Genomic DNA, 230,686 nt, shown 5'->3' with positions numbered 1-230,686 from the left:
GATATCCTGCCGTTGGTGGCTTCCTTAACCGCTTTTTCAAGCTTCTTGAATACCTGCGGGTCGGTATGGGTTTTGGCAAACAATTCGTATTGCAGGCTTTTCAATCTCGTTGTCGTCCGGAACAGGTTCATCACATTGCTCAGGGTCTTGTCCTCCTGGTTTTGGCTGTCCGGCAAAAACGTATTGAGCCTGACCGGCCCGTAGGCGACGATCATCTGGTTAGGTTTATTATAAACATTTCCGCGTGTGCCGGTTTTCAGCCTGACCATCGTTTCTGTAGCCCCCGATGCATGCAATACCACCTCGATGCGACTTTCCGTGTCCAGGTAACTGTCCAGTACCCGGTCGTCGTTCAGGCCTAAGGTGATCGCCTGGAGCACGCTGCTTTTGCCGTAACCGTTTTCGCCGGTGATGAATATCCATTGGCTGTCTGCCGGAAGATTAAACAAAGTCGTGTCGCGGATACCCTGGTAATTTTTAACGTTCAGGTCGCGCAGCGCATAGGGCAGGCCTTCGGGAAAATCGCCAACTGGCGGAAATGGGCTTCCAAAATTGAAGCCCTTGCTTTGTTCAGCAGCCGATATGTTCCTTCCTGCTTCCTTTCTGGCCCGTTCCGTTTCGAGGATACTTTTCTGCTCCCTGACGCGGGCATAATTATCTTCAAACACATCAGCAGCCAGTAAACCGAAATGCGAAGAATAATCATTGATATAGTTCAGCGGGTCATGCTCCAGGACAAACAAGTCCACCAGGAATTTGTCCTCCAGGAGATAGGATTTTAAACTCGCCATATAATCGCCCTTATCCTTAAAACGGTTTTCCCAGACACCTTTTCGCCTGGTCGGCCTGTATTCAACGCCAAATTCCCTGAGAAAGGCCACCAGTTTTTCAAAGTAGGCCAGCTTGTCTTCCGAATCTCTGGCGATGATCAGTCCGCGGCAATCTCCATTATCGGTTACGTCGAGGTAAATGTTGGGCGTTTTATTCAACGAATCTCCCCCGGTCCAAAAGGAAAGGCACAGGTAATCTTCATTACCCGGAAACCAGTAACCCTCTTTAAAACGCTTGTCGTTGGAACTGCGGATATAAAAGAAGGGGTTGAGCTCATTATCTGCGTAACGGTGTTTATTACTCCATTCCACAAGGTAGTCAAAAAGCTCGCTATGAATGGACAGGATATTAGGCATGCCTTAAATATGAACTGCTAATTTAAGAATACAGCGTTACAAAGCAACAATCAATTGTTTATCTTAGTTGAAGATTACCCGTAAAACCTAAGCAACTTCAACACCTTTCAGATGAAGACAATCGACAGACAAGCCGTAATTATCGTCCATGGCATGGGCGAACAAAGGCCTATGGACACCCTCCGCAGCTTTGTCGAAGGCATTAAATGGCAAATGGAACAGAACGACCCTACCGAGGTCAAAGCCAAAGTCAGGAGCAAACCCGACAGCATCGGCGATATCTACGAAACCGTCCGTCTCAGTCTCGAAAGCAACCACCAGGCCGGGCGGCCCATCACCGACTTCTACGAATTTTACTGGGCGCACAACATGCGCGGCACCAAATTTAGCCAGATGGGCACCTGGCTAACGCAGGTCATCTTTCGGCGTGTAAGCCGCATACCCGCGCAATTGCAGCGCATCTGGTGGACGGTATGGGGCATTTTTATCCTGGCCTCCGTCGCCAGCCTGGCCTGCACCCACTGGCTGCATGTTCCCGGCTGGTTTAAACCCGTTGCAGCCGTACTGGGGGGCGCATTCTTCTCCATGATCTGGGGCAGTATTGGCTCCTTTGTCAAAAGCTCCTTCCTGAACTCACTGGGTGACGTGGCCCGCTATATGACCCCCGAACCCGATAATATCGCCGAACGCAGCCATATCCGCCAGCAGGGCATCACCTTCCTCAGGAAAATGCATAACATCAGCAACCGCACCAAGCCCGACCGGATCATCGTTGTGGCCCATAGCCTCGGCACCGCCGTAGCCTACGATCTGCTCCGCCTGCTCTGGACCGAACAAAACACCGTTTATACAACCCCGCCGCCCGGCAACCAGCAACCTATGCTCGACGCCGTTAATGTTTTCGCCCGGCAGCCGCTTACCATTACACCCAACTATGGCGCTTTCGCAGATGCCCAGCATAACCTTTGGGAAGAAGCCCAAAGCCTGGGTAATCCCTGGCTTGTCACCGATTTCATCACACTCGGTGCCGCGCTGAACGCCATCGATTATTTTATGGTCAATAAAGTCTCCGTTAGTAAGCTGATCGAACAGCGCGAACTGCCTGTCTGTCCTCCCGAAACCGATCAGAACGATCATAATATCTTTTACCGCGAATACCTGCCCGCAACCGACGCAGGCAAAAACCGTAAGGGCATCAATGTCCTCAACCACGGCGCCCTGTTCGCCATGACCCGCTGGACCAATATTTTCTATACTTCTGATTTTGTTGGCGGCCCCATGCAGCGCATTTTTGGCCTGGGTGTCCGCGACATCGCCGTCAAACGGAAATCGCTTTGGTGCTACCCCGGCGGGCATACCGACTACTGGGCAGGCGGAAAAAATAATGAAGCCCTGAAAGCGATTGTGGAAGCTTTGAAACTGAGTTAACCGGAAGGAAGCGGTTCAGAACCGCACTATCCCCTGCTGAACCGCGTACATTGCAAGGCCCACACGGCTTTTCACGCCGAGTTTCCGGAATAAGGCATCGCGGTACCCGTCCACCGTTTTCGGGCTCACATGCATCCGTTCCGCAATCTCCACATAGGTCAGCTCCGTGCACACCAGGCTGATCAATGTTAGTTCGGTTTCTGAAAAAGCCGGTTTAATTACCGCAGTGCCGCCCGCAGACGGCTTACCCTGCATCTGCTGGGCAATAATCCCCGAAACAAAGTCCGCGTAGAAAAGCCCCTTATTGCTGATCGCCTCCAGCGCCCGGTTGATATCCTCCACCTCTATATCCTTTGATAAATACCCTTTAATCCCCAGCCGCAGCATCCGCAACACCCCTTCCTCGCTTTCAAACATCGAGATGATCAGGATCGCGATATCCGGATGGTACCGGTTCAGCCATTCCACAGACTGGTAGCCATCCATGTCAGGCATATCAATGTCCATGAGCACGATATCCGGCATGGCCGCCGCCGAAAGCTTATTTTTAAGATCGCTGCCGCTCTCCGCCTCGAAAAGCACCTCATATTTTTCCTCTGTATCCGCCAGCATGATCAGTTTGATCAGCCCCTTGCGGAACAGGTTATGGTCATCGACCACTGCCAGCTTTATTTTTCTTTTTTCCGTAAGCATCATTAAGAATCATCAGGTTGTTGCCGCCGAAGGGATGCGGATGGAAACCCTGCTTCCCGCCCCCGGCGCACTTTCGATCATCACTTCTGCCCCGATCAGCGCCGCGCGCTTGCGGATATTCAGCAGCCCCGTACTGGCCTTCCCGGATTCCGGCTTCGTCACCTCGCCGGCATCGAAGCCGATCCCGTTATCCGAAATCTCCAGCTCGAAAAGGCCCTCCTGGTAATTTAAGGCAGCGGTCACCAGCTCGGCCTGGGAATAATTTACAATATTGTTCAGCACCTCCTGGCACAACCGGAACAGGATGATCTCATGCTCCGGACGCAGGCGGTATTCCTCACCTGTCTTGCTAAAGGTAACATTAAATTTTTTCGTTTTGGCCATCCGGTTCAGTTCGTTGTTCAGCGCCGCAATAAAGCCGATATGCATGATATGATCGGTATTCAGGCTGGCGCTTAGCGCCTTCAGTTCCAGCAGCAACTGCTTGGCCAGCGATTTGGTTTCAAGGATGCCCTCCCTTGCTTCGTCCGAACTGTGCGGCAGGATCGTTGACAGGTTGATATTGATCAGCGATACCAGCTGGCTGAAATTGGCATGCAGTTCCTTGGCGATGTGGTCAAGCGTCACCTCCTGGATCTCCAGCTTGGACTGCAGCAGTGTCTGGGTAAATGTATCATGCAACTCCTGGACCTGTTTTTCATGCAGAAAACGCTTCTGCTGGTACAGGAATAAATAATAAACCACCATGCCGACCAGTACCAGGATTAACAGCGTGGAAATGATGATCGTCAGGATGCTGACTTCAGAAATCGAGGTTTGCATAAAAATGAGATTAGGTAAAGGGAGTACATCAGCGTGTCGAGCGCCACATTGATGTTAAACAGCACGACGGCGAGGCTAAGATTTTGCCGGACCAGGTATGGCAGAAAAATGCAGTAGGGAAGGGCGACTGAGTAATAGATAAATATGCCGAGGGAGATCCAAACGCCCGGATGCGAGACAAGCGATACCAGCTCTTTTGCGTGCAGTACCTGGTAAAAAAAAGCCAGCGCCAGCAGCACGAAGATCAGGTAATACAAAATGATTGTCAGGTTGTTCAGCACCCCCGGTCCCTGGAAATAAAAGAAGTCTGCAATACCAAACAGGATTAACGGGATCCATCCCGCGCGTATCAGCTTCCGGGGCCTGCCGGCCCCCAGCAGCCGGTTATAACCGGCTGCCAGGAACAACAGCTGCACCAGCATAAATATATTATAGATCCAGATATTGGACGCCGGAAAATTCCAGAATGCAGTTTGGTGCAACCCCCATTTCCAGCTTATTGCAAATGCTTCGATCATCAGGCTTGTTATCAGGAATAAAGAAAAAATCCGGTAAGGCCTCAGCCATTCCAGCCGGAAGGCCCTCAGGCTTACAAGGGAGCTTAAAGTCAAAGGGATCAGGTATATATAATGATAGCTCAACAATTTATGCATTGACTAATATACAGTATAACCATCGGACTCTAAACTCCGGAACATTCGTTTTTTTTACAGTGGCCTATGGCCACGCCGCCATTACTTCTGCGCAATCAGTCACATATCGGCGGGCAGGGACTACCCAGGTTAAAGCCCTTATCCACCCCCGGAAGGCCGTTGCCAAAATCATAATCCTTGTTCACGGCAGAGCGCTCCGCGAAATCCGGTTCGTTTTCCAGGATCACCGCCTGGTGCACTACGCTGTCTCCTACGGCTACCCCGCGGGTTGGATTCATCATCAGGCACAGCTGCCCTGCAAACTGGTGCCCCCGCTCATACATTCCGAAAGCTATACGCAGCCCGTCGCCGCCGGCATGGTCAATCTCATCCAGCAGCCCGGCTATATGGTCGCGGGAATACCAGATTGAACGCGTATCCGGTTTGCCCAGCGCCTCGCTGAGCAGGTTGTTTTTTTGGTTGACAAAGTCAGCGGTCCGCTGGTTTACCAGGGCCTGGCCGACAAAGAAAAAGGGAAGAGGTTTGCTGGATGATTCCATAATGTTGGGATTGAAAGGGTTAAAAAAATAATTTGATTTAAAACTCGGACTAAAGTAGAACACAATCTGCAACCCCGCTTGCCCGAATCCCGCTTTCAGGAAAAACCGCCCTGCGATTCAGGAATTTTCCTGCCATAGCAACCTGCGCCACAGGAAAATTCCGGGGATTTTTCTACCTAAAATCAGGTTTTTACCATGCGGTCAATCCTCCACATTTGTAAAAAAACAACTAAACCAATATGACAAAAGCACTCATCGTCGGCGTTGAAAAATACGGCACACAAACTCTGACCGGCTGCGCAGACGATGCCCGCGCGGTTGCCGCCCTGCTCCGCAATAATGCGGACGGATCGCCCAATATGGAAATTGACCTCCAGACCGCAGTGACTGATAAAGCCTCACTGCTCCGCCAGATCACCGAACTGTTTCAGCAGCCCAGGACTATTTCCCTGTTCTATTTCAGCGGGCACGGCCTGGTCAACCAGCTCGGCGGATACCTCGTTACCCCGGATGTCAAGGCTTATGATGAAGGCATCCACATGGACATCGTTGTACAACTGGCCAACGCCTCGCCAGCCCTGAACAAAATCATTATCCTTGACTGCTGTTTTGCCGGAGCCATTGGCCGTGGCAACATGATGGCCGGAATGAACATCCAGGTGATGGAAGGCCTGACCATCCTCACCGCCAGCCGCCACAATGAACCCGCCAAGATGTACGGCGGGAAAAGCCTGTTCACAGCCCTGTTGGTACAAGCCCTTTCAGGCGGTGCTGCCGACATCCGCGGGCGCATCACCCCAGGCAGCGTTTACGCCTATATCGACCAGACACTTGGCGAAACCGGCCAGCGCCCGGTTTTCAAAACCAATATCACCCGCTTTGCCCCTCTGCGTACTGCCAAGCCGCAGCTGTCGCCGGAAGTACTGCGCAAGCTGACCGGATATTTCGGTGCCCCTGATGATGCTTTCCCATTGGATCCATCCTTTGAATATACCAATACTGCAGCCTACGCCCCCCTGAAGAAAAAACCTTATGCCAAAGCCAAAAACGTTAAAACCTTCAAAGAACTCCAGCAAATGCAGAGCGTAGGGCTTGTTGTACCGCAGGGTGCCCCTTTTATGTACCTCGCCGCTATGGCAGGCAAATCATGCAAACTCACCCCGCTGGGCAAGCATTACTGGCAGCTGGTAAAAGAAAATAAAATCTGAAAACCGAAACGTTATGAGACTCCAACAAAAACAACCGGTCGTCTTTATTTCATACTCCTATGCCGGTGACGGCCAGGAATGGGTTTCAGTGCTCGCAAAAAAAATCAAAGCTTACCCCATGCGCGAACTGCCGCCTGTAAGTGTGATCTTTGACCAGGACAACGGACACCTGGGCAATAACCTATACACCCGGATGCAGGCATCCATTGCTGCCGCCGACGTAATTCTGTTAATCCTTACTCCTGATTATAAAGAAAAAGCCGACCAATGCATCGCATCCGTCGGTTATGAATACAACCTCGTCCGCCGTGAATTATTCAAAAGGGGCGGCATTCGCAAAAAATGCATTCCGGTCTTAAAGGATGGCACCCTAACGGAAAGCATGCCCACTGATCTCTACCACCTCATCGGCATTGACATGAGCACCCGCGAAAAGTTCCAGGGCGGATTGACCAGCCTGATCCAGTCTATCGTAAACCCCGCCCTGATCAACGACCCGGAAAAAACGGTGCGGCCCGATTATAGCGCAACAAACAGCAAGCCGGTCATAAACGAACAAACGCAGCTGATCGGGACTACAGTGCTTTTCAGCATGATTGCAGGCACCGCCCTCATCGCGGCAATCAAGGCACTTGATCATTATCAACACCCTTTGCCCGGCCATCATCACCAGCAAGGTACCACCGGTACAGAACAGCCAGGCCTGCACGGAAACCACCAGACAGATGCGTACGATCACTTCCGGGCTATCCATCATACAGACCCGGCGGACGGCCATGATCTTTCCGCCCATCACCATAACGACCATCTTTTTCACCAGCCTTATCCGGAGCACACGGATGGGCATCACCACGATCTCCCGGAAAACGAATCACCAGCCGGCGAAGACGCCTGAACCATACAAAAGAACAACTATGAAGGACCTGGAAAAGATTAACGAAATCCGCAAAGCAGCAGCCATTGATGCCCTGCTGGCTTATTTCGAAACTTTGCTGTCACGCTATCAATGGCCTGCTGATCGTGCCGCACAATTACACCATACCATCACGGTGGTCCGGGCGCGGCAAAGCGACCCTAATCTGTATCTTGGCATCATCGGTGAATTTTCCAGCGGCAAAAGTACGCTGATCAACACCCTGATGCGCAACGATTTCCTGAAAACCGATAACCTTCAGGGGACAACCACATCGTTGGCTGCGTTTCGTCACGGCAATCAACTCGACCTGGCAATCGAATATAACACCGGAAAGTCACTCGTGTACAGCAGGGATCATAAGCAAATCAACCAGCTTTACCAGCAATACCTCCCCAAAAATCAGACCTCCTCTGGTTTTTTTTCCACCTTTTGGAAACAACTGTCCGTATCTGTCAGCCCGGCAGAACACCGGGAAAAAATCAGGCAGCTAACAGAGCTGCTGGCAGCCGGCGAAGCTTTTTCAGGAGATATCAGACAGCTCACGATCAGCTTTCCATCGGATGCCCTAAAAACAGGCCTTGTCATTGTTGACACGCCCGGCATTCAATCGCTGAACAAAAGACACGCAGAAGTCACAGAAAAAGCCATCCGGGAAATTTGTGATGTGGCCCTGATACTAATTCAGAGCACCATTCCTGTCCCGGTCAGCTTAATCGAATTCCTGAAAGCACACGCGGGGGACATTCCAATTCACCGCTGCATCTTTTTAGTGACCAAAATCGATCAGATCAAGGCCGGTGAACGGCAACGGCTGATGGATATGGTCCGCAATAAACTGGCCAGTGAAACCGGCACCGCCAACCCGAAAGTAGTCGCCATTTCCCCCCGGGCCGCCCTGGAGTCCTTACTCCCGGCTGTGCCGCCGTCGGGCGTTTTTGACCACACCCCAGCCGCTGAAATGGATAGCTTCCTGCAGGACTACCTCAGCGCCGAATCTGGAATTTACCTCAGCCTGAACCAGCAAAAACTGGCGATCCAGCTTGAACGGCTCGTCAAACTAACCGCAACGCTCTTTGAAGGAATGGTTGGCGGGCTCCGGCAATTTGAATCAAGTTATGCTGCCGAAAAAGCAGCATTGGAAAAAAACACGATTCCGCGGCTCGCTGATTTTACGCGGGAACGCCAGGACCATTACGCCAAACTGCTCCGGCAGGATACCAGGATATACCGGGAGCAGATGACCGATTGCATCAACAACTTTTGGGACACATTCCTGACAGAAAGCCGCCGCCGCATTAACTGGGCAGATTCCCTTAAAGAACTGAAAGCCTCGGTCGACCATATTTCCGGTTCGGTCACCGGCAAACAAAACCAGCTCCGCCTGCAGGTTTCCGCCATATGCAGCCAGATTACCGGAGTGGCCAACACCCATAAAAAAGATTTCGAGACTGAGTTTATAACAATTTATCAATCGCTGGCCAGCCTCGGCGGTCAGATCCGGCTTGGCGAAAGCCGTCTTAGCGGTACCGGTACCGAAAGCAAATTTAACGGACAGGCGGCCACCTATGGTGCTGTGTCAGCCGTGGGCGAGGCCAGTAACATAGAAAATATCGCCATTGGCGCATCCTTTGTTACGGGTGCAACCATCGGAACAATGATCCTACCCGGGATAGGAACGGCCATCGGCGCCGCCATGGGCTGGTTTATCGGCAAATTATTTGGCCCCTCGCTGGATAAGGTACGGGGAGAATGCCTGCCAAAAATTGAAGCCGCCATTGACGGTATCCGCGCCCAGTGGATTGCCAATAGTACGGATGCATTCAATCAGGCGGTTGAAGACGTCCGGAAGGAATTTAACGGTGTCATCGATCAGTACATGGAAAAATATCGGCTGCTCGCCGAACAAATGGCCGAGAGGGACAGATTGGAGCTGATCCGTCTCGAAGAACTCCGCAAACAGGTAGCCCGCGATTTACAGGAACTGGAGATAAGAAAAAACCTCCTGGCCACAGCAAAAAATAACCTGCTCACGATTTAAATAAAACACATGAAAAAGAATCAAGCAACCGGCGATACCCGACTCAAACATCTGATTAACATTCTCACGGCCAGTAAGCCCCTGTTCATAGCATACGGACTGGAACCTCTACTCAATACATGGGAGCAGCTTTACATCGCGGTTTATAAACCCTATTTCAGCATCGGGATAACCGGCGAATCCGGCAGGGGCAAGAGCACGGTAATTAATCAACTCCTGGGTAAAGATCTGGTGCCCACGGGTACGTTTCCCGGCACAGCTTTGCTTACCCGGATTAGTTACGGCAGTACCGCGCAGCTTACCTGCCCTCAGGCAGCAGAGCCGGGAACCCTGCTTGAAGTATCAGCCCGCTCCTGGGAAAAGATTATGGCAGCAAGCGAAGGCTACGTCATTGACGTTAACCTGAAAACGCCGCATCCCTGGCTGAAGAAATTCAATTGTGAACTGCTGGACATGCCGGGAACGGATAATTACACTCAAAAAACCGGTAGCCTGCTGCCCGAATGCGATGCGCTGCTCATCACTGTGAGCGCAACCATGGCGCTCAGCCAAACCGAGCTGGACTTTATCGAACAATGGGTGCTGCCGCTCAATATACCACGTATCGCCATCCTGATCACCCGGCTGGATCAACTCCCTGCAAAAGATCAGGAAACCCTTGTGCACTATATCCTTAAAACACTCGAAAACCTCCGTTGGGATATCCCGGTATACCTCACCTCCGGCGACAAAAACCTAACAGGCGGCGAATTTGCCGGCAGTTACGGTATAGCAGCTGTCCGGCAAGCGGCGGAGTCCTGGATGACCAGCCAAACACATGCCCGGCTCCGGTTTGAGAGCCTGCGCGCACAGGTGCAGTTACTGCTCACCCAACTCATCACCGAACTGGAAACCCGCCGGCAGCAAGCCCAGTCTGTTAACCAGGCAAGCCAGCTGGCCATAGAAGAAGCAGTTGCCGAGATCACGCAGCTGCGATTGTACTGGGAACAACTGCGCCTGGAAATGGAAAAGCGCCTTGCCTGTTGCGAAAGGCTGCTCAATGACCTGCTCAGCCAGGGAAGGAAGGATGTTCTTGAACAGGCCAACGTTGCGATTTCCAGGACCACACTCCCGAAAGAGTTTGCAGAAAAGGAACTGCCTCTCATGCTCGAACGGCAGATCAGGCTGATAGTTAAGACAGCCGAAGCCACCATACAGCAGCAGATCGCAGCAGACGGGCTGTGGCTGAAAGAAAAAGTCGCCGATGCGTTCCTCCGGGAAATCCACATTAACCGCCCTGAAAGGCAACCCGGGAGCGGAGATCCTTCCCTGAACCTCAACACCCGTAAATACGAAGACCTGCAACGATCGCGGCAAATATCCCGCATATTTACGGGTCTGGCTACTATCGGCGTTTACCTGTTGGCCGGGCCGCTGGGCATTGTGATCAGCATCGGGGGCGGATTTATCAGCGACGCCGTTATTGCCGGGAAAATAGGACAGCAACGCGAAATGCTGGCCAAAACTATCCAGGATCAGGTTTACAAAATTTTTGATGATGCCATCCAAACAGGCACTGCCCTGATCACCTCCCACTACCGGGCAGCAATCCAATCCACCGCAGAACAGGAAACGGCCTGGGCAGACCTGCAGGGGGCCTATCTCAGGCAGCAACAGGACAGCCACGCTGAAAACACCGGAAAACTGGAAACCGATCTGAGCCAAGCCACCCATTTGTTAACCATCCTGCTTAAACAGGAAAACCTCATATCATGACGATCTCAAACAAGAACCTCCAAAAATTCAAGGAATGGAAGGCAATGCTCACAGAGCTGCTGAACCAGAGTACAGGTATTTTTAAATCCGTTGAAATGGATGCCCAGGCAGCTATGCTTTCGGATATTACCATCAAGGTCAAAGCCGAAACCTTCAAAATTATGGTGGTTGGTCAGTTCAAGGTAGGAAAAAGCACCTTTATCAATGCGTTGCTGGGCGAGGAAGTGCTGCCCGCTTACGCCATCCCCTGCACGGCCGTCATCAACGAAGTCAAATATGGCAGCGTCCCCAGGGCAGTACTGCATTTTAAAGATCCGATTCAAAAGGAGCTTCCGGAGAAACTCTCGGTCATCGCCAAAGCCCATATCCAGAAATACAGGTCCGGCGTACCGCCGCTGGAAGTACCCGTGGCACGGCTCGAAGAATTCGTAGTTATCCCCGACCCGGATAAAAAGCAGGAAGACTCGGTTGCCGAAACCCCTTACGAAAAAGTGGAACTTTTTTGGCCGCTCCCGCTATGCGAAGACAATGTCGAGATCATCGATTCTCCCGGCCTGAACGAAAATGGTATCAGGACCGCCATCACTGCCGACTATTTTCCAAAAGCAGATGCGGTATTGTTTGTGCTGACCTCCCTGGCCGCGCTGGCCGAAAGCGACATGAAGTTTATTGACCAGAACATTATCCGCGCCGGACATGAATACATTTTCTTCGTTTTTAACCGCTTCCACCAGATCCCGGAAAAAGAACGGCAGAGGCTGGTTAATTATGGCAAATCAAAGCTGCAGGGCAAAACGAAGGATATGAATTACATATTTTTCGTAGATTCTGCACATGCCCTGGAAGGCAAGACCAGTAAAAACCCATCTCTGGTTGAAAACTCCGGCCTGCCGCGACTGGAAGATCTTTTAACCGATTTTCTAACCAATAAAAAAGGCAAGATCAAATTGCTCCAACCCGTCAACCGGTTCAAGACCTACCTTGAATATACCCTGGAGAGCACCATCCCCGGATCGCTCAGCATGCTCGACCTCAGCCTGGAAGATATAGAAAAACGCCTGAAAGCAGTCAGGCCTATGCTCGAAAACCTGGAAACGAAGAAAAAGCATATCGCCGAAAGGATCCAAAACCGGATCGCCCGCTTAGAACTGACCCTGGAAAGAGAGTTCAGGAGCAACCTCCTGGAAATCATCCGGCAAACACCTGCCTGGATCGACAATATGGACCTGAAGACCGGGTTCCGGATCCAGGCCCCAAAAAAATCATCGGAAGAAATCATTAGCGAAATCATTGAAAAATATCAAGAAAAGATTGGGGAACAGCAGAACGAATGGTGTGACCACCAGCTCACGCCATTGATCATCACCCAGGTGGATGACATGAAGGAAGAATTCAAAACCGGCATCGATGACTTTTACTTCAGCCTGGAAAATGTAAAAAACAAGATTTCAGGAAACGTTGATGTGGACCACCTCAGTGAACAGGGGAAAGTCTCTAACCGGGAGCGGATCTTTGCCGCCGCCGCAGGCCTGCTGCTGGCCGACTTCGGGGCCGGTATCATTGGCGCCAGTTTCGGTTTTACCAAGCAGTTCTTTATCCAGATGGCCCTGCAGGTAACCGCCGTGGTGACGATGATCATGATCGGCATTGCCAACCCCTTCACCGTCATCCCGGTTGTGCTGGCCATTGCTTTCGCCGGTATGTTCATGGGTGTAGATGCCACGGTGAAAAAACTAAAAAAGGAAACCGCGAAAAAGATTGCCCAGGAACTGCATCAAACCATTGATCAAATCGCGCAATCGCAGACCCGGGAGATCGTTGGCCAGATCATTACAGCTACAGCCCCCATAGAATCCAGCCTCGATGACGAAATCGCAGCGCTCAACAGCCAGGTAGCCACTATCTGCGAGGACATCCGGAATGGCGAGGAGCAGGTTCAGGCCAAAAAAGATGGGCTCAACGCCGCTGTACAACAACTTCAGGATATTAACAGAAAGCTGAACGACCTGAAAATACTATTTGAAGCCGACTAAAACCTGCGGCGAATACAAACACACCAATAAAAAAACAAACATATGGAAACCAACGAAGACCACCTGTTCTCCAACCACGAATTGTTCCTTGAACTTTTAAAGGGGCTTAAAACCTTTAAAAGCCGGGACTGGTACCAGACCGGGTTTGAGCACGGCATTAGCCGGCATTCCCACCATGCTTACAACGAAGGCGTCGACCTGATCTCGAACGACCTGAAGATGCATTTCTCGGAGGTATCTGATAAACTCGCCGAACTGATCCTGAAATCCGCCGTCGACCTTTATGATGCCGGACCTGAAGGCGCATCCAGGCATATTGCAGAGCTTAAAAAACAATTCTGGGACGAAAAATTGACCTATTGCCGGGCCATGGCAGTAAAAGACCACGCCAACGAAAGGGACTCGGAGTTTCATACCCTGATCCTGGCTTACCGCTCCGGTTTTAACGAAGGCCACCGGGTATACCTGAAATCCACCGGAAAATATAAGGAAGAAAAAGCAACTGAAACCCGATGAAAGAAATCGACCTCCGCATCGCCTGTTTTTTAACCGGCTACCGCTACCAGGCCGTCCGGCATTACGATAACTGGTCCCGGCGAAAAATCTCCATTTATGCCATTGCGCTGGCCTTTCCCACCGCCATTTGGTTTGCCAATGGATTTTTCCTGACCACCCGCATCCTTGGCGGTACCTTCGGTGCCGGCCTCGTCGTCGGTATGGTCTGCGCCGGGCTCATCTTCTTTATTGAAAGGATCATTGTTATGTCGTCCAGTTCCCCCGGCATCCGGATTATACGGTACACGCTGGCATTTGCTATCGCCTTCCTCGGCAGTTTCCTGATCAAGGAAATCATCTTTGAAAAAGACATCAACAATGCGCTTGCAGATCAGCGGACGATCCTGGAAAATAAGCAACTGGAAAATATCAAAAAACAATATCAGTCGCAGATGGACAGCTCGGCTTTAAAAGGATATCTGAGGGATTATAAAAACTGGAAAGACGGCGCTAAACAAGAAGTGCTTGGCCATTTATCAAACCGGGGATCCGGCAAGGGAACGATCACCACTTATCTTTCAGACCAGGGCGATTCCATCATGAAGAGAAGCATCATCCCCGAAAAAAGACGCCTGGCCAGTGTTGGCGATTCGATCCAGTATAAACTCCGGCTCTGGAAAAAGGATGAGATCGCCAACGAAGGCCTGATCACCCGGATGAATGCCTATATCGACATCACCTTTAGTAATTGGGGCGGACGGATCATCTTCCTGCTTTTCTTTATTATCCTGGCCAGCCTGGAGCTCTTCGTCGTCATCCTCAAACAAGGCCTCGAGAAATCGCTGCTGGAGACCCATGAAAAAAAGATCACCGAAATCGGCATGAAAGCATCCACCCAATACAGCTAAGCACCCCATTAACAGCACCCGACATGGACACCTTTAAATACGATATCGCCATATCCTTCGCCGAAGAAGACCGCAACGCCGCCCTGGCCATGGCCCTCGCCCTGGAAATGCAAAACTTTCAAAAAGTTTATTATTATCCCGATAACCGCGAAGCCACCGCCGGCCTGTCGCTCGACAGCACCCTAACCGCAATCTATTCCCGGCAGGCCCGCTACGCCATCGTCCTGCTCTCCGCCACCTATGCACAAAAAAAATATACCCAAATCGAACTGGCTGCGATGCTGCAAAGGGTGAAGGACGCGCAGGATCAAGTATACCTGATCCCGGTACTACTCGATGCCCCAGGAACCCATGACTTCCCGGAACTCAACAATCTGGGTTATATCCCCTGGGATTATGAACCCAAGCGCGTAGCCCTTACCATGAAAAAATTATTCGGGTACCAGCTCCCAGGCAACAATCCGGATAAGCAGCGGCAATATATCCAGTTGACCACCCAAAAGATTGTCAACCAGCAGGCCACCTACAATCAGACCAACACCAATAGCAGCACGACCTATTTATGAAAGATGAGCCTAATAATGAAAGTCCGGGTAATTCGCCGGACCAACCAGCACCGGAGCAACCAGCCCAGGGAGAAAAGCCAAGTGATAAACCCGATGCCAGCATATCGGCCACCCAGCATATCGAAAACCTGCGGGAGGTTTATGACCAGCAGAATATCAATAAAGTTGATGTTTACTTCAGCACAGGAGGTCAGGAAGCCGACAAAATCGATTTTATGGTTCTTCCCCTTACTCCCCGCACGGATAGCCGCTTGCCTATCGATCAGATCACCCATCAGCAATTCGGTGAAAGCCGGATGATGCTGATCAGCCATGGCCTGAACCATGATGTACTGGCCGCCGAAGCGGTTGAACAAATTGTGCTGCGCCATTGTCCGGGAAGCTCCAGTGCAGTTTGCTGTAACCTGCAATTGCAGTCCGCATTCCAGCTCAGCCGCCTGATCCGTGAATTTAGCACCAGCCCGCTTTACCAGCCCGGCAAAACCCAGGCGCTGGTAATTTTTGAAAACCGGGAAACTAAAGACACTGCCAGCCTTTTAGCCGACTTTGTCAAAAAAGGCGGACCGGCCAAAGGCCTGACCGAACAATTAGCACAAAAAGGACTCCTACTGATATATGCAGGCCAGCATGCCAACCTGCCGGAAAACGCCGTTCAGCAGGAAATCTATGCGGCTTACTACCTGATCAACACGCTCATCCTCGGCATCAGCGAACACGTGAATAATTACCAGGAGGCCCTGGAAACATATCGGCAGGTCATCGAAACATCCAGGCTGACAGGCTGGCTCAGTACCCGCCCGGAAAGCGATCTCGTACGGGAAGTGACCGCATTATTGGTAGCAGGCTCCCTGCTACAGGAATTGACAGAGCGACGCAACAGCATCAGTTACGCTGAAGAGCGCGAAACGGTAAAAAAACTGTTGGACACTCCCCTGAAAAATATCGTATTATTTATAGCTACCTATTTCGACGAAATCAGCATCACCGATTTTGACCAACTCGTTAAAACCCTGATCGGCGATTTGCCGGAAACGCTGATCAACCAGCAAAAAGGCGGTGCATTTGACCTGCTTTGGGAATGGGAGACCAGTGCCGATAGCATCCTGACAGATTGCGGGTTGTTATTTGACCTTTCCGAAAAAAGAAAGATCCCCGCCTACCGGTTTGAAAAGTCCGTCCGCAAAGACATCCTTCGCGATTTTTTTAGCAGCAGCCAGCGGCTTATGTTATTGCGCAGGCACGATGTAATCATGCGCGGTCTGTTTGCCGATAATGCCATGTTCACCCCTGGCATTGTTGCAGGTTGCCTGGGGCTGAATTTTGAAAATGCCGCCATTAACCCGCCGCACTACCTCGCCGGCTTCTGCCTGCACATGACAGACCATCTTTCAGATATTGATTCCGACAACTGGCGCACAAAGCAGGATTATTTTCTATGGCTGGTTAATTTTATCCGCGCCTGGGAAGACAAAGAACGCTTCAAATCCTACCTCGGACAATTTTATAAACAAATGATGGAAAACGAATTGCGCCGGGCTATACTTGGTGCCTTATTAACCCATCTTTGTACACCCGACAGACCGGAGAATTTAGCCCGGCTAAAAACCTTCCTTGAAGGCACCAGCAGCGAGGAAATGACCGGAAGCTTCCGGATCATCAGAGCCATTGTGTTTAATTACCTTGACCATTTACCGGAATTTTTCCGCGAAGTCGATAGCTGGACAGATACCTCTACCGGCGAGCCCTCCAAATCCTGCGCCTTTATCAAAATTGCCTGCACCTATATATTTTATAATGGATGGCTCGACAAAAGGGGTAAGCGAAGCCTGGCCGTGCAGTTGCTTGAAAAAGCAGCCAGTCCCGATTTTCCGGACGGGCTTTCCCTGCTCAGCGATTTTATTTTTGGCCTCTCCTCCGCCGCTGCATTCCGCCGCATTTACCGCAAATTATATAAAGAAAACTACCTCCAGGAACGCCTCCTGAAAGAAGATATGGAAGCAGACCTGCAACTGATCTGGGTAATCGTCCTGACCCAGTGGCATTACCTGCTGCAACCGGGCCGGGAGGTGCTGCAGATCAGCCCCGAAAGCCAGCAAAACCGTTTTTTTCCTGCCCTGGAAGCAATCCTGGCCAGCCATACCCGAAGCCGCCTCAACATCGCATTTAACAAAGCAATCGAGATCATCAACTACAGGATCGCCGGTTTCAAAGAGGCCGACCAGGTTGCCAGGGGACCGCTGGAGAACAAAAGGACATCCGCCAGGACACTCATTAGTTTATTAGCAACCTATTCAACAGCTCATGGAAACGACAGATAAAGCCATCAACACCCTGAACACAATTATCCGGGAAATACCAGCGATGCCCAAACACAAAGAAGCGCATGTGCAGGTCATTATAATCAACGCGAAAAGCGCGGAGATCCTCTATGAACAGCCCTTTGACCCCCTCCGCCTGCAAAAGTTGCGGTTCTTTGAACTGCATATGAAAAGCGCCCTGTTTAATGTCAGGGGCCCATTGCTCACTGCGTCATACGAAAACGCGCTAAAACCTTTTGAAATTACTGTACGCTTCAACGTCCGTATCATCCCCGGCCAGGGCTTCAAGCTTGTTAGATTTATGAACGGCCGGGAAAACCCGCTGGAACTCCTGAATGCCGCCCTGCGGCAAGAGGCAGCCGACTATATCTTCCAGCATAAGGATTTTGTCATCAACTTCAGCCAGCATGGGGAGGTGCTCAGAAAATTGCTAACTGCAACCGCCGAACGTATAGGACTGGAACTGGATATCCAGCTTCAGCACCAACTCAAAATTGACGGCATCCCCCAATTTTTTACGGATCAGTTTACCGTCAAGGCACAAACCAACGACGGGCAGACCGTCGGGATCCGGCATGACCTGGCCCTAACGCTCACCGACCCCATCAAATACGCCCTCTCCGATATTAAGGACACTAAAGAATGGGTACGTAAGCGGCTGGACCAATATACCAGCAATGCCGTTATTGACCTGAACTATGCAACCGTCCTGACCAATATGGACGAGTCCCTGATCAAAGAGCCCATGAAGGTGGCCGTCCAAAAGATCGGTTATGAATTGAAACAAATGATCTCAGTGCCCGGACTCGATAATGAGAAATTCTATTTTGAGACCGCCGACGATAGCCCGAACAGCCAAAAAGATTACAGTACCAGGGATACCAAATTCAAGGTCGCCGTCAATATGGTCGTCAGCGGAAAGCTCGACCTCCATGAGGCAAAGACCAAAGAATTTATCAAGCCGGATTTTGACATCATTGCCTCCATGAAAAAAATGGCCATTGGCAGCGCCCGGTCCTATCTGATCGGAAAAACGCCGCATGAATGTTTCCTCCAGTTTAGCCAGCTCGAAATCGACCTGCTTAACCACGTCCGCAAAACACTGGAAGACGCTTACGGCTTTTACGACCTGAACCTGAGCATCCAGTCGATGGAATCCAATCTCTCCGACCGCTTTTTCAGGTTGCAGGAAAAACCCCACGCAATCAAATTCGACGCCGATTTTCAACAAAAGCATTTTGAACTGGGTTTCCAGGTCAGTGCCGTTGCCGAAGACGGCTGGTTCCGCTTCCGGGGCAATAACTATACCGACACCCAGGAAGAGCTGGAGGCGATAGGCAAATTGGTACTGGATGTCATGAACAACACGATGTCATACCGCACCGGTTTAATTGACAGGGAAGCCATCATGCTCGAATTTGAGGAGGCCCAAAAACAAGTGATCGCCGAATTTGGCCTGGAAATCCGTGTACACACGCTAACGGGAAGCCTTAGCGAACAGGCGACAATCAGCATTGAAGAACGGACAAAAGATAACCAACACAGGGCCAGGCAACGCGATATTCTCCGGGAACACAATGCCATCCAACTGGTCGAGCTCCTGCAACGCCGGCGCGAAGCGGAGAAATACGACAAAGAGAAAGCCCTTGAGCTACAACAAGAAATTGATCGCGAAGTAGAGCGCCTGGCAACCGGCATTGAAGCCAGCACGGGCAGCCTGCAAAATATCAGTTCCCGGCTGTTACCGGGCAGCGATAATCCTACATCCACACCCAATTCCTAAAGATCATGAAACAGTTTTTATATTTCCTGTCCAAAACCGATCAAACCGTTGTTAGCCGTTGCCCACCTATGGCCCGGAACATCCAGTATTCACTTGGCTTTTTTGTACTCCTGACCGGCACCATCGCCCTGCTCTCCGGTACCTATGCCATCTCAAATATGTTCCTCTACGAAGACCCGTCCACCGGGCAACCCGTAATGCCCTTTTTCGGTTGGCCCGCATCCATTATTCTCGGCCTGGTTTACGCCACCTTTATCATGGCTATCGACCGCGAAATCGTTTCTGCCACCAATAAGATCACCGTGGCTTACCGGATCCCTCTGGCCATCGTAATTAGCCTGATCATTTCCAAGCCTATTGAAATGCAGCTTTTTGATTCGGCGGTGGTGCAGCAGCTCAGCAGCGATAACCAACACGACCAACATAACCAAAACCTGTCTAACGAATTGGACGCTAACGTTAACCGGCTGCAGGTCCGGTTCAATATACTGGACAGCAGCCTTCGGGCAGCGGTGGACAGCCGGAATTACTGGCAAAAAATGAAATTAGCAGAAATCGTTGGCACCGAGGCCGCCGGAACCAGCGGCCATCCCGGAGAAGGAGTGGCATTCCGGCAGGATGATGAAAATATGAAGGCACAGCAAACGCTCATTGATCAGTACAACAGTGACCTCAAAACCGTTAAAACAGAACTCGATAAGGCCAGAATAGCAAAAAAGACCGAATACCACCTCGATAAACAGAAAATAGCCTATGACCTGCTGTCCAAGAGTGTTGCCCTGAACAAAGTGAAGGACAACGACAAATCCGGTACAGCCACCCGGATGGGCTGGAGCATAACCGGACTGTTTTTGCTTTTCGAAATCATTCCCTCGCTGATGAAGCTGTTGCTGTCCAAAACCGAATATGACGCGCTCATCGATAAAAGAAGATTGCTTAATATCCTCTCCACAGACATGATCTACGAAGAGGCCACTTCGATCTACCATGACAAATCCGCAGAAGAGATCAGCAAGGAAAACCCCGTCCGGATCTCACAGCTTTACCTGTCACAGTCTGACTAAACCTGTCACAATATGCCAGCAAGTCCGGCGGGTCAACACCCGGCGGACCAACGGCACGAAACGCAGCAGCTGACTGTCCCTTATTCACACACTCGTTCTATGCTCATCACCATCCGCTTTGCCTCCCCTGCATTTTAGCTTCCAGTATCTTCCCGGGAAACAACAGCAGTTTATTGAGAAAGGGCATTTAAGTAATACAGATATCTGAATATTTGAAAAAGATGCTCTGAATTGGATAACATCAGCGTATTTTGCTTTTAGTTATTACCATCTTTGCTATGTAATTCTCAAAATACAGAATTACATAAATATTTATTTACATCGATTTAGAATAAAACGGACCTGAGTAGTTATTTATATGAACGGTTTCATCACGTTAGAAAATGGCGAGGACTTTTCCATCAGATGGACCGGCTATGACGAAATTATTAGAATTGCGATAAAAGAATTGTCGTTTTTAGACAATAGCAATGAACTGGCAGAATGGCTGGATACGCAAGTTCCAAATGAGAATGAAGATGACGGAAATTTCGTCCCCTTTTATAAAGAAAATGGTGAAATGATATTGAGAATTATTGATGTCAGGGGATTAACAACAGCCAATAGGCTGCTTTTTTGGACAGCAGTTGAAAACGGAGAGGAAAAACTATTAAGGTTGGGGAATGAATATTCTATTTTAAATCCAATTGTGATAACCGACCTAATGGAAATGCATCAAACAATCCCTGATAATATTGAAATTTTTGAGGAAAACGCAGAATACATCGTAACGAATAATGATGTTATAAAAAAAATTGGGCCCGGTTGGTAAACTAATGTTTGTTGGTTCGGTAATTATTCTGACGTAAGTCTTGTCCTTGTATAACTCTACTTTTTGAACCAGAAAATTTATTGGTTCAAATCCGCGATTAAACGCAAATCAGAAAGGAAATGGTTCGATATGTGTACAGTAGGGGCCACGAAAAGCCTAACAGAGATGTTAGGCTTTTTCATTTAAAATTTTTATCAAACCTTATCACAGATCAGCCGAAAGAATCAAGCAAACAATATTGTTTTCCTACAAACAAAACCACTTATTTAATTTTGATAACGACTTTTCCTTTAGCCCGCCCGCTTTCGACATAGGTTATCGCTTCTTGGATCGATTCGAATGGGAAAACTTTATCTACAACAGGTATTATAGCTCCGGAATTTATAAGGGAGGTGATCTCATTTAGCTGTTCTCCATTTGCTTTCATAAACAGAAATGAAAAGCCCACATTAAGCCGTTTTGCTTTCTTTCTCACCCCTGAGCTCAAAAGGCGCATAATTAGTTTCACGAACCAGGGGGCTCCGATCTCTTCCGCAAAATCAGGATTGGGAGGACCGGAGATTGAGATGAGTTTTCCTCCAGGTTTTAACACGCGCAGTGACTTTTCGAGTGTGTTTCGGCCCTGGCTATTTAAAACCAAATCATACCCCTGCAGGATTTTTTCAAAATCATCTTTCCTGTAGTCGATAACAACATCTGCGCCGAGGTTTTTCACTAACTCCGTATTGGCCGCACTGGTAGTTGTAGCTATGGTAGCGCCCAGATATTTCGCCAGCTGAATGGCAAATGTACCTACACCTCCTGAGCCAGCCTGGATGAATATTTTCTGCCCTTTCTTCAATTTTCCTTTTTCAACCAGTGCTTGCCAGGCAGTCAGGCCCACCAGGGGAATAGATGCAGCTTCTTCCATAGTCAGCTTTTTGGGTTTAAGCGCCACATCAGCTTCCTTAATGGTAATAAACTCTGCAAATGTTCCGATCCGATGATCTGCCGGTCGTGCATAAACCTCATCTCCAACTTTAAATTGCTGCACCCCGGCCCCAATCTTAGTTACAACGCCAGCCACATCGTGCCCTAAAACAAATGGGGGTTTATACGGCAAAATGAGTTTGAACTCCCCGTTTCTGATTTTAGAATCCAGGAGATTTATACCGGCAGCGTGTGCTTCTACCAATACCTCATCCGCCTTTATTTCCGGGTCGGGTATTTGCCCAATGCGTCCGCCATCCTTGCTTTTGTATTTGTCTATAATAAATGCTTTCATTTTTTTATATATGATGAAGATAATTTCTATGATGATAAAGCCTTATAACTTTTCTTAGGATTAACCAAACTGAAAGCCAGTTTCGGGAAAAGCCGGTTGAGTATATAAAGTGCATTTGTATCACCTACACGGATGGTAAACTGATCCTTTTTAAGGCCTGCAATAAGCGCTTTCACTAAGTCTTCTGCCGTCATTTTTTTATCGTTCCTGGCAGCCGTCATTTCTGTAGCAACAACAGGGGGTAAAAGCTCAAATACTTTCAGGTTGCTGTTTATAATTTGCAGGTGCTTTCTCAGCACTTTTGTGTAAAACTGTAATGCTACTTTAGAAGCCGAATAAGTTGATTCCAATAATGCAGGAACATAACTGAGTATTGAAGTTGTGTTGATAATTGCGCTTTCTTCCCTTGATTTAAGCATATCGATGAACAGGTTATTAAGCCGGATTACCCCCAGGTAATTGACGTTTATTTCATAAGCAGCGTCCTCTAAATGCTGATCATTTGCTATTCCAAGGTTAATCGGGCCGGTTAATACACCTGCATTATTATATAAGATGTCTATACCGCCCATTTGCTGTATCTGCTTGAATAGCTTTTGTGCATCATCCGCATCGGATACATCACTTTTAAGAGCTGTAATTGCAGGATATAGCTTCTTTGCTTCATCTAATTTTACCTGATTTCTGCCAGTGATGACTACGCGGGCGCCGTTGGCCAAAAACTGTTTTGCTGCTTCCAGTCCGATACCTGATGCACCTCCTGTGATCAATACCGCTTTTCCTTTTATTTGCATAATTTCGTTTTGCTTAATTTGTATTGTTATTCATCAGTGCCGGATAATCTGTATAACCCTTTTCACCCGGTGTATAGAAGGTTGAGGGGTCGGGTTGATTGAGTGGCGCGTCTGCTTTAAAGCGTTCAACAAGATCCGGGTTGGCAATAAAGGGAACTCCGAATGATACCATATCAGCATCACCATCATTCAATACCCGGCTGGCCGTTGCTTTGTTAAATCCGCGGTTAATGATGATGGCACCGTCATAAATCGGACGGTAACGTTTCGCAACCTCCTGAATAGCGAGAGGGTTCCCTGAAACATCGGTAAATGGCTCGGTTAAGTGCAGATAGGCCAGGTCGTATTCATTTAATTTGGCAACGATGTAATCGTGTACGGCCATTGTTTCCTCATCCAGCATCATACCCTGGATACCGTGAAGAGAGGGGTTTAACCTTACGCCAATCTTCCTGATGTCGATTACTGAGTGTAGTTCGTTCAGTATGTCAAATAATATGCGCGCCCGCTTTTTAATTGAGCCGCCATACAGATCCTCCCGTTTATTGGAGTATAGATTAAAAAACTGATGCAGCAGATAGCCATTGGCCGCATGCAGTTCAACGCCGTCAAAGCCTGCTTCCATCGCATTTAGGGCAGCCTGTTTAAAATCATTAATTGTTTTTTGGATCTGTTCAAGCGTCATCTCCCTGGCATCAACCGTATCTTTAAAACCTTCAGGCGTAAATGCCTGGGCCAGCGGATTTAATGCTGAGGGTGCCAGCGGAAGCTCCCCGTCAAGCAGGTCAGGATGCGACAATCGTCCCACGTGCCATAGTTGAGCGAAAATTTTTCCGCCTTGTTGGTGTACTGCATCAGTAACCAGTTTCCAGCCTTCAACCTGTTCTTTTGAATATATCCCGGGTACATTAATGTATCCTACAGCGTCACGGCTAATGTAAGTCCCTTCTGTAATGATCAGACCGGCAGATGCGCGCTGCTGATAATAAAGAGCTGTTAGTGCTGTTGCCACATTGCCCGGATTAGCCGAACGGTTACGGGTCATTGGCGCCATTACTATTCGGTTATTTAGTGAAAGGCCTTTTAAATTGAAAGGCTCGAAAATTAGTTGGTCATTCATTTTTTTAATATTATCAGATATAGTAAGCCTGGTTTGCAACCCTGGCATGTGGTTTTTTATTTGTATTTATACTTTTTAGTATATTTTATTGCTTTAAATCGTAGTAGGAATCAATTCTCTGAGTAAATGATTTGGTGTTTCATTGCTATAAAATATACTGAAAAGTATATTTAAATCGAAAAAAATTATGGGGCGTAGCTTTCCAATTCCGCTTTCAGGCTCTTAATTAAACCTTGCATTGGCTTTGCCGTGTTCATCGTTCGGCATAATACAACTGCACCCTCTACTGCTGCTACGGCTTTAAAAGCATATCCAACAGCGTCAAGCTTATCTGTAAATTCACCATTACCGATTCCTTGATTTAGGATGCTTACAAACAATTCCTGCCCCTGGCGAAGTATGCTTGCTACCTTTTCTTTGATAACTGGGTTATTGTCGTCGGCTTCTACAGCCATATTGAATATCGGGCACCCGCCTTTAATATGTGTTTCCAATGGATCCTTATAATAGTCGAGGTAAGCAAATACCTTTGCTTTAGCTGTTTTACCCCTGCTGATGTTTAGCATCAATTTTTCTGCATTATTGTGCAGCATGTAGTCAACAACCTGCAGAGCCAGGTCCTCCTTATTTTCAAAATGACCGTATAAGCATCCCTTGGTTAATTTAGTAGCATCCAGCACATCATCTATATTAGCGCCAGATACACCCTTCTTGTTAAAGATAGGCGCCGCTGTTTCAAGGATAAATTGTTTTGTTCTTTCGGCCTTTGTAAGCATTACATCCAAATTGATGGTGTAAAAATATACTAAAAAGTTTATTTTGTTATAGAAACTTAAACCGCTTGTTGTTTATGACCCCGGGATGATATTTATTATAAAGCGTTTGGGCAAAGATTTATACGACAATATTGATCATATACATCTCCCTAAGGAGTCACCGCCTCCACAACACAATATCAGCTGTTATTGATCTGTAGGAGTTACCCTCATCAACGTTCCCGGCGGAAGGTACTCATCGCGGCAAAATTAATCCATTTTGCTCCCCCGGGAAGCACCCCCCAAAAACAAACCTGGCACGCCAGAAAACTTCTCATTATTCTTTTTTTTCACACCGCCCCGAAAGTATAGCTGCCCATTGCTGGTTTAACTGTAGCGGCTTTCTCCTGCTTGTGAAAGGCAATTAATCTGAACCTTTATTATTTTATAAATAATAAATTCACTTTAACTATAATTTAAATAAATAACTAAAAATGGAATTATTATCATAATTAATTATTGTTAAGTGCTTGTTAATCTTTTACTTATGTGGGGCAATACTCCATTTTTTTGTATATTAACAAAACTGTATTTGAAGCCCGCGATAAAGCAATCAAATAATGCAAACCAAATAAAATTTATAACAACAAATCCTACACAAAACCTACAAGCTTTTTAATTATGGAAAATGTAACTGTTTACACCAACGCGTTTCTCAGCTGGATCAGCACCTTCGGGCTTAATTTATTAAGCGCCCTGCTTGTGTTTATTATCGGCCTTTATCTTATTAACTGGCTGGGCCGCCTGTTTAAAACATCAATGACAAAAGGCAAAATTGATGTATCGCTGCAATCGTTTTTCAGCAGTTTGCTGATGGCGGGTTTGCGCGTATTGTTATTGATAACCGTTGCCGGTATGCTGGGCATACAAACCACCTCTTTTGTGGCCATTATTGGCGCGCTTGGTTTGGCTGTGGGCCTGGCATTGCAGGGTTCGCTGGCTAACTTTGCAGGCGGCGTATTGATATTAGTATTTAAGCCTTTTAAAGTAGGCGATATCATCGAATCGCAGGGACAAAGCGGCGCGGTTATAGAAATACAGATCTTTAATACCATTTTACTTACGCCCGATAATAAAACAGTGATCCTGGCAAATGGCGCAGTATCAAACAATACAGTTGTAAATTACAGCAGACATGGCAGTATCCGCGTTGATATTTCATTAGAAATTGAGCCTCAAAATGATATGGATACCATACGCCAGATAGCGATTAATGCCTGCCTTTCACATCCGCTTGTTTTGAAGGACCCGGTACCAATTGTTAACGTTTCAAAAATAAACCAGGGTAAAATCGCTATCGGTATTTGCCCTTATGCAGAAGCACATGATTACTGGACCGTGTTTTTTGGAGCACAGGAGCTTATTAAAAAAGCGTTTGATGAGCATAAGGTTGGTATGTCAGGGCCACACCTTTATATTACACAGCGCCAAAACCCTGCTACAGCTACTGCCTAAACTGAAAAGGCCGCATCATTTATATGTGATGCGGCCTTTTTATTTGTATTAAAAAGTTTTCGATTATTAACCTATTGCCTGCCTGATCTTTTCGGCTGTGGCATTAAATTGTTCGGGCGTAAATTTTTGTTTGGGAAGCGAAAAGTTGATGCTGCTCATATCATTCATCGGAATAAGATGGATATGTGCATGCGGTACATCAAGGCCCATAACTGCCACACCAACCCGCGGACAAGGAACAGCCTCTTTTAAACCAATGGCTACTTTTTTGGCAAACAATTGCAAGCCGGTATAAGTGTCATCATCCAGGTCAAAAAGATAATCAACCTCTTTTTTAGGGATCACCAGCAAGTGACCTTCCGTAAGCGGAAAAATATCCAGGAAAGCCAAAAATTCATCGTTCTCGGCTACTTTATAAGCGGGGATCTCGCCTGCAACTATTTTTGAAAAGATGGTCATGGGTGCTGAGTGGTTGTGGGTAGTGAGTGGTTGATTAGGTTGATTTAGTGAGTAGTTGATTAGGTGAACAGCTTGTCAAAATTTTAACCATTCGCCTAATCAACCACTCACCTAATCACCTATCTGCTTATTTCCAGGATCTCGAATTCAATTTTACCTGCAGGTACGGTGATCTCGGTTTTTTCACCAACCTTTTTGCCAAGCAGGCCTTTAGCTATTGGCGATGCTACCGAAATTTTACCGGTTTTCAGGTCGGCTTCGCTCTCTGATACCAGTTGGTAGCTCATGGTAGCCCCATTTTTCAGGTTTTTGATCTTCACAACAGATAAAGCCAGCACTTTTGAAGTATCTATTTTTGATTCATCAAGCAAGCGGGCGTTTGCCAGTGTTTCCTGCATTTGTGCAATTTTAGCCTCGTGCAAGCCCTGCGCTTCTTTGGCTGCATCGTACTCGGCATTTTCCGAAAGGTCACCTTTATCACGTGCCTCAGCAATAGCTTTTGATATATCGGAACGGCCGGTTGTTTTTAATCTTTGTAGTTCCTCTTTTAATTTCTCTATACCTTCCTTGGTATAGTATGATACCTCTGCCATAACGCAAAAATTAATTAATATTTATTACTGTTGGTTATCCAAAAAAAACCGCCCTTCCCTATTTTAAGAAAGGACGCAACGCTTATAAAAGCAAACAAGACTATGTAAGCCTGCAGCCTACATAGTCTTGCTTTTTGGTAATTAACGAAGATAAGTGATTTAAGTTTTATAATCCAAATTTTTGAGGAGGGAATTTTATTGTGCTTGTGATATTTTATTTTTATCAAAGATTAACATTGCCGTAACTCAAAGTTCTTATTGCCACCTGTTTATCCTTTCGGGCTTTTTCTCAAGCTGGGCCGATAATGATTTTATCCTTGCCCTGAGCAATAGCCTGCGCCCTTCAATACTGCGGGTAAAAATAAGTTCGCAGGGGCCAACTAACCTTTCCCACTGCTGGCTGAAATAAACAGCTGTATTTTTATTCCGCCCGATAACTTCTGGTACCGAATGAAAATCTTCCTGGTTAATAAAGCGCATAAAAATGCTTCTACGGGTTATCACATACCGCGGATTATCAATGGGGCTAACCACCTCGTGCAGCATGTTGATAAAAGTTGATTTCTCAAAGGTCGATCCTCCGTCAATATAACAGTAAACGGCACCAAAATGATCAACCGAGGCTTCAATACTTATTTTATCATAGCTGGTTTTAACTATACCCGCTTTGATCATAGCGTTCAGCAGGGCATCGCCAATTTGCTGCACATCTTTTGCTATATCGCGATATTTAACGTATAATCTGAAGGCCTTGAATGTTTTACGGCCGAATATCGCTACACCCACTATCGAAACAATAGCTAAATAAGTATAAAAACCTTCTACCGAATTAAGGCTTCTGCCCATGCGCCCTATTGAACTGATCATGTTCATTAAATAATCAAACAGGCCAATGCCGAGCGATATGATCAGGTTTTTGATGGTGCGGGTAAAATGCAGGCTTTTAACTGCCTGGTATTCGCGTTCATCAGGAAAGGGGACTTTAATTTCTTCTATCAGTGTTACGCCTTTTTCAAGCGCCGCTATCCAATATTTTTTAAGCGCTTCCCTGTCGGCCGCATGCCTCATGGTTTCTTTATTGCCTAACTCAATCTGTATTTCGTCACTGATCTTTTCAGGAATATTTAACCTGCCTATGCCGCTTTCAATGCCATAGTTATCTTTAAACGAGATGCCCACAAAACTTCCGAAACGCCTTTTAAGCGTGTCAAAATCATCGCCCCCGGTTGCCGATGTAGTGTCGATACAGGCCAGGTGCCAGATATTACCGGTTTTGCCCAGGTTTCCATTTTGTGTGCGGATAGCCCGGCCCCGCATCTGGTTTGAAAGCACAAACGACCCGACAAAGCTTGCCAGCACCAATGTATTGATAGCAGGTGCATCCCAGCCTTCGCCTAATAGTGATTTTGTGCCGATGAGCAATTCGATATCACCCTGTTCAAAAATTTCTGTGATGATATGAACTATTTCATTTTTGAGCTGACTGCACTCTTCAATTAAAATATAATCCTCATCAAAAGGCACTTGTTCGCATACTATTTTGCCAAGCCCCTGTGCCACCGTCATTGCCTCAAATGCGGGATAAGCCGACCGCGGAATAATCACTACCGATCCTGTTAATACACCAATCTTTATCCGCGTGTTGTTTTCGCGCCTTAACTTTTCAAAAATTGTTATTACCCCTATTTTATTAAGCTCACTGTTGTTTTGAGCAGCATTTGTATAATACTCTTTCCTGATATAATCGGTAAGTATTACCATCCGCAGGTTGTGATTTAACTGCCTGTATTCAAAATCAACAATTTGCTTTATGCTTTCCAGCTTGCTTATGCTTGATGATAAAAGACCCGTAACCTGCCGGTTTTGGGAAAAGCAGATCTGCCGTTTTTCAATAGCGCCATTTCGGCGCAATTTATTCTCCAGGTTCTTTTTATGCTCTTCAAAGCCTTTAAAGTATTGCTTTTCCTTATACAGGTAAAAATCAAGCAGCAACTCGGCCCATTTATAATCAAACCCGGGGATCTTGATACCTTTATCATCAATAATATTCAGGTGACTTTTGGGAATTTCGCGTCCGTTGGCATTTAAAAATATCAGCGAAGCCGAATAGCAGGAAAGGTTAGTATAGATCCAATCGAGGTGCTCCTCGGGCTGAAGCCAGACCGGATGGTTTTCAATTGCTGTTACCAGGATCTTATCCTGCTTTATCTCATCAAAAAGCACCAGCATCCGCTGCCTGAAATTGCTGATATTTTCGGCTTCGGTTTGAGTAGGCAAACTCAGGTAAACATAATCCTGATGGGGGCAAAGGTCGCCTTCAATAACCAGTTCGGGAACGGTAATTTCAACGCTGACTGGTCCGTTTAACTCGATATACCGCTGCCATTCGTTCGGCGAAACGTCATAGGGAGGTGTGGCTGTTAAGCCTATAGTTACCGGATCAATAGCTTCTTTAACTTTGCTAAGGGTAAAATACCATTCGTTTTTAAGGTGATGGGCTTCGTCAATAACTATGGTTTTTACATTTTGCTGTTTTAGCCCGTCAATTATGTTCTGAAGGTTTTGATTGTGCGAAGCCGATACCGTTTCGTCGTCGGCCTCCTCCTCCTCAATTTCTGTATCTTCTTCGGCAATCCGTAAATTGTTGCATGCAGCATGCAGCCCCTGGTAGGTAACCACGGTCATGAATGCCGGCTTACGGATATCTTTCGAGATCCAGGCGGGCACGTGTTCTGTTTGCAAAAACATTTCACAAAACCGGTGGATCCACTGGTTGCGGATAGCAATGGAAGGCGTAAGGATCAGCGTGGCATTGTTGATGCGCCGGGCTACTTCCAGGCCCAAAATAGTTTTGCCGGAACCTGGCGGGGCTATCACATGTAAATGTCCGTCGGCCAGATGTTCATCAAGGCCGTCAAGTACGCGTTGCTGGTATTTACGCCAGTTATATTGAAAATTTATTCCCTCCGGAAAAGCTGTAAGCCTATCTATTTGCAGCTCCAATATGTTTGTGTTTTATAAAGTCCAGGTTCTATTTTGAATAATAATTTAAGGCCTCAATATAGCCATGATCTTTTTGATTCCCAATTATTTTGTGCCTGATACACTGCCGTGTGGCTCATCCTGATGCTTACCTCGTTATTCATACAGCTTCCTGGTATCTTCATTACAATCAAACCTGATCTCATTTTTTATTCGCTCACTCAGCACATTATTTTCCTTTAATATTTCAACAATATCTTTCCGGCACATACCGCAGGTGTGTTTATCATAAAGGGCCTCCAATGGTTCCCTGCATTCGGGCGTTTCATTGGCCCAGTAGATATTCTTGTACTTAAGTACCAACCATTCCAATACATGGCTATCTTTACTTTCGGCCGCCAGCTTGGTCAATAATAAGTTATCACCGGATTTATAATTAGATGCGAGGATGATCACAAAATTTTCCGGAGCTTTGGATGCGCTTATGCTTTCAATTGCAAATTGCCTGATATCTTCTCCTTTAAAAAGGCTTAATGCATCAGCAGCCATAGTAACTATCCTGGTGTTCCTTACCGGATCTTTACAAGCCAGTTTAAAAAGAAATTCTTTATCAAGAGGAAACTTATGCTTAGTAAAAACCCGTAATAATTTTTCACGATTGGTTTTCTTTCGCTCAACTATCAATTGTTGAGCTATTAGATTAAGTTCGGCGCTGTTCAGATCGCGGTTTATAAACCAAATGCGGCTGGATCTTAATAAGGCTTCTTCAACAATGTTTTTATAAACAGGTACAGTCGGCTTCCCCCGTTCATTGCGCTCGGCTGTATTTCGTCGTACATCATCAGTATATATCTTGATAAAGCGGTTTTGTGTAGCGGCAGCATCAAGTTCGGCCCATACGTCAATTTGCTGGTTTTCTTTTTGGAACTGAGTTATAAGATTATCGTCCTGCCAATCTTCCGGATCTTTTTCAAGGCGTTTCCCAAACTCTTCAGCTATAAATTTGAGGCCTTCCAGGCCATCAAGTTCCATGATCTGGTATGTACCTGCCCAGTCCGATCTCCAGATAGGATTATGAACGAAGCCATCATAAATAGCCTGTTTTGCTTCGGTATCACCCTCCCGGGCAAATATTTTAGCCAGGTCAAAAAGCTGTGTCAGGGTCCAGGTATCGTTTTGAGGTTTTAAAAGGGCTTTTAATATGGCTTTCTTTATTTTGTCCCTTTTACCTGATAGATTGATCAATTCAAAAAGATACTCCTCCCTGCTGCGCTCGCATTGTCCATCGTACGAGAAGTTTTTGATACAGGCTTTGATGATCTCTCCCGAAAAATCAATATTGGGATGGCTTTGCAGCAGTAAATGTGCTTCGCCTGTTCCCCGCCGTATGGCGCTTTTAAATTTTTGTTTGATAAGGTTGGTTTCTGTCATTAAAATATGGTTAGCGCTTTAACTGATCCGGGATTTATGCCTTTTTGTTTCATGCTATTAACTAATGCTTTAAGTCTGTTTCTTTCGTCAGCTTCATTAAACGGACTGCCATTAGCATTTAAAATTTTACCTCCTAAACGTTTCTGGCAATATTTTATAGCGTTTAGCATGGCATCAAATATATTTACAGGGGCGGCGCTGCGTGGTACGCTGTAGTAAAATACCAAATCGGTGGGGTTCATGTTCCCTTCTTTAATATTTTCAGGTAAAAAATACCCGGGATTAGTGTTGGTGCCCACGCTAAAAAGCGATTCATCACCATATTCTGACTTTTGATTCTCCCAGTGAAACAGGTCGCCATCGCCCCATTTTAAACCGGTACATTGTAAAACATCCCAAACATCCATCCCTTTAAAGGTTTTATCCGCCTTTAAAATCAGCACTTCATCCACCTCAAACTGCTGCTTGAGCTCGACCAGCAGTTTCGCTTTTGCAAGGGCATCAGTAACTGGCTCGGCCGGCGTTATTTGGGCAGCATACGCTTTTAACTTTTCCTGGATTTTGGCCAGATATTTATCAAGCAATGCAGAATCAAAAACAGGTTTTTCGGGGTCAAAAACCTGCAATAGGCTTACACCTACCTGTAACTTTGTATATTTTCCTGGCCCTTTACCTGCTGTTGCGTAGGTCCACCTGTTCTTTTCGGGTGCAAAGCCGTATATGTCGGCGGCAGCGAAGTTTTTTCGCCAGTCAAGATCAAATATCTCATTGAGTTTGCTTTTTTCAAACAGCGGGGCTCCATCGGATAAGGTAATATTGATGATCCATTCGCTCTCCGGGTCGGCTTTAAATTCGCTGCGATTATCAATATGATGGTCGCTTTGCGGTATAGTAAGTTTGCTTTTATCTAAAATATAGGAAGCGTTTTCCGAAGGCTTATCCATGCCCAGGTCTTTTACCCGCTGATCGGTTTGGCTTTGGGTCGATATGAAATAACCATCGCCGGTTTCAATACCTTTGGGTTTCTGTTTGCAGGCTGATATCAATAAGAAGGAAAAGCAGGTTGTGAGCAAAAATATCCTGTTCATTGCAAATCGTGATTAGGTTTATAGCTGATTTTACAGCGGGTAAATTACTAAAAAACAAGATTATCGAGTGTTAAGAAATTGATTTTCAAAAGCTGTTGAGAAGCCTTTTTTACTTCCATTTGTACGTTGTACATAAACCGGGGCTTCACTCAACTGCCTTAAAAAAACTATTCCTCCAGATTTTTTAGCCGCCGAATATTATCTGCCATAGTTGCCTTATCATGTGCAGACGTAGCCAGCTTCATTGCAGCTTCGTAATGCTGTAATGCTTTTTGATTATTCACACCTGTATATAAATTGCCCAGCAATGAGTAATAGAAATGATTATTGCTAAGGTTCAGCTTTTCGGCTTCGGCTATTGCGGCTGTTTTGCCACTGGTTTTGGCAAGTGCGAAGGTGCGGTTTAATGCAGCAATGGGCGAATACTCCATGATAAGCAGGTTATTGTATAACTGCAGTATATTCTCCCATTTTTCGGAAGTATCTTCTTTAATGGTATGCCAGTAGGCAATACCTGCTTCGAGGTGATATTTGGTTATTACTGTTCCGGTAGATGCCTGGTTTAGGTAATAGATGCCTTTATTAATTAGATCCCTGTCCCAAAGTGATTCGTCCTGGTTTTCATAAAGGATCATAGCGCCGTTGTCATTAGTGCGGGCTTCAAACCGCGATGCATGAAAACACATCAGCGCAAACAGGGCATTTACAGCCGGGGTATTGGTGGCAGGATTTTCTATGAGCAGGTAATTAAGGCGCATAGCCTCGCCGCAAAGGTCGCGGCGAAGAGCGATGTTTTGGGAGATTGAGTAATACCCCTCAGAAAACAGCAGGTAAATAGTTGTTAAAACAGTTTCCAGCCGGGTGCCTATCTCGCTTAGGGTTGGCTGCTTAATCTGGATCGCTGCTTCCTTCAGTTTTTCTTTTGCCCGGTTTATCCGTTTGTATATAACTTCTTTGTTGGCTAAAAAGGCGTCGGTAATTTCCTGGATGCCAAAACCGCAAAGCAGGTTAAGGGCAAGAGCCACCTGCGATTCGGCCGGGATAACCGGGTTGCAAACCGTAAAGATCATGGCCAGCTGGCTATCGGCAATGTTTTTGGTGGATAGGTCTATCTCTATTTCACCGGCACTGTCGGTAGTATATTTTATTTCGGGCGAAAGCTTTTGCTTAAAAATGGTATCCCGTTTCAGGTAGTTTTTGGTTTTGTTTTTAGCAACCGTATAAAGCCAGGCTGTTGGATTATCGGGCAAACCTTTCAGGCTCCAGTTTTCGGTGGCCGAAAGGAAAGTGTCGCTCACAATATCTTCGGCAATTTCAATATGCTCAATACCAAAAAGGCGACAAAGCACCGCGGCAATTTTGCGGTACTCGGTACGGAACAGGTGAGGTAAAAGCTCCTGGGCTTGCATAGGTTAAAGTAAAAATGCCTTTGCAAAAGTACAAAGGCATTTTTGATTTATACGGAAGGAACTGCCATTCGCACTTCAACCGTGGCGCCCCATTGCAATACCGGGCAGCCTTTGGCAATTTCAACGGCATCATCATAATCTTCGGCCCTGATCATGAACAAACCTCCTATTGATTCCTTAATTTCGGCATAGGGGCCATTGATCACTGTATTTTGTTTGATCACCCGGCCGTCGCCATCCCAGCGTTTAGGTGGGCCAACCAGTTTGTTTTGGGCTGCGATGCCGCCTATCCAGTCCTGGAAAGGTTTTATAGCCGCCTGCATTTGCTCGGGCGAAGGGCTGGCATCCTTACTTTTCAGATCCCTGTGGATCACTAACAAAAACTCATTCATAAGGTTATGTTTTAATGTTGTAATATAAACTGTTTATGAAAACTGACCAACCTGGTAAGTGCCCGCAACATTAGGGAACGACAGGTTGATACGGTTCCATGTGTTAATAGTAGTAACGGCCATGGTAAGGTCTATCAGTTCTTCATCGCTGAACTGGGCTTTAGCTGTACGGTATGCATCGTCGGTTACATGGCAGGCGGTAACGGCTTCAGCCCAGGTAAAGGCAGCCCTTTCACGGTCGGTATAATATGGTGATTCTTCCCAGGCGCTTAGTCCGTATAACCGCTGTTCGGTTTCGCCTTTGGCGCGGGCATCTTTATAGTGCATATCAAGGCAGTAGGCGCATTTATTAATTTGTGATACCCTGAAGTTTACTAATTCAAGCAAGGCTTGTTCAAGGGGCGACTTTTTAAGATAGGCACCCATGCCAAATAATGGTTTTAAGGCATTTTGTCCTTTTTCCCACATGCTGATTCTCTTTTCCATTTTGTTTGAAATTTATGTTGTTAAAACCTAATGACAACCATGCTGCACGGATTGGACAAAATGGAGAAAAAATATTTTTTGTTTTTTTGGCGAGGGTTGAAATGGGGACTAAATAGCTATTTGCATAAAAACAATTCCAGAATAGTACGGCACTTACTTAACGTCATCAAATATTTCGTGATACTCAAGCGTATTCTGATTGCCAAACTCATAAGCACCAAACCGCCTCACAATATCATGCGTAGCCATAAGCAAAAACTCATTGATGGCCATTTTATCTTTTGGGTTGGTCGAAACCGTATTGAGTATGGTTAAAGCCACCTGTTGTCTCACCTCATCATACTTATCATTCGGGATTTCTGACATTTTTGACAGACCATTATACTGCTGGGTAACTGCTCGCCATTTAAGCCACGATTCAAAAAGATAAACTGAGTATTGCTTTTTACTCAAAATAGCCCTGTACTTACGTATAGCAAGCTCATTACTATTATCGCCCAGTTTGCCGTTGTGTTTTACATACTGATCGGCAATTTCAATTTGATAAATGGAATACTCCTGGAAATTGGCAGCCGGACTGCCGGTTTTTTCCAGTAAAGCCAAACCCGCTTTTAAATCTTTTACCTTGAGCTTTTCATACGCAGTATAATTGGGCGATTTGATGTAGTTTTTTTTGTCATTAAGCTGCCAGTATTGTTTTTCGCTCATGCTAACAAACCTTTTCATAGGGTAAGCGCTGGCTATGTAATTGAAATATTTATCACTTTCTTTCAAGTAAACTTTGTAACTATTTTTGAACGTAACAGAATTAAAGCCGCTGATTTTTGCTGTTTTATAATTCTGAATAGTTAAGTTCAGGTAATGCTGTACATAATTATTTAACGTATCGTTAAAAAAGTGAACCTTTTTTAAGGCATTGCATACATTGATATAATCAACCAGCATCTTCTTAATATCACCCCCGGCATCGCTATAAACATTTATCAGCTCTTTTTGATCAGCGACTTTGTGGTTAATATCATATGCCCTGTACACATCCTTTAAATCATTAATCAGTTTGGTTTTGGCTGTTACATTATCTAACAAATCGGTACAAAAAACATAGGGATTGAATACAAAAAGGAATAAAACAGTAATTGAGAATTTAAGATTTGCGTAAGGTTTCATGGCATTATGATGGTGTGGATTCACAATAAATCTATGTTAAAAAAGTCAGATTAAGGACACAGCACTTTTGTTTTTTTATAATCGAACCCCGCTCTCAACAAGTCAAAACCCATCCCGCTATTTATGATTAAACTCATTTTCAAAACCACAAATTGTACCTATCTTTCCCTCATGGCCTTACCCAATATTTTCACTGTACAGGTAGCTGATGATGTGATCAGCCGCATTAACAAGCTTACTCCGCAAACCGCACCCGGATGGGGCAAAATGAACGTTGCCCAAATGCTGGCGCACTGCTGTGTATCGTATGAAATGGTATATGAAGATAAACATCCTAAACCCAACGCATTCATGAAACTGATCCTGAAAATGCTGGTTAAAAATAAAGTGGTAAGCGAAACGCCTTATAAGCGTAACAACCCAACCGCGCCTGCCTTCCTCATTACCGGTGAAAGGGATTTTAATACCGAAAAAGCACGATTGGTGGCCTATATCCAAAAAACACGGCAACTGGGCGAAAAAGCTTTTGATGGCCGCGAATCGCATTCGTTTGGCCCTTTAACCCTTACCGAATGGAATAATATGTTTTATAAACATGTTGATCACCACCTTACCCAGTTTGGCTGTTAATGCCTATTTGAAAATGTAAATCTTTTATCCGGCGGATTTTTGTTTATTTAGCAAACCAGGTTCCTGCAACCAGCCTGGATAATTTGACATGGATAAAGTAAGCCCGAACGTACTGCAAACCAAACAGCATTTTGAAATTCTTGACGGCCTGCGGGGTATAGCCGCTATATCTGTTGTTACCTTCCATTTTATGGAGATCGCTTACTCAGACTATAGCAAGGATTTTATAGGTCACGGTTTTTTGGCGGTAGATTTTTTCTTTTGCCTGTCGGGCTTTGTAATTGGCTACGCCTATGACGACAGGATTGGCAAAATGGGTATTAAAGAATTTTTTAAGTCGAGGCTCATCAGGCTGCACCCGCTTGTCGTTTTGGGGTCGGTTTTGGGTTTGTTGACTTTTTTATTTGATCCTTTTGCTACCCAGCCTATAACCCGTAACGGAGGCAACATATTATTGATATTTCTCAGCTCGGTATTAATGATCCCATATCCGGCCATGACGGAACGTTTTTTTAACTTGTTTAGCTTCAATGCACCTGCATGGTCGTTGTTTTGGGAATATGTGGCTAACATTATTTACGCGCTTGTGCTTTATCGCCTTGCACGGCGCTATCTGATTGTGCTTGCCGTGATTGCGGCGGTAGCTATTTGCTATGTGGCCGGCCACTCGGGTAATTTAATGGGCGGCTGGAGCGGCGGCACTTTTTGGGATGGAGGTGTACGGATAGCCTATTCATTTACTGCTGGTTTGCTGGTTTTCCGTTATAAGCTAATCATCAAAAACAAGCTTGGCTTTATTGGTATTTCGGTTTTATTAATGCTGGCTTTCCTGACGCCATTCTCATCCTGGAACTGGTTAACCGAGCCTTTTATAGTAATCATTTATTTCCCGTTGCTGGTGTCATTAGGAGCGGGCGCTGTTCTTAACGATGGCTTACGTAAAATATGTGTTTTTTCGGGCAATATTTCCTATCCGTTATATATGACACATTATGCTGTGATGTGGATATTCGGTAATTATTATACAGCAAACAAACCCGATACCATACATTTAACATACATCATTATAGGCGGGTTAATTGTGTTGATAATATTCGCTTACCTGGTTATGATAGGTTACGATATCCCATTGCGCCGTTATTTAACTGAAAAGAGAAAACAAACTATTAAGTAAATAGAAGGTATATCCGCAAATTTAATCAAAGGTTAAAAGGAGGCTGGCTAATACAGTCAAGCCTAAAACCTGCATGTTTAAACCGCTGAAAAAGTGTTTTTTATACACGGAAAACAGTATTTTTACAAGTGTTTTTTGCAGTTTTTCAACTGTTTTTGTTGATGTGCAGAAAACTTTGGCACAATGAGGAAAACGTTAGTTATTGGTTGGCTTGTTATACTTTTTGCTGTTGTTGGCGCATTATTTTGGTATAATGAGTTGCAATATCAGTTGCCCACGCCTATCCCCGAAAACTACAAAGCGGTAAAACAAGGCGCAATAGTCTCCATTAATCCAAAGCATTTTAAAGACCACAGCAAGCCGCTGTTCCTGCACTTTTTTAACCCGGATTGCCCCTGCTCGAGATTTAATATGAAACAGTTTAAAGCCATTGTTGAGCAATACCGCGGGCAGGTAAATTTTGCCATTGTGATCATGAGCAGCAAACATTTTACCGAAAGCGAAATCCAGGATAAGTTTGGCATGAAGCTCCCGGTAATATTTGATCCTTCGGTTGCCGAAGCATGCGGGGTTTATTCAACACCACAGGTTGCGCTTATTGATACCGCAAGCAAATTGTACTATCGCGGTAACTATAATATAAGCCGGTACTGTACCAACGAAAAAACAAGCTTTGCCAAAATAGCAATTAACGGTTTACTTGTTAACAACACCCGCCTTACATTTAATAAATTGGCACTAATTTCATATGGCTGTCGCTTGCCCGATTGTCATAATTAACATACCCCTAAGTTTTCAATAATAGTGACTGCAGCCATAGCCCATAACATTAATTTCCAAACCGAGATCAAAGACCGCTCAGACAGGTTGATGAATTACTTTCTGCCTGTGCATTTTGCAGTTGGTTTGGCACTGGCCTTTTTTTATGATACCTGGCTTATAGCCTTTGGTGTTGGCGGCCTTTGCCTGCTGGCCTATTATACAGCAAAAATTGCCCTGCCCCAATCTCCTCTGTATCAATATGTGCTGGCAGCCGTGCTGGGTATTTTTATGGCCCAGTACATTTACCAGATGCACGGCATGTTTGAGATGCACTTTTTTGCCTTTATTTCAAGCGCGCTGCTTATCACCTATCAAAACTGGAAGCTGCAGGTCCCGCTGCTTATAGTAGTTATTATACATCATGCCACTTTCAGCTATCTGCAGGATATAGGCTATGGCAACATATTTTTTACCCAGCTCAATTATTTCGACCTGCAAACTTTTGCCATCCATGTATTACTTACCGGGGTCATCATGTTTATATGCGGGCTTTGGGCATATCAGTTGCGCAAGTACAATGAGTTAAGAATAGTACAAACCCTGCAAATGGCCGATTTGCAGCGCGAAGCACAATTATCGCTTGAGCGCAAGCATAATGAAGAGGTTTTAGCAGCCGCTAACCAGGAATTAAATCTTTCTAACCAGGAGCTTCAAAAGGCCCGCCTGGCAGCCGACCAGGCCAACCAGGAAAAAAGTATTTTCCTGGCTACTATGAGCCATGAGATCCGTACGCCTATGAATGGGGTTATCGGCATGTCGGCGCTGTTGAATGAAACGGAGCTTAATGATGAGCAGCGCATGTTTACCGAAACCATCATCAACTGCGGCGAAACCCTCATTCATGTGATCAACAATATCCTTGATTTTTCAAAGATAGAAGCAGGCAGTCTCGACCTTGAAAAGGAAGATTTCAACATAAGGCAAAGTATTGAAGATGTGATGGATATGTTTGCCGTTAAAGGCGGACAAATGGGGCTCGACCTGGTTTATGAGATTGATGAAGATATATCGCCCAGCATTATCGGCGATCCGCTCCGGCTTAAACAGGTACTTATAAACCTTGTAAGCAATGCTATTAAGTTTACCGAAAGAGGCGAAGTGGGCATTAGAGTTAGCTGCCTTGAAAAACAAATTGATGGATTGCTGAAATTGCAGTTTGATGTTTGGGATACTGGCATTGGCATTCCGAAAGATAAACTGCACCGTTTGTTCCGTGCTTTTTCACAGGTTGATTCATCTACCACACGGAAATACGGCGGTACCGGCTTAGGTTTGGCCATATGCCAAAAGCTGGTTACGCTGATGGGGGGTACCATAGGTGTTCAAAGCTTACCCGGCGTTGGGGCCAAGTTTTCCTTTACCATCAATGCTTATCCGGGTGAAATATCTCATCAGCAGTCGCCAAGTTTTGACCTTGCCGAATTACATGGTAAAAAGATACTGGTGGTTGATGATAACCACACCAACTTATCTATTCTACAACGCCAGTTTGAAAACTGGAACCTTAAATCTGTGCTTGCCGAATCTGCCGCAGAGGCTTTGGTGGTATTGCAAAAAGATAAAAACATCGACCTGATTATTACGGATATGAATATGCCGGTAATGGATGGAGTTATGTTTGCCCGTATTGCCAGGGAAGAATACAGCCATATTCCTATTATATTGTTGAGCTCGGTAGGTGAAGAGTTTATAAAAGATCAGCGGGCGCTGTTTACTTCTATCATGAACAAACCGATTAAACAACAGGTACTCGGAAAGCAGGTTTTCATGGCACTTAGAAATAATTCGGGCCAGAACGATGATAAACAGGTTAAAGCCAAGCTTTCAGTCGAGTTTAGCGATAAATATCCCTTTAATATTCTTATTGCCGAAGACAATGAGATTAACCAGCATGTTATCAAGCATATTTTAAGTAAGATGGGCTATAAGCCAGGTATAGCCAAAAACGGACTGGATGCCATAAAAGCCCTGCATCAGAATGATTACGGGTTGATATTAATGGATATGCAGATGCCCGTTATGGATGGCCTTGAAGCTACCCGTGTGATCCGCAAAGAAGATATTAAGCAGCCTGTTATCATAGCCCTCACCGCTAACGCCATGACCGGTGACGAGCAGGATTGTTTGGAGGCCGGTATGGATGATTATTTGAGTAAGCCCGTTAAGCTTGATGAGCTGATGAATAAACTATCTAAATGGTATACAGCGGTTAATAACAAGGCGGTTTCGCGTTAGGTGGGGACAATTTTCTCAGGGCTACAATTCTAACTCTAACTGATCTCCGGGCCCAAGCTCTTTATCATCCCGTTGTTTAGCCTGCAGCTCGCCAAAGTTTGAAAGTGAGATGCCTAACAGGCGCACTTTTACATCGTCGACACCTGTAGCAGCCATGAGTTGTTTAGCGGTATTGCTGATCGTCTCCAGGTCGTTTACCGGTGTTGGAAACGATTGGTTACGGGTGATCTGTTTAAAATCGTGATATTTTACCTTGAGGGTAATGGTGCGGCCTTTTAATTCGTATTTAAGCAGTCGGTTATGCACGGTGACAGCTATCTTATCCAGTTCGGTCTCCATCTCTTCAAGCGTAGTCAAATCGTAGGCAAAAGTATCCTCAGCGCCGAGGGATTTGGTTTCACGGTGCGGTTGAACTTCCCGGTTATCAATGCCGCGCACTATCTGATAGTAAAACCTGCCCACTTTACCAAAGTGGCGGGTAAGTTCACTTTCTTCCAGCCGTTTCAGGTCGGCCCCGGTATGCAGGCCCATCTGCTTCATTTTTTGCGCGGTTACTTTCCCCACACCAAAAAACTTTTCGACAGGCAACTGCTCCATAAAGTTTTCGATGCTTGATGGGCCGATGAATTTGAGGCCATCGGGTTTATTGATATCCGAGGCTATTTTGGCTACAAACTTATTGATGGATACCCCTGCCGATGCCGTGAGCTGCAACTCGTCTTTAATGGCTTGCTTAATGAGTTTGGCTATCTCAATGGCCGAGCCAATATCCTGCTTATCATTGGTTACATCCAGGAAAGCTTCATCTAAGGAGAGCGGTTCTATCAGGTCGGTATAGCGGCTAAAGATCTCCCTGATGTGTTGTGATACCTCACGATAAACATTAAACCTCGGCCTTACAAACAAAGCATGCGGACAAAGCTGTAAAGCTTTCTTAGATGACATGGCCGAACGGATCCCAAACTTCCGGGCTTCATAACTGGCAGTAGCCACCACACCGCCCCGTCCTTCGGGCAAGCCGCCAACCACTAAAGGTTTGCCCCGGTATTCCGGAAAATCCCGCTGCTCAACCGACGCGTAAAATGCATCCATATCAATATGGATAATTTTACGATGGATATTGGATGATTGCTCCGTCATGGCGATGAAAGCAAATATAGGTGGGTTGCAGGGTTGCTGCAAAGGGATGTGGTTGGTGCAATGTAAGAATACAGATAGCAGGTTTAAGCTTACCCTCCCTGTTGTTCAAACGAAGGACGCTTGAACATGCAATGAAAAAACTAACTCTCAGTATCCTCCGGCAAAAACTTAAGCTTTTGCTGAAAGTACATATCCCAGCTATGCTGTTGTTTGCGGTCGGTCATGTGAGCGGTATCTTCATCGTAATCGGCATTGAGCTGTTTGTATTTGGCGTCGATGCGGTTAAAGATAGCCATGGCCTCATAGTTATAATTATTGCTGAAGCGGGTACGGCTTACAATACGTAACAGCTCCTGCTGCTCTAAAAAGGCGATGGTGTAATGGCCCTGCTCGTGCTTCAGTATTTCACTGAGTTGCTGTGGCGTGCCAACCCGGCTTTTATCAAGCCATGATTTGTTATTATTAAGGATCAGCCTGATATTAAAGTTGAGTCGGTAGCCCCCCTGCTCACGATGCGCCTGGTAACGGTAATCGATAGTACAATTGGTATAAGCTACAACGCCGCCGGCATTAGCCCGCGGCGTTCCCCAAAAATCATTGGCGGTAAGCTGGTGAAATGATTGTGCCGAAGCCGACGTTATCACCATCAAAATACACATGGCCGTAAGGCCTATCCCTTTCACAATATTTCTTTTCATTTAAAAAAATGGCGGTTTTTAACTTTTACTTTTTGACGTTGTCGGTATGTAAAAGGTTTAAGGCCATCATTTCTTTTAACGTATGTTGCATCTGATCGGTTGAGCCATCAAGGAAAATAACATTCCCTTTTGAATTTTCGGAGAAATGTTTGATGGATTCTGTCCACATGGTGAATAAGATTACCGAAGTATCCATATTGGCTTCGGCCATTTCTTTGGCAGCCACAGTCATACCGCGGGCAACTTCCTCGCGGAACAGCGCTATACCTTGTCCGCGTAACTGAGCCGCCTCACGCTCGGCCTGTGCCGAAATTTTGATGGCGTTACCCTCGGCCTCTGCAGCTTTGGTTTTGGTGATAAGCAGGGCCTGGCCTTCGTTTTCGGCGGCAGCTTTTAAGTTGTTTGATGCAACAACCTGGCTCATTGATTTCATGATCACCTCATCAAAAGTAATATCGTTTAACTGTAGATCCTGCAGGTGGTAGCCCCAGCCTTCCAGTATCACATCCAGCTGCTCTTTTACGTGCTCAACAATATCACGGCGTAATATCAGTACCTCGCTCTGGCGCTTGGTTGCTACGAAGGCCCGGATTGAACCTTCAACCGTGCGGATAAGGGCCTGCATCAGGTTGCGCTCATCAACAAATTTAAAGGCAACATTCTTGATGGTTTCTTCCTGCTGATCCAATACGGAGTAAAGCAGCATGGCCTTAAAGTAAACATTGGCCTGGTCGTAAGTTACCGCCTGGAACTCCAGCTCAACGGAGCGGTTCTGGATGGAAATCTTGGAGTAAATGTTTTCGATAAAGGGGATCTTAAAATTAAGCCCCGGTGTAAGGATGCGGCGGTATTTGCCAAACACGGTGATAACTACTATTGTGCCCTGTTTAACAGACACAAACGAGGTAAAAATGGTAATAAGGATGACAACGAAAATAGCTATCGTTATCAATGATCCAAATGATTCGGGCATGGTTCGGTTTATTATGTTTAAAATAAAAGTAACATTAATTATTGGTGTGTTATTTGTTTTTTAAAAAATGCTCATAAAAAACAGCACAAACCATGAACTTAAAACGAACTTTTGGAACCATACTGAGCGTGCTCGGTATAGTCGGCCTCATTTATACTGGTATAGCTATCATAAACCATAGCACGCAGGTAACTACCATGGTAGTAATAGGGATCATTTCATTAATATTTTTCACAACAGGTATTAGCCTGGTGCGGAATACCAAAGATGAAGCGGCTTAAATCTTAAATAGACGGTTAGCATTGCAAATCGCATAGTTTACTCACCCGGTCTGCGCTTTGCTGGACCACTCTCTATCCGGCTTTGCCGCAAAGAGGGGAATCGTACAAGCCAGCGCTTTTTTCCATTAAGTTAACGGCTACGGTGATGTCGGGATGAGTAGATACGGCGTTCAATTCCTGCCCCTCTTTTTTATTTACAGGTTCTCGCTCTGAATAACCGGATTAAGGCTGATCTCGCCGGTGTCGGATATAACCAATCCTGCATCGGGGAAATCGGCTTCGGTAAGCTCCCTGATCCGGATTGCAGCGCGGTTAAGCGAATCAAGCTCAAGGCCTTTATCATGCGCCTGTCGCAGGGATATGATGCGGCCGTTCAAAAACTCTCCATTTTTGTTCAGGTGCAGTTTTAGTAAGGGGGCCAGCCCGCAAACACCGGCTACACTCACACATTTATAAGTACAAAAATTACCCAGGCTGTAAGCAATTAACCGGTTTTTGTAAACCTCCATTGCCCGGCTTACATGGGGGCCATTGCCAAATATTACATCAGCGCCGGCATCAATTGCGTTATGCGCAAAAGCATGCACATCGCCCCGTTTTTCGCTGATAAAGGATTCCATAGCAAAAGGCACATGCTCATAAGCTACGCCTTCGCCTCCGCCATGAAAGGATACGATGAGGATATCACAGCGCTGTTTCAGTTCGCTGATAATGCGGGTAGCGTTCTTCAGGTCAAGGATGGGGAGGGTATTGGCATTGGGTGCAAAGGAGCAAAAACCATATTTAATCCCGTTGCGTTCAAATACTGTAGTAGGGTGAGTAAGCAGGCCTCCGTAGTTAATACCTATACTATCGAGCACGCGGGTAGTGCTTATGCGGCCGGTATCTCCAAAATCACCAATATGGTTATTGGCAAGGCTTAATATATCAAACCCGGCATCTTTAAAAACACTGGCATAAGCTGTAGGCATTCTGAACAGGTAGGCCTTGCTTTTTTGATGCAGCTTGTAATGAGCAGGGTTGCCGCCATCAAGCAGGCTGCCTTCAAGATTGCCAAATGTTACATCGGCATTTCTTAATTCATCGGCAATCACATTAAAGCTGTTTCTGGCACTATCGGGCGGGAGGGTGTAATTATTGGGGTAGGATGTTCCGAGCATCATATCGCCAACGGCGGCTATACAAATGGAATCATGCTGAACAACGGCTGCGGCTGTTGTTTTTGTGGTATCGGGTTTAGGTTTGGGAGCAAGGGCCAGCAATTGTTTTTTATTTGGCGGGTGGTTGCACGCCTGTAAAAACAGCGCCAGGCAGGCTGCTGTAAGCAATAAAAATCTCATTATAAAAAAATCCCCTCATTGAAAATGAAGGGACCAAATTAGTTTATTTATTTCAAAATCGTTTAGTTCTTGCTTTCGTCTACGTCGTCGCCCATATCGTTATTACCCATGGATGCCGAACCTTTAAATTCATCCTTAAATGAAGCTAACAACCGGCCGCCTTTATAAAAGAAACGGCTGTAGTAAGCATCGTCAAGGCTGCTGATTGCTACACCCCTTGATGATGCGTGAGCAAATTTATTATTACCTAAATAAATACCTACGTGCGAGATGCTGCGGCTGTGGATTTTGAAGAAAACCAGGTCGCCTTCTTTTAACTCATCTTTACCAACAGGGTTAACCATGCTGAAAATATCGCGTGAGTTACGTTTAATATCAAGGTTAAAAACTTCGCTGTACAATTCTTTAGTGAAGGCTGAGCAGTCAATACCTCTTCTTGAGCTTCCGCCAAAGTGATAAGGGGTACCTATCCAATCGTAAACAAAGTGAAAGAGTTTCATGTTTGAGGTAGCAGATAAAGCAACCCCCATAATTTGGGAAAAGTATGCTTTACCTAAACTTTCCTGATCGTCTTTGTTGTCATCACCGGTGCCCGGGGCACTTTTGGTTTGAGCTTGTGAAGCTACGACGCTGAAAAGTAAGGCAATAGCCAGGGCAAATTTCTTCATTTAATCAGTTTGTTTGTTGAGTTAGGGACAACAAATTGTTTATTAAATCAGACATTATGTCTATTGTGCTCTACAAAGCTATTTATATTTTTCAGAATTGCAAATAAATGACACTTATTTTTCAAAAAATATAAAAAAGTGCTTTTTATTATGCATCAATTTAATAAACAGGCTTTTGTACGCATATCAATGTAATTTGGTTGTAATTATTTGAGGGCTTTTTTAGCTTTCAGATAATCACAACGTTTCTAAAACTTCGTAAAACGATAATTTATTGCCCATGGGTGTGTTTTTTTAAGTTTTATTTTAGCTGTATTGCCTGTGCCAAGCTTATAAGGCCCCGGTTTGTTGATGCCAGACACACTTTAAAGCCGCCAAATAAAATTTTGCAACAATTTGCTTGAGGTTTCGATATTTTGCAGGATATAATTAGATTTGCGCTTTACTCCAAAAAGGTTGTTTAATACATGAGTTCAATCGAAATAAACAAGGACACCTACCTGATGTGGTACGAACAGATGCTGTTGATGCGTAGGTTCGAAGAAAAAACAGGACAATTATACGGACAACAAAAAATCAGGGGCTTTTGCCACCTGTATATTGGGCAGGAGGCTGTTTTGGCCGGAGCAATGTCTGTAATTAAACCTGAAGACAGTATGATCACCGCTTATCGCGATCATGCTCACGCACTTGCTAAGGGGGTAACTCCAAACGCCATTATGGCCGAGATGTATGGCAAAGCTACCGGATGCTCAAAAGGCAAAGGTGGATCTATGCACATGTTTGATAAAGAAAAACATTTTTATGGTGGCCACGGCATCGTAGGCGGTCAGGTACCACTGGGTGCAGGTATCGCTTTTGCCGAAAAATATAAAGGTACCGAGTTTGTGAACATTGCCTATATGGGTGATGGAGCCGTACGCCAGGGTGCACTTACCGAAACCTTTAACATGGCTGCGCTTTGGAAATTGCCAGTAATTTTTGTTTGCGAAAACAACGGTTACGCTATGGGTACTTCTGTTGAGCGTACAACGGTGCAAACGGATATTTACAAATTAGGTTTGCCTTACGGTATCCCTTCATCAGCAGTTGATGGTATGGATCCGGCGGCAGTACACGTAGCAATGGACGAAGCCATTCAGCGTGCACGTGCAGGCGAAGGCCCAACCTTCCTTGAAATGCGTACTTACCGTTATAAAGGCCACTCCATGTCCGATCCGCAAAAGTATCGTACCAAAGAGGAGCTTGAAAGCTACAAGGCAAAAGATCCTCTTGAAGTTACCAAACAAACTATCCTTACTGAAAAATATGCTGATGAAGCATGGTTTGATGAAATGGATGCTAAGATCAAAGCTATTGTTGATGAGGCGGTTAAATTTGCCGAAGAGTCACCTTGGCCGGATGCTTCTGAATTATATACCGATGTATATGTTCAGGAAGATTATCCTTATATCAGGGACTAAGTTTTAAGTCATAAGTACTAAGTCTGAAGTTTATAGTATTTGAAGTCGGATTAAAGACTTCAAACTAAAAGCTTCAGACTTTGGACTTCACGCTAAGAACAAACTATATTTATACTGAATTTATAATACTATCAATATATGGCCGAAGTAGTAAAAATGCCTAAAATGAGCGATACCATGACCGAAGGGGTATTGGCGAAATGGCATAAAAAAGTTGGCGACAAGGTTAAATCGGGCGATGTACTGGCCGAGATTGAAACCGATAAAGCTACCATGGATTTTGAATCGTACCAGGATGGCGTTCTTTTGTACATAGGTATAGAGGAAGGTGCTGCTGCCCCGGTTGATTCTGTAATTGCCATTTTAGGTAAAGAAGGCGAAGATTACAAACCATTACTTGATCAGGCTGGCAGCGGCGCTGCTGCAGAACCAGCTAAAGAAGCTGCACCAGTAGCTGATAAAGCACCTGCCGCTACTCCGGCACCAGCCGCACCAAAGGTTGATCTGTCAAGCATCCCGGCTACGGTGATCCGCATGCCCTTGCTGAGTGATACCATGACCGAAGGCACCATTGAAAAATGGAACTTTAAAGTTGGCGATAAAGTAAAAGCTGATGATTCACTGGCTGATGTGGCAACCGATAAGGCTACCATGGAAGTTGTGGGTTATGAAGCAGGTACCCTGTTATACATTGGCGTAAAAGAAGGTGAAGCTGCTAAAGTAAATGGCATTATTGCTATTGTGGGTAAAGAAGGTACCGATATCACACCTTTACTACAGGATGATGGCGCAGCCCCTGCTGCTGAAGCTGCCCCTGCTGCTGAAGTTAAAACCGAAACAGCCGATGCTGCTCCTGCTGCCGAAGCATCATCAGATGATGACAGCCGCGTAAAAGCATCACCGCTTGCACGTAAAATAGCTAAAGATAAAGGCATCAACCTTAATGATGTAAAAGGCAGCGCCGAAGGCGGCCGCATCATCAAAAAGGATATTGAGGAATATACACCATCTGCTAAACCAGCTGCTGCTGAAGCCGCGCCTGCCGCTGCTCCATCTGCCGCACCTGCTGCAAAAGCGCCAATCGTATTACCAACCTTTACAGGCGAAGAGAAATTTACCGAAAGGAACGTTACGCAAATGCGTAAAGCTATCAGCCGCCGCTTAAGCGAAAGCTTGTTTACTGCCCCGCATTTCTATGTAACCATGAGCATTGATATGGATCAGGCTATTACTGCCCGTACCCGTATGAATGAAATTGCCCCGGTTAAAATTTCATTTAATGATTTTGTTGTTAAAGCTTGTGCTGTAGCCTTGAGGCAGCACCCGGCTATCAACTCAGCATTCATGGGCGATAAGATCCGCACTAACGAGCACGTTCACATTGGTGTTGCCGTTGCGGTTGACGAAGGTTTGCTGGTACCTGTTGTTAAATTTGCTGATGGTAAATCATTAAGCCACATCTCGGTTGAGGTGAAAGAGTTTGCCGGTAAAGCGAAAGCTAAAAAACTGCAGCCAAATGAAATGGAAGGATCAACCTTCACCATATCAAACCTTGGTATGTTTGGCGTTGACGAGTTTACTGCTATTATTAACACACCTAACGCATGTATCCTTGCAGTAAGTGGGATCCAGGCTGTGCCGGTTGTTAAAAATGGTGCCGTAGTACCTGGCAACATCATGAAGGTTACCCTGAGCGCAGATCACCGCGTAGTTGACGGTGCTACAGCTGCAGCCTTCCTGCAAACATTAAAACAATTATTAGAAGAGCCTGTAAGGCTGTTGATATAATTATTGATTTCGGATATCGGATTTTCGATTTCGGATTTGGAAAAGCGATGGGTTTAGGCTCATCGCTTTTTTTGTTTAACACCAAACTGCGGCAACTATAAAATATGTCATTGCGAGGAGCGGGGTGGGTCTGTGCTATGGGGCGACGCGGCAATCGCATGCTATACAGGGCGGCTATGCTTCCGTGCGGTTGCCACGCTGCGCTCGCAATGACATGGTTTTATTAACGGAAGTCTATGTCTGCAAAAAATGACATAATGCCCCAATGATATCAATGACCGATATATTGTATATTCACGGCAAATTTTGATGTATGACACTTTATAGCTTTTTTAAGGAATTTCATTCCGGTTTCAGGTACATTGTTATTGTATTGGTATTGCTGGCCCTTGTACGCGCATTTATGGGCTGGCTGAGTAAAAGGCCTTACGGCGAAGGCAACCGCAAGCTTAACCTGTTTGCCATGATTTCGGTACATACACAATTGCTTATCGGCATCGTTTTATTTTTTATAAGTCCGATGGTGCAGTTTACCAAAGAAACTATGAAGAACAATGTTACCCGTTATTTTACGGTTGAGCACTGGGTTATCATGATCATTGCCATTGCGTTAATAACCATTGGTCACAGCAAATCGAAGAAAGCTGCCACGCCCGAAGCTAAACACAAAGCCATTGCTATTTTTTATTTGATCGGGATTGTGCTCATTGCTGTGGGCATTATGCTGATTCCACAGTAATTCTACGTGGCTAATAGGATTTAGCAAATAAATAATTTCATAAAAAATTTGACAATTCAAATTTCTTTATAAATTTGTGACCACGATGATTAAAAACATACATACAAACAGCTGGTGGCACCAATTAAATTGGCAGCCGGCTTGCGCTTTTTGATCAGAGACGACCTAATCAATTGTGAACCTAAATAGGAAACCCGGCGACCCCAATTCGCCGGGTTTTTTTGTTTTAAGATATTTTGAAAATAACATGAGCACATTTAAAATCATTACTACCTATAAAAAGCTGCTGGCCGACACCACCACGCCGGTGAGTATTTACCTTCGCCTGCGCGATGTATTCCCCAACTCGCTGCTGCTGGAAAGTTCCGACTATCACAGCCGGGAAAACAGCACCAGCTATATTTGCTGTGAGCCATTGAGCGGCCTGGTGCTCAACAACGGCATCCTCAAAAAGCAATACCCCGATGGCAGCCAGGAAACGCATGAGCCAGGAACGTTCGATCTGATAGAACAGATCAACAGCTTCATCGGCAGCTTTGAAACCGATTCGCTCCCGCTCAAAATGATCACCAACGGTTTGTTCGGTTATTTTACCCATGAGGCCGTTGAGCATTACGAAACCATCAAACTAAAACAAAGTGATGATGCCACCCGCCAGATCCCGGTAATGCAGTACCATATTTACCGGTACATCATCGCTATCGATCACTTTAAGAACGAACTCTACATCTTCCACAACCAGCCCGAGGGCGCACCAACCAATGGTGGTATCGAGAAACTTGAATACCTCATCAAAAACAAAAACTTTCCCGAATACAGCTTCAAAAGCAATGGCGATGAAAAATCAAACCTTACCGGCGATGAGTTTATTGCGATAGTGGAGAAAATGAAGCAGCACATTTACCGGGGTGATGTTTTCCAGATAGTGCCCTCAAGAGCGTTTTCACGTACCTTCCTGGGCGATGAGTTTAACGTTTACCGTGCCCTGCGCTCCATCAACCCGTCACCATATTTATTTTATTTTGATTTTGGCGATTTCCGGATCTTCGGCTCATCGCCCGAGGCACAGATCACCATAAAAAATAACGTAGCCAACATATTCCCGATAGCCGGAACTTTTAAACGCAGCGGGGATGATGAGCGGGATGCCGAGTTGGCCCGTAACCTGGAAAACGACCCCAAAGAATCGGCAGAACACGTAATGCTGGTTGATTTGGCCCGTAACGACCTGAGCCGCCATTGCGAAAATGTAACTGTTAAAGCATTTAAAGAGGTTCAGTATTACTCACACCTTATCCACCTGGTATCGCATGTAAGCGGTAAGCTTAAACCCGGCGTATCGGCATTTAAAGTGGTGGCCGATACCTACCCGGCAGGCACGCTGAGCGGCGCACCGAAATACCGCGCCATGGAGATCATCGACGAAAACGAAAATATAAAACGCAGTTTTTATAGTGGAGCGATTGGCTTCCTGGGCTTTAACGGCGATTTTAACCATGCCATCATGATCCGATCATTTTTGAGCAAAAATAATACGCTGCATTACCAGGCCGGTGCGGGCATTGTAGCAGGCTCGATACCAGAAAGCGAATTAAGGGAGGTTGATACCAAGATCTCGGCCTTAAGAAGGGCCTTTGAACTGGCGGAGGAGTTGTAAGCGTCGCCCCCTAACCCCCTAAAGGGGGAATAATAGTTTGTTAATTTAAATTTTGATAGATTTTTAATACATATAGTATAATGAGCGAAAATATAAATACTCCTTCAAGCACCCCCTTTAGGGGGCAGGGGGGGCGGATCCTGATAATAGATAATTACGATTCCTTTACCTATAACCTGGTGCATTTGGTTAATGAGCTTGGCCTGGAGTGCGAGGTTTGGAGGAACGACCAGTTTGCCATTGAGGATGTGGATGCCTTTGATAAGATCATCCTTTCTCCAGGGCCTGGGATACCTTCTGAGGCCGGTTTGCTGTTGGAGGTAATCGAAAAGTACGCCGCTACCAAAAGCATATTTGGCGTATGCCTTGGCCAGCAGGCTATTGCCGAAGCATTTGGCGGCAGTTTGTATAACCTTAACCAGCCCATGCACGGTATAGCCACGCCTATAAAAGTTACTGATGGTGAAGAAACACTTTTTATAGGTTTGCCCGAAAGCTTTAAAGTTGGCCGTTATCACTCATGGGTAGTGAGTGGTAAGGACCTGCCCGATTCATTGCAGGTTACCGCCATTGATGAAGCCGATAATTCCATCATGGCGCTTAAGCATAAACAGTACGATGTAAGGGGCGTTCAGTTCCACCCCGAATCTATCCTGACCGATTACGGCAAGGAAATGATGCAAAACTGGCTAAAGGCTTAGTTTTAAGGAATAATGATAACTTTGAAAAATTAAGATAACAAAACTTTTTAAACGTTCCATCAGGGTCTCTCGCAGAGGACCCTGATGTCTACGCCATGCATGCGGCGAACCGCAGGGTCCTCTGCGAGAGACCCTGCGGAGACAGAACGTGTAAAATATATATTAGGGGATGTTGCGCGTAGGCCGCGTTAGGGATTGCAGTGAAAAGCCCACAGCGCGGGTTGGGGTTGCGGGCAGGCAAAGCGAGGACTTGTAACGGAAAGCCCGGGCCGCAGGCAACGCCTATACTTATAAAACAGATCATAAAATACACTTAATAATCAATAGCTTACAATTACGTCATTATAAGCGATAGCGTGGCAATCCCGTAACATGAAAGCATACATGCAAGTCTGTTGTACAGGCATAGCTACGAGATTGCTTCGTACCTCGCAATGACATAAATATTAGTACTTCGATCTATGACGATACTTGATAAAATAGTTGCCAATAAAAAAAGAGAAGTTGCTTCTGCAAAAAAACGTACATCGTATACCGTGCTTGAGGAGTCGGAATATTTTCACCGCGAAACTTACTCGTTTAAAGAGTTTCTGCTTGATCCGGCGCGTACCGGTATTATAGCCGAGTTTAAGCGTAAATCGCCTTCAAAAGGCATTATTAATGATAAGGTAAGGGTTAGCGCCGTTACTACCGATTATGCCGCTGCGGGCGCCTCTGCACTTTCTGTTTTAACCGACCGTAACTTTTTCATGGGCCGCAAAGCCGATTTGGTGAAAGCCCGTTCGGTAAACAGCATCCCTGTTTTGCGCAAGGATTTTATGATAGATGAGTACCAGGTAATAGAAGCAAAATCGTTAGGCGCCGATATTATTTTGCTGATAGCCGCCATACTTACCCCTGCCGAAATTGATACTATGGCCAAACTTGCCAAAAGCTTAGGTTTGAACGTGCTGCTTGAGGTACATAACCTCGAAGAGCTGGAACGTAGCATCAACCCCAACCTGGATGCCATTGGTGTAAATAACCGCAACCTGGCCGACTTTACCGTATCGGTAGAAACCTCTTATAAATTAGCCAAACATATCCCTGCCGAGTTTATGAAGATTTCGGAAAGCGCCATCAGCGACCCTGAAACTATCCGCCACCTCAAACTGGAAGGTTTTAATGGGTTCCTTATCGGCGAAACTTTTATGAAACAGCCGGATCCCGGGCAGGCCATGCGTGATTTTGTGGCTTTGTTATAAGAGAATACAAAGGCTTAGTAAACTAATAACATCCTATACTTCCCTGCCCTGTGGAAGTGTTAAAAAGAGGATAATCAACACAGAAAAGCTGCTGTTATTTACCTCAACTTGGCTGACTGTGAAATGATTGCCGGGCCTATCTCTCAAATTGTATAAAGTACACTATCTTAAATTAGTTAAAATGCCCGGTTATTTCCTAACCGGGCATTTTTTTAACCAGTAAAAGAAATACTTTCACCCTGGTTTCATTGTTCATTTTGTTCATGTTTTATCAAACATATTTTCAGTATTTTACGTAAAAAGCCACACATCATTGCCAGGTTGGTATAAAATAACAGAATTATCTGCCAATCTTAAAACAGTGCTCAATAAGGGGAGTCGTTAACGAGAACCGCTTGCAGCCACATTATTGAGTATAAAGAGACTTATGAAGAACATTAATAAGCCGTTACTTGTACTATTTCTGCTGATCCTTAGTTCGCTTGCCGGGTACAGCCAAACCTGTACATTAAATGTTTCTATATCCTCAACTGCTACTACTATTTGTTCGGGAAAAAGTGTAACATTAACCGCCAACCTAACCGGGGGTACCGGTCCCTTTACTTATATCTGGAACACCGGCGAGAATACAGCATCTATTGATGTTAACAAGGCCGGAACTTATACCGTTACAGTAAGCGATAAAACACCGGGCTGCCAACCTAAAGTTACCAGTATTCAGGTCACTTCCGTGGCATCTCCAAATCCGCCTACGGTTGATAACCAGATTGTTTGCCCCAATACTGCGGCAACATTAACAGCTAAAGCACCCGGCGGAACATACCAGTGGTATGATGCTAATGGCAATTTCCTGTTCACCGGTAATCCATATGTAACGGATCCAATTACCCAGGGTACAATTTTTTATGTAGAAACAACGGTAGGCAGCTGTACCAGTACGCGGAGCGCGGTTGTGGTTAACGTAACTGGCCGTCCAAGTATCCAGTCAGATCCGGTGTGTTACGGCACTTCTGCAACATTAATAGCATCAGGTGCCGATAGTTATGCATGGTATTCAAATGCTTCGGGAACGGGAACGCCTTTGAGCAATGATGCAACCTTTAACACCCCTGCTTTATTTACCAATACTACTTATTATCTTTTTACGGTAATTAAAGGCTGTGCCAGTTCCGGCATACCCGTAGTTGCCAGGATAAACGCGCCGCCTGCCGTTCCGGTAGTAGGCCCCGGCACCAGTGTTTGTTCAGGATCATCGATCACCCTGCATGCAGATGCAAATGGTGTGGTTGAATGGTATGATGTACCCTCAGGTGGTTCACCGCTAATTTCCAGTCCTGATTATACAACACCGGTACTTACAGCTCCAATAACGTATTACGTGCAAACACGTGTGGGCGATTGTACAAGTAACCGTATAGCAGTACCTGTATCTGTAGCGCCAATACCCGCCGCCCCGCCTTCACAATCGCCCGTTGCCTGTTATGGCACCAGTATTACCTTAACTGCCGATCCATCGCCCACCGGTACATATGCCTGGTATACGGCAGCAACAGGAGGTAACCCGGTTGGCATAGGCAATACTTTTAATACCCCGGTTTTAACAAGTAATACAACCTACTATGTTGAGCGCAGCAACGGCACTTGTACAAGCGACCGTACCCCGGTACCAGTTACCATAACCCCGGCACCGGAGCCGCCAATTGTTTCCGACGGGCCGGTAATCTGTAACGGTACATCCACCTCTTTAACTGCAACATCAACACAGGGCGGAACTTTTCAATGGTTTACTACAGCTACCGGAGGTACTGCCATATTTTCGGGCGATACATTTATAACGCCTGCCTTAACAGCCACCACTACTTATTATGTTCAAACAACTGTAGGGACATGTATAAGCGACAGGTCGGCAATTACAGTAACGTTACTTGACCCTATCCCCGCTCCTGTATCACCAGGTACGGCAATATGTTCCGGCACCTCGGCCACACTTACAGCAACCGGCTCGCCCGATGATTATGAGTGGTATGATCAGCCAACAGGAGGCACCCTTTTAGTAACCGGCAATACCTATGTTACACCTGAGCTTACAGCAAATACAACCTACTACGTACAAAGCATTGCCAACAAATGCAACGGGCCCCGCACTGCTGTAACTGTGAAGATTAACCAACCGCCGGTTGCTCCATCTGTTAATGGTACTGCAACGGTATGCCCGGGCCAATCGGCAACCTTAAGCGTGCCTGCATCGGGCGAAACCATTGAGTGGTATACTGATGCTACCGGCGGCGTACCGGTACATACCGGTAACGTTTATACTACCAGTCCTTTATTTGCTCAAACAACCTTTTACGCACAGGCGGGTAATGGTACATGTATAAGCCCGCGTACTGCTTATACAGTATCAACAACTCCTATTATTGATCCGCAGTTCCAATACCCATCCGGAACAATTTGTACTTCGGGGAGCAATGTTGTGCCTGTTATTTATAATCCGGCCGGAGGTACCTTTTCCGCCTCATCTTCCGGACTTGTTTTTGTGAGTAAAACTACCGGCGAGATCAATGTGGCGGCAAGTGCGGTAGGGAAATATACCGTCTTTTTTACTTACGGTGGCACCTGCCCTGGTACGGCCAGCCAAAGCATATCAATAGTAATAACCCCTAATGCCAGTTTTTCATATAATACGCCGATTTGTAATGATGTACCAAACCCGCTTCCCGCTTTTGCTGCAGGGGCCAGCGCGGGAGTTTTCAGCGAAGCTTCGGGTAACCTGGTATTTAAAAATGCCAGTACCGGCGAAATAGACCTGGATAAAACTCCTGCGGGCACGTATACCATAACCAATACTATAGCCGCAAGCGGCGGTTGTGCACAAAGCATTAATACCGGTACGATAACTATTTATGACAAGGTTGATATAAATGCGGGCCCCACCCAAACTGTACAACAAGGGGACCCTGTACCATTGGGAGGAAGTATTAAAGGGGGGATTTTCACAGGAAAATGGACAGGCGGAGCAGGCACATTCTCCGACCCAAGAAAGAAGGACGCTATTTACACCCCTGGCCCCGGCGAAACGGTTGCAATACTTACGCTAACTTCTGATGACCCTGCCGGGCCCTGCGGTGCTAAATTAAGCCGCGTTACCATTTACATAAACCCAAAGCCAGCCGCACCTACTGTCGCTGCCGTTAAACCTGTTTGTATCGGGAGTACAGCTACCCTTGTAGCATCAGCACCGGGAGGCACGTATCGCTGGTATAGCGATGCTACCGGCGGAACAGCCCTTAAAGCTGGCCCGATATTTACTACCCCGCCAATATTGAGCGATATTACTTACTACGTTGCAACAACTGTAGGCGGTATTGTCAGCAATCGTACCCCTGTATTGGTTAAGGCAATGGCCCCGCCTGCTGCGCCGGTGGTTGGCACGGATAACAAGGTAACGGTTTGCGAAGGGCAATCTGCAATACTTACAGCAAGCGGTTCAACGGGCACTTATACCTGGTACAATGTTCCTGTTGGCGGCAGCCCTGTAAAACAAGGCAATCCTTTTCCTACGACTCCGTTAACTATCAACCGTAGTTATTATGTAGAAACTACAGTGAATGGCTGTATCAGTGAGCGAACCAAAGTTGATGTAACGGTTACGCCTGCCCCGCACGTAACAAGCAGCGGCACGGGTGAGCCGGTGTGCAGCGGTACTGCATTAAATTATGCCATAACGGCCGATCAGCCGGGTACAACTTTTTCATGGGACCGCCCTGCCGTAGCCGGCATCAGTAACCCCGCGGTAACCGGTCAAACAACAAGCTCAATTACCGAAACACTGATCAATACCAATCCCAATGGTACAGCCGTTGATGTAACTTATAACATAACACCATATTTAAATGGTTGCCCGGGTCCTGTATTTACCTACAAAGTAACTATAAATGCCACGCCTGTTGTTATAAATCCCGGACACGATCCTATTTGCAATGGCACAAGCACTAATTACCAGGTTAAATTTAACACCCCGGCTACAAGCTTTACCTGGAGCCGGGCGGCCGTTACAGGCATCAGTAATGCGGCGGTATCCGGGCAGGCTTCCCCAATTATAAAGGAGGTACTTTTTAATACAACCAATGAGCCTGTTGTAGTTACGTATGTGTTTAATTTTAAAACCAGTACTTGTCCGGGAACACCATATGAGCTCAAGGTAACCGTTAATCCGGCGGTGTTAATTACCAATCCAGCACCACTCGCATCTGTCATGTGTAATAATACTCCATTGGGGCTTACTTTAACATCCAATGTATCTTCGCCTACGTTTTTGTGGAGCCGGCCGGCTGTTCCGGGTATTAGCAACCCTGCGGTTACCAATCAAACAGGAAATACCATTAATGAAGCGCTGGTTAATACCTTAACAACAGCACTGCAGGTTCCTTATACTATAACACCTATGGCATTTGGCTGTGCCGGCACCCCCGTTACTTATACAGTGATCGTGAGGCCTGAAACTTTAAAGCCCGACGGGCATAGTAACAGCCCTGTTTGCGAAGGAAATAATATTGTGCTGTCAACCCAGACTGTTGCCGGTGCGGAGTACCTGTGGACCGGTCCTAATAATTATCAATCAACAGATCCAAGCCCAACTATTCCGAATGCTACTGCTGCTAACGCAGGTACTTATAATTTATATTTGATCATAAACAAATGCCCGGGCGAACCATTCCCTGTACATGTTGAGGTAGATCCAACCCCGATTGTTGATGCGGGCCCTTCGCACAACGTATGTATTAGTGCTCCATTTATACAGCTTGAGGGTAGTGTGCAAAGCGCTACCAGAACCGGGATCTGGACTGGCGGTGCAAACGGCGGTTTCTCTAAACAGGATAATCCTAAGGGACAATATTTTCCGTCAATTGAAGACAGGAATGCAGGATCTGTAACGCTGACCCTAACATCAACCGGTAAAGATTTTTGCCCTGTATCCAAGGATGTGACCTTTAAATTTGCGCCAAGCCCCGGCGCCGATGCCGGGCCGCCAAGCATTGATAATGTTTGTAACGAAACCCCCATGGTGCCATTAAGCGGTCAGCCACTTTCAGGCACTACCGTAAAGTGGACCTCAGCATCGGGCTTAGGTAAATTCATTCCTTCAGATGATGTATACAATCCAACCTTTCAGCCTGATCCTATTGATATTGCCAAAGGCTTTGTTAAATTAACGCTTAGGGCAACTCAGGCTGATGATTGTCATACCCCTACTGATGATATTACCATTAATTTTGTTCCGCCTCCAACGGTGCAGGCTGATGCCGCCGGCGATACAAGGTATGTTTTAAAAGATCACACCATCACTTTAAACCCTGTGGTAGGCAGCGAAAACGTAACATATGAATGGACGCCGACCACAGGCCTGGATAACCCTGCTGTTAAAAACCCTGTTGTAACCGGCGATCAGGATATAATCTACGAACTGAAAATCACTGATAAATCAAACGGTTGTGTTAATAAAAGCCATGTTGCGGTTAAGGTTTCGCCGGTGATAAACATCAGCAATACATTTACACCTAACGGCGATGGGGCAAATGATTACTGGGAGATCAAAGGCCTTGTTGCCTATGAAAACTGTACTGTGGATGTTTTCAATCGTTACGGGCAGCTTTTATTCCACTCTGTTGGGTATCCTAAACCATGGGACGGTACTTTTCAGGGAAAACAGGTTCCTTCCGGCACTTATTACTATGTAGTAAACACAAAGATGAACAATCAGGTTTTTTCGGGCTATGTGGTGATTTTACGATAATTAAAGCAGCTTTAATACTATCAAAAGTGCCACAAACGAAAATACAGCCATATTCATGAACTGTTTTGAGCGTTGGTTTGCCTGAACAATTTCAGATGCACGGCCATTATCAATGAAGCGGTAGTACCTGCGGCTGTAACCGTATGATATTACAAACAGGATTAAAGGGATGTAAAGCAGTAAATATTTCATTAACATAAAATTAAGCATAGTGCGCATTTTTAGCTAATGGTTAATAAGAACTGAACGGAATGAACAAAACAATTTTATTCAGAACCTGAGGCTTGTTTAATGATTGCTGACTAACAGGTTTGCAGCTGCCTGGGTGCTGCATTTTTGATATTTTACATATGCTGCAACTGCCCGTTGCCGGATGCTTGCTTGTGTTTCGTTATTGATATAGCCTGTTAGGGCATCATGAAGTGTGTAAGCTTCGGGGCACATGAGCCCGGTTGTCCAAAGCAGGGGATTGGCTTTGGCGGTAGTAATGAAACCGTTGAAATATTTTTTGCTGATGCAGGCCAGAATGATGCAATCGCGGGTTTTGCCATCTGCATTTTTAAATTCATTGGGCAGCCTGAAATCCATCAGGCCATCGTGGCCAATATAAGCCAGCAATTGTGCATTGCCATTAATACCTATAACCTGCCTGTTGTAATGTATGGTATCCTTTAATTGCCCGGCGCAGCTGAATAAGAAATCTTCGGTAGTTTTTTCAATGGCCTGGCCGTCCCAGGCATCGGCTACTAAATAAACTTTTTTTGTACGATGACGGAAAATGAGCCTTTCCAATATTATTGAGCTCCCTTTTTGCTTTTTAAGCAGCTGCCAGTCTTTACTTTTTTTAAAGTAGGTACGTATACCATAATCGCATCCCCAGTATAAATTGGTTTCGGGATCCTGGCCGTTTCCGATGGCGGGCGGTACCGGTACTATTCCCTGGTATTTATTATCGCACAGGGCAACAAAAACATGGATCACTTTAAAAGCGGAATCGGTATAAGCAATGCTTTTAAGTTTCGGCGCCGCTGTATGGCCGCTATCTGCCTGGATTGGTTGTTTTACGGATGATTTACAAGAGCAAACTAATAAGCACATCAAAGCCGTAAAAATCCTGGCTTTGATGTTTGCTGTGTAGCTCATTACCTGCTATTTAAAAATTATGCTTTATTATTTTGTTAATAGCCATCCCCCAAAAACGGCCTAAGGCTTCGGCGCCTTTTTTATTGGGATGAAGATAGAATGTGCCTTCCCTGCCATTCTCCGGGATCAGATCGGTCAGGTGATTTTTTTCAAAATAGGCAAATGCTTTGGTATCGCCCACAAAAACCTGTTTAGGGTTTGTAGCGGCATATGTTTTTACAAGCTCGTCTATCATCGGCACATAACTTTGCAGCCTGCTCAGGCCTTCCTGTAAATATTTTGCGCCATTGTAGGTATTAGGGCTATACCATAGCGGGTGCTGGAAAATGACAATCGCTTTCGGGAAATCGGCTAACAATTTATCAATTATGGTCTTTAAGTTTTTTTGATAATCTTCGGGCGATACCGGTGCACCGTGCGGCCCCTGTATAGCGCTGTCATTTGTGCCAAGCTTTATCGAAAATATCAGTAGCGCATCCTTGTTGGTAAAAGCATTGGCAGCTTCCTCAACTTTGGCAAAAGTGCCGGTTCCGGGCAAAAAATCAAGCGTGGTATAACCGCTATGCCCCTGGTTGCTGAAACTTACCGTATCCAGGTTTTTTTGTTTTTGGAGATAAGCTACCGCAGTTGCCGGTGGGGCTTCGGTAGCCGCATCGGTCAGTTGAACACCCTGGGTTATGCTGTTGCCGATAAACACGATGTTTAAATTGGTTTTTTTATGCTGTGCAAAGGCCTGATTAATGGAAAATAGAATAACAATAAGTATGAACTGTTTTTTCATGTGGTTTATAAGATCATTTTACAATGTTGTACTTTTTTAGCACCCGTATTACGGCATCATGCGGCAGGGCATAAGCTTTGTTGCCATTAATGCCTTCCATGGTATCGGCAGCAACCATGGCATTGATGATAGCTTCTTCAACAGATTGTACAGTAGCCTCATACAGCGGGTTAAGCTGATCATTTGCCAGCATTTCAACCCGGGTACTGCCTGTTCGGCTAAAAGCATCCGGATTAGCCGTTGAAAATGCAAGGAAAATATCACCGGAACCATTTTCTCCCCGGCCGCCCACTTTCCCTACGCCTAAAGCAACCCGCTCGGTAAGCCGCTTCAATTGATGCGGCAGCAAAGGTGCATCTGTAGCCAATACTACAATGATACTGCCATCGCCTTCCTGGTGCTTTGATTGCGGCGGGGCTTTAAATTCATAATTCAGTGTGTCTTTTAATTCCCGGCCAACCGGCGCGCCTGCTATGGTCAGGTTCTTCTTCCTGCCAAAGTTTGATTGTACCAATACCCCCAAAGTATAGGTTTTATCATTTATAGTTACAACTCTTGATGCTGTACCGGTACCTCCTTTAAACCCCAGGCACATCATCCCGGTGCCACCGCCTACATTTCCCTCTTTTATAGTACCGGGAGCAGCATTGTTCAGCGCATCAAACGCGTTGCTTTCTTTAACCTGGAAACCGTAGATATCATTCAGTCCGCCGTCATAAGTTTCGGCCACTACAGGATAGGTATACCAATATTGTTCGTTGCCGTACCAGTTTGTATTTACAAACCATTTTAATACCGCATCGCGTACTACGCCTACACTGTTGGTATTGGTGATCATGACAGGGGTTTCTAAAAAGCCCGATTCTGTTAACCAGGTGGTGCCTGTCATTTCACCGTTGCCATTTAAGGTATACCAATTTGCAAAAACCGGGTGGTGGCTAACCTTGCCATTTGGAAAAATAGCCGTAACGCCGGTACGCACAGGGCCTTTGCCAATTATATTTTTTCCCGATCCTAAAATAATTGTACTATAACCAACTTCAACGCCCTGCACATCGGTAATGGCATTGTACCTGCCGGGTGTACCTTCAAAAGGGATACCGATATCTCGGGCCCGGGGCTTTTGCGCAAATGTGCTTATTGCCAAAAGCAGGAATACAGGGGTACTTAAATGGCGGAGACTTTTGAAACATATCATGGGTGATTGATTTAGTTAATTAAATATATCCACAATGTTTTAATTTTAAGTCACTTAGCCATAAATGATCCTGCGCAATTGGCAAATCGGATCACTACCATTTAACACCCATGTTCCAAAACATGAACGCCCATTTATCAACCTGGCCGTTTATAAGCTGGGCTGTACTTTGCCCTGCCCCATGACCGGCATTGGTTTCAATACGGATAAGCGTTGGGGCTGTTCCCTGCTGGTATTCCTGCAGGCGCGCGGCAAACTTAAAGGAATGGGCTGGTACTACGCGGTCGTCATGATCGGCGGTGGTAATCATTGTAGCCGGGTAAACACCGGGTTTAAGGGCATGGTAAGGCGAATAGTTATAAAGGTATTTAAACATCTGCTCCGAATCTTCGGCGGTGCCGTAATCATAGCTCCAGCCTGCCCCTGCAGTAAATTTATTATACCTGAGCATATCCAGCACACCTACGGCAGGGAAAGCTACTTTGAACAGATCGGGGCGCTGGGTTAACATGGCGCCAATAAGCAAGCCTCCGTTAGAGCCGCCCGAAACGGCAAGGTAATCCTTTGATGTGTATTTGTTTTTGATAAGATATTCGGCAGCGGCTATAAAATCATCAAACACATTCTGCTTTTTTAGTTTGATGCCTTTGCGGTGCCAGGTTTCGCCATATTCGCCGCCGCCGCGCAGGTTAGGCACAGCATAAATACCACCATGCTCAAGCAATATAATGTTTGATGTACTGAAGGCCGGGGTTAAGCTAATGCCAAAGCCACCATACGCATACAGCAATGTTGGGTTTTGCCCGTTAAGCACAGTTCCCTTTTTGTAGGTGATGATCATCGGGATCTTTGTTTTATCCTTTGAGGTATAAAACACCTGCTTTGATTCGTACTGTTCAGGATCAAACTTTACCCCTGATTTTTTATAGACCACCGAGTTGCCGGTTTCAATATCGAGCTTAAAAATAGTAGGAGGGTATATGTAGTTAGTAAAAGTGTAATAAGTTACCTTTTCTTCCTTCTTGGTTCCAAAGCCCGATGCGGAGCCAATTGAGGGCAGCTGAATAGTGCGCTCAAGCTTGCCATCCATATTGTATTGCTGGATTAGTGAGGTGGCATCCTGCAGGTATTCGGCAAAAATTTTACCTCCTCCGGTGGTAGCGCTCAGGACATTTTTAGTTTCGGGGATCAGGTTTTTCCAATGAGTAATGCCCGGCTCGGCGGCATCAACAGTAATAATTTTAAAATTGGGCGAGTAGATGTTGGTGAGGATATAAAGCTTGCTCCCCACGTTATCCAAAACACTGTGTTGATTATCAAAGTTGTTTACAATGTTAATAATCTGGCTGCCGGGTTTGCTTAAATCCTGGATATATAGCTCGTTGCCGGTTGTTGAGGTGGCAGCTGTGATCACTAAAAAGCGTTCGTCTTCGGTAAGGTAGGCGCCAATATAGCGGCGAGGGGTTTTATCACCGCCAAAGATCAGCTTATCGGTACTTTGCGGTGTGCCAAGCTTGTGGTAATAAAGCTTATGAAACTGTGTCATGCCCGAAAGCTGGCTGCCTTCTGTTGGCTTATCATAGCTGCTGTAATAAAAGCCGTCGGTGCCGTGCCAGGCCAGGCCACTGAATTTTACGTCTTTCAGGGTATCGCCAACAACACTTTTATCTTCGGCGTTAATAACGATAACCTTGCGCCAGTCCGAGCCGCCTTCAGAGATCTGGTAAGCGGCAAGGTCGCCATTTTTGCTAAAGTCGATGCCCTGCAGTGAGGTAGTGCCATCGGCAGAGAATTTATTGGGATCGAGGAAAACTTCAGGAACACCGTTATCACCTAACTGGCGGTACAGTACGTTCTGGCTTTGCAAACCATCGTTTTTATAAAAGTAGATGTATTTACCTTCTTTAAAAGGGGCGCTATACTTTTCATAGTTCCATAAGAATTCCAGGCGTTTGTGAATTTCGGCCCGGTAGGGGATCTGGTCGAGATAGTTGAAAGTTACTTTATTTTCGTCCTGTACCCAGGCTTTGGTATCATCGGCATGGTCATGCTCAAGCCAGCGATAAGGATCAGGCACCTGGGTGCCAAAATAGGTATCAACAACATCAACCTTTTTTGTTTTGGGGTATGGGAGTGTTTTTATAGTCATTTGTGCATGTGTGTAGCTGCAAAATAAAACAGCTAACGCTAATAAACAGAACGTTTTTTTCATGGAAGTTTAAATTACAGGAAACTAAAGATAGCCATTTAAGGCACATTGCCGCAAGGTAATCATGGCCGAAAAGGTTAAAAGTTGTTAATTTTGCAGCCGGTTGCTGTTTAATTGGCCGGGGCAGGCTATATTAGCGGCGTAAAAAAACTGCTGTAAAACAAGGGCAAATAACTAAAAATTAACCCCTTGGTTTTTTGGAAATGATATCTGCTGTGATTTTCAGGCCTAAACCGGGCCCGGCTATCATATAAGTATCAATAATAATGCGTTTTTTTACACGTTTGCTTTGCAGCTTAAGTATGCAACAGCAAACCTTACGGTAATACAGTTACATAATAACAAACATGAAACAAACCCTTACTTTTTTTACAGCAGGCCTTTTAATGCTGCTGGCATTTACTTCAAAAGCTCAGGATACCAACGATAAAGATGATGAAACCAAGGTTAAACTTAAACCTTATGTAGGGTTAAGCATGGGAATATCCTATGCCCTGAGGGATTTTGCAAAAGCAGATTACAGTAATAATAAATCGGGCTTTGGAAATAAGGGCGTTACCTTCCAGCTTGACGGTGCATATTACCTGCACCGGAATTTTGGGATTGGTTACACCTTTTCATACCAGGATCAAAGCAATTTTTCATATGATGACGACCTGATATTATCGCAGGGCTATACTACCGATTTTAAAGCCGATCAGGGCACAGTATCTGCAGATAAACGTTACCGCAGCTTTAACCTGTTGGTAGGTCCGCAATATACCTTTGTATGGCGCAGCCTGTCATTTGATGTAAGGGCATCGGCAGGTGCTATTAAAAGCCAAACTTCACCGGTGTTAACTATAACTGTTACCGGTGTTGATGCACAAACCGGCAGCATTACGCAGGAAAGTTCTAAAGGCTATGCTTTTGCTTATGGCGGCAGCGCGGCAATCAGGTTTGATATGGGTGCGGGTTGGGGCTTATCGCTAAAAGGCAACTATGTTAACTCATCCGGGTATAATGTAACCACAACAGGCCGTACACTGAATGTAGGCCGTTTGGTAACCAAGCAGCCAATTACCGAAGGACAGATAGTATTTGGCCTATATAAAGCATTTTAATTTAAAGCTAAAAGCTTAATGCATAAAGCTGAAGGCTAATAAAAACTCTGAATAAGATTTTAATTATAAACAGGAAAAGCAGATCATTGATCTGCTTTTCCTGTTTATAATGTTTGATATTGATTAGTTAACCGTGATTTGTTCGGGCTTATCGGCCACAATTTCGGGCTGACCTTTAAAAAGCTCAAATACGCCGGTTGCACACACATGCTTCCCTTTTATGCCGGACAAATCAAGCTTTATTTGATTCCCCTTTACGGCTATGGTATATTTTTGCCTTGGATAGGCCGCACCCATATTTAGCAAGGTAAGCGTATCGCTTACGGCCTTAAACGAATAAACGGTATCGCATAAGGTGCCTGTTTTGCCTATGTTGTTCTTAAAATCGGCCATGGTAAAGCCCTTCGACTGTGCCGATGCTTTGCCTGCAAAAATGACCAGGATCAATGCCGGCAGTAATAGTTTTTTCATTGTTTAGTATCTCAGTTTTTTGGTGATTGCTGGTCTTTGCCTTTTTTATCAGGTGCGGGGGCATAGCCGTCTTCAAAGTTTAAAGTAAATGACGATTCGGACGCGCGGCTGGCTGCGTTCAACCCGGCTACATCCGGTTCACTATTGTCAATTATTTCGTTGCCGGTATCCTGGCCTTCGTTCTGCTCAAATTCGTTGCCCGGATCTTTGTCTTCCTGGGCATCATCAAGATTTGGATTTTCGGGGATTGCCATAATTTTAGTTTTTGATGTATTGTGAATAACCACTAAGATACGCTGTTGTTTGATGGTAATTGTGTAACAATCTTTATCTTTTCTGTTTGGCTGTTAAAACGTATTTTTGCCGAATATGCCGGTTCGCGACAAACTCTATTTTGCTTCTGATTTTCATTTAGGTACAGGTACATATGCCTCAAGCCGCCAACGCGAAGATAAGATAGTGCGCTGGCTGGATAGTATAAAGCATGATGCAGCCGAAGTGTTCCTGGTTGGCGATGTTTTTGACTTTTGGTTTGAATACAAAACGGTAGTGCCCAAAGGCTATATTCGTTTTATTGGCAAACTTGCCGAACTTGCCGATGCCGGCGTAAAGCTTTACCTGTTTAAAGGCAACCACGATATGTGGATGTTTGATTATTTTGTAAAGGAATTTGGCGCTACCATCATCAGCAATGAGTTAAAAATTGAGCGCGGCGGCAAGAAGTTTTTCATTCACCACGGAGATGGACTTGGCCCCGGTGATAACTTTTACAAGTTTTTAAAAGGATTTTTCAGGAGCGGATTTTGCCAGTGGCTGTTTGCACGCATCCATCCAAACCTTGGTGTGGGCATAGCCAATAAATGGAGCCGTCATAGCCGCGATACCAATGCAAAGAAAGAGAACCCCAAGCCGGGCGAACAGGAATGGCTGGTTAATTTTTGCCGCGAAGAGTTGAAAACCAACTTTTACGATTACCTTGTTTTTGGCCACCGCCATATGCCGCTCGATATTCAGCTAAACCCGCAAAGTCGGTATATTAACCTTGGCGAGTGGATTACGCAGTTTACCTATGCCGTTTTTGATGGCAATGAGCTAAAGCTGGAGTATTTTGAAAAGGGTGATAAATAGACTTTGATAATTGTTAAGGGTTAATACTGCCCCTTGTAACCAGAGTTTAAGATCCGGTTTTTTTGAGCATTATACTCCGATTCGGTTATTGCGCCGCTATCAAATAATTGTTTAAATTTTTGCAACTCATCTGCCGATGACTGGGGAGGAAAGTTGAAAAAGTTTTTATCCGCAATCTTTGGCGTGCAATAAACAATTATTATCCCAATAAAATTAAGGAACAGCCCTAAAAACAAGCCCGGAACAGCACCGATGGTTCGCTTGGCTCCCGCGTTATACCCCCACACCGGGAAAATGATCATTGATCCGAGGCTGCCAAAAGCAACAATAATTAAAATGATTTCAGGTGCGCCTAATCCGCCCATAGTTTTAAGGTTTAGAATATTAAAATAAGAAACCTAATATATAAATAAGTTTTCAATACAAGTATTGAAACATATATTGTGTATCCAATCTCTTGTGGCTATCATTGTTTGCCGATTGTAATAAGCTGGTGGCAGCATAGTTGTATAACCTAACAGGGCATCTTTCTTACAGAAAAAATGTGTACTTTTGTGCACTTTTTGCAGCAAGCCTGTAAACCGCCCCGAAACGTTAAATCTTTCATAAGCCGGTTCAATATCAAACAGTTTTTAGCTGCATCATTATTCATAGTATATGTTAGATAAATTAGAGCTGATATACGAGCGCTGGAAAAATGTTGAAGGTGAATTGAGCAATCCTGAAGTAATGCAGGATATGAAGCGTTTTGCCCAGTTAAATAAAGAATATAAAGATCTTGCCAAAATTGTTGATGAGTATCATATCTACAGCAACATCATGAGCAATATCGATACCAATAAAGAGATCCTGGCTACCGAGAAAGATGAAGAATTTCGCGAAATGGCCAAAATGGAGCTTGATGAATTACTTGCCCAACAGGAAGTAAAAGAGGAAGAAATTCGTCTGATGCTGATCCCTAAAGATCCTGAGGATTCTAAAAACGCCATTGTGGAGATCCGTGGTGGTACAGGTGGTGATGAAGCCGCTCTTTTTGCCGGCGATCTTTACCGCATGTATATGCGTTACTGCGAAAAACGCGGCTGGCGTACCGAGCTGGTTGACTATACCGAAGGCACCAGCGGAGGCTACAAAGAGATTGTATTTAACGTAAACGCCGAAGACGCTTACGGAACCCTTAAATATGAATCGGGTGTACACCGTGTACAACGTGTGCCGGATACCGAAACACAGGGCCGTGTACATACATCGGCAGCATCAGTAGTGGTACTGCCCGAGGTTGATGAATTTGATATCGACCTGCAGGTGAGTGATATCCGTAAGGATCTGTTCTGTGCTTCGGGACCGGGCGGTCAGTCGGTAAATACTACTTACTCTGCCGTAAGGTTAACCCACCTTCCTACAGGTATTGTTGCCCAGTGTCAGGATCAGAAATCGCAATTAAAAAACTACGATAAAGCTTTACAGGTATTACGTTCAAGGGTGTATGAAATGGAGCTGCAAAAGCACCTTGCCGAAACATCTAAAAAACGTAAAACCATGGTATCAACCGGCGACAGGTCGGCCAAGGTACGTACCTATAACTACCCTCAGGGCCGCTTAACCGAGCACCGCATTGGTCTTACCATTTACAACCTTCCGGGCGTGCTTAACGGCGATTTGCAGGAGATTCTTGAATCACTTCAGTTTGCAGAGAATGCTGAGAAATTGAAAGAAGGAACAGTGGCGTAAGTTACTGTTAGATGATATAATAAAAATCCCCAGCCTGATGGTTGGGGATTTTTTGTTTGCTTTCATCGAGAAATCGTCATTGTGAGGTACGAAGCAATCCCCTATAAGCAGGTCCGCCCTGTAGAGTCGGGGATTGCTTCGTACCTCACAATGACGGTTTTAAAAGTATACGATTTTTTTATTATAACTTAAACTTCCCCTTCAAAGCGGCCAGTTTTAAAGCCATATCTGTTTCGGGCTCTTTTTCAACCCTTTTATTAAAGTTTGGCTTGTTGTTGCCTTGAGGCCGGCGGTCGTCATTACGGCGCTGATCCGGTGCGCTTTTGTCGTTCTCTTTCATAGATAAGGCAATACGCTTGCGGTTCACATCAACCTCGGTAACGGTTACCTCAACCTTTTGATGTACTTTCAATACTTCGTTAGGGTCTTTAATGTAACGGTTGGTGATCTGGCTCAGGTGAACAAGGCCATCCTGGTGAACACCGATATCAACAAAAGCACCAAAAGCAGTAATGTTAGTTACAATGCCCGGCAGCTTCATGCCTACTTTCAAATCGCCAATAGCATTTACCCCATCGGTAAAGCTGAAGGCCTCAAACTGCTCACGCGGGTCGCGGCCTGGTTTGGCAAGCTCGGCCATGATGTCGTTCAGGGTTGGCAAACCAACAGTTTCGGATGTGTATTTTTGCAGCGGGATGCTTTTGCGCAAGGTGGCGTCGCCCATCAAATCTTTCACAGTGCATTTCAAATCCTTAGCCATTTGTTCCAGTAAACCATAACGCTCGGGGTGCACCGCGCTGGTATCCAACGGGTTTTCGGCATTGTGAATGCGGAGGAAGCCTGCCGCCTGCTCAAAAGCCTTATCGCCCAGGCGGGGAACTTTCTTTAATTGTTCACGGCGTTTAAAGGCGCCATTTTGGTTACGGTATTCCACAATGTTTTGTGCCAGTTGAGGGCCAAGGCCAGATACATAGGCCAGGATCTGTTTTGAGGCAGTGTTTAACTCTACACCCACCGCGTTCACCGCACTGATCACTGTGTCATCTAAGGACGTCTGAAGCTTGTTTTGATCAACGTCATGCTGGTACTGGCCTACACCAATTGATTTTGGGTCAATCTTTACCAATTCAGCCAGTGGGTCCATCAAACGGCGACCGATGGATACTGCCCCCCTTACGGTAACGTCATAGTCAGGAAATTCCTCCCTTGCCACTTCAGATGCTGAATAAATAGAAGCACCGCTTTCATTTACCATCACAATAGTTGCACCCGGTAAATTAAGGTTGCGCACAAATACTTCAGTTTCGCGGCCGGCCGTGCCGTTACCTATGGCAATAGCTTCAATATTATATTTCTGGAACAGGTGCTGTACCGTTTTTTCGGCTTCACGTGCCTGGCCTGCACCTGTGTGCGGGTAAATGGCAGTGTTTTCGAGCAGTTTACCCTGTTCATCCAAACAAACCAGTTTACAGCCTGTGCGGAAACCGGGGTCAAGCGCCATTACCCGTTTTTGGCCAAGCGGCGCGCTCAGTAAAAGCTGGCGGGCATTTTCGGCAAATACGCGGATAGCTTCCTCGTCGGCTTTCTTTTTAGTAAGCAGGCGCACCTCCGTTTCCATTGAAGGTTTCAGCAGGCGTTTGTAGCCATCGGTAATAGCTAAACGAACTTGTCCTGAAGCCTGGTTGTTGGCTTTGATAACTGAACTTTCCAATAGGTTCAGCGCATCATCTTCCTCAGGTTTCAGGTCGAGCCACAGGATCTCTTCCTTTTCGCCGCGGCGCATGGCCAATACACGATGAGATGGAGCGGTTTTAACGGGCTCCGTCCATTCAAAGTAGTCTTTGTATTTAATCCCTGCTTCCTCTTTGCCTTCAACTACTCTTGAAGCAAAGGTGCCTTTCTCTACAAACAGTTCACGGATTTTAGTGCGTACCTCGGCATTTTCAGCAACGGTTTCAGCAATGATATCCCTGGCACCGGCTAATGCTTCTTCAACACTTGCTACGCCTTTTTCATCGCTGATATATTCGGCAGCTATCAGTTCCGGGTCGATATTGCTTTGCTCTAATAAAACATCTGCCAATGGCTGCAGGCCTTTTTCGCGGGCCGCAGTAGCGCGGGTTTTGCGTTTTGGGCGATAAGGAAGATAAATATCTTCCAATGCAACCATGGTTTCGGCTTCATTGATTTGCTTTTCGAGCTCAGGCGTTAGTTTGCCCATATCTGTAAGCGATTTCAGGATGGCCTCGCGGCGTTTATCCAGTTCGCGCAGTTGTTGTACGCGATCGCGGATATTGGCAACCTGTACCTCATCCAGACTGCCGGTAAGCTCTTTACGGTAACGGGAAATGAACGGAACAGTAGCTCCTTCATCAAGCAGGGCAACGGTGGCGGTTACCTGTTTTTCGGCAACTGCAAGCTCTGCAGCTATTATTTTATAATGAATACTCATAATCAAAATTCGGACTGCGAAGTTGGGGGAATAGGCTTACAATTCAAAAAAAGATTGTTAACAAAAGGTTGAAAGTTTTTTGATTTACCTACTTAGAAACGTCATTGCGAGGTACGAGGCAATCGCGAACTATACAAGGCGAACTTGCATAGCTACTCTGTATGTTGGGGATTACTTCGTACCTCGCAATGACGCGTAAAAACTATGCCTACCCCTTCAAATCAACCAGCTTCTCGGCCATTACCTCGCTGATTTTCCGGTATGAGTCAAATGTCCAGCCGGCCACGTGGGGGCTTAGGAGTACTTTACCACTTTGCTTTAATTCTTCAAACCATTGCTGATCGGCAAGGGCGGGAAATTTTTCAACTTCCAGCACATCCAAACCTGCGCCTAAAATTTTGCCTTGTTTTATGGCATTAAGTACAGCAGATACTTTAGCAGTTTTGCCGCGTGATGTATTCAAAAAGAATATAGGCTTTTTAAAATGGAACAGGTATTCGTCATCCACTAATCCGTTGGTTTCGGGCGTTAGGGGGATGTGGAGGCTCAGCACATCACTGTGCTTTACAATTTCTTCCATGCTTACCTCGCGGGCATATTTATCGCTGAAGCCGGTTTTATATTTATCGTAAGCAATAACATTTACCTGGAAGCCAGAAAGCTTACGGGCAAAGCTGCTACCCATATGGCCGTAACCAATAATGCCTACGGTTTTACCTTTAAGTTCATAACCCCGGTTGGCTTCCCGCTGCCATTTACCGTCACGGATTTCGGCATCGCCCCGGTTAAGGTTGTTCATTAACGATAACAGCAAACCTATGGCATGCTCACCTACAGCGTCGGAATTACCTTCGGGTGCATTGATGAGGTTTATACCTTTCTGTGCGGCATAATCTTCATCAATATTATCCATACCGGCACCGGCACGGGCTATAAATTGGAGGTTAGTAGCGGCATCAAGCACAGCCTTATCCACCCTGAACTTTGAGCGGATCACCAAACCGGCATAGTCGCCTATGATCTGCAAGGCTTCGTCAACCTTAATCAGCGGACGGTAATCGCAGGTGTAACCTTTAGCTTCGGCCTGCTCCATAAATATGGCATGCACATCATCAACAATAAGGATATTATTTTTCAACGTTGTATCAATTATTTATAAGAGGCCAAATTTACAAAATGCAAGGGTATTAGCCGACAGGCTTTTATCATGATTGGTGATTTTTACAGAGTGAATATAAAAGAGCGTCATTGTGGCATTAGCTTGTGGTCGGTGTTATCATTATAGGTGTTCGGAAGATGCAAATCAGTTGAAAATGTTGATTTAATAAAACCCATGTCATTGCGAGGAGCTTGTACGGGGTTGCGCATGGCGCGACGTGGCAATCTCGTCGGCATGCATAAACGACATACTTATTCGACATGTATTGAGTACGAGATTGCCGCGCTACGCTCGCAATGACATACTTTTTTTTAAGAGGTAATTTCATCTTTCGAGCAGTTGTAGTAACAACATCGACCACAGGCTCAATATAAAAGAGCGTCATTGCGAGGCACGAAGCAATCCCCGATTTGCAGGTCCGCTGTGCAAGTCTCTCTGTAAAGTTTGGGATTATTAATACTTATAATTTGTTTTTATAGGTATTAATGAGCTCCTTCCGGTCGGTTGTCTTCGTGCCTCGCAATGACTGGTTGTAGAGTAATTAGATTAAACAAAAAAGCCCGGCATTTTTCAACGCCGGGCTTGGTATTAGTCTATTTATCTTCTTAGTTAGCCGGTTGTGAGCCAACACTTGTAAATTTATTATCAAGGCTGATGTAGTCGGTCATGATTTGGCCGGCTTCGCGTTTAACAAAGTCAAGATCTTCATTTTTAGATTTGGTTTGTCCTTTTTTAAGGGCTGGTAAACCTAAGGCTACGCGGCGCAGGTTGTTGCGGTCAAATGCCTTTGCTTCGTCATCGTCGCGTTGTTTCTTCAAATCAGCTTCTTTTAATGATATGCTGTCATCAGCATCATGCTTTTTGAAATCAGCAATATCTTCCAATAAATATTTGTAGCTGTCGCTGCTGGTCATGCGCTGGTCATGCAGTTTTTTAAGCTGTGGCAGCACACCGGTAAAATCGCCTGTTTTGGTATAATCGGTTTTAGCGATGATGTCAAAAGGCATTGCTGATGGCTCGGTATCTTCGCCATATTTATCCAACGGAATAACTGATGGGAAAGAGATATCAGGTGTTACGCCTTTGTGCTGGGTTGAGTTACCGCTGATACGATAGAACTTAGCTATAGTGAGGTTAAGTTGCCCGTAGGTGCTTTGGCTGCCGGTTGAAGTTGTTTTTTTACCGCCGCCAACTACACCTGCAATTTTATCGCGGAGCGAAGTACCTATAACCCTGTCAAGATCGATAGCGCTTTGTACCGAGCCTTTACCATAAGTTTGCGTGCCCAATATCAACCCGCGACCGTAATCCTGGATAGCGCCTGAGAAAATTTCAGAGGCCGAAGCGCTGAAACGGTCAACCAGTACAGCCATAGGGCCGCTATAGGTGATATCAGGATCTTCGTCTTTGTCAATTTCAACCTGATCTTTAGTATCGCGAACCTGTACTACCGGGCCGGTTTTAATGAACAAGCCGGTGAGCTCAATAGCTTCCATTAATGAACCGCCGCCGTTTTCACGCAGGTCGATCACAAGGCCGTCTATATTTTCTTTCTTTAAAGAGTCAATGATGGCCTTAACATCATGCGTGGTGCTTTTATAGTTAGGGTTACCTGCTTTGTAATCATTAAAATCAATGTAGAATGCAGGGATAGATATTACACCTATCTTAACTGTTTTGCCATTGCTGTTATAAGTACGGATCTCCTTTTTGGCCGATTGGTCTTTCAGGATGATTTTTTCGCGCACCATTTCAACTACTTTGGGTTTTGCTGAGGCGTTTACGCCGGCTGGTAATACTTCAAGCCTTACCGTAGTACCTTTAGTACCACGGATAATGGCGATAGCATTATCCACACGCCAGCCCACCACGTTCTGGAATTCGCCGGTTTTACCTTGTGCTACGGCAACAATCCGGTCATCAACACTTATCTGGTGGCTTTTATCGGCCGGACCGCCCGGTACAATTGTTTTAATAGTTACATACTCGTTTTCTACCTGCAGTGAAGCACCGATCCCTTCAACCTGGCGCGACATTTCAATATTGAAATTGGCAGCGTTTGATGGGTTAAAGTAATTGGTGTGTGGATCGATAGCCTCGGTAAAGGCATCCATAAAATATTGGAAAACGTCCTGGTTTGATAGCTTGTTGCTTTGTGTTAACAGGTTTTCGTAGCGTTTTTTTAGCGTTTCCTTGTTTTTAGCCATATCTGCACTGGCCAGTTTCAGGTTCAGCAAATCATATTTAACGCGTTTAGTCCACATGGCATCCATCTCACTTTGTGAAGCGATCCATGGCAGTTTGTCGCGATCATAAACAAAGGTTTCGGTTTTGTTGAAATCGAAGTTTTTGTTGATCTGCTCAAGCGAGTATTTTACGTGCTCAATATATCTTTTCTGAAAAACGTTGAAGATGTAAAAAGCATCGGCCAGGTTACCTGCTTTAATATCATCATCAAGTACGGTTTTATATTTTTCAAAATCCTTGATATCAGACGCTAAAAAATAGCTGTGGTTTTCATCAAGCGATTTGATGTAACGGTCATAAATTATAGTGGATACCGAATCGTTGAGCGGAACTTTTTTATAATTATAATTGGCAATTAATGATGCTATCTGCTTACAAACAACACTTTGTTGTTCATCGGGCTGTAAATCATTTGAACCTGCTACTTTAACTGGTTTGGACGGTGATGCTTTACAGGCGAGGGCAGCGCCCAGCACCAATAACAAATATACTTTCTTAAACATATCTTTTACTGTAGTTAAATCGGGGTTGGTGTAAAACATCAATACTTGTGCCTTTTTTAGTTTTGCTAATGTAAAATAAAAAAGAGACAGTCAAAATGCTGTCTCTTAATTACTAATAACAATAATACGATTATGTTTTGCTAATAGTGTGCAGGCAGCACCATTTTACGTTTTTGTTACAAAAAAATTATTTGTTAACCGGTTTTATACCGGCATCGGCGGTTTCGGCAAAGTGGGTTTCGGTGCGCGGGGTGTTAAATTTATTGTCCTGTAAATAGCGCGTTTTTTTGTCTACAGTGGCCAGGTCATAAGTTAAACCCCGCGAAACAGCTAACTGACGGGCTTCGGCCAAATCCTGTTTTGCTTGTGCATAATCGCCGTAATCGGCTTTTACGGTGGCAAGGTCAAGCAGGTTGGCAATGGTATGCCTGTCGTCATTTTGCTGGCGCGATATGGAAATGCTTTGCAGCAGGAACCATTTGGCTTCGGCCAGGCGGTTTTGCTTCATATACATCTGGGCCAGGTCGCTAAAGTTGTAGCTGGCCGCATTGTACACATGGAAACGCATATTGTGCTGTGCAGTTTTCATAACCGATTCCTCGATCATGGCAAGCACATATGGGGTATGTTCAATAGTAATTGGCTTTATCTTTACTTTAGCTATTGTAGGAGCAGGCAGCCGTTTGATGGAGTTGTTGCGCGCATATGCCATCTGCGGGTACCTGGTATGCTTGCTGAACGGTTTGTAATACCATTGCGCTGATGCATTGAACCCAACAGAGCACAAAATAATAAGTAGAAAATATCTCATTTAATCTTTTTCCTGGGGTTTTAACCGTGTAATTTTAAATTAATCAGCTTAACAAATGTAATTATTTGTTAACGGGAAAACAATACCTGTAAAAGGCAGCAAACACATAAACGCTTAAACACCACTGTTATTTTGCAGATCTTGAATTATATCTTTCTACGAAAAAAATAAATTTAGGTTTTAGTTAAAAACTTCTATGTCGCCGTCATGCAGGGCCCACACCATGTAAGGGTGGGTATCGGAGTGGTAGATCTGTCCATCGGCAGTAATGCCTATAACACCCGCAAAGCCATCATAGGGCTTCATTTCATCAAGCGTTTTTTCTGTAGCGGCCATGAGGGTCATGCCATCGGTTACGCGTGTAACAATTTTAACAGCTACCGATCCGCTTACAATATCCTCGCCTACACCTGTACATGAAATGCCGGCAAACTCATTAGCATAGTTGCCTGCAGTAGTAGCCGAATCACTAACACGGCCGGGGATTTCAAAACCTTTACCGCCTGTGCTGGTAGCTGCAGCCAGGTTGCCATGCACATCAAGCGCTACGCAGCCTACGGTGCCAAGCCTGATGGAATCGCTTAATTTTTGTTCGTATTCGTGGCGGCGCTGCGGGATTTCGGGGTTATAGTATTTATGACCGTTTTCTATAGCAAAATCGCACGCTCCTTTGCCGCTCAATACACGATCGTCATATTGTTGCAGTTTTTCGGCTACGCAGATAGGGTTTTTAACATCTTCAATGTTAATAACGCCCGAAAAACGCTGGGTTTTGCCATCCATGAGAGACGCACTGAGGCGGATCTTGCCGTCGCTCTGGATCTGTGAGCCGGTGCCGGCGTTAAAAAGCTCGCAATCTTCAAGCAGCCTTACGGTGTAAACCGCCGTTTCGGCAGCAGTGTGGTGTTGCAGGTGTTTGTATCCTAACTGTACTATGCCGTTCAGGGCTTCCTGTTTGGCCAGCTTTATTTCCTGGTTGGTAAGCGATTCGCTAAAAAAACCGCCGTGAATAATTATTTTCATAATTATAAATTAAGTAGATGAACCTGCATAAATAAGGCCAGGGTATTTATAAGAACTATACGCAGTTTAAATTATTGTAATAGATTGCTGCCCGGCGCGTGTATAAAAACGCCTTCTTCAACCTTCGTGCTCTTTTTTATGATTAAACGGTGCTGGATCAGATCGTATTTATCAAATATCGACATCACATGCACCTTTAGGTTTTCGATAGATACCGGCGAGCCAAGCTCCACATCATAAATATTGGTTGACACAATGTTGCGGCCATCAACCAAAATGATGAGGCCCGAGCCAATAGCTTCCATCATATAGCCTTCGGTAATAAGTAAGCCTGTATCCTCGCCCAAACCTATCCCTAAAATACCGGGATTAGTTGCTACTGCGTACATTAACCTGCCTATGCGGCCGCGTTGTACAAAGTGCGTATCAACAATAACCGAGTCGATAAAGCCAAGTCCGGCTGTTATCTGTACCTCGCCTTTAACAAGGGCTTCGTTACTTTGCCCGCGATAGATCATATGAGTTGAAGCTGCCGCAGCGCCTGCCGAAGTACCGGCAATCACAAAGTTTTCTTTTTGGTAACGTTGTTTCAGGATCTGTAAAAATTCGGTACCGCCAAAAATGGCTGTCAGCCTGAGCTGGTCGCCCCCGCTAAACATCACCACATCGGCTTTACGAATGCGGTCGAGGTAGGCTTTGTTACCTGCATCCTCGCGGCTTTTAATGTGCAGTACGTTAACATTGGTAACGTTAAGCTGGCCAAAGGCTTTAATATATTCCGCGCCAACAAGCTCCGGAATTTGTGAGGCGGTGGTGATTACTTCAATTAATGAGCCTTCATGCTTTGCCGACTCGTTAATTATCCGCCTTAATATACCCTGTTCAAAAAATTTGATATAATCGGGCTGCAAAATATGCTCCTGGAGGGTAACATTACTCCCCATATCAACCGCGCCGCCTATAATTATTAGTTTACCTTTCGGAACAATCATAATTTTTTCACACTATCTTAATACAAATTAAGATAAAAACATGCAGAAACACAGGAATTAATAATAAATAATGGCTTTTTGCCATCAAAAATTTTATTCCCGTGTTATGTTTTATAGTTTTAAGGGGAAATTAGACTGACAAAAAAATAGCATTCTACATAATGAACATTGAGAATATCCAGGTACTACGCGGACCCAACATTTGGAGCATCAGACGCAAGAAATTAATACAAATGCGGCTTGATCTGCAGGAAATGGAGCACCTTCCTACAAACGAAATAGATGGCTTTTATGAGCGGCTTGAAAAACTGCTGCCATCGTTATACAGTCACCGCTGCTCGCCCGGTGTCCCCGGCGGCTTTTTTCAGCGGGTTATAGCCGGCACCTGGATGGGCCATGTTATTGAGCACATAGCCCTTGAGATCCAAACCCTTGCCGGCATGGATACCGGTTTTGGCCGCACACGCGAAACCAAAACAAGAGGGGTGTACAATGTAGTGTTTGCTTATCTGGAAGAAAAAGTTGGCGTTTTTGCTGCCGAATCGTCCGTGCGCATAGCCGAAGCGCTCATTAAAGGAGAAGATTACAACCTGGATGCTGATATTCAGCAAATGCGTGAGATCAGGGAAAATACCCGCCTGGGGCCAAGTACCGGGTCGATTGTGGAAGAAGCAATTGCAAGGGATATCCCATGGATCAGGCTCAACAATCAATCATTAGTACAGTTGGGCTACGGCAAAAACCAGGTACGTTTCCGCGCTACCATGACCGAAAAAACCAGCAGCATAGCCGTTGATATTGCCAGCAACAAGGAAGAAACCAAGCGCCTGTTACAGGAGCAGGCCATTCCGGTTGCTAAAGGCGTGACCATATCATCGGTATCGGCTGTGCATGAAGCTATCCGCAAGGTTGGTTTTCCGCTGGTGTTTAAACCGCTTGATGGTAACCATGGCCGCGGCATCTCTATCAACATAAAAACCGAAGAAGAAGCTATTGAAGCCTACGAGCATGCTGCCAAAGTTTCGCGCCGTGTAATTGTAGAGCGCTATGTTACCGGGTTCGACTTCAGGGTGCTGGTGATCGATAATAAAATGGTTGCAGCAGCCCTCCGCAAACCGGCCCATGTTACCGGCGATGGCAGGCTGAATATTCAGGAATTGATCGACCTTGAAAATACCGACCCCCGCCGCGGCTACGGGCATGAAAATGTGTTGACAGAAATATCTGTTGACCGTGATACGCTCGACCTGCTGGAAAAGAAAGGTTACACCCTGGAAACCGTACCAGCAAAGGATGAAGTGGTTTTCGTAAAATCAACCGCTAACCTGAGCACCGGTGGTACTTCTGTTGATGTTACCGACCACGTGCACCCGCAAAATATTTTCATTTGCGAGCGTATCTCCAAGATCATAGGTCTGGATATTTGCGGTATCGACATTATGGCGCAAAACCTTACCGAGCCGCTTACCGATACCGGGGGCGTAATACTGGAGGTTAATGCCGCGCCGGGCTTCAGGATGCACATTGCACCAAGCGAAGGCCTGCCGCGCAACGTGGCAGGGCACGTGATTGATATGCTTTACCCCGCCGGAAAATCGGCCCGCATCCCTATCATCGCAATTACAGGTACCAACGGTAAAACTACCACTACCCGTTTAATAGCGCACATTGTTAAAAATAACGGGCATAGGGTGGGTTTTACCACATCTGACGGGATCTACGTACAAAACAACATGATGCTGAAGGGCGATACCACCGGCCCGGTAAGTTCGGAGTTTATATTGAAAGACCCGACAGTTGATTTCGCAGTACTGGAAACTGCCCGCGGCGGTATCCTGCGTTCGGGGCTTGGATTTGGCTTTTGCGATATAGGTGTGGTTACCAATATCCAGGAAGACCACCTTGGCTTATCGGATATCCACACGCTCGAAGATCTTTCACGCGTAAAAAGCGTAGTGCTTAACTCGGTTAAAAAAGATGGCTGGGGTGTTTTAAATGCCGATAATGAATACTGCGTACGCATCGGTAAAAAGGCCGAATGTAACATTGCTTATTTCAGCCGGAACGAAAATAATCCGATTATCAAATCGCATTGCAAAAAAGGCGGTATTGCGGCTATTTGCGAAAACGGTTTCATTACCATTTTAAAAGGCGATTGGAAGATCCGTGTACAGCGCACCATCCTGATCCCGCTTACTTTTGGCGGCACCGTGCCGTTCATGATAGAGAACGTACTGGCTGCAACGCTGGCTACTTTTTTATGGGGATTTAAAACGGAAGATATCAAGATCTCGCTCGAAACATTTATTCCATCGGCATCACAAACGCCAGGCCGGATGAATATTTTTGAGTTTAAGGATTTCCGTTTTATGATAGATTTTGCCCACAACCCTGATGGCTACACCGGCATCAAAGAGTTTTTAAGGCATATCGATTCGCCGCTTAAGATTGGTATCATAGCCGGTACAGGCGACAGGCGCGATGACGACATCCGCGAATTGGGTAAACTATCGGCCGAAATGTTCGATTACATCATCCTGCGCCAGGAGAAACACCTGCGTGGCCGCACCGCCGAAAATATTATTGGCTTGCTTAAAGAAGGGATAGCTTCGGTTGATCCGGACAAGAAGGTTGAGGTAGTGCCTAAAGAAGTTGACGCTATTAAACACGCCATGAGCCTGGCCCAGCCCGGAACATTCATAACCGCCCTGAGCGATGTGATTGATAACGCCATTGAAACTGTACAGGATTACCAGGAACAGGAAAGGAATGGGTTGTTTAATGCCTAACAGTCCCCAAAAGGAGATCTGTTGATAAGCATATTTTTTAATGCGCTGGCCTCGCCAGCGCATTTTTTGTTTATAAGCCTTGGCAGATTTAAGCGTGATAACACCATAAGTATTCGGAAAAAGTAAAAAATTGCGGGATTGTGCGATTCCCTCCCATGGGAGGAGGGGTTTCGCTGATAGGGTTATGCGTTTAAAACGGCGCATAAACCCCTCCCTGCCACTACACAATTCTGCCGCACCCCTCACCAAGGAGGGAATTAAAAATCTTCCGAAGATACTTGAACCTACGAAGACTTTTATTTTTTTAAACTTTCCGGGAGGGTTTGGTTGGGACTGGTGCCCTTTGGCTTAGGTAATAATGCCATAGCAACATTGCTGCTACAGTGCGGTAGGGTTTCCATTGTTCGGTCACCGCTAACAGATCTTCCTTTAGAATATCTTTTTGCAGATTTTTTACCCGCTTAAGCGCATTCACCGCGGCCAGATCCCCGATAGGGAAAACATCGGTGTGCTGTAGTACAAACATCAGGTAAACATCAACCGTCCAGTTGCCAATGCCTTTGAGGGCGGTTAGTTTGGTACGGATCACGTCATCGGGCATCTGTTCCATAGCTTCAAGATCGATTTGCCCGCTGATGATGGCTTCTGCAAGGTATTTGATATAGGCTGTTTTTTGGCGGCTGCAATAGCATGCTTTAAATTCTTCGTCGGTAAGGAGCAGTACCCGTGCAGGGGTGATCTCTTGTACCCGTTCCCGAAGTTTATTTAAGGCCGATAATGCTGAAGCCAGCGATACCTGTTGCTCCAGGATAATATGCACCAGCGTTTCAAAGCTGTTTGGCCGCGACCATAGGGGCGGGTAGCCATGATTTTGAATGATCAGCGCCAGGTCCGGGTCTCCGGCCGCGAGTTTATCACAAATGGAATGGAAGTTTGAATGGGAAAATTGCTCAAACATAGGTTGGTAATATGCCTGCAAGATGCATGATTGGGATGAAACCGCAAAAGATTTATGCCCCTACAATAAGTATAAATACCCTCACGACCCTTGCTATGGTTAAGGAGGCACCTACGGAGCCAATATTTCTGTTCTTTTTGGCTATAAACACGATACTCCTACGGAGTGTGAAAGCATAAAACTGCAAAACTCCGTAGGAGTATCGTGTTTATAGAAATTTATTAAAAGCAATGCGTTGGCTCCGTAGGTGCCCCCTTTTCAAATTGGCAAAACACAATCCTTACTCATAACTATGCCGCTCAAAATCATAATCAGATTGTGAGCTGATGATCTTCTTTCGCCGCTGGATATCTGTATCAAGGTTATGGTCGTAAATGTTATCGGTAACGGCTATATCGCGTTCCTTATCACGTTCGGCGAGGTGAATGTTGGCTTCGGCGGTTTTGGCAATTGCCGTATCATAAGGCCCCTTGGGCGACATCAGCTTTACAAACACCGGTAAACATTCAAACAAAATAAACAGGTAACCAATAAATGAGATAGCGAGGTAGGTATCAAGGTCGCGCGTGCCGTTTTCATTATAGGTGAGCTGGCCTAAAGCCCAGTTACGGTCAGAGAAACCTGCAATGCTGGACAGGCTGTCCAGTTGATGCTCCGTAAACAGGCGGGTGCTGTTTAGTCCCTCATAATCCTTACGGGCACTCAGGTACTGGTCCATCTGCCCCAAATTATCGGTAACGGTTTTAAGGCGGGCTTCTTTTTCTTCCAGCACACTTTGTTTTTGTTTGGCATAAGTGCCGTAGCCGGTAATACCTGATGTTTGATTGGTTTTATCGCCAAAAACTTCCTGGTTAAGCTGATAGCGCGAGCGGTTGATGTCCCGTTCTAACGAGTCCTTTTCTTTTTTCAGATCGGTGTTTTTACCCAACTCCATAGCATACTTTTGCGTATAGGTTTTTTCGAGGGTATCTATCTTACTGTGCTGACCTTTAAGGTAAGCGGTTTTTAACTTCTGGCGAATTTCTTTATCGAAGATCTTAAGTTCAAGCGGGCGCGATATCACAATACCTATCATAATGGCCAGCAAAATACGCGGCGATGCCTGCAAGATCTGCTGGTTGGTTGTACCTTCTTTATTGATGCTGGATACAATATAACGGTCCATATTAAAAATGGCTGTTCCCCATAGCAAGCCAAATAGTATAGCAAAACCTACAGCAAAGCCATCGCCATTAAAAACAAAATACATGGCATAACCGCCGGATAAGGCCGCAAACAAAGCGGTGAAAAATATAGTAGCCCCAATACCAACATACTTATTATGTTCAATAGGGTACTTTTTTAGGGTATCGATATGTGCTCCTGAACAGAACCAGAAAAAGCGTGTAACTTTTTTCATTAAGTAATTATTGTGTAAACATATATGAAACGCTCATACAGTTTGATTGTTACAAATAACAAGCCTAAATATTTGATTAAGAAAAAAACTACCTTTGAATTATAATTACATTTAACATGAACGAGATAACCGTACAGGAACTAAAAGAGAAAATTGACAAAGGCGAAGATTTTCAACTGATTGATGTTAGGGAAGATTTTGAATACGAAACTTCAAACCTTGGCGGCCAGTTGATACCGCTTGGCGGGGTGTTGATTGAATCGGAAAAGATAAGTAAAGATAAACCCGTAGTGGTAATGTGCCGCAGCGGCAAACGCAGTGCAGCTGCCATTATGCAACTGGAGCAGCTTGGTTTTACCAACCTGACAAACTTAAAGGGCGGCATCCTTGCATGGCAGGCCGAAATTGACCCTGAATTAAACGTATACTAATAATGGGCTTTAAATTAGTGCTCAATGTGCTTTACACCATGGGTGTAGCCTTGTGCTTTATAGTAGCTTATAAAATGGCTGTAACCCACAATTACCCGGTAATGGTGGGCGCCATGATTGTTGGTGTAATTGTGATTTTCATGAAGCTGAGGCTTTTGAAAGAGGTTAAGGATACAAAGGATGCACAGCAAAAGAAATAGGTGCTGATAACAAACAGACTTACGAAGTATCCAAAGCTTCGTAAGTCTGCCCTTAATTTCTTGTTTCCCGGCCTCTCCTGGCGCAAGTTTTGCGCGAAGGCAATGAGTACCGGATAACTTGTGCCCTCGACGCTCCCCCCGCTCTCCGAACTTCTTTGTGAAATCAACTAACGAGGCAATTTCGCAACCTCAATATCCCTCAAAATCATTCTTTTATAATAAGCTTGCAGCATGCAAAAAAAGCTTAACTTCATTGCATGTTTATAGCAATATTAGGAGTTATTGTACTCATTGTGGGTATAGTGCTCAAACGTTCGCCCGAACCGGCAGGCCGCTTTAATGGCGTGGTAACCGCAGTGGGTATAGCCATGATTGTACTTGGCCTGGTACTTAACATGTTTAAAGTTATTGAACCGGGTAAGGTAGGCGTGCAGGCGCTGTTTGGCAAGGTACAGGATAAGGTACTTGAAAGCGGTTTGCATATTGTAAACCCCGTTGTTGAAATTACCACTTTTGATATTCAAACCCAAACTTATACCATGAGTGCGGTAAATAATGAAGGCCAAAAGGAAGGGGATGACGCTATCCGGGTACTATCATCAGATGGATTGGAGGTTACCATCGATCTATCGGTACTTTATAAAGTGAAGCCCGACAGAGCTCCGTACATTATGCAAAACATTGGCGAAAACTATGTGGACAAGATCGTTCGCCCTGTTTCACGTACTGCCATTCGTGATAATGCGGTTGCTTATGCTGCTGTCGATCTGTACTCTACCAAGCGGCAGGAGTTCCAGGAAAAGATAAACCGCTACATCACCGCCAGTTTTGAAAAACGCGGACTGGAACTGCAGCAGATCCTGGTGCGCAACATTACATTGCCAGCCTCGGTACGGGCCAGTATCGAATCAAAGATCAACGCCGAGCAGGATGCCCAGAAAATGGAATTCGTACTGCAAAAGGAACGCCAGGAAGCTGAGCGTAAACGCGTGGAAGCACAGGGTATTGCCGATTATCAGCGCATCCTTTCAACGGGGTTATCGGATAAACAATTGCAATACGAAGCGATAAAAGCTCAAAAAGAGATAGCGCTTTCGCCGAATGCCAAGGTGATCATTATTGGCGGCGGCAAGGGGAGCCCGATTATGATTAGTGATAAGTAGCATAACTATATTAAAAACCATGTCATTGCGAGGAGGAACGACGAAGCAATCGCACGGAAGCATGTTCGCCCTGTAGAGCATGCGATTGCCACGCTACGCTCGCAATGACATGGTTTTTATTTGACAAAGATGGTTTTCATTTTTCCAAACAACCGTGTTTGTAAATGAACATGGTTGAAAATTTAATAGTTACCTACCTCTTCAAAGTCCCCTCAAATAACTTATAAATGCGTTTATACTCATCCGTCCAGCTGCTGGGTTGTTCAAAGCCGTGATCCTCTACCGGGTATGAAGCAAGTTCCCAGTTTTCTTTGTGCAGCTCTATCAGTTTTTGGCTTAGGCGGATGATATCCTGGTAGTTTACGTTTTGGTCTATCATGCCATGCAGCATCAGCAGGTTGCCTTTTAAGCCGTTGGCGAAGTAAATAGGCGAGCTTTTACGGTAAGCCTGTTCATCAGTAAAAGGTTCGTTAAGGATATTTGAAGTATACTCGTGATTATAGTGCGCCCAGTCGGTAACTGAACGAATGGCGCCGCCTGCCGCGAAAACATCCGGCTCGGTGAACATACCCATCAGCGTGATGAAGCCACCGTATGAACCGCCGTATAAGCCAACATGCTTAGGGTTAACGCCATATTTGTCAACCAGTAGCTTTACGCCGTCAACCTGGTCGGTAAGGTCCTTGCCACCCATGTGGCGATAAATGCCGGTACGAAAATCCCGGCCATAACCCGCGCTTGCGGTATAATCGATATCCAGTACGGTGTAACCATTATCGGCCAGCATGTTGTTAAACATGTATTCGCGAAAATAGTAACTCCATGAATAGGTTACATTTTGCAGGTATCCTGCACCGTGTACAAAAACTACAGCCGGCTTTGCAGGGTCAGCTTTTTTAGGCTGATATAAACGTGCGTAAACATCGGTACCATAGCGGTTTTTAAAAGTGATGATCTCCGGATCACGCCATGGGTAAGAGAGGTATTCGGCCGAAACAGAATTAGTTATCTTCAGCGCTTTTGCCCCCGGCTTATTGGCCTGGATATATAACTCCCATGGCCTGTTTGAATAGGAATAGCGGATAGCGAGCCATTTTTCATCGGGCGAAAGTGTTACCTCATTGCCGCCTTTCATGCCGGTAATTTTAACCGGGGTGCCACCGTTAACCGGGATACTGTAAAAATGGGTAATACCAGGGTGATCGATATTGGCGGTAAAGTAAAACGTCTTTTTATCCTGGCTTAGTTGCAAGGTTTGCACTTCCCATTTGCCGCTGGTGAGTTGTTTTTTAGCGCCATTGGTTACATCAACCACATAAATATGCGAGTAACCGCTGGCCTCGCTCTGGTAATAAAAATGGGTATCGTCAATAAAACCGGCGTTTCCGGGATCATCGATGCCGGGGCCTCCTACCCATGCTTCGTCACGCTGGCGGTCGAGCAGGGTTAGTTTGCCTGTTACCGGATCGAGGCGCATTATCCAGCAATCCTTATTATCCTGTGACGATATAATTGCCACGGCGTTGCTGCCACTTTGGTTCCATAAAACACCATCGATATTTACCAGCCTGTCGGCGTTTTCTTTTTGACGGGCTTTCAGTTCATCGGGGTAATCTTTTAAATAATCGGGCAGGTCTTTAATGCCGGGGATCTCTGATGTGATAACCGGGCAAACAGCTTCGCGGCGCTTATCATAAATAAAGGTTTCGGAGGTTGATGACGGGCGACCAACTTTTGAACGGTTAGGGATATCCTCCGTAAAACCCGATGCGGTAACATAGTTGGGTACAATAGCATTTTGTACACCATCGGCACGTTTGGTAAGGCGGTAGGTAATAAACCTGCCATCCGGACTAATTTGTACTGCGCTAAGCCTTTTATCGCCAAAGGCTATCTCTTTTAATTTATCAGGTTTAAGTAAAGCTGTTTCTGTCGAGTCCTTCTTTTCATCCTTTGCTTCTTTTTTGATGATCTCAAACAGTTCAAGCTGCTGCTTTTTGAGCCATTGTTCCTGCTCGTTAGGCTTATCCTTGCTTTTTTTATCGCTTGCCGCGCGCACAAAATTGGTAAGCTGCACCAGGCTGCCGCCGTTCAGGTTAAGGGCGAAAAGATTGTTATCGTCTTTATAAATGATCTTTGTTTCATCACCACTGAAAACCGGGCTGTCTTCCTGTCCTACGGTATTGGTTAAACGGGTGGTTTTATTGCTTTTTATATCGTACAAAAACAGGTCACCGTTTTTACTGAACACTTTTTGGCTGTGTTTTTTGTTCCATTCGCCGTTGCCGGGAGCCAGATCGCGCTGCTCTGCAATGCTAACCTTTTGTACCCTGTTATCTGCCGGACTAACGGAATATAAGCGGATATCGCCCGAAGCATCATCATCCCATTTAAAATAGATCTTTTTACTATCGTTGGCCCAGCGGATATTGGAGGGTGATACGCCGATCCATTTTGGGTCGCGCATAATTTTTTCGATGGTGAGGGTATCCAGCTTTTGGGCAAAGGCGCCCGCTGCCGGGATCAGGAACAATAAGCTTAACAGTTTTTTCATATCTCAATAAAGCATGCAATTTAACAGTTTAGCCAATGATTGCTATTTTTAGGCATTTTATTGTTACAAAATGGAACTACAGGGCAACGGATTTTTATTAAGGGCATGGCAACCGGGCGATGAAACATCGCTTCAAAAGCACGCGGACAACCCAAAAGTATCGGCTTTTTTGCGCGATAGGTTTCCGTACCCATATACCATGGATGACGCCTCGTTTTGGGTAAACCTGGTACAAAATCAGCAGCCGCTAACCAGTTTAGCCATAATAGTTAATGGTGAAGCTTGCGGTGGGATAGGCATTGAACTGATGAGCGATGTGAGCCGCATAACTGCCGAAATAGGCTACTGGCTTGGCGAAGAACATTGGGGCAAAGGCATCATGACCGGGGCTGTTAAACTGGTAACCCAATATGCATTTGAACATTTTCCGCTGGTACGTTTAGAAGCGGGGGTATACGATAAAAACACAGCATCCATGCAGGTGCTTGAAAAAGCTGGTTATGTTAAGGAAGCTGTGTTACGAAAATCGATCATTAAAAATTGCGAGGTGATGGATAAGCATATGTATGCTATTTTTAAGGAAGATTAATTGAAATGGCAGCTTTGTCATCCTGAGGAACGAAGGATCTTCTTCGCTCTGTAAGTTCGTTATGCTTGTCGAAGAAGATGTTTCGCTATCGCTCAACATGACAAATAGTTTATATCATGAGTAGGGACGAGGTGTCTTCTATACCATATCAAAATTCTTGCTCGCAAAGGCGCGAAGACGCAAAGGGCTTTCTTGGCGGCTTTGCGCCTTTGCGAGATTATATAAGATCAGGAAATTTGATTATATTTAATTCAATCAAAAGCAAATGATAACTAAAGCACAAAAGGAGGATATGGATGAGTTAGAGGCAAAAGTGCTTGAAGGTATGAAACGGGCTAACCGTAAACTGATTGAAGCAGCAGCTGCTAACAACGAAAGCTTATCATCGGTGATAAATATGGCAGTTTCAAAGCAGTACCTGCAAAAGAGCTTTTAAAAACCCTTCCCGCTGAATAAGGATCAACTACAGTTCCTTCCGCATCACATAATCGTTCATCCAGTATTTGCCGATACTTATATCCTCTTCATAAGCTATCGTGAACCCCATTTTTTCATAAAACGACTTAGCGTTATTGTACCTGTTCACGTTAAGTTCCAAAGCATTTTTGCCTGCATCAATTGTTTTTTGGGCAACTGCGTTAATTAGCACTTTACCATAACCCTTTCCCTGGGTTTCAGGCAGGCAATATAATTTGTGCAGCTTATAGATCTCCGGATTTTCCTCGCGGGGAGAGTACGCCGCAAATGCTACCGGCTTGCCTTCTTCTTCCAGTAACAGGTAAGTTTGCTGATTTTCATTGACTTGTTTAGTGATTTTTTCTTCCGAATAGATCTCGCCCAGCATAAAGGCTATTTGTTCATGTTCAAGGATGGGGCTATAGGTTATCCACCATGTTTTATCGGCAATATCGCGGATGGTTTCCACATCATTTGTGGTGGCTGTACGTATTGTATACATCTAAATAAAATGCTTTTTAAAAATTTAACTTCTTTCTTCCCAGATCATGCACAGGTTCAGGATAGTTTCGACTGCTTTTTGCATATCCTGTACCGATACCCACTCATGCCTGCTGTGAAAAGCATGCTCGCCTGCAAAAATATTAGGGCAGGGTAAACCCATGAACGAAAGCCTTGAACCATCGGTGCCACCGCGGATACTGCACAGTTTGGCAGTCAGGCCGGTACGGTTTATGGCTTCCATGGCATAGTCTACAATTTGCGGGTGTTGATCAAGCACTCCTTTCATATTACGGTATTGTTGGCTCACGGCAATATCAAACGTTGAACCGGGGAATTTCTTTAATACCGCAGACGCAGTTTGACGGATAACCTCAACATGATCTGCAAGTTTGGCTTCGTCAAAATCACGGATAATAAAATCGATGGCAGCTGTTTCCACATGTCCTTCCATCCCCACCGGGTGAACAAAACCCTGCATGCCTTCGGTATGTTCCGGTGAAAGTTCATCAGGCAGGGAGGCAATAATTTGTCCGGCAATTTTAATGGCGCTTTCCATTTTGCCTTTTGCAAATCCCGGGTGCGAGCTTACGCCATTAATGGTAAGCCTTGCGCCATCGGCCGAGAAGGTTTCATTCTCCATATTGCCTGCGCTTTCGCCATCCATGGTATAAGCGGCAAAGGCACCTAATTTGGCAATGTCCACATGGTCAACACCGTGGCCAACCTCCTCATCGGGCGTAAACAAAATGCGGATGTCGCCATGTTTTATCTCCGGATGGTTCATGAGCTGGTAACAGGCATCCATAATCTCGGCCACGCCGGCTTTATTATCGGCACCCAGCAGCGTGGTGCCGCTGGCGGTTATTACATCGTTGCCTATTTGATTTTTAAGGTCGGCGTATTCTGCCATGCGGATTACCTGGGTATTATCATCAGGCAATATTAAATCTTGTCCCTGGTAGTTTTGATGTACTATGGGTTTTACGTCCTTGCCGCTGCAATCGGGCGCAGTATCCATGTGCGAGCAAAAGCAAATTACGGGCACCTTTTTATTGGTATTTGAAGGGATAGTAGCATAAACATACCCGTACTCATCCAGGTGCGCATCGGTTACACCTATAGCCAAAAGCTCATCAACCAGCAGGCGGCCAAGATCTTTTTGCTTTTCTGTTGATGGAAATGAAACCGAAGAGGGGTCTGATTGCGTATCAATGGTAACGTAACGCAAAAAGCGTTCGGTTACAGTGAACTTAATGAATGAGCTAAAATTCATATAAAGCTTTTATATTAGTAGAAATTTAGGCGGCGGCTAAAACCATCACCAATTGTAAATATTGATTAAAATTATACATTGAAAAAATATTTTCTGCTTTTTGTTTTGGTTTGCGCCTCGGTTATGGCAAAAGCCCAAAGTGGTTACAACTATTATGAATGGGGTGTTGGTTTCGGAGCCAATTACGCACGTGGTTATGACGACCTTAAAAAGCAGGTCTGGCATCCCGGCGGTACACTTAATTTAACCTACAACTACAGCCCTTATGTACCAATAGCACTCGATTTTCATTTTGGTACAATTGAGGGCGGCGGTCTAACCCCCGACAAAGACGAGTTTGGCCGTAGATCAAAAAATAATTTCCTGGCCCTCGTCCTCCGTGCCGATTTGCAGATGGGCGAGATCATTGATTACGATAACAGCGGATTTTTAAACGTTGTTAAAAACTTTTATATAGGCACAGGGATAGGTGCAATAAAAAATAAAATGGCCTTTGTACAGCGTTCAAATCCGCCGGGGTATGAAAACCATGGTCCGGTTGGTACAATTGAGGGTTTTCAGGGGAAAGATAAGAGCATTAACCTGATGATACCGATAAGATTGGGTTATGAATTTAAAATTTATGATGATTACGACCAGGTAGGCTATACCATAACCCTTGGCGTTCAGCATAGCTATGCTTTTGGGGAAGGACTTGACGGGTACAATGACAACCCGCAAAAATTCAAAAACAACGCGCCCGACCAGTTTGTTCAATACAGCATAGGCTTCAAATATAATTTTGGCAATACGGTATCCTATACCAAACTTGTCAGAAACTTCAGATAATGAACATAGAAGAACTGCGCGATTACTGTCTGCAAAAACCGGGCGTTACCGAGGGCTTTCCTTTTGGCGAGGATACGCTGGTTTTTAAGATTGCCGAAAAGATCTTTCTATTAACCGGCTTACAAACCGGCGACAGGTTCAATGTTAAATGCGACCCGGAATGGGCCGTTGAACTCCGCGAGCGCCACCCCGAAGTGCAGCCCGGTTACCACATGAATAAAAAAATGTGGAACACCGTGCAAATGAATGGTTCCCTCACCCGTAAACAACTCTGCGAAATGATTGACCATTCGTATAACGAAGTAGTTAAAAGTTTGCCGAAGAAGGTGCAAGCCGAGATAGCTACACTATAAGCAAAAAAATATTATACTCATGGGACTATTCAGCATTTTCGGTAAAAAGGACGACCGACAATTTGTATCAAAAGAAGCATTCGAGGAAAAATCGACAACACAGCTTAATATGATGCCGGTACTTATGGAAAAGCTAAGGGAGCTAAATGTTGACGAAGACAGGGAACTGATGCTTGAGTTTTTCTTTTATACCAATACGTATCAAAAAGCCGGGGCATTTGCTAAGGAACTATCCAATTTAAACTACGAGGTAAAATACGGCGTTTCTCAAGGTGATAAAAAGCTTTTTATTATTACCGGATGGTCTGACAGAATAAAAATGAAAGATGCTGTTGTAGCAGCGTGGATTAGCCAGATGTGTAATCTTGGTTATAATTTTGATTGTGAGTTTGATGGTTGGGGAACTATTCCCGATCAGTAATTTTATTGTGCACCTGCACGCCTAATTGGCATTCTTAAACTATATTTGAGCAACGTATTTACTCATGAAGATAGTTTTTGCCGCTCTCATTGCCTGTTTTGTTGCCTTATCTGCCAAAGCCCAGCTTACCCCATTTGAGCAAAGCAAGGATAAAAACTACACTGCTACTTATGTCCAGGTAATTGATTACTATCAAAAGCTAAACAAGCTGTATCCTCAGCAAATGAAGCTCATTAACTACGGTACTACCGATGTGGGCAAGCCCTTAACGTTAGTTGTACTCTCAAAAGATAAGCTATTTGATCCGGTAGTTATCAAAAAGCAAAACAAAAGGGTGCTGCTCATCAATAACGGCATTCATCCCGGCGAGCCTGAAGGCATTGATGCCAGTATGATGCTGGTGCGTGATATGCTGAAGAATAATACATTGCCAAAAGATGTGGTGATCTGCCTCATCGCCTTGTACAATATCGATGGCAACCTTAACCGCGGCCTCAGTCGTGTAAGCCAGAACGGGCCATCGGCATATGGCTTCAGGGGTAATTACCGTAACCTTGATTTGAACCGCGATTTTATTAAGGCCGATAGCCGCAACGCTTTGGCCTTTACCCAGATATTGACTACCTGGAAACCCGAGATCTTTTTGGATAACCACACCAGCGACGGCGCCGATTACCAATATGTAATGACGCTAATCGAAACTCAAAAGGAGAAGCAAAACCCTATCCTGGCCGATTATACCACCAAAACGCTTACCCCGTACCTGTACAGCAAAATGAAAAAGAGCGGGTACGAGATGATCCCTTATGGTGCGGGTGAAGAAGGTTTGCCTGATTCGGGTATTGTAAGCTTTTTAGAAACGCCGCGTTTTGCTACCGGCTTTACTGCCCAGCATAATATCATCAGCTATATTACCGAAACGCATATGCTCAAACCTTTTGATAAGCGCGTGTATGCCACCTATGATTTTATGCAGCACCTCATCGATATTAACCAGCGCGATGCTAAACTGATAGGCGAACTGAAGCGCAAAGCCGATGAACAGGTAAAGCAACAAAAAACTTTTGCTTTAAGCTGGGCTGTTGACATGGATAAGGTTGATACCATAACCTTTAAAGGTTATGAGGCCGGCCATAAAACCAGTGGCGTTAGCGGATTACCAAGATTATATTACGACAGTGATAAACCATACACCAAAACCATAAAGTATTACAACACTTATAAAGTTACTGCCACTGCCGATAAGCCGGTTGCCTATGTAATTCCGCAAGCCTGGGGTAAGGTGATTGATCTGTTTAGGCTGAATGGTGTGCAAATGAAACAACTGGCACATGACACTACGCTTAACCTGCAAATGTATTATATAGCCGATTTAAAAACCCCGGCCAGGCCTTTTGAAGGGCATTACCTGCATACGGGCGTAAAGCTTAACCCGGTGGAGATGCCAATTAAATTTTATACCGGCGATTACGTGGTATATACTAATCAGCCAATTAACCGTTATATCGTGGAAACGCTGGAACCACAGGGTGTCGATTCGTTTTTTGCATGGAACTTTTTTGATTCGGTGCTGGGCGAAAAGGAATATTTTTCGGATTATGTTTTTGAGGATATAGCGGCCGATCTGCTTAAAAAAGATCCTTCAATAAAACAAAAACTGGACGATGCCAAAGCAAAAGATCCGCAGCTGGCAAAAAATGCCGAAGCGCAGCTGATGTTCGTTTACCGCAATTCACCTTACTTTGAAAAAACTTTTATGCGCTACCCTGTAGGGAGGCTTTTAACAAATACCAAACTCGATCTTAAATAAATGGAATATCTTATCCTGACACCTGTTGCTTCGTTCATCTTTGTAATTACCATTCTCACTTCGTTAATGGCCTTTTACAATCAAAATTTATACGGTAAATTAATGCTTCATCCTTACACCGTTTCGCGGGGCAAGGATATCCACACAGTGATAACCAGCGGCTTTATCCATCGCGACTGGATGCACTTGTTCTTTAATATGTTCTCCTATTACTGGTTCGCTTTCAGCCTTGAAAAAATTATAGGCCACTGGCAATTTGGGATCTTGTATATATTAAGCCTGATCCTGAGCGATATGCCCACTGTAGTTAAACATAAAAATGATTATAATTATTTTAGCCTGGGTGCATCGGGTGCAATAAGCGCGATAATTTTCAGCATCATATTATTTGCCCCCTGGCAAACTATTTTTATTTTCCCTATCCCGGTAGGTATCTGGTTTTGGGTGTTTGGTATCTTATACCTCGTGTATTGTCATTATGCGTCAAAGTATTCTCGCGACCAGATCAATCATGACGCGCACTTTTTTGGAGCGATAAGCGGTTTGATGATCACTATTGTTTTTAATCATCATGTTTTGGGTAATTTTATTCAGCAGATTATTTCTGAAGCCCCAGCTCGTTTGCATCTTTAAACTCCCCATTGGCATTAAATAAAAAGCTCATTGGTTTTTCGGGGTTCTTGATGATCTCTAACAGCAGGAACCCCCAGTTTTTCCAAAAGTTTTCCAATACCTGTCCGTAGGTTTTGTTCATCCAATCGTCAAACAAGGGCTTACTGCTGGTGCCGCGCAGGGGCAGGGCCTCTAATGATATGGTATCGCCTATATTAAAAATATCATACTCGGGCAGGCGGTTAAACAAATAGGCCGAATAAAAGAACCGGGCGTTCAGCTCCTCAAACTGGATAGGGTGCAATATGTTATCTGCAATTTTATCCAGGGCTTCCTGGTGATAACGGGCATTGGCGCCATTATCCTGCAGGCAAATGATCAGGCCAAAATCTTTGATCCGGAGCGAAAAGGTAAGCGTATTGATCTCATCGCGGTAGCCAAAAACGTCTTCGGCATTATCAACCTTAAATAAAACCAGGCTATAAGGTTTAAAGCCATCAAACTCAATAGGGAGATTGAGGCTTTGCAGCATCATGTGCAGGTTATTGAACTTATGGATGATGGATTGCGAAATATTAAACTCCTCACCCTGCGAATGCTGCAGTTTAATACCAGCCTGGATCTCGTTAAAAATAATCCCGTACAGCAATTTGCCCGCCCATAGGAACAATTTTTGTTCGTCAAGGGCTTTTATAGCGTCATAACCGGTATCAAAAGCGGCAGCAATTTCGTTTTCCAGCGGTTCAAGGTACAGCTCGTTAATTTCGGCGGTGCAGGGCAGCTTAAGGTCTTTGTAGGTTGCCATGCTTTCGTCAAGCAGCTTAAAGGGCTTATCTTCCAGCTCGTAACGGCTCATAAGCCATTGCGGAAATACCTGGATCTGCTCCTCGGGCGAATTAAGGGCTTGCCCGGTAAGGAAACATTTATTGTTGCTGAAATTGAAATTGGTGAACGGTGAATAAATTTGTGCCGGCATGGCCGCAAAGATAAGCACGATTTTCATACTAAAATTTTAGCTTTGGTTTTTAACATGGAACTGACATATCAACCCTACGAGCTATTGCTGAAGCATGCTTTTACGATAGCCAAATTTTCGCGCACTTCAACCCCTGTGATGCTGGTGCAGATGAGCCATGAAGGTAAAACAGGCTACGGCGAGGCATCCATGGTTCCCTACATGGGCGAAAGCCATCAAAGTGCAACTGAATTTTTGAGCAAGGTTGATGTGGCCCGGTTTAGTTATCCCTTTGATTTTAGGACAATCATCAGTTATCTTGATAGCATAGCCCCCGGTAACCCGGCCGTTAAAGCGGCTATTGATATTGCCCTGCATGATTTGGACGGCAAATTAAAACAACAACCCTGCTGGCAATTGTTAGGCAGCAACCCCCAACTGATGCCTGTTACCAGCTTCACGATAGGAATTGATACGCCCGAGATGATCATCAAGAAGGTAAAAGAGGCTGATGGTTTTAAAGTGATTAAGGTTAAGTTGGGCAGGGACAGCGATAAAGAATTGGTTACTACCATCCGTTCGGTAACTGATGTGCCGCTTTATGTGGATGCCAACCAGGGCTGGACAGACCTGCAGCAAAGCCTTGACATGACTTACTGGCTGCATGAACAAGGCGTACAATTGATAGAACAGCCTATGCTGAAAACCGATCCCGATAGTAATGCCTGGCTCACCGAGCGCAGTCCTATCCCTATTATTGGCGATGAAGCTGTACAGCGCTTTGAAGATGTGGAAAAAGCTAAAGGTGTTTATACGGGCATCAATATTAAACTCATGAAATCGGCAGGGTTGTATGAGGCTAAAAGGATGATTGATAAAGCCCGCGAACTTGATCTGAAGATCATGATAGGCTGCATGACCGAAACCAGCTGCGCCGCACTTGCCGGTCTGGCCCTCGCACCGCAGGCAGATTGGGTTGACCTTGACGGCCCTTTTTTAGTAAGTAATAACCCATATATAATGCCGGAGTTTGAAGACGGAAAGTATGTGCTGAATGAGGATGCCGGGTTAGGATTGCGGTTTTAGAATATTACGAAAACCCCAATCCCCTGCGACCGTGTCCCCACGGTCGCAAACTATGCATAGCCCTCACAATGGCAAAAACTAAGTATACATCCCCACGGTCGCAAAATGTGCCTATTGATAAATCCACAGTAACACATGTTTCTTTTGCTTTTTCAACAAAGCATCCACAGCTTTCATGGTATTGTTTGAAATAGCGGGGCAGCCCCAACCTTCGGGTGTACCATTGGGATAAACTTCGGTTTCGGCAACCTGTTCCCAGGAGTGAAAAACGATTTGCCTTGCCAGTGCATTATTGTTGGTGCCTTCTAATCCGGTCAAATAGTATTTTACATGAATACCCCAGGCGCTCCCGGCCCGGCCATCTATTTCGTATTTCCCTAAAGCGGTACAATGGCTGCCATCCAGGTTACTGAAAGCCGGTTTATCTTTTGACCATACACCGCTCCAGGGGTTTCGGCCGCAGCCATGGCTCACCAGTCCGCTTATCAATGTGTCATTCTTCTTAAAATCCCACACCACAAAACGCTTAACGCCCGATGGCAGGGCCATATCAATTAAAATGCAATAGCGTGTATTATATCCCCGTTGCCGGCAAAATGTAAGGCTTTGCTTAGCTTTTGCCTTAACGCGGTCAGGATTGATACGGGGCACATCCGCATTAACTTTAACACAGCAGAAAAATATGGAGATAAACAGAAATAATGGCTTAAGTTTCAATTGTGGCAGGTTTTGTGTTGTAAACAGAAATATCCGCTTTTTATTACAATAAACCTATCTTGCCAAATGAAAAAACATTTTCCTGTTCTGCTTCTGCTATTATCCATGTTTGGTTGTACAGAAACATCAACCAAAACGTTGGTAACCATAAGCCCTGTTAATAACGGAAAAGCATTGCAAATAACCGGCTTTGATCCGGCTATTATTAACGAGATCAGTCGCGATTCATCTGCCAGGGCCTGGGAAACGTTAATGGCCGTTTACCGCATGCCTGCCGATACTACCATGAAAAACCTGCAGCGCATACAGCCCGGGCGCTATACAGTTAAAGATAATGTTGTTATTTTTACGCCGGATACCGCCTTTAGCACACAGCAAACCTATTTTTTCCGTTACTATGATTTTGGGGCCGGTGGTACGCTTACCGATTTGATAAAAAGCCGCAGCAAACCCGGATACTTGCACTATACAGATTTGATTTTTAAGCAATAAACTACCTTTATGCTTGAAAATTTAATAATTTTGATTATATTTGCAACCGTTAATAAAAGAGGGGGCAATTAGTCCCCTCTTTTATTTTATCAATCAACAATTATTCAGTCAAAAACACCGGTGGGTAATGAATATTGAAAAAAGGGTAAAAGAACTGGTAGAAGAGAAAATAGCAGATAAGCCGAACCTGTTTATAGTGGATATCAAAATGCACCCGAACGGGAAGCTGATTATACTGCTTGATGGCGATAACGGTATCGGCATTGATGAATGTGTACAGGTAAGCAGGCACGTAGGTTTCCATCTGGAAGAAGAAAACGTGATTGAAACCGCTTATAACCTGGAGGTTTCATCGCCGGGTATTGATTTTCCGCTGTCGTCGCCAAGGCAATACGCCAAAAATGTTGGCCGTAACCTGGGCATTAAGATGAAGGATGGCGCCAAACGCGAAGGCACATTAACCGGCCTTACGGAGGATACCATCATCATTGAAGAAAAAGTAAAAGAAAAAGGGAAAAAAGCGCAGGTTATTGAAAGCGTTATCCCAATGGAGCAAATAACAGAAACAAAGGTTTTAATATCATTTAAGTAAAAATGAGCAATATTAATTTAATTGATTCTTTTCAGGAATTTAAAGATTTCAAGAACATTGACCGCCCTACCATGATGAGCGTACTGGAAGACGTTTTCAGAAGCATGATCAGGAAAAAGTACGGTACGGACGAAAATTGCGACGTAATTGTGAACACCGACAACGGTGACTTAGAGATCTGGCGCACACGTAAAGTTATGGAAGATGGCTTTAGCGAGGACGACGATCTGGAGATTGAACTTGCCGAAGCACACCTGTATGACGCCGACCTTGAAGTTGGTGATGATTATATTGAACAGATCACTTTAGAAAGCTTTGGCCGCCGTGCTATTTTAGCTGCACGCCAAACGCTGGTATCAAAAATTCTGGAATTAGAGAAAGACGAGATCTTCAAGAAATATAAAGACCGCGTAGGTGAAATTGTTACAGGCGAGGTTTACCAGGTTTGGAAAAAAGAAACTTTGGTGCTTGATGACGAAGGTAACGAGCTGTTGCTGCCAAAAACAGAGCAGATCCCGGCCGACTACTTTAAAAAGGGCGATAGCGTTAAAGCTGTTGTATCAAAGGTAGATATGCTGAACAGCAATCCTAAGATCATCATTTCACGCACAGCGCCTGAGTTTTTACAGCGTTTGTTTGAGCTTGAGGTACCTGAGATTTTTGATGGCTTAATTACCATCAAGAAAATTGTACGTGAACCGGGCGAACGTGCTAAAGTTGCCGTTGAATCATATGACGACCGTATCGATCCGGTTGGTGCCTGCGTAGGTATGAAAGGTTCACGGATCCACGGTATTGTACGTGAGTTAAAGAATGAAAATATCGACGTTATTAACTTTACCAATAACGTTCAGTTATATATCCAGCGTGCATTATCACCTGCCAAAATCACTTCTATTAAGTTAGACGATGATAAAAAAACAGCTGCTGTGTATTTGAAACCCGACCAGGTATCATTAGCTATCGGTCGTGGCGGACACAACATTAAGCTGGCAGGAAAATTGACAGGCTACGAAATTGATGTTTACCGTGAGGCTGATGAGCATGACGAAGATGTGGACATTGAAGAATTTTCAGACGAAATTGATAGCTGGATCCTTGACGAATTTAAACGCATTGGTTTGGATACAGCAAAATCAGTACTGGCCTTAACCGTTGGTGAACTGGTAAAACGTACCGATTTAGAGGAAGAAACGGTAAAAGAAGTGCTATCAATTTTGAATGCGGAGTTTGAATAAGCGTAATAAGCAAAATTAAAATCGTATTTTTGCACCCGAATAAGCAGAGAAAGTAAGTAATATTAAATGTCAGAAGACAAATCCATAAAATTAATTAAAGCAGTAAAAGAACTGAACATTGGCATGGGTACCCTTGTCGATTATTTAGCTACCAAAGGATACAAGGTTGACAAGCATCCTATGGCCAAGCTGGATAACGATATGTACAATGCCCTGTTAAAGGAATTTGCTGTTGACAAAAGTATTAAGGAGGAAGCTAAGCAGATCAGTATCGGAAAGATAAGGAAAGAAGAGCCTGCTGCACAGTTTCCTGAAAAGCCGGTTGAGAACCGCCGTTCGCGCGATTTTGAGAACGAAGAGATACTGATCAAGAATACAGGGCATTTTGCACAGCCGCAGGTTGAAAAACCAAAACCGGCCGAACCCGCTGCTCCGGCAGCGCCAGCAGCACCTGCACGTTCTGATGAGCGCAATGACGTATTACCTGGTGTTAAGGTAGTTGGTAAAATTGACCTTAATAACCTGAATGCTAAGCCACAGCCACAGGCAGAAAAACCTGCGGAAAAACCAGTGGAAGTTGTTAAACAGCCTGAGCCTGTAGTACAGGCACCTGCGCCAGCACCGGCCCCGGCACCTGCCGAGCCAAAAGTTGAAGCGCCAAAACCAGTAGCACCGGTTGCTCCCGAACCTCCAAAGGTTGAGGCACCAAAACCGGCTGCACCTGTTGCACCACCGGTTGCTGAAGCACCTAAAGCGGAAGAGCCGAAAGCGCCTGTAGCGCCAGCACCACCCGTTGTTGAAAAAGCACCACCGGTTGTAACACCTCCGGTAGTTGCAGAAACACCGGCTGCCCCTGCACCTGACGAAAGTCAGGAACCGGATGTGATCCGTGCTAAAGCAGAGCGTTTAACAGGACCAAACATTATTGGTAAGATCCAGTTGCCGGTTAATGCGCCAAAACGCAACCCGGTAGCTTCATCATCAAATTCAAATAATAACTCGGCCGATCATAAACGCAAACGTAAGCGTAAAGATAACCAGGGCAACCCGCATCCACAGCAAGGACAGGGCGGCGGCGGTAACCATCCTCACGGCCAGCAAGGCGGTGGTGGCGGTAATCACCCGCAAGGTCAGCAGCCAAGCGGCGGCGGTACCATTAACCCTAACCGTCCGGATTTCAGGAACCGTACACACGGTGCCCCTGGAAACAGCGGGCCAGGTCAGGGACAAGGCGGCGGCGGCGGTGGCCACCGTCCGGATTTCAGGAACAACCGTAACAACAATGTTCCTCAAAACAGCGGCCCTAAAGAAGAACCTTCAGAAAAGGATATACAAGACCAGATCAAGGCTACACTTGCACGCTTAAGCGGCGCAGGTAAGTCGGGCAAGTTTGCACAGCGTGCTAAATTCCGTCGTCAAAAACGTGATGATGTTGCTGCAACAGCCGAAGAACTGGCAATGGAACAGGAACTTCAATCAAAAGTATTGAAGGTTACTGAGTTTGTAACAGCAAACGAGCTGGCCAGCATGATGGATGTATCTGTAACACAGATTATATCTACCTGTATGAGCCTGGGTATGTTCGTGTCCATTAACCAAAGGCTTGATGCCGAAACACTTTCAATTGTGGCCGACGAGTTTGGCTACCAGGTTGAATTTGTTAAACCGCAGGATGAGGAAGCCAACCTTGACCAGCCTGATGATCCGGCCGATCTGGTGGCACGCGCCCCTATCGTAACCATCATGGGCCACGTTGACCACGGTAAAACCTCATTGCTCGACTTTATACGTAAAACCAACGTAATAGGCGGCGAAGCGGGTGGTATAACCCAGCACATTGGTGCTTACGAAGTAACATTACCTGATAATAAAGGAAAGATCACCTTCCTGGATACACCGGGTCACGAAGCGTTTACCGCTATGCGTGCCAGGGGTGCACAGGTTACGGATATTGTAATTATAGTAATAGCTGCCGATGACAGCGTGATGCCGCAAACCCGCGAGGCCATAAACCACGCGCAGGCTGCAGGTGCTCCTATCATCTTCGCCTTTAACAAAATTGATAAGCCGGGTGCCAATGCCGATAAGGTAAGGGAACAACTTTCGGCCATGAATATTTTGGTTGAAGAGTGGGGCGGTAAATACCAGTCGCAGGAAATATCAGCCAAAACCGGCTTAAATGTTGATCTGTTACTGGAAAAAGTATTGCTTGAAGCCGAATTGCTTGAACTTAAAGCTAACCCTAACAAACGTGCCGTAGGTACTGTTATTGAGGCTGCATTAGATAAAGGCCGTGGTATTGTTACCACCATCCTTGTACAGGCAGGCCGCTTAAAAGTAGGCGATCCGATACTGGCAGGCTGTTACAGCGGTCGTGTAAAAGCGTTAACCAACGAGCGTGGCCAGCGTGTGGATTCGGCAGGACCTTCAACACCGGTACAGGTTTTGGGTATGCAGGGTGCACCAACAGCAGGCGACAAGTTCAACGCGCTTGAAAGCGAAGTTGAGGCACGTGAAATTGCCAACAAACGCTTACAATTACAACGTGAGCAGGGCTTACGTACACAAAAACACATCACGCTTGATGAAATTGGCCGCCGTTTGGCAGTTGGTAACTTCAAGGAGCTTAACATCATTGTTAAAGGTGACGTGGATGGTTCTATCGAGGCCTTGTCAGATTCATTACTGAAACTGTCGACCGAGCAGATCCAGGTGAACATCATATCGAAAGCCGTAGGTCAGATCTCCGAATCAGACGTATTGCTGGCTTCTGCATCTGATGCTATCATCATCGGTTTCCAGGTACGCCCTTCAGGCGGTGCCCGTAAACTGGCCGAAGCCGAGCAGATTGATATCAGGCTTTACTCGATCATCTACGACGCGATCAACGAGATCAAAGCGGCGATGGAAGGTATGCTTGCACCAACCTTTGAAGAGAAGATTGTGGCTAACGTTGAGATCCGCGAAACCTTCAAGATCAGCAAGGTGGGTACTATTGCAGGTTGTATGGTGCTTGATGGTAAAATCAACCGTAACAGCAAGATCCGCATTATCCGCGATGGTGTGGTAATCTACACAGGCGAACTGGCCTCACTGAAACGCTATAAAGATGATGTGAAGGAAGTAAGCGCCGGTTACGAGTGCGGTTTGAACATCAACAACTTTAACAACATTGAAGTAGGCGACATTGTTGAAGCTTACGAAAACGTAGAAGTTAAACGCAAGCTGGCTTAAAACACCAAGCTTCAAAATATCAAAGGGCTTATCTGTAAAAGGTAAGCCCTTTTTTGTTGGGGCATTATTGATCGGAAGAAGGCTTACGAAGTTTTTTAAACTTCGTAAGTCTGGGTTCGGAAACTGGTGAACTGGTCGAAGTTTAGCGATAGCGCAACTTCGCTCTGAAATGGGTTAAGCTTTCAGCTTAACTGCCGTAATTTATACTAACTCTAATTCGCTCAATTCCTTACCCAATTGCTTGATCCCGTTTAGTATTCTGCTTACCTGTTTTTCAGAAGGGGTACGTTTGCCGTTAATATATTCAGACAATAAGCTTTTCTGCATACCGATACGTTGTCCCAAAGCTGAAGCATTGATCTCTTTATAAAATTCAAAGAATGATGCGAGATCATATTTAAATGCAATTTGATCAATTGTAGCCGGCTTTTTCTTTGACTCTTCAGCGTGTAAATTATAAGCCTCTAAAGCATTCCTTTTTAATTCGGCTATATTGTTACCTGTTGTGACAGCCACTATTAAATCATTTTCTTCATAGTATCCGTCAAAGCCAGTATTGGTTTTGCCAACGGTGAATGTGTGGTTCTTCATGATGCACTTAGTATTAAATCATCTATCCTTAACGCCGGATTTGCACTTGTAATAAGGATACAAGAAACCTATAAGACTGCAAAATGTGAGACTATTTAAGCCCCGCCTGCTTTTTTAATTTTTCCGCTAACCCTTTTCCTATTTCAGCACTCCCGTGATTTGGAAAAATTAGGTTTTCTGCTTTATCGGGATGCCTCAGTATAAGGTGACTCCCCGTCTGCCGAACTTCATACCATCCAGCTTTTTTAATAAGTTTAAGTAATTCTGAGCATTTCATTTCTCCTTTCTTAATATACTATTAAAGGTAAACAATAGTTCACTTCTTGTCAAGTTAAAAGTGAACTATTGTTTACCCTCAACTGGTCGAAGTTTAGCTATTAGCGTAACTTCGTCCTAAAATGGGTTAAGCTTTCAGCTTAACTGCAGTAGTAATACCCGTTCTGTATTTATATTAATCCGAAGCACGAGTGTGAATACTTTTATTATTTAACAGCTATTGAAATCTTATAATAACATTCTTCAATATAGTTCGTTATAAATTCTCTCCTAAACAAACAATCACCATGAAGTGGACAGTCCTTACAATTCTTCTTTTTTCATGCTTTGCAGCAGTTGCCCAAACCGCAGATACCATACTCGTTAAAGATATCAGTACTAATATCGGTAAAGAAGTGGTTTTAAAATGCCAGGTTATTGATTTTGATTCCCGCACCAATTTACTGTATCTGTACATTGGGAACAGGTTCCCCAATCATTTGTTAACTATCATTGTAAAGAAACAGGTTGATGGCAAGCGCCTGAAAATTGATAAGGATATCATATTGGGCCGCAAGATGGTTTACTTTACCGGGAAACTGATCAGTTATAATGAAGGCCCGGATACTACAGCACTTACAGACCAGGCCATGTTAAAAAGGGAAGTGGAACGGCCCCAGGCTGTAGTTATTGAATATAACGGGCAGGCGGGCACTATGAAACGTACCTACGAACCGAGGCAGGGGCCGATCGATTTGCGAGGTAAGCTTGTAATGATCATAGATGACAAAAAGCAAGTGGGAACAAAAAAGTACCCGGTAATTATGAATGCCAATTAAACTTCCTCAACTGGTCGAAGTTTAGCGATAGCGTAAATCGTCCTAAAATGAGTTAAGCTTTTAGCTTAATTTTGTAAGTCTTGAAAAGAGAATTAATACCGTGAGTGTCTAAAGCGCACAAGCAGAATGCTTTCTTTATTTCGGGTTGAAGTTACTGTCAATATTTTGTCAGTGTTCAACTTTTAAAAACAGGGTGTTCAGTTTTTTAAACTCAGATTTTGTAACCCATTGACTATCAATGTAAATTTGTTCATAGTGGTCTGTTTTGGATTTTTCATAAATTGTAAATTCCTGATTATCAATTGTTTATTTTTATAAAAAAATATCACGTGTTCACACTTTCAAAGTTGAACACCAACAGGGGAATAGCATTGACCGGGGTGTACAATTGCAAAGACAATATCCGGCATTACCATATGCTATGTAACTCCGGCCAGAGACTTTAGTAATTCAATCCCATGTAACAACTTTGTTAACACAATATATTCCCGATTTTAATTTATAATAAATAGGTTTGTTTTAACTGATCTTATAATTTATTGTATATGAAATTAAAACTACTCTTTTCGTGCTTAATCACGGCAGGTATTGCAGTACCGTCGTTTGCACAGGAACCTGTTGACGCTGACATGGTTCAAAAAATCAGGGAAGAAGGCCTTAACCATTCAAAAGTAATGGAAACAGCTTTTTACCTTACGGATGTTTCGGGCCCAAGGCTGGCCAACTCTCCGGGCTTAAAACGCGCTCAAAACTGGGCGGTTAATCAGCTTAAAGCCTGGGGTATGGCCAACGCCAAACTGGAAGCCTGGGGTAAATTTGGTAAAGGCTGGGAGGTTCAAAAAAATTATGCGGCTATTACAGTTCCTTACTATCATGCTATCATCGCCATCCCTAAAGCCTGGACACCGGGTACAAACGGCTTGATCAAAGGGGAAGTAATGCTGATCAAAGCCGATTCGGCAGCAGAGCTGGAACAATACAAAGGTAAGCTGGCAGGCAGGATCGTAATATTTGATACCAAGGCCCCTACAGAACGCACCTGGAAGGTTGATGCTGCCCGCTATACCGATGAGGAACTTGCCGAAATGGCCAACGCTAAGGCTACTCCTGCCGGTCCGCGCAGAAATGCAGCAGATCCCAATGCCGCTCAAATGGCTGCTTTCCGTAAACTCCGTGCTTTCAGAACGGCATTAAGCCAGTTTTTGGTTGATGAAAAAGCAGGGCTGGTATTAAGTCAGGCCCGCGGTACCGATGGTACAGTGTTTACTACCAATGGCGCTTCATATGCTGATACCGCTAAAGCAGTAGCACCCGAACTTGAAACAAGCAGCGAAGATTACCAGCGCATTTTACGCCTGATAAAAGGCGGACAGCCGGTACAACTGGAAGCTGAGATCAAAACACAATTTATTACTGATGACCTGCAAGGTTATGATGTAGTTGCCGAGATCCCCGGTACAGATAAAAAATTGAAAGACCAGGTAGTAATGATCGGTGGCCACCTTGATTCATGGCATGGGGCTACGGGCGCTACGGATAATGCAGCAGGCAGCGCGGTGATGCTGGAGGCTATGCGTATTTTAAAAGCCATCAACTTTAAGCCAAAACGCACCATCCGCATTGCTTTGTGGAGTTCGGAGGAGCAGGGCTTATTTGGCTCGCGCGGGTATGTAGCCAATCACTTCGGCGACCCCAAAACTATGGAACTAAAGCCTGAGCAGGCAAAGCTTTCGGCTTATTATAATTTAGATAATGGTACCGGCAAGATCCGCGGGGTATATTTACAGGGCGATTCGGCTGCTGCACCTATCTTTAAAGCCTGGCTTGAGCCATTTAAAGATCTTGGCGCTGCCACGCTTACCATCCGCAATACCGGCGGTACCGACCACCTTTCGTTTGATGCAGTGGGTATTCCGGGTTTCCAGTTTATCCAGGATGCAATAGACTATGGTACACGTACTCACCACAGCAACCAGGATACTTACGACCGTCTTGTTGAAGACGACCTGAAACAGGCTGCTACAATTGTTGCTTCGTTTGTTTACCATACATCACAACGTGCCGAAATGATCCCCCGCAAGGAATTGCCAAAACCACAACCGGCCAGGTAATAATTGTCAGGATATTTATAGTAAAAGCGATGCTCAGGGGCATCGCTTTTTTAGTTTAAGCTCATTTTTTATTCTTAATTGTTGTGTAATTGAATGGGCCTTGTTTATAAAATTTATGTTAAAAACATCTTATTATGCAGTTAATTTCCTTAAATAGAGCAGTCTGTGAGCTTTAATTTCCATAAACCATTTTAATAAATTAATTTTGTGTGTTTAATGAGCCTATTTATAAAACCCAAAAAACCAGGGAAATCAACAGACGAGGAACTACTTAGTGATTATCGCGCAAGCGGTAACCTAACAGTTTTGGGCAGCTTATATGAAAGATATATGTCCCTTGTTTACGGCGTTTGTCTTAAATATCTGAAGGATGAGGAACTGGCCAAGGATGCGGTAATGGGCATTTTTGAGGAACTGGTTGATAAGGTTAAAAAACACGAAATTAACCAGTTCAGGAATTGGGTTTATGTACTTGGGCGCAATTATTGCCTGATGCAGTTGCGGAGCGGTAAAAAAATGGAGTTGGTTAATTTAGATGAGGTTATGGAATTTACCCCGTTTTTGCATCCTGATGATAATAACAGGGAAGAAGCACTAAAAGCTTTGGAACATTGTATAGCAGGGCTTACCGGCGGACAAAAACAAAGTATCGACCTGTTTTATTTAAAAGAGAAGTGTTATAAAGAAATTGCCGATATAACCGGGTATACTTTAAATGAGGTAAAGAGCTATATCCAAAACGGTAAAAGAAATTTGAAAATTTGCCTCGAACGGAACAGTGCATAGTAAAAAGGCAAATATATTGCAAATACAGAAGTATCTCAACGGAGAGCTTGATGTCCATGCTATGCATAAACTGGAGATGGAGGCACTAAACGACCCTTTTTTGATGGATGCATTGGAAGGATATGAAAACATGGGGACAAGCCAGCAGTTAAATCTGGCCGACCTTACAGGTAGGCTGCAGCAGCGTACAGGAGAAAATAAAGGCCGTGTAATACCGTGGACTGTTTGGCCCATAGCGGCTTCGGTTTTGATTGCATTAAGTTTGGGCGGCCTTTATCTTAACAGATCGCCTAAACCCGGATTGCAAAGCGATAACATCTCTTCAAATAAGAACGCTACCCCGCCGTTGGTGGCCGCCGCTACAGACACCATAAAAACAGCCGATACAGTTAAGAAAGCGAATGTGAATCCGCCGGTACCTGTACAGGCGCCTTTAATTGCTGTAAGCAAAAAATCAAGAAGAGTAAAGCCCTCTGCTAATTCGGTTTATCAGCAGGAGATCTCGGCCGGTGATAACAAAACTGCTGCAAATAATGTTGTGCCGCCGGCAGTTAGTAATATGTTAGCGGAACCGGCGATCCCCGCCTCGGCAGTTAAAGATAAAGTTGGAGTAAAAGAAGACGCTAATTTAAGTGAGCGAATAGTGGCCGGATATACTGCCCCGATTACAAAAAAAGATACGGTGAGCTCTGATGTAATTTCTTTAAGGGGAAATACCACCGTAGCCAAAGCAAAGGCCCCGCTGCAATTTAAATTACCCGGAAAGGTTGATGGTGTTACCTCATCGCCGGCACCAGGCTTTAGCAATAAAGCAGCGGCCGAATCATTATACATTGCCGGCACCATTATTTCAAGGGATGATGGCTCGCCTTTAATAGGTGCCGCTATCAGGATCAAAGGTACCAACCGGAGCACGGTAACTGATGTAAACGGGAGATTTGCCCTTAGCTCACCAGGTGATAAAGCCACGCTTGACGTGGTTTATATTGGCTACGAACCAAGACAGGTAAGCGCCACACGCGGCGATAGTATTAAAGTGGCGCTTAAACCTGATTCAAGGGCGCTTAGCGAAGTGGTTGTAACTACTTCTAAAAGAGAAGAAGATACTGGCGAGGCAAGTGTCACGGCTGCGCATCCGCAGCTGGGTTGGGGCAGTCTGAAAAAATATTTGCAGACCAATGCCGTATTACCCGATGGCACTACAGGTACGGTAACTGTAACATTTACCGTATTCCCGAGTGGTATAACCGATGAGTTCAGTGTTAAAAAAGGATTGAATGAAACGGCCGATCAGAAAGCCATCGAACTTATTAAAAACGGCCCGTCATGGGTTGGCAGCACTAACAACAAGCCAGAGGTTGTTACGGTTAAGGTGAAGTTTCAAAAGCAAAAATAAATTCCAATAGAAAAAGGCTGTGCCGGTTTTATCCGGCACAGCCTTTTTTATATCTTTTACTTAATGTCTTTAGCTCTTTTTCTTATCAGCAAAAGCGAATACTTTTTGCAATAAAGGCGTTGTGCGTGCCCCAAGATTTTGACGAATGTTAAGCTCTTCTTTCGCTATCTCCACAAATAAGCCGTCGATAGCTTTTTGGGTTACATAATCGGTAATATCCGGGTTCATCTTTTTAACAAACGGAACTTTATTGTAAGCTTGTGCAGCATCAGTATAGTATTTGGTGGCGTTCACCTTATTTAAACTGCCTTGAATAACAGGTTTAAATTGCAGGCTTAGCTTAGCTGTAGTAGTACGTTTAAAATATTGTGTTGCTGCATCCTGGCTGCCCAATAAAATATTGGTAACATCCTGCAGGGTCATTTGCTTAATGGCATCAACAAAAATAGGTTTTGCCTGCTTGGCAGCGTCTTCGGCTGCACGGTTAAGCGAAAGGATCACGTTATCGCAAAGGCTGTTCAGACCCAGGCTACGTAAGGTTTTCTCTGCCTTTTGAGCTTCGGGCGGGAAAAGGATCTTGATGGCAGCATTGCCAAAAAAACCATTAACAGCCGATAGCTGATCAGAACTTTTACCGGTGCCTATTTCAAGGGCCTGTTTTAAACCGTTGCCAATTTCAAGCGAGGAGGGAGTCCCCTGGTTTTGAACGGTGGCGTTGGCTACCTGGTTCAATGTATCGCAACTGGTTAATGTAATAAAAGCTATTAAAGCGGGGATAATGAGTAGTCTTGTTTTCATAGTAAGTAAAGCTAACAAAATTACTGCCGGTTTGCTTATGCAAAGAAATGTAACAATGCAAATACACCGGCTGCTATCAGTGCCGAAATGGGTATAGTAATGATCCAGGCCCAAACCAGGTTAATGGTTACGCCCCAGCGTACGGCCGATACACGTTTGGTTAAACCTACACCTATAATTGAACCTGTAATGGTATGTGTAGTTGAAACCGGGATGCCGAAACGCTCGGTAATAAACAGGGTAATAGCACCTGCAGTTTCGGCGCTTACGCCTTCAAGCGGAGTTACCTTGGTTATTTTTGAGCCCATGGTTTTAACAATTTTCCAACCACCCGACATGGTGCCTGCGGCGATGGCTGAGTAGCAAGCCAGCGGGATCCACTCAGGCATCATATCACCGGCCTTGATTATTTTTGAAGCAATAAGCGTTACATATAAAATGCCCATTACCTTTTGCGCATCATTACCACCGTGTGCAAAGCTTAATGCTGCTGATGATACCAGCTGCAGGCGTTTAAACCAACGCTCGGCAACTGCGGGCCTTGCATTTTTGCATAGGTGTAATATGATAATAGTAACAATGTATGCTATTAGCAAACCTATAAAAGGTGCCAGAACGATATAGGCAATGATTTTAAGTACATACTGCATTTCAACTGCCTGCAGTGCATTTGCACCCATGTAAAGCGCGTTGGTCATCCCAGCGCCGGCAAAGCCACCTATAAGCGTATGTGATGAGCTTGAAGGGATCCCGAACCACCAGGTGATCAGGTTCCAGGTGATGGCTGCTACTAAACCAGCCAGGATCACATGCAGGGTAACATAATGTTCCAGTACAATTTTTGATACGGTATTGGCAACTTTATGATCTTTTATAAAAAAGTACGCGGCAAAATTGAACACTGCCGCCATCAATACGGCTTGAAAGGGTGTTAATACTTTGGTAGATACGATGGTAGCAATTGAGTTTGCTGCATCATGAAAGCCATTGGTATAATCAAACAACAGGGCAAGTACAACAATAACTACAAGTAGGGAAGTAACCATTTAGTTTAGGATAAGGTGAACTTAAGCGTTTTTAACTAAGATTGATTCCATAACGTTGGCAGCGTCTTCACACATATCAGTGGCTGTTTCAAGGGCCGCTAAGATCTCTTTATATTTAATAAGGCGGATAGCATCTTTTTCATACAGAAACAAATCGGCTACGGCACGGTCAAAAACATAATCGGCCTGGTTTTCCACACTGTTGATCCTGATGCATGAATCGGCTATGTTACGCACGTTCCTTAAGTCTTTCAGTTCTTTCACAGCTTTCTCCAGATCGATGCTGGCCTGCAGGATAAGGTCAGATAGTTTACGGATATGCTCATTCAAATCATCAATGCGGTAAAGGCTCATGCGGTTGGCAGCGCCTTGAATATAATCGGCAACATCGTCGATAGCGGTAGCAAGCGCGTGGATATCCTCACGGTCAAAAGGCGTAATGAAGTTTTTGCCAAGCTCCAGGTAAATCTGGTGGGTGTATTCGTCACCTTTGTTTTCCAGCTTATCTATCTGTTTATAAAGCTCTTCGCGGGTAGCTTCCTGGTTTGAGTTTACAGCTTCAACCAATATCGTCGCCATGGCTACAACGTTGGCCGTGGCCTGTTCAAACAATGGGAAAAAGATTTTTTTATCTTTTGGTACAAAATACTGGAATATGCTGTTTAATGACATGATAGTTTGAAATTGCGTAAAGGTACGGTTACTATATTAAATTAATGTTAACTTTTTAGCACTGGTAAATTCGGGAACGGGATACTTTGCTTGGCACGTGCTAATGTAAAGCCAAAGGTTGAACCCAGCCCTTCGGTACTGCGCACATTGATGGTTTGCTGGTGGGCTTCAATAATATGCTTTACAATGGCAAGTCCTAAACCCGAGCCACCGATCTGTCTTGAACGGCTGCTATCCGTACGGAAAAAGCGTTCAAATAGCCTGGACAAAAACTTTTCTTCAATGCCAATGCCGTCATCGGTAACTTCAACCAAAACCTGGTCATGAAGTACAAAAAGACTTACCGAGGTACTGCCTTCTTCTTTGCCGTATTTAAACGAGTTATCGATGAGGTTCACCAGCACCTGCCTTATTTTTTCCCTGTCGGCATTTACTACGATAGGCTCATCATATTTTTGTTTAAATATAAGCTTAATGTGGTACTGTTTACCCTTAATCTCCAGCGATTCAAAAACCTCTTTTATCAGGTCGTTAATTTTGAATTTGGTGTAATTGATAGGCATCTCGCCCGATTCAAGTTTTGAAATTTCATCAAGGTCTTTGATCAGGTAGCTGAGGCGGTCAACATTTTTTGAAGCTTTTTCCAAAAACTGGCGGGCCATCTCCCTATCTTCAAAATCATCATCCTGCAAAGCTTCTATATAACCTTGTATAGCGAAAAGCGGGGTTTTAAACTCGTGCGAGATATTGGATAAAAAATCGCGGCGAAATTTTTCCTGCTTACGCAATTCGTCTATTTCAGTCTTTTTTTGTTTGGCCCATTCCTGTACTTCCTGCTCCACATCGGCAATAGGGTTGGCGCTTACGTGTTCGCCAAGGGCATCCCTTAGGTCACGGCCTAATTTGAGGTTGTGGATTAATTTATAAATTAGCTTGATACGGGAGTAGATGTATTTTTCGATGAGGTAATAAAAAACGAAGTAACTTACACCAAGGGCTACCGTGAAGGTAACCATTACATCGTACCATTTATGCTGAAAATAAAAGTTAACGGCTGATAGCGTAATAGCCACGCCAAGCGAGGTTGTTAAAACCAATACACGCAAATTCATAGCGTAAAGCTACGATTTATAGATGATTAACTCCCATCTGAAAGGCCAGCGCCATGTTAATTTAAAGTTATTAATTTGTGCTTTTTTTAATAAAGCTAATAATTCGTGCTTTTTAAAGCCCCGCCTAACCGAAAGCGGCCCATCATTTCGGGCCATGGCATTGCGGGTAAAAACCTGCGTTATGAACACTATGGCATGGTATAAAAGCCAGTGCCTATGCAGATCGGTAATGATGATCCCTTTTTGTGCCGAGGCCTGCATGTTGCAAATAAGCTTAACCCAGCGCTCATCATCAAAATGGTGGGTGAACAGGCTGCAGATGATCACATCGGCCGGTTTAATAAGATAAGCTTCATCAATAACATCGGCCTGGGTAATGCTGATGTTGGTATACCCGGAAGCCTGTTGCCGCGCATAATTAACTGCTGCCGGTGCTGCATCCACGCCGTTAAGATTAAGGTTGATTTGTTTGTTTTTTGCCCATTTGGTGATAGCTATTAAGGTATCCCCGCCGCCACAACCCCAATCGCTTACAGAATAATCATTACTTATAGCGAACTTCTTTAATGACTTGATGATGCTTTTATGACCACCAAATAAAGCGTTCATCTTGCCCAGGCCTTCAAGCACAGGCGTTATTTCGGCCGGTGAAAGATCAAAATCGTCCATGATCTCCAGGGTGTCCGTACGGTAACTTAAATCGGGCATATATTATGAAAACTAAAAGCAGAATGCACAAAGCCAAAAGCTGATGATTTGATTATTAAAGCTATTTATCAACCTTGGATGAAATTTATTAACAAACTCTGTAATACAATACGCTTGAGCTATGCAAATGGTTGGCCGTGCGTTTTACTGATCAGGTATTGCGCTACCGAAGGCAAATGACCGAGGGTGTTTAAGGTGATGGCAGTCATGTTATCATTGCCGAACAAACGCTGCAATTGCCTGCCAACCCAAAGCCTTTGGGCAAATTGTTTGTTCCAGCTTTGAGTATAATCCTGTTCAAGGTTAGTGCGTTTTTCGGGACTAAAGCTGCCTGATTTATAATGGGTGACGATCTTTTCAGAAAGGATTTTGGCCGAATGGATAGCCATGGTCATGCCGTTGCCGCAAAGGGGGGCAATCATCCCGGCGGTATCGCCGCTCATGAAAATGTGGTTATCAACAGGTGCTTTTTTCTCGAACGAGATCTCGTTGATCACCTCGGGTTTATCCAGTAAAAATTTAGCATTACGGAAAATCTCATCCAGGTAAGGGTTTTTGCGGATCACATTCTCTTCCAGGGCCTGTAGGGTGCCGTATTTGCGCAGATCATCACGATGGGCCATATAACACATGCAATACCTGTCGCCATCGGTTTTACTTACGCCGCAATAGCCGTCTTTATAATTATTAAGCTGGATCAAATCCGTAGGGAAATCCATTTGTAAATGGAATTTTACGGCAAGGTAAGGGCTTCGCTTATAAAAGAATGGGCGTTGAAGTTTTTGATCGAGATTTGATCGTTTGCCAAAGGAGCCGATTGCCAGCGGAGCGGTTAATGTTTGACCGGGAGTTACCACTTCAAATTGTTCACCAGCGAAACGGATATCCTCCACCCGGGTACCAACTAAAAAGTTAACCCCTTCGGCAAGGGCTTTCCGGTACAGGAAATTATCGAAGGTAAACCTGCTTAAACCAAAACCACCCAGGTCAAGCTTTTGCGAAAGTTTGGTTCCGGATGCTGCTGTTACCTCCAGCCGATTAATGCGGGCAACGTTGAGTTCATTAAGATCAATATCAAGCGAAGATAAAAAAGGGATCACCTCATTAGAGATGTATTCACCGCAAACGCGGTGCATGGGGTAGGTCTTTTTTTCGATGACTGTAACCTTAAGTCCGGCGCGGTTCAGCAATATGGCGTTGAACAATCCGGCCAGGCCTCCGCCAATTACAATTACATCGCTCATAAAGGTTTAATGCATTTCAAGTATCATCCCTTCAACAGTTAAACCCGGCCCGAAAGCGAAACTCAGGATCTTTTGATCAACCAGGTTACCTGCTTTCAGCATTTTATCCAGTACAAACAAAATAGTGGCCGATGACATATTGCCGTACTCCTGTAAAACCTGGTAAGCAAAGGCATTGCTTTCTTCGGGGAGCTCCAACGCGTCTTCAACGGCCTCCAAAATGGTACGCCCGCCAGGGTGAACGGCATAAGCGGTAATATCATCCATATTGGTTTTGGCCTTTTGCAAAAAGCGCTGGGTAAGGCCTTTGATATGTTTCTTGATTTGTTTGGATACTTTGGAGGTAAGCTTCATTTCAAAACCGGTATTGCCTACATACCAGCCCATCTCGTTGCGGGCCTCGGTAACAAATTCCGAATAGAAGTTTTTTAGGGAAAAGTAATTTCCACTGCCCAACCGGTTAATGGTATTTTCGACCAGTACGGCTGCCGCCCCATCCGAAAAGAGTGAGTTGGCCACCCAATTATCCAGCGTGTTTACTTTTTGAAAGTGCAGGGTGCAAAGCTCAACGCTTACAACAAGCACTTTGGCGCTGGCATCGGCACGACAGATATAGTCGGCCACCTTGAGACCATTTATTGCGCCGTAACAACCCATAAAGTTGATACAGGTGCGTTCGGTATCGCGGTTTAGCTGCAAACGGTCAACCAGTTCAATATCAATACCCGGCGCATGCATGCCGGTGCAGCTGATAGTTACGAGGTGAGTTATACTGCCGGTAATGTCATCACCGAAATTTTGGAGACAGTTTTGGGCTGCATTTACCGCTATTGTAATAGCCTCTTTTTCGTAAAGTTTTAAACGCTTTTGCGTATCGGGGAATGGTTCAAGCCCGGCCGACTGCTCAAAAAAAGTAAAATCGGCAGGGTCACGGTAGCCAAAATCGGGGATCACCGAATAGCGGTAATCAATTCCCGAATGGTCGTAAATTCCCTTTAAACGGGAAGCATTAATTGCATCCAGCCCAAAGGCATTAGCCATAAAATGGTAAATATCCTGCTGGGCAATACGATTGGCGGGATTTGCTATCCCGATAGCACTGATGCAACTCTCCATTAAAAATATATAAACCTGTTTTATTTGCTGATCTCCGCCTCAACCGAAACATTGGCTTCATTTGAAAGGATCAGGTTTTTGCCGCCTATGCCAAAATCTGTCCTTAATATTACGAAGCTCCCTTTCAGCTGAGCCGTGTTACCTGATTCGGTATACGTAAAAGGTATTTCGATCAACTTTGTTTTATCTCTAATAGTTACGTTAAAACTGCCGGTATAGTTGCTCCCACTTTTACGTTTAAACGAAACTGACTTCATGATGATCTTCGGATACTTTGCCACATCAAAATAATCCTCGCTTTTAAGATGGTTATCGCGGCTCTCGTTATCGCTGTTCACCGTATTTGAAGCAACGGATGCTTCAATGGAGCTGCCTGCCAGATCGTTGGGTTTAAACCTGATATCGGCCTGCAAACCACTGAAGATACCGACCACATTAAAGCCCAGGTTTTTGATTTTAAAGCTGATATCTGATTTGGTTACCGTTTGCGCGAAGCCCGCTGTTGCTGCGAAAATTAAAAGTGCTGCTATATAAATTTTCTTCATCATGTTACATTAACGTTGTTTCCAAACATAATAATTTATGCGCTACAATTTTTTGTATTAAAGGTTGTAAGTTTATAACGTTACCGGGGCAACTATAAGTTGCTTTTGAGAGTATTTACCAGCAAACAGCAATAATGAAATTGAAACAATTTATCCCTACCCGGTCGGCATTGGCACATTTGCGGTTTGTATTTTCTGTTTTTTTGCTGCCGGTATACCTGTTTGCCTTTAGCCAGGCGGATACGGTGAAAACCTCAACGGCGGTGCTTGTATTTTTTATCTGGCATTTTTTAGCTTTCCCGGCCAGCAATGGCTACAATAGTTATTTTGATAAGGATGAGGACAGCATTGCCCTATTAGCCAAACCACCCGAAGTGGATATCAGCCTTTACTATTTTTCAATTTTATTGGAGGCTATAGCGTTTTTGCTGGGCTTTATTATTAGCTGGGAGTTTGCCTTTGCTGTGCTTATTTATGGTATTATGTCAAAGCTGTACAGTCATCCGGCTACCCGCTTAAAAAAATATCCAATCATTAGTTTTTTAACGGTATTTATTTTCCAGGGATGTTTTGTTTATTATACAACCTACACCGCTCTTACCGGAACGAGCTTGTTTGGTCATTGGGATTTGGGTTTTATCATTCCCGGAGCTATCAGCTCCTGCCTTATCGGCGCTTCATACCCGCTAACCCAGGTTTACCAGCATGAAGAAGATAGCAGGCGGGGAGATAAAACGCTCAGCATTATTTTAGGTTACAAAGGTTCTTTTATTTTTTCGGGGATCTTGTTTGCGGCGGGGATAGCTTTATCCTGGTACTACTGGCATCTGGCAGGTATGATGCTTAACTTTTACTTTTTCCTGCTGTGTGCCGCGCCGATATTTGTCTTTTTTAACTATTGGTTTTATAAGGTAGGGCAATCAACAACCAATGCTAACTTTAAAAATGCCATGCGCATGAATTTTATCAGCGCGGGCTGCATGCTGATTTATTTTGGGGTGCTGGCGGTGTTTAGTTGAGAGATCTAAAAACCAAAAGCGTCATTGCGAGGTACGAAGCAATCCCCAAGAAGCAGGTAACGTACTTTAGTAGTATGAATTTACATTGTCGTGCTCTTGCTCAATTACTTTTGTCTCGACAGGAGACTATGTACCTGTTAGACCATGAGGGAGATAATACACTACACCCATTTTAAATGTTTAATAACAAACTCGTATAAAAGAATTGCGCCAACAATAATTCCCGCAATCCAATATAAAGTTTCTACCCATGATGCTTTGGTGGGAGTATTTAGTTTGCTATTAATGCTCGTTTGTTTGTCTAAGCTATTGTCAATATTTAGATGAGACTCCTGAATTGTACTATTTACTATAGGTGTTTGGGATTTTTCAAAATTGTAAGTATGATTTACAGGAGCATGTATAACTGGTGTTGATTCAAGCGTTGGCAACAATTCTTTTTCACCAAGTTTTGTAATAGACGCTTTAATACCTGTTTGATATTTTGACCCGAATTGACCCGCCATAGTATCGCACAAAGATGGCGGATGTCCATCCACTTCTATAAATTTTTCTTTTTGTAGATACTCTAATGATTTCCATAAGCTAAGCCTTGTATCATAGCTATCATCTAAAAGTAAGAAAGGAGCGCCAATATCGATTTTATTCGCTTTAGCATTTTGGTTTTTCAGGTGCTCAAGTATTCTAACATCCAAATCTTTTTTATCTATTTCTTCAATAAAGTCAACTCCTTGTGAAGTTAGGATATAGCTGTTGCCATTAGGTTTTAAATATCCTCTGTCAACCAAATAGTTGACTTGATCTATAAATTCCTGAGTACTACTCTTAGATAATGATATTAGCCTGCTCTTGTATTCCAAAAGAAAGGCTCTAATCTGTTCATTGTGCATACTTGAGAGGCTATTGGTTTAGCCTCTCAAGTTATAAAAAATCTTTCATATGCACTTACAGAGTGGTGTATGGCGTTAATTTGTTTTTTAAGGATATCCCAAAGCCTTCAATGCTGTTTGTGTGTATATTCTGCATAGTTTGGGATTGCTTCGTACCTCGCAATGACGCGTTGTGTTATAGCAATTTTCTATTATTGCTTCGCAGCCCAGGCATCCATCTTCGCTTCAAAAACCGCCATTGGCATAGCGCCGTCTTTCAACACCTGGTCATGATATTCGGCGATATTGAATTTGCTGCCTAATTGTTTTTCATACTTTGTGCGCAGTTCGCGGATCTTGAGTGCGCCTATTTTATAGCTCAGGGCCTGACCTGGGATAGCCATATAGCGTTCAATTTCGGCGGTTGCTCCCTGCTCGCTGATGGCTTCGTTATCCATCATGTATTTAATGGCCTGTTCGCGGGTCATGCCTTTGGTGTGGATAGCTACATCAACTACTAAGCGGATAGCGCGGTGAATTTCATCGCCCAATGCGCCCATGTGCTGGTATGGATCGGTATATAAGCCCAGTTCTTTACCTAACGATTCGCAATACAATGCCCAGCCTTCAACATAGGCAGTCTCTCCGCCATCAAACCGGCGGAATTTTGGCAATGAAGCATTTTCCTGGGTTAGCGAGATCTGGTAATGGTGACCGGGGATTGCTTCATGCAAAAACAATGATTCCATGCCCGATGTGGTATTGAACTTAGTAGCGTCCAGTATCGGCACATAAAAAATTCCCGGACGGGTACCATCTGCCGATCCCTGGTTATACTCCGCACTGGCCGACGCTGCACGGAATGCCTCCGTTTGCCTGATCTCGAATGGCGTTTTAGGCACATGGTTAAACATTTTCTTCAGGTTGGGCTCCATGCGTTTATGGATGTTTTCAAAAGCATCAAGCACATCCTTCGGTGTTTTATAAGGCGTAAACTTAGGGTCGGTTTTCATGTATTCGAAAAACGCTTGCAGGTCGCCTTTAAAGCCTACCTTGGTTTTAATGCTGTCCATTAATCCGCGGATACGGGCAACCTCTTTAAGGCCCAGCTGGTAAATTTCTTCCGGGGTTTTATCGGTGGTAGTTTGCTGTTTAACTAAATAGGTGTATTTGGCGGTGCCATCGGGGAGAGACGAAAAGCCAGAGGTAGTGCGCGCATGTGGCAGGTACTGATTTTTCAGGTAATCGGTCAGTTTTTGGTATGTTGGGTTAACTATGGTAGTGATCGCTTTCTTATAAGCTTCGGTCAGTTGTTTTTTATCGGTATCTGAAAAATCCTTGGGCATATTGGTAACCGGGCCGTAGAATAAGCTCTTTTCCACATTGGCCGAAACCAGGTCCTGCATTTCGGGGATCATTTTAACAACCAATGATTTTGGCAATACTACACCTGTATTAATCCCTTTGTTGAAATTTGAGATGGCAGTATCCGCCCAAACCTGGAAAGCTGACAACCGTTTCAGCCAGTCGTTATAATCAACAACCGATTTAAAAGGCTGCGCGCCCGAACCCGAACCCAGCTGCCCCATGGTAATAGGCAGGGCGTAAAACTGGTTAAAGGGCATGTATTCAAAATGATGCTTAAAATTATCAAGTGCCAATTGTACCTCGTAAGTGAAAATATCATATGACAGCTGATCATCGGTGTTTAATTCCGTGCGACTGAAGTTTTTTACTTTAGACAGGTAAACCGAATTGTATTCATAAGCCTTTTTCAAAAACTCTGCCGAGCCATCGTTAGGCAGCAGGTCATTATAACGTCTGTCGCCAATGTATGTAGCATTTAATGGGTAAAGCTTTAAACCATCCTGGAAATAATCTTCAAAAACTTTAGCCAGATCCTTGTTAGCCGGGATGCTGCTGCCGGTATCAGTTGATTTAGGCTGGTTGCAGGCCATAAATGAGCCTGCTATAAATAGCATGAGTAATATTTTTTTCATGAGGGTGTTGATTAAAAGATAAAGCTAAGGAATGGAATGGAGATTTAGAACTTACTTGCTTTGTTTATATTCTTCAATGCCCTGCAAAAGCCTGATTGCATTATTGGGACTTTTAAGAAGATAGAAAGTTTCTTCCATGCTGTTGTATTCAGCTTTCGACATAATTACGATATCTCCATTTTGGGAATCTGTAATCACAATTGGCTTGCGATCTGCACATACCTTATCAAAATACGATTTTATATTTTTCTTAAAATGTTTAATCGTTATTGCTTCCATCTACTAAAGATATAAAACAAAAACAGCATATACGATTAGGTATAAGCTGTTAAATATTTGTTGATTATACTGGATCGAATCAAACTTACGAAGTTTTAAAAACTTCGTAAGTTTTGGATAGCCACTACAATCCCATTTCTTTTTTCAAAAATTTACCGGTAAAGCTGTTTTTTACCTTACACAAACCTTCGGGTGTGCCCGAGAAAAGGATATTACCACCGCCTGAGCCACCTTCAGGGCCAAGGTCAATTACGTGGTCAACCACTTTAATAACATCAAGGTTATGTTCAATAACCAAAACGGTATTGCCTTTGTCAACCAGTTGGTTAAGCACGCCTAACAATACGTTGATATCCTCAAAGTGTAGCCCTGTGGTAGGCTCATCCAGTATATAAAAGGTGTTACCAGTATCTTTTTTGGATAGTTCGGTAGCCAGTTTAACACGCTGTGCTTCGCCGCCCGATAACGTGGTTGATGCCTGGCCTAAAGTGATATAGCCCAAACCTACATCGTTTAGGGTTTTTACTTTGCGGTAGATAGCCGGGATATGCTCAAAAAATGGTGTGGCATCCTCAATGCTCATATCCAGCACATCGCTGATGGATTTGCCGCGGTAGCGTACTTCCAGGGTTTCGCGGTTATACCTTCTGCCACCGCACTCTTCGCAGGGTACCTGCACATCGGGTAAAAAGTTCATTTCAATAACTTTCATACCGGCACCCTGGCAGGTTTCGCAACGGCCGCCCTTTACGTTGAACGAAAAACGCCCCGGTTTATATCCCCTGATCCTTGACTCGGGTAGTGCCACAAACAAATTGCGGATATCCGAGAACACCCCCGTATAAGTAGCCGGGTTTGAACGCGGGGTACGACCAATAGGCGTCTGATCGATCTCAATTACTTTATCGATATGTTCAAGGCCTTCAATTTTTTCATAAGGCAGCGGATGTTTCTTAGCCCTGAAAAAATGATGGTTCAGGATAGGGTATAAAGTTTCGGTAATTAAACTCGATTTACCACTGCCCGATACACCGGTTATGCCGATCAGCTTACCCAAAGGGAAATCAACCGATACCTTTTTCAGGTTATGCCCCGTAGCTTTTTTCAGGCTCAGGGTTTTACCGTTGCCTTCTCGGCGTTTTTTAGGGACTGCAATTTCACGCTCGCCGTTAATGTATGAGGTAGTGAGGGTATGCTGTTTCATGAGCTGGGCCGGTGTGCCTTGAGCAACAACCTGGCCGCCATGTACGCCTGCTGCCGGGCCCATGTCAATTACATGGTCGGCTTCCAGTATCATGTCTTTATCGTGCTCAACTACCAGTACGGTGTTGCCCAGATCGCGAAGATTTTTGAGGGCATTGATCAGCCGCTCATTATCGCGTTGGTGCAGGCCGATGCTTGGCTCATCCAAAATGTACATCACATTCATTAACTGCGAACCAATTTGCGTTGCCAGCCTGATGCGCTGTGCCTCGCCACCCGAAAGTGTTTTTGCCGTACGGTCGAGTGTTAAATAGCTCAAGCCAACATCAAGCAGAAACACGATGCGTGCGCGGATCTCTTTCAGGATTTCTTTGGCAATAACGTTCTGACGTTCAGATAAGCGATCTTCCAATCCGTCAAACCATTCCTGCAGGTGGTTGATATCCATGCAGGCCAGTTCAAAGATATTTTTGCCATCAACCTTAAAGTGCAATGATTCCTTTTTTAACCTTGCGCCCTCGCAAACCGGGCAGGTACGGAGTACGCGGTAGTTCTCCATATCGTCCATGCCTTCGTCGTTACGGCGTTCCTGCTGCTCTTCCAGCATGCGGATGATACCTTCGAAAGTGATCTGGTAGCTTTGAACGTTCCATTTGTTATATTCTACGGCAACGCTCAGTGTTTCAGGCGCTCCGTTCAGGATCATATCCAGTTGATCGCGGTTGAGTTTTTCGATAGGGGTTGAGAGCGAGAATTCATATTTTTTAGCCAGGGACTTCAGCACCTGGAAAATCCATGTTTCGCGGTATTCACCTATCGGGGCTAAACCGCCATTCATGATACTCAGTTTTGGGTTGGGGATCACTGAAGCTTCATCAACCTCAAAAATATAACCCAGTCCATTACATTTTTCGCATGCGCCATAAGGCGAGTTAAACGAAAAGGTATTTGGTTGAGGTTCATCGTACGAGATGCCCGAAACCGGGTCCATCAGGTACTTACTATAATAAGATACATTATTGTCTTTATCGCCAATGCGGATGATGCCTTTGGCAATTTTGAGGGCCTGCTGTACAGAAGTATACAAACGTTTGCTGTCTTTTTCGCTAACTACCAAACGGTCAACCACAATATCAATATCATGGATCTTGTAACGGTCAACCTGCATCTTAGGCTCAACATCGGCAATGGCGCCATCTATCCAAACTTTTAAAAAGCCTTGTTTCCGGATAGACTCAAACAATTCGCGGTAATGGCCTTTGCGCGCCTTTACCACCGGGGCCAGGATGTTAACCGGCTGCCCGTCGAATTTTTCGCTGATGGTTTTCAGGATCTGGTCTTCGCTCATGCGCTCCATCTTTTCGCCGGTGGTGTACGAGTAAGCATCGCCGGTACGGGCAAAAAGTAAACGCATAAAATCGTAGATCTCGGTAATGGTGCCTACGGTTGAACGCGGGTTTTTGCTGGTGGTTTTTTGCTCAATCGCAATAACCGGGCTCAGACCTGATACCTTATCTACATCCGGCCGTTCCATGCCACCCATGAACTGGCGCGAGTAGGCCGAAAATGTTTCCATATAACGGCGCTGTCCCTCGGCATAAATGGTATCAAATGCCAGTGACGATTTGCCACTGCCGCTTAAGCCGGTAATTACCACCAACTGGTTGCGCGGAAACGAAACATCTATATTTTTCAGGTTATGCACCCGGGCACCATAAACTTCAACTTCACTTTGCTCGCCCAGGTCAACAAGAGGTTTTGTACTCATACTTTATTAATATGGATTTATTGACATTGTTTGAAGCTAATTATTATAGTTGCCAGATTTTTACAAAATGCTGTTTTCCTAAAATTTTTGGCTTAAACCATCAATAGTTTGCTACAAATATAAGCAAAAAAGGCCGATCATCCATCCAGGATAACCGGCCTCAAAGTGCTCCGTAATGTAATCTTTTAATTAATTTACAGTATGATTACCTGCTGTTAATTAATTGCCAGCAACTGTGATGCAGGCGGGATATAAAAATAATTATCATACCCGTGCTGCTTTGGCTGCTCAATAACTGCTTTCATGGCAATGAGCTTGTAAACATATGAACCGGTTTCGCGGTTCAGCTTCATGCGGAAATAGTTATCTTCATTTTGCCTGTTAATGGCGCGTGCTAATTTGATCGAGCCATTGTTGTAGGCGGCAGCCGCCAGTGTCCAGCTGTTAAATTCATCGTATAGTTCTTTGATATACTTGCAGGCTGCAATGGTTGATTTGCGAAGGTTTTTCCGCTCATCAACACCATGGCCTACCCTAAGTCCGTAGGTACGTGCTGTACCCGGCATAAATTGCCAAAAACCCGACGCGCCTTTTGGTGATGTACCTCCTTGAAGGCCCGACTCAACCAATGGGATGTACTTAAAATCTTCAGGGATGCCATAAAACTTTAAAATTGGCTCAATAATCGGGAACCATAGTTCGGCTTTTCTGTGTAACACATTGCTCTGCACGTTTTTAAAGGCGTGCTGCATGAGCGATTTGTTAAGTTTACGCGTAACCCTTGCGTCATTAACTGGTAAAGCTTCGTTGGCAAAGTTATAAGCAGTTGCCTTTGTGCTTTTAATAAAAATAAAATTCGAGGTTCGGTGGCTTAAAGAGGCCTTTTGTGCGCCCTTTTCAGTATCTGTTTTACCGAAAATATTAAGCTTTGAAATGAGAACCAGCACCAGTGTTACGGAGCACGTAAGTAAGTGTTTTTTAATCATTTCTTTTCTTATCATTTAACTATACATTTGGTAGAATGTGCTGCAAAGGTATGTCATACAAATCACATAATCAAATACTTAGGATTTTGCTAACTTTTTTAGACATGGTTTTCGGTTCAAAAACGGCGTTTAAAACAGTTTAAACGTGGATTTTGCAGGAGGATATTTTTTTAATCTTTTTAGATAAAAATTGCCAAAAAAGCGTAACTTTGACCCTCACGCTGCGAAAGCGCTAAACAAAAAATTATGGTATTTAAGAGACCAGCAGGTAGTCGCGACGACAAACCCGGAAAGTCGTCATCAAGGAGTTCAAGATCCGACGACCGACCAAAAAAATCAGCATCAACCCCAAAAGGTAAAGCTACTCCAAACGGAGAGAAAAAGATACTTTCCAGGCCGGAAAAAACATTCCAAAGCAACAGGTTCAGTGACGATAAGCCCAAAAGCAGTTTTAGGGATGGTGCATCATCTGGCGCTAAAAGATCAGGTGCTAAGCCAAGGCCTTACTCAGGCAGGCCAACCGGCGACAGTGAAGACAGGCCAAAAAGAAATTTTGGCGGTGATAGCACTGGCGAAAGGAAATCATTTAGCGGAGGCCCGCGTAAACCTTACAGCGGCAGACCAACAGCCGGTGATAGCGAAAGGCCGAAAAGAAGTTTCGGCGGCGACTCACAGGGCGAAAAGAAACCTTACTTATCTCCGCGCACCCGTTCATCAGCAAGCTTTGAGGGTAAACCTAAAAGAAGCTTTGGTGGCGATGCAGGCGGCGAACGTAAATTTGCACCAAGAGGAACCGAAGGTGGCGAGCGCAAGTTTGCACCAAGATCAACTGAAGGTGGTGAACGTAAATTTGCACCAAGATCAACCGAGGGAGGTGGATTTAAAAAACGCGAAGGTGGTTTTAAAGAGAAATCACCATTTGGCGAAAGGCCGGCACACAGGCCGCATGACAGGGAAAACCTGCAGGATGCACCTAAAACCATGCGTGGCCGTAAAAGCCCTGCTAAAAAAGCAGAAGACGACGGGCTGATCCGCCTGAACCGTTATATATCAAACGCGGGTATTTGCTCACGCCGTAAGGCTGATGAGCTGATTGCTGCAGGCGTGGTATCTGTAAACGGCGAAGTGATAACCGAATTGGGTACCAAAGTTGATCCGTTTAAGGATACTATTAAATACAACGGCGAAACGCTGAAGCGCGAAAAAATGGTTTATGTATTATTAAATAAACCAAAGGATTATATCACTACAACCGATGATCCGCAGGAGCGCCGTACAGTAATGCACCTGGTTGAAAAAGCTACCCGCGAGCGTATTTACCCGGTTGGCCGCCTTGACCGTAACACTACCGGTTTGTTATTAATGACAAACGATGGTGATTTGGCCGATAAACTTTCGCACCCGCGTAACAGCATCACTAAACTATACCAGGTTGAATTAAGCAAAAGCTTAAGCCAGGGCGATATGAACAAACTTGCCTTTGGCGTTGAGCTTGAGGACGGTGTGATTAAGCCCGATTCAGTATCATACGTAACAGGCGGTTCAAAACGCGAAGTTGGGATCCAGATCCACAGCGGTAAAAACCGTGTTGTGCGCCGTATGTTTGAGCACCTTGGTTACGAAGTGGTAAAACTTGACAGGGTGGTTTATGCCAACCTAACCAAAAAAGACCTTCCACGTGGCCGCTGGCGTTACCTTGATGAAAAAGAGGTGATCCAGTTAAAACACCTGATGAAATAAAAAAAATGCCCCGCTAATCCGCGGGGCATTTTTTTTGTCTATTTTGCTATCTTGCACAGCAATAACCATCATTTAATCAACCATGAAGAAACTTCTTTTGATCATAGCTATGCTTTCACCGGCAATAACATTCGCACAAAATAAAAAAACGGGGCCTAAAACTTTCGATCTTGTGGTAGGTACCTATACTACCGGCAAAAGTAAGGGCATTGTGGTGTACCGCTTTTATGCCGAAACAGGCAAACTGGCTTACCTTAGTGAAATTGATGGTGTTAACAATCCATCATATTTAACATTAAGCGCTAATAATAAATTTATTTATGCCGTTAATGAATTGCCTAAAGGCGAGGTAAGCGCATTTTCATTTGAGCCTAAAACCGGCAAGATGACTTTTATCAACAAGCAGTCAACTTTAGGTGCCGATCCATGCTACATCTCGGTTGATAAAGCACAGAAAAACCTGCTTATTGCCAATTACTCAAGCGGTACTGTTGCGGTAATGCCTTTAAATAAGGATGGCTCAATAGCTAATGGGATCCAAACCGTGCACGATGATGGTCATAGTGTAAACAAAGAGCGCCAGGAATCGGCCCATGCACATATGGCTGTCCTTACACCCGATGAAAAGTATGTATTATATAATGATCTGGGTACCGATAAAATAAACGTTTTCCGTTATCGCCCCTCAAAAGAACCCCGCATTGAACCGGCGACACCTGCCTTTGTAAGTGTTACCCCCGGCGAAGGCCCGAGGCACCTTGAGTTTTCGGCCGATAAAAAGACCGTTTACGTGGTGACCGAAATGGGATCGAATGTTATCGCGTTTGATTACAATAACGGTAAGCTAAAACAAAAGCAATCCATCACTATGCTGCCTGATGGTTTCAGCGGACAAACTGCGGGCGCTGCTATCCACCTGTCGCCTGATGGACGTTTCCTGTATGCTTCAAACCGTTTGGAAACCAACGAGATCAATATTTATGCTGTAAACCAGGAAACAGGTTTGCTTACTTTTGTAGCCCGCCAATCTACCTACGGTAAAAACCCCCGCGATTTTGCCATCGACCCAACAGGTAACTTCCTGATAGTGGCTAACCAGAACAGCGATAACATGTGGGTATTCAGGATAGATCAAAACACCGGCAAGCTTGCCCAAACAGGTATCAAAGTTGATATCGGCAACCCGGTATGCTTAAAATTTGCACCAGCGGAATAGGGAGGTGAAAGGATAAAGGTAAAAGGCGAAAGGCTTTTGCAAGGTTTAATAAGAAAGGCGAAGTTGTAAAACTTCGCCTTTGTGTTTTTTATCAAATAGAAAGGTACCTTTTACTTTTCACCTCAAAAATTACGGGTTTTTAGTAAATGAATAAACAATGTACCCGGTGGTATTGCCCACAGTAACGGGTGATTTCAGCGTCATGGTAGAGCCATCGTTGGTTGCTATATCCAGGCGGTAACCTTCGGCTACGTTTTTGGCTTTATCGCCTTCGTAAAGTTTTTTGAACTGGAATTGGGTACCTGTTGTACCGCCGTTATAAACCGACCAGAATATAGTTTGGGATGTTCCGTTGGTTAAAGTGTAGATGCCGTTACCGCTGTTGGTTAACTTCCATGTGCTGCCAACAAAAGCTTCGGGAGGAGCCTGATCAAATACGCTTTGTACTGCATTTTGTACAAGGCCATCATAACTTACATTATTACAGGTCCAGGTACCAACAAATTTACCGCGCGATACATTGGATGTAGTGGTGTTTTTAGGTGCAGAACAGGCCGAAATGACCAAAATAAGCGAGAAGATTGCGATTGAGGTTTGAATTAACTTTTTCATGACAGTATATTTTTATGCATAAATAGCATAAATCCTGCCAAAGTGAGCAATTATAAGTTCACCGCTTGCTGCCGGGCGCGTTTTTCTAATTCATTTAACCTTTTGTTTATAGATTCAGCAATCTGATCGGCCTCCCGAACCTTTTTAAGGCTATTAATAAACTTAGGGTTTGTGTCCCTTTCCGATAAAATTTTACCGATCTGCTTAATAATGTTCATAGGTTATTCCTTATAGCTCTATTTTACGATGTGAATACAGCTAAGGTTGCGTTAATTTTAAAATATTGAATAAAATTCAGTTAAACGTTTTATCAGCACACTCCAATTGCTTTAAACACGCTAAGAGAGGAACGTGCAAAAGCAGCTTGCCCATTAATTAATAGGTAAATTGAAATATTACCGACTCTGATGTGTTGCCGTTGATATCGCGGGTAACTACTTTCCAATAATAGGTTGTTTTAGGCACTACGCTTATATAATCGGTTTGCATACCGGTTACCTTAGACAGGTACAACGGCGGCGTTGGAGAAGTACCAAAATACACATCATAATTAACGATATTCTGGTCTACCGAACTTCCTTTCCATGACAAGATCACGCCATTATTATTTAAATAGGTAAAGTGTGTTTCTCCCTGCGCAGGTAAAAGCAACTCCGCCGGGAAAGGTGCATATGAAACCGTGGAGGCCCCTGCATTATAAAACTTCCAGGTATCGCTTTGGCTCACATTGCCCGAAGATGGTTTTGATACCACATACCATGAATAAGGTGTATTACGCAGTAAAGTATCGGCAACACTTGTTGAGGTAACCGTTTGTATAGTACTGCTGCGCGTCAGTAAATTAGTAAGGTGCAGCTCGTAGCTTGCAGCATTGTCTACTTTGTTCCATTTAAGAGTAACAATACTTTTATTGGCAGCTATTACAGTACCGGTATTACAGGCGGCATCCTGCGCAGGTGCTACCAGCACAGCTTTGCTTATCGGCGGTGTAGGATTGTCTGGCTTATTCTTTCCGCCGCAGGCAGATAGCGCAAACACAATTACTAAAATCAATAAGTACTTCATTACTGTTTTATTATTTTGAAAAGCGATTCCCTGTTATCAAGCATTACGCTCACTACATACAAACCTGGCTGAAATGTTGCTACATCAAACTGCAACACACCCGATTTGCCTGTATACTGTTTACTGTATAATGCGCGTCCGAATTTAAGATCGCTTATAGTAACTTTTGTTTGAGCAATTACCGTGTTGCCAATATTAATATTCAATACATTCTGGAACGGGTTAGGATAAGGCTTAAGCTCATCCGACAGGTTAACCAGTTTCTCTATTATGCCCTGGCACAATTTATCTGTCGAAATTGATAATTTATTTGTACCCGCTGCAAGCGGCAGATCGATGGCAGCGGCAGTTGTAGTATACATTTCCCCGTTCAGGCTGATATTATAAACGCTGGCGCCATCCAGCTGTAAGTTGATGCTGTTTAATGATTTGTTAACCGTTGCGTAAACCGAGAGGTCTTTAGGCTCGGCCACTACAACATCAAATATCTTTTTATAGTCGGGTTGTCCTTCTATGGTTATGGTTACCTGGTATGTGCCGGCAGCCAGCCCGGTTATAGATGCCGAACTTGTAAAAGGATACACGCCTCCGGTGCCGTTCCCCGATATGGTTGCAGTATATTTTAGCGGTTTAACAGCAGTAATGGATATTGCACCATTATTGCTCCCCTTACAGGTAGCACTTTGTATAGCAATTTTATAATTATCAACCGGGAGATTAAAAATTGACCTTACCAATACAGGGAGGGAGGTTAATACCGCAGATTGCTCAAAGGATACGCTTACGGTATAACTGCCGGTTTCGGTTGCATTGTAAGCCGGGCTGGTGGCACCGGGAATGGTTACACCATCTTTTGTCCATTTATACGTATAGCCATCCACCACAGGAATAGCATTCAGTGAAACAGAGCCGGGGTAATCAAATGCCAAAGGAGTATTGGCAGCTATCACAGGTTGGGTAACGTATATAAACTTTTTGACAGAGCTGGCTGTTTCATTTGGGAATATAACAGATATGTAGCCAATTGAATCCTGGCCAACAACGGCTGTAATGCTTGTGGCAGAGTTAACTTTGAACGACTGTACATTTTTACCCCCGATAGTAACCCCGGTTGCCCCCGTAAAACCGGTACCTGTAATGGCTACCGTAGTCCCCGTGGTACCGCCGCCGGGTGAAAATGCGATTACCTGAGGCCCTCCTATCAGGTTGCGCAACACCCAGGCTGTTTCCTGGTAACGCTCATTACCTGCAAGATCAGGCCGTCCATCGCCATCAAAATCGCAGATAACCATACTTGTGTTTCCATTAACAGGCAGTTCAACCTGTTTGGCAAATGAAATAGCGGCTGCTGTGCTTGTGTTTTTAAAAACCTGTACTTTATCATTAGCTGCCACAACAAGCTCAATTTTACCATCGCCATCTAAATCGCCTATGCACATGGCCTGGGGTGCAGTTAAATTGTTTATTGTTAAGGCTTTTTTAAATGTTATGTTGCCAGGGCTGCCGGTACCTTTAAAAATAATTACCGTATTATTGGAAGCGTCTGCAGCAAAATCTAATTTACCATCGCGGTCAAAATCTCCTACCCGGATATCATTTACAGCTGCACCTGCGTAAAACTCCACTTTTGGTGCATAGTTTATATTGCCTTTGGTACTAATGTTACGGTAAACCGCAATACTGTCGCCAATACGTTCCAGTACATCCGCTTTGCCATCGCCATCCATATCACCTAATGTGGCATTTGCAAACTGAAAAAGATATTTATAGCCTGCAACATTATCCACCATGCCATCACCATCCATGTCATTCAATTCGATGGTTGCCGGTTGCTCATATTGCAAATCAGAAACGGAAGACCGATGATCACCAAAATTGCCGGTGCCTATGTTATACAGGCGATCGACCATAAATTGATATCCTCCATAAACACCAACGTAAGCAATATCAAGCTGGCCGTCAAAATTAAAATCAGCTACGGCAGCGGCATACGCGCCATCTTCCTGCCTGGTGCTGTTCCTGATTTCGGTTTCTCCAAATTTAAGATTGCCTGGTGTGCTCTGGTTGGGTTTCAAATGAATAGGTACGCCGCCATCGCCGGCTGATGATTTAATTATTTCGGGTAAACCATCACCATCCATATCTCCAACCGCAAGCGCGCCGGCTTCATTCCCCGGAAAAAAATCAAACTCGCCGCCAAAGGAAGCCTGCGTAATAGTGCCGCCACCGGCAAATGTGAGTATAAATGGCATATTTGAATAAGCCGTGTTTTGATGTGCCGATACTGTTATAGGTGCATATGTTGCTCCTTTAGGCACAGTCGCAGTGAGGGTAGTTGCCGTAGCGGTAAGTACCTGCGCTTTTACCGCGCCAAAATAAACCAGGTTTTCTGTTGGTACAGTGCTGAAATTTAAACCGGTAATGGTTACAGTGGCTCCTGCCGGCGCAGCCATTGGGGTAAAGGAGCTGATCTGTGGCGGCCTGTAATAGGTAAAATCATTAAAAGTATAACTGCCGTAGGGGGTGGTTACTTTAATTACGCCTTTGGTACCATCGCCAAGGATAACATCCAGAGACCGGCCATATGGATTAAATGATTTTACCGGAAAGCCATCCACTGTAACTGCGTTTACATCTGCAAAGCCGCCGCCATCTATGCGCACATAGCTGCCGTAATTACCGGTGGCAGGATCAACGGAAGTTATTAATGGCAATATTTTAAAGCCGGAAGCCGACCCGGTTCCTGAATCGCCGTTAATTACAATATCGCCTGACAAACCATCGTCGACCACCGCGTTTATTTGTGTTGATGAAACAACCGTGAATGATTTTGCCTGTAAATTCCCAAAGTATACCGAGTGGATGTTGTTAAACCCCGTACCTTTGATCACCACCGTAGTACCCGGAAGGGCCGAAGTTGGCGAAAATGAGGTAATAGCTGGCGGCGGTATCCAAATAAAGCCCCCCAAACTGCCGCTGCTTTTGGCCGATGTTACCGTTATATTGCCCGAGGCCCCCTTACCTACTACTGCGGTTAAGTAACCGGAGTTGGCAACCTGGAACGATTTGGCTGGTACCCCGCCAAAGCTTACCCCGGTAATATTATCAAAGTTTGCTCCCTGGATAGCGACTGTTGTGCCGCTGATTACGTTATTAGGCGAAAAGTAACGTACGCTAATAGCCTTGCTAAAGTTGGTATAATTAACCGAAGTATCTGCATACCGTCCGTTGGTTACTATCAATTGTATAGTATCCTGTGCCCGGTAAACATCAGGTGTATAGCTGGTATTGTAGTTTGTGCTTACGGTTTTGCCGTTGATGAGCCATTTGTAGGTATAACCGGTTTTGCTGTTGTTGATAAGATTGACTGTTCCGTTGGAGGCTAATGGCGAGATCTGAAAAGCCGAAACAGGGATTGGTCCGCCCCCGCCATTGGTGGTTAGCGCTACGTAACCATGGCCGCCCGCTACCCAGATATTGTTACCCAATATCTGCATATCGCTAAGCCCATAGTTTAAATAGGTATAGGTATTGTTCCTGGGCAGTTTCTCCCATATCCGGCCACCATCAGTAGTTTTATATATTTCATAACCGTCGGTTAGTGCATAACCGGTATTATCATTCACAAACAGCATTTTTGTAGCTGTAAAAGGGAATAAAGGCAGATTTGTTACCCAGTGCAGGCCGCTATCGTTGGTGATGTAGGTACCGCCGCTTTTGGTATTTAACAAGCCTTTGGTGGGGCTTATAAAAAACAGGGATGAAATGGCTGTATTTTCCGGGCCCTCCAGCTGAGTCCAATCTGCACCGCCATTTGCGGTAGCAAACATGTTTTGACCAATATAGTTACTAAACGCGTAAATATGGTTATCATCCAGAGCTTGCAGATTGGTAAACATCTTGTTTTCTGCCGCAAGGCTTTCCTGCCAGGTTTGCCCGCCATCAGTAGTTTTTAATATCTGGTCGGCATTAACGGCGTAGCCAATTTGCCCGTTGGATGGGAAAACCATATCTGTTATACCCGAGTGCGGAACCGTAGTTTGATTGTACTGGCTATGAAAAACAAGCTTAAACGTTTGTCCCTGATCGGTAGAATACAAAATGGCCGGGATGAGCCCGTAATTGCCGTAAGCAATTACCTTATTGCGGCTAAAAGCTTTAACGCCCATTATCTCGAACCCGAATGTAAGGTTCACGCTATTGCCGTTAAAATTAACATTAGTATTGGTGATCTTTCTTTCGGTAAAAGTGCGGCCGCTATCGGCGGTGAAGCCAATAAACTGGGTAAATGCCACATAGCCTTCGGCAGGGGTATAAAAACTTATTTTATGGATATCGTTTTCTGTACTTTCTACGTGCAGTTGCCTGAACTGGGCATACCCGGTTTCCCAAATTAGTGAAAACGCAAGCACAAAAGCAATTATAAAGAAAGGCTTCGGCAGGTTATAAGATCCCTGTTGAAAAACACCCTTATTTTTTGAAAACATACAGGATAAGCGAAAAGGTTAATTCTCAGCAAAATAAACAAAATATCATGTATGGCAATAAGCAATTATAATATTTATATGATATGGAAAAAAAGTGGTTAACTACAGGAAAAGGAGCCGGATGTTCCCAAAGCCATACTGCAAATGACAAGATAAGAGTTGTGCCTATCACCAATGGTGTAAGTTTTAGGCACTCAATTGAGTAAAGACAGGCTGATGCGATGTTGATGATTCGCCGGCACGGTTACAACATCTGTTTTAAAAGATTGCAAATATCCCCTATTAGGGGTTTGAGCTTATTTATCGGCTGTGTTTAAAAATGCGATCAGTTGTTCCATAGCTTTTGCACGGTGGCTGATGGCATTTTTTTGTTCCATGCTCATTTCAGCAAAGGTAATATCGTATCCTTCAGGCTCAAAAATAGGGTCGTAACCAAAGCCGCCTTTCCCGCTTATTTCCTGCCGGATGGTACCTTCAACAGCACCTTCAAAAAAATGTTCTTCGCCGTTCCAGATCAGGGAAATTACAGTGCGGAAACGGGCCTTGCGGCTTGTTTCGCCTTTTAAGTTTTCAAGTACTTTGCTGATGTTGGCCGCGTGGTTACCATGTGCGCCCGCATACCTGGCCGAGTAAACGCCGGGTTCACCGTTCAGTGCATCAATTTCCAGTCCGCTGTCGTCGCCAAAACAGTTAAGCTTATACTCGGCGTATACGTGGTGGCTTTTAATAGAGGCATTTGCTTTAAAAGTGGTACCGGTTTCTTCAATATCATCAAAACAGCCAATATCGTGCAGGGTTAATAGCTGGATGGCCCCATTAAGCTTGGCCGAAACCTCATCAAGCTTATGACGGTTATTGGTAGCAAAAACTAATTGTTGCATATTATTTTATTTAGAACGGGCTAATCGATCTTTTATCCTCTCCAGGATAACCTCGCTGTAATCATTATAAATATCCCTCAATCTATGATCATGGTTTCCAGGATTGGATTGATCTGAAAATTGATTGATATCCAAATTAAAAAGAACCTGCCCAAAGCGCTGAGTAGGGTGTTGCTCCATATATTCTGCTATAAGCGCGATAATTTGCCGGTTATCCTCAAGACGATCATCCATGTTGTTTATAGTGTTTTTACCTGTTCCCAAAAGGCTTTTTTATAATCCACATTGTCCATCATCTCATCAAAGGAGAAACTGTAAAGCACAGTAATGCCATTTGATGTTACCGGTTTATTAAGCTTAAGCACTTTTATATCCTGCGGCAGGGCGCCCTCACCCAAAACAAGCACTTTGGTTGGCTTAAAAAACGGTTTCAGCTGGCTGAATTTAGTTTCATTGTAGTTTGCCAGGTTAAATATGGCTACATCATCCGGGCCAAGCTCTTTACGTTTAAGGATATTTTCAAGGGCGGTTAAATGTTCTGCATTTATAAATTCGGCTGTTTTATAATTTGTCAGTACCAAAAAGCTTTTTAAGTTTTTGCCCATATACTTAAAATCTGCAGCCGGCGTTTTTACTACAGTCTGAGGTTCAGGAGTTAAAGACGGACTGGTTATTGCGGGTTCGTGCTTCGTGCTTTCAATTATAGGGGATGGTGGTACTGCTGCGGCAGGTTCGGGTTCAGCAATTTTATCATATAACATTTTATCTGCATTGAGCAGGTAAAGCTCATCCTCTAACACAAAACGAAACGCGGCCGGGTTCTCAACTTTCACTTTAACAAATTTTAACCAAAAGTAGGTAAACGAATTCAAGCTTTATAGGCATATTAGCACAATTATAGCCGGTTGATTTTATAGAAAATATTTGTTCGGCTATAATTAATAAATTTTACCGAAATTCGTAGTTTTTAACGGGTTAACTATCCCGTTTTATTTAGCATAACAGCGTTACATGAGAAAGTTAGGAGTATTAGTACTAAGTTTTATTTTAACAATAACATTTGCAAAGGCACAGGTAGCATCAGATACGGCAGCAAAAAAACTGGTTAAAGCCGATTCGGTTATTGCCACCGCACCCGGCAAAACGCTTGATAAAATTGCAGCAGTGGTGGGTAACAGCCCAATACTGTTATCAGATATTGAATTGTCATACGCCAATTTCCTGGTACAGGGCAATCAGCCCGATCCAACGGTTAAAGCCCGTATTTTACAAACCTTGTTAACCCAAAAGCTGCTGGCCCAACAGGCTGCTATTGATAGTATTGAAGTAAAGGAAGAAGATGTTGATGCTAATGTTGACCGCCGTATGCGTGAAATGACGCAACGCGCAGGCGGACAGGAAAAGCTGGAAGCATTTTTAGGCCGTTCGGTTATTCAGTATAAGGATGAGATCAGGCCCGACCTGAAGGAGCAAATGGTTGCCCAAAAAATGCAGCAGCACATTACCGAAAAACTGAATGTTACCCCGCAGGACGTTAAAAAATATTACGACGGGATCCCTAAGGACAGTCTGCCTTCATTTAACAAAGAGATTGAAGTTGGCGAGATCGTTTTTCAGCCGAAACTGAGCAAAGAAGAAAAAGATGTTTATAAAGCAAAATCTGAAGAATTAAGGCAGCGTGTTAAAAAGGGTGAAGACTTTGGCACACTGGCAAGGCTTTATTCGCAGGATCCGGGTTCGGCGCCTGAAGGCGGTGACCTTGGATTTGCCGACCGTACAACCTTTGTAAAAGAATTTACAGCAAATGCTTTCAAGCTGAAAGCCGGAGAGATTTCGCAGGTGTTTGAAACTGATTTTGGCTTCCACTTTTTACAGGTGATTGAACGCAGGGGCGAGCAGGTGCACGTAAGGCACATCCTGATTACGCCGGTAATTACCCAGGCCAGTTTAGATAGGGCAAAGGCCAAAGCCGACAGTATTTACACCTTACTTATAAAAGACAAAAACGTAGGTGTTGATTTTTCAAGCGCTGCCGCTTATTACTCAGACGATAAAGACACCAAATATAATGGTGGTATGATGCTTAATGCCGAAGACGTGCAAAACCGTTCAACATTTATCCCAACCGATAAACTTGACCCTAAAGTGGCGCTTATTACCGATACCATGAAAATCGGAAGCATTTCAAAGCCCGATTTGTTTACCGGTGCCGATGGTAAAAAGAGCTACAAAATATTGATGCTTAAATCGGCCACCAATGCCCACAAAGCTAATTTAGAGCAGGACTTTCCTAAGCTTAAGGAATATGCCTATAATGATAAGGTTAACAGAACTGTATCGCAGTGGTTTGAAAAACGCCGCAAGGAAACTTTCATTAAAATTGATAAAGAATATCAATCATTTGATGTGTTGAAAAAATGGGTAAACACCAATCCTTCACTCGTAATACCCGAAACAAAAATCAAATCATCATCTAAATAACTTTATGCAACACCGCTCTGATGTAGAAGCCGCAGACGCTTTAAAGCAGGCCTTCCAGCAAATTCGTGCCGAAATAGGTAAAGTAATAGTGGGCCAGGATGAAGTGATAAAATTTGTGCTGATCTCTATTTTCAGTAACGGACATTGTTTATTGGTTGGCGTACCTGGGCTTGCGAAAACCCTGCTGGTGCAAACGGTATCGCAGGTGCTCGACCTTGATTTTAAAAGGATCCAGTTTACTCCCGATCTGATGCCCTCAGACATCATCGGCTCCGAAATATTAGGTGAAGACCGTAATTTCAAATTCATTCACGGCCCGGTTTTTTCAAACATTATCCTGGCCGATGAAATAAACCGTACACCGCCAAAAACACAGGCCGCCCTGCTTGAAGCCATGCAAGAAAAAGCAGTTACCGCAGCCGGTGTTACCCACAAGCTTGCACAGCCGTTTTTTGTACTGGCTACCCAAAACCCTATTGAGCAGGAAGGTACCTACCCGCTGCCCGAAGCCCAGCTGGATAGGTTTATGTTTAACGTAGCCTTAAGCTATCCTTCATTTAAAGAGGAGCTGCAGGTTGTTAAAAATACCACCAGCACTAACATAGTTGAAGTAAATAAAATATTAAACGCCCAGCAGATCATTTATTTTCAGCAACTGGTACGCAATATCCCGGTTACTGATAACGTGATGGAATACGCGGTAAAGCTGGTATCAAAAACCCGCCCTAACAGCGAGTTTGCCACGCCGCAAATTAACCGCTTGCTAAGCTGGGGCGCAGGCCCAAGGGCATCGCAGTTTTTAGTTTTAGGTGCTAAGTGCCATGCAGTGCTTAACGGTAAATACTCGCCCGATATTGAAGATGTACAGGCTGTGGCCAAACCCATTTTAAGCCACCGCATAGTACGCAGTTACCATGCTGAAGCCGAAGGCTTATCGGCAGCTGATATTATTGAGCAGTTGTTTTGATTTTAGAGAGATTAGAGGTTGGAGATCAGAGGTTAGTTTTTTACCGCTCCGATAAAAGAAGAAGGCCTTGCGGTACCGCAAGGCCTTCTTCTTTTATAAACTATCCCCGAGGCCCGTGTCTTCACGGGTCGGTGCACTTCCGGGAGATTATCACGCGGAAAGGGCAATAGGTTGCCCGTGAGGGCCGGGCACGGGGATAACAGAAAAGCCCCCGATTTTTTCGGGGGCCTTTCTGTTTTATTGAGCTTGTGAAAGACTAATCTCTGATCTCCAACCTCTAACCACTATTATTCATTTTCAATCGGCGAGAAAATCTCAAGCAGGATATTCCATCTTTTTGCCTTATCAATTTCCCAAACTCTTACGTAATTATAGTTGCCTACAACATTGCCTTTGGTAATACGGGCGTGGCCGTAAGTATAAGCAAGATCATTACTTGCGGCGCGGCCGCCGTCAGTGGTTTCGGCGGTGATGCTTATGGCCTCATTGTTGATAAACTTCATCACCACATCAGTTCCGGTCATTGGCGGAAAGCCGGGGAAATAATAGCGGCCCTCAGGGCTTAAAAATTCCTTGTAGCTGGCCATGGCCGATAAGGTTAAACCATGATTAAATGTTTTATCGGTACCGATGATAACATTTTTGGCGCCGAAGGGGTCTTTACTTGGGCCCGAGCGTTGTGCCGGATCGGGTTCTTTAAAATCAGTAACGGCTTCATCTTCGGCTTCGGGGTGCTGGATCCCAAGATCGATAAGTAATTTTAACTTACCATCGGTATTGGTACGCCAGATAGATACATAATCGCCAAATACCTTATCGTCATCAGTTTTGCCGTTTTGATATATATAGGGGCCGGCAGTGAATGCCAGGTCGCCATTGGCCGAGATCCGCGCAAATTTTGGTTCCCAGCTAAGTTTTCCGGCCTGTTTATCAATTTTACTATAAAAATCAACTATTTTAACTACATCGGGCTTAAATATGATGCCATCAGGATCGGCAACTGCCAGGAAACCATCTTTAATTCCTTTACGTTCAACTAACTTATCAAAAGCTTGTTCAACACTAACTACTTTGTTTACATTAACAGCGTCCTGTGCCAGGGCAAAAACACTATAACCAATAAATGTAGCAGCTAATATTATTTTCTTCATATTTATATTCGGGTTTTAGGGAGCAATTTAGTAATAAATTTTAAGTCGGAAACGCAATAGTCAAAATGCCTTAAACTGCATATCATAATTTAACAATTGCATTATTTTTGTTTTATGCTGAAACGAAGATCGGGGCGAATAATTGCAGAAAGTGGTTTTGATCATGTGAAATATGCGTAAATAATTAAATTTATAGGGCGTTGTATAACTCCCGCCAAAAATTAATTAACTTGATAACGGCTAATAACCGTTTTTGTTTACTCCGGCATTATTGTGATACTTAAAAACTTTGATATGAATAAATATCTCTTTGGCTTGTTAGTTATGAGTCTGCTATTTACAGGGAGCACTTTAAGGGCGCAAACCTACCGTGAAGATTACAGGGGCAGGCCTTTTATGGAGCAAAGCTATACCGATATCCAGGGAAATCCTTTTTTAAATGAAAGCTGGCTGATGGGTACAGTGACCTTTGTTAATGGTCAAGCAGCGAACGTCAATCTAAAATATAATATTTATACCGATGAATTGCTTTTCAGAAAACAAAACGATTCGACAGTGCAGGCCTTTGTTGATCCTGTTAAAAGCTTTTCGATTCCTTATTTATTGATAGAGGGAAGCGATCTGGTAAACAATTTGTTTCGCAGTCAATTTCCTGTTATTGACGGGCACACTATGAATACCTTTTACCAGGTAATTGGCGAGGGCAAAATTACGCTGCTGAGATATTATAAGAAAAAATTACTTAGTTCTAAAGAATTTAATTCGGCAACCACAACGCAAACCTTCATGGCCGAAAATGCCTATTATCTGTTTAGTAATAACCAGATGACCAGGTTTAAGCCCTCGCAGAAAACTATCCTTGCGGCAATGAGCGATAAGGCTGATAAAGTACAGGAATATATTAAAACCAACAAAGTTGATTTTAAAAGCGATGCTGCATTAGCTAAATTATTCAGCTACTACAGCTCGCTTTAAATATTATAGTTGATCAGGCTTTGTTCCAGGTGGTGCCTTCTTTACTGTCTTTTAGCTGGAAACCTATCTGTGATAAACCATCGCGGATCTTATCTGATGTAGCATAGTCTTTATTAGCTTTAGCGCTGCTGCGCAGATCGACAATAAAGCTTAACACTTTTGGCAGATCGTCGTTAGCGGCCTGCTCATTTTGTAAGCCCAGCACATCAACCACAAAGGTGTTCATCAGTATGGTTAACTGCTCAAGGTTTGCCGCATCGATTTTCAGCTTGCCATCATATACCGAATTAATAATGCGCGATGCTTCAAACAGTTCGGCAATTAAAACCGGGCTGTTAAAATCATCATTCATAGCTGCATAGCATCGCTCCATTAACGGTGCAATTTCAACTTCGGTAGTGGCAGATGCCTTTAACCCGTCGGTAAGCAGGGCAAAGGCGTTCATGAGGCGTTTAAATCCTTTTTCGGATGCTTCCATAGCCTCGTTGCCAAAATCAAGTGTACTGCGGTAATGGGCCTGCAGCATGAAAAACCTAACAGTCATGGGGCTGTAGCCTTTGTTCAGTATCGAGTTTTCTCCGCTGAACAGTTCATGCGGTAAAAAGCTGTTCCCTAATGATTTTGACATTTTTTGCCCGTTTACCGTAAGCATATTGGTATGCACCCAGTAATTAGCCGGGTTGGTGCCGCAGCAAGCTACGTTTTGGGCAATTTCATTGGTATGGTGTGTTGGTACAAGGTCGAGCCCACCGCCATGGATATCAAAGTGACTGCCCAGGTATTTCTGGCTCATGGCCGAGCACTCCAGGTGCCAGCCCGGAAAACCCACACCCCATGGCGAAGGCCACTTCATCAGGTGCTCGGGTTTGGCTTTAATCCACAGGGCAAAATCAAGCTTGCCATGTTTTTCCTGCTGACCGCCCAATGAACGGGTATTATTTAAAAGGTCTTCAAGATTACGGCCGCTTAGTATGCCATAGTCCTGGCTTTTGTTATATTTTTCAACATCAAAGTAAATAGAACCGTCAACCTCATAAGCATAGCCTTTTTCAAGGATAACCTTTACCATTTCTATCTGTTCAATGATATGGCCGGTTGCTGTAGGCTCAATACTTGGCGGCAGGTTGTTCAATATTTTCATCACATCCCTGAAACCAACGGTGTATTTTTGCACTATCTCCATGGGTTCAAGCTGTGCAAGTTTGGCCTTTTTTGCGATTTTGTCTTCGCCCTCGTCGCCTGCGTCACCTTCAAGGTGGCCTGCATCTGTAACATTACGCACGTAACGCACCTTGTAGCCAATAGCAGCAAGGTACCTGAACATGAGGTCGAAAGATATATAAGTACGGCAGTTGCCTAAGTGAACATCGCTATAAACAGTAGGCCCGCAAACATACATGCCAACGTGTGGCGCATTAATGGGCTTGAATAATTCTTTTTTACGTGTTAAAGTGTTGTAAACAAACAAATTTTGTTGCATGAGCGCAAACTTACGATTTTTTCAATTTTAAGCTACTGCCCGCCGGCTTTCGGCTTCATTTTTACAAATGAAGGGCAATGGTTGTATTAATTCAAAACAAGGTCGCTGCGCAAAGGGTAATGGTCCGAAAGCTTTTTTTCGATCACCTTGTAATTGAAAACCGAGAATTGCGGGCTGCTCATAATATAATCTATCTGGTAATTAGGGAAATCGCCATTATAGGTACGCCCTAAGCCCGAGCCTTTTTCGCGGAATGAATTATTTAAACCTTTGGCCATTTGGTTAACCGCAAAGGACGAAGGGGTATCATTAAAATCGCCGGCTATAATATAAGGATATGGACATTGGGCAGCATGAGCTTTGATCTTAAAAACCTGTTCGGCCCTTTTCATGAAGGCTATTTTGAGTTTGCTTCCCAGGCGTTTGGTTGATTTGATATCGGGTTTCCCTTTTTTCGATACGCTGTCGATGTATTTATAATCGTCCGGATCAAAATTGATGGATTGCAGGTGGATATTGTAATACCTGAAAATTTTATCCCCCTTTTTTATATCGGCATATAAACACTGATTGCCTGATGTTCTATCGGCCGCAAGGCGGATCATCCCTTTTGATATGATAGGGTATTTTGAAAAAATAGCCATGCCTATGGCTTCAAGGGTGTTAGCGTTAAATTGTTCAAAATAAAAGTTGGTGCTGCCCAATATTTTATTGACAGAATCACACATTTGATATTGCCCTTTGTATCGGGTATAAAATTCCTGGAAACCGATAACATCAGGCTGCTCGCTGTTGATGAGCTCTAAGATCTCATGTTTGGTTGAAATATCGTTCTTAAAGCCAAAATGTTTAAAATTATGCACGTTGTAGGTCATCACATGCACTGCATTGAGCCCCGGAGGCAGTGAAAAGCTGGATTTAAACCTGAACCCGATATTGTTGTTAAGTACTACCCAGCCAAGTAAAATACTAACCAGCGAAAGCGAAAACTGCCACCGTTTTCGCAGCAGCCAGTAAAGCATCATGATTACATTGAGCAGTAGTACAGGAGGATAGGCAAGGCCGAAAAATGCAAATAACCAGTATTTCCTGGGATCAATATACGGTGCGAAATAACCGATTAATAAAGCAAAACAAAAAATCAGGTTTATCCATAATAAAACCCTGCTAAAAATACTTTGCTTTTTTTTTATCATTTATTCCTGTTTGCTTGCGCGCGATAAAATTTCCCGTTCCTGTTTGCTTAAACTGTTGTACCCTGATTGCGATATTTTATCTAAAATGCGGTCTACTTCTTCCTGTCGTGGATAATCAGAAGCATTTTTACCCATATTGTTTGAAACTACTTTTAGTTTGGATTTCGGCTTAAATAGTTTGGTTATTCCGCCTATCCAATCGTGTCCCTTTTGCAGTTGCTTAATATACACAAATCCCATTAAAGCGCCGCCCAGGTGTGCTATTTCGCCGCCCGGATTTGATCGTACAATTAATAAAAAATCAATGATCAGGGTAACTATAATAAGCCATTTTAATTTAACCGGCCCTATAAATATTAATGATATGGTAAAGTTGGGTAAAAGAGTAGCTGTAGCTACCATAATAGCCATCACACTTGCCGATGCTCCTACAATAGTGCTCCCTTCCGCAGCATTTATACTTGTAAAAGCGGGCAAAAGATTAAACGCAGCTACATAAAAGAATGCGCCTGATAGTCCTCCCAAAATGTATAGCCCAATAGTACGTTTATTGCCCAGGTACTCTTCAAATATCTGTCCCATCCAATACAGCCAAAGCATGTTAAAAAAGATATGGAAGATATCCGCGTGCATGAACATGTAAGTAACCGGTGTCCAGAAACGGTACGGGAGCTCATGTAAATTGGCTGTGAGATCAATATATTTTTGGGCGAGGATGCCTACAAGGCTTATATGGCCGGAGCCCGTAAAAAGATATTCAAATACAGCCGGGATATTAACCGCTAAAAAAACGATAATGTTAATGCCTATAAGCAGGTTCAGCCTATTGCCGGAGCGCAGCATTTTGTAGTGGATATTTTGCCAAAGGGTGCTCATAATAAAGCTGTATTACAAAGATAACTACTGTTATTAATAAAAATTGTTTGGTTGTTGTAATCGCCAAATTTTAACCATGATATAACCCAGTATCGCTCCGCCGATATGCGCAAAATGCGCTACTGAATCTCCGGCAAATTGTTGGAAACCGAGATACAGTTCTAATACCACATATACCGGAATTATATATTTTGCTTTTATTGGTATCGGGATAAACATGATCATTAATTCCATGTTAGGGAAAAGCATACCGAATGCTATCAGTAATCCAAATATAGCACCAGAGGCGCCTACAATTGAGGTGTGATATATATTATATAATTCTTGTGCTTTTGGGCCATAAGCCTCGTATGATTGATTGAGAGTTGGATCAGCGATTGTAAAAGCGCCCGTTATGGCGTGTACTTCATACGCTTGCACAAGCATTTGGAAAGCTATTGCCCCTATACCGCAGATAAAATAAAAATTGAAGAATTTTTTCGACCCCATTTGATATTCAACTATTGAGCCGAAAGAAAACAAGGCAAACATGTTAAAAAATATGTGGGCGAAACCTCCATGAACAAACATATAGGTTACTATTTCCCACGGCCTAAAATTGGGCGAATTGAAATAGAACATCCCAAAGTTATCAGCTACGGGATTGGGGCCGCCTGGCCCTTTATCAAACATCAAAACCGGGATAAAACAAATAATGTTTATGATAAGCAGGTTCTTAACAACAGGTGTCAGGTTAGCAAAAGGCGATTGATTGTATCCGTTCATATATAATTTAGCCCAGGGCTATTTTTCAAATCGTTCCATTAATTCGTTCATAGTAAAGGTACTGATTACAGGCTTACCATTCAATGCCTGGTTGGGCGATTGACATGCAAAAAGCTGGTCGATAAGCTGGTTCATTTCCTCTAATGATAATTTGGTTCCCGTTTTAATAGCGCCATTGCGGGCCAGTGAACGGGCAAGGTTATCTCGTTTATCTAATTTAAGGATTGCCATATTGTTTTTAAAACCTTCCAATAAATGTTCTAAAAGTTCATGCTCACCTACGTTATTCAACTCGGCAGGGATTCCTTCAACTACCACCGTGTTTTTCCCAAACTCGCGGATGTCAAAGCCCAGCGCCCTGATATCCGGCAAAAGCTCACGTAATAACTCAAAATCGCTGCCGTTTAGTGTAACCGATTGCGGGAATAAACTTTGCTGGCTCACACCCGAATGATTTTGCAATTGCTGTAAAAAACGCTCGTACAGGATCCGTTCGTGCGCGGCCTGCTGGTTAATGAGCATAAAGCCCGATTTTATTTGCGACAGGATAAACCGGTTATGGATCTGGAACAGTTGGCGCTCGCTTGGCTTGCTTACGTCCTGCTCATCAACCGCAATGGTTTTTTCCTCGTGGATCTCGTGCTGAAAAAGGCTTTCTTTTTTGCTGATCTCATACAAGGTATCCCAGTTTTGCGGGATCGGATCTTTTTTATACCCGCCGCTGTCCCTTAAAAATGGATGCTCCTGCCTGGGCTTTTCATCTTTGTTGGCAAAGGGGTTAAAGTTTGGATTGAAGGAAATGGTAGGCGCAATGATCTCCTCAAATGGTTTAGGGGTGATCAGGTGTTCAATACTGTTTTCCTGGTCAAAATCCAGGCTGGGGGTAATGTTATATCTCCCTAATGATCGTTTTACCGCCGAACGGATAATGGCATAAATAGCTTTCTCGTCCTGGTATTTGATCTCGGTTTTGGTAGGGTGTACGTTAATGTCGATTTTCGATGGATCGATATCAATGAACAGCACATAAAAGGGAAAACAATCATCGGGCAGCAACTCTTCAAATGCAGTTGTTACAGCGTGGTTAAGGTATGAATCACGGATGAAACGGTTGTTTACAAAAAAGAACTGCTCGCCCCGTGTTTTACGTGCAAACTCGGGCTTGCCTACAAAACCGCGCAGTTTAATAATAGTGGTATCTTCTTCAACAGGTACCAATCGCTGGTTATAATTATTGCCAAACAAGTGTACTATGCGCTGTTTAAGCGTAGTGCCAGGCAGGTGATAAACCTCCTGACTGTCATGGTGCAGCGTGAAAAAGATTTCCGGATGAGCTAAGGCAACGCGTTGAAATTCGTCAATAATATGGCGCATCTCCACCGGGTTACTTTTTAAAAAGTTACGGCGGGCAGGCGTATTATAAAACAGGTTTTTTATGGAGATGGATGTGCCCGCGTTGGCAGCACATGGCTCCTGGCTTATCACTTCGGAGCCTTCGATAGTTATACAACTGCCCAGCTCATCTTCATGACGGCGGGTTTTAAGCTCCACATGTGCAATAGCGGCAATTGATGCCATGGCCTCGCCCCTGAAACCCATGGTGCGGATGGCAAACAGGTCTTCGGCTTTGCGTATTTTTGAGGTTGCATGGCGCTCAAAGCACATACGGGCATCGGTAAGGCTCATGCCGCAGCCATTATCGATAACCTGTATCAGTGCTTTACCGGCGTCTTTAATAATAAGCTGGATCTTATCTGCACCTGCATCAATAGCGTTTTCAACCAATTCCTTTACCGCAGAAGCCGGTCGCTGTACTACTTCGCCTGCGGCAATCTGGTTGGCAACGGCATCCGGTAAAAGCTGTATAATGTCTGACATCTAAAAAAAATTCCCTTCAATTTCTATTTCGATGCTAAATTAAATATTTGAAGGCATAACTTTATGATTTGATAGTTGTATATACATTTACGCATTAATACAATTACAATAAACATACAATTACTTTATGAAGAGACTATTGCCCGCGCTGCTATTATTGGCAGCAGCCTGCAAACAGAAGGAATACAATGCTGATATGCTGGTAAAAAACGCGGTTGTTTACACCGTTGACAGTAATTTTACAACAGCAAGCGCATTTGTAGTAAGCGGAGGAAAGATACTTGCAGTAGGCAATGCCGATTCCCTTGAACAAAAATACAATGCCCGTGAAGTGATTGACGCGCAGGGCGCCGCAGTTTACCCCGGCTTTATTGACGCCCATGCCCATTTTTATGAGTATGGTATGGGCCTGCAGGAAGTAAACCTGGTAGGTACCCATAGCTGGCCCGAAATTATCGACTCGGTAAAAGCTTATGCCGAACGTAATACCGATGGCTGGATCATCGGCAATGGCTGGGACCAGAACGACTGGACAAATAAACATTTCCCGGATAAAGCCAAGCTTGATTCGCTGTTCCCGATGCGGCCTGTGATACTTAGTCGTGTTGACGGTCATGCAGTTATAGCCAACCAGGCAGCATTGAATATTGCAGGGGTTAAGCCCGGGCAAAGCATAAACGGAGGCGAGATAGAAACCAGCAACGGAAAGCTTACCGGCATCCTGGTTGATAACGCGGTGGGCATAGTTACCCGTAAAATCCCGGAACCTACAGCGGCTATTATAGATACAGCGCTGCTTTCGGCACAGGAAAATTGTTTCGCTGCAGGCTTAACTACGGTTGATGATTGCGGACTGCCTTATACCATGATAAACACCATTGCGGAATTGCAGCACAAAGGCGCTCTGAAAATGCGTATGTATGTAATGCTGGCCGACAGGCAGGAAAACTATGACTATCTTTTTAAGCATGGTGCCTTCAAAACACCTGGTCTTAACGTAAGGGCTTTTAAAGTTTATGCCGATGGCGCTCTTGGCTCGCGCGGGGCCTGCCTGCTAAAACCATATGCCGATTCGGCTAAATGGAGCGGCTTTTTGTTGAGCAGTCAAAAACATTTTGAAGAGATAGCGCCCAAAATAGCAGCCCACGGTTTCCAGATGTGCACCCATGCCATCGGCGATTCGGCGGTGCGGGTAATGCTTAAAGTTTATGCCGCCAATTTAAAAGGTAAAAATGATTTAAGATGGCGGATCGAACACTCGCAGGTAGTATCTCCGCAGGATCTGGACACATTTGGTAAATACAGTATTATCCCATCGGTACAGCCCACACATGCAACATCAGATATGTACTGGGCCGGCAAAAGACTGGGCAGCGAACGGCTTAAAACGGCTTATGCCTATAAGCAATTGCTGAAGCAAAACGGATGGCTGCCGCTGGGTACCGATTTTCCGGTTGAGAATATTAACCCGCTTTATACGTTTTATGCTGCGGTTGAACGCAAGGATTTGAAAGGTTTTCCTGAAGGTGGTTTCCAGCCCGAAAATGCATTAAGCAGGATGGAGGCACTGAAAGGCATGACCATTTGGGCCGCCAAAGCCAATTTTGAAGAAAAGGAAAAAGGCAGTATTGAGCCCGGTAAATATGCCGACTTTGTTATATTGGATAAAGATATCATGAAGGTAAAAGGCAGCGAGATCCCGACAACCAAAGTGACAAAAACCTATATAAACGGAGTTAAAGTATATGATAAAAAATAAATGGGGCCGTGTTCCTTTAGTATTATTAGGGTTTGCATTATTTAATACTGCTTGTGCGCAAAACCCGCCATTAACAGGGCAGGCCTTCATTGCCGAAGAAAGATTGGTTGGTAACTCAACCGTGCTGCTTAACAATGCAGCATACATAGTGCCCCTGCAAAAGCTGGAGGATCTGAAAATTGCCAGCGTGCATTTCAGTAACCAGTACGCCACCGTTTTTGATAGCCTGCTTAATAAATATAATAAGGTTGATCTGTTTGATGGCAATACTTATTCAGGCAATAAAACACTGGCCAATTTAACTTCCGATCTGAAGTTTTACAACACCATTATAGTACAGGTAAACGATGCCGATTTAGCCAACCCGGACCTGATCGATTTTGTCAGCTCCAATCAAAAAAATAAAAATGTAATAGTTGCCGCTTTTGGCAACGGTTCTGTACTGGGGAAGCTTGATGCTGTTACCGCCCCGGTGATCTGGACCGAGCGGGTATCTCAGGTATCGGCCATGTACAGTGCCGAAGCCATTTTTGGCGGCATAGCTATTTCACAAAAGCTAACGAAAAGCTATAGTTCTGTTTATAAAACGGGGATGGGTTTTACCACCGACAAAACAAGGCTGCAATATACTGTACCAGAGGAGGCCGGTATCAATGCCGCCAACCTACAGGATATTGACAAGATAGCGCAGGAAGCTATCCGGGAACATGCCACCCCCGGCTGTGTGGTGCTGGTTGCCAAAGATGGTAAGGTGATTTTTAATAAAGCTTATGGTTATCATACCTATGATAATGTAATGCCCGATAAGCTTACCGATATTTTTGATCTGGCCTCCATGACCAAGGTATCGGCTACCACCATGGAAGTTATGCAGCTTACCGACCAGGGTAAATTAAGCCTGGAGAAAACCCTTGGCGATTATATTCCCCTTGCCCGCAAAAGCAACAAGAACGATATCCAGATCCGTGAGGTGATGATGCACCAGGCTGGTTTAATCCCAGATATTAAGTCGTTCGAGAAGGTGAAACCAACGGATCACAGTACCGATTCGTCAGCCGCATATCCAACAAAAGTATCCGACCATTATTATTTACGGAAGGATTACTATAAAGATGTAATGCTGCCGGAAATGCTGAGCTCCCCGCTGAAAACACGCGGGCAGTATGTATATAGCGATGTTAGCATGCTGTTTATGCAGGAGGTTGTTGAAAACATCACGGCCGTGCCGCTCAACATTTATGTGCAGCAGCATTTTTATACCCCGCTGGGGATGCAAACCGCAGGCTTTTTACCATTATATCGCTTTACGCCCGACAGGATAATCCCTACCGAAAACGATAAGGATTACCGTATGTCGTTATTGGATGGTTATGTGCATGATCCAACATCTGCACTTTTGGGCGGCGTTGCCGGGCATGCCGGTTTATTTGCCAGCGCCAATGATGTAGCTATATTGTACCAGATGGTTTTAAACAAGGGTAGCTATGGCGGCGCCCAGTATTTTAAGCCGGAAGTTGTTGATCTGTTTACCTCCAAACAATCGCCGGTAAGCCGCCGCGGACTGGGCTTTGACCGCTGGGACCCAATAGCCGACAGGCATTACCCCTCAAAACTGGCCTCCGACCAGGCTTATGGGCATACTGGTTTTACAGGTACCTGTATTTGGGTTGATCCTAAATATAATTTGGTTTATGTGTTTCTGTCAAACCGGGTAAATCCATCGGTTGCCAGTAAGTTGCTGAGCCTTAATATCAGGCCAAGGATTCAGGATGTGGTGTATGAGGCTATAACGAAGGGGTTGTAGGGATTTCGGAATTGAGATTTTCGATTTCGGATTTAATTGTCGGTTATATACGGGGCAGCACCTGTTTTTTGACGGTTTGACAGTTAAATTAAAAACGGGTATATTTGATATATGACAACATTAACCATACATCCTGTAGATGCGGATCAGGAAACTGCTATCCGGATTTTTTTGGACGCCCTGCATGTTGACTATAAAACAAGTGAAATAGCAGATGATACCACTTACTTGCTTTCTTCAGAAGCAAATGCTCAGCATCTGCAAAAGTCAATTGAACAAGAGCAACAAGGTAAAGTTACCAAGCTTAACCTTGATGATATATGGAAGTTATAAACTTTACCGACGAAGCACTGGCTGATCTTGAATACTGGAAGAAGAGCGGAAATGTCATTATCCTTAAGCGGATTCGTCAATTGATTCAGGCAATACAAAATGATCCGTTCAAAGGTATCGGTAAACCCGAAGCACTTAAACACAACCTTTCGGGTGCATGGTCACGGCGTATTAATCAGGAACATCGTATTGTTTACAAGGTAGAAGATCATCTTATAACGGTTTACTCACTTAGGTTTCATTATACGAAATAATATTTCTGAATTTAAGATCTAATTAAGCATGATGCTTTTCATAATCAATAGCCTGAACGCGGGCCACAAGTGAGGACACTTGCGGCAGCGATGGAATTGTACCATGATGTTATAACTTACATATCCCAAATAAAAGCCCTAAATTTATTTAATTCCGAAATCAAACATCCGCAATCCAAAATCAAACGATGCGCTATTTCACTATCCAGCCACCGGCCGAGCTGAAACCCTATGTGAGATTTTACTGGGTGCTTGAGCATGAGCTGGGGCCTGATCAGTCGTCATACATTTATCGTTCTGTTGCTGATGGCTGCACCGAAATGGTGTTTCACTATCGTTCTGCATTTGATGAGCTGACAGATAAAAGCGGGCAAAATGCAGGGCCATCGGGTATCCAGTTTCAAACTACGCAATACCGGCGTTTTATTACAACAGAAAGCTTTGGTATTTTTGGGGCATATATTTATCCTTTTGCCGTACCCTGTTTATTTAATATTCCCAGCAGCCAAACCAGTAACCTGGCATTTGATTTCGATACCTTTTTAAACCGGCCAGGCCGTGAACTGGAAGAGCGGATCATGCTGGCCGCCGACAATTATAAACGTGCAGAGATCCTGTCGGCATTTTTAACCGCCCGTCTACGTCAAAATGTGTTAAAAGAGGAACGTATGGCGGTAGCGATAAGGGATGTGATCCACAACAAAAAATACAGAACGGTTGCCCAACTGGCCGATGCTTATAATTTATCGGCAAGGCAGTTCGACCGGAAGTTTAACGAGTACGCAGGTTTTGCTCCCAAAACCTATATGCGGCTGGTACGCCTGCAGGATGCATTAAGACAATACAATACCAATAAAAGCCTAACCCAGATAGCGCTGGAATGCGGGTATTATGACCAGTCGCATTTTATTCATGATGTAAAGGAGTTTACAGGTTATCATCCGGGCTTCTATTTTTCGGGCAAGGCCGAGGGAACGGAATATCGGGAGATATAATGTCCGGTTTTTACAATTTTGAGATGTGTGGGACAGCTAATTTTGAATAAAACACAAACAAGCTATGGCAACAATAAACATTCCCGAAAATTACCAGGCTGTAATGCCTTACCTCGTTGTTAAAAACGGCGCTAAATTCATCGAATTTACCCAAAAGGTTTTTGGCGCAACGGAACAGTTCAAAACCATGCGCGATGAGCATACCATTATGCATGCTGAGGTTAACATCAACGGCAGCACCATCATGTTTGCCGATTGTACCGATACATACCGGCAGCAAAATGCCGGGATGTTTGTGTACGTGGAAAACTGTGACGAAACTTACCAAAAAGCTCTGGATAACGGAGCGGAAAGTATTATGCCTCCTGCGGATCAATCATATGGCCGGAGCGGCGGCGTAAAGGATCCCTTCGGAAACACCTGGTGGATCACTAATCCGTAATAGGTGTTTAAAATAATTTATGGAAATTGCATGGCGCCTGCATCTTACCTATAAATTATCAACCATGAGAAAACTTTTAACTGTTTTAATAGGCATTTTTAACGTATTTGTTGCCTCAGCACAATCAGATAGTGTGTATACTGTAAAAAGCTTTTTTGCATCAAATTCCCCCGATTCTGTTTACCATCATTTGCCCGATGCGAAGGAGAACGTGCCCACGCATATTATTAACGCCAATATCATTACTAATCTGAATTTTATAGATCCGAAGACCATAACGGGAATAAATGTATTGAAAGATGACGCTAAACTTCCGGCCAAATTCAGAAACCTTAACAAGTACGGATTGATAACTATTGATGTAAAGGCTGGAACTAAAATTAATACCAAATCATTTAAAGAAATTGGGAAGTGGCTTAATATGAAAGGACCGGTTAAATACGCTGTTGACGGCTTTTTTATTGATGATGAAAACATGCTGATAGCTACAGATTCTATCTTAGGAATGGAAGTAACGCTAAATAAATATAACCAAACAGAAACAGGTGCAACAATAAATGTTTGGACGTTAGCTCCCAGTAACCGTAAAGGACTTTTACAGGTAAAGCGGGCTACCGATAAGCCAGGTGTTATTTACATAAGATAGATCAGTATGAAGTTAATTGTAGTTTCATTGATGCTGTTTTTTGTTGCACCGCCAAAGCAATATCACGAGGAACAGCTCCATATTTACGGAGGCAAAAATCATGACCAATATTTGGGATGTTTAACCTGCAGCAATGATCAGCTAAAGTCTATTTGGTGCACCTTTGGGGATTATGGCTCCAGGCATATGCCGAATGCCATCTGGAATGAGCTTGGAAAATATGGCAGCACTAATAGTCAATATTCTCCTTTTAATAATAAGGCTAAATACCCTCCCATTATTTTAGATGATCATAAAAAGGTAAGAGGGTATTTAACTATCAATAAGAATAATCAACAACGCTGCAAAAATTATATAGCTGAGCAAATTTGTGGGAGCATTGATCAGATCAGGGAGGATATAACAGCCTGGTACGATTGGTTTGTGGTTAGATATTATTAACTATCAAAATAATTTTTATTTCACTTAAAATCTTTTCCTTTGCCAGTCGTCATTCTATAGTATATGTACGCTTTTATTTTAGCCCTGCACTCCCTTATCCGCTGGTTTGTTTTAGCCAGCTTGCTTTTTGCCTTGTACCGCGCTTACAGCAGATGGCTTTTAAAGAAAAGTTATTCAAAATTTGACGACCGGGTACGGGGGATCACTGTCAACATTGCTAATATCCAGTTTACTATTGGGCTTTGGCTGTATTTTATCAGTCCGATAGCCAATTATTTCGTGAGTCATTTTAAAGAGGCGGTACACGAGCGGCAGATCAGGTTTTTTGGTATGGAGCATATTACCATGATGCTGATCGGTATTGCACTGATCTCCATTGCCTCGGCAAAGTCCAAACGGAAAACAAGCGACAATGAAAAATTTAAAACCCTTGCCATCTGGCTTACCATTGCCCTGCTGGTGATATTAAGCTCTATCCCATGGTCGTTTTCACCGTTGATCAGCCGCCCGTTATTCAGATCGTTTTAGAGATAATTGATTTCTCGCAAAGGCGCGAAGACGCAAAGGTGTTCTTAGCGCCTTCGCGCCTTTGCGAGCTTATATTAATTGCAGGTATTCGATCAACCACCTATCACAATCATTTGTGGGCAAATAGCCCTTACTCAGATGACAAGGCGTTTATTTGTACCAATCAAATCCGAAATCGAACATCCGAATTCCCAAATCACAGCACCTGGTTAAATTCCAGCCGCTCGCCATCCGGCCCGGTAATGTTGAAATACTTACAGCCGTTTTTCCAGAATTGTAAAAACACGGGCTCCGGTTCAAGTACGTTAAAACCGGCCTCTTTAATTGTTTTAAAAGTAAGATCGATATCATCAACATCAAAAGCTACGTGGTCAACATGGCCGTTTGATCTTGAACGGATCTCAGCCAGCGATGCTTCGGGCAATTGATAAAGCTCCATGATCATATTGCCGCGCTGCATCATAACACAGGTGCCGGTACCGCCATTATCGGTAAAGGGGGCCTGCATTACATTGCTAAAGCCAAGTGTGCTGTAAAATTGTTGTGATGCTTCTATATTGGTTACCGGTACGCCGATATGTTGTATGCCGTTTATTGCTAAATTTATACTATTGTCCATATTGATTATCAATTGTTTATTATTGGTTTGATATGTGTTTAAACTTTTAGTCCGGCGAATGGTTGGTGATGCCGTTAAGTTAAATATGCGGCAATTATCATCCATCCATCATTTTACACAAGCTTAACATATTTGATGTAAATTGCTGTTAAACTTGCACCAATTAAAACATATTAATGAAGATCGGAATTGTTTGTTACCCAACCTTTGGCGGAAGCGGGGTTGTTGCCACTGAACTTGGTAAAGCCCTTGCAGACCGTGGTCACCAGGTGCATTTTGTGACCTATAACCAGCCGGCCCGGTTGGATCTCTTTTCCGAAAATCTGTTCTATCACGAGGTTTCGGTTTCCAACTACCCTTTGTTTGATTTCCCGCCGTATGAGCTGGCCCTGGCAAGCAGGCTGGTTGATGTGGTACGCCATGAGCAATTGGATGTACTGCATGTGCATTATGCTATACCTCATGCTTCGGCTGCATTTATGGCCAAGCAGATACTAATGACCTATGGTATTTATATCCCGGTGGTAACTACGCTGCACGGTACCGATATTACATTGGTTGGCAAAGACCGCACCTTTAAACCGGTGGTTACTTTTTCCATTAACCAAAGCGATGGTGTAACCGCTGTATCGCAAAACCTTAAGGAGGATACCTACAAGTTTTTTGATATTAAGAAGGATATCCTTGTGATCCCTAACTTTATCGACCTCACCAGGTTCAGCCTTAAGCCTAAAGATCATTTTAAGAAAGCGATTGCCCCTTCGGGCGAAAAGATCCTGGTGCATACTTCCAACTTCCGTAAAGTAAAACGTACTGAAGATGTGGTGAAGATCTTTGCAAAAGTGATCAAAAAAATCCCATCTAAATTGCTGATGGTGGGTGATGGTCCCGAGCGCTCCATGTGCGAACAGCTTTGCCGCGATTTGGGTGTTACAGATAATGTACGCTTCCTGGGTAAACAGGATGCTGTTGAAGAGATCCTTTCGGTGTCTGATTTGTTCCTGATGCCGTCTCAATCAGAAAGTTTTGGTTTGGCCGCGCTTGAAGCCATGGCTTGTAAAGTACCTGTGATCAGCAGCAATGCGGGTGGTTTGCCCGAATTAAATGTTGACGGTTTAACAGGCTTTTTGAAAGAGCCCGGAGATGTGGATGGTATGGCAGAAAAAGCAATATTTATTTTGGAAGATGAAGAACGTTTAGCTAAATTTAAAGAAAATGCGCTGGCGCGCGCCAAAGAGTTTGAATTAGCTACCATTTTGCCTAAATACGAAAACTATTACCTTGAAGTAATTGAGCAAAGTAAAGCGAAAGCTGTTTAACTAACAGTTGTAATAAACCTGATACAATTCTAAATATATTCTTAAAAAGTTAAATTTTATCGGTTTCGTTAATTAATTTAGTTTTTCACTTCCTAAAAGTTAAAACTTATGGCAAAGCACACACTAAAAAGCGGACAACTCCTTAAGTACATCGGAAAAAAATGGAAAGATCTTCATATAGGTCATCCATTAAAATTTATGGGGTACGATGAGAATAGTTTCGCCGACATCTGGGTAGAATACCAGGGTAAATTAATGCTTCTGGCTCTTAAGGATGTGGAAACACTAAGCATTGCTTAAGTAGAATAACTTAGGCCGGTCTGTTCAAAGACCAGGAAAAAATAGCCTTACTCATGCATACGTGCTAAGTAAGGCTATTTTGTTTTGGTGAAATAAGGTGTAGGTTTTAAAATCCCCTCTCAAGAGGGGAATCGCACAACCCCTTACTTTTTTTCATTAGAGGAACAATTACTTTGGCTCGGAATGAAGTCTCTTGTTTAAAGCAAATTTCCGTATTTTATTTTTAACAAAAGAAAGCTATCTTAGCATTCATAAAAAGGAAATGGTGTCTTCCTACTTAACCGCCCTAAAAAGCTGATGGCGCCTACAGATAATTAATTCACAGGTTTTGCCCTGTGCTAATTTTTTGTGGGTAAATAAATATCAGCATAATGAATAACCGGCTTTTCTCTTCGCAACATTTCGCAATCCTGAAAAATGCCCTCCGGTGGACGGTCATTGTCATTCCTATAGCCGCCGTTATAGGCAGCGCGGTAGCTTTGTTCCTGTGGTTGCTGAGTTGGGCCATTCATTTCCGGTTTGCGCATAGCTGGCTGTTATATTTGCTGCCGCTGGCGGGCGTAGCCATATACTTTATCTATAAACTCTTCGGTGGTGTGGCCGAAAAGGGGAATAATTTAATTATTGACGAAATTCATAATCCCGGTGGGGGAGTGCCAAAGCGTATGGCCCCGCTGGTGCTAATTACTACTATAATCACCCATTTATTTGGCGGTTCGGCGGGGCGCGAGGGTACCGCAGTGCAAATGGGTGGGAGTTTAGCCCAAATGATAGGCAAATGGCTTAAGCTGAACGAAGCCGATACCCAAACAATACTTACTGCAGGCATAGCGGCAGGCTTTGGGGCGGTATTTGGTACGCCATTAACAGGTGCCGTTTTTGCTATGGAAGTATTAACCATTGGCCGGGTACAGTATAATGCGCTGTTGCCCTGCCTTATTGCAGGTATTGTAGGCGATGTTACGGTTGCCGCATGGGGCGTTCATCATACGCCTTATCATATTGATATTGTTCCCGTTATTCCGCATTGGTTTTCGGGCTATATTTCAACCGATCTGTTGCTGATCATTAAAACCATAGTAGCTTCTATCGCATTCGGGTTGGCGAGTTATCTGTTTGCAAAAATGGTACATGGCATTAAAAGCTTTTTTACTAAATATGTAAAAACACCCTGGCTTATCCCATTCATTGGAGGGCTCATTATCATTACGCTTACCATTGTTAATGGCAAACCCGATTATTTAAGTTTAGGGGTAGATGCCGAACATGTTGGAGCTGTTACTATTCCATCAGCCTTTCATGCCGGTGGCGCCGATGCCTGGAGCTGGCTCTGGAAAACCATTTACACTACCATAACGCTTGGTACAGGTTTTAAAGGGGGCGAGGTAACACCGCTGTTTTATATTGGTGCTACTTTGGGCAATACGTTATCCGGTTTGCTCGATGCGCCTGTAAGCCTGTTTGCTGCTTTAGGTTTTATAGCCGTTTTTGCGGGCGCAACAAACACCCCGCTGGCCTGCACCTTTATGGGGATAGAGCTTTTTGGAGGCGAGCATGCTTTGCTATTTGCCGTCGCCTGCTTTACCGCTTATCTTTTCAGCGGGCATACCGGTATATATGGCTCTCAAAGAATTGGGGTCACCAAGCTAAGCGATGACCCTACTGATGACAAAACACTTTCGGAAGCAATGAAAAGACGCGGATATTTATACCATAAACTGGCAAAATATAATTTCCGGAAAGGGAACAGCTAAAGCTTTATTTAGTTGCTGTAACTACAATGTAAGGTGATAACAGCTTTGATTCTACCGGGATAATTTTGGTAAAAACTTTACCGGCTACCCAAACCAATTTGGTGATGGCCTTAGCAAGTGCAGGTTTGTTAGCCTTATCTTCCAGCCAAACCGAAAATTTGCCGTAATAATATGCCTCAACATTTTTTAGCCCAAGCTCTTTGCAATAGCCGGCCAGCAGCGCCGGGTCCATACTGCTGATATTATGCTTTTCATAATTGTTAAGGTCGTAGTTGCGCTGTACCCAGCCGTTAACGCCGGTAAAGTTAGGCAGGGTGATGAACAGTGTACCTCCCGGTTTCAGAAAGGAGAGGTGCTTTTCAATAATGCCCTTGGTATCGTTAAAATGCTCTATTAAGCCACATGAAAGTACCAGGTCATATTCGGTTTCGGGCTGATATTTGAACAGATCGCCTTCTATAACTGCAATATCCTGATCAGTTAGCTGGTTGGCATCCAGTACTTCCTTCAAAACTTTGGGGTGTACATAAAAATCAAACAACGTAGTTTTTAATCCGAAATACTTCTTCAAAAAAATGGCAAAATAACCCGGGAAACCGCCAAGCTCAATAGCCGAAGCTGATTTATTAGTATCTATAATGTTTTTTAGCAGCTTATGAAAAGTATAATTAGCCGGCACATTAAAAGCCAGGTCTTTTTTTGATTCCCAGTAACCGGCCCAAAATGCCTTGTCGGTGAGTTCGTTGCTCATGGGTGCAAAGGAAAGATAATTCGGCAATAGTTCAAAACCCTGTTATTTTGTAAAGCAGGGATTTTGAGCTGTTATCAGGATAAAATTATCCCCTGTTAAATTAAAATAAAAAGACGACGTTATTGCGAGTAACCACCAGGGAAACCCTGAAAAAAATTGTAATGATGTGTAAAATATATTTTAGCGATGTTGTGCGGGGGGCGCGTTAGGGATTGCAGTGTAAAGCCCACAGCGTGTGTAGGGGTTGCGGGAAGGAAAGCGAGGACTTGCAACGGAAAGCCCGGGCCGCAGGCAACGCCCATATTATAAAATAGATCAAAGAAATATACTTAATAATTAAACAATTACAATCATTCCATTATAGGTGAAACGTGGCAAATGCTCATTGCCATTTTGCTCCTCGCAATGACATAGATTTTTTAACCAACATTTCCAACTGACCTTCATCTTCCGAACACCTATACGTTATCATCAACAGGAAATAATTACAATCATCCGGGAATTATACATAGATACATCTCCCTGATTAATAAGCAACTTTGTGTAATTATTTAAACAACAGTGCAATAACTGTACTAAATTTAACAAGATGAGCAATGAACTTATTCCTACAATTAAACTTGATGAAGTAATTGAGCTTGGTTTGCAAGTGGTTGATTATAGAAAAGCAGGTGATCTTCATTTTCTTAAAAGTCCTCACCGCAACGAACATTATCTTTTTGTATTGGTAAATGAAGGTAACCTGAAAGTCATAGTTGATTCGCGCGAGGTGGTGATATCTGCTCAATCTGTTTATTATATTTTACCGGGACAAGTAATGCAGCATTTTGATACCGAAGCCGATGCCTACGTTATTGCTGTGGATGGCTTTTTGCTTAATCAAACTTATAAGTTTATCCTTGATGAGGGGTGTTTTGCACAGACTCCGGTTTCAATAGATCCGGAAAAGACCAAAAGATTACGAACCGCTATTTCGTTGCTGCTTGCCGAGGTAAAAGATAAAAGCATCAATAGCTGTAAAGAGTATATTAAACGTGGGTTGATAGATGCGGTAGCAGGTATGTTTGCAGGGGAATATGCTGATAGTATAATAGCGCATGGAAGGAAAGATTCGAGCGCTGTCAGGATCACTACAGCTTTTAAAAGGCTGATTTTTGCAGAATATAAAACATTGAAAAAGCCCTCATCATACGCTGCGGTATTGCATATATCTACGCCTTATCTTAACGAGGCGGTTAAAGAGATTTCCGGTAACACGGTTAGTTATTGGATCCAATACATGATCATGATAGAGGCGAAACGCCTGCTGATATATACCGATAAAACCATTAAGGCGATTGCTTACGAGCTGGGCTATACCGACTATACCTATTTTTCACGAATGTTTATCGGTGTGGTAAAAATGTCGCCTGTAGCTTTCCGCAAAAAGTACCGCTAATTGTACATATATTTCCGCTATTTATACATTGTTTCAACCTGAAACAGTTTGTTGTTTTGTGATAAATCAAATCATTATAAAACAACAATTAACTATGGGAAACTTAAAAAATGTCGTTCTCGTGCATGGTGCATTTGCAGACGGCTCGGGCTTTAAAGCGCTCTATCAAATCCTTACTCAAAAAGGGTATAATGTATTGGTTGTACAAAATCCGCTAAGCTCATTGGAAGATGATGTAAAAGCAACGCATGTTGTGTTGGACAAGATTGGTGGACCGGCCATTCTTGCCGGGCATTCATGGGGTGGTGCCGTGATCACCGAGGCCGGGAACCATCCTAATGTAGCTGCTTTGGTTTACATCGCAGCATTTCAGCCGGATAATGGCGAGTCGGCATTACAATGGCTGCAAACCGCGCCGCCTGCACCTGAAAACGGTGTACTGCCTCCTGATGAAAAAGGTATTGTATATTATGACAAGGACAAATTTCACGCAGGGTTTTGCGCCGATATCGATGCCGATGAAGCCGCTTTTATGTACGCCTCACAGGGCGCATTTTATGCCCAGGGCTTTGTATCGCCAATAACCGATGCGGCATGGCGTCACAAACCTGCTTATGGCCTGATTGCTACCGAAGATAAAAGTATCAATCCGGATATTCAGCATGCCATGTATAAACGGTCAAACACCATAGTAACCGAAGTGAAAGGCAGCCATGTGATCTTTATGTCGCACCCGGAAACTGTTGCTGAAGTCATTATCGAAGCAGCCCGTAAAGCTTCTGAAGTGTAAAATAAGCTACGCTCTTATAAACATCCGTATGCATTAAACCGCATGCGGATGTTTTGTTTAAAACTTCATCAATCTGCCTTATCTTTAACACCAAAAAAACTTCATGAAGTTAACTGTCTCAGATCAGAAAACCGGCGGAGATCTTCTATTGATCAGCGGTGAGGAAAATTTTGATCGTTTTTTTTATACCCGCGACCGGGCAAAGAAATATTTTACCATAGCCTGGAACAAGGGAGAGCAACAAACCATCAATATAGATGGGGCCGATCATGTATTCAATCCCAACACGCTGCTGCCGCTCATGTTCGACCAGACTTTTACCTTCCAAAGGTCTGCAGATATTATTGCCTGGCAGTTTAACAGGGAGTTTTATTGCCTGATTGACCATGACGCCGAAGTAAGCTGCGTAGGTTTTCTTTTTGGTATGGGCGATCTGTTATTCATCCCTCTTGATGATCCTAATCAATCTAAACTTAAGGTATTGCTGGATATTTTTACCCAGGAGCTGAACACCAAAGATCATATTCAGAATGACATGCTGATCATGCTGCTAAAGCGGCTGATCATCATGGTAACACAAATGGCCCGTACAAAATATATCCCCGAAGAAAAGAACCAGGATCAAAAGCTGGATATATTCCGGAAATTTAACTTATTGGTTGAAGGTAATTTCAGAAGCGAGCATTCTGTTAATTTCTATGCAGGCTTGCTGAATAAATCGCCGAAAACGCTCTCCAATATCTTTTCGCTTTATAACGACAGAACGCCGCAGCAGGTGATCCAAAACCGGATCATTGTGGAAGCCAGGAGGTTGCTTAATTATACCAGCAAGTCGGTTAAGCAAATCACTTATGAACTGGGCTTTGAAGATCCCGCCTATTTCTGCAACTTTTTTAAACGGCACACCAAACAAACGCCGGTGGAGTTCAGGAGTGGGAAGGAGCAGCCGGTGGCAGCGTAAAAGGAAGCAAATGTATTGAACTAAAAAAGTAAAAAGCAGGGGGTAAGTGCGATTCCCTCCCTTGGGAGGGTGTAGGGAGGGGTTTCATCGCCTGGCATATCCGTTAGCATGGCGCACAAACCCCTCCCTGCCACCGCGCAAACCAGCCGCACCCCTCCCAAGGGAGGGAACTAAAGAACTTTCCCAACTCCTTTAAGCCATCCGGGAAGAAATTACAATTTTTCGGGAACTGGCAACATTTCCTACCTGCTGTATTTGGGGCACTTTTGTATTGTTAAATCAAACACAACATTTAAAAACAAAACAATATGAAAACTCCAACATTAAAAAACAGAATTAAAGCAGGCCTGGTTAGTTTAGTATTAACCTTTGCCGCAGTTTTAGGCTTTACTTTTTCATCACAGGCGCAAGCCGTTAAAAATGTAGTATTGGTTCACGGCGCATTTGCCGATGGATCAGGCTATAAAGCATTGTACACTGAACTTACTAAAAAAGGATACAATGTTACTGTGGTGCAAAATCCACTATCTTCTTTGGAAGACGATGTTAAGGCAGTAACAGTTGCATTGGATAAACAGGACGGACCTGCTATATTGGTAGGACACTCGTGGGGCGGCGCGGTAATTACCGAAGCAGGTAACCACCCGAAAGTAGCTGCCCTTGTTTACATAGCAGCATTTCAGCCAGACAAAGGCGAATCAGCCCTGCAATGGTTACAAACTGCGCCTCCGGCTCCTGAAAACGGTGTTTTAGCACCTGATGATAAAGGCATCGTGTATTATGACAAAGCTAAATTCCATGCCGGTTTTTGTGCTGACATCAGCAAAGAAGAAGCTGATTTCATGTACGCTTCACAAGGCGCCTTTTATGCAAAAGGATTTGTTACACCAATCACCAACCCTGCATGGAGAAACAAGCCTGCTTACGGCATAGTTGCTACCGAAGATAAAAGCATCAACCCTGATATCGAGCGTGCCATGTACAAACGCTCAAATACAACAATAACCGAAATAAAAGGCAGTCACGTAGTGTTCATGTCTCAACCTAAAGCTGTTGCCGGGGTGATTATTAAAGCAGCAGAAAATGCTTCTGTAAAAAAATAAAAAAATAATAAGAAGTAGCCCCCACCACGTCATTGCGAGGCACGAAGCAATCCCCGATCAGCAGGGCCGCCCTGTATAGTTCGCGATTGCTTCGTTCCTTATAATGACGTTTTTATTTAAGATTTATGGCTTGCCCTTTCAACTTCCCCCTTCAGGGGCCAGGGGGCTAAAACTATACCCCTCCTTACTCCAAACCTCCAAAGCCCTCGGCAGTACATACTCCAGCCGTTTAAACGCTTTGATGCTGTCATGAAATACCACCATTGATCCAGCTTCGGTATATTTAAGTACGGCTTTTAAGCAATCTTCGGGTTTAAGGGCCATATCAAAATCGCCGCTGAGCACATCCCACATAAAAATATTCAGATCGGGTTTAGCTGCTTTCAGTGCCCGTACCTGTGCCCTTTTGATCCTGCCATAAGGGGGGCGAAACAGCGGCGTGTTCAGTAACTTATCGGCCTGTAAAAAATTATCAAGGTAGGTTTGGGTGTCGGTTTTCCAACCTTTAAGATGGTTAAAAGTATGGTTACCTATGGCATGGCCGCTTGCTTTTACGTGTTCAAAAATATCGGGGTGTTTGCGTACATTGTCGCCAATGCAAAAAAAGGTGGCTTTGGCATCATATTGTTTTAAAATATTTAATACAGCTGGTGTAACAATTGGTATGGGGCCGTCGTCAAAAGTGAGATAAATGCAACGGTTAGTTGATTTTATATCCCAGGTAAGTTGGGGATAAAGCTTTTTCAGCAGCCAGGGAGTTTTAACCAGGTACATACAGATCAGGTAGTTTGTGTTTTTATCCCTATTAACAACATTTAACAAAAATAAACACTGCAATGTAATGAACAGTTGCTTACCATTGTATAGAAAAACCTTATGAAACTAAAATTATTACTATCAGTTAAAGCAACGCTCATTTGCACAGTTTTATTTTCAGTAGCCGGTTTCAATGCCGCTGCGCAGGAAGTGATAGGCTTGCAAAAGGCGGTAGACCTGGCCCTTGAACGCAACCTCACCATTAAACAGGCCGAATTTACAGCTGCTATTACTAACGAAGATCTTAAGCAGTCGAAATACAACCAACTGCCTAATTTAGCTGTAAGTCCGCAAGGTTCGTTCAACTTTGGCCGTAACATCGACCCTTCAACCAACCAGTTCAGTAATCAGCGCATTTTGGCGGTTAACGGTAACTTTACCTCGCAGGTAACCCTGTTCCAGGGCGGACAGTTACGTAATACCGTTATTCAGAACAAGATTTTGCTTGATGCCGATAAAACCAACGTTGCCAAGGTAAAGAACGACCTGATATTGAATGTGGTTACCACCTACCTGCTGGTATTAACCAACCAGGATCTGGTAACAGCTGCCCAGCAACAAATTGATGTATCCAAAATAGCTTTAGACCGTGCCCAGAAAGGCTTTGATGTAGGTAACCAAACCCTTGCCGATCTGTCGCAGGCCAAAGCCCAGCTGTCAACCAATGATCTGAACTATACCAATGCCGAAAATCAGCTGGAGCAATCATTGCTGACCTTAAAGCAATATATGGAGATGGACCCCGGCACTGATATTAAAGTAGAAAGGCCAGATATCAGTAAACTGAACAATGTGAAAACCGTGTATGATGCACAGGAGGTTGTTAAAACCGCTCTTGCCGTAAATCCCGATGTATTACTGGCCGAGCAGCGTCAGAAAGCTGCAGCGCAGGGTATTAAAATAGCAAGAGGTAATTATTATCCATCAGTAGTGTTGTTTGGCGCTGCAGGTTCATACTTTTCCGATGCCAAGAATACTCCTTTTGGAGCTACGCCTACAGGTAAATTTGATACCGTTGGTTTTGTACAAAACTCGCAGCAGGCGGTTGTGGTGCCTAATTACAAAGTAGGTTTCAAAAGCAACCCATTCTTCAGGCAGTTGAGCGATAACTTTAACCAATCGGTAGGGGTAAGCTTGCAAATTCCTATTTTCAACAGGTTCCTGTCGCGCACTGCTGTCAGGAAAGCAAAACTGCAGAACCAAAATGCCGAAGTAACGGCGCAATTGGCCCGTAATAACCTGAGCAAGATCATTTACCAGGCTGTGTGGGACCTGCAGGCTGCCGATAAACGCTATCAATCGGCTACGCAAACCTACAATGCAAATAAGGATGCTTTTAACATTATACAGCAACGCTATACTGTAGGCCTGGTTAACTCGCTTGATTTTAATACATCACAAACCAACCTCAATAAATCGCAGTTTGATATGATTGAGGCACAATACCAGGTGATTTTCAGGAGCAAAGTCATTGACTATTATTTAGGCAACCCTATAACACTTTAATAAAATCTTAACCGTAAAATATCCAAATTCACCGTCATGGGAAAAACTACTAAATATATTCTGATAGGTCTTGGCGCACTGGTTGTCCTGCTGATCATTGCCAAGGTAACGGGCCTGATAGGCAAGCCCGCGCTAACCCAGGTAGCTACTGAAAAGGCCGAAACACGTGTAATAAATGAAACGGTATCGGCCAGTGGAAAAATCAAACCGCATGTTGAGGTTAAGATAAGCCCTGAAGTATCGGGTGAGGTGGTTGAGCTGCCAATTAAGGAAGGTGATGTGGTTAAAAAAGGCCAGTTGCTTTGTAAGATCAGGCCCGACATTTTAAAATCGGGTTATGACCGCGCAATTGCATCGTACAATACTCAAAAAGCCAGTGTAGGTAACTCAAGCCAGATGCTTAAACAGGCTGAAGCTACTTATAATAACCAGGTGGGTATTTACAAACGCAGTAAAGAGCTTTTTGATAAAAAAGTATTGACCATTTCGGAATTTGAAAATGCCAAAGCTGCATATGAAGGTGCTAAAGCATCCCTTGAGGCTGCCAAACAAAACGTGGTAGGTTCACAATACGGCTTAGCCCAGTCACAGGCATCGGTTAAGGAAGCGCAGGATAACCTGGCAAAAACTACTATTTATTCGCCGGTTGATGGTGTGGTTTCAAAACTATCTGTTGAAAAAGGTGAGCGTGTTTTGGGTACCCAGCAGTTTGCCGGTACCGAGATCATGACCCTATCTGATCTGAGCAAAATGGATGTTAACGTTGATGTGAATGAAAATGATATCAACCGTATTTCCCTTGGCGATTCATCAAAAATTGAGGTGGATGCGTTTTTAGGTAAAAAGTTTACCGGTGTGGTAACCGAAATAGGCAGCTCGGCAAATGTAGTTGGTACATCTGCCGACCAGGTAACCAATTTTACTGTTAAAGTGAGGATTAACGCCGAATCATATGCTGCCCTGTTGAAGAAAACGGCCGATAACCCGTCGCCGTTCCGTCCGGGGCTAACAGCTACTGTTGATATCAGCACAAACTCGGCTAAGGCGTTATCGGTACCAATTCAATCGGTAACCACCCGCGAGGAAAAGAAAGAAGAAAATGGTCCGCCGAAAGCTGATGACGATAAGAGCAAACCACAGATCAGCCCTGTTGCTAAGGAATATGTGTTTGTATTAAATGGAGGTAAGCTGAAACAGGTACAGGTGACCACCGGCATCCAGAATGATACTTATATCCAGGTACTATCCGGCCTTAAAGGAGGAGAAGAAGTGGTATCAGCCCCATATTCGGCCATTTCAAAAACGCTTAGCGACGGGCAAATGGTTCAGAAAGTAGATAAATCAAAACTGTTTAACGCAGATAATAATAAGTAATTGATTTGCAGATTTCAGATGTGCAGATGATGAATTAGATTTTTTAACGCCCGGCGAAAGCCGGGCGTTTGTTGTATTATAGAAATGTCATTACATCTGCCGCGGGTTTAGCGATAGCGCAACCCGTGGTGTATCATGGTTTAAGCTTTCAGCTTAAATTATGTACTGAAGCCGAAAGCTCCCCACTGTTTAACCATAAGTTACGCTAAAACCTGCGGCAGTGAAAATATATGAAATAATCAGCCCCAGGGATTAATGACTTTTAATCCGCTGATTTTATCAAAATCCTTGACATTCCTTGTAACAAGTGTAAGATCATGGATTAATGCTGTAGCAGCAATAATAGCGTCAGGAAGTTTTATGCGATTTGTTTTACGTATTTCAGCAGTCTTAAGCTTTATTGCGTTTTCGAGCTCAAAGATAGTTACATCGTTAATAAAATCAGTCAGTAATTGGAGATCAGCATCGGAAGCTGTTTTCCAACAAAGTAGTTCAATTTCGGTAATTGCTGATATTGCCGGAAGGCTTTCTGCTAATAAATCTTCAATGAATTTCTCTGTTGCAGGTGGAAATTGTTTTTGCAGGAAATAGATTGCCGTGTTGCTATCCCAGAGATATTTTATTCCCATCCGTCTCTTAACTCTTTTAATTGGGCATCAACTTCGGGCAATGGTTGTTTGGTCATTGCGCCCTTATATTTAGCAATCCAGTTTTTATTATTGGAGTATTCCTTAGCCTCGGTATGTACCCGAATTAATTGCAGAAGTTCCATGTCTTCCAGTAGTTTCATGGCTTTCTCATTTATAATGTCTACTGTTACTGTTGTCATGTTTCAGATCGTTGCTATACAAATTTAATCAATTCCCCTCTTAATTACAGCATATAAAAGTCATGCGGCCAATCTGCATAATATTTCATTAATTTGCTTAGCCGATCAAAACACGGCGCTTAGATTTCTATTATTTATTGATGGATAAAAAATTAAACAAGATCACAGTTGTTGGCGGAGGGAGCTGGGCTACGGCCAATATCAAAATGCTGATTGACAACACCACCGAAAAAGAAATTTTTTGGTGGATGCGCAATGCCGAAGCTGTGGAACATCTGCAAAAGTTTGCGCACAACCCGCACTACCTGAGTTCGGTTGAGATTAAGCTTCCTGAGCAAAATATATCTACCAATCTGAAACCGCTCATCGCGGTTGCCGATATTGTATTGCTCAACGTACCTGCCGCCTTTTTAAAAGAAGCGCTAAAAGATATTACTGCTGCCGACCTGGAAGGGAAAAAGATAGTATCGGCTATAAAAGGTATAGTGCCTGACGAAAACCTGATAATTGCCGAATTTCTTCATCAAAAATACGATATATCGTTTGATGATTTTATGGTGATCAGCGGGCCATGCCATGCTGAGGAGGTTGCGCTCGAAAAATTATCATATCTCACTATAGCCTCCGGTGATACGGAGCTGGCTTCGGAGTTTGCTGGAATGATCAATACCCGGTATATCAAAACCAATATTTCTGACGATATCTATGGTACCGAATATGGCGCTGTATTGAAGAATGTATATGCTATTGCCAGCGGTATTTGCCATGGTGTAGGCTACGGCGATAACTTCCAGGCGGTGCTGATATCAAATGCAATTCGCGAATTGGAGCGCTTTGTAGCCGCTGTGCACCCAATTGACAGGGATATTAAAGAATCGGCATATCTGGGCGACCTGTTGGTTACCGCTTATTCGCAGTTTAGCAGGAACCGTACCTTTGGCAATATGATAGGTAAAGGATATACGGTAACATCGGCACAACTGGAAATGAATATGGTTGCTGAAGGATACTATGCAGTAAATTGCCTACACGAGGTTAACAAGCAATATGGTGTAAACATCCCTATTTGCGAGGCTGTTTATGCTATTTTATATCAAAAACGCTCACCTGTGATAGAAATGAGAAACTTGGCCGAAAAATTGAGTTGATTATATTAAAACAAACTTAATTACTATCACTCATGAAAAATCTGTTTAAAATTGCCCTGTTTGCAGCCGGCACATTTATGGTTACACCGGGTTTTGCCCAAACTCATAAAGACTCGACCCTTGGTGGTAAGATCAGTAAAACCACTAAAAAGATAGGCCACAAAACATCAGAGATTGCTGTGAAAGGTACGGCAGCAGTTGTTGATAAGAAATATGCCGGTAAGGTTGGCCCTAATGGCGAAACCATTTATATTGATAAATACTCACATTATTTTTATGTAGATAAGAAAGGGCACCGTGTGTACCTGAAAAAATCTCAACTGGTTGATAAACCAGCCCAATAATTTAATTATACAAGGCATAAGCCGTTTTAAAAATCCTGATCCCTAATGAAAAAGGTTGCTCCGATATTTGCTGCAGTTGCAGGCCTGTTATTGATATACTCTTGTTCTCAGCCCCCGCCCGCTAACAAAAAGCTGGAGGGCAACTGGAAATCAAAGGATGGTTCAACCAAACTTTCAATAACTGATAAAGATTTTATTATGGATGACGGGCAAGCTACTAAAGAGGATTATTTTGTGAAAAACGATACCATTTACACATCATACCAGGGGAGCAGGCCATACACTAAGTTTAGCATCAAAGAACTTGATGACCATAAGCTAACGCTTTGTTATCCTGATTCGGATATTGTTGAATTTAGCCGTTAAACAACAAAAGCCTTTGTTCCCGTATGCAGCGGTTAAAAGGCTTTGTTAACAAAACTAAACTAAAACTAATGCTTCTTACTAAAGGAAGCTCATGAAAACCACCACATGCTTGGCACATGGTGGTTTTTTTATTACTTAATATTAAAATCTTCTGCGACGTTCAGGGCGATCTTCACGGGGTTTGCCTGAAAAATCACGGAAACCGCCGCCACCATTGTGTTCGCGTTTTTCGTTGCCACGGTAACCGCCGCCTTCACGACGCTCGCCACCACGGTAACCACCGCCTTCACGGCGTTCGCCACCACGATATCCGCCACCTTCGCGACGTTCGCCACCACGGTAACCGCCTTCACGACGTTCGCCGCCGCTACGGTTATCACTGGTGCCTTCGCCTGAAATCTCTATCCTTACCGGGCGACCTTTATGTTCAGCTTCTTTAAAGCTGGCCATCACTTTATCAACGTCTTCGTTCTGCACTTCAAAGAATGAGTACACACCTTTAACATCGATCTTACCTACAGTACGGCCGCTGATTTTGGTAGTGTTGCAAATGTAACCTAACAAATCGCCACGGTTAAATTCATCAACCGAACCCAGGTTTATAAATAAACGGGTAAAGTTGCCTCTTACGCCATTGCCACGTTCGCCACGATCTTCAGACCTGTTACGGCCTTCTTCAATGCTGGCATTCAGGTCAGGAGCGTTTTGGTAATAATCAAGGAAACGGTTAAACTCAATTGATGCAAAGCGTTTAATGAAATCTTCCTTGGTGAAATCTTTAAATTCCTCGTAAATACGCGGCATGTATTGGTCAATCTGCTCTTCATTTACAGTAACGTTATGTACTTTGTGAACGATAGAGAATAATTGTTTTTCGCAAACATCAAAACCGGTTGGAATTTCGGCCTTAATGAATTTTTTACCAATAACACGCTCAATCTGGCGGATTTTGCCTAATTCTTTAGCGTTAACGATAGAGATAGATACACCTGTTTTACCTGCACGGGCTGTACGGCCGCTACGGTGGGTGTAGTTTTCAATTTCGTCGGGTAATGAATAGTTAATAACGTGTGTAACGTCGTTAACGTCGATACCACGGGCGGCAACGTCAGTAGCAATTAACAATTGCAGGCTGCGCTCACGGTAGCGTTTCATTACTTTATCGCGTTGTTGCTGTGAAAGGTCACCGTGCAATGAATCGGCATTGTAGCCGTCTTTGATCAGTGATTCAGCAATTTCCTGGGTTTCAATTTTGGTACGGCAAAATACGATACCAAAAATGTCAGGGTTAAAATCAACAATACGTTTAAACGCGGCATACTTGTCACGGGCGCGTACTATATAGTACTCATGCTCGATATTGGCATTGCCGGTGTTTTTTGCGCCCATAGTAAGCTCAAACGGATTTTCCATGTATTTTTTGGCAATCCGCCTAACTTCTGCAGGCATGGTGGCCGAGAATAGCCAGGTTTTTTTCTCTTCGGGTGTGGTAGATAAGATACTATCAATGTCTTCCTGAAAGCCCATATTGAGCATTTCGTCAGCCTCATCCAATACTACATACTTCACAGCCGAAAAGTCGATAGCCTTACGGTTAATGATATCAAGCATACGTCCCGGTGTAGCAACTACGATCTGTACGCCGCGTTTGATCTGGCGTAACTGATCCATAATGCTTGCACCACCATAAACGGCAACAACGTGTACGTTGCTCATTTTTTTGGAGTAATTCTTGATGTCGTTCGCGATTTGTAAACAAAGTTCGCGTGTTGGGCATAAAACAAGTGCCTGTGGATGATTTTCTTCGAAATCAAGCAGTTCCAACAGTGGTAGGCCAAAGGCAGCAGTTTTTCCGGTCCCGGTTTGGGCTAATCCGACAAAATCGTTGCTGCCTGTTAACAATACCGGGATTGACTGCTCCTGGATTGGTGTAGGATTTTCAAATCCTAACTCAGAGATGGCATTAACAATATCATGACGGATTCCCAGTTCAATAAATGGGTTGTTCATGAATTAAAATAACGAATTTGGCAACATCGCCAAATCGGGCGCAAAGATAGTGTTAATGATTTACAATTCCAATAGGCGAGTTGGGTTAAATTGAAGTTTACGGGTATTATTGTGAATAAGCTACTAATTGACTGAAAAAAAACCAGTTAATTGACAGTTTTACAAAAAATGTTATCCATTTTTTCGATTTTTAAAGCCCTTTTTCCTGATAGCAGAGCCTTTAGTGAACGTGGAAATCAGAGATTCCACATTCGTTTTTTATATCCGGAACGCAAAAAAGCAGCCTATTCTTTAGCCCCAAAACATAAGTATAGAAAAGTGAAAAAAACGACTTGCGAATCCGGCTTAGTACTGTTGACTTAACGTTAACCAGGGTTTACCGCAACCTATCAGCCGATTTTACCAGTTTCTCATCTTTTTGAATGCTTTTTTGAGCAAAGATGATAAATATGATACTTAACGAAGTCAGGAACAGGCCAATACCCATAGAGTGGGTGTCAAGCGTGATACTGCCTGCCGCGCCTTTAACAGTTTGTGCCATCCAAAAGCTGTAGCCGATAAGTACCAGCATGGCGCTGTAGCAAAAAGCAATTTGCTGTTTGCGGTTTTTATATAAAAAAATGATAACCAGCGGTATCAATGCTACAATTGCAGTAACGGCGGTAAGCGCTACAAATGATTCGGTATGTTGCTGTACACCATTTACATCCTGGTAAATACCTGTAACCATGATACTGGAGGGTTTATCATTGATATAAACGTTGTGGGCAAGTGGAAAAAAGAATAGGGCGAACAGCACAAGGCTGGCGAATAAAAGGTAAATACTTTGAATGCGTTGCAGCATGATATTAAAAATTATAAAGGCAAATATAAATGTTTTGCTTATTGGAGGAGCACTAATTTAATAGCGATATCGTTTGCTTTAAATGACAATTATTTAATGTATATTTATTGTGTTTAAACTATTGTCAAATGACCCCTATTAGTGAACAAAGCCCCGAAGATGTTAAGTTTGAGAATGCCCATTTAAAAAAGATTTTCCTTGAGCACCTGAACAGTATTTATTTTGGAAAAAAACATCTGATTGATTTTTTTGAAGAGATTAAAGAGCTTGCATCATTAACCTATTTAAAGGAGGCTGTACAGGAATGTTATGATGCCACCCAGAAGCAGCTTACCCAACTCGATTCGATTTACAACAATATTAATGAAACGCCGTCAAAAACAACAGTACTTGGCATAAAAGCCATGACGCTCGAGGCCTATATATCGGCAATTAAAACCGGGAAAACTGCCATGGAGCGCGACGTGTTCATTGTATTTTATGTGCAGATCATTGAAGGTATTGAGATAACTTATTTTGAGGTTTTGCGTAACCTGGCAAAAGCCATTGGCTATAGCAATACCTTCATAAATAAGCCCTTCAATCTGGCTGTTAAAAATAAACTGGTGTTTGAGGCAATTTATAAAGCCTATATAACCGAACCGTCATAAATACTATGACCAAATTATGAACCCGGCATAGGCGACAGATTATTAACTTTGCCCGTGTGAGCACCAATCAGCGTTATTTTATTGAACTGGCCTACAACGGCACCGCCTATCATGGCTGGCAGATACAGCAAAATGCCGTAAGTGTACAGGAACTATTAAACAAAGCCCTGGGTACCATACTGCGCCAGCCAATAGAAACAACAGGCTGTGGCCGTACCGACACAGGCGTACATGCCAAAGAGTTCTTCGCGCATTTTGATGCCCCCCAACCCCCTGAAGGGGGAGTAAGTGTGCTGGAAAGCTCCCCCTTCAGGGGGCGGGGGGGGCTGAACGCCCTGCTTCCGCCCGATATCGCCATAAAAAATATCATCCCGGTACATGCCGATGCACATGCCCGGTTTGATGCTACATCGCGCTCGTATCAATATCATATCCATTTTAATAAAGATCCTTTTTTGCAGGAGGCTTCGTGGCAATTGCGTGATGTGCCTGATTTGGTATTGATGAACCGGGCAGCAGCTATCATGATGGAGTACATTGATTTTAGCTGTTTCAGTAAATCAAATACCCAGGTAAAAACCAATAACTGTAAAATAACCCGTGCCGAATGGATAAAAACAGAAGATGGCATAGTTTTCCATATCACGGCCGACAGGTTTTTACGTAATATGGTACGTGCCATTGTGGGTACGCTAATGATGGTTGGCCGGGAAGAAATGAAACCAGAAGGCATCCGTGAAATTATCGAAAGTAAAAATCGCTCAAATGCAGGTACCAGTGTACCGGCCTGCGGGTTGTATTTAACAGAGGTTAAATATCCATACTCATTAGCCCCCTGAAGGGGGAACTATTGCGGAGAATGGGGAGAGGAAATTTGACGATATATAATTATACTTTAACTTTGATATAGTGGCTAAAGACAAAGAAAATACCAAACAAGCAGCACCCCCTTCAGGGGGCGGGGGGGGCGTAACCGGTAAGGCTCTCGACTGGAAACTGCTGAGCCGGGTAATGCATTATGTAAAGCCTTATAACAAAACGTTTGTTGTAGCTACTTTCTTAACCATTTTTATAGCGGCCAATGCTTTGCTGCAGCCTATCCTGATTCAGCGTACGCTGGATGTTAACATTTTGAACGACGATTATAACGGTCTCGTTTTTATGGTTGAGCTTATGATAGGCCAGCTTATTATCCAAACCGTTGCCCAGTATTACCAAACTTACTTAACCAACGCGCTGGGGCAGTATGTTATCCGCGATTTAAGGATTGATATATTTAACCATATTACCAGTTTAAGATTAAAATACTTCGACCATACACCTATTGGTATGCTCATCACCCGTACGGTATCCGACCTGGAAACTATTGCCGATATTTTTTCGGAAGGGTTGATCTCTATTATGGGCGACATGCTGCTGGTAGTTGCCGTGATCGGCTATATGCTTTGGCAGGACTGGAAGCTGGCCCTTATTACCCTCATCCCAATGCCTTTTCTGTTTGCTTCAACCTATGTGTTTAAGGAGGCGATCAAATCATCGTTCCAGGAGGTGCGTACCCAGGTGGCGCGGCTCAATACTTTTTTGGCCGAGCACATTTCGGGGATCAGCGTGATCCAGATCTTCGCCCGTGAAGACCAGGAAATGCGCAAGTTTAAAGCCGTAAACGAAAAGTACCGGGATGCCAATATCCGCTCAAACTGGTACTACTCCATATTTTTCCCGGTGGTAGAAATTCTGTTTGCCATATGTATGGGCCTGCTGGTTTGGTATGGCTGCAAAAGGATGCTGTCTGATAGTCAGCTATTGACCATAACATCATCAGGCAAGGGCATTACCCCGGGCCTGATAACCAGTTTTATTGTGTTGCTGAACATGCTGTTCAGGCCTATCCGTCAGCTGGCCGATAAGTTTAATACCCTGCAAATGGGTATGGTGGGTGCCGACAGGATTTTTAAAGTACTTGATACCGACGAGGTAGCCGAAAACAATGGCAAGCTTACAACAGGCAGGCTACAGGGCGAGATCAGCTTTGATCAGGTATGGTTTGCTTATAATGATGAAAACTGGGTGCTGAAAAACATTAGCTTCCATATCAAGCCCGGCGAAACACTTGCTTTGGTAGGAGCAACCGGTGCAGGTAAATCATCAACCATTAATATTCTGAACCGTTTTTATGAAATTGGAAAAGGCTGCGTTAGGGTTGACGGACATGATATTCATGATTATGATGTTAACTATCTGCGTTCGCAAATAGCTACCGTAATACAGGATGTGTTTTTGTTTAGCGATACCATTGCCAATAACATCAGCCTGAATAACCCCATTATTACCCGCGACCAAATTATAGCGGCAGCTAAAGATGTTGGTGCGCATGATTTTATTGAACGATTACCCGGCGGGTATGATTATAATGTGATGGAACGCGGCTCTACACTTTCGGCCGGGCAATCGCAATTAATTTCGTTTATCCGGGCTTTGGTTTATAATCCTGCAATTTTGGTACTGGATGAAGCTACCTCATCAGTCGATACCGAAACGGAGATCCTGATCCAGAATGCCATCAATAAATTAATGGAAGGCCGCACAGCCATAGTGATAGCCCACCGGCTTTCAACCATTCAAAACGCCGACAGGATCATTGTACTTGACCACGGCGAGATCATGGAAATGGGTACCCACCAGGAACTGCTTAAAATCGAAAATGGCCATTACCGTAAGTTGTATGATTTGCAGTTTAACTCGGCAGGGATTGCAAGGTAAGCCCCACCCAACCCTCCCCGGAAGGGAGGGCTTAATGATCGCTTATTTTTGAAGTCTCCCCTTCCGGGGGGAGATTTAGAGGGGGCTCATTTCTTCGGTACACTTTTTACCGAATGAACCGGCTGCTCTTCCTTTTCATGCTTTTTTGCTATATCGCCGCCATGAGGGTTATCGGCATGATATTGTTTATCTTCCTTACGCACATTGCTTTTATGCCCATCATCGGCCGGCCTGTGGGTCGGGGTATCTGATGGCGAAGGTTTATCTTTTTCGTTTGCTGGCTTTGTCATGTATTGATAACAATAACGCTGGCATTTTTGTTTAAGAAACAAGGATTACAGGATTAAACCAGAATTTGGGATTTAATTTGTCTGAACCGGGATTTGGGGGGATTTTTGAGATTAATTGGATTTTTATTGTCTGAACCGGAATTTTTGAATTGGTAGAATTTATTGAATTTGCCCTACATTCTGCTAATTACTTAATTCGACAAATTCGGGTTCAGACAAATGGATCAACGACATCAGCGAAATCAAAGAGATCAACGGTCAAATCCCGGTTCAGCTGTTAATAAATGTTAAATCTGTTTAGCTAAGGCGTTATTAAACAATATTTATAAGCAATAAACTTTTACCTTTAGGGTGGGTTTCTTATTTTCGCAGAAATATGATGTTATCATGAGGGGATTGGGTATCTCAAATCTCATGTCTCACATCTCACATCTAACAAAAGTAAATGGAAGAATTTGAAGCAAGCGCATCCTCTAAAAAGACAAAAACCATATACATTTCAACTGTATTTGGTATTGCCATGGTGCTGTTAATGGTAGGGTTGCTGGGGTTAATACTGGTGTACGCTAAAAATATTTCGAGCTATGTTAAAGAAAACATCGTGCTTAATATTTTTGTTGATGATGCCGCCCACGAAAGTGATGTACTGCAGCTTCAAAAACAATTGGATGGCAACGTAATGGTAAAACAAACCCAGTACGTAAGTAAAGAGCTTGCCGCCCGCAACCTGCAAAAAGACCTTGGCGAAGACTTTGTAAAGTTTTTAGGCTATAACCCATTATCGCAATCGGTTGATGTTTACCTGAAAGCGGAGTATGCCAACAATAAGGATATTGAAAAGTTTAAAGCCGAACTGTTGAAAAACCCATTGATAAAAGAGGTTAAATACCAGCAATCATTGGTTGACCAGATGAACCAGAATGTAACCACCATCAGTTTGATCATCCTTACTTTCGCAGGTATTTTTGTGATACTTTCAGTAGCGTTGATTAACAATACCATCAGGCTGGCCATTTATTCCCAGCGTTTCCTGATCAAATCGATGCAGTTGGTTGGAGCTACAAAAGGATTTATTCGCAAGCCTTTTTTATTGTACGGGCTCTGGCATGGTTTACTGGGCGGCCTGATAGCTATTATCCTGCTGATAGGCACCCTATATGTAGCTTATGATAATGTGCCCGACCTGGTGTTTTTACAAAACTACACCGAGTTTGGCATTGTGTTTTTAGGTGTTGTTGGTCTGGGGATTTTTATATCGGGCTTTAGTACCTTTTTAGCAGTTAACAAGTTTTTACGTTTAAAAATATACGATCTGTACAGATAAGTGGTTAAAGCTGAAAGGTTTTATCCGGGCTTTAAGCCACTAATTCATTAACTCAATAATTCAGTAATTAAAAAATATGGCACAAAAATTTAAACCAGCCACTCCAGTAAAAACAGCTGCCACGGCATCACCGGCAACTGCAGGTGCTGCAAAAGCTACCGCGCCAGCGCAGCCGGTACAATTCATATTTGATAAAAGCAATTATCGTATGCTGATCATCAGCGTGGCAGTTGTTGCTTTCGGTTTTGTGCTGATGTCTGGCACTACAGATATTTACAGCACTACCAAAATAGTTATTGCCCCAATAGTAGTTTTGGGCGGCTTTGCTTTAGGTTTCTTCGCTATTCTTAAAAAGCCTTCGGCTAATTAATACATTAACCGCACTGATTTTATAACAGGTATGTTTTATTTTTAAACATACCTGTTATAAATAACGTATATATCTACCTCAACCCCCTCAACCCTAATGAATCTCATCCATGTTATTATCCTTGCAATTATTGAAGGGATAACTGAATTTTTGCCTGTGTCATCAACAGGGCACATGATCATTGCCTCATCAATAATGGGCATAGCAGCCGATCCTTTTGTTAAGCTTTTTACCGTTGCCATACAGTTAGGCGCTATTTTATCGGTAGTGGTATTATATTGGAAAAGGTTTTTGCAATCGGTTAATTTCTATTTGAAATTATTCATAGCATTTATTCCTGCAGCTGTATTCGGCTTTTTATTTAGTAAAAAAATCGACGCATTAATGGAGAGCGCCCTTACTGTAGGTATTACACTTTTTATCGGTGGTATTATTTTGCTATTTGTTGATAAATGGTTTAACAAGCCATTGATTAAAGAAGAAAAAGAAATAAGCAACTTGACCGCACTTAAAATTGGATTTTTCCAGTGCCTTGCTATGATTCCGGGAACCTCACGTTCGGCCGCTACTATAGTTGGGGGGATGAGCCAGAAGCTTAGCCGTACTGCTGCAGCCGAGTTTTCATTCTTTTTAGCGGTTCCTACCATGTTTGCCGCAACAGCAAAGAAGCTGCTCGATTACCATAAAGACGGACATATTTTTACCGGCGAAGAAATTAAATTATTAGCTATCGGCAATGTAATAGCATTTATTGTGGCAATGCTGGCTATTAAAACTTTTATTACTTTTCTTGAACGCAAAGGATTTAAAATGTTTGGCTGGTACCGTATTGTTATAGGTGCTATTATTATTGGCTTGATATATAGCGGACATCCGCTGCAAACGATATAAGTCTTTTTCAAATACCTGTTACGCCGGATCATCCTCTTTATTTAAAGAAGATGATCCGGCGTAATAATTCAGAGAAATCGCTTTTAAAACACGAGGCTCCTATGGAGCCGAAGAAAGTAAGTTTGGTTGAGATTCTATAAACACGATACTCCTCCGGAGTTTTAATGCTTTATGTTTTTCACACTCCGGAGGTGCCCCGTGTTGACGGTTAGTTTTATAAGCAAATTTCCCTCTCTCCCTCAATCAATCCTAAAATCGTACCTTTGCAGAAACGGATAATATGATCCGGGTAAATAAGAGATTTGAAGAACACGTACACTAAGATTGAAGAATTTGCCGAAGGTCAGCTCCTGCTGGTTAACAAACCATATCAATGGACAAGCTTTGATGTGGTTGGCAAGCTTCGCAATTCGTTTAAACCGCTTAAGCTAAAGGTTGGCCATGCTGGCACGCTTGATCCGCTGGCGACAGGCTTGCTGATCATCTGTACCGGTAAAATGACCAAGCAGATAGATACCTTCCAGGCCGAAGAAAAGGAATATACCGGTACCATGGTATTAGGTGCAACCACGCCTTCATATGATATGGAAACCGAGCCCGATAAAAGTTTCGACATCAGCCAACTCACCGAAGAAATGCTCCGTAATAATTGCGGACAGTTTATTGGTGACATCCAACAATATCCTCCTGCTCACTCGGCCATAAAAGTTGATGGCGAGCGTTTATATGAAAAGGCACGCCGTGGAGAGGATGTGGAACTGAAGCTGCGCAACGTAACAATAACCGAATTTGAACTAACCCGCATTGAACTGCCGGAGGTTGATTTCAGGGTGGTATGCAGCAAGGGAACTTATATCCGCTCGCTGGTGAATGATTTTGGTGCTGCTTTGGGTAATGGGGCATATCTTTCAAAATTGAGGCGTACGCGCAGCGGCAACTATAAAATTGATGATGCCTGGGAGATAATGGAGCTGGTAAACGCAATAAGGGAGCTGAAGGTATCAAATGTGAATGTTGGCGGCTAAGTAAATTTACAAAGCGCAAACACAATGGCCGTCAATCGCATCAACTAAAAATTAACTTTGTGTTTTTCTCATATAATGAGGGTTTACAATAATATTGACGAATTTACAGCGGTAAACAATGCAGTAGTCACCATCGGCACATTTGATGGGGTACACATCGGGCACCGGAAAATTATATCAGGCATTAAGGAACTGGCCGAAAGTACAGGCGGCGAAACGGTGATCCTTACTTTTTTTCCGCATCCGCGCATGATCCTGCACCCGGAGGATGAAAGCATAAAACTGATTACCACCATGGCCGAAAAGGCCGAACTCATGGAATGCCTTGGAGTTGACCATCTCATCATTACCCCTTTTTCGAGAGATTTCTCCAATCAGAGTGCCGAGAGCTATATCCGCGATGTGCTGGTAAATAAGATCGGCACAAAAAAAATAGTAATAGGCTATGATCACCGCTTTGGTAAAGACCGGCAGGGGGGACTTGAAGATTTGCAGCGCCTTGGCCCTGTTTATGGTTTTGATGTGGTAGAGATCCCTGAGCAGGATATTAACGAGGTGGCCATCAGCTCAACCCGCATCCGTAACGCCCTTTTAAGCGGCGATATTCATTTGGCCAATAGCTTTTTAGGTTATCCTTTTTTTATTACCGGAAATGTTGTTCGCGGCGATCAGATCGGCAGGCAGCTTGGCTACCCGACTGCCAATATTGTGGTTGAAGAAAAATATAAGCTGATCCCCTGCGATGGTATTTTTGCGGTTACCGTAATTGTAGCCGGAGTTACTTACAAGGGAATGGCCTATATCGGCAGCCGCCCAACAGTTAACGGCCTTACCCGCAATATTGAAGTAAATATTTTTGATTTTAACGAAGATATCTATAACCAGACCATCCGCATGGAGTTTCACCACTACATCCGCGGTGATGTTAAGTTCTCATCGCTCGATGAGCTGAAAGTGCAGTTGGCGCAGGATAAGGTTGATGTGTTAAATCTGGAATTTTGAACTGAACCATGATTTTCTTGATTTGAGGATTATCTTGAGCTTTATGTCGATATATCAGGCAATCCTTAAATCAAGAAAATCATGGTTCCATCTTAATGCTTGAAAAACGACAAATAGATCTGCTTTACCACATGATAGGTTGCAAAGGCAAAAAACAATACCGCTATGCTGGTATTGATCAGCTTGTTGCTTAGCGCAAACTTTTCCTGGATATATTTAGCAAATTTGGCGTAGATAAAAAGACATAAAAATGAACCGGCAGCCGATCCCAGGCTGAAAATAACAAGGGCTACCCTGCCGTCAAGAATCCATTCGTGCGTAATGAGATAAGTGCCTGTAACCATCCAGAAGGGTATCTGCATGGGGTTCAAAAAGCCCAGCAGTATGCCATATTTAATGCTGGCGTGTTCAGAATAATTAGATTCAGGAGGTTTATTTCTATGGATCCAGGTAATGTAACCCATAACGCCGAAAAGCACTACCATGATCCAGTCGATAATAGTACCCAGTTTCAACTGGCCGGAAAGCCAGCGGGCGGCATGCATAATAAAATAAGTAAAGAAAAATTCAACCGCCGAAAAAGCTATTATAAAACGCACAGCCTCTTTTATTCCACGGTTTATGGTGATCTGTACTAAAGTTAGGTTTATGTTGCCGGGTGGTATATAGCCTATAAAGTTGGCTATAAGCCCGATGAAAAAAGTCAAAAATATCATCGCAGCAAAGATAGTTTGTTAATCGGAGTTGACAAATTTCGGATGTGCGGATTTCAAATGTGCAAATTTCAGATGGGGGCAGTTAAAATATAATAGCCTCTGATTAAATTCAATAATTTGCACATCTGTAATCTGCACATCTATAATTCATACATTTGCAATCTTGAACTTGTTAACATGCCAACTGAAAAAATAGTTTCATTACTACCGGCCGCTACCGAAATAATTTGTGCTTTAGGATTGGAAGAGAATTTAGTGGGCCGATCGCACGAGTGCGATTTTCCGGCATCGGTTAAATATTTGCCTGTATGTACCGAAGCTAATTTTCCGGATGGTTTGAGCAGTGCCGATATTGATGTAAAGGTTAAAGAGATCCTGGCCGACGCACTTTCGGTTTACTCCGTAAAGCGTGAGCAGATCAAAGCTCTTGCACCGGATGTAGTGGTAACCCAGGCCCAGTGCGAAGTTTGTGCAGTATCCTTAAAAGATGTTGAGGAGGCACTGGAAAATTATTTGGATAAACAGGCCCGGATCATCTCGCTGCAACCCAATAGCCTTGAGGATATTTTTAACGATATTACTACCATTGCCAATGCGCTTGCTGTGCCGCAAGCCGGTGCCGACCTGCTTGAAAGCCTGCAGGAGCGTGTGGACATTATTAAGCATAAACTAAAATTTATCGATAGTAAACCTACTGTTGCCTGTATTGAATGGCTGGAACCGATAATGATATCGGGCAATTGGGTGCCCGGCCTGGTAAACATTGCCGGAGGAACCCCCGTTTTGGTACAGGCAGGCAAGCACTCGCCATATATTGAGTGGGACGACATCCTGCAGCAGGACCCAGAAATCATCGTGGTAATGCCCTGCGGATTCAGTATTGAACGCACCATGCGCGAGATCAACCTGCTTTTGGACCGGCCGGGTTTTGCATCGCTCAAAGCTGTAAAAAACGATAGGTTGTATATTGCCGATGGCAACCAATACTTTAATCGTCCCGGCCCGAGAATTGTAGACTCGATAGAGATCCTGGCCGAGATTATCCGCCCTAAACAGTTCATATTTGGGTATGAAGGTGAAGGGTGGATTAAGTTCTCTGTTTAATAACAAAATATATTCAATGTAGAGACGCATTACATGCGTCTGGCAGTTTTGCTTAGGTGGTTTGATTGCCTGTTATGTATAAAGTTAGACGCATGTGATGCGTCTCTACATAAAAATCACTTATTAAAATAATTTAAAAAGTAATATATTTACCTGTCTGCTATCTCCCAGGCACAGGATCAATTATGAACAAAATTTTTACGATGATGGTTGTCGCCGCGGTTTTTGTATGCAGCGGTTTTAAAATTAACGACGATAAAAAACCGAACATTGCCGACCTGCACCTTAACTGGCAGGTAATGGATAATAACTATCAAAATAAAAATGAAGCCCTAACCGCGTTGGTGATCACTAACAAAAGTCATGAGGTTTTGCCTGCTTCGGGATGGAAGATCTATTTTAATTCGGGTCGTGGTTTTACAAAAGCGGCTGTCAGCAATAATGCCCTTATTGAACAGGTTAACGGCGATTTATACAGCATAAGCCCAACATCGGGTTTTAAAGACCTGAAACCCGGCGAAACTGCCCGTATTGAATTTGTGTGCGATGATCCTGTTGTAAATATTACCGATGCCCCTGAAGGGCCTTACCTGGTTTGGGATAATGCTCCTGAAAAGGGTTACTCTTTCGGTTCATATAATATTACGCCCTACAAACCAACTTACCAGGGCTTAATAACCCCCGAAATTGTTTTCGACAGGAATAAAACGGTTGCCGATATCCCAGCTGATCAGTTGGTGCAGGTTTTCCCTACGCCTGTAAGTTATCACTTAACAGGGGGACTGGGTGCGTATGCTTATTTCGATTTTTATGATGTAATATTCGGTGCCGATAAGAGATTTGAAAAGGAAGGGAAAATACTCAAGGACTATTTAGAATCCCTGGATAAGAATATATTCAATGTAAATAAACTATCAAGTACCTTAAGGTCTATCAAAATCGAATATAAAAAAGATATTAGTGCAGAGGGTTACGAGTTGAAAGTCGAGCATCTTTCCATAACAATATTAGCTTCAACACCTGCCGGAGCATTTTATGGGATACAATCCTTAAAAACAATGATTTCTCCTTCGGCACTCCCAAATCGGAAGGAAAAGCTTGAGATCCCCTGTGTTGAAGTTGCCGATGCGCCGCGTTTTGCTCATCGCGCGGTAATGCTGGATGTAGCACGTAATTTTCAGTCAAAACAACAGGTATTGAAACTGCTGGAGGCGATGAGCCTTTACAAGTTGAATATATTACACCTGCATTTAACAGATGACGAAGGCTGGAGAATAGAGATTCCCTCATTGCCCGAACTTACTTCAATAGGCTCAAAACGCGGCCATACGCTGGATAGCAAACATCACCTGCCGCCATCGCACGGTTCTGGTCCGGAGGTTGACAACCCTTTCGGCACCGGCTATTATACCAAAGCTGATTATATCGAGATCCTGAAATATGCAAATGAGCGCCACATTATCGTAGTACCTGAAATTGAAACTCCCGGTCATGCCCGTGCATCTATTAAAGCAATGAATGCACGTTATGACCGCCTGATGGCCGAGGGCAAAAAGGCTGAAGCCGAAAAGTATTTACTGTACGATCAGAATGATAAATCTGATTATCGCTCGGTACAGTACTGGAACGATAATGTGATTGATGTGTCGCTGCCATCAACCTATAACTTTGTGGAAACGGTGGTTAACGATTTGATCAGGACTTACAAAGAAGCAGGAGCACCGCTGCCAACTATTCACTTTGGGGGCGATGAAGTGCCGGCCAATGTATGGGAAAAATCTCCGGCTTATTTAGCGCTAAAAGCTACACATCCCGAAATAAAAAGCACTAATGATCTCTGGTATTACTTTTACGGTCGTGTTAATGAGCTCTTAAAAGCTAAAGGCATCCTGCTTTCGGGTTGGGAGGAGATGGCGCTTCGTAAAACCACACTTGATGGTGAGCCGGCTTATGTGCCTAATCCTGATTTTACAAAAGAGCACCTGCAGGTTGATGTTTGGAACAACGTATTAGGCGCCGGACAGGAAGACCTTGCCTATCGTTTGGCCAATGGCGGTTACAAGGTTGTATTAACCTGCGTTACCAACCTGTATTTTGATATGGCCAATTATAAATCATTTGATGAACCCGGCTATTATTGGGGCGCATTTTTGGGAATCGATAAATTCTATTCCTTTATCCCTTACGATTATTTTAAAAACGCCGATGTTGATAAACAAGGCAATCCGATAAACAGGAATATCTTCATTGGTAAACAACGCCTTACCGATTATGGTAAAAGTAATATTGTCGGCCTGCAGGGCGCGCTATGGGCCGAGACAGTGAAAGGCCCTGAGCGAATGGATTATATGATTTTCCCGCGTTTGCTTGGCTTAGCTGAGCGTGCCTGGGCACAGGACCCGGCCTGGGCTACCGAAAAAGACCCGGTTAAAAGTAAAGAGGAATACCAGGTGGCCTGGTCAAACTTCCTGAATGTTTTAGGTAAGCGTGAATTGCCGCGTTTAACTTATTATGAAGGCGGTTATAACTATCGTGTGCCAAAACCGGGCATCAGCTTACAGGATGGCAAATACCTGAGCAATGTGGAGTTTCCGGGTTTAACAATCCGTTATACAACCAACGGTAAAGATCCGGATGCCACAAGCAAAGTTTACACTGGTCCGGTTAATTACAATGGCGGGGTTATTAAGTTTCGTGCTTTTGATCCGAAAGGCAGGGGCGGTAATGTTGCTGAGGGAGGAAATAATAACCTGAATCCGTAGTTGTTTCAGTTTGCAGTTTTAGGTTTGCAGTTTGCAAGCCGGAAAAGGCCCTGTGTTTTGCGCAGCAAAACACAGGGCTTTTTTATCATATCCGTTCGCCGCCGCTCGGCTCCTGCCGGTGGCAACTATCCCACGGCCTCTGGCCGGCGCAAATAAATGTGCACAGACCAGAGGCCTGGAAATAACAGACACTCGACTGGAGCCGAGCGTCGGCAGAAGTTTACTATGATCTATGAACCATCAACTAATAACTATCTAATACATAAAATTCATTCCCATCGAATAATTTCTCAGCGGCGCTGCATTATAATACCTGTTCCCTACGGCGTTCAAATCATTACCCAGGCTGTATTTTTGGTTCAGCAGGTTATCTGCGGCAGCAAATATTTCAAAATGTGTTTTACGGGCAATAGTTGGCTGATAACTAACCCGCGCCTGCAGCAGGTTGTATTTGGGGGCATATACCGTGCTGGCATCGTTAAGCGGGATCTTTGAAGTGAAGGTGTGTTGTACAAACAAGGCCAGGTTTTCGGGGAACCTGATCTGGACGCTGCTTACAAATACGTTTTTAGGCACACCTGTAAGCCTGTTGCCCGAGTAGTTGGCATCGGTAACAATATAATCTCTGAACCTGAAGTGGCTGTATGTGAAAGACTCATTAAATTGCAAACCGCGAATAAACGAATACCTGTTTGGACGGATGATCCAATAGTACAATGATGCTTCGGTGCCTAACTGGTTAGTGCCACCTGCGTTAATGTAATGCTCAGTTTCATCAGCATTTAGGCGGCGTACTATGGCATTGTTTAAGCGATAGTAGTAAACCGATGCATCAAGCATAAAAGTTTCGTCGCTATTGCGCAGGCGGAAACCGGTTTCGTAATTCCAGCCATATTGAGCTTGCAGGCTTGTATTGACAATGTTATCCGTTGGCCTTACTTCGGCAGTGGTAGGGGTTGAATATCCGCGGCTTACGCTTGCACGCCAGGCCAGGGCATTAATGATCTGGTATGACAAGGCCAGTCTCGGCATCAGTTGTGCGCTGAAATTGCGGTTAGTAAAGTTGTTTTGGTTAAGCGGGTATATGTTTTTAAAATCATAACCGTAATTATTTAAGCTTACCGCAGCTTCAACGTGCAGGCGTTTGTAAACATCGGCAGCATAGCGCACAAATACAAAATGCTGATTGGTGTGGATGTCATCAATGGTTTGAGTGGTATCTTTCACTCCTTTGTTATTACCGTAATTGGCAATGTGCGAGTTGGTTTGCTGCCATTCAAAACCAAGGTCAACTTTCCAGTCAAGGTTCGGTTTTTGATCACCGGTCAGCTCAAAATAGGTACGGAAGCCGTAGGTGTTTTCGCTGCGCTGCTCATAATTGGTGATAAAAGGGTTGGCAAAATCAACATGATTGCCGAAAACAGCCAGCACATTGCGGATATGGTCGTTAAAATGATATTCATTGGTTAAGCCGCCCAAATACATTTTGGTAGTAATGCCAATATGTTGTTGAATAGCCCCTGGCAAGGTAGGCGTAGGCTGACGGGCCAATCTTGGATCGGTATTGTATTGGGCAAGATTTAGCCCCCCGGGTGTTTCATAGGCCAGGTCAGAATAAATGCCCAGCGCTTTTAAGGTGTTTTTACCACTGTAGTTCCAGCTATCGGCCAGCTGCAGGTAGTTACGGTGGGTATCGCTGTTTTGCCTGTAGCCATGATAAGTTTGAAAGCTTTGGTTAATGTTGAGGAGGTAATTGGTGGTTTTTAATTGCACTGCCGCCTTTTCATGAAACAGCCCATACGAGCCACCATTTACACCCGCCGAAATATAAGTGCTGTCGTTATACCGGTTAAGCGGACTAAGGATCACCACCCCGCCCGAGTTGGCCCCAAACAAGCTGCCATCGGGGCCTTTTAATATTTCAACCTTTTGTATGGCGGCTATATCGATGGCATTTAAATAACTGTTGCCCCCGGCATCGGTGAGCGGGATATCATCAAAATAGATTTTCACATCGCGTACACCAAAAGGTGAGCGTAATAAACTTCCCCTGATGGATAAACGGTAGCTGCCCGGCGAACGCTCTTCGGTGCGTACCCCCGGAACAGTATTTAACGCGTTTACAAATGAATTATCAGGCTGGATCCTAAGCTGGGCTGCATTAAGCACACTTACGGATGCCGGTACGCTGATAACAGGCTGATCGCTCAGATAGCCTTTAATGATCACCGGCTTAAGCTCGGTGGTATCTTTTTTAGGGCGGATTTTATTTTGTGCATTTGCTGTTATTGCAGCAGCCAGCGCAAAAGCTATAAGAGTAAACGGTTTTAACATAGGTTGACGATCAGGGACGTCGTCAAAAATAGTTGTTTATACTTATAAACGTATATCGCTGCTTTGTAAATATCTTGATGTTGTGGGCCGGCGTACTGAAACTTACGAAGTTTTTAAAACTTCGTAAGTTTCAGCCCCGTAAGAGTATCAGTGCTTTACCCGCCATATTTTGTTGCCTGCATCATCAGCTACCAGTAACGATCCGTCTTTAGCCACAGCTACTCCAACCGGGCGGCCATATACTTTTTGTTTGGCGCTATCGGCAATAAAGCCGGTTAAAAAATCTGTCATATGGCCGGTTGGCTTATTATTGCTGAAGGGAACAAAGATTACCTTATACCCCACCAACTTTGAGCTGTTCCATGAACCATGCTGACCAATAAAAGCCCCGTTATGATATTCCTGCGGAAAACTTGTGCTATTGTAAAATACCAGGCCTAATGATGCCGTGTGCGAGCCAAGTGCAACATCAGGCACTATGGATTTTTTGACCATTTCCGGGTTAGGATCTTTTTGTTTTAGTACCGGGTCTTCATGCTGGCCAAAGTACGCCCAGGGCCAGCCGTAAAAGCCACCTTCCTTAACACTGGTTAAGTAATCGGGTACAAGCTGATCGCCAAGATCATCGCGTTCATTAACTGCGGCATACAAAACACCCGTGCCCGGCTGAATGTCGATGCCTGCCGGGTTGCGAAGGCCTGAAGCATAAACACGTTCGCCGCTGCCGTCGGGGTTAATTTCCAGGATATTGGCACGGCGCTTTTCGTTGCTCATTCCATGCTCGGCAACATTGCTGCCCGATCCTACCGAAACATAAATTTTACTGCCATCGGCGCTCAGGAGCAGGTTGCGGGTCCAGTGGTTGTTATATCCGCCTGCGGGCAAGTCTAATATTTTAATGCCTTTGCCTGTTACTTTCATTTCGCCGATTTTGTATGGGTAACGCCACAGTCCATCGGTATTGGCTACATAAAACCAATCGCCGGCAATGAGCATACCGTAGGGCTGGTTCAATCCGCTTAGGAAAACGGTTTTTGAGTCAGGCATGCCATCGCCGTTAGAATCCTTAAATAATAAAATCTTATTAGCGCTTTTGCCCAAATGCTGCGATTTGCTTATACCAATGATATCGGCACCTATCTTTTTCAGACCGGTAACTTCGGTATTGGCCTCAGATACAAAAACATCACCGTTTGATGCTACATAAATATTGCGCGGGTTATCCAGTCCATCGGCATAAAGGCTCACCGCAAAGCCTGCCGGTGCAGTTGGGGTTTTGCCCTTGGGCCAGCCAATAACATCGCAGTAGTTTTTTACAGCTTTGGTTTCATAAGGGGCAGGCAGCGTAACCTCCTGTTCGCTTTTGTTAACGATTGTATCAGCATTGTTATAGTTAGCAGGCTTTTTATGTTTACAGGCCAAAAGTATTATGCCGATAGTAAAAGGAAATATGATAAGCTTATGTTTCATTTTGGCGGGTGTTTATATACTAATAGTTAACTTTTTAGATGCTGGGATTGTTTGGGATAAGTGATTGTTTTGCAGTGTGTAATATATTCATGGTTTAAATGGTTTTTATGCATTTGGGCAGCCAAAAAAATATATTTTTGGTAGTTCGATATTTATATTCCTCAACCGGTTAATGCTTTTCAATCCTGTTAAATTATTTCTGTTGATTTTACTTGCCATTGCTTGTGTAAAAGTTGAAGCGCAATCAGTTGTTTGTAATGGTAGTCTTGGTGATCCGGTATTTAAGCTTGATTTTGGATCGGGGCAGGGCTACGGGCCGCCGCTGGCAAATGGTATAACAGATTTTATATATGACCAGGGCTGTCCTAATGATGGTCATTACACCATTGTAAATACAACAAATATAAATCCGGCTAATGGTTTTGGTAATTGCCATCCTGAAGGATGGCAGGTTGTAACACATGATCATACAGGTAACCCTAATGGGTACATGATGCTTATTAATGCTTCACCCGATCCGAGCAGATTTTTTACCTATAAAATAAATGCCGGCACCCTTTGTCAAAATACCAAATATGAGTTTTCGGCATGGGTTTTTAACCTGATATTTCAGGCACATGCGGGGCCGGGTGTATCTGAGCCGGATATTACTTTTGTAATAACTAATGCCAACGGGGATAAAACCACTTATGATACCGGCTCAATACCGGGAAGCAGCGACCCGGAGGATTGGCGCCGTTACAGTATGTTGTTTTCAACAGGTTCAGGTAATAACGAAATTACCATAGAGATGATCAATAATGCTCCCGGTAATAATGGAAACGATTTAATGCTTGATGATATTGAGTTCAGGCCTTGCGGGCCTACCATGCCTATTGGGTTTACAAGCATCGGAGATAATATTGCAAAAGATGTATGTACCGGCGAAACAAAAAACTTTACCATCGTATCAGACGTAGGTGATGATTATACGGATAAAAGCCTGCAATGGCAAAAGCTGAATACAGCAGGCACCTGGGAAGATCTTCCAGGCGAAACAGATGCCAAGCTCATTGTTCCGGTAAAAGACAATACTCCTATAGGTATTTATGAATACCGGCTTGCAGCGGCCGAAGGGACTAATATCAATTCGCCAACCTGCCGTACTTATTCGCAGGCAATTACCATAAGGGTTAATGACTTCCTTGCCAAACCCTCAATTACTGCCCCTCCGGCGTGTGAGGGCGATGCGCTTATCCTCACGGCAAACGCACCACCAGGGACAATAAGATATGAATGGAGTGGTCCGGGTGTTACCTCTGCTAACAAGGCTCAAAACCCGTTAATCATTGATAATTCTACCGTTGCCGATATAGGCGACTACCACGTTACAGTTTTTTCGGCTGCCGATTGCCCCACTCCATCGGATAACGTGAGGGCGACCGTTAACTTGAAACCTGTTATACCGGTTATTAACCCTGCCCCAATTTGTAAGGGCAGCGCCACCATTCTCAATGAAACTACGCCCAATGCCAAAAGTTATAGTTGGCTACCCGTTACCGGCTTATCTGATCCAACTTCGGCAAGTCCTGCTGCTAAACCTGCCGAAACTACTACTTATACCGTAACGGTAACCAGTAACGAGGGCTGTACTGCCACCCAAACGGTAACTGTAACGGTTATGCCTTCACCTGAAGCAAGCATAGAACCGAAGAAAAAGATTTTTGAAGGCCAGTCGGTGGTGCTGGACGCCCAGGCAAGCAATGCCGATACTTATTTATGGACCCCGGCCGATGGTCTTGATGATCCTACCAAACTGAACCCCACAGCCAGCCCTACTGATGACATTACCTATACGCTGCACGCTACTTCGGATATAGGATGCGGAACAGCTCTTGCCAGCGTTTTTGTACGGGTTTATAAAAAAATAGTTATTCCAACAACGTTTTCGCCCAATGGGGATGGTTTAAATGATTACTGGGATATTGAAGCTTTGTCAACCTACCCGCAAAGCTCGCTGAATGTTTTTAGCCGCAGCGGCCAAAAAGTATACTCTTCTATCGGATACGATAAGCCCTGGAATGGCGCCTATAAAGGCTATGTTTTGCCCTCGGGCACTTACTACTATGTTATCGATCTTAAAAGCGGCGCACCGTTATTATCGGGCTGGGTGCTTATTGTACACTGATTTTGTACTGCTTTATTGTCCTGATATTACCGATATAGTTTATCGGTATAAAAACTGACCGTTGACTGCTGCATTAAGCCCGGCACTTGAACTTACCTTTAAGGTTTTATTGTTGATCCGGTCATGCAGGCGCGTTTTCCCCCGATTTTTTTATTGTTGATATTGTTTTTTACGGACACCTGTGCGCAAAACATGGATTGTACCGGTAAATTGGGGCATTGGCTGTTCAGGGAGGATTTTGGATCCGGTACCGGACATGGGCCTGCCTTACCGGCAGGTGTTACCAATATGGCTTATACTCCATATTGCCCGCCCGACGGCTTTTATACACTGGTTAATGCCTCTGACGGATGTGCCGAAGCATCCTGGCATAATGTAACGCATGACCACACCGGGAATAGTAACGGCTACATGATGATGATCAATGCATCAAACGAGCCGAGTACATTTTATACCCGAATGGTACCCGCTCTTTGCCCGGCTACAACCTATGAGTTTTCGGCTTATATCCTTAACCTGCTCAAAAATACCGTGGTAGGGCCAACTGTGCAGCAACCGGATATCCTTTTCTCTATCGAAACAACAACCGGCGAAGTACTTGAAAAGCTGCGTACAGGGCAAATTCCTGCAACTGCGGGTCCTGTGTGGAAAAAGTATAGCCTGGTTTTTAAGACCCCCGATAATGTAAGCAGCCTGGTTTTAAAAATAAGTAACAGTGCCCCCGGCGGGCCCGGTAATGATCTGTTGCTTGATGATATCGAGTTTATAACAAGTGCCCCTAAGTTAACTATCCCCACGGTGTTTTCGCCTAATGGCGATGGTATTAATGATGTATGGGATATCATCAATCTTGATGCTTATACCGATTGCCGGTTAACGGTTTATGACCGCAGTGGTGCAATGGTTTTTAAAAGCATTGGCTATAATACCCCCTGGAATGGTACACGCAATGGTGTCCCTCTTGATACAGGGACTTATTATTATGTGATTGATTTTAAGAATGAGATCCCAAGGGTATCCGGTTGGGTATTTTTGATAAGATAGTTTTTGAGGATTAAACTGATTGTTTAGCTTGCGGTCAGTGTTATCAGCACTGGTGTTCGGAAGAAATAAAAAAGCTGGGGATTGTGCGATTCCCTCCCCTGGGAGGGTGTAGGGAGGGGTTTCACCGATAGGATTTTCCGATTGAAATGGCGCATAAACCCCTCCCTGCCACTACACAACTCTACCGCACCCCTCCCCAAGGAGGGAATTAAAAAATCTTCCGAACACCTGGTGTTATCACCGTACCATTCTTATATGACTTGTAGTTTATAAAAACAGCTAATTATGTGGTGCGGTGATAACACCGACCACAGGCTCGAAAGAAAAATTAGTACTTGGCATGGCGAAATAAAGTCAATCATTAATTGGTGAAATCCCCCCAAAATCAGAACCTAATAATCTTATCAATCTGCTCGTTTACAAACTTTATGGTATCGGGTTTAAACAGGTGCCCTTCCTCGTCAAATTCTTTGTGAATGGCGGCTATGTGCAATTTAAGCGCCATGATGTTAAGGTGCAGGTAGTGGCAAACACCAGTGAAATGGTCAACGCCGCGAATGTTACCGTACTTGCCCGATGATAAGCCAACCAAAGCAGCTTTTTTATCATAAAAACTTTCGGGAAAGCTGCAGGCATCAATAAAAACCTTGAGCACGCCCGGAAAGCTGCCATTGTATTCGGGAATAAGGAATATAAATTTATCGGTATCGGTAACTATTTGCTGGATAGGCTCAAACTCCGGGCTGCGTTTGTTGTAAAGGTCGGTTTCAATAATGTTTGGGGGCAGTTGGGCCAATGATAAAATGCCTGCTTCCGCGCCCCGTTCACGCAGTTTTTGCTGGTAAACCTGCGCAAGTTTAAGCGTTGAACTTCCGGGCCTGTTAGTTGATGATATAATGGTTATCATTTATTATTAGTAAATTGCTGCGTGATCTGATTAGTAATATCATTGTTGGTTTGCATGTTAATAATTTGTGAATGAGTGCTTTAATGTTAAATATAATTAAGCAATAATATTCAAAAATGGCTAAGCTGATATTTTACTAATTGATCAATTTTGTTTGTAAATAGACAAAAGCTGTGGAATTCTGCATTATTTAATTCCGTATCTTTATCACCGGATAAAAACTTTACGAAAGTAGAAATTTCTGTTTCTATTTAACGTTGTTATAAATCACAGAACTATAAATTTTTTTAAACTATAGAATGAGTAAAATAATTGCTTTAGCCAACCAGAAAGGCGGCGTAGGGAAAACTACATCATCTATAAATCTGGCTGCAAGTTTAGCTGTATTAGATTATAAAACCTTGTTGGTTGATGCCGACCCTCAGGCTAATTCAACCTCGGGTATTGGCTTCGATCCCCGCAATATAAAAAATAGTATTTATGAATGTATCATTAATGAGGTTGACCCTCATGAGGCCATTCAGAAAACAGATACCCCTAATCTTGATTTACTGCCTGCGCATATTGACCTGGTAGGTGCCGAAATTGAAATGATCAATTTAAGTGGCCGCGAGTACAAAATGAAACAGGTATTTGATAAGGTACGGGACGAATATGATTTTATTATTATCGATTGTTCACCTTCATTAGGTTTAATCACCATTAACGCCTTAACCGCTGCTGATTCGGTAATTGTACCGGTACAGTGCGAGTATTTTGCGTTAGAAGGTTTGGGTAAGTTGTTAAATACCATCAAAATTGTTCAGTCGCGTCTTAACCCGCAGCTGGAAATTGAGGGCATTTTGTTAACCATGTATGATGTGCGTTTACGCCTGAGCAACCAGGTGGTTGACGAGGTTAAAACCCATTTTGAGGACATGGTTTTTGATACCATTATACAGCGTAATACCCGTTTAAGCGAGGCGCCAAGCTTTGGTGTATCGGTAATTATGCATGATGCTACATGTAAGGGTGCAATAAATTATTTAAACCTTGCCCGCGAAATTTTAGAGAAAAACGGAATGGTAAAGGGTGAATCGGCAACAGCTACAGCAACAGTATAATAAATGAGTGGTGAAAAGAGAAATGCCCTGGGCAAGGGACTGAGTGCGCTATTGAACGACACGCCTAACGTACAACCATACCAAAACAGAAATAAAGAAACAGCAAGCCCTGCCGAGGTAAATGACCTTGGCTCGGTTAATGAAATAAAACTGGCCGAAATTGAGGTTAACCCTTTTCAGCCACGTACCGATTTTGATGAGCAGGCACTGACCGAGCTTTCAGAATCGATTAAGCTCCAGGGCTTAATTCAGCCTATAACGCTCAGGAAAATTGGTGCGCATAAATACCAGTTGATATCGGGCGAGCGCCGTTTTCGCGCTTCAAAGCTGGCTGGTTTAACCCAGATCCCGGCATATGTGCGCACTGCTAACGACCAGCAAATGCTGGAAATGGCGCTTATTGAAAACATTCAGCGTGAAAACCTGAATGCCATTGAGGTTGCCCTGAGTTTTCAGCGTATGATTGAGGAGTGTAACCTGAAGCAGGAAGAACTGGGCGACAGGGTGAGCAAAAACCGCTCCACAGTTACCAACTACCTGCGCCTGTTAAGGCTGCCGCCGGTTATCCAGGCCTCTATCCGTGACGGTGAACTTACAATGGGCCACGCCAAAGCTATTTTAACGCTAACCGATCCTGCTAAACAATTATTTATACATCAGCATATTATAAAGGAAGGTTTATCCGTTCGTAAGGTTGAAGAACTGGTAAGGGAGATGCAAAAGGCGCCGGTAAAAAAAGAAGGCAAACAGCCTGAGCCGGTATCATACCAGTTGCAAAAGATCCAGGATGATCTTGCTTCAAAATTTAGTACAAGGGTAAAGCTAAAAGTAGGCAGCCGCGGAAGCGGTGTTATCGAGATCCCTTTCCTTTCGGAAGATGATCTGGGCCGCATCCTTGAAATGCTTGATTGGTAATTGTTAATTATATAATGTATAGATTCCTGTTTTTTTTAGGTGTATTCACTTTTTTTGTTTTTGCTGCACAGGCTCAAATAGTTGATAGTACGGGGAATAAAAAAAGTGATACGCTAAAAGTAAAGCATCCTGTTAAAACCCCATCCGGTTCATTTGCCCCAAGGATTGATCCTGCCAAAGAAAAGATTTATCACCCCGATAGTACCCATATTCCGCATAAAGCAGTAATACATTCATTGATGATACCAGGCTGGGGCCAGGTGTATAACCACAGGTGGTGGAAAGTGCCGTTAATTTATGGTGGATTAGGCCTGTTAACTTCAGCTATTATATATAATCAGCATTATTATAATGAGTATCTGATACTTTCAAGATATCGGCAGGGCAACCCGCCTAATCCCGGCGATCCGTATTATAACGAATATAATCTTTATAAAGATGTGCCCGATGCCAACCTGAGCGATGCCCGTGAAAACTCAAGGCGTAACCGCGATTTAAGTATCTTTGGTTTTTTAGGTGTATGGGGCATTCAGGCTATTGATGCTTATATTGATGCCAAGTTCATCCATTCGTACACGGTTGATAATAACCTGTCGTTCAAGGTAACTCCTGGTTTAATTAATCAGCCGGTGTATGCACAGGGCGCTAATTTTACCTATATTCCGGGTTTAAAAGTTACCTTTACGTTTTAATAAGGAAAACCACAATACCTGAAATGAAGATAGCGTTACTTGGCTACGGGAAAATGGGCAAGATCATCGAAAAGATAGCCCTCAGCCGCAAGCATGAAATTGTACTTACTATTGATCATGAAACCCTTCATGAGCTTACCGCCGAAAACCTGCAAAAAGCAGATGTTGTAATTGAATTTACCACCCCGGCATCCGTATTATCAAATATTGAGCATTGCTTTAATGCTGATGTTCCTATTGTTGTTGGTACAACCGGCTGGTATGAAAATTTACCGCAGGTAAAGCAGCAATGCGTAGATGGAAATAAGTCGTTATTATGGGCTTCAAACTTTAGCGTTGGTGTTAATGTGTTTTTTTACGTGAATAAGCTGCTGGCTAAAGTGATGAACAGGTACCCTTATTACGAGGTGCAGGTTGAAGAGATCCATCATACCCAAAAAATGGATTCACCAAGCGGTACTGCCATAACCATTGCCGAAGGTATCATTAACAACACCGATACCAAAAATGAGTGGGTTAACGTATTAACCACCGATGACAGTGATGACGATGCCAATGTTGCCCCTAACCAATTGCTTATAGAATCATTGCGGATAGACAGTGTACCGGGTACGCACACCGTTATTTACGACTCGGAGGTGGATAGTATCGAATTTAAGCATACAGCACATAATCGTAACGGTTTTGCTTTAGGCGCTGTACTGGCTGCCGAGTGGCTGCACGATAAAAAGGGCTTTTACTCGGTTGAGGCCATGTTTGATTTTAACAGCTAATAGCTTTTGATATAAATGGCAATAGCGGGCTATATTGGGTTTTACATCATTACGGGCCCGCTATTAATTTTAATACTGGCCGGATACTGGAAACTTTTTGAAAAGGCCGGTCGCCCCGGCTGGGAAGCGCTGATCCCGGTATATCACCTTTATATTATGCTCAAATTAAGCCAAAGGCCGCTGTGGCTGCTTTTGCTGCTTTTAATACCAGGCATAAACTTCATTATAAGCATAGGCATCCTTATTGATTTTATTAAATCATTTGGTAAGGTGGGCATAGGGCAAATTACCATGTCGGTACTGCTGCCGTTTATTTTTATTCCTAAGTGGGGCTTTGATAAAAACACCCGCTATGTTGGCCCATCTGCAAGTGATGATTTCAGGGAAAAATACCTTGATCATGATAAATCGCCGGTGCGGGAGTGGGCAGAAGCAATCCTTTTCGCTGTAATTGCAGCTACGGTTATCCGCGGGCTGTTCCTGGAGGCTTTTACCATCCCTACCTCATCTATGGAAAGCTCATTAATGGTTGGCGATTTTTTATTTGTGAGTAAGATTAATTATGGCGCCCGTTTGCCCATTACCCCGGTTGCTTTTCCCTTTGCACATCATACCATGCCGCTTACCGGTACCAAAGCCTATTGGGATGGGATTAAGCTGCCATATTACCGCCTGCCGGGCTTTGGTGAGGTTAAAAAGGGTGATGCTGTAGTGTTTAATTACCCAATGGAAGCTGACTCGCCGTTTTACCGCCCTGTAGATAAGCAGGAAAATTATATCAAACGATGCCAGGGTACTCCCGGTGATACCCTTAAGCTGGAGTACGGACAGGTATACGTAAATAACCAACTGATAGCGACCCCGCCAAACGGAGAAATGGAATACCGGGTACGTACAGATGGCTCAGTAAGAGGTTTTGGACATCGTATGCGATATGATCTCCACCTGGAGGATATTCAGCAATTTACAAGAGTTGATTTTACAGTAAACACTACGGCTCAATCGGCCGAAAAATTAAAAACGTATCCCTATATTAAAAACGTAAAGCCTGATATTAAATTAAGGGGTGTGTACGATCCGGAAATTTTTCCGCATGATCCGCGCTTCAGGTGGAACGAGGATAACCTGGGCCCAATTATTATTCCGCGAAAAGGCTGGACAGTTAAACTGGACAGCGTGACCATGCCTTTTTATCGCCGGGCCATTGAGGTATATGAAAATAACAGTGTACAGGTTAAAGGTAGCAGCATCCTGATTAACGGGAGTAGGGCCGATAGTTATACCTTTAAAATGGATTACTATTGGATGATGGGCGATAACCGTCACAATTCTGAAGATTCGCGCTATTGGGGTTTTGTGCCCGAAGATCATATAGTAGGTAAGGCAGTATTTGTGTGGATGAGCTGGGATGCCAATGCCCCATCGTTATTTAAGATCAGGTGGGACAGGGTATTTAGAATGATCAATTAGATGTGCGGATTTGCAGATTTCAGATGTGCAGATGATTAGGAAGATGTGCGGATGTGCAAATTTCAGATGTACAGATGATGGAAGATGTGCGGATTTGCAGATTTCAGATGTGCAGATGATTAGGAAGATGTGCGGATGTGCAAATTTCAGATGTGCAGATGATGGAAGATGTGCGGATGTGCAAATTTCAGATGTGCAGATGATGGAAGATGTGCGGATGTGCAGATTTCAGATGTGCAGATGATTAGGAAGATGTGCGGATGTGCAGATGAGTGATTTGATTGGCATCTTTTAATTATTATTGAGGAGCGTAACATATAACGTGTAACATATATCTTATACATAAAATATAAACATTAAAAAATCTGCACATTTGCACATCTGAAATCTGCACATTTAAAATAATTTGCACATCAAGAATATGAACTGGAAATTCTGGAAAAAGAAAGATTCGAGCAAGGTAAAAAAGAAAAAGAGTGCGCTTCGTGAATGGGGCGACGCTATCATATTTGCAGTAATAGCCGCTACCCTCATCCGTACGCTGTTTATCGAGGCCTACGTGATCCCCAGCGGTTCAATGGAAAACTCGCTTTTAATTGGCGACTACCTGTTTGTAAGCAAGGTTAACTATGGTGCAAGAATGCCGATAACCCCTGTTTCATTTCCTTTTATGCACCATACTACGCCCTGGGGTACCCAGGCATATTGGGGTGGTGTGAAATTGCCATATTACCGCCTGCCGGGCTTAAGTGATATAAAGAAGGGCGATATCGTGGTTTTTAATGCGCCTATAGAGGCCGATTCACCTCTTTTCAGGCCGGTTGATAAGCGCGAGAACATCATCAAACGCTGCCAGGGAATTGCCGGTGATACCTTAAGTGTTGTTAACGCCCACGTGTTTGTAAATGGTAAAGCTGCCCCCGATCCTGAAAGAGGGAAGGAAGGTTATTTTGTTCAAACCAACGGAACAGAGTTTAATCCCGCTATTTTGAATGAGCTTAAAATAGATCAACCGGGTAGCCTGGGCGATAATCGCTATGAGATGAAGATGTCGAAAGAAGCAGCCGCTACTTTGAAAACCTATTCAAATGTAAAATCTATTGTTCCGGCCATAACGCTCAGAGGTACCAGCGACCCGCTGAACCCGGTTTACCCTGCCAAGTACCCGCGTTATAAGATCACCCCTAATTTCCCTGATTTTAAATGGAATGTTGACAACTATGGCCCTATCATTATCCCTAAAAAGGGCTGGACAGTTAAATTGGATAGTCTGACTTTCCCTGTTTATGGCCGTGCTATTGAAATTTATGAAAACAATAAGGTAAATGTTGTTGGCAAGGATATCATGATTAACGGAAAAAAAGCCGATACTTATACCTTTAAGCTCAACTACTACTGGATGATGGGGGATAACCGCCATAACTCAGAAGATTCGCGCTTTTGGGGCTTTGTACCCGAAGACCACGTAGTGGGCAAAGCTTTATTTACCTGGATGAGTATTGATAGTACTGCCTCTTTCTTTGATAAAATAAGGTGGAACAGGTTATTCAGGGGTATACACTAATTGAAAATATAAAAACACTAAAGTGAACGTTGTAGCATTTGTAATTGCATTTATTATTTTAATCATATTGCCTTACGTAGGCTTGTGGAAGTTATTTGAAAAGGCCGGCAGGCCGGGTTGGGAAGCTATAATTCCGTTTTACAACTTTTATATAATGATCAAATTAAGCGGCAGGCCAGGCTGGTGGTTTGTACTGCTGCTCATCCCCGGATTGGACATTTTGGTAGCAATCGGCATTACTATTGATTTTATAAAGTCGTACGGGAAATTCACCTTTGCCGAACATTGTGCCGGTGTTGCACTGCAATTTATCTATATGCCAAAATGGGGTTTTGATAAGGATACCAAATATTTAGGACAGTCGGCAAGCCCTGAGTTTAGGGAGAAATATAAGAAAGCACTTAAGAAGACCCAGGTACGCGAATGGGCTGATGCTATCATTTTTGCGGTGATAGCCGCTACGCTGATCCGTACGTTATTTATCGAAGCTTATGTGATCCCCAGTGCGTCGATGGAAAGCTCATTGCTTATCGGCGATTACCTTTTTGTAAGTAAAGTAAACTATGGGGCACGTTTACCTATGACGCCTGTTGCCTTTCCTTTTGCGCACCATACTATGCCGCTTATCAATACCAAAGCCTATTGGGATGGGATTGAATTACCGTATTACCGTCTGCCTGGTTTAAGTGATATTAAAAAAGGCGATGTGGTGGTGTTCAATTACCCTATGGATGCCGATTCGCCTTATTTCAGGCCGGTTGATAAACGCGAGAACTACATCAAACGCTGCCAGGGAACCCCGGGCGATACGCTGAGCGTTGTTAACGCGCAGGTGTTTATAAACAGCAAAGCTGCTATCACGCCGCCAAAAGGAGAGATCACTTACGACGTAAGAACAGACGGTAATGAGCTTAACCCACAAGTGGCAAATGATTTGCACCTCTCTGATCTTTCTTCAGTGAGTAATACCGAATTTATTACCAATACAACTGAAGATGCGGCCAAAGCCTTGCGCGGATATTCAAATATTAAATCAGTTACACCAAGGTTAACGCCAAGGGGGGCATCAGATCCGTTAAACCCTGTTTATCCTGCCATTTTCTCCAATTACAAAGTAGGGGCTAACATTCCCGACTATAAATGGAACGTTGATAACTTCGGGCCGATCATTGTGCCCCAAAAAGGCTGGACAGTAAAGCTGGATAGTTTAACTTTCCCGATCTACGGTCGCGCGATAGCCGTGTATGAAGGCAACAAGGTAGAAGTGAGCGGTAAAGATATCCTGATCAACGGTAAAAAAGCCGACAGTTATACTTTTAAACTGAACTACTATTTTATGATGGGCGATAACCGTCATAACTCGGAAGATTCACGTTTCTGGGGCTTTGTGCCCGAAGATCATATTGTAGGTAAAGCACTGTTTATTTGGATGAGTGTTGATGATAATGCTTCGTTCATCCACAAGATCCGCTGGAGCAGGTTGTTTAACCTGATCCATTAGCCCCCTAACCCCCTGAAGGGGGAACTTTAATGAAGAAGCCGGTTTGTGAAACAAACCGGCTTCTTCATTTTATAATCCCTGCCGCGGGCTTTCAGCCCGTGGTTTATCATGGTTCACCTTTCAGCTGAACTGCGGGTTATGTAAGCTGAAAGCTTACATAATGGCCACAACGGGTTACGCTGCACTAAGCCCGCGGCAGTTGTTAGTTTTTGAATTATGGTTCCCCCTTCAGGGGGTTAGGGGGCTAATGGAGCAACTTTAAACCTCTCCGCCAGTTTATTCAAATCTCCAACAACAGCATCAACTAAGGGGATCCCATTAGCCATTCTATCAGCCTCTGCTTCCAGTTCCGGCTCGCCGGGGATGATGACCTTTTGTGCCGGATCAACCGTGGCTGATGACTTAAAGCGGCTTATCCAGTTATCTAAATGATCTTTAAACTCATTAACCGGGCGGAAACCATCAACCCGCATGGCACCTAAGAAATGGCCTATGCCTGCGCCAACGGGATCATCAGGCGGATCAAGAAAGGCCACGAATGGCGGTACCCAGGGGCCGTAGTTCGCTCCTGATAGCACGGCTGACAGTATATCAACTGTCGCGCTTAAGCCAAAACCTTTATGGCTGCCATGATCACGGTCGCTGCCCAGCGGCAGGAGTGAGCCTCCGGTCTTTAGGGCATGCGGATTAGTTGTGTAATTTCCTTCTTTATCCTGGATCCAGCCTTCGGGAACTTGTTTGCCTAAACGCTGGGCTATTTCAAGCTTGCCATTAGCAGCTGCTGAGGTGGCCATATCAACTATTACCGGCGGATATTTACCTGCCGGGAAAGCATAACACATGGGGTTGGTACCCAACAGCCGTTCGTTGGAAAACGTAGGCGCAACCAGCGGACTGGCATTGGTCATGGCAAAACCGATCATATCTTTCTCTACGGCCATTAACGCGTGGTATCCGGCAATACCAAAATGGTTGGAGTTACGTACCGATACCCATCCTGAACCATATAACGCTGCTTTTTTTATGGCCACCTCCATGGCGAAAGGAGCCACTACCAGGCCAAGACCTGCATCGCCATCAACGGTGGCCGTCGTTGGCGTTTCGTGTACTATTTGGATATTGGGTGTGGGATTAATACGTTTCTTCTCCCACAGGCGCACATAGCCGCTCAGGCGGGCTACACCATGAGAGTCAATACCCCGCAGATCGGACTTGAGTAGTACATCGGCGGCTAATACTGCATGCTCATGACTGCAGCCTATGGCTTTGAATATATCTTCGGTAAATGTGCGCAGGGTGGGTTGGGATATCAGCATAGGGGCAAAGATAACCGTTGATTTTTTTGATTGCGCTGATTTCGTTGATGAATTTTTCTGAACCTTGATGTGCTTGATTTTAGGATTTCTTGAATTTGATTCCCTTTGGCAATGCTGAACAAGAAAATTCTGTTAATTCTTAAATTCTGTAAATCTTGATTCAGACAATTTTTGCGTTAGGGATGGGAGCGGATACCGGCCTGTGATTAAGGCCTTGTGTAGTATGAGCGTACAGCCCGGGCCGCAGGCAACGCCAGTATAAGAGTGTTTAAATAATTGTTAAAACTGACGTCATTGCGAGGTACGAAGCAATGACGGGTTGGTGAAAATTGCTTCGTACCTCGCAATGACGATGGCTCAAAACCCAAAAAAGACCATCCGCATAAAGCAAATGGTCTTTTTTATTTTTTATCCCACACCTTTCAGTGGGCCGGTCGTCTATCAAACTTTGATCTCAACCTCAACACCGCTTGGCAATTCAAGCTTCATCAGGGCATCTACAGTTTTTGAATTAGAGCTGTAAATGTCTAATAAACGCTTGTATGAGCAAAGTTGGAATTGCTCACGTGCTTTTTTGTTTACGTGTGGTGAACGTAATACGGTGAAGATTTTCTTTTCGGTTGGTAACGGAAGTGGTCCGCTAACTACAGCGCCTGTCGGCTTTACTGTTTTTACGATTTTCTCAGCAGATTTATCTACCAGGTTGTAATCGTAAGATTTTAATTTGATCCTGATTCTTTGGCTCATGTTGATTTAAAATTTAACCACTTATAAGAGCTATTAATTATAAGTGATTGGTTGATTATGTTTATTAGGTTGATTGAGTTAGGCAAGTAAGCGTAAAGCCACTCACTTAATCCAACCCAATCAACCAAATACTAATTACGCGTTTTGAGCAGCTTTTTTGCCTTTTGCTTTAGCTACTACTTCGTCCTGTACGTTACGTGGTGCTTCAGCATAGTGATCAAACTCCATGGTTGAAGTGGCACGGCCAGAGGTGATGGTACGTAATTGAGTTACGTAACCAAACATTTCTGAAAGTGGTACAGTTGCTTTAATAACCTGTGCACCTGCACGTGAATCCATACCTAAAAGCTGGCCACGACGACGGTTCATGTCACCGATTACATCACCCATGTTTTCTTCAGGGGTAAGGATCTCGATTTTCATGATCGGCTCAAGCAATACTGGTTTACATTTTGGTAATGCCTCACGGTAAGCCATCTTAGCAGCTAACTCGAAAGATAGCGCGTCTGAATCGACAGCGTGGAATGAACCATCAATTAAACGTACTTTTAAGCTTGTTAACGGATAACCGGCTAATACACCATTTACCATTGAAGCTTCAAAGCCTTTTTGTACAGATGGGATAAACTCACGAGGGATTGAACCACCGCTGATTTCGTTCACAAACTGTAAGCCTTCTTTACCTTCATCATTTGGTGAAAGGATAACCTGGATATCAGCAAACTTACCACGACCACCGGTTTGTTTCTTGTATGTTTCGCGGTGTTGGATAGTACCTGTGATAGATTCTTTGTAAGCTACTTGTGGAGCACCCTGGTTAACCTCAACTTTAAACTCACGTTTTAAGCGGTCCATGATGATATCTAAGTGAAGCTCGCCCATACCCGAAATTACAGTCTGGCCGGTTTCTTCGTCAGATTTTACGTGGAAGGTTGGATCCTCTTCGGCTAATTTACCAAGCGCCATACCTAATTTATCTACGTCGGCCTGTGTTTTAGGCTCAATAGCTAAACCGATAACCGGCTCAGGGAAGTTCATCGACTCCAGAATGATCGGGAATTTCTCATCGCAAAGGGTATCACCTGTTTTGATATCTTTAAAGCCTACTACTGCAGCAATATCACCAGCACCTACGTTAGGGATTGGGTTTTGCTTGTTAGCATGCATCTGGAAGATACGGGAGATACGCTCTTTGTTGTCAGAACGCATGTTATGTACATATGAACCAGCCTCTAAATTACCTGAGTATACGCGGATAAAGCACAAACGACCTACGAAAGGATCGGTAGCAATTTTAAACGCTAATGCTGCAAATGGTTCTTTTTCTGATGGTTTACGTAAAATTTCTTCGCCGGTATCAGGGTTGTGGCCAATAATACCTTCAACGTCCATTGGTGATGGCAATAATTCCATCACATAATCAAGCATGGTTTGTACACCTTTGTTTTTGAAAGATGAACCGCAAACCATGGGAACGATCTTAGCGTCCAAAACTGCTTTACGTAAAGCGTCAAGCACTTCGCGTTCAGTGATAGTTTCAGGAGCATCAAAGAATTTTTCCATCAGGCTTTCGTCATACTCAGCTACTGATTCAAGCAATTTCTCTCTCCACTCGGTTGCTTCCTCGATCATATCCTCAGGAATAGGAACTTCGGTAAAGGTCATACCTTTATCATGCTCATTCCAAACAATACCTCTCCAGTTAATTAAGTCAACAACACCTGTAAATTTCTCTTCGGCACCAATTGGTAATTGAAGAGGCACAGCGTTGCTGCCTAACATGCTTTTTACCTGTTTTACAACATTTAAAAAGTCGGCACCAGAACGGTCCATCTTGTTAACGAAACCGATACGGGCAACGTTATAGTTATTAGCAAGCCTCCAGTTAGTTTCTGATTGTGGCTCAACACCATCAACCGCGCTAAAAAGGAATACTAAACCATCAAGTACACGCAGTGAACGGTTTACTTCAACGGTAAAATCCACGTGACCTGGTGTATCAATAATGTTGATATGATATTTTTGGCCCCTGTAATTCCAGTTTACTGTTGTTGCAGCAGATGTAATGGTAATACCACGTTCCTGCTCCTGTGCCATCCAGTCCATTGTTGCAGCACCTTCGTGTACCTCACCAATTTTATGACTTACACCAGCATAGTAAAGAATACGCTCGGTAGTGGTAGTTTTACCAGCATCAATGTGAGCGGCAATACCTATGTTTCTTGTATATCTTAGATCTCTTGACATTTTTGTTTTTTTATAATTACACCGATTATGTTATGATTTCACTGATTTATTATGAGTATACCTAAAAGGCGCAATCATAGTAAATCAATATAATCTTAATATATAATCGGTGTAATCCTTTTATATCGGTGTAATCTTTACTAATTAGAACCTGAAGTGAGAGAACGCTTTGTTAGCCTCAGCCATTTTGTGCGTATCTTCTTTCTTCTTAACAGCAGCACCTTCGCCTTTTGCAGCAGAGATGATTTCACCTGCTAATTTCTCCATCATGGTTTTTTCACCACGACGACGAGCATAGCTGATTAACCATTTCATACCTAAAGCTACTTTACGCTCAGGACGAACCTCTGTAGGTACCTGGAAGTTAGCACCACCTACACGGCGGCTTTTTACTTCAACAGCAGGCATTACATTGTTCAAAGCTTTTTTCCAGGTTTCTAAACCGTTTTCGCTTGTTTTTTTCTCAACAATTTCAACGGCGTTGTAAAATATAGCGTATGCGGTTGATTTTTTACCATCATACATCATGTTGTTTACAAACCTTGTTACCAAAGTATCATTGAACTTTGGATCAGGAAGGATAATTCTCTTTTTTGGTTTTGACTTTCTCATTGCTTTCTATCCTCCTTAATTATTTCTTTTTACCTTTTGTTGGCGCTGCTGCTACCTGACCTGGTTTAGGACGTTTGGTACCATATTTTGAACGACGTTGGTTACGGCCAGCTACACCTGATGTATCCAGTGCACCACGGATGATGTGGTAACGTACACCTGGTAAGTCTTTAACACGACCACCGCGGATCAAAACGATAGAGTGCTCCTGTAAGTTGTGACCTTCACCTGGGATGTAAGCGTTAACTTCTTTTCCGTTGGTTAAGCGCACACGGGCAACTTTACGCATTGCTGAGTTTGGTTTTTTAGGGGTAGTGGTATACACGCGTGTGCATACGCCTCTTCGCTGTGGACAGCTGTCCAACGCTGGTGACTTACTCTTGTCAACCAGAGCTACTCTACCTTTTCTAACTAATTGCTGAATAGTAGGCATTTCTTGCTTTTTTGTCTAATAATTTTATCCCGCATTTCGGGACTGCAAAAGTACGAACATTATTTTTGATTTTCAAGTAGTTGTGTGAAAGTTTTTTTGGCGACGGATTAAAACATAAAAGCTGCCATAAATAATTTAATCACATTGATAATCATGATATTTAGGATAGATAATAAAGCTATGAAATACTACAAGCGTAACTGGGACGAATTAAGAGGAGATGAGTTTGATTTTTGGGGTACATCAACATGGTATTTTGAATGTGACGAAGATGATTATGTTTTAAGGCAGATGGAAATTTATGCCAACGGAAATGTTTTAAAATATGATGAGAGCTATCAGGAGGATAAATATGGCGGCCTGGCCGAAGGACCTTTGGATAGCGAAGAATTTGCGGAGTTTGAAATTACCAAAGATGAGTTTGAGCGTGTGTGGGCCGAATAAAAAATAAAGACCGTTATAAAACTCGTACACTTTTTAAGAATTAATATGCAGGCAGTCTGGACCCGAATTTATATAATTTAAGAATTAACAGAATGATGAGCAAATTCAATAAATTCTAATAATTAATTTAATTCGAGTTCAGAAGAAAAGCAAACTAATCTCCAATCACTAAACTGGGCAATGCCTGCGGCCCGGGCTGTACGTTCATACGCCTGCAGGCATTACGCTCATTGGCCGGTATCCACTTCCATCCCTATTGCGAAATCCGTTTCTATTAATATTATGCCCACGGGAGCGTCAAAAAACGGGCCGGTTACCGATGTGACCTGGTTTAGGAAACAGCGGGCCGGCCCTTAATTTTATATTTCGTAATTAATTAGGGAGCTTATTCTTTTACCCTGTTCCAGGTGTCGCGGTTAAAAGCTAACACTTTGGTGGTGTTGCCGCTTGCATCTTTAGTGAATTTTAAAGGAAAGCCAATAGCCTGGTTTAAAAACAGCACATCCGACAAGGGTTTGAAATTGATCTCCTTACCATCCCATGATTGCTTAAGCGTTAAACCATCGGCTGTGGCGGTGATTGTAATAAAAAGATCAGCTCTTTCGTCCGACTGGTATTTGCCTGCTAAAACTTTTATTTGTTCGGGCTTTAGTTGTGCCTCTTTAGGAGGAGTATAGCTTTTGATCTTTGTCCATATTTGCCTGCCACCTAAAGTGATCTGGGCTATTTCACCAGCTTCGTTTTTTGAAAACACAACCGGGATCTTTTCGTCTCCATCATCATCCGGAAACTCAAATTCAAACTCGGATTTGCGGGTTAGCGTTAGTTTGGCATCTCCGCCTATCTTCTGTGCAAGTAATTTATCGCCCTGCACAGTGATCTGGTAAACCATAAATTCGTTTTCCTTAAACTGGTAAATGCCTTCAAATGCTTTGAGCGGCGTTTCGACCGTAAGTGTAGTATTGTGTTTAGGAAAGGCATTGGTATGATCAACAATAATGTTGTTGAATAATATAAATACCGCAATAAATGCAATCGGCCATTTATTGTAGATAAAGGTTGTTTTCAGGCTGGTCATTTTTAACAGGTTTATAATGTATGATTCAAACTTAGAAAAAAAGATTTATAAAACCCAAATTAAACAGAATTTAATTTTGTTAAATTTAGTTAAATCGATATTTAATTTGATTTCCATCAAGCGTGTTCGTCTTTTCGAAACAATGTATCGAAAGCGACTGTCGTACGGAGGGCGGTATAAACAAAAAGAGCGCCGGTAAACCGGCGCCCTCTTCATCACTCACAAAAACTCAACAATATGGAAAACTTAAATTAATAACCGCGGTCGTGATAATGTTCGTTACCATTATGGTAACCGTTATTGTAGCCATTATTATAACCGTTGTGGTACCTGTGATGGTGACCATAATCTTCACGTACCACGCAACCTGAGGTTACTGATACCACTGCTGATATTAAAAGTGCAAAAGCAACAAATCTCTTTTTCATGGTGTTAAATCTTTAATGCATCATCTATATTGAAGATGTACACATATATGACTGATTTAAATGGAAAAGGATTAATGAGCGATGGTTTATCGCTAAACTATTGCCGCAATTAATTTACCGGTTTAAGAAATGATCAATTGAAATAGTGTTACCTCGTTAATGTGGTAGGTGAAATGATGATACCCGATGCATTGTCCCAATGAAAAATGACCTGGGTTGGGGTTACTTCTATTGTACCATTATAGTTTGCGCCTGCAAAAAAAATATGGAGCGGGTAAGTGCCCGGGGTTAAGGGCGTTAAATAGGAACTGAAATCAGTAGTAGCTGCAACTGTATGACTGCCTATACCGCACCCGGGTATGATGAAAAATATGCCATTAAACTGGATGAAATAGGCTTGAGGATTGGTGTTAAAATAGATGCCAAAATCCAGGTGCGAATTGGTGCAATAGCTGTTTTTGGTGGTAGCTGTAAAACCAATATAACTGGAATCGGATTTTGTGCTTTTAATGATCCGCGGTGTCAGGCTTATCTGCTCGCCGGCTGTGAAGTTTTCATTATAAACCGGAGCATAAACCGAATCAATTACGGTTACAGTAAGAGGACTGGATGTAATATCGCTATTGCTTGCTTTTACGGTATACTGCCCCGCTTTACTAAATTTAACAAGAGCGGCAATTGTATGGGTTTGTAATTCGTCAGACCCACTGGGGCTGATAGTCCAGGTTACTGCTTTGGTAGTGTCGGCGCCTACCAGCAGCATCGAGTCGGGTTCGTTGATTTTTATCTTTAATTTACTAATGGCAATTTGCCCGGCAGGCGCATTGGGGATACCATTCTTTTGGCAGGCGGTTATAACAAATAAAACTAAGAACAATAATGCCGGGATACTTTTTAGGTTTTTCATTTCTTTAATAGAAATTGCATCGCTAATTTAAGTAAATCATCTGTAAATCAATGTATAAATTAGTTGGTAAGGATTAAATTAAACAGGACATATCCTTTCTCTTAACTGGAGATGTATGTATATGTATTAATGGAAATTGATTAATTCAAAGGGAGTTATTTTATAGGCTTTTAAAATCCTGCATCGATAAAATTTTTATAAAGAGGGGATTCGGGTGGAGTGTATTCTTTGCCTTTGATCATCCAGTTCTTATATTCATTCTCGTTGCCGGTACTTTTGTAAGCATTTGCTAAAATAAATGCGAGTTCACCTTTTGCTTCAGATTTTTTATTATCCGCATAACCAAGCCCGGTTTTGTAGGTATCTATAGCTTGTTTGTAAGCTTTTTTATGATAGTAAGCATACCCAAGTTCTTTATAAAAAAACATGTTATCGGGTTTGTTTTGTATTGCCGGCTCTAAAATTTTAATGGCTGCATCATATTGGTTTAATGCATTGTAAGCATAAGCAATTTCAAATTCCAGGCCTGGGGTATGAGGGTTTGAGCGATAGGCGGGCTCAAGGTAGGTTAAAGCGATTGCAGGTTCACCCTGATCATTGTAAATCCAGCCCCAGCGATAATTGTGCCTCACCGTATCGGTATAAGCATAGTATCCTTTGATCCAATCGGGTTCAGGTTTTATCCCCAGTTCTGAAAAATGTTTCTCCGGTAACAGGGCCACCAGTTGCCAGTTAGGTATTATCCTTAATTTTAGCGAATGATCCTTCGGTTTGGGATCCGTTATATATTGGTTATCGCTGTTGACTTTAAAGCTTCCTTGTAAATCAAAAGTGAAGCCTGCTTGCGAGTCTATATAAATGAAACCGAAGAGATAATAAGATGCCGTATCTTTTTTTGAAAGTACAACCCACTTTTTTTCGCATTTGGTATAGCGCTGATTAAATTTCAGGGAAGTATCGATACCCGTATTGGCTGCCTGAGAAAAAGCCGAACCGACGATAAAATAAAATGCTGTAATGAGGAATAGGTGTTTCATGTTGAGATAAATATAGCGATCTGAATATGAAATATCATAACGATGACCGCATTTTTATCATCAAACCAAACCCATACTCTCCCTATATTCCTGCTGAATGATGAGCAGGCAATTAGCGCACAGGCATCCGTCATATAACTCGCTCACATGCTGTACCTCATTGAGGGTAAGCTGCACGGTACTGCACTGGCACTTGGTGAATGAATTGGCTTTACATTCAAAAGGTGCCTCACAGCGTTCGCAACGGATGATCTCGTGTTTGGTCATTGTTTTTGTTGGTTCATGGCCTATGGTTAATAGATCATGGACATGGCAAAATTAAAGAATGTTGCCGGGATATATTAAATGTAAGTGTCATAAATGGAATTGTTGCTTTTGAGCCATGCTTTACAAACCATTCCTAATTTGCTTAAAATCTTACTAAATAAAAAAGTCCATGAACTATAGCTTTAAGGCTATAGTCCATGGACTATGGTCTATCGACCCAAAAAACTTACGCTGAACAAGTCACGCAGCCTTCTTCCATTGAGCATGAAGGACCTGCTGGTATTTCGTCGGCAACGGCATCAACAACGGCTGGGATAACCGGATCCATATTTTTACCGCCCTGGTTTTCAACAGTGAATTTAACCGCTTGCGACGCTGCTTGTGTACGCAGGTAGTACATACCTGTTTTCAAGCCTTTTTTCCATGCGTAGAAGTGCATTGAAGTAAGTTTTGAAGCGTTTGGCGAGTTGATGAACAGGTTTAATGATTGCGACTGGCAAATGTACGCGCCCCTGTCGGCAGCCATATCAATAATGCTGCGCATCTTGATCTCCCAAACAGTTTTGTACAATGCTTTAATCTCGGCAGGGATCTCAGCTATATCCTGGATTGAACCGTTAGCGCTGATGATCTTATCTTTCATGCTGGTGCTCCACAGACCAAGGTTAACCAAATCGCGTAGCAGGTATTTGTTCACTACAATGAACTCACCGCTTAATACACGACGGGTGTAAATGTTTGAAGTATATGGTTCAAAACACTCGTTGTTACCTAATATCTGTGATGTTGAAGCAGTTGGCATTGGCGCAACCAATAATGAGTTACGTACACCGTGGTTCATTACATCTAAACGCAGGTTTTCCCAATCCCAGCGACCGCTTTCAGGTTTTACACCCCAAAGATCGAACTGGAATTTGCCTTGCGATAATGGTGAGCCTTTAAACGTTTCATAAGCGCCATCGGCAATTGCCATATCTTTTGAAGCTGTCATAGCTGCAAAGTAGATGGTTTCAAAAATCTCGATGTTCAGTTGTTTAGCTTCTTCGCTTTCAAACGGCATACGCAGCTGGATGAAGGTATCGGCCAAACCTTGTACACCTAAACCAATAGGACGGTGCCTTAAGTTTGAATATTCAGCTTCTTTAACAGGGTAGTAGTTACCATCAATAATGCGGTTAAGGTTGATGGTGGCCTGGTAAGTTACCTCGTACAGTTTATCATGATCAAACGCGCCGTTGCTGATGTAACGTGGCAATGCCAATGATGCAAGGTTACAAACAGCTACCTCGTTAGCATCGGTATACTCGATGATCTCGGTGCAAAGGTTTGAGCTTTTAATGGTACCCAGGTTTTGCTGGTTTGATTTACCGTTGGCAGCATCTTTATATAACAGGTATGGCGTACCGGTTTCAACCTGTGCATCCAATACTGCAAACCACAGTTCCTGTGCTTTTACAGTACGTCGCTGGCGGCCTTCTTTTTCGTATTTAGTATAAAGGGCCTCAAATTCCTTACCCCAGCAATCGGCTAAGCCTGGTGCTTCGTGAGGGCAGAATAAGCTCCAATCCTCATTGGCTTCAACGCGCTGCATGAACAGGTCAGATACCCAAAGGGCATAAAACAAGTCGCGGGCACGCATTTCTTCCTTACCGTGGTTTTTACGCAGGTCAAGGAATTCAAAGATATCGGCATGCCATGGCTCTAAATATACAGCGAAAGCACCTTTACGTTTGCCGCCGCCCTGATCAACATAACGTGCGGTATCATTAAATACACGCAGCATTGGGATGATACCGTTGCTGGTGCCGTTTGTGCCGCTGATGTATGAACCTGTAGCCCTTACATTGTGGATGCTTAAACCGATACCGCCTGCACTTTGCGAAATTTTGGCAGTTTGTTTCAGTGTATCATAAATACCTTCAATGCTGTCATCCTTCATGGTTAACAGGAAGCATGATGACATTTGCGGTTTTGGTGTGCCAGCGTTGAACAAAGTAGGCGTGGCATGTGTAAACCAGCGCTCGCTCATTAAATGGTATGTTTTAATGGCGCTTTCAATATCATGTTTGTGGATACCTACTGATACACGCATGAACAGATGCTGTGGACGTTCGGCAATTTTACCGTCTATCTTTAACAGGTATGATTTTTCAAGGGTTTTAAAACCGAAGTAATCAAAACCAAAGTCGCGGTCATAAATGATAGTGCTGTCAAGCAGTTCGGCATTTTCCTGGATCACTTCCCATACGTCATCAGCAATAAGCGATGCATCTTTACCCGTTTTCTTGTCAACATATTCATGCAGGAGGCGCATGGTTTCAGAAAACGATTTGATGGTGTTTTTGTGCAGGTTTGATACCGCAATACGTGAAGCCAGCAAAGCATAATCAGGGTGCTTGGTGGTTAATGAAGCGGCGGTTTCGGCGGCCAGGTTATCCAGCTCGGAGGTGGTAACGCCATCAAATAAACCTTCAATTACCTTTTTAGCCACATCAATAGGGTCAACTAATTGAAACCCATAGCACAGTTTCTCAATACGTGCAGTGATCTTGTCAAATTTTACGGACTCTCTTCTACCGTCTCTTTTTACTACGAACATTTTCCCCCTCCTTTGCCCCGTTAAAAGCGAAGCTTTTTTTAGTTAATATTATTGTGATTTGATTATTTTCTTTTTGAACCCTGATTTTCCTGATTTTGGGATTGGCCTGAGGCTACCTAACCTCTAACCTCCAATCACTGATCTCTTAAATCTAAAAATCATCATCCAGCGAAAAGCTTTTGCTTTCGGCCGATGCATTCAGTACGCCGCTCTTTTGATAGTCGCCTACGCGTTTTTCAAAAAAGTTTGTTTTACCCTGTAATGAAATCATTTCCATGAAATCGAACGGATTGCTTGCGCCGTAAAATTTATCGTAGCCAAGTTCGCCCAGCCACCTGTCGGCCACAAATTCAATATACTGGCTCATTAGTTTGGCATTCATGCCTATCAGGTTAACAGGCAGCGCATCGGTTACAAATTCTTTTTCAATTTCAACCGCGTCGGTAATGATCTTGGTAACCTGTTCCTGGCTCAATTTGTTTTCAAGCATACCATATAATAAGCAGGCAAATTCGCAGTGTGAACCTTCATCACGTGAGATCAGCTCATTGCTGAAAGTTAAGCCCGGCATCAAACCGCGTTTTTTAAGCCAGAATATAGAGCAGAAGCTACCTGAAAAGAAAATCCCCTCTACGGCCGCGAATGCAACTAAACGCTCGGCAAAGTTGCCGTTATTGATCCATTTCAATGCCCACTCCGCTTTTTTACCTACACATGGTACGGTGTCAATAGCGTGGAACAGGCGGTCTTTTTCGGCCGGGTCTTTTACATAGGTATCTATCAGCAGTGCGTAAGTTTCAGAATGGATGTTTTCCATCATGATCTGGAAACCGTAAAAGCAGCGTGCCTCAGGCAATTGAACTTCACTCATGAAGTTTACTGCCAGGTTCTCGTTCACTATACCGTCGCTTGCAGCAAAAAACGCAAGGATGTGCGAGATAAAATGTTTTTCACCCGAATTAAGATTTTCCCAATGTTTAAGATCGTCCGAAAGATCGATCTCTTCGGCAGTCCAAAAGCTTGCCTCTGCTTTTTTATACATCTCCCAAATTGCGGGATACTTGATGGGAAGGATAACAAACCGGTCCTTGTTTTCCCGTAGTAATAATTCGTTTTCCAAACTCATAGATGTCTACCTTTTTTTTAATTTTTTTCTTCAGTCAGGTATTCAGACACGAAAGCCAGCCTTACTTTTCAATAAAGCTTTAAATTTTGATGCCATCGGGCTGCCCCTTAGCAATTGTATTTTGTAACTTTCTGACAGCCAAGTGTTTAATTAGAGGATGACGAGTGCATCAGGCTGTCGGCCGAATACTTTTTTATTACCTTGTAGAGCAAAGTTAATGTTTGAGATGAGTAGTTGTGAATGATAGTTTTTCACAAACACCCGAGTTATCAACACTTCGTAGGTTCATTTTATCAACAGCAAAAATTAATGAACTTGAAAACAGTCAATTAAAAACCTGGATAGAAATTAATAGCTTCAGGACTTGCGGATTACAATAATTTAACATTATAAATTACTTGACTTAACACCGACAATTATTGCCAATAACGAAATGCTTTTGCTTTGTGGTGGTATCAATGTCTAAATGCTGAGTTAAAAGTGCATTGCAAACAGGTATGTGGAAAACAAATACGCCCGTTGGTCATAAACTAACGGGCGTATTCCTCAAAGTTTTACGATTTATTTTAATCCTTTACCGGAACAAATTTCATCGATACTGAATTTACACAATGACGGGTGTTTTTTGGGGTCATGAACTCGCCTTCAAACACGTGGCCAAGGTGGGCGCCACAATTAGCGCAAAGGATCTCCACCCTGCGGCCATCTGCATCTACCTCACGGCGTACTGCCCCTTCAATTTCGTCGTCAAAACTCGGCCAGCCACAAAATGATTCAAATTTATCTTCCGACCTGTACAGCGGTGCATCGCAGCGTTTGCAAACGTATAAGCCCTGTGCCTTGTTGTTCAGTAAAGTGCCGGTGAACGGCCTTTCGGTACCTTTGTATAATATTACCCTTTCTTCATCGGGTGTTAATTGATTGTATTCCATATTTTTTGATTACTCCGATTTGTTTTATGATTGTGCCGATTAGGAAATGTTTTCGGCTTTTTATCCATATAAAGATACGACAAATTGGGGTGATATAATGTTTTAGCAGTTGATGTTTACACTGGTTTGACGGGAAGGTAAAATGGTTGAACCTGAATAAAACGGCGTCATTGCGGTACGAAGCAATCCCCTACTTACAGAGGCACATGCATAGTTGCTCTGCTGCTTGGGGATTGCTTCGTACCTCGCAATTGACGATTTTTTTAAAACAACTCCCACGGGCTGAAAGCCCGCGGGAGAGAGGAGGGGCGTTCAATATCCTTTGTCCAGCTTTTTCAACAGCTCAAGGCCTGCATCCCATTCGCCATAGCCTGCTGATACATTGATATGGCCGGCATCACCGATATTCACTGCCTCGCTTCCCCAGCTGTTTGCAAATAGCCGGGCTCGTTCCGGGCTTACATAGTAATCATTGTTACTAATTACAGTTATTGATCTGAATGGCAGCCCGGTTAAGAGGACAGGCGCAAAACCATTTGTGCCGGATGGGTAGCTTTCTGCTTCGGTATCGCTTGGGGCAACTAATAATGCCCCTTTTATGCTGATGTTATACTCCGAAGCCCAATAAGCTATGGTGGCGCAGGCAAGACTATGGCCAACCAATATCACGTTTGCCGGATCGTGCCGGGTTACATAGTCATTTAATATTTTTGCCCAATCTGCACAAACAGGGGTTTCCCAGTCCTGCTGTTCAATACGGGTAAAATTAAAGCGCTTTTCCCAAATGCTTTGCCAATGTTGCGGACCTGAATTGCCCAGTCCGGGATGTATAAGAATGTCAGAATTAAAAGTCATGATTTCAATAAGAAGCTAAATATCCTATATAATTGAAAGCTCAATATATGGATTTTTAAACAGTTGTCCGTAGGAGGCCAAAGCAGCTAAGCTCCCCCTTTAGGAGGCTGGGGCCCCTCTGATATTTGCTTTATCACCTCATTCCGCTTCAATAGCAGCCTGGTCATATAGTTTGATAAAAACAGATAATTAGCTGCTTCACCAAATATTCCACCCGGCGATTCAAACGTAAAAATATCCCGCATCATGGTTTGGTTGAGGATGGGGTAAAAATAATGCTCGTGTGTAAAGCTTTTGAAAGCACCCTCAACCTGGATATCGGTAAAGTAATTTGGATATTCCATTTCGGTGATCTTTGAGGTAAGGTTTTGCCATATGCCGAAATGTTTTGCCCGCCAGGTAACGGTTTCACCAAGTTCGATCAGGCCGCTTGTACGCCCGGCAATGGCCTGCTCGCCGGTATGTTTGGTCGACTCCACATGCACATCAATATTACGGGCAATGTCAAAAACTTTTTCAACCGGGGCGTTAATATGGGTAGCAAGCAGGATTTGTGATGGCATACGGTATAAAAAAATAGGCTGTTGCATAACAACAGCCTAAATATAGTGTTACGCTTTTTAAATAATCAGCGTAATCATAAAAATCAAAAAACAATCAACGGTTAAAATTCCGCGTTCTTCGGGAACCTTGGGAAAGGGATCACATCACGGATGTTGCCCATACCGGTTACAAACAGCACCAGGCGCTCAAAGCCTAAACCAAAACCCGCATGCGGACAAGTGCCAAAACGGCGGGTATCTAAATACCACCAAAGTTCTTCGGTAGGGATGCCCATTTCGTTCATGCGTTGCTCCAATTTATCTAAACGCTCTTCACGTTGTGAGCCACCTACAATTTCACCAATGCCCGGGAACAGGATATCCATAGCGCGTACGGTTTTGCCATCGTCGTTCTGGCGCATGTAAAATGCTTTGATCTCCTTAGGGTAATCGGTCAGGATCACCGGTTTTTTAAAGTGTTTCTCAACAAGGTAACGCTCGTGCTCACTTTGCAGGTCGGTTCCCCAGCCCTCAATTGGGTAAACAAATTTTTTCTTTTTGTTCGGGGTGGAGTCCTGTAATATCTGGATGGCCTCAGTATAAGTAAGGCGTTCAAAATTGTTGTTCAGACAAAACTCCAGTTTTTCAAGCAAGGTCATTTCTGAGCGCTCGTTTTGAGGTTTTGATTTTTCTTCCTCGGTTAAGCGCTGGGTTAAAAACTCAATGTCGTCGGCATTTTTATCAAGCGCATATTTGATCACGTATTTCAGCATGTCCTCGGCAAGGTCCATGTTGTCAACCAAGTCGTTAAAAGCAACTTCAGGTTCAATCATCCAAAACTCGGCCAGGTGGCGGGTTGTGTTTGAGTTTTCGGCACGAAAAGTTGGGCCGAAGGTATAAATATCGCTCAGGGCCATAGCGCCAAGCTCACCCTCTAACTGGCCGGATACGGTTAAGTTAGTGGCACGACCAAAAAAGTCCTCCTTGAAATCAATCTCGCCGGTATCAGTTTTAGGGATGTTATCCAGGTCGAAGTTGGTAACGTGAAATGTTTCGCCGGCACCTTCCGCATCTGAAGCAGTAATTACTGGTGTATGCAGGTAAACAAATCCGCGCTCCTGGAAAAACTGGTGCACTGCAAAAGCCAGGCTGTTACGTACCCTGAAAATAGCACCAAACGTGTTGGTCCGAAAACGTAAATGGGCTTTCTCTCTCAAAAACTCAAGACTCGGCCTGTTTTTCAATTGAAGGGGATATTCTTCGGGATCGCAATCTCCCAAAATTTCAATTTCAATTGCTACAACTTCAACGGTTTGACCTTTACCTAAAGATGCGATGAGTTTACCTTCAACGCTAAGCGCCGCGCCAACAGTAATACGTTTAAGCAGGGCCGGATCGGTATTTTCAAAGTCGACAACAATCTGAATATTATTATTAGTTGAGCCATCATTCAAAGCAATAAAACGATTTGAACGGAATGCACGCACCCATCCTTTAACTGTTACATCAATTTCGGTTTGCTGGCTTTGCAGCAATGCTTTGATCTTAGTTCGCTGACTCATAAATTGTAATTCTGTATAAAACTGTATAATTTTTTAGAGTCGCAAAAATACAATTAATTATCAAAGCGTACTTTGAAACATGAGCTAAAAAACATCAGCAAGCAATAGCGGAGTTGTATATTTATTGGAAGGAGGGAGTGAGACCGGGAAATAGATGTAAACACTGTGGGAACATTTTATGGCCCCACACAGTGTTTAATGTGCTTAGTGGCCCGAAACCATAATGGTATCACGACGGTTTAAGCTTGGTGCCGCATTGCTTCCAACCATAATGGTGTCTTTTAATTTATTTAAAGAAGACTGGTTAAGAATGCTTTTTTTAGCGCTAACACTATCTTGTTTAGGCGCTACGCCATTTTTCTGGCAGCCTGCAAATAACAAGAGTGATAATGCGGCAATTGCAAATAAAGTTTTTTTCATAATGCTAAATTTACAACTAATACGAATAATAAATAAAGCTTGTTACAATTAATATTTTAATTTGACTTTAAACTTGCCTTCGCTAAAAGAAACCTTATCGGGATGACTGCCAGGCAGTCTGTCGCTCACTTTCAGAAACTTGAGCTCAAATAATCCCTGCAATATTTTATCAGTTTGGTTATATGAAATTATAGTTACAGAGCTAAGATGAGTTGGATCGGGTGTGTATTCGCCCGATAGTGTGCTGGTTTTCATAATGCGGTAATAATTTTCGTTTGCTTTGAGCGTGTAAAATCCGACGCCATCAAACACAATTTTAAAACCAACTTGCTCTTCTTCATCGGCAATGTCGCTTTTTGCCGATATGGTAATGGTATCGCCCAGTATATTTGAACCGGAAGGGTCGGCCTCCCAGTGCAAATTATTTTTCTGCGCAAGGATAAAATCAGGCGTAACCTGGAAATTACAGCATTCCTTCTTTTTGCAGGCCGAAAAAAGCAGGGCCACGGCTATGGCTAACATAAACCAGGGATATTTCATTGCTTTGTTGATGACAGGTTAACAAATTGTACAGGAAATATAAAGGTATTTAAAAGTAAGGCATATTATACAGGCTTTCAGTAAGTTTGCCGCTCATTTAATTTTACTGCGCTATGAACCCCAGGGTAAGTCTTGTTATTGGCATTTTATGCATTTCCTTTTCGCCGATATTTGTGAAGCTTGCCGGGGTATCGCCAATTGGTTCGGCATTTTACAGGGTATTTGTAGCCTGGATCTGCCTGGTGCCTTACTGCATATTCAAGCAAAAGCTTAAAGTAAATAAAAAGCAATTGTTTATCTCCATAGCTGCCGGCATGGTTTTCGCCCTTGATATTGCCGTGTGGAATATCTCGCTGTTAAAGATCAGTGCCACCGTTTCAACACTTATAGCCAATCTTGCGCCGGTTTGGGTGGGTTTGATGAGTTTCCTGTTTTTAAGAAAACGCTCGGGCCTGTTATTCTGGATAGGTACAGTCATAGCCATTACGGGTATGGTAGTATTGGTAGGTTATGAACACATTTTGCACATGGAGCTAAATACAGGCATATTATTGGCCATACTTGCCAGCTTTTTTTATGCTACCTATATCATGATCACCAAAAATATTATGGCCGGTATTGATGTGTTTAGCTTTATGTTTTACAGCATGCTTAGCGCCAGTGTTTTTTTATTAATGATAAATGGATATATGCATAATGATATTATTCATCTTTCATTAAAAGTATGGCTTTGCTTTATAGGTATGGGGTTAATTTGCCAATTGGCTGGCTGGCTAACTATTAATTACTCGTTGCGCTATCTTGAATCAACCAAAGTGTCTATCGCTTTATTAAGCCAAACTGTTTTTGCCGGGCTGCTGGCAGCATTTTTACTTCATGAGCGTTTAGGCTTTAATGAAATTGTTGGCAGTGCCATTGTTTTGGGCGGGATAGCCGTAACATTTTTAAAGCCACGAAATCAGGCAAATAAAATTGTATCTTAACGATTGTTAATTATCCAATAAGGTTTTGCCCTACATTTGCAATTAACTCATGATCCAAAAATCCACTATCGACCGTATTATGGAAGCCACCGACATTGTGGAGGTGATAGGGGAATTTGTGCAGTTAAAAAAACGCGGAGCAAACTATGTAGGCCTTTCGCCTTTTGCTAATGAGCGTACCCCTTCGTTCACAGTATCGCCTGCAAAAGGTATTTTTAAAGATTTTTCCACAGGCAAAGGTGGTTCGGCGGTTACATTTTTGATGGAGCTGGAAAAATTCAGCTATCCTGAAGCCTTAAAATGGCTGGCCAAAAAGTACGGTATCGAGGTTGAAGAAACCGTTGAAGCTCCCGAAAATCGCGAAGAAGAGCTCCGCCGCGAAAGTCTTCTGATCGTATCGGCATTTGCGGCTAAGTTTTTTCATGAAACCATGCTTGATACGGACGAAGGTCAAAGCATAGGCCTGAGTTATTTTAAAGAACGTGGCTTCACTGCCGAAACCATTAAAAAATTTGAGCTTGGCTATTCGCCCGATCAATGGGAAGCTTTTACCGGAGCCGCCATCAGGAACGGCTATAAAGAACAGTTTTTGGTTGAAAGCGGTTTGTCGGTAAAGAGGGATAACGGCGCGTTGTTTGACAGGTACCGCGGGCGTGTGATGTTCCCGATCCATAATTTTACCGGGAGGGTGATAGGTTTTGGCGGCCGTACGTTGAAAAAAGATAAAAACGTAGCCAAATACGTTAACTCGCCCGAGTCTGAGATCTACCATAAATCAAACGTACTTTACGGGCTTTATTTTGCCAAAAAGGCCATCCGCGAGCAGGATAACTGTTACCTGGTAGAAGGTTATGCCGATGTGCTTTCGGTACACCAGGCAGGGGTTGAAAACGTGGTGGCCTCATCAGGCACATCGCTCACTACCGAGCAGATTAAGCTCATTTCCCGCTTTACCAAAAACATCACCATATTATATGATGGCGACGCGGCCGGGATCAAAGCCTCGCTGCGTGGTTTGGATATGATCCTGGAGGAAGGGCTTAATGTAAAGGTTGTGCTGTTCCCCGATGGGCATGATCCCGATTCATTTGTACAGTCGAAAGGTTCAAGCGCCTTCAAAAAACATATTGAAGAAAATAAGAAGGACTTTATCCTGTATAAAACGCAGATCCTGCTTAAGGAAGTTGGCAACGACCCGATAAAAAAGGCTGATGTGATCCGCGAGGTGGTTGAAAGTATTGCCAAGATCCCTGACAGCATTAAGGCATCGGTATTTATAAAAGAGTGCAGCGGTTTATTACAGATAGATGAGCGTGCACTTATGTCTGAGCTTGGCAAAATGCGCACAGCCAAGGCTAAAAAAGACGAGCAACAGCGTCAGCAGCAAAATAACAGGTATTCGGAAATGCCCGATGAGCCTCACTTTTTTGATGAGCCGGTTGAACTGGAAGCGCCTGCTACAGCCAAAGAGGAAACTTCGCAGGAAAAGGAAATAGTGCGCCTGTTATTGCTTTACGGAAATAAGATCATTGACTGGGACGGAAATTCAAATACCTATATAGGCCCTTTCATTATTGCCGAATTAAGCGATGTAACGTTTGATAATCCCATCTGTAAGTCGATTGTTGACATTTACAGGAGCGATGTGGAAAATGGGGACCTTCCGGATGATGCCACATTTATTCATCACGCCAATAAAGATATAGTTAACCTTACCATAGATATATTGGCAACCAAGTACAGTTTGAGTGATAACTGGTACGAGATGCACAAAATTAAGGTTAACGATGAGCAGGAAAATATGAGGGCCACCATATTAGGGGGCATATTCCATCTTAAACTGCATAAGGTTAAAAAGATCCTGGATGAAGTTGTGACTGAACTGAAAACTGCTCAGAGCGCTGAAGATCAGGATAACCTTCAGATAAAATATATCCGCATGAAAAAGGTGGAGAAATCAATCTCAGATTTTTTAGGTACTGTAATTACCCGCTAATGGCCCAACACCTCGAACTTGGCCGTACGGGCGAGGCATTAGCCAAAACCCACCTCGAAAAAGCAGGCTACGAGATCCTTGATGAAAACTGGACTTACGGAAAAGCCGAAATAGATATTATTGCTTATAAAGACAAGGTTATTATATTTACGGAAGTAAAAACCCGTACGGGCAACGGCTTTGGCGAGCCGGAAGATTTTGTTGATAACCGTAAACAAAAACTCCTGGCCGAAGCTGCCGATGAATACATCTACCTCATGAACCACCAGGGCGAAGTGCGGTTTGATATCATCGCCATATTGTTTGACCGCAGCGGAAATTATATACTAAACCATATAGAAGATGCGTTTTGGCCTTCGGCCACATAACACTTATGAATAACAATAAATTAAAGCTATTTTTTGCCGCCCTTGCCCTAACGGCTTTCGGCTGCAGCTGTAACCATAAACCTGATAGTTCGGCTACAGACTATACCATAACCCCCGATCCCGGTGCTAACTACAAAGCCGGCGATAAAATTGACATTAAAGTAGGCTACCCATCCGGCAGTAAAGTTGATTCGGTAGTTTACCTGCTCGATTCGGCAAAAATCGCTTCCAGTAAAGATACCGCAGGCATCAGCCTTAAAACTGATACCATTGGCTTAGGTATCAGGATGATCACTGCTAAGGTTTATGCAGGTGGTAAAAGCAATGAGGTAACAACCAATATCCTGTTATTAGCCGCAAAGGCGCCTGCTAAGTACACGTATAAAGTGGAGAAAGTTTTTCCGCATGATACCGCTGCTTATACCGAAGGCTTGCAATATGTTGATGGTATTTTATACGAAAGTACAGGCGACTATGAACACTCATCCATCCGCAAGGTTGATTTAAACACAGGCAAAGTTTTGCAGGAAACCAAACTTGATAGCAAGTATTTTGGTGAAGGCTTATCAGTTGTTGGCGATAAGGTAGTACAGCTTACCTGGAAAGAGAAAGTAGGCTTTGTGTACGATAAAAATACCTTAAAGCTGCTTAATAACTTTGCCAATAACATTGGCCCCGAAGGCTGGGGGATGTGCTATGATGGAACCAAGCTCTATATGGATGATAGCACCAACCGCATTTGGTTCCTGGATAAGAATAATTACCGCCAGATAGGCCATATCGATGTATGTGATGATAAACAACAGATAGATTCGATAAATGAACTGGAATATATTAATGGTAAAATATATGCCAACGTTTATCAAACAGATAATATACTGGTGATCAATCCTAAAACAGGTGCGGTGGAGCAGGTGATAGATTTGAAAGAGATTTACCCGATGGCAAGCCGCCCGCAGGATAGGGATTGGAACAACAATGTGTTAAACGGCATAGCCTGGGATGAAAAAGGCCAACGCCTTTTTGTTACCGGCAAAAAATGGCCGCATTTGTACCAGGTTAAGTTTGTGCCGGCCCCGTAGGCCTCGCCCCCTAACCCCCTAAAGGGGGAACCACAGTTTGAAAGAATATTTTATAAAGAGTAATGGCCCGGAATTTCCGGGCCATTACTCTTTAACTGCTAATCAACTGCCAGCTGTACCTGGTCATAAACTCTTCAACTTCATCATTAAACGATTTATTTTGATGATGATTTTCCTGGTTGTTGATATAACGGATTACAGTTGATACCTGCGATTCACTTACTGATACTGCAAAGTAGTCATCTTGCCAGTTGAATAGTTTGTCAATCAACTGGTTTTTGTTTATCCAGATTGATGATTCACCCTTAATTAGCTGGCTTATTTTGGCGATATTTTGATCTTTGCCTAAAGAGATAAGACAATGGATATAGTCAGTATAGCCATTAATGGCCTGTAAAAATATTCCCTTGTCTTTACAGTTTTCGATGATGTGTTTGTGTACCTGGTATCTTGCATTTTGCGTAAGCAGTGGCTGTCTGTCCTTAGTTGCAAATACTAAATGAATCCAGATTTTTACAAATGACATGGTTTTAAGCTTAATTGTATCTTGTCCTAAAGATATAGTTTATTTTGGCTAAAGCCACTTGCTTGTTGATGATCTGATCCATTGGTTAAAACCAACGGCAATGAAAGGAAAAGTTTGTGCTATGTTTAAGTTTTTCTTGTCCGAAAGGATGGTTTATTTTGGCTAAAGCCATTTTGCTGTTGATGATCTTGTCCGTTGGTTAAAACCAACGGCAATGAAAGGGAAAGCTTGTGCTATGCTTAGGTTTTTTCTTATCCTAAAGGTATGGTTTATTTTGGCTAACACCATTGTGTTATTGATGACTTTGTCCATTGGTTAAAACCAACGGCAATGATGAAAACTCTTTTGATCTGTATGCCTGCTTTTTACTCGCGCGGAATAAGGAGCTACCTGGCAGGCTGCTAAAATTCATTGCCGTTGGTTTTAACCAACGGAATAAAATTCAGGCAGATAACTGGCTTTAGCCGAAATCATCAGAAAAGATTCGCCCGCAAGTTTAAGCTTTACTAAACAACAAACGCCCTGGTTTTCCGGGCGTTTGTTGTTTAAGATTATAAAACTCCCCCTTTAGGGGGCCGGGGCGATTACCTCCAGGCTTTATACAAATTGATCAAACCATTGGTTGATGAATCATGGCTGCTGATCTCAGCGTTATCTTTTAATTCAGGAAGGATTTTGCCGGCAAGTTGCTTGCCAAGCTCAACACCCCATTGGTCAAAGCTGTATATGTTCCAGATAATACCCTGGGTAAAGATCTTGTGCTCATACATGGCAATCAATGCGCCTAAAGTGTATGGAGTGATCTTTTTAATCAGGAATGAGTTTGTTGGACGGTTACCCTCAAATACTTTAAACGGAGCAATTTTAGCAATCTCTTCGTCTGATTTGCCGGCGGCTTTAAGCTCTTCAATAACTACCTCTTCGGTTTTACCATTCATTAAAGCTTCGGTTTGGGCAAAAAAGTTTGAAAGCAGCATGTTGTGGTGCTCGCCAAGCGGGTTGTGTGATTGTGCCGGGGCAATGAAATCAGCAGGGATCAGTTTTGTACCCTGGTGAATCAATTGGTAAAAGGCATGCTGCCCGTTGGTGCCTGGTTCGCCCCAGATGATCGGGCCAGTTGAGTAGTCAACCTCTTTACCATTACGGTCGACATGTTTACCGTTACTTTCCATATCGCCTTGCTGGAAATAGGCCGAGAAGCGGTGCAGGTACTGATCATAAGGCAAAATAACATTGGTTTCAGCCTCAAAGAAGTTATTGTACCAGATGCCAATCAAACCCATGATCACTGGAATGTTCTGATCGAACTCGGCAGATTTAAAATGGTTGTCGGTAGCGTGGGCACCGGCAAGCAGATCGGCAAAGTTTTCAAAGCCAATGCTCAGGGCAATTGATAAGCCGATAGCGCTCCATAAAGAATAGCGACCGCCAACCCAATCCCAAAACTCAAACATGTTTTTGGTATCGATACCGAATTTTTCAACAGCTACTGCATTGGTTGAAAGGGCTGCGAAGTGTTTGGCTACATCAGCCTCAGTAGCACCGCTGGCCAGAAACCAGTCGCGGGCGCTATGGGCGTTGCCCATAGTTTCCTGGGTAGTGAACGTTTTTGAAGCTACAAGGAACAGGGTGGTTTCAGGATCAACCGCTTTTAGGGTTTCAACTATATGTGTACCATCCACGTTGCTTACAAAGTGGAGGTTCAAATGATTTTTGTATGCTTTTAATGCTTCGGTAACCATTACCGGGCCTAAATCAGAGCCGCCTATGCCGATGTTAACTACGTCGGTAATAGCCTTGCCGGTATAACCTTTCCATTCGCCCGAGATAATGGCTTCGCTGAAAGCTTTCATCTGGTCAAGCACTTTATTTACATCGGGCATAACATCTTTGCCATCAACATAAATAGGCGTGTTGCTGCGGTTCCGCAACGCGATATGTAACACCTGGCGACCTTCCGTGACGTTGATCTTTTCGCCCGAGTACATGGCGTCTATCGCCTCTTTTAATGAACACTCTTTGGCCAGCTGTATCAATAAAGCGATGGTTTCATCGTCGATACGGTTCTTTGAATAATCAAGCAGGATATCTTCAAACTGGATCGAAAATTTATTAAAGCGCTGGTCATCAGCATCAAACATTTCCTTCAGGCTTTTTGATACAATATCAATGTAATGATCTGTAAGATATTTGTAAGCCTGGGTTGTTGTAAAATCGGTAGTTGGCAGCATAATTGTGTTATTTTTTAACAAAAGTAAAAAGTTAATTGTAAGGTGGTTGTTAAATAAAATAATAGTCTGTCTTAGTGTTAATTAAACACGGGCAGCATAGTGTTTATCTTACACCAAAAAATTATGAGAATTACAAAGAAATTACAAATATATTTTGAAGTTTAAAATTTTTATTTGATATATTTGTATCGATGGTAATCAAATGAGGTATTTATCATCAATTTGTAAATTTACTTTAAAAGCACGTATTACTATGTTTGAAAAACTGTTTTTGCTTGTAAAAGATAACGCCGGGACGGCTGTTATCAACAACCCGGTGATCCCTGCTCAACATCATGAGGCGGTGATCAATGAAGCTTCAAGTTCTATCATTGAAGTATTAAAAGGCCAGCTTGAAAGCGGCAAGGTAAAGGAACTTATAAAGTACTTTCAGTTTTCGGGTAGTTACAACAATTCATTAGTATCGAGCATAACCAACCGCTTTGCCAATAAGCTTAATACCTTTTACAGTATCGATCCGGCAAATGCTTTAGCCACTGCAAAAGCTTTGATCCCAACGGTTATGAATGAGCTGATCAAAGAAACCAAGAGTGGAGAGGCCAAGGAATTTGCTTTGGGTACCCTGCTGACTAAGCTGAACGGTAACCGTACCGATCTGAATCCGCTTGTGAACAACCTGATGGTTGCCTAACATACTATTACATCTGCCTAATGAACGGGCCTGCTGATTGTTAAACAATTTGCAGGCCTTTTTATTTATAGCAATTTTTCAAATTATATATATTTGCCGTATGACTAAAGAACAAGTTCAGGATTTAAGGGATAGAGTAACTTCCCTGAGGAGGCATCTTTGACATTGATAAGAAGCTGGAGCTATTACAGGCAGAACAGGAAATAACCATTGGCCCGCATTTTTGGGACCACCCTAAAGAGGCAGAAAAGGTGCTGGCATCCATCAAAGTAAAAAAAGTATGGACAGATGCCTTTCAGAAAGTTGTAGCCGTTGTTGATGACGCGGGCGTACTTTTTGAATTTTACCAGGGCGGCGACGCTACCGAAGCCGAAATGCAGGAACAATATAATGCAGCCATAAAAGCGGTTGAAGAGCTTGAGTTTAAAAACATGCTCTCGGCCGAAGAAGATCAGCTAAACGCAGTACTTCAGATTACGGCTGGTGCCGGCGGTACCGAAAGCTGCGATTGGGCTGGTATGCTCATGCGTATGTACATCATGTATGGCGAAAAAAGCGGCTTTAAAGTTACCGAGCAGGATTACCAACCAGGTGACGTAGCCGGTGTAAAAACCGTTACACTGCAGCTGGAAGGCGAGTTTGCCTACGGTTATTTAAAAGGTGAAAATGGTGTACACCGTTTGGTGCGCGTATCTCCGTTTGATGCCAATGCCAAGCGCCATACTTCGTTTGCTTCGGTATATGTATACCCGTTGGTTGATGATACCATTGAAATTGAAGTAAACCCCGCCGATATTGAGTTTGAAACTTTCCGCTCGGGTGGTGCAGGCGGACAAAACGTGAATAAGGTAGAAACCGCCGTACGTTTATACCACAAACCATCGGGCATTATTATCAAAAACCAGGAATCGCGCTCACAATTGCAGAACAAGGATAACGCTATCCGCTTGCTGAAATCGCAGTTATACGAAATTGAGATGCGCAAACGCATGGAGCTGACCAATGCTATTGAAGGAAATAAGAAGAAGATAGAGTGGGGCTCACAGATCCGCAACTATGTTTTGCACCCGTACAAACTGGTGAAAGACCTGCGTACCGATCATGAAACCTCTAATGCCGCGGCAGTGCTTGACGGTGATCTGGATGATTTCCTGAAAGCCTACCTGATGGAATTTGGCGGGCCGAAGACTTAAGGAAAATAGATAAAAAAGGCGTCATTGCGAGGTACGAAGCAATCCCTGATGAGCAGAGGGGCTTTGCACATCCGCCCTGTAAAGTAGGGGATTGCTTCGTACCTCGCAATGACGTTGTTTTTTAAGGGCTAATTGAACGGAGTTATCAGAAATGATACTCCGTTTTTTGTTTTCAAGAGATTAATTGTATTTTGGACAGATCCAATTTGCCTTTTAAAAATATGAAATCCATCTTATCAGCCTTTGCATTGACAGCCATAACTTTTGCCTCCTTTGCACAGGAGAAACCGATGCCGCTTTATCCAAAAGGTGTTCCCAATTCAAAAAAAGCCCCGGCGAGTTACGTTGAAAAAACTGATGACAGAAGCTGGATTACTTTGGTTACGGAACCAACATTAACGCCTTACCTGCCAGAAAAAGGTAAAGCTAATGGCGCTGCAATTGTTGTTTGCCCCGGCGGAGGATATTCCGGATTGGCTTCGGATCACGAAGGAAAAGCTATAGCTAAAGCCTTTGCTCAAATTGGTGTAACGGCTTATTTGTTGAAATACCGCTTACCAAGTGATGATATTATGGCCGATAAATCTATCGGCCCCCTGCAGGATGCGCAAATGGCTATATATACTGTGCGTAAAAATGCTGCTGAATGGAACATCAATCCATCAAAGATTGGCATCATCGGTTTTTCGGCCGGTGGTCACCTGGCATCAACCGAGGGTACACATTTTGATAAGCCGGTTATTGAAGATAAAGAAAACATCAGTGTACGCCCTGATTTTATGATGCTGATATATCCAGTAATTTCTTTTGGTGAATATGCCCACGTTGGTTCAAGGGAAAATTTGATCGGTAAAAATCCTTCGGCAGCGCAGTTAGAACTGTATTCGAACGAAAAGCAGGTAACGTCCAACACCCCGCCTACATTTTTGGTGCATGCCGAAGATGATACCGTAGTACCTGTACAAAACAGCTTACTGTTTTATGATGCGCTTTTGAAAAATAAGGTAAAGGCCGAGATGCACCTTTTCCAGGAGGGAGGCCATGGCTTTGGGATGAACAATTCTAAAAATAAAGGCAAATGGTTTGAATGGGCCGCTTCCTGGCTGGAAGAGAACGGGTTTTTGAGCGGGAAATGATCATGAACAACTAATTTTTTTCCTGATAAAAACAGTATGCTAATTTCATTGTTGAGGTAAACAGTCTTTTTTGAAAAGTACAAAAGTTCGACCTTAATGATCATTTTATGTGGAAAAGAATACTGTTAGCAGTGTTGCTCGTCACCGGTGCCTGCTTTAATGTTATCGCCCAGTCAATCAAATTCAAAAGCGTATCCAACCAGGACCTTACCTATGTTTTGAATAATATGCAAAAGCGTTATGTGTATACCGATCATAAAACGCTTAATATAGCGGTGTACCTGGTTGCCGAGCAGCAGGGTAATACCGATGCCCCGGCAGATTGCAAAACGCCCGGCTCTATTTATATCGCCGTTTCAGAGGCTAAACCCCAGCCCGAGCAATATGTTTATAAACTGAACGCAGTTTGCGATCCGAAATTTATTAACTGGATCAAATCAAAAAAGATGTACAAGATAGCTTTTAGTTATGGCCCGGCGGTGAAAAGGAAAACTGCTACGGTTGGGATTATGCTGAAGAAATTGGTGCTGGAATAAACCTCAAAAAAAGCGTCATTGCGAGGTACGAAGCAATCCCCGACTTTACAGGGCGAATATGCATAGCCACTCTACTCATTTGGGATTGCTTCGTACCTTGTAATGACGTGATGGAAAAGTAGCAGCCCCTTCAAAATCCAAATCCGTGGAAACGCGGTTTTAAACTTATCCCGATCTTAACTAATATCCATTATCCCGATAATCTTATCGTCATCAAAAGTAAAAATGGAATGTCCTTTCAGGTTTAGTTCATCACCTTTCTTTAATCCGTTTGGCAAATCGGTAGCCAAAACGGCGTTATAATCAATAGCTATTTCGGTTTTGTTGCCGGTATGTTTAAATGAGCGGATAATTTGTTCTCGGCTTTCAAAGAGCTGAGTGGCTTGCTGGGCCTGGTTTTGAAATGCTTCGATGCCATTAAGCTCCATGTTTACATCGCCATTGGATATATTTTGAAATTTTATGGCTGGGGCAAGGTCTTTAAGCATGCCTGCAACATCAAAGCTGTTGTAGGCTTTTACATAATTGCTGATGATAAGTTCACGGTGTTGCATAATACAAATATAATTGCCCGTGAGGACACAGACAAAGGATGCAGAAAAACATGTCATTGCGAGCGATAGCGTGGCAACCGCACGGAAGCAGAGCCACCCTATATAATATGCGATTGCTTCGTTGTACCTCGCAATTGTAAAGGTTAGATAATTCGGAGACAAAATAGCCTAACTTAAAGCTATGCGAATCAACACAAATGATCTAACCTTAAAACGGAATTATTTGCAAACGTATCGTTTGCTGATAAAGGAT

208 protein-coding genes, 1 pseudogene and 1 riboswitch (1 of these 210 cut by a window edge) are annotated in these 230,686 nt (G+C 43.8%); of the genes and pseudogenes, 104 read left to right on the top strand and 105 right to left on the bottom strand.

Going from position 1 to position 230,686, the window contains the following annotated elements:
- Positions 1-1,187, bottom strand: the 5' portion of a protein-coding gene (locus ACFFGT_RS32360; RefSeq protein ID WP_377026658.1) for an AAA family ATPase. Its footprint begins 649 nt before the window's first position; only the first 1,187 of its 1,836 coding nucleotides appear in the window; the start codon lies at positions 1,185-1,187; its stop codon lies off the left edge, out of view.
- Positions 1,188-1,298: 111 nt separating this feature from the next.
- On the opposite strand from ACFFGT_RS32360, the gene ACFFGT_RS32355 reads away from it, so the two are divergent.
- Complete coding sequence (locus ACFFGT_RS32355; protein ID WP_377026657.1) at positions 1,299-2,615, top strand: hypothetical protein; 1,317 nt, start codon at positions 1,299-1,301, stop codon at positions 2,613-2,615.
- Between the two features lie 15 nt (positions 2,616-2,630).
- Here ACFFGT_RS32355 and ACFFGT_RS32350 read toward each other — a convergent pair whose 3' ends face one another.
- The 4 genes from ACFFGT_RS32350 to ACFFGT_RS32335 all read right to left on the bottom strand — a co-directional run bounded on the left by ACFFGT_RS32350 (position 2,631) and on the right by ACFFGT_RS32335 (position 5,322).
- On the bottom strand, positions 2,631-3,311 hold the full coding sequence (locus tag ACFFGT_RS32350) for a response regulator (RefSeq protein WP_377026656.1): 681 nt from the start codon (positions 3,309-3,311) through the stop codon (positions 2,631-2,633).
- Positions 3,312-3,320: 9 nt separating this feature from the next.
- Positions 3,321-4,130, bottom strand: coding sequence for a sensor histidine kinase (locus tag ACFFGT_RS32345; RefSeq protein ID WP_377026655.1), 810 nt, complete (start codon positions 4,128-4,130; stop codon positions 3,321-3,323).
- The gene (locus tag ACFFGT_RS32340; RefSeq protein WP_377026654.1) at positions 4,097-4,783 is read right to left on the bottom strand and encodes a hypothetical protein; all 687 of its coding nucleotides are present in this window, start codon (positions 4,781-4,783) and stop codon (positions 4,097-4,099) included. The genes ACFFGT_RS32345 and ACFFGT_RS32340 overlap by 34 nt, the downstream gene beginning before the upstream one ends.
- A 95-nt stretch (positions 4,784-4,878) precedes the next feature.
- Entirely contained in the window at positions 4,879-5,322 is a 444-nt protein-coding gene (locus tag ACFFGT_RS32335) for a hypothetical protein (protein WP_377026653.1), read from the bottom strand.
- 239 nt (positions 5,323-5,561) lie between these two features.
- Between ACFFGT_RS32335 and ACFFGT_RS32330 the strand changes: the two genes are divergently transcribed.
- The 12 genes from ACFFGT_RS32330 to ACFFGT_RS32275 all read left to right on the top strand — a co-directional run bounded on the left by ACFFGT_RS32330 (position 5,562) and on the right by ACFFGT_RS32275 (position 21,217).
- On the top strand, positions 5,562-6,530 hold the full coding sequence (locus ACFFGT_RS32330; RefSeq protein WP_377026652.1) for a caspase family protein: 969 nt from the start codon (positions 5,562-5,564) through the stop codon (positions 6,528-6,530).
- Between the two features lie 13 nt (positions 6,531-6,543).
- Entirely contained in the window at positions 6,544-7,425 is an 882-nt protein-coding gene (locus ACFFGT_RS32325) for a toll/interleukin-1 receptor domain-containing protein (protein WP_377026651.1), read from the top strand.
- A 19-nt stretch (positions 7,426-7,444) separates the two neighbouring features.
- Complete coding sequence (locus tag ACFFGT_RS32320) at positions 7,445-9,484, top strand: dynamin family protein (protein WP_377026650.1); 2,040 nt, start codon at positions 7,445-7,447, stop codon at positions 9,482-9,484.
- 9 nt (positions 9,485-9,493) lie between these two features.
- Positions 9,494-11,239: a dynamin family protein gene (locus ACFFGT_RS32315; RefSeq protein WP_377026649.1), complete on the top strand. Its 1,746-nt coding sequence runs from the start codon at positions 9,494-9,496 to the stop codon at positions 11,237-11,239.
- Positions 11,236-13,272 (top strand): dynamin family protein, encoded by a 2,037-nt coding sequence (locus tag ACFFGT_RS32310; RefSeq protein ID WP_377026648.1) that lies wholly within the window; start codon positions 11,236-11,238, stop codon positions 13,270-13,272. Before ACFFGT_RS32315 ends, ACFFGT_RS32310 begins: the two co-directional genes overlap by 4 nt.
- Before the next feature lie 42 nt (positions 13,273-13,314).
- Positions 13,315-13,788 (top strand): hypothetical protein, encoded by a 474-nt coding sequence (locus ACFFGT_RS32305; protein WP_377026647.1) that lies wholly within the window; start codon positions 13,315-13,317, stop codon positions 13,786-13,788.
- Positions 13,785-14,675 (top strand): DUF4407 domain-containing protein, encoded by an 891-nt coding sequence (locus ACFFGT_RS32300; RefSeq protein ID WP_377026646.1) that lies wholly within the window; start codon positions 13,785-13,787, stop codon positions 14,673-14,675. Before ACFFGT_RS32305 ends, ACFFGT_RS32300 begins: the two co-directional genes overlap by 4 nt.
- Before the next feature lie 23 nt (positions 14,676-14,698).
- Positions 14,699-15,241 (top strand): TIR domain-containing protein, encoded by a 543-nt coding sequence (locus tag ACFFGT_RS32295; protein WP_377026645.1) that lies wholly within the window; start codon positions 14,699-14,701, stop codon positions 15,239-15,241.
- A complete protein-coding gene (locus ACFFGT_RS32290) occupies positions 15,238-17,559 on the top strand; it encodes a hypothetical protein (RefSeq protein WP_377026644.1) in 2,322 nt (773 codons plus the stop codon). Before ACFFGT_RS32295 ends, ACFFGT_RS32290 begins: the two co-directional genes overlap by 4 nt.
- A complete protein-coding gene (locus tag ACFFGT_RS32285; protein ID WP_377026643.1) occupies positions 17,543-19,342 on the top strand; it encodes a hypothetical protein in 1,800 nt (599 codons plus the stop codon). The genes ACFFGT_RS32290 and ACFFGT_RS32285 overlap by 17 nt, the downstream gene beginning before the upstream one ends.
- 5 nt (positions 19,343-19,347) lie before the next feature.
- Complete coding sequence (locus ACFFGT_RS32280; protein WP_377026642.1) at positions 19,348-20,406, top strand: DUF4407 domain-containing protein; 1,059 nt, start codon at positions 19,348-19,350, stop codon at positions 20,404-20,406.
- 358 nt (positions 20,407-20,764) lie between these two features.
- Complete coding sequence (locus tag ACFFGT_RS32275) at positions 20,765-21,217, top strand: hypothetical protein (protein WP_377026641.1); 453 nt, start codon at positions 20,765-20,767, stop codon at positions 21,215-21,217.
- Positions 21,218-21,479: 262 nt separating this feature from the next.
- Here the strand turns inward: ACFFGT_RS32275 and ACFFGT_RS32270 are convergent, their stop codons facing one another.
- The 4 genes from ACFFGT_RS32270 to ACFFGT_RS32255 form a co-directional block, all read right to left on the bottom strand.
- Positions 21,480-22,481, bottom strand: a complete 1,002-nt coding sequence (locus ACFFGT_RS32270; RefSeq protein WP_377026640.1) for an NADP-dependent oxidoreductase — start codon at positions 22,479-22,481, stop codon at positions 21,480-21,482.
- 26 nt (positions 22,482-22,507) lie between these two features.
- Complete coding sequence (locus tag ACFFGT_RS32265) at positions 22,508-23,275, bottom strand: SDR family oxidoreductase (RefSeq protein ID WP_377026639.1); 768 nt, start codon at positions 23,273-23,275, stop codon at positions 22,508-22,510.
- A gap of 13 nt (positions 23,276-23,288) precedes the next feature.
- Positions 23,289-24,395, bottom strand: a complete 1,107-nt coding sequence (locus ACFFGT_RS32260; RefSeq protein ID WP_377026638.1) for an alkene reductase — start codon at positions 24,393-24,395, stop codon at positions 23,289-23,291.
- A gap of 185 nt (positions 24,396-24,580) precedes the next feature.
- Complete coding sequence (locus ACFFGT_RS32255; protein WP_377026637.1) at positions 24,581-25,171, bottom strand: TetR/AcrR family transcriptional regulator; 591 nt, start codon at positions 25,169-25,171, stop codon at positions 24,581-24,583.
- A gap of 660 nt (positions 25,172-25,831) precedes the next feature.
- Here ACFFGT_RS32255 and ACFFGT_RS32250 point away from each other — a divergent pair.
- Complete coding sequence (locus ACFFGT_RS32250) at positions 25,832-26,665, top strand: mechanosensitive ion channel family protein (RefSeq protein ID WP_377026636.1); 834 nt, start codon at positions 25,832-25,834, stop codon at positions 26,663-26,665.
- Between the two features lie 66 nt (positions 26,666-26,731).
- Here the strand turns inward: ACFFGT_RS32250 and ACFFGT_RS32245 are convergent, their stop codons facing one another.
- From ACFFGT_RS32245 to ACFFGT_RS32205, 9 genes are all read right to left on the bottom strand, one after another.
- Positions 26,732-27,124, bottom strand: a complete 393-nt coding sequence (locus tag ACFFGT_RS32245) for an HIT family protein (RefSeq protein ID WP_121233493.1) — start codon at positions 27,122-27,124, stop codon at positions 26,732-26,734.
- Positions 27,125-27,243: 119 nt separating this feature from the next.
- Entirely contained in the window at positions 27,244-27,717 is a 474-nt protein-coding gene (greA, locus tag ACFFGT_RS32240; RefSeq protein ID WP_377026635.1) for a transcription elongation factor GreA, read from the bottom strand.
- Between the two features lie 255 nt (positions 27,718-27,972).
- Positions 27,973-30,720, bottom strand: a complete 2,748-nt coding sequence (locus ACFFGT_RS32235) for a DEAD/DEAH box helicase family protein (protein WP_377026634.1) — start codon at positions 30,718-30,720, stop codon at positions 27,973-27,975.
- Between the two features lie 135 nt (positions 30,721-30,855).
- Positions 30,856-32,130 (bottom strand): hypothetical protein, encoded by a 1,275-nt coding sequence (locus ACFFGT_RS32230; protein ID WP_377026633.1) that lies wholly within the window; start codon positions 32,128-32,130, stop codon positions 30,856-30,858.
- Positions 32,130-33,218 carry a cell division protein ZipA C-terminal FtsZ-binding domain-containing protein gene (locus ACFFGT_RS32225; protein ID WP_377026632.1) on the bottom strand — a complete coding sequence of 363 codons (1,089 nt, stop codon included), beginning with the start codon at positions 33,216-33,218 and terminating at the stop codon, positions 32,130-32,132. Before ACFFGT_RS32225 ends, ACFFGT_RS32230 begins: the two co-directional genes overlap by 1 nt.
- A 167-nt stretch (positions 33,219-33,385) precedes the next feature.
- Positions 33,386-34,627 (bottom strand): RNA polymerase sigma factor, encoded by a 1,242-nt coding sequence (locus ACFFGT_RS32220; RefSeq protein WP_377026631.1) that lies wholly within the window; start codon positions 34,625-34,627, stop codon positions 33,386-33,388.
- Positions 34,628-34,674: 47 nt separating this feature from the next.
- Positions 34,675-35,019, bottom strand: a complete 345-nt coding sequence (locus ACFFGT_RS32215; RefSeq protein WP_377026630.1) for a YciI family protein — start codon at positions 35,017-35,019, stop codon at positions 34,675-34,677.
- Between the two features lie 33 nt (positions 35,020-35,052).
- On the bottom strand, positions 35,053-35,505 hold the full coding sequence (locus ACFFGT_RS32210) for a carboxymuconolactone decarboxylase family protein (RefSeq protein WP_377026629.1): 453 nt from the start codon (positions 35,503-35,505) through the stop codon (positions 35,053-35,055).
- A 153-nt stretch (positions 35,506-35,658) separates the two neighbouring features.
- The gene (locus tag ACFFGT_RS32205) at positions 35,659-36,672 is read right to left on the bottom strand and encodes a hypothetical protein (protein WP_377026628.1); all 1,014 of its coding nucleotides are present in this window, start codon (positions 36,670-36,672) and stop codon (positions 35,659-35,661) included.
- A 123-nt stretch (positions 36,673-36,795) separates the two neighbouring features.
- On the opposite strand from ACFFGT_RS32205, the gene ACFFGT_RS32200 reads away from it, so the two are divergent.
- The 4 genes from ACFFGT_RS32200 (at position 36,796) to ACFFGT_RS32185 (ending at position 41,533) form a co-directional block, all read left to right on the top strand.
- Complete coding sequence (locus ACFFGT_RS32200; RefSeq protein WP_377026627.1) at positions 36,796-37,302, top strand: DUF1569 domain-containing protein; 507 nt, start codon at positions 36,796-36,798, stop codon at positions 37,300-37,302.
- Positions 37,303-37,390: 88 nt separating this feature from the next.
- Positions 37,391-38,476: an acyltransferase family protein gene (locus ACFFGT_RS32195; RefSeq protein ID WP_377026626.1), complete on the top strand. Its 1,086-nt coding sequence runs from the start codon at positions 37,391-37,393 to the stop codon at positions 38,474-38,476.
- A gap of 183 nt (positions 38,477-38,659) precedes the next feature.
- Positions 38,660-39,256, top strand: coding sequence for a TlpA family protein disulfide reductase (locus ACFFGT_RS32190; protein ID WP_377026625.1), 597 nt, complete (start codon positions 38,660-38,662; stop codon positions 39,254-39,256).
- Between the two features lie 24 nt (positions 39,257-39,280).
- The gene (locus tag ACFFGT_RS32185; protein WP_377026624.1) at positions 39,281-41,533 is read left to right on the top strand and encodes a response regulator; all 2,253 of its coding nucleotides are present in this window, start codon (positions 39,281-39,283) and stop codon (positions 41,531-41,533) included.
- 21 nt (positions 41,534-41,554) lie between these two features.
- On the opposite strand, the gene dinB is transcribed toward ACFFGT_RS32185, so the two are convergent.
- The 3 genes from dinB to ACFFGT_RS32170 all read right to left on the bottom strand — a co-directional run bounded on the left by dinB (position 41,555) and on the right by ACFFGT_RS32170 (position 44,344).
- Entirely contained in the window at positions 41,555-42,673 is a 1,119-nt protein-coding gene (gene dinB / locus ACFFGT_RS32180; protein WP_377026623.1) for a DNA polymerase IV, read from the bottom strand.
- A gap of 140 nt (positions 42,674-42,813) precedes the next feature.
- Positions 42,814-43,371 carry a DUF922 domain-containing protein gene (locus tag ACFFGT_RS32175; protein ID WP_377026622.1) on the bottom strand — a complete coding sequence of 186 codons (558 nt, stop codon included), beginning with the start codon at positions 43,369-43,371 and terminating at the stop codon, positions 42,814-42,816.
- 25 nt (positions 43,372-43,396) lie between these two features.
- Entirely contained in the window at positions 43,397-44,344 is a 948-nt protein-coding gene (locus ACFFGT_RS32170) for an SPFH domain-containing protein (RefSeq protein WP_377026621.1), read from the bottom strand.
- 92 nt (positions 44,345-44,436) lie between these two features.
- On the opposite strand from ACFFGT_RS32170, the gene ACFFGT_RS32165 reads away from it, so the two are divergent.
- Positions 44,437-44,625 (top strand): hypothetical protein, encoded by a 189-nt coding sequence (locus ACFFGT_RS32165; RefSeq protein ID WP_377026620.1) that lies wholly within the window; start codon positions 44,437-44,439, stop codon positions 44,623-44,625.
- 194 nt (positions 44,626-44,819) lie between these two features.
- Here the strand turns inward: ACFFGT_RS32165 and ACFFGT_RS32160 are convergent, their stop codons facing one another.
- Both ACFFGT_RS32160 and ACFFGT_RS32155 read right to left on the bottom strand, forming a co-directional pair.
- Positions 44,820-45,965: a CapA family protein gene (locus ACFFGT_RS32160; RefSeq protein ID WP_377026619.1), complete on the bottom strand. Its 1,146-nt coding sequence runs from the start codon at positions 45,963-45,965 to the stop codon at positions 44,820-44,822.
- Positions 45,966-46,027: 62 nt separating this feature from the next.
- Entirely contained in the window at positions 46,028-46,633 is a 606-nt protein-coding gene (locus ACFFGT_RS32155) for a C40 family peptidase (protein WP_377026618.1), read from the bottom strand.
- A gap of 467 nt (positions 46,634-47,100) precedes the next feature.
- On the opposite strand from ACFFGT_RS32155, the gene pdhA reads away from it, so the two are divergent.
- The 7 genes from pdhA to ACFFGT_RS32120 all read left to right on the top strand — a co-directional run bounded on the left by pdhA (position 47,101) and on the right by ACFFGT_RS32120 (position 60,019).
- Positions 47,101-48,096: a pyruvate dehydrogenase (acetyl-transferring) E1 component subunit alpha gene (gene pdhA, locus ACFFGT_RS32150; RefSeq protein ID WP_377026617.1), complete on the top strand. Its 996-nt coding sequence runs from the start codon at positions 47,101-47,103 to the stop codon at positions 48,094-48,096.
- Between the two features lie 138 nt (positions 48,097-48,234).
- Entirely contained in the window at positions 48,235-49,884 is a 1,650-nt protein-coding gene (locus ACFFGT_RS32145; RefSeq protein WP_377026616.1) for a dihydrolipoyl dehydrogenase family protein, read from the top strand.
- 313 nt (positions 49,885-50,197) lie between these two features.
- Positions 50,198-50,623: a cytochrome B gene (locus ACFFGT_RS32140; protein WP_377026615.1), complete on the top strand. Its 426-nt coding sequence runs from the start codon at positions 50,198-50,200 to the stop codon at positions 50,621-50,623.
- A 247-nt stretch (positions 50,624-50,870) separates the two neighbouring features.
- On the top strand, positions 50,871-52,280 hold the full coding sequence (locus ACFFGT_RS32135; protein ID WP_377026614.1) for an anthranilate synthase component I family protein: 1,410 nt from the start codon (positions 50,871-50,873) through the stop codon (positions 52,278-52,280).
- Positions 52,281-52,360: 80 nt separating this feature from the next.
- Positions 52,361-52,981 (top strand): anthranilate synthase component II, encoded by a 621-nt coding sequence (locus tag ACFFGT_RS32130; RefSeq protein ID WP_377026613.1) that lies wholly within the window; start codon positions 52,361-52,363, stop codon positions 52,979-52,981.
- A gap of 461 nt (positions 52,982-53,442) precedes the next feature.
- Positions 53,443-54,225, top strand: a complete 783-nt coding sequence (gene trpC / locus ACFFGT_RS32125) for an indole-3-glycerol phosphate synthase TrpC (RefSeq protein WP_377026612.1) — start codon at positions 53,443-53,445, stop codon at positions 54,223-54,225.
- Positions 54,226-54,652: 427 nt separating this feature from the next.
- Positions 54,653-60,019: an Ig-like domain-containing protein gene (locus tag ACFFGT_RS32120; protein WP_377026611.1), complete on the top strand. Its 5,367-nt coding sequence runs from the start codon at positions 54,653-54,655 to the stop codon at positions 60,017-60,019.
- On the opposite strand, the gene ACFFGT_RS32115 is transcribed toward ACFFGT_RS32120, so the two are convergent.
- The 5 genes from ACFFGT_RS32115 to ACFFGT_RS32095 all read right to left on the bottom strand — a co-directional run bounded on the left by ACFFGT_RS32115 (position 60,020) and on the right by ACFFGT_RS32095 (position 65,353).
- On the bottom strand, positions 60,020-60,211 hold the full coding sequence (locus ACFFGT_RS32115; RefSeq protein WP_377026610.1) for a hypothetical protein: 192 nt from the start codon (positions 60,209-60,211) through the stop codon (positions 60,020-60,022).
- Positions 60,212-60,307: 96 nt separating this feature from the next.
- Positions 60,308-61,162, bottom strand: a complete 855-nt coding sequence (locus ACFFGT_RS32110) for a hypothetical protein (protein WP_377026609.1) — start codon at positions 61,160-61,162, stop codon at positions 60,308-60,310.
- Between the two features lie 10 nt (positions 61,163-61,172).
- Positions 61,173-61,943, bottom strand: coding sequence for a GDSL-type esterase/lipase family protein (locus ACFFGT_RS32105; protein WP_377026608.1), 771 nt, complete (start codon positions 61,941-61,943; stop codon positions 61,173-61,175).
- A gap of 13 nt (positions 61,944-61,956) precedes the next feature.
- On the bottom strand, positions 61,957-63,141 hold the full coding sequence (locus ACFFGT_RS32100; RefSeq protein WP_377026607.1) for a DmpA family aminopeptidase: 1,185 nt from the start codon (positions 63,139-63,141) through the stop codon (positions 61,957-61,959).
- A gap of 94 nt (positions 63,142-63,235) precedes the next feature.
- Positions 63,236-65,353, bottom strand: coding sequence for a prolyl oligopeptidase family serine peptidase (locus tag ACFFGT_RS32095; RefSeq protein ID WP_377026606.1), 2,118 nt, complete (start codon positions 65,351-65,353; stop codon positions 63,236-63,238).
- A gap of 344 nt (positions 65,354-65,697) precedes the next feature.
- On the opposite strand from ACFFGT_RS32095, the gene ACFFGT_RS32090 reads away from it, so the two are divergent.
- Complete coding sequence (locus ACFFGT_RS32090; protein ID WP_377026605.1) at positions 65,698-66,453, top strand: hypothetical protein; 756 nt, start codon at positions 65,698-65,700, stop codon at positions 66,451-66,453.
- 123 nt (positions 66,454-66,576) lie between these two features.
- On the opposite strand, the gene ACFFGT_RS32085 is transcribed toward ACFFGT_RS32090, so the two are convergent.
- Together ACFFGT_RS32085 and ACFFGT_RS32080 are read right to left on the bottom strand one after the other, a co-directional pair.
- Entirely contained in the window at positions 66,577-66,924 is a 348-nt protein-coding gene (locus tag ACFFGT_RS32085; protein ID WP_377026604.1) for a hypothetical protein, read from the bottom strand.
- Positions 66,925-66,935: 11 nt separating this feature from the next.
- Positions 66,936-67,178: a hypothetical protein gene (locus tag ACFFGT_RS32080; RefSeq protein WP_377026603.1), complete on the bottom strand. Its 243-nt coding sequence runs from the start codon at positions 67,176-67,178 to the stop codon at positions 66,936-66,938.
- 115 nt (positions 67,179-67,293) lie between these two features.
- Here ACFFGT_RS32080 and ACFFGT_RS32075 point away from each other — a divergent pair, with 115 nt between their 5' ends.
- Positions 67,294-68,052, top strand: coding sequence for a UDP-2,3-diacylglucosamine diphosphatase (locus ACFFGT_RS32075; protein ID WP_377026602.1), 759 nt, complete (start codon positions 67,294-67,296; stop codon positions 68,050-68,052).
- A gap of 20 nt (positions 68,053-68,072) precedes the next feature.
- Here ACFFGT_RS32075 and ACFFGT_RS32070 read toward each other — a convergent pair whose 3' ends face one another.
- Positions 68,073-68,417 carry an SHOCT domain-containing protein gene (locus ACFFGT_RS32070; protein WP_377026601.1) on the bottom strand — a complete coding sequence of 115 codons (345 nt, stop codon included), beginning with the start codon at positions 68,415-68,417 and terminating at the stop codon, positions 68,073-68,075.
- 292 nt (positions 68,418-68,709) lie between these two features.
- Here ACFFGT_RS32070 and prfA point away from each other — a divergent pair, with 292 nt between their 5' ends.
- Positions 68,710-69,783: a peptide chain release factor 1 gene (prfA, locus tag ACFFGT_RS32065; protein WP_330861241.1), complete on the top strand. Its 1,074-nt coding sequence runs from the start codon at positions 68,710-68,712 to the stop codon at positions 69,781-69,783.
- Between the two features lie 181 nt (positions 69,784-69,964).
- Here prfA and ACFFGT_RS32060 read toward each other — a convergent pair whose 3' ends face one another.
- The 6 genes from ACFFGT_RS32060 to ACFFGT_RS32035 all read right to left on the bottom strand — a co-directional run bounded on the left by ACFFGT_RS32060 (position 69,965) and on the right by ACFFGT_RS32035 (position 78,970).
- On the bottom strand, positions 69,965-72,235 hold the full coding sequence (locus ACFFGT_RS32060; RefSeq protein ID WP_377026600.1) for a Tex family protein: 2,271 nt from the start codon (positions 72,233-72,235) through the stop codon (positions 69,965-69,967).
- 208 nt (positions 72,236-72,443) lie between these two features.
- Positions 72,444-73,373, bottom strand: coding sequence for an NAD(P)-dependent oxidoreductase (locus ACFFGT_RS32055; protein WP_377026599.1), 930 nt, complete (start codon positions 73,371-73,373; stop codon positions 72,444-72,446).
- A gap of 626 nt (positions 73,374-73,999) precedes the next feature.
- Positions 74,000-76,144: a carboxy terminal-processing peptidase gene (locus ACFFGT_RS32050; RefSeq protein WP_377026598.1), complete on the bottom strand. Its 2,145-nt coding sequence runs from the start codon at positions 76,142-76,144 to the stop codon at positions 74,000-74,002.
- Between the two features lie 187 nt (positions 76,145-76,331).
- Positions 76,332-76,955, bottom strand: coding sequence for a tetratricopeptide repeat protein (locus tag ACFFGT_RS32045; RefSeq protein ID WP_377026597.1), 624 nt, complete (start codon positions 76,953-76,955; stop codon positions 76,332-76,334).
- A gap of 180 nt (positions 76,956-77,135) precedes the next feature.
- Entirely contained in the window at positions 77,136-77,978 is an 843-nt protein-coding gene (locus ACFFGT_RS32040) for an isoaspartyl peptidase/L-asparaginase (RefSeq protein ID WP_377026596.1), read from the bottom strand.
- Positions 77,979-78,049: 71 nt separating this feature from the next.
- On the bottom strand, positions 78,050-78,970 hold the full coding sequence (locus tag ACFFGT_RS32035) for a cyanophycinase (RefSeq protein WP_377026595.1): 921 nt from the start codon (positions 78,968-78,970) through the stop codon (positions 78,050-78,052).
- A 161-nt stretch (positions 78,971-79,131) separates the two neighbouring features.
- On the opposite strand from ACFFGT_RS32035, the gene cphA reads away from it, so the two are divergent.
- Positions 79,132-81,759, top strand: coding sequence for a cyanophycin synthetase (gene cphA, locus ACFFGT_RS32030; RefSeq protein ID WP_377026594.1), 2,628 nt, complete (start codon positions 79,132-79,134; stop codon positions 81,757-81,759).
- A 304-nt stretch (positions 81,760-82,063) separates the two neighbouring features.
- On the opposite strand, the gene ACFFGT_RS32025 is transcribed toward cphA, so the two are convergent.
- Together ACFFGT_RS32025 and ACFFGT_RS32020 are read right to left on the bottom strand one after the other, a co-directional pair.
- The gene (locus ACFFGT_RS32025; protein ID WP_377026593.1) at positions 82,064-82,717 is read right to left on the bottom strand and encodes a DNA-3-methyladenine glycosylase family protein; all 654 of its coding nucleotides are present in this window, start codon (positions 82,715-82,717) and stop codon (positions 82,064-82,066) included.
- Positions 82,718-82,997: 280 nt separating this feature from the next.
- The gene (locus ACFFGT_RS32020; protein WP_377026592.1) at positions 82,998-84,116 is read right to left on the bottom strand and encodes a DUF4407 domain-containing protein; all 1,119 of its coding nucleotides are present in this window, start codon (positions 84,114-84,116) and stop codon (positions 82,998-83,000) included.
- Positions 84,117-84,232: 116 nt separating this feature from the next.
- On the opposite strand from ACFFGT_RS32020, the gene ACFFGT_RS32015 reads away from it, so the two are divergent.
- The 3 genes from ACFFGT_RS32015 (at position 84,233) to ACFFGT_RS32005 (ending at position 85,910) form a co-directional block, all read left to right on the top strand.
- The gene (locus ACFFGT_RS32015) at positions 84,233-84,547 is read left to right on the top strand and encodes a rhodanese-like domain-containing protein (RefSeq protein WP_377026591.1); all 315 of its coding nucleotides are present in this window, start codon (positions 84,233-84,235) and stop codon (positions 84,545-84,547) included.
- 2 nt (positions 84,548-84,549) lie between these two features.
- Positions 84,550-84,747, top strand: coding sequence for a DUF6358 family protein (locus ACFFGT_RS32010; protein ID WP_377026590.1), 198 nt, complete (start codon positions 84,550-84,552; stop codon positions 84,745-84,747).
- 257 nt (positions 84,748-85,004) lie between these two features.
- Positions 85,005-85,910 carry a prohibitin family protein gene (locus tag ACFFGT_RS32005; protein WP_377026589.1) on the top strand — a complete coding sequence of 302 codons (906 nt, stop codon included), beginning with the start codon at positions 85,005-85,007 and terminating at the stop codon, positions 85,908-85,910.
- A gap of 193 nt (positions 85,911-86,103) precedes the next feature.
- On the opposite strand, the gene ACFFGT_RS32000 is transcribed toward ACFFGT_RS32005, so the two are convergent.
- A complete protein-coding gene (locus ACFFGT_RS32000; RefSeq protein ID WP_377026588.1) occupies positions 86,104-88,464 on the bottom strand; it encodes a prolyl oligopeptidase family serine peptidase in 2,361 nt (786 codons plus the stop codon).
- 70 nt (positions 88,465-88,534) lie between these two features.
- Here ACFFGT_RS32000 and ACFFGT_RS31995 point away from each other — a divergent pair, with 70 nt between their 5' ends.
- Both ACFFGT_RS31995 and ACFFGT_RS31990 read left to right on the top strand, forming a co-directional pair.
- Complete coding sequence (locus ACFFGT_RS31995; protein ID WP_377026587.1) at positions 88,535-89,053, top strand: GNAT family N-acetyltransferase; 519 nt, start codon at positions 88,535-88,537, stop codon at positions 89,051-89,053.
- A gap of 265 nt (positions 89,054-89,318) precedes the next feature.
- Positions 89,319-89,509 (top strand): annotated as a pseudogene (locus tag ACFFGT_RS31990) (DUF8506 family protein).
- 7 nt (positions 89,510-89,516) lie between these two features.
- Here ACFFGT_RS31990 and ACFFGT_RS31985 read toward each other — a convergent pair.
- Both ACFFGT_RS31985 and pepT read right to left on the bottom strand, forming a co-directional pair.
- A complete protein-coding gene (locus ACFFGT_RS31985) occupies positions 89,517-90,011 on the bottom strand; it encodes a GNAT family N-acetyltransferase (RefSeq protein WP_377026585.1) in 495 nt (164 codons plus the stop codon).
- Positions 90,012-90,035: 24 nt separating this feature from the next.
- Entirely contained in the window at positions 90,036-91,286 is a 1,251-nt protein-coding gene (gene pepT, locus ACFFGT_RS31980; RefSeq protein WP_377026584.1) for a peptidase T, read from the bottom strand.
- A gap of 78 nt (positions 91,287-91,364) precedes the next feature.
- Between pepT and ACFFGT_RS31975 the strand changes: the two genes are divergently transcribed.
- From ACFFGT_RS31975 to ACFFGT_RS31955, 5 genes are all read left to right on the top strand, one after another.
- Positions 91,365-92,114: a hypothetical protein gene (locus tag ACFFGT_RS31975; RefSeq protein ID WP_377026583.1), complete on the top strand. Its 750-nt coding sequence runs from the start codon at positions 91,365-91,367 to the stop codon at positions 92,112-92,114.
- On the top strand, positions 92,114-92,467 hold the full coding sequence (locus ACFFGT_RS31970; RefSeq protein WP_377026582.1) for an MmcQ/YjbR family DNA-binding protein: 354 nt from the start codon (positions 92,114-92,116) through the stop codon (positions 92,465-92,467). Before ACFFGT_RS31975 ends, ACFFGT_RS31970 begins: the two co-directional genes overlap by 1 nt.
- A 19-nt stretch (positions 92,468-92,486) precedes the next feature.
- Positions 92,487-92,888 carry a ribonuclease E inhibitor RraB gene (locus ACFFGT_RS31965; protein ID WP_377026581.1) on the top strand — a complete coding sequence of 134 codons (402 nt, stop codon included), beginning with the start codon at positions 92,487-92,489 and terminating at the stop codon, positions 92,886-92,888.
- Between the two features lie 64 nt (positions 92,889-92,952).
- Complete coding sequence (locus ACFFGT_RS31960; RefSeq protein ID WP_377026580.1) at positions 92,953-94,698, top strand: M14 family zinc carboxypeptidase; 1,746 nt, start codon at positions 92,953-92,955, stop codon at positions 94,696-94,698.
- Entirely contained in the window at positions 94,699-95,331 is a 633-nt protein-coding gene (locus ACFFGT_RS31955) for a rhomboid family intramembrane serine protease (protein ID WP_377026579.1), read from the top strand. It begins immediately after the preceding gene.
- Here ACFFGT_RS31955 and ACFFGT_RS31950 read toward each other — a convergent pair.
- Positions 95,297-96,313: a hypothetical protein gene (locus ACFFGT_RS31950; protein ID WP_377026578.1), complete on the bottom strand. Its 1,017-nt coding sequence runs from the start codon at positions 96,311-96,313 to the stop codon at positions 95,297-95,299. The genes ACFFGT_RS31955 and ACFFGT_RS31950 overlap by 35 nt on opposite strands.
- 27 nt (positions 96,314-96,340) lie before the next feature.
- Here ACFFGT_RS31950 and ACFFGT_RS31945 point away from each other — a divergent pair, with 27 nt between their 5' ends.
- On the top strand, positions 96,341-97,351 hold the full coding sequence (locus ACFFGT_RS31945; RefSeq protein ID WP_377026577.1) for a dipeptide epimerase: 1,011 nt from the start codon (positions 96,341-96,343) through the stop codon (positions 97,349-97,351).
- A 111-nt stretch (positions 97,352-97,462) separates the two neighbouring features.
- On the opposite strand, the gene ACFFGT_RS31940 is transcribed toward ACFFGT_RS31945, so the two are convergent.
- Positions 97,463-98,068, bottom strand: a complete 606-nt coding sequence (locus ACFFGT_RS31940; protein WP_377026576.1) for a murein L,D-transpeptidase catalytic domain-containing protein — start codon at positions 98,066-98,068, stop codon at positions 97,463-97,465.
- A 66-nt stretch (positions 98,069-98,134) separates the two neighbouring features.
- Between ACFFGT_RS31940 and ACFFGT_RS31935 the strand changes: the two genes are divergently transcribed.
- From ACFFGT_RS31935 to infB, 4 genes are all read left to right on the top strand, one after another.
- Positions 98,135-98,560 (top strand): hypothetical protein, encoded by a 426-nt coding sequence (locus tag ACFFGT_RS31935; RefSeq protein WP_377026575.1) that lies wholly within the window; start codon positions 98,135-98,137, stop codon positions 98,558-98,560.
- A gap of 127 nt (positions 98,561-98,687) precedes the next feature.
- Positions 98,688-99,152, top strand: coding sequence for a ribosome assembly cofactor RimP (gene rimP, locus ACFFGT_RS31930; protein WP_377026574.1), 465 nt, complete (start codon positions 98,688-98,690; stop codon positions 99,150-99,152).
- 2 nt (positions 99,153-99,154) lie between these two features.
- Positions 99,155-100,390 carry a transcription termination factor NusA gene (nusA, locus tag ACFFGT_RS31925; protein ID WP_110587513.1) on the top strand — a complete coding sequence of 412 codons (1,236 nt, stop codon included), beginning with the start codon at positions 99,155-99,157 and terminating at the stop codon, positions 100,388-100,390.
- A gap of 66 nt (positions 100,391-100,456) precedes the next feature.
- Positions 100,457-103,624 carry a translation initiation factor IF-2 gene (gene infB, locus ACFFGT_RS31920; protein ID WP_377026573.1) on the top strand — a complete coding sequence of 1,056 codons (3,168 nt, stop codon included), beginning with the start codon at positions 100,457-100,459 and terminating at the stop codon, positions 103,622-103,624.
- Positions 103,625-103,825: 201 nt separating this feature from the next.
- Here infB and ACFFGT_RS31915 read toward each other — a convergent pair whose 3' ends face one another.
- Both ACFFGT_RS31915 and ACFFGT_RS31910 read right to left on the bottom strand, forming a co-directional pair.
- On the bottom strand, positions 103,826-104,215 hold the full coding sequence (locus tag ACFFGT_RS31915; protein WP_377026572.1) for a helix-turn-helix domain-containing protein: 390 nt from the start codon (positions 104,213-104,215) through the stop codon (positions 103,826-103,828).
- Between the two features lie 91 nt (positions 104,216-104,306).
- Positions 104,307-104,492 (bottom strand): type II toxin-antitoxin system HicA family toxin, encoded by a 186-nt coding sequence (locus tag ACFFGT_RS31910; protein WP_377026571.1) that lies wholly within the window; start codon positions 104,490-104,492, stop codon positions 104,307-104,309.
- A gap of 286 nt (positions 104,493-104,778) precedes the next feature.
- Here ACFFGT_RS31910 and ACFFGT_RS31905 point away from each other — a divergent pair, with 286 nt between their 5' ends.
- The 4 genes from ACFFGT_RS31905 (at position 104,779) to ACFFGT_RS31890 (ending at position 109,602) form a co-directional block, all read left to right on the top strand.
- Positions 104,779-105,309, top strand: coding sequence for a hypothetical protein (locus ACFFGT_RS31905; RefSeq protein ID WP_377026570.1), 531 nt, complete (start codon positions 104,779-104,781; stop codon positions 105,307-105,309).
- Positions 105,310-105,854: 545 nt separating this feature from the next.
- Entirely contained in the window at positions 105,855-107,420 is a 1,566-nt protein-coding gene (locus ACFFGT_RS31900) for a M20/M25/M40 family metallo-hydrolase (RefSeq protein WP_377026569.1), read from the top strand.
- A gap of 216 nt (positions 107,421-107,636) precedes the next feature.
- Entirely contained in the window at positions 107,637-108,206 is a 570-nt protein-coding gene (locus ACFFGT_RS31895) for an RNA polymerase sigma factor (protein ID WP_377026568.1), read from the top strand.
- A 16-nt stretch (positions 108,207-108,222) separates the two neighbouring features.
- Positions 108,223-109,602 (top strand): carboxypeptidase-like regulatory domain-containing protein, encoded by a 1,380-nt coding sequence (locus tag ACFFGT_RS31890; protein ID WP_377026567.1) that lies wholly within the window; start codon positions 108,223-108,225, stop codon positions 109,600-109,602.
- Between the two features lie 69 nt (positions 109,603-109,671).
- Here ACFFGT_RS31890 and ACFFGT_RS31885 read toward each other — a convergent pair whose 3' ends face one another.
- The 8 genes from ACFFGT_RS31885 to ACFFGT_RS31850 all read right to left on the bottom strand — a co-directional run bounded on the left by ACFFGT_RS31885 (position 109,672) and on the right by ACFFGT_RS31850 (position 116,846).
- Positions 109,672-110,400, bottom strand: coding sequence for a DUF4197 domain-containing protein (locus ACFFGT_RS31885; protein WP_377026566.1), 729 nt, complete (start codon positions 110,398-110,400; stop codon positions 109,672-109,674).
- Positions 110,401-110,435: 35 nt separating this feature from the next.
- Positions 110,436-111,446, bottom strand: a complete 1,011-nt coding sequence (locus ACFFGT_RS31880; RefSeq protein WP_377026565.1) for an inorganic phosphate transporter — start codon at positions 111,444-111,446, stop codon at positions 110,436-110,438.
- 21 nt (positions 111,447-111,467) lie between these two features.
- On the bottom strand, positions 111,468-112,118 hold the full coding sequence (locus tag ACFFGT_RS31875; RefSeq protein WP_377026564.1) for a DUF47 domain-containing protein: 651 nt from the start codon (positions 112,116-112,118) through the stop codon (positions 111,468-111,470).
- A gap of 47 nt (positions 112,119-112,165) precedes the next feature.
- Positions 112,166-113,230 carry a sensor histidine kinase gene (locus ACFFGT_RS31870; RefSeq protein ID WP_377026563.1) on the bottom strand — a complete coding sequence of 355 codons (1,065 nt, stop codon included), beginning with the start codon at positions 113,228-113,230 and terminating at the stop codon, positions 112,166-112,168.
- 9 nt (positions 113,231-113,239) lie between these two features.
- On the bottom strand, positions 113,240-113,938 hold the full coding sequence (locus tag ACFFGT_RS31865) for a methyltransferase domain-containing protein (protein WP_377026562.1): 699 nt from the start codon (positions 113,936-113,938) through the stop codon (positions 113,240-113,242).
- A 119-nt stretch (positions 113,939-114,057) separates the two neighbouring features.
- Positions 114,058-115,182 carry an NAD(P)/FAD-dependent oxidoreductase gene (locus ACFFGT_RS31860; RefSeq protein WP_377026561.1) on the bottom strand — a complete coding sequence of 375 codons (1,125 nt, stop codon included), beginning with the start codon at positions 115,180-115,182 and terminating at the stop codon, positions 114,058-114,060.
- A gap of 6 nt (positions 115,183-115,188) precedes the next feature.
- Complete coding sequence (locus ACFFGT_RS31855) at positions 115,189-116,298, bottom strand: type III polyketide synthase (protein ID WP_377026560.1); 1,110 nt, start codon at positions 116,296-116,298, stop codon at positions 115,189-115,191.
- Between the two features lie 20 nt (positions 116,299-116,318).
- Entirely contained in the window at positions 116,319-116,846 is a 528-nt protein-coding gene (locus tag ACFFGT_RS31850; protein WP_377026559.1) for a YceI family protein, read from the bottom strand.
- A 131-nt stretch (positions 116,847-116,977) separates the two neighbouring features.
- Here ACFFGT_RS31850 and ACFFGT_RS31845 point away from each other — a divergent pair, with 131 nt between their 5' ends.
- Complete coding sequence (locus ACFFGT_RS31845) at positions 116,978-117,862, top strand: UbiA family prenyltransferase (RefSeq protein ID WP_377026558.1); 885 nt, start codon at positions 116,978-116,980, stop codon at positions 117,860-117,862.
- A 161-nt stretch (positions 117,863-118,023) separates the two neighbouring features.
- Here ACFFGT_RS31845 and ACFFGT_RS31840 read toward each other — a convergent pair whose 3' ends face one another.
- From ACFFGT_RS31840 to ACFFGT_RS31820, 5 genes are all read right to left on the bottom strand, one after another.
- Positions 118,024-118,752 (bottom strand): hypothetical protein, encoded by a 729-nt coding sequence (locus tag ACFFGT_RS31840; RefSeq protein ID WP_377026557.1) that lies wholly within the window; start codon positions 118,750-118,752, stop codon positions 118,024-118,026.
- 191 nt (positions 118,753-118,943) lie between these two features.
- Positions 118,944-120,731 carry a DUF885 domain-containing protein gene (locus ACFFGT_RS31835; RefSeq protein ID WP_377026556.1) on the bottom strand — a complete coding sequence of 596 codons (1,788 nt, stop codon included), beginning with the start codon at positions 120,729-120,731 and terminating at the stop codon, positions 118,944-118,946.
- 51 nt (positions 120,732-120,782) lie between these two features.
- The gene (locus tag ACFFGT_RS31830; protein WP_377026555.1) at positions 120,783-121,010 is read right to left on the bottom strand and encodes a type II toxin-antitoxin system Phd/YefM family antitoxin; all 228 of its coding nucleotides are present in this window, start codon (positions 121,008-121,010) and stop codon (positions 120,783-120,785) included.
- A 124-nt stretch (positions 121,011-121,134) separates the two neighbouring features.
- Entirely contained in the window at positions 121,135-123,981 is a 2,847-nt protein-coding gene (uvrA, locus tag ACFFGT_RS31825) for an excinuclease ABC subunit UvrA (protein ID WP_377026554.1), read from the bottom strand.
- Positions 123,982-124,196: 215 nt separating this feature from the next.
- On the bottom strand, positions 124,197-124,982 hold the full coding sequence (locus ACFFGT_RS31820) for a lytic transglycosylase domain-containing protein (protein ID WP_377026553.1): 786 nt from the start codon (positions 124,980-124,982) through the stop codon (positions 124,197-124,199).
- 231 nt (positions 124,983-125,213) lie between these two features.
- On the opposite strand from ACFFGT_RS31820, the gene ACFFGT_RS31815 reads away from it, so the two are divergent.
- Positions 125,214-126,707, top strand: coding sequence for a pseudouridine synthase (locus ACFFGT_RS31815; RefSeq protein ID WP_377026552.1), 1,494 nt, complete (start codon positions 125,214-125,216; stop codon positions 126,705-126,707).
- 82 nt (positions 126,708-126,789) lie between these two features.
- On the top strand, positions 126,790-127,923 hold the full coding sequence (locus ACFFGT_RS31810; protein ID WP_377026551.1) for a lactonase family protein: 1,134 nt from the start codon (positions 126,790-126,792) through the stop codon (positions 127,921-127,923).
- 129 nt (positions 127,924-128,052) lie between these two features.
- On the opposite strand, the gene ACFFGT_RS31805 is transcribed toward ACFFGT_RS31810, so the two are convergent.
- The 7 genes from ACFFGT_RS31805 to ACFFGT_RS31775 form a co-directional block, all read right to left on the bottom strand.
- Entirely contained in the window at positions 128,053-128,535 is a 483-nt protein-coding gene (locus ACFFGT_RS31805; RefSeq protein ID WP_377026550.1) for a hypothetical protein, read from the bottom strand.
- 50 nt (positions 128,536-128,585) lie between these two features.
- Positions 128,586-128,753 (bottom strand): hypothetical protein, encoded by a 168-nt coding sequence (locus ACFFGT_RS31800; RefSeq protein WP_377026549.1) that lies wholly within the window; start codon positions 128,751-128,753, stop codon positions 128,586-128,588.
- 157 nt (positions 128,754-128,910) lie between these two features.
- Positions 128,911-129,600, bottom strand: coding sequence for a hypothetical protein (locus ACFFGT_RS31795; RefSeq protein ID WP_377026548.1), 690 nt, complete (start codon positions 129,598-129,600; stop codon positions 128,911-128,913).
- On the bottom strand, positions 129,600-134,087 hold the full coding sequence (locus ACFFGT_RS31790) for an IPT/TIG domain-containing protein (RefSeq protein WP_377026547.1): 4,488 nt from the start codon (positions 134,085-134,087) through the stop codon (positions 129,600-129,602). Before ACFFGT_RS31790 ends, ACFFGT_RS31795 begins: the two co-directional genes overlap by 1 nt.
- A gap of 296 nt (positions 134,088-134,383) precedes the next feature.
- Positions 134,384-134,968 carry a non-canonical purine NTP diphosphatase gene (locus tag ACFFGT_RS31785; RefSeq protein ID WP_377026546.1) on the bottom strand — a complete coding sequence of 195 codons (585 nt, stop codon included), beginning with the start codon at positions 134,966-134,968 and terminating at the stop codon, positions 134,384-134,386.
- 6 nt (positions 134,969-134,974) lie between these two features.
- Complete coding sequence (locus tag ACFFGT_RS31780) at positions 134,975-135,202, bottom strand: hypothetical protein (RefSeq protein WP_377026545.1); 228 nt, start codon at positions 135,200-135,202, stop codon at positions 134,975-134,977.
- Positions 135,203-135,207: 5 nt separating this feature from the next.
- A complete protein-coding gene (locus ACFFGT_RS31775) occupies positions 135,208-135,801 on the bottom strand; it encodes a hypothetical protein (RefSeq protein ID WP_377026544.1) in 594 nt (197 codons plus the stop codon).
- 178 nt (positions 135,802-135,979) lie between these two features.
- On the opposite strand from ACFFGT_RS31775, the gene ACFFGT_RS31770 reads away from it, so the two are divergent.
- Positions 135,980-137,449, top strand: a complete 1,470-nt coding sequence (locus ACFFGT_RS31770; RefSeq protein WP_377026543.1) for a peptidylprolyl isomerase — start codon at positions 135,980-135,982, stop codon at positions 137,447-137,449.
- Positions 137,450-137,453: 4 nt separating this feature from the next.
- Complete coding sequence (locus ACFFGT_RS31765; protein WP_377026542.1) at positions 137,454-138,416, top strand: AAA family ATPase; 963 nt, start codon at positions 137,454-137,456, stop codon at positions 138,414-138,416.
- A 287-nt stretch (positions 138,417-138,703) separates the two neighbouring features.
- Here ACFFGT_RS31765 and ACFFGT_RS31760 read toward each other — a convergent pair whose 3' ends face one another.
- Positions 138,704-139,567: a Cif family virulence factor gene (locus ACFFGT_RS31760; RefSeq protein ID WP_377026541.1), complete on the bottom strand. Its 864-nt coding sequence runs from the start codon at positions 139,565-139,567 to the stop codon at positions 138,704-138,706.
- 294 nt (positions 139,568-139,861) lie between these two features.
- On the opposite strand from ACFFGT_RS31760, the gene ACFFGT_RS31755 reads away from it, so the two are divergent.
- On the top strand, positions 139,862-140,542 hold the full coding sequence (locus tag ACFFGT_RS31755) for a hypothetical protein (protein WP_377026540.1): 681 nt from the start codon (positions 139,862-139,864) through the stop codon (positions 140,540-140,542).
- A 13-nt stretch (positions 140,543-140,555) separates the two neighbouring features.
- Here ACFFGT_RS31755 and cysS read toward each other — a convergent pair whose 3' ends face one another.
- From cysS to mutL, 5 genes are all read right to left on the bottom strand, one after another.
- Positions 140,556-142,022 carry a cysteine--tRNA ligase gene (gene cysS, locus ACFFGT_RS31750; RefSeq protein WP_377026539.1) on the bottom strand — a complete coding sequence of 489 codons (1,467 nt, stop codon included), beginning with the start codon at positions 142,020-142,022 and terminating at the stop codon, positions 140,556-140,558.
- An 86-nt stretch (positions 142,023-142,108) separates the two neighbouring features.
- Positions 142,109-143,218: an endonuclease/exonuclease/phosphatase family protein gene (locus tag ACFFGT_RS31745; RefSeq protein ID WP_377026538.1), complete on the bottom strand. Its 1,110-nt coding sequence runs from the start codon at positions 143,216-143,218 to the stop codon at positions 142,109-142,111.
- A complete protein-coding gene (locus ACFFGT_RS31740; protein WP_377026537.1) occupies positions 143,219-144,094 on the bottom strand; it encodes a rhomboid family intramembrane serine protease in 876 nt (291 codons plus the stop codon). It lies immediately after the preceding gene.
- A gap of 33 nt (positions 144,095-144,127) precedes the next feature.
- Positions 144,128-144,766: a rhomboid family intramembrane serine protease gene (locus ACFFGT_RS31735; RefSeq protein ID WP_377026536.1), complete on the bottom strand. Its 639-nt coding sequence runs from the start codon at positions 144,764-144,766 to the stop codon at positions 144,128-144,130.
- A gap of 111 nt (positions 144,767-144,877) precedes the next feature.
- Positions 144,878-146,737 (bottom strand): DNA mismatch repair endonuclease MutL, encoded by a 1,860-nt coding sequence (mutL, locus tag ACFFGT_RS31730; protein WP_377026535.1) that lies wholly within the window; start codon positions 146,735-146,737, stop codon positions 144,878-144,880.
- 127 nt (positions 146,738-146,864) lie between these two features.
- On the opposite strand from mutL, the gene ACFFGT_RS31725 reads away from it, so the two are divergent.
- The 9 genes from ACFFGT_RS31725 to ACFFGT_RS31685 all read left to right on the top strand — a co-directional run bounded on the left by ACFFGT_RS31725 (position 146,865) and on the right by ACFFGT_RS31685 (position 153,939).
- Positions 146,865-148,496, top strand: a complete 1,632-nt coding sequence (locus ACFFGT_RS31725) for an amidohydrolase (RefSeq protein ID WP_377026534.1) — start codon at positions 146,865-146,867, stop codon at positions 148,494-148,496.
- Positions 148,483-150,300, top strand: coding sequence for a serine hydrolase domain-containing protein (locus ACFFGT_RS31720; protein ID WP_377026533.1), 1,818 nt, complete (start codon positions 148,483-148,485; stop codon positions 150,298-150,300). Before ACFFGT_RS31725 ends, ACFFGT_RS31720 begins: the two co-directional genes overlap by 14 nt.
- A gap of 111 nt (positions 150,301-150,411) precedes the next feature.
- Positions 150,412-150,633: a DUF2683 family protein gene (locus ACFFGT_RS31715; protein WP_377026532.1), complete on the top strand. Its 222-nt coding sequence runs from the start codon at positions 150,412-150,414 to the stop codon at positions 150,631-150,633.
- Positions 150,621-150,887, top strand: coding sequence for a Txe/YoeB family addiction module toxin (locus ACFFGT_RS31710; RefSeq protein WP_377026531.1), 267 nt, complete (start codon positions 150,621-150,623; stop codon positions 150,885-150,887). The genes ACFFGT_RS31715 and ACFFGT_RS31710 overlap by 13 nt, the downstream gene beginning before the upstream one ends.
- 188 nt (positions 150,888-151,075) lie before the next feature.
- A complete protein-coding gene (locus ACFFGT_RS31705; RefSeq protein ID WP_377026530.1) occupies positions 151,076-151,882 on the top strand; it encodes a helix-turn-helix domain-containing protein in 807 nt (268 codons plus the stop codon).
- Positions 151,883-151,946: 64 nt separating this feature from the next.
- On the top strand, positions 151,947-152,324 hold the full coding sequence (locus ACFFGT_RS31700; protein ID WP_377026529.1) for a VOC family protein: 378 nt from the start codon (positions 151,947-151,949) through the stop codon (positions 152,322-152,324).
- Positions 152,325-152,388: 64 nt separating this feature from the next.
- Positions 152,389-152,970 carry a hypothetical protein gene (locus ACFFGT_RS31695; protein ID WP_377026528.1) on the top strand — a complete coding sequence of 194 codons (582 nt, stop codon included), beginning with the start codon at positions 152,389-152,391 and terminating at the stop codon, positions 152,968-152,970.
- 6 nt (positions 152,971-152,976) lie between these two features.
- Complete coding sequence (locus tag ACFFGT_RS31690) at positions 152,977-153,411, top strand: hypothetical protein (RefSeq protein ID WP_377026527.1); 435 nt, start codon at positions 152,977-152,979, stop codon at positions 153,409-153,411.
- Positions 153,412-153,474: 63 nt separating this feature from the next.
- Positions 153,475-153,939 (top strand): hypothetical protein, encoded by a 465-nt coding sequence (locus ACFFGT_RS31685; protein WP_377026526.1) that lies wholly within the window; start codon positions 153,475-153,477, stop codon positions 153,937-153,939.
- A gap of 196 nt (positions 153,940-154,135) precedes the next feature.
- Here the strand turns inward: ACFFGT_RS31685 and ACFFGT_RS31680 are convergent, their stop codons facing one another.
- The gene (locus tag ACFFGT_RS31680) at positions 154,136-154,558 is read right to left on the bottom strand and encodes a VOC family protein (RefSeq protein WP_377026525.1); all 423 of its coding nucleotides are present in this window, start codon (positions 154,556-154,558) and stop codon (positions 154,136-154,138) included.
- A gap of 176 nt (positions 154,559-154,734) precedes the next feature.
- Between ACFFGT_RS31680 and bshA the strand changes: the two genes are divergently transcribed.
- From bshA to ACFFGT_RS31665, 3 genes are all read left to right on the top strand, one after another.
- On the top strand, positions 154,735-155,877 hold the full coding sequence (gene bshA / locus ACFFGT_RS31675; protein WP_377026524.1) for an N-acetyl-alpha-D-glucosaminyl L-malate synthase BshA: 1,143 nt from the start codon (positions 154,735-154,737) through the stop codon (positions 155,875-155,877).
- 108 nt (positions 155,878-155,985) lie between these two features.
- The gene (locus ACFFGT_RS31670; protein WP_377026523.1) at positions 155,986-156,177 is read left to right on the top strand and encodes a hypothetical protein; all 192 of its coding nucleotides are present in this window, start codon (positions 155,986-155,988) and stop codon (positions 156,175-156,177) included.
- A gap of 249 nt (positions 156,178-156,426) precedes the next feature.
- A riboswitch (Fluoride riboswitch) is annotated at positions 156,427-156,491 on the top strand.
- 57 nt (positions 156,492-156,548) lie between these two features.
- Complete coding sequence (locus tag ACFFGT_RS31665) at positions 156,549-157,931, top strand: voltage-gated chloride channel family protein (protein WP_377026522.1); 1,383 nt, start codon at positions 156,549-156,551, stop codon at positions 157,929-157,931.
- A gap of 4 nt (positions 157,932-157,935) precedes the next feature.
- On the opposite strand, the gene ACFFGT_RS31660 is transcribed toward ACFFGT_RS31665, so the two are convergent.
- Complete coding sequence (locus tag ACFFGT_RS31660; RefSeq protein ID WP_377026521.1) at positions 157,936-158,682, bottom strand: class I SAM-dependent methyltransferase; 747 nt, start codon at positions 158,680-158,682, stop codon at positions 157,936-157,938.
- 589 nt (positions 158,683-159,271) lie between these two features.
- On the opposite strand from ACFFGT_RS31660, the gene ACFFGT_RS31655 reads away from it, so the two are divergent.
- The 4 genes from ACFFGT_RS31655 to ACFFGT_RS31640 all read left to right on the top strand — a co-directional run bounded on the left by ACFFGT_RS31655 (position 159,272) and on the right by ACFFGT_RS31640 (position 162,974).
- The gene (locus tag ACFFGT_RS31655; RefSeq protein WP_377026520.1) at positions 159,272-160,120 is read left to right on the top strand and encodes a helix-turn-helix domain-containing protein; all 849 of its coding nucleotides are present in this window, start codon (positions 159,272-159,274) and stop codon (positions 160,118-160,120) included.
- A 94-nt stretch (positions 160,121-160,214) separates the two neighbouring features.
- Positions 160,215-160,910, top strand: coding sequence for an alpha/beta hydrolase (locus tag ACFFGT_RS31650; RefSeq protein ID WP_377026519.1), 696 nt, complete (start codon positions 160,215-160,217; stop codon positions 160,908-160,910).
- A gap of 103 nt (positions 160,911-161,013) precedes the next feature.
- Positions 161,014-161,871: a helix-turn-helix domain-containing protein gene (locus ACFFGT_RS31645; RefSeq protein WP_377026518.1), complete on the top strand. Its 858-nt coding sequence runs from the start codon at positions 161,014-161,016 to the stop codon at positions 161,869-161,871.
- A gap of 308 nt (positions 161,872-162,179) precedes the next feature.
- On the top strand, positions 162,180-162,974 hold the full coding sequence (locus ACFFGT_RS31640; protein ID WP_377026517.1) for an alpha/beta hydrolase: 795 nt from the start codon (positions 162,180-162,182) through the stop codon (positions 162,972-162,974).
- A 138-nt stretch (positions 162,975-163,112) separates the two neighbouring features.
- Here ACFFGT_RS31640 and ACFFGT_RS31635 read toward each other — a convergent pair whose 3' ends face one another.
- The gene (locus ACFFGT_RS31635) at positions 163,113-163,748 is read right to left on the bottom strand and encodes a polysaccharide deacetylase family protein (protein WP_377026516.1); all 636 of its coding nucleotides are present in this window, start codon (positions 163,746-163,748) and stop codon (positions 163,113-163,115) included.
- A gap of 102 nt (positions 163,749-163,850) precedes the next feature.
- Between ACFFGT_RS31635 and ACFFGT_RS31630 the strand changes: the two genes are divergently transcribed.
- Complete coding sequence (locus tag ACFFGT_RS31630) at positions 163,851-165,296, top strand: TolC family protein (protein WP_377026515.1); 1,446 nt, start codon at positions 163,851-163,853, stop codon at positions 165,294-165,296.
- 36 nt (positions 165,297-165,332) lie between these two features.
- Positions 165,333-166,670, top strand: coding sequence for an efflux RND transporter periplasmic adaptor subunit (locus ACFFGT_RS31625; protein WP_377026514.1), 1,338 nt, complete (start codon positions 165,333-165,335; stop codon positions 166,668-166,670).
- A gap of 239 nt (positions 166,671-166,909) precedes the next feature.
- Here ACFFGT_RS31625 and ACFFGT_RS31620 read toward each other — a convergent pair whose 3' ends face one another.
- Together ACFFGT_RS31620 and ACFFGT_RS31615 are read right to left on the bottom strand one after the other, a co-directional pair.
- Positions 166,910-167,299, bottom strand: a complete 390-nt coding sequence (locus tag ACFFGT_RS31620; protein WP_377026513.1) for a type II toxin-antitoxin system VapC family toxin — start codon at positions 167,297-167,299, stop codon at positions 166,910-166,912.
- Positions 167,290-167,499: a hypothetical protein gene (locus ACFFGT_RS31615; protein WP_377026512.1), complete on the bottom strand. Its 210-nt coding sequence runs from the start codon at positions 167,497-167,499 to the stop codon at positions 167,290-167,292. The genes ACFFGT_RS31620 and ACFFGT_RS31615 overlap by 10 nt, the downstream gene beginning before the upstream one ends.
- A 140-nt stretch (positions 167,500-167,639) precedes the next feature.
- Here ACFFGT_RS31615 and ACFFGT_RS31610 point away from each other — a divergent pair, with 140 nt between their 5' ends.
- From ACFFGT_RS31610 to ACFFGT_RS31600, 3 genes are read left to right on the top strand one after another with little or no spacing between them, the layout of a single operon-like run.
- Positions 167,640-168,647 (top strand): NAD(P)H-dependent glycerol-3-phosphate dehydrogenase, encoded by a 1,008-nt coding sequence (locus tag ACFFGT_RS31610; protein ID WP_377026511.1) that lies wholly within the window; start codon positions 167,640-167,642, stop codon positions 168,645-168,647.
- A gap of 32 nt (positions 168,648-168,679) precedes the next feature.
- On the top strand, positions 168,680-168,991 hold the full coding sequence (locus tag ACFFGT_RS31605) for a hypothetical protein (RefSeq protein ID WP_377026510.1): 312 nt from the start codon (positions 168,680-168,682) through the stop codon (positions 168,989-168,991).
- 45 nt (positions 168,992-169,036) lie between these two features.
- A complete protein-coding gene (locus tag ACFFGT_RS31600; RefSeq protein ID WP_377026509.1) occupies positions 169,037-169,357 on the top strand; it encodes a hypothetical protein in 321 nt (106 codons plus the stop codon).
- Between the two features lie 141 nt (positions 169,358-169,498).
- Here the strand turns inward: ACFFGT_RS31600 and ACFFGT_RS31595 are convergent, their stop codons facing one another.
- Positions 169,499-171,367, bottom strand: coding sequence for a DEAD/DEAH box helicase (locus ACFFGT_RS31595; protein WP_377026508.1), 1,869 nt, complete (start codon positions 171,365-171,367; stop codon positions 169,499-169,501).
- Between the two features lie 376 nt (positions 171,368-171,743).
- The gene (locus ACFFGT_RS31590) at positions 171,744-172,211 is read right to left on the bottom strand and encodes a DUF4293 domain-containing protein (protein WP_377026507.1); all 468 of its coding nucleotides are present in this window, start codon (positions 172,209-172,211) and stop codon (positions 171,744-171,746) included.
- A gap of 128 nt (positions 172,212-172,339) precedes the next feature.
- Between ACFFGT_RS31590 and ACFFGT_RS31585 the strand changes: the two genes are divergently transcribed.
- The 3 genes from ACFFGT_RS31585 (at position 172,340) to ACFFGT_RS31575 (ending at position 175,621) form a co-directional block, all read left to right on the top strand.
- Positions 172,340-172,861 (top strand): DUF892 family protein, encoded by a 522-nt coding sequence (locus tag ACFFGT_RS31585; protein WP_377026506.1) that lies wholly within the window; start codon positions 172,340-172,342, stop codon positions 172,859-172,861.
- A 56-nt stretch (positions 172,862-172,917) separates the two neighbouring features.
- Positions 172,918-173,700 carry a tRNA pseudouridine(38-40) synthase TruA gene (truA, locus tag ACFFGT_RS31580; protein WP_377026505.1) on the top strand — a complete coding sequence of 261 codons (783 nt, stop codon included), beginning with the start codon at positions 172,918-172,920 and terminating at the stop codon, positions 173,698-173,700.
- Positions 173,701-173,872: 172 nt separating this feature from the next.
- Positions 173,873-175,621 (top strand): ABC transporter ATP-binding protein, encoded by a 1,749-nt coding sequence (locus tag ACFFGT_RS31575; RefSeq protein ID WP_377026761.1) that lies wholly within the window; start codon positions 173,873-173,875, stop codon positions 175,619-175,621.
- An 86-nt stretch (positions 175,622-175,707) separates the two neighbouring features.
- Here ACFFGT_RS31575 and ACFFGT_RS31570 read toward each other — a convergent pair whose 3' ends face one another.
- Entirely contained in the window at positions 175,708-175,911 is a 204-nt protein-coding gene (locus ACFFGT_RS31570; protein WP_377026504.1) for a hypothetical protein, read from the bottom strand.
- A gap of 445 nt (positions 175,912-176,356) precedes the next feature.
- Between ACFFGT_RS31570 and ACFFGT_RS31565 the strand changes: the two genes are divergently transcribed.
- From ACFFGT_RS31565 to ACFFGT_RS31545, 5 genes are all read left to right on the top strand, one after another.
- Positions 176,357-177,235: a cell division protein FtsX gene (locus tag ACFFGT_RS31565; protein ID WP_377026503.1), complete on the top strand. Its 879-nt coding sequence runs from the start codon at positions 176,357-176,359 to the stop codon at positions 177,233-177,235.
- A 76-nt stretch (positions 177,236-177,311) separates the two neighbouring features.
- Positions 177,312-177,605 (top strand): DUF3098 domain-containing protein, encoded by a 294-nt coding sequence (locus ACFFGT_RS31560; RefSeq protein ID WP_377026502.1) that lies wholly within the window; start codon positions 177,312-177,314, stop codon positions 177,603-177,605.
- A 96-nt stretch (positions 177,606-177,701) separates the two neighbouring features.
- Positions 177,702-178,496, top strand: coding sequence for an undecaprenyl-diphosphate phosphatase (locus ACFFGT_RS31555; RefSeq protein WP_377026501.1), 795 nt, complete (start codon positions 177,702-177,704; stop codon positions 178,494-178,496).
- A 302-nt stretch (positions 178,497-178,798) separates the two neighbouring features.
- Positions 178,799-179,521, top strand: a complete 723-nt coding sequence (gene truB / locus ACFFGT_RS31550) for a tRNA pseudouridine(55) synthase TruB (protein WP_377026500.1) — start codon at positions 178,799-178,801, stop codon at positions 179,519-179,521.
- Between the two features lie 75 nt (positions 179,522-179,596).
- Entirely contained in the window at positions 179,597-180,523 is a 927-nt protein-coding gene (locus ACFFGT_RS31545; RefSeq protein WP_377026499.1) for a bifunctional riboflavin kinase/FAD synthetase, read from the top strand.
- 92 nt (positions 180,524-180,615) lie between these two features.
- Here the strand turns inward: ACFFGT_RS31545 and ACFFGT_RS31540 are convergent, their stop codons facing one another.
- The gene (locus ACFFGT_RS31540; RefSeq protein WP_377026498.1) at positions 180,616-181,239 is read right to left on the bottom strand and encodes a LysE family translocator; all 624 of its coding nucleotides are present in this window, start codon (positions 181,237-181,239) and stop codon (positions 180,616-180,618) included.
- Positions 181,240-181,416: 177 nt separating this feature from the next.
- Here ACFFGT_RS31540 and ACFFGT_RS31535 point away from each other — a divergent pair, with 177 nt between their 5' ends.
- Together ACFFGT_RS31535 and ACFFGT_RS31530 are read left to right on the top strand one after the other, a co-directional pair.
- A complete protein-coding gene (locus ACFFGT_RS31535; protein ID WP_377026497.1) occupies positions 181,417-182,343 on the top strand; it encodes a cobalamin-binding protein in 927 nt (308 codons plus the stop codon).
- A 185-nt stretch (positions 182,344-182,528) separates the two neighbouring features.
- Positions 182,529-185,105 carry a family 20 glycosylhydrolase gene (locus ACFFGT_RS31530; protein ID WP_377026496.1) on the top strand — a complete coding sequence of 859 codons (2,577 nt, stop codon included), beginning with the start codon at positions 182,529-182,531 and terminating at the stop codon, positions 185,103-185,105.
- A gap of 255 nt (positions 185,106-185,360) precedes the next feature.
- On the opposite strand, the gene ACFFGT_RS31525 is transcribed toward ACFFGT_RS31530, so the two are convergent.
- Both ACFFGT_RS31525 and ACFFGT_RS31520 read right to left on the bottom strand, forming a co-directional pair.
- Positions 185,361-187,439 carry a TonB-dependent receptor gene (locus ACFFGT_RS31525; protein WP_377026495.1) on the bottom strand — a complete coding sequence of 693 codons (2,079 nt, stop codon included), beginning with the start codon at positions 187,437-187,439 and terminating at the stop codon, positions 185,361-185,363.
- 147 nt (positions 187,440-187,586) lie between these two features.
- Positions 187,587-188,909 (bottom strand): PQQ-dependent sugar dehydrogenase, encoded by a 1,323-nt coding sequence (locus ACFFGT_RS31520; protein ID WP_377026494.1) that lies wholly within the window; start codon positions 188,907-188,909, stop codon positions 187,587-187,589.
- Between the two features lie 172 nt (positions 188,910-189,081).
- Between ACFFGT_RS31520 and ACFFGT_RS31515 the strand changes: the two genes are divergently transcribed.
- Both ACFFGT_RS31515 and ACFFGT_RS31510 read left to right on the top strand, forming a co-directional pair.
- Positions 189,082-191,076 carry a T9SS type B sorting domain-containing protein gene (locus tag ACFFGT_RS31515; protein WP_377026493.1) on the top strand — a complete coding sequence of 665 codons (1,995 nt, stop codon included), beginning with the start codon at positions 189,082-189,084 and terminating at the stop codon, positions 191,074-191,076.
- Between the two features lie 192 nt (positions 191,077-191,268).
- Entirely contained in the window at positions 191,269-192,120 is an 852-nt protein-coding gene (locus ACFFGT_RS31510; RefSeq protein ID WP_377026492.1) for a T9SS type B sorting domain-containing protein, read from the top strand.
- 385 nt (positions 192,121-192,505) lie between these two features.
- Here the strand turns inward: ACFFGT_RS31510 and ACFFGT_RS31505 are convergent, their stop codons facing one another.
- On the bottom strand, positions 192,506-193,027 hold the full coding sequence (locus ACFFGT_RS31505) for an NADPH-dependent FMN reductase (RefSeq protein ID WP_377026491.1): 522 nt from the start codon (positions 193,025-193,027) through the stop codon (positions 192,506-192,508).
- Positions 193,028-193,326: 299 nt separating this feature from the next.
- Between ACFFGT_RS31505 and ACFFGT_RS31500 the strand changes: the two genes are divergently transcribed.
- The 7 genes from ACFFGT_RS31500 (at position 193,327) to lepB (ACFFGT_RS31470) (ending at position 201,045) form a co-directional block, all read left to right on the top strand.
- Entirely contained in the window at positions 193,327-194,130 is an 804-nt protein-coding gene (locus ACFFGT_RS31500; RefSeq protein WP_377026490.1) for a ParA family protein, read from the top strand.
- 3 nt (positions 194,131-194,133) lie between these two features.
- Positions 194,134-195,045: a ParB/RepB/Spo0J family partition protein gene (locus ACFFGT_RS31495; protein ID WP_377026489.1), complete on the top strand. Its 912-nt coding sequence runs from the start codon at positions 194,134-194,136 to the stop codon at positions 195,043-195,045.
- A 14-nt stretch (positions 195,046-195,059) separates the two neighbouring features.
- The gene (locus ACFFGT_RS31490; protein ID WP_377026488.1) at positions 195,060-195,737 is read left to right on the top strand and encodes a DUF5683 domain-containing protein; all 678 of its coding nucleotides are present in this window, start codon (positions 195,060-195,062) and stop codon (positions 195,735-195,737) included.
- Positions 195,738-195,760: 23 nt separating this feature from the next.
- The gene (gene dapB, locus ACFFGT_RS31485) at positions 195,761-196,510 is read left to right on the top strand and encodes a 4-hydroxy-tetrahydrodipicolinate reductase (protein ID WP_377026487.1); all 750 of its coding nucleotides are present in this window, start codon (positions 195,761-195,763) and stop codon (positions 196,508-196,510) included.
- A gap of 15 nt (positions 196,511-196,525) precedes the next feature.
- Complete coding sequence (gene lepB, locus ACFFGT_RS31480; RefSeq protein WP_377026486.1) at positions 196,526-197,980, top strand: signal peptidase I; 1,455 nt, start codon at positions 196,526-196,528, stop codon at positions 197,978-197,980.
- 421 nt (positions 197,981-198,401) lie between these two features.
- A complete protein-coding gene (gene lepB / locus ACFFGT_RS31475) occupies positions 198,402-199,544 on the top strand; it encodes a signal peptidase I (RefSeq protein ID WP_377026485.1) in 1,143 nt (380 codons plus the stop codon).
- Positions 199,545-199,566: 22 nt separating this feature from the next.
- Positions 199,567-201,045, top strand: coding sequence for a signal peptidase I (lepB, locus tag ACFFGT_RS31470; RefSeq protein ID WP_377026484.1), 1,479 nt, complete (start codon positions 199,567-199,569; stop codon positions 201,043-201,045).
- 236 nt (positions 201,046-201,281) lie between these two features.
- Here lepB (ACFFGT_RS31470) and ACFFGT_RS31465 read toward each other — a convergent pair whose 3' ends face one another.
- The 5 genes from ACFFGT_RS31465 to rpsL all read right to left on the bottom strand — a co-directional run bounded on the left by ACFFGT_RS31465 (position 201,282) and on the right by rpsL (position 206,400).
- Complete coding sequence (locus ACFFGT_RS31465) at positions 201,282-202,361, bottom strand: Ldh family oxidoreductase (protein WP_377026483.1); 1,080 nt, start codon at positions 202,359-202,361, stop codon at positions 201,282-201,284.
- Positions 202,362-202,802: 441 nt separating this feature from the next.
- Positions 202,803-203,108 (bottom strand): 30S ribosomal protein S10, encoded by a 306-nt coding sequence (rpsJ, locus tag ACFFGT_RS31460; RefSeq protein WP_022830652.1) that lies wholly within the window; start codon positions 203,106-203,108, stop codon positions 202,803-202,805.
- 135 nt (positions 203,109-203,243) lie between these two features.
- A complete protein-coding gene (fusA, locus tag ACFFGT_RS31455; RefSeq protein ID WP_377026482.1) occupies positions 203,244-205,355 on the bottom strand; it encodes an elongation factor G in 2,112 nt (703 codons plus the stop codon).
- A 144-nt stretch (positions 205,356-205,499) separates the two neighbouring features.
- Positions 205,500-205,967, bottom strand: coding sequence for a 30S ribosomal protein S7 (rpsG, locus tag ACFFGT_RS31450; protein WP_110585619.1), 468 nt, complete (start codon positions 205,965-205,967; stop codon positions 205,500-205,502).
- Between the two features lie 19 nt (positions 205,968-205,986).
- Positions 205,987-206,400: a 30S ribosomal protein S12 gene (gene rpsL / locus ACFFGT_RS31445; protein WP_073405808.1), complete on the bottom strand. Its 414-nt coding sequence runs from the start codon at positions 206,398-206,400 to the stop codon at positions 205,987-205,989.
- Positions 206,401-206,553: 153 nt separating this feature from the next.
- On the opposite strand from rpsL, the gene ACFFGT_RS31440 reads away from it, so the two are divergent.
- The gene (locus ACFFGT_RS31440) at positions 206,554-206,844 is read left to right on the top strand and encodes a DUF6881 domain-containing protein (RefSeq protein ID WP_377026481.1); all 291 of its coding nucleotides are present in this window, start codon (positions 206,554-206,556) and stop codon (positions 206,842-206,844) included.
- A gap of 385 nt (positions 206,845-207,229) precedes the next feature.
- Here the strand turns inward: ACFFGT_RS31440 and ACFFGT_RS31435 are convergent, their stop codons facing one another.
- The 13 genes from ACFFGT_RS31435 to ACFFGT_RS31375 all read right to left on the bottom strand — a co-directional run bounded on the left by ACFFGT_RS31435 (position 207,230) and on the right by ACFFGT_RS31375 (position 219,137).
- The gene (locus ACFFGT_RS31435; protein ID WP_377026480.1) at positions 207,230-207,922 is read right to left on the bottom strand and encodes a hypothetical protein; all 693 of its coding nucleotides are present in this window, start codon (positions 207,920-207,922) and stop codon (positions 207,230-207,232) included.
- Positions 207,923-208,173: 251 nt separating this feature from the next.
- Positions 208,174-208,350 carry a hypothetical protein gene (locus ACFFGT_RS31430; protein ID WP_377026479.1) on the bottom strand — a complete coding sequence of 59 codons (177 nt, stop codon included), beginning with the start codon at positions 208,348-208,350 and terminating at the stop codon, positions 208,174-208,176.
- 148 nt (positions 208,351-208,498) lie between these two features.
- Positions 208,499-209,257, bottom strand: coding sequence for a hypothetical protein (locus ACFFGT_RS31425; RefSeq protein WP_377026478.1), 759 nt, complete (start codon positions 209,255-209,257; stop codon positions 208,499-208,501).
- 170 nt (positions 209,258-209,427) lie between these two features.
- On the bottom strand, positions 209,428-210,294 hold the full coding sequence (locus ACFFGT_RS31420) for a tetratricopeptide repeat protein (RefSeq protein ID WP_377026477.1): 867 nt from the start codon (positions 210,292-210,294) through the stop codon (positions 209,428-209,430).
- A 60-nt stretch (positions 210,295-210,354) separates the two neighbouring features.
- Positions 210,355-210,561, bottom strand: a complete 207-nt coding sequence (locus ACFFGT_RS31415) for a cysteine-rich CWC family protein (protein ID WP_377026476.1) — start codon at positions 210,559-210,561, stop codon at positions 210,355-210,357.
- 226 nt (positions 210,562-210,787) lie between these two features.
- The gene (locus ACFFGT_RS31410; RefSeq protein ID WP_377026475.1) at positions 210,788-213,160 is read right to left on the bottom strand and encodes a ribonucleoside-diphosphate reductase subunit alpha; all 2,373 of its coding nucleotides are present in this window, start codon (positions 213,158-213,160) and stop codon (positions 210,788-210,790) included.
- A 151-nt stretch (positions 213,161-213,311) separates the two neighbouring features.
- Positions 213,312-214,286, bottom strand: a complete 975-nt coding sequence (locus tag ACFFGT_RS31405) for a ribonucleoside-diphosphate reductase small subunit (RefSeq protein WP_377026474.1) — start codon at positions 214,284-214,286, stop codon at positions 213,312-213,314.
- A gap of 566 nt (positions 214,287-214,852) precedes the next feature.
- Entirely contained in the window at positions 214,853-215,218 is a 366-nt protein-coding gene (locus ACFFGT_RS31400; protein ID WP_377026473.1) for a methionine-R-sulfoxide reductase, read from the bottom strand.
- Between the two features lie 312 nt (positions 215,219-215,530).
- Positions 215,531-216,073 (bottom strand): RBBP9/YdeN family alpha/beta hydrolase, encoded by a 543-nt coding sequence (locus ACFFGT_RS31395; protein ID WP_377026472.1) that lies wholly within the window; start codon positions 216,071-216,073, stop codon positions 215,531-215,533.
- An 86-nt stretch (positions 216,074-216,159) separates the two neighbouring features.
- Entirely contained in the window at positions 216,160-216,636 is a 477-nt protein-coding gene (locus ACFFGT_RS31390) for an SRPBCC family protein (RefSeq protein ID WP_377026471.1), read from the bottom strand.
- 101 nt (positions 216,637-216,737) lie between these two features.
- Positions 216,738-218,177: an asparagine--tRNA ligase gene (gene asnS / locus ACFFGT_RS31385; RefSeq protein WP_377026470.1), complete on the bottom strand. Its 1,440-nt coding sequence runs from the start codon at positions 218,175-218,177 to the stop codon at positions 216,738-216,740.
- A 204-nt stretch (positions 218,178-218,381) separates the two neighbouring features.
- On the bottom strand, positions 218,382-218,597 hold the full coding sequence (locus ACFFGT_RS31380) for a hypothetical protein (protein ID WP_377026469.1): 216 nt from the start codon (positions 218,595-218,597) through the stop codon (positions 218,382-218,384).
- 48 nt (positions 218,598-218,645) lie between these two features.
- The gene (locus ACFFGT_RS31375) at positions 218,646-219,137 is read right to left on the bottom strand and encodes a DUF6252 domain-containing protein (RefSeq protein ID WP_377026468.1); all 492 of its coding nucleotides are present in this window, start codon (positions 219,135-219,137) and stop codon (positions 218,646-218,648) included.
- 113 nt (positions 219,138-219,250) lie between these two features.
- On the opposite strand from ACFFGT_RS31375, the gene ACFFGT_RS31370 reads away from it, so the two are divergent.
- The 4 genes from ACFFGT_RS31370 to ACFFGT_RS31355 are packed head-to-tail and all read left to right on the top strand — an operon-like array spanning position 219,251 to position 223,566.
- Positions 219,251-220,120, top strand: coding sequence for a DMT family transporter (locus ACFFGT_RS31370; protein ID WP_377026467.1), 870 nt, complete (start codon positions 219,251-219,253; stop codon positions 220,118-220,120).
- A gap of 49 nt (positions 220,121-220,169) precedes the next feature.
- On the top strand, positions 220,170-222,116 hold the full coding sequence (gene dnaG / locus ACFFGT_RS31365) for a DNA primase (RefSeq protein ID WP_377026466.1): 1,947 nt from the start codon (positions 220,170-220,172) through the stop codon (positions 222,114-222,116).
- Positions 222,116-222,484, top strand: coding sequence for a YraN family protein (locus tag ACFFGT_RS31360; RefSeq protein ID WP_091171976.1), 369 nt, complete (start codon positions 222,116-222,118; stop codon positions 222,482-222,484). Before dnaG ends, ACFFGT_RS31360 begins: the two co-directional genes overlap by 1 nt.
- Before the next feature lie 5 nt (positions 222,485-222,489).
- Positions 222,490-223,566, top strand: coding sequence for a glutaminyl-peptide cyclotransferase (locus ACFFGT_RS31355; protein WP_377026465.1), 1,077 nt, complete (start codon positions 222,490-222,492; stop codon positions 223,564-223,566).
- Between the two features lie 91 nt (positions 223,567-223,657).
- Here the strand turns inward: ACFFGT_RS31355 and tnpA are convergent, their stop codons facing one another.
- A complete protein-coding gene (gene tnpA, locus ACFFGT_RS31350; RefSeq protein ID WP_377026464.1) occupies positions 223,658-224,092 on the bottom strand; it encodes an IS200/IS605 family transposase in 435 nt (144 codons plus the stop codon).
- Between the two features lie 584 nt (positions 224,093-224,676).
- Positions 224,677-226,323 (bottom strand): glucose-6-phosphate isomerase, encoded by a 1,647-nt coding sequence (pgi, locus tag ACFFGT_RS31345; protein ID WP_377026463.1) that lies wholly within the window; start codon positions 226,321-226,323, stop codon positions 224,677-224,679.
- 253 nt (positions 226,324-226,576) lie between these two features.
- Between pgi and ACFFGT_RS31340 the strand changes: the two genes are divergently transcribed.
- From ACFFGT_RS31340 to ACFFGT_RS31325, 4 genes are all read left to right on the top strand, one after another.
- Positions 226,577-227,014 carry a hypothetical protein gene (locus ACFFGT_RS31340; protein WP_377026462.1) on the top strand — a complete coding sequence of 146 codons (438 nt, stop codon included), beginning with the start codon at positions 226,577-226,579 and terminating at the stop codon, positions 227,012-227,014.
- 100 nt (positions 227,015-227,114) lie between these two features.
- Positions 227,115-228,207 (top strand): peptide chain release factor 2 gene (prfB, locus tag ACFFGT_RS31335; protein WP_377026461.1). Its coding sequence is split into 2 segments (ribosomal slippage): positions 227,115-227,174 and positions 227,176-228,207, totalling 1,092 coding nucleotides; the frame shifts between segments, so codons are not numbered across the junction.
- A gap of 221 nt (positions 228,208-228,428) precedes the next feature.
- Entirely contained in the window at positions 228,429-229,343 is a 915-nt protein-coding gene (locus tag ACFFGT_RS31330; RefSeq protein WP_377026460.1) for an alpha/beta hydrolase, read from the top strand.
- Positions 229,344-229,450: 107 nt separating this feature from the next.
- Positions 229,451-229,879, top strand: a complete 429-nt coding sequence (locus tag ACFFGT_RS31325; RefSeq protein WP_377026459.1) for a hypothetical protein — start codon at positions 229,451-229,453, stop codon at positions 229,877-229,879.
- Positions 229,880-230,055: 176 nt separating this feature from the next.
- On the opposite strand, the gene ACFFGT_RS31320 is transcribed toward ACFFGT_RS31325, so the two are convergent.
- Positions 230,056-230,433 carry a nuclear transport factor 2-like protein gene (locus ACFFGT_RS31320; RefSeq protein ID WP_377026458.1) on the bottom strand — a complete coding sequence of 126 codons (378 nt, stop codon included), beginning with the start codon at positions 230,431-230,433 and terminating at the stop codon, positions 230,056-230,058.
- Positions 230,434-230,686 lie beyond the last annotated feature (253 nt).

This window comes from Mucilaginibacter angelicae, assembly GCF_042434235.1.
GTDB classification, from domain to species: domain Bacteria; phylum Bacteroidota; class Bacteroidia; order Sphingobacteriales; family Sphingobacteriaceae; genus Mucilaginibacter; species Mucilaginibacter angelicae.
The sequence above is the reverse complement of the archived record's forward strand: the minus strand, read 5'-3'. Positions and strand labels throughout refer to the sequence as shown.

What these genes read in the sequence shown, in the direction of transcription:
- ACFFGT_RS32355 (WP_377026657.1), top strand. Translation starts at nt 1,299, where the DNA reads ATGAAGACAATCGACAGACAAGCCGTAATTATCGTCCATGGCATGGGC.
- ACFFGT_RS32350 (WP_377026656.1), bottom strand. Translation starts at nt 3,311, where the DNA reads ATGATGCTTACGGAAAAAAGAAAAATAAAGCTGGCAGTGGTCGATGAC.
- ACFFGT_RS32345 (WP_377026655.1), bottom strand. Translation starts at nt 4,130, where the DNA reads ATGCAAACCTCGATTTCTGAAGTCAGCATCCTGACGATCATCATTTCC.
- ACFFGT_RS32340 (WP_377026654.1), bottom strand. Translation starts at nt 4,783, where the DNA reads ATGCATAAATTGTTGAGCTATCATTATATATACCTGATCCCTTTGACT.
- ACFFGT_RS32335 (WP_377026653.1), bottom strand. Translation starts at nt 5,322, where the DNA reads ATGGAATCATCCAGCAAACCTCTTCCCTTTTTCTTTGTCGGCCAGGCC.
- ACFFGT_RS32330 (WP_377026652.1), top strand. Translation starts at nt 5,562, where the DNA reads ATGACAAAAGCACTCATCGTCGGCGTTGAAAAATACGGCACACAAACT.
- ACFFGT_RS32325 (WP_377026651.1), top strand. Translation starts at nt 6,544, where the DNA reads ATGAGACTCCAACAAAAACAACCGGTCGTCTTTATTTCATACTCCTAT.
- ACFFGT_RS32320 (WP_377026650.1), top strand. Translation starts at nt 7,445, where the DNA reads ATGAAGGACCTGGAAAAGATTAACGAAATCCGCAAAGCAGCAGCCATT.
- ACFFGT_RS32315 (WP_377026649.1), top strand. Translation starts at nt 9,494, where the DNA reads ATGAAAAAGAATCAAGCAACCGGCGATACCCGACTCAAACATCTGATT.
- ACFFGT_RS32310 (WP_377026648.1), top strand. Translation starts at nt 11,236, where the DNA reads ATGACGATCTCAAACAAGAACCTCCAAAAATTCAAGGAATGGAAGGCA.
- ACFFGT_RS32305 (WP_377026647.1), top strand. Translation starts at nt 13,315, where the DNA reads ATGGAAACCAACGAAGACCACCTGTTCTCCAACCACGAATTGTTCCTT.
- ACFFGT_RS32300 (WP_377026646.1), top strand. Translation starts at nt 13,785, where the DNA reads ATGAAAGAAATCGACCTCCGCATCGCCTGTTTTTTAACCGGCTACCGC.
- ACFFGT_RS32295 (WP_377026645.1), top strand. Translation starts at nt 14,699, where the DNA reads ATGGACACCTTTAAATACGATATCGCCATATCCTTCGCCGAAGAAGAC.
- ACFFGT_RS32290 (WP_377026644.1), top strand. Translation starts at nt 15,238, where the DNA reads ATGAAAGATGAGCCTAATAATGAAAGTCCGGGTAATTCGCCGGACCAA.
- ACFFGT_RS32285 (WP_377026643.1), top strand. Translation starts at nt 17,543, where the DNA reads ATGGAAACGACAGATAAAGCCATCAACACCCTGAACACAATTATCCGG.
- ACFFGT_RS32280 (WP_377026642.1), top strand. Translation starts at nt 19,348, where the DNA reads ATGAAACAGTTTTTATATTTCCTGTCCAAAACCGATCAAACCGTTGTT.
- ACFFGT_RS32275 (WP_377026641.1), top strand. Translation starts at nt 20,765, where the DNA reads ATGAACGGTTTCATCACGTTAGAAAATGGCGAGGACTTTTCCATCAGA.
- ACFFGT_RS32270 (WP_377026640.1), bottom strand. Translation starts at nt 22,481, where the DNA reads ATGAAAGCATTTATTATAGACAAATACAAAAGCAAGGATGGCGGACGC.
- ACFFGT_RS32265 (WP_377026639.1), bottom strand. Translation starts at nt 23,275, where the DNA reads ATGCAAATAAAAGGAAAAGCGGTATTGATCACAGGAGGTGCATCAGGT.
- ACFFGT_RS32260 (WP_377026638.1), bottom strand. Translation starts at nt 24,395, where the DNA reads ATGAATGACCAACTAATTTTCGAGCCTTTCAATTTAAAAGGCCTTTCA.
- ACFFGT_RS32255 (WP_377026637.1), bottom strand. Translation starts at nt 25,171, where the DNA reads ATGCTTACAAAGGCCGAAAGAACAAAACAATTTATCCTTGAAACAGCG.
- ACFFGT_RS32250 (WP_377026636.1), top strand. Translation starts at nt 25,832, where the DNA reads ATGGAAAATGTAACTGTTTACACCAACGCGTTTCTCAGCTGGATCAGC.
- ACFFGT_RS32245 (WP_121233493.1), bottom strand. Translation starts at nt 27,124, where the DNA reads ATGACCATCTTTTCAAAAATAGTTGCAGGCGAGATCCCCGCTTATAAA.
- greA (WP_377026635.1), bottom strand. Translation starts at nt 27,717, where the DNA reads ATGGCAGAGGTATCATACTATACCAAGGAAGGTATAGAGAAATTAAAA.
- ACFFGT_RS32230 (WP_377026633.1), bottom strand. Translation starts at nt 32,130, where the DNA reads ATGACAGAAACCAACCTTATCAAACAAAAATTTAAAAGCGCCATACGG.
- ACFFGT_RS32225 (WP_377026632.1), bottom strand. Translation starts at nt 33,218, where the DNA reads ATGAACAGGATATTTTTGCTCACAACCTGCTTTTCCTTCTTATTGATA.
- ACFFGT_RS32220 (WP_377026631.1), bottom strand. Translation starts at nt 34,627, where the DNA reads ATGCAAGCCCAGGAGCTTTTACCTCACCTGTTCCGTACCGAGTACCGC.
- ACFFGT_RS32215 (WP_377026630.1), bottom strand. Translation starts at nt 35,019, where the DNA reads ATGAATGAGTTTTTGTTAGTGATCCACAGGGATCTGAAAAGTAAGGAT.
- ACFFGT_RS32210 (WP_377026629.1), bottom strand. Translation starts at nt 35,505, where the DNA reads ATGGAAAAGAGAATCAGCATGTGGGAAAAAGGACAAAATGCCTTAAAA.
- ACFFGT_RS32205 (WP_377026628.1), bottom strand. Translation starts at nt 36,672, where the DNA reads ATGAAACCTTACGCAAATCTTAAATTCTCAATTACTGTTTTATTCCTT.
- ACFFGT_RS32200 (WP_377026627.1), top strand. Translation starts at nt 36,796, where the DNA reads ATGATTAAACTCATTTTCAAAACCACAAATTGTACCTATCTTTCCCTC.
- ACFFGT_RS32195 (WP_377026626.1), top strand. Translation starts at nt 37,391, where the DNA reads ATGGATAAAGTAAGCCCGAACGTACTGCAAACCAAACAGCATTTTGAA.
- ACFFGT_RS32190 (WP_377026625.1), top strand. Translation starts at nt 38,660, where the DNA reads ATGAGGAAAACGTTAGTTATTGGTTGGCTTGTTATACTTTTTGCTGTT.
- dinB (WP_377026623.1), bottom strand. Translation starts at nt 42,673, where the DNA reads ATGACGGAGCAATCATCCAATATCCATCGTAAAATTATCCATATTGAT.
- ACFFGT_RS32175 (WP_377026622.1), bottom strand. Translation starts at nt 43,371, where the DNA reads ATGAAAAGAAATATTGTGAAAGGGATAGGCCTTACGGCCATGTGTATT.
- ACFFGT_RS32170 (WP_377026621.1), bottom strand. Translation starts at nt 44,344, where the DNA reads ATGCCCGAATCATTTGGATCATTGATAACGATAGCTATTTTCGTTGTC.
- ACFFGT_RS32165 (WP_377026620.1), top strand. Translation starts at nt 44,437, where the DNA reads ATGAACTTAAAACGAACTTTTGGAACCATACTGAGCGTGCTCGGTATA.
- ACFFGT_RS32160 (WP_377026619.1), bottom strand. Translation starts at nt 45,965, where the DNA reads ATGAGATTTTTATTGCTTACAGCAGCCTGCCTGGCGCTGTTTTTACAG.
- ACFFGT_RS32155 (WP_377026618.1), bottom strand. Translation starts at nt 46,633, where the DNA reads ATGAAGAAATTTGCCCTGGCTATTGCCTTACTTTTCAGCGTCGTAGCT.
- pdhA (WP_377026617.1), top strand. Translation starts at nt 47,101, where the DNA reads ATGAGTTCAATCGAAATAAACAAGGACACCTACCTGATGTGGTACGAA.
- ACFFGT_RS32145 (WP_377026616.1), top strand. Translation starts at nt 48,235, where the DNA reads ATGGCCGAAGTAGTAAAAATGCCTAAAATGAGCGATACCATGACCGAA.
- ACFFGT_RS32140 (WP_377026615.1), top strand. Translation starts at nt 50,198, where the DNA reads ATGACACTTTATAGCTTTTTTAAGGAATTTCATTCCGGTTTCAGGTAC.
- ACFFGT_RS32135 (WP_377026614.1), top strand. Translation starts at nt 50,871, where the DNA reads ATGAGCACATTTAAAATCATTACTACCTATAAAAAGCTGCTGGCCGAC.
- ACFFGT_RS32130 (WP_377026613.1), top strand. Translation starts at nt 52,361, where the DNA reads ATGAGCGAAAATATAAATACTCCTTCAAGCACCCCCTTTAGGGGGCAG.
- trpC (WP_377026612.1), top strand. Translation starts at nt 53,443, where the DNA reads ATGACGATACTTGATAAAATAGTTGCCAATAAAAAAAGAGAAGTTGCT.
- ACFFGT_RS32120 (WP_377026611.1), top strand. Translation starts at nt 54,653, where the DNA reads ATGAAGAACATTAATAAGCCGTTACTTGTACTATTTCTGCTGATCCTT.
- ACFFGT_RS32115 (WP_377026610.1), bottom strand. Translation starts at nt 60,211, where the DNA reads ATGAAATATTTACTGCTTTACATCCCTTTAATCCTGTTTGTAATATCA.
- ACFFGT_RS32110 (WP_377026609.1), bottom strand. Translation starts at nt 61,162, where the DNA reads ATGAGCTACACAGCAAACATCAAAGCCAGGATTTTTACGGCTTTGATG.
- ACFFGT_RS32105 (WP_377026608.1), bottom strand. Translation starts at nt 61,943, where the DNA reads ATGAAAAAACAGTTCATACTTATTGTTATTCTATTTTCCATTAATCAG.
- ACFFGT_RS32100 (WP_377026607.1), bottom strand. Translation starts at nt 63,141, where the DNA reads ATGATATGTTTCAAAAGTCTCCGCCATTTAAGTACCCCTGTATTCCTG.
- ACFFGT_RS32095 (WP_377026606.1), bottom strand. Translation starts at nt 65,353, where the DNA reads ATGAAAAAAACGTTCTGTTTATTAGCGTTAGCTGTTTTATTTTGCAGC.
- ACFFGT_RS32090 (WP_377026605.1), top strand. Translation starts at nt 65,698, where the DNA reads ATGAAACAAACCCTTACTTTTTTTACAGCAGGCCTTTTAATGCTGCTG.
- ACFFGT_RS32085 (WP_377026604.1), bottom strand. Translation starts at nt 66,924, where the DNA reads ATGAAAAAACTATTACTGCCGGCATTGATCCTGGTCATTTTTGCAGGC.
- ACFFGT_RS32080 (WP_377026603.1), bottom strand. Translation starts at nt 67,178, where the DNA reads ATGGCAATCCCCGAAAATCCAAATCTTGATGATGCCCAGGAAGACAAA.
- ACFFGT_RS32075 (WP_377026602.1), top strand. Translation starts at nt 67,294, where the DNA reads ATGCCGGTTCGCGACAAACTCTATTTTGCTTCTGATTTTCATTTAGGT.
- ACFFGT_RS32070 (WP_377026601.1), bottom strand. Translation starts at nt 68,417, where the DNA reads ATGGGCGGATTAGGCGCACCTGAAATCATTTTAATTATTGTTGCTTTT.
- prfA (WP_330861241.1), top strand. Translation starts at nt 68,710, where the DNA reads ATGTTAGATAAATTAGAGCTGATATACGAGCGCTGGAAAAATGTTGAA.
- ACFFGT_RS32060 (WP_377026600.1), bottom strand. Translation starts at nt 72,235, where the DNA reads ATGAGTATTCATTATAAAATAATAGCTGCAGAGCTTGCAGTTGCCGAA.
- ACFFGT_RS32050 (WP_377026598.1), bottom strand. Translation starts at nt 76,144, where the DNA reads ATGTTTAAGAAAGTATATTTGTTATTGGTGCTGGGCGCTGCCCTCGCC.
- ACFFGT_RS32045 (WP_377026597.1), bottom strand. Translation starts at nt 76,955, where the DNA reads ATGAGATATTTTCTACTTATTATTTTGTGCTCTGTTGGGTTCAATGCA.
- ACFFGT_RS32040 (WP_377026596.1), bottom strand. Translation starts at nt 77,978, where the DNA reads ATGAAAATAATTATTCACGGCGGTTTTTTTAGCGAATCGCTTACCAAC.
- ACFFGT_RS32035 (WP_377026595.1), bottom strand. Translation starts at nt 78,970, where the DNA reads ATGATTGTTCCGAAAGGTAAACTAATAATTATAGGCGGCGCGGTTGAT.
- cphA (WP_377026594.1), top strand. Translation starts at nt 79,132, where the DNA reads ATGAACATTGAGAATATCCAGGTACTACGCGGACCCAACATTTGGAGC.
- ACFFGT_RS32025 (WP_377026593.1), bottom strand. Translation starts at nt 82,717, where the DNA reads ATGTTTGAGCAATTTTCCCATTCAAACTTCCATTCCATTTGTGATAAA.
- ACFFGT_RS32020 (WP_377026592.1), bottom strand. Translation starts at nt 84,116, where the DNA reads ATGAAAAAAGTTACACGCTTTTTCTGGTTCTGTTCAGGAGCACATATC.
- ACFFGT_RS32015 (WP_377026591.1), top strand. Translation starts at nt 84,233, where the DNA reads ATGAACGAGATAACCGTACAGGAACTAAAAGAGAAAATTGACAAAGGC.
- ACFFGT_RS32010 (WP_377026590.1), top strand. Translation starts at nt 84,550, where the DNA reads ATGGGCTTTAAATTAGTGCTCAATGTGCTTTACACCATGGGTGTAGCC.
- ACFFGT_RS32005 (WP_377026589.1), top strand. Translation starts at nt 85,005, where the DNA reads ATGTTTATAGCAATATTAGGAGTTATTGTACTCATTGTGGGTATAGTG.
- ACFFGT_RS32000 (WP_377026588.1), bottom strand. Translation starts at nt 88,464, where the DNA reads ATGAAAAAACTGTTAAGCTTATTGTTCCTGATCCCGGCAGCGGGCGCC.
- ACFFGT_RS31995 (WP_377026587.1), top strand. Translation starts at nt 88,535, where the DNA reads ATGGAACTACAGGGCAACGGATTTTTATTAAGGGCATGGCAACCGGGC.
- ACFFGT_RS31985 (WP_377026585.1), bottom strand. Translation starts at nt 90,011, where the DNA reads ATGTATACAATACGTACAGCCACCACAAATGATGTGGAAACCATCCGC.
- pepT (WP_377026584.1), bottom strand. Translation starts at nt 91,286, where the DNA reads ATGAATTTTAGCTCATTCATTAAGTTCACTGTAACCGAACGCTTTTTG.
- ACFFGT_RS31970 (WP_377026582.1), top strand. Translation starts at nt 92,114, where the DNA reads ATGAACATAGAAGAACTGCGCGATTACTGTCTGCAAAAACCGGGCGTT.
- ACFFGT_RS31965 (WP_377026581.1), top strand. Translation starts at nt 92,487, where the DNA reads ATGGGACTATTCAGCATTTTCGGTAAAAAGGACGACCGACAATTTGTA.
- ACFFGT_RS31960 (WP_377026580.1), top strand. Translation starts at nt 92,953, where the DNA reads ATGAAGATAGTTTTTGCCGCTCTCATTGCCTGTTTTGTTGCCTTATCT.
- ACFFGT_RS31955 (WP_377026579.1), top strand. Translation starts at nt 94,699, where the DNA reads ATGGAATATCTTATCCTGACACCTGTTGCTTCGTTCATCTTTGTAATT.
- ACFFGT_RS31950 (WP_377026578.1), bottom strand. Translation starts at nt 96,313, where the DNA reads ATGAAAATCGTGCTTATCTTTGCGGCCATGCCGGCACAAATTTATTCA.
- ACFFGT_RS31945 (WP_377026577.1), top strand. Translation starts at nt 96,341, where the DNA reads ATGGAACTGACATATCAACCCTACGAGCTATTGCTGAAGCATGCTTTT.
- ACFFGT_RS31935 (WP_377026575.1), top strand. Translation starts at nt 98,135, where the DNA reads ATGAAAAAACATTTTCCTGTTCTGCTTCTGCTATTATCCATGTTTGGT.
- rimP (WP_377026574.1), top strand. Translation starts at nt 98,688, where the DNA reads ATGAATATTGAAAAAAGGGTAAAAGAACTGGTAGAAGAGAAAATAGCA.
- nusA (WP_110587513.1), top strand. Translation starts at nt 99,155, where the DNA reads ATGAGCAATATTAATTTAATTGATTCTTTTCAGGAATTTAAAGATTTC.
- infB (WP_377026573.1), top strand. Translation starts at nt 100,457, where the DNA reads ATGTCAGAAGACAAATCCATAAAATTAATTAAAGCAGTAAAAGAACTG.
- ACFFGT_RS31915 (WP_377026572.1), bottom strand. Translation starts at nt 104,215, where the DNA reads ATGAAGAACCACACATTCACCGTTGGCAAAACCAATACTGGCTTTGAC.
- ACFFGT_RS31910 (WP_377026571.1), bottom strand. Translation starts at nt 104,492, where the DNA reads ATGAAATGCTCAGAATTACTTAAACTTATTAAAAAAGCTGGATGGTAT.
- ACFFGT_RS31905 (WP_377026570.1), top strand. Translation starts at nt 104,779, where the DNA reads ATGAAGTGGACAGTCCTTACAATTCTTCTTTTTTCATGCTTTGCAGCA.
- ACFFGT_RS31900 (WP_377026569.1), top strand. Translation starts at nt 105,855, where the DNA reads ATGAAATTAAAACTACTCTTTTCGTGCTTAATCACGGCAGGTATTGCA.
- ACFFGT_RS31895 (WP_377026568.1), top strand. Translation starts at nt 107,637, where the DNA reads ATGAGCCTATTTATAAAACCCAAAAAACCAGGGAAATCAACAGACGAG.
- ACFFGT_RS31885 (WP_377026566.1), bottom strand. Translation starts at nt 110,400, where the DNA reads ATGAAAACAAGACTACTCATTATCCCCGCTTTAATAGCTTTTATTACA.
- ACFFGT_RS31880 (WP_377026565.1), bottom strand. Translation starts at nt 111,446, where the DNA reads ATGGTTACTTCCCTACTTGTAGTTATTGTTGTACTTGCCCTGTTGTTT.
- ACFFGT_RS31875 (WP_377026564.1), bottom strand. Translation starts at nt 112,118, where the DNA reads ATGTCATTAAACAGCATATTCCAGTATTTTGTACCAAAAGATAAAAAA.
- ACFFGT_RS31870 (WP_377026563.1), bottom strand. Translation starts at nt 113,230, where the DNA reads ATGAATTTGCGTGTATTGGTTTTAACAACCTCGCTTGGCGTGGCTATT.
- ACFFGT_RS31865 (WP_377026562.1), bottom strand. Translation starts at nt 113,938, where the DNA reads ATGCCCGATTTAAGTTACCGTACGGACACCCTGGAGATCATGGACGAT.
- ACFFGT_RS31860 (WP_377026561.1), bottom strand. Translation starts at nt 115,182, where the DNA reads ATGAGCGATGTAATTGTAATTGGCGGAGGCCTGGCCGGATTGTTCAAC.
- ACFFGT_RS31855 (WP_377026560.1), bottom strand. Translation starts at nt 116,298, where the DNA reads ATGGAGAGTTGCATCAGTGCTATCGGGATAGCAAATCCCGCCAATCGT.
- ACFFGT_RS31850 (WP_377026559.1), bottom strand. Translation starts at nt 116,846, where the DNA reads ATGATGAAGAAAATTTATATAGCAGCACTTTTAATTTTCGCAGCAACA.
- ACFFGT_RS31845 (WP_377026558.1), top strand. Translation starts at nt 116,978, where the DNA reads ATGAAATTGAAACAATTTATCCCTACCCGGTCGGCATTGGCACATTTG.
- ACFFGT_RS31840 (WP_377026557.1), bottom strand. Translation starts at nt 118,752, where the DNA reads ATGCACAATGAACAGATTAGAGCCTTTCTTTTGGAATACAAGAGCAGG.
- ACFFGT_RS31835 (WP_377026556.1), bottom strand. Translation starts at nt 120,731, where the DNA reads ATGAAAAAAATATTACTCATGCTATTTATAGCAGGCTCATTTATGGCC.
- ACFFGT_RS31830 (WP_377026555.1), bottom strand. Translation starts at nt 121,010, where the DNA reads ATGGAAGCAATAACGATTAAACATTTTAAGAAAAATATAAAATCGTAT.
- uvrA (WP_377026554.1), bottom strand. Translation starts at nt 123,981, where the DNA reads ATGAGTACAAAACCTCTTGTTGACCTGGGCGAGCAAAGTGAAGTTGAA.
- ACFFGT_RS31820 (WP_377026553.1), bottom strand. Translation starts at nt 124,982, where the DNA reads ATGATAAGAAAAGAAATGATTAAAAAACACTTACTTACGTGCTCCGTA.
- ACFFGT_RS31815 (WP_377026552.1), top strand. Translation starts at nt 125,214, where the DNA reads ATGGTATTTAAGAGACCAGCAGGTAGTCGCGACGACAAACCCGGAAAG.
- ACFFGT_RS31810 (WP_377026551.1), top strand. Translation starts at nt 126,790, where the DNA reads ATGAAGAAACTTCTTTTGATCATAGCTATGCTTTCACCGGCAATAACA.
- ACFFGT_RS31805 (WP_377026550.1), bottom strand. Translation starts at nt 128,535, where the DNA reads ATGAAAAAGTTAATTCAAACCTCAATCGCAATCTTCTCGCTTATTTTG.
- ACFFGT_RS31800 (WP_377026549.1), bottom strand. Translation starts at nt 128,753, where the DNA reads ATGAACATTATTAAGCAGATCGGTAAAATTTTATCGGAAAGGGACACA.
- ACFFGT_RS31795 (WP_377026548.1), bottom strand. Translation starts at nt 129,600, where the DNA reads ATGAAGTACTTATTGATTTTAGTAATTGTGTTTGCGCTATCTGCCTGC.
- ACFFGT_RS31790 (WP_377026547.1), bottom strand. Translation starts at nt 134,087, where the DNA reads ATGTTTTCAAAAAATAAGGGTGTTTTTCAACAGGGATCTTATAACCTG.
- ACFFGT_RS31785 (WP_377026546.1), bottom strand. Translation starts at nt 134,968, where the DNA reads ATGCAACAATTAGTTTTTGCTACCAATAACCGTCATAAGCTTGATGAG.
- ACFFGT_RS31780 (WP_377026545.1), bottom strand. Translation starts at nt 135,202, where the DNA reads ATGGATGATCGTCTTGAGGATAACCGGCAAATTATCGCGCTTATAGCA.
- ACFFGT_RS31770 (WP_377026543.1), top strand. Translation starts at nt 135,980, where the DNA reads ATGAGAAAGTTAGGAGTATTAGTACTAAGTTTTATTTTAACAATAACA.
- ACFFGT_RS31765 (WP_377026542.1), top strand. Translation starts at nt 137,454, where the DNA reads ATGCAACACCGCTCTGATGTAGAAGCCGCAGACGCTTTAAAGCAGGCC.
- ACFFGT_RS31760 (WP_377026541.1), bottom strand. Translation starts at nt 139,567, where the DNA reads ATGAAGAAAATAATATTAGCTGCTACATTTATTGGTTATAGTGTTTTT.
- ACFFGT_RS31755 (WP_377026540.1), top strand. Translation starts at nt 139,862, where the DNA reads ATGAATAAATATCTCTTTGGCTTGTTAGTTATGAGTCTGCTATTTACA.
- cysS (WP_377026539.1), bottom strand. Translation starts at nt 142,022, where the DNA reads ATGCAACAAAATTTGTTTGTTTACAACACTTTAACACGTAAAAAAGAA.
- ACFFGT_RS31745 (WP_377026538.1), bottom strand. Translation starts at nt 143,218, where the DNA reads ATGATAAAAAAAAAGCAAAGTATTTTTAGCAGGGTTTTATTATGGATA.
- ACFFGT_RS31740 (WP_377026537.1), bottom strand. Translation starts at nt 144,094, where the DNA reads ATGAGCACCCTTTGGCAAAATATCCACTACAAAATGCTGCGCTCCGGC.
- ACFFGT_RS31735 (WP_377026536.1), bottom strand. Translation starts at nt 144,766, where the DNA reads ATGTTTGATAAAGGGCCAGGCGGCCCCAATCCCGTAGCTGATAACTTT.
- mutL (WP_377026535.1), bottom strand. Translation starts at nt 146,737, where the DNA reads ATGTCAGACATTATACAGCTTTTACCGGATGCCGTTGCCAACCAGATT.
- ACFFGT_RS31725 (WP_377026534.1), top strand. Translation starts at nt 146,865, where the DNA reads ATGAAGAGACTATTGCCCGCGCTGCTATTATTGGCAGCAGCCTGCAAA.
- ACFFGT_RS31720 (WP_377026533.1), top strand. Translation starts at nt 148,483, where the DNA reads ATGATAAAAAATAAATGGGGCCGTGTTCCTTTAGTATTATTAGGGTTT.
- ACFFGT_RS31715 (WP_377026532.1), top strand. Translation starts at nt 150,412, where the DNA reads ATGACAACATTAACCATACATCCTGTAGATGCGGATCAGGAAACTGCT.
- ACFFGT_RS31710 (WP_377026531.1), top strand. Translation starts at nt 150,621, where the DNA reads ATGGAAGTTATAAACTTTACCGACGAAGCACTGGCTGATCTTGAATAC.
- ACFFGT_RS31705 (WP_377026530.1), top strand. Translation starts at nt 151,076, where the DNA reads ATGCGCTATTTCACTATCCAGCCACCGGCCGAGCTGAAACCCTATGTG.
- ACFFGT_RS31700 (WP_377026529.1), top strand. Translation starts at nt 151,947, where the DNA reads ATGGCAACAATAAACATTCCCGAAAATTACCAGGCTGTAATGCCTTAC.
- ACFFGT_RS31695 (WP_377026528.1), top strand. Translation starts at nt 152,389, where the DNA reads ATGAGAAAACTTTTAACTGTTTTAATAGGCATTTTTAACGTATTTGTT.
- ACFFGT_RS31690 (WP_377026527.1), top strand. Translation starts at nt 152,977, where the DNA reads ATGAAGTTAATTGTAGTTTCATTGATGCTGTTTTTTGTTGCACCGCCA.
- ACFFGT_RS31685 (WP_377026526.1), top strand. Translation starts at nt 153,475, where the DNA reads ATGTACGCTTTTATTTTAGCCCTGCACTCCCTTATCCGCTGGTTTGTT.
- ACFFGT_RS31680 (WP_377026525.1), bottom strand. Translation starts at nt 154,558, where the DNA reads ATGGACAATAGTATAAATTTAGCAATAAACGGCATACAACATATCGGC.
- bshA (WP_377026524.1), top strand. Translation starts at nt 154,735, where the DNA reads ATGAAGATCGGAATTGTTTGTTACCCAACCTTTGGCGGAAGCGGGGTT.
- ACFFGT_RS31670 (WP_377026523.1), top strand. Translation starts at nt 155,986, where the DNA reads ATGGCAAAGCACACACTAAAAAGCGGACAACTCCTTAAGTACATCGGA.
- ACFFGT_RS31665 (WP_377026522.1), top strand. Translation starts at nt 156,549, where the DNA reads ATGAATAACCGGCTTTTCTCTTCGCAACATTTCGCAATCCTGAAAAAT.
- ACFFGT_RS31660 (WP_377026521.1), bottom strand. Translation starts at nt 158,682, where the DNA reads ATGAGCAACGAACTCACCGACAAGGCATTTTGGGCCGGTTACTGGGAA.
- ACFFGT_RS31655 (WP_377026520.1), top strand. Translation starts at nt 159,272, where the DNA reads ATGAGCAATGAACTTATTCCTACAATTAAACTTGATGAAGTAATTGAG.
- ACFFGT_RS31650 (WP_377026519.1), top strand. Translation starts at nt 160,215, where the DNA reads ATGGGAAACTTAAAAAATGTCGTTCTCGTGCATGGTGCATTTGCAGAC.
- ACFFGT_RS31645 (WP_377026518.1), top strand. Translation starts at nt 161,014, where the DNA reads ATGAAGTTAACTGTCTCAGATCAGAAAACCGGCGGAGATCTTCTATTG.
- ACFFGT_RS31640 (WP_377026517.1), top strand. Translation starts at nt 162,180, where the DNA reads ATGAAAACTCCAACATTAAAAAACAGAATTAAAGCAGGCCTGGTTAGT.
- ACFFGT_RS31635 (WP_377026516.1), bottom strand. Translation starts at nt 163,748, where the DNA reads ATGTACCTGGTTAAAACTCCCTGGCTGCTGAAAAAGCTTTATCCCCAA.
- ACFFGT_RS31630 (WP_377026515.1), top strand. Translation starts at nt 163,851, where the DNA reads ATGAAACTAAAATTATTACTATCAGTTAAAGCAACGCTCATTTGCACA.
- ACFFGT_RS31625 (WP_377026514.1), top strand. Translation starts at nt 165,333, where the DNA reads ATGGGAAAAACTACTAAATATATTCTGATAGGTCTTGGCGCACTGGTT.
- ACFFGT_RS31620 (WP_377026513.1), bottom strand. Translation starts at nt 167,299, where the DNA reads ATGGGAATAAAATATCTCTGGGATAGCAACACGGCAATCTATTTCCTG.
- ACFFGT_RS31615 (WP_377026512.1), bottom strand. Translation starts at nt 167,499, where the DNA reads ATGACAACAGTAACAGTAGACATTATAAATGAGAAAGCCATGAAACTA.
- ACFFGT_RS31610 (WP_377026511.1), top strand. Translation starts at nt 167,640, where the DNA reads ATGGATAAAAAATTAAACAAGATCACAGTTGTTGGCGGAGGGAGCTGG.
- ACFFGT_RS31605 (WP_377026510.1), top strand. Translation starts at nt 168,680, where the DNA reads ATGAAAAATCTGTTTAAAATTGCCCTGTTTGCAGCCGGCACATTTATG.
- ACFFGT_RS31600 (WP_377026509.1), top strand. Translation starts at nt 169,037, where the DNA reads ATGAAAAAGGTTGCTCCGATATTTGCTGCAGTTGCAGGCCTGTTATTG.
- ACFFGT_RS31595 (WP_377026508.1), bottom strand. Translation starts at nt 171,367, where the DNA reads ATGAACAACCCATTTATTGAACTGGGAATCCGTCATGATATTGTTAAT.
- ACFFGT_RS31590 (WP_377026507.1), bottom strand. Translation starts at nt 172,211, where the DNA reads ATGCTGCAACGCATTCAAAGTATTTACCTTTTATTCGCCAGCCTTGTG.
- ACFFGT_RS31585 (WP_377026506.1), top strand. Translation starts at nt 172,340, where the DNA reads ATGACCCCTATTAGTGAACAAAGCCCCGAAGATGTTAAGTTTGAGAAT.
- ACFFGT_RS31575 (WP_377026761.1), top strand. Translation starts at nt 173,873, where the DNA reads ATGCATTATGTAAAGCCTTATAACAAAACGTTTGTTGTAGCTACTTTC.
- ACFFGT_RS31570 (WP_377026504.1), bottom strand. Translation starts at nt 175,911, where the DNA reads ATGACAAAGCCAGCAAACGAAAAAGATAAACCTTCGCCATCAGATACC.
- ACFFGT_RS31565 (WP_377026503.1), top strand. Translation starts at nt 176,357, where the DNA reads ATGGAAGAATTTGAAGCAAGCGCATCCTCTAAAAAGACAAAAACCATA.
- ACFFGT_RS31560 (WP_377026502.1), top strand. Translation starts at nt 177,312, where the DNA reads ATGGCACAAAAATTTAAACCAGCCACTCCAGTAAAAACAGCTGCCACG.
- ACFFGT_RS31555 (WP_377026501.1), top strand. Translation starts at nt 177,702, where the DNA reads ATGAATCTCATCCATGTTATTATCCTTGCAATTATTGAAGGGATAACT.
- ACFFGT_RS31545 (WP_377026499.1), top strand. Translation starts at nt 179,597, where the DNA reads ATGAGGGTTTACAATAATATTGACGAATTTACAGCGGTAAACAATGCA.
- ACFFGT_RS31540 (WP_377026498.1), bottom strand. Translation starts at nt 181,239, where the DNA reads ATGATATTTTTGACTTTTTTCATCGGGCTTATAGCCAACTTTATAGGC.
- ACFFGT_RS31535 (WP_377026497.1), top strand. Translation starts at nt 181,417, where the DNA reads ATGCCAACTGAAAAAATAGTTTCATTACTACCGGCCGCTACCGAAATA.
- ACFFGT_RS31530 (WP_377026496.1), top strand. Translation starts at nt 182,529, where the DNA reads ATGAACAAAATTTTTACGATGATGGTTGTCGCCGCGGTTTTTGTATGC.
- ACFFGT_RS31525 (WP_377026495.1), bottom strand. Translation starts at nt 187,439, where the DNA reads ATGTTAAAACCGTTTACTCTTATAGCTTTTGCGCTGGCTGCTGCAATA.
- ACFFGT_RS31520 (WP_377026494.1), bottom strand. Translation starts at nt 188,909, where the DNA reads ATGAAACATAAGCTTATCATATTTCCTTTTACTATCGGCATAATACTT.
- ACFFGT_RS31515 (WP_377026493.1), top strand. Translation starts at nt 189,082, where the DNA reads ATGCTTTTCAATCCTGTTAAATTATTTCTGTTGATTTTACTTGCCATT.
- ACFFGT_RS31510 (WP_377026492.1), top strand. Translation starts at nt 191,269, where the DNA reads ATGGATTGTACCGGTAAATTGGGGCATTGGCTGTTCAGGGAGGATTTT.
- ACFFGT_RS31505 (WP_377026491.1), bottom strand. Translation starts at nt 193,027, where the DNA reads ATGATAACCATTATATCATCAACTAACAGGCCCGGAAGTTCAACGCTT.
- ACFFGT_RS31500 (WP_377026490.1), top strand. Translation starts at nt 193,327, where the DNA reads ATGAGTAAAATAATTGCTTTAGCCAACCAGAAAGGCGGCGTAGGGAAA.
- ACFFGT_RS31495 (WP_377026489.1), top strand. Translation starts at nt 194,134, where the DNA reads ATGAGTGGTGAAAAGAGAAATGCCCTGGGCAAGGGACTGAGTGCGCTA.
- ACFFGT_RS31490 (WP_377026488.1), top strand. Translation starts at nt 195,060, where the DNA reads ATGTATAGATTCCTGTTTTTTTTAGGTGTATTCACTTTTTTTGTTTTT.
- dapB (WP_377026487.1), top strand. Translation starts at nt 195,761, where the DNA reads ATGAAGATAGCGTTACTTGGCTACGGGAAAATGGGCAAGATCATCGAA.
- lepB (WP_377026486.1), top strand. Translation starts at nt 196,526, where the DNA reads ATGGCAATAGCGGGCTATATTGGGTTTTACATCATTACGGGCCCGCTA.
- lepB (WP_377026485.1), top strand. Translation starts at nt 198,402, where the DNA reads ATGAACTGGAAATTCTGGAAAAAGAAAGATTCGAGCAAGGTAAAAAAG.
- ACFFGT_RS31465 (WP_377026483.1), bottom strand. Translation starts at nt 202,361, where the DNA reads ATGCTGATATCCCAACCCACCCTGCGCACATTTACCGAAGATATATTC.
- rpsJ (WP_022830652.1), bottom strand. Translation starts at nt 203,108, where the DNA reads ATGAGCCAAAGAATCAGGATCAAATTAAAATCTTACGATTACAACCTG.
- fusA (WP_377026482.1), bottom strand. Translation starts at nt 205,355, where the DNA reads ATGTCAAGAGATCTAAGATATACAAGAAACATAGGTATTGCCGCTCAC.
- rpsG (WP_110585619.1), bottom strand. Translation starts at nt 205,967, where the DNA reads ATGAGAAAGTCAAAACCAAAAAAGAGAATTATCCTTCCTGATCCAAAG.
- rpsL (WP_073405808.1), bottom strand. Translation starts at nt 206,400, where the DNA reads ATGCCTACTATTCAGCAATTAGTTAGAAAAGGTAGAGTAGCTCTGGTT.
- ACFFGT_RS31440 (WP_377026481.1), top strand. Translation starts at nt 206,554, where the DNA reads ATGATATTTAGGATAGATAATAAAGCTATGAAATACTACAAGCGTAAC.
- ACFFGT_RS31435 (WP_377026480.1), bottom strand. Translation starts at nt 207,922, where the DNA reads ATGACCAGCCTGAAAACAACCTTTATCTACAATAAATGGCCGATTGCA.
- ACFFGT_RS31430 (WP_377026479.1), bottom strand. Translation starts at nt 208,350, where the DNA reads ATGAAAAAGAGATTTGTTGCTTTTGCACTTTTAATATCAGCAGTGGTA.
- ACFFGT_RS31425 (WP_377026478.1), bottom strand. Translation starts at nt 209,257, where the DNA reads ATGAAAAACCTAAAAAGTATCCCGGCATTATTGTTCTTAGTTTTATTT.
- ACFFGT_RS31420 (WP_377026477.1), bottom strand. Translation starts at nt 210,294, where the DNA reads ATGAAACACCTATTCCTCATTACAGCATTTTATTTTATCGTCGGTTCG.
- ACFFGT_RS31415 (WP_377026476.1), bottom strand. Translation starts at nt 210,561, where the DNA reads ATGACCAAACACGAGATCATCCGTTGCGAACGCTGTGAGGCACCTTTT.
- ACFFGT_RS31410 (WP_377026475.1), bottom strand. Translation starts at nt 213,160, where the DNA reads ATGTTCGTAGTAAAAAGAGACGGTAGAAGAGAGTCCGTAAAATTTGAC.
- ACFFGT_RS31405 (WP_377026474.1), bottom strand. Translation starts at nt 214,286, where the DNA reads ATGAGTTTGGAAAACGAATTATTACTACGGGAAAACAAGGACCGGTTT.
- ACFFGT_RS31400 (WP_377026473.1), bottom strand. Translation starts at nt 215,218, where the DNA reads ATGGAATACAATCAATTAACACCCGATGAAGAAAGGGTAATATTATAC.
- ACFFGT_RS31395 (WP_377026472.1), bottom strand. Translation starts at nt 216,073, where the DNA reads ATGACTTTTAATTCTGACATTCTTATACATCCCGGACTGGGCAATTCA.
- ACFFGT_RS31390 (WP_377026471.1), bottom strand. Translation starts at nt 216,636, where the DNA reads ATGCCATCACAAATCCTGCTTGCTACCCATATTAACGCCCCGGTTGAA.
- asnS (WP_377026470.1), bottom strand. Translation starts at nt 218,177, where the DNA reads ATGAGTCAGCGAACTAAGATCAAAGCATTGCTGCAAAGCCAGCAAACC.
- ACFFGT_RS31380 (WP_377026469.1), bottom strand. Translation starts at nt 218,597, where the DNA reads ATGAAAAAAACTTTATTTGCAATTGCCGCATTATCACTCTTGTTATTT.
- ACFFGT_RS31375 (WP_377026468.1), bottom strand. Translation starts at nt 219,137, where the DNA reads ATGAAATATCCCTGGTTTATGTTAGCCATAGCCGTGGCCCTGCTTTTT.
- ACFFGT_RS31370 (WP_377026467.1), top strand. Translation starts at nt 219,251, where the DNA reads ATGAACCCCAGGGTAAGTCTTGTTATTGGCATTTTATGCATTTCCTTT.
- dnaG (WP_377026466.1), top strand. Translation starts at nt 220,170, where the DNA reads ATGATCCAAAAATCCACTATCGACCGTATTATGGAAGCCACCGACATT.
- ACFFGT_RS31360 (WP_091171976.1), top strand. Translation starts at nt 222,116, where the DNA reads ATGGCCCAACACCTCGAACTTGGCCGTACGGGCGAGGCATTAGCCAAA.
- ACFFGT_RS31355 (WP_377026465.1), top strand. Translation starts at nt 222,490, where the DNA reads ATGAATAACAATAAATTAAAGCTATTTTTTGCCGCCCTTGCCCTAACG.
- tnpA (WP_377026464.1), bottom strand. Translation starts at nt 224,092, where the DNA reads ATGTCATTTGTAAAAATCTGGATTCATTTAGTATTTGCAACTAAGGAC.
- pgi (WP_377026463.1), bottom strand. Translation starts at nt 226,323, where the DNA reads ATGCTGCCAACTACCGATTTTACAACAACCCAGGCTTACAAATATCTT.
- ACFFGT_RS31340 (WP_377026462.1), top strand. Translation starts at nt 226,577, where the DNA reads ATGTTTGAAAAACTGTTTTTGCTTGTAAAAGATAACGCCGGGACGGCT.
- ACFFGT_RS31330 (WP_377026460.1), top strand. Translation starts at nt 228,429, where the DNA reads ATGAAATCCATCTTATCAGCCTTTGCATTGACAGCCATAACTTTTGCC.
- ACFFGT_RS31325 (WP_377026459.1), top strand. Translation starts at nt 229,451, where the DNA reads ATGTGGAAAAGAATACTGTTAGCAGTGTTGCTCGTCACCGGTGCCTGC.
- ACFFGT_RS31320 (WP_377026458.1), bottom strand. Translation starts at nt 230,433, where the DNA reads ATGCAACACCGTGAACTTATCATCAGCAATTATGTAAAAGCCTACAAC.